Consider the following 230686-nt stretch of genomic DNA (forward strand, 5'->3'; position numbering starts at 1 on the left):
TATGTGCGCTTTGCTTCTGTCTATCGCCGCTTTGAGGATGTCAGCGAGTTTAGAGAAGAGATTGAACGCCTGACCAGTAAGGGATCGAAGACAGAATGAGTCAAACGGTTGTACACAGTGCGGAAGCACTGATGGCCCGCGCTATTCAGTTGGCAGAGCGCGGTCTCTACACCACTATGCCGAATCCGCGAGTGGGCTGTGTGATTACTGACGGGGATGGCAATGTTGTCGGCGAAGGCTGGCACAAGCGGGCCGGCGAACCCCACGCTGAGATCGAAGCCTTGAGTGATGCCGGCGACCTGGCTCAGGGGGCTACGGTTTATGTCACTCTTGAGCCCTGCAGTCATACCGGCCGCACAGGTCCCTGTGCCGAGGCGCTGGTAAAGGCCGGCGTGGCCCGGGTTATTTACGGAATGCAGGATCCGAATCCGAATGTCAGCGGTGCCGGATTGCAAATATTGCGCGATGCTGGGATCGAAGTGGAAGGCCCCATCCTGGAAGAGAGGTGTCGCGCTCTAAACCCCGGCTTTATCAAGCGTATGACCCTGGGACTGCCCCTGGTGCGAAGCAAATCCGCCATGAGCCTGGATGGGCGCACCGCTATGGCCAGTGGGGAATCAAAGTGGGTATCGGGCCCTGCAGCTCGCGCCGATGTACAGCGCCTGCGTGCTCGCAGTTGTGCAGTGATCACCGGGGTTGAAACGGTGCACTTCGACAATCCCAATCTCAATGTGCGCGCCGATGAAATGGCACTGGAAATGCTGGCCGCAGAGCGAGCCGCCGAAGTGCAGCCGCTGCGGGTAATTGTTGACAGCCAGCTGCGCACCCCAGCGAGAGCCTTTATTTTGCAGGGGGATGCCCCCACATTGGTGTGCACGACAGAGCGTGCGGAGGCCGAGCGCCGCGAGCGTATTGAGAAAACGGGTGCGGAAGTCGTGGTTTTACCCCACGACAAAGAAGGCCGCGTAGATCTGCTCGCCCTGCTCAAGGAGTTGGCACGACGTCAGTGCAATGAAGTTTTGGTAGAGAGCGGTGCGACCCTCTCTGGTGAATTCCTCTACCGGGGCCATGTCGACGAAATAATTGTTTATATGGCGCCAAAACTGCTGGGTAGCACCGGGCGGCCGCTGTTTGAACTGCCTATCGAGCGTATGGGCTCGATGTTGCCGATTACGATTACCGATATGCGCGCAGTTGGTCACGACTGGCGCATTACTGCAACAACCGATATCGAGCGCTGATGTTTACCGGAATTATTGAAGCCTTAGGCGAGATCGCAGAGTTAAAACCCCAGGGCGGCGACCTGCGTGTGCGTGTGCGCAGCGGTAAGCTGGATCTGGGTGATGTGCAACTGGGGGACAGTATCGCCACCAATGGTGTTTGTCTCACGGTTGTGGACCTGCCCGGTGATGGTTACTGGGCGGATGTCTCTGCGGAAACCCTGGATGTGACAACGGTGGGCCGCTGGAAAAAAGGCGACCGGGTCAATCTGGAAAAAGCACTGACACCCCAGACCCGCCTGGGTGGACACATTGTCAGCGGCCATGTGGATGGTATTGGCGAGGTGGTATGGCGCAAGTCCGAGGCTCGCGCCGAGCGGTTCCGCCTGCGCGCACCGGAAAATCTGGCTCGCTATATTGCCCATAAAGGGTCTATCACCGTCGACGGCACCAGCCTCACGGTCAATGCCGTGGATGGGGCTGAGTTTGAACTCACCATAGTGCCACACACGTTGCAGGAAACGATTATGGCCGGCTATACCGCCGGTACTCGGGTCAACCTGGAAGTGGACCTGATTGCGCGCTACTTGGAGCGGCTACTCCTCGGTGATGAGGCAGCCAAGCCTAGTGGTGGGGGTATGACCCTCGAATTTTTGGCCCAGAACGGGTTTTACAAGCGCTAAAGATGGGCCGTGCACCACGGCGAAAACAGCAGCGATAGCCGCTCTATTTGCAATTGATAAATTTATCCAGAGTTAACCATGGAACTAAATACGGTTGAAGAACTGATCGACGATATCCGCCAGGGCAAAATGGTAATCCTGATGGATGATGAAGATCGCGAGAACGAGGGCGACCTGGTGATGGCTGCGGAGCAGATTCGCGCTGAAGACATCAACTTTATGGCCACTCATGCCCGTGGCCTGATTTGTATGCCCATGTCCAAAGAGCGCTGTGAGCAGTTGGACCTGCCGCTGATGTCGCGGGACAACGGAGCCCAGTTCAGCACCAACTTCACCGTATCCATTGAGGCGGCAGAGGGTGTCACCACCGGTATTTCCGCCGCCGATCGCGCGCGCACGGTTCGCGCCGCTGTGGCCAGAAATGCCAAGCCCAGCGATATTGTACAGCCCGGCCATATCTTCCCCATTATGGCCCAGCCCGGCGGTGTATTAAGCCGCGCAGGCCACACCGAAGCCGGTTGCGACCTGGCCCGCCTGGCGGGTTTTGAGGCGGCTGCGGTGATTGTTGAGATCATGAATGAAGACGGCACCATGTCCCGCCGCCCGGACCTGGAAAAGTTCGCGAAAGAGCACAACCTGAAAATCGGCACTATCGCCGATCTGATTACCTATCGCGCCCTGAATGAGAAAACCGTCGAGTGCGTTAATGAGCGCAAGGTGCGCACCGAGTTCGGTGAGTTCAAGCTGCGCACCTATCTCGATAAGGCTCGCCGCGAACGCCACTTTGCCTTTGTTAAAGGCGACCCCACCCCAGAAGAGCCGACCCTGGTTCGTGTGCATGTGGGAAATACTCTGCGCGATGTGCTTACGATTCAGCGCGGCGATGAAAAATTCACCCCGTGGACCTTCCGTCGCGCGATGCAGCGTATTGAAGAAGAGGGCAAGGGTGTTGTGGTACTGATCTGCCACAACGAAACCACCGAAGAAATCGAAGAGAGCATTGATTGGCTGATCAGCGGCAAGCAACAGCGCCCCAGCCAGGACTTGGTGTACAAGCAGGTAGGTACCGGTTCGCAAATTCTGCGGGATCTCAAGGTGCGCAAAATGCGCCTGATGAGCGCACCGTTCAAGTTCAGTGCTATTTCCGGGTTTGACCTGGAGGTAGAGGAATACCTGAACGTGGAAGCGCCGCAACCCTAGTAAAAGAGTAACAATACTGAAGCGCCGCTACTGTCCTGATAGCGGCGGCGATGGACAAGAAATACGGATTGAAAATTATGAGTAATATTCAAGTGATCGAAGGGGACTTTGTCGGCAGTACGGGCAAATACGCACTGTTGGTGAGCCGCTGGAACAGCTTTGTGGTTGAAAGCCTAAAGGATGGTGCACTGGACACCCTGCGCCGCAAGGGTATCAAGGATGAAGATATCACTATCTACTACGCCCCGGGCGCATTCGAATTTCCCCTGGCGGCACAGAAGTTGGCTGAGACTAAAAAGTTCGATGCCATTATTGCCCTGGGCGCGGTTATCCGTGGTGGCACCCCGCACTTTGAGTATGTGGCTGGCGAGTGCACCAAAGGCCTGGCTCAGGTATCCATGAATACTGGCATTCCCGTCACCTTTGGCGTGCTGACTGTGGACTCCATTGAGCAGGCTATCGAGCGCTCAGGCACCAAGGCTGGCAACAAAGGTTGTGAAGCCGCCGAAACCGCCCTGGAAATGGTTTCCCTACTCGGCAAGATTTAATTGCCGGCGCGCCGGCACAAAAGGTGTGTCGGTGCAGCCCATTCTGTGAAGTATCTACCGGAAAAGACAATGACCGTAACTGCATCCGCCCGCCGTAAGGCACGTCACTACGCCATGCAGGCGCTCTATCAGTGGCAGATGGCCGGCGCCAGCCTCAATTCCATTGAGGCCGAGTTTCACGCCGATAATGATATGAGCAAAACCGACGTGGAATATTTTCGTGATATTTTCCACGGCGTAGCGAAAAACCTTGATGAGGTAGAGGGCGCTTACACGTCGCACCTGGATCGCAAAGTGGAAGACCTGGACCCTGTATCCCGCGCGCTGTTGCGCATGGCCACTTACGAGCTGAAAAACCGTATCGATGTGCCTTACAAGGTTGTCATTAATGAGGCGGTGGCCCTGGCGAAAAAATTTGGTCCCACCGATGCCTTCAAGTTTATCAATGGCATTTTGGATAAGACCGCTGCGGACCTGCGCTCGGCAGAGGTAGCCGCAGACAAGAAGGGCTGAGCCAGCAATTATGTCTAAAGCGCCGGGGGAGTTTGAGATCATCCGCGATTACTTCGCCCGCGCTCCCCAGGGCGAAGGTGTAGCCCTGGGGATTGGCGATGACTGCGCGCTATTGCAAGCACCTGTCAGCGGGCAGCTGGCCACTTCTATGGACACCCTGGTAGCAGGCCGTCACTTCCCCGCAGGTGCTGACCCATTCATGGTTGCGAGCCGTGCACTGCGTGTGAATATCAGTGATCTGGCGGCAATGAATGCCCGCCCCCTCTGGTTTACCCTTGCCCTGACCTTACCCGATAGCGACTCCGTTTGGCTGGAGAAATTCGCCAGTGGCCTGCTGGAAACTGCCGGCAAGTTTGGGGTTTCCCTTGTGGGTGGCGACACTACCGCTGGCCCCTTGTCCATTACGATTCAGGTGATCGGCCATACCGAAAAGCCCCTCCGGCGGGACGGCGCTTCTGTCGGCGACAATATTTATGTGAGCGGCCCACTGGGCGCTGCCGCAGCAGCCCTGCCCGTTATTTTGGCAGAGCGGAATGTGACTGAGTCAGTGCGGCGGGAGGCGGAGCAGGCTTTCTATTTTCCCGAGCCGCAATTAGAAACCGCCAGCGCGATTGCAGGCATTGCTACCAGTGCGTTGGATATTTCCGACGGATTATTGGGGGATCTGGGACATATCTGCAAAGCGAGCGGTGTGGCAGCAGAAATAAACCTGGAATCTCTGCCCATAGCACCCCTGGCCAATCGATTGGCAGCTGATACTGCCGTAGAGCTGGCGGCCTGTGGAGGGGATGACTATCAGCTCTGTTTTACTGCACCGGCAGCCGCTGTTGATCAAGTTCGTCAGCTGGGTTTCACACCCATAGGGAAACTCGTTGAGGGGGGGGCGCAGGTACGCTGCTCCTATCACGGGAACCCCTGGGTTGCTCAATCGCCAGGCTATAGGCACTTTTAAGTCATTGTGTAGACCATAGTGCCTTTGTGAGAATTCAATAACATGAGCATTAACAACCCGACATTTTCTCAGCTGTTGCGCGATCCCACTCTTCTGTTGGCATTTGGGTTCGGCTCCGGGCTGGCACCCAAAGCGCCGGGTACGTTTGGTACCCTGGCAGCGATTCCTTTTTGGTGGTTGATGAAGGATTTGCCTCCATTCTGGTATCTGGCCATTGTGTTTGTTACCGGTGTGGTAGGTTGCTATCTATGTGGTGCAGCTGCCAAGAAAATGGGAGTTCACGATCACGGCGGTATTGTTTGGGATGAAATGGTGGGCTACTGGCTCACCATGTTTATGGCTCCTGCAGGTTGGGCTTGGGCGCTATACGGTTTTGTCCTCTTCCGGATATTTGATATTGCCAAGCCCCCGCCCATTGGTTGGGCTGATCGCAAGGTGCAAGGTGGCGTTGGAATTATGCTCGACGATATACTGGCCGCCGTTTACGCGTCACTGGTGCTGCAATTAACCGCATGGGTACTGGGTGTCTAGGTTGGATAGGGAAGATCAATGCGCAGCTATTTTGTATTTATAGTTAGCTTTTTATTTGCACTGAATGTCAATGCACAGCAGGTGCAGCTAAAAGGCCTGTTTGGCGATAGCGCCATGCTGGAGATTGATGGCCGCCAGAAAATCCTTAAGGCGGGACAAAAATCCCCAGAGGGCGTCACCCTACTGGAGGCAACTACTCGTTATGCGCGGATCAGTGTTGCTGGGCAGGAGCAAAAGCTGACCTTGGCGGCTCCTATCGCAACCAGTTTTGCCAAGGCGGCAAAAGCTGAAGTACGGCTTTCCGCTGATAGCCGGGGTCATTACATGACGGATGCCTGGGTTAATGGCATGAGAGTGCCGATGATGGTGGATACCGGTGCTACCAGCATTGCCTTCAATTATCCCACCGCTCGCCGTCTCGGTTTGAATTTGGATACTGCACAAGAAATACGGGTTTCCACTGCCAATGGAGTTACCAGGGCTTACAAAGTGAGCTTGAACAGTGTAACCATTGGCGGAATCAAGCTTCACAATGTTGATGCGACTGTACACTCCGATGATTTTCCCAGCGTAGTGCTTCTCGGCAATAGTTTTCTCAGTCGGGTTGATATGGAGCAGCAGGGCGGTGTGCTGCTACTGCGCGCCCGACACTGATTTAAAGAGGTATTAAGTTGACCATTCGTTTTGTGGAATCCTCAAAACTGCCCACCTCTTGGGGTATGTTTGAGATGCACGGTTTCGAGGAAGTGGAAACCGGAAAAGAGCACGTAGTGCTCACCATGGGTGACTTCGATACCGAAGAGCCTCTGTTGGCCCGTATTCATTCTGAGTGCCTGACCGGGGATGCACTTTTCTCCCTGCGCTGTGATTGTGGTGCCCAGCTACAACATGCGATGCATCGCATAGCGATGGAGGGGCGTGGAGCTATTTTCTATCTCCGCCAGGAGGGCCGCGGTATCGGTCTGTTAAATAAGATTCGCGCTTACCACTTGCAGGATTGTGGTGCGGATACAGTGGAAGCCAATGAGCAGTTGGGCTTTGGCGCCGATATGCGGGATTACTCAATTCTGAAAGCAATGATCGAACACCTGGGTATTCATGCCATTCGCTTGATGACCAATAACCCGCGTAAGGTAAAAGCGCTGGAGGACTTGGGCATCAATGTGACTGAGCGTCTGCCGCACCAGTCTGGGCGCAATCCCCACAATGCCAAGTATTTGTCCACCAAAAAAGGCAAACTTGGTCACTTGATCGAAAATGAGGATGAAGAAGGAAAAGAGGAAAACTAACTTTCACTTTTCTTTAAGCACCCCAATAAAAAAGGCCGGAGTTATCCGGCCTTTTTTATTTTGTAGAAATTAATTAAAACTGGGTTCGAATATTTTAATTTCGCTATTAAACTTTTCAGAGGCTTTTAATTCTTAAAGACCTTGCCCCCTTTCATCACAAAATCCACATCTAAAAGTTCATCGATATTATCCAGTGGCGAGCCATCGGTGGCGATAATATCGGCGTACTTACCGGACTCAATGGTGCCCAGTGAATCGCTCATATCGATCAGGTCGGCGGCGTTAACGGTAGCGGATTGCAGGATGGCCATATTGTCCATACCGGCTTCACTCATCAGTACCGCCTCGCGGGCATTGATGCCGTGCTTGGATACACCTGAGTCGGTACCGAAAGCAATTTTTACTCCGGCATTGACCGCTTTACGGAAATTGCCGCGCATGTCTGTGCCAACACGAATGGCTTTTTCCTTCTGAGCCTCAGATAAGACATCGGTATTTTTTGCCAGCTGTACCACAGTATCGCCGGCGAGAAGTGTCGGAACCAGATAAGCGCCGGTTTCTTTAAATAACTTATGGGCGCGGGGACCTGCGTAGGTGCCGTGCTCAATACTGTCTACACCAGCCTCCAGTGCGGCGATAATGCCTTCTTCCTGATGCGCATGACTGGCCACCTTGCGGCCCATACGTTTGGCTGCAAGGACCACCTCTTTTAACTCATCCATTTCCATCTGCTGACCAGTTCCGGTAGCGCGATCGGTGAGCACACCACCGGTAGAGGTAATCTTGATAAAGTCAGCACCATATTTGATCGCATGGCGGGTCGCGCGTCGGCACTCGTAGGGGCCGTCGCATACAGTTTTGGTCTTGTCATCATGCAGCTCCATTAGCTCTGGACTGACCCCGCTGATATCTGCGTGGCCACCAGTTATTCCCACCCTGCCGGCTGCAACAATTCGCGGGCCATCTACCCAACCTTTATTGATCGCATCGCGCATCGCATACATTTCTTCACCACTGTTACCAGCATCGCGCACAGTGGTAAAACCAGACTCCAGGGTTCGCATGGCAAACATTTGCGAGCGCATCTGGGTCAGCGGCATGGACATCTTGAGAGCCTCGGTATCATTTTTAGGGCCCAGCTCACCTTGTAAATGCACGTGCATATCCATTAAGCCCGGCATTACGAAACTATTCTTAAGATCAATGACTTCAGCGTTATCCGGGCTTACATAACCGGATCTGACAGCACTGATCTTGCCGTCCTCGATAATTACACTTTGCTCTTGCAAAGGTTTCTCACCGGGAACGGCGAGGAGTGTGCCTGCATGGATAACAGTAGTTTTTGCCAGTGTCGCGGATGAGAGAAGAGTTGCGATGCCGCAGAGAAGGAGACGCTTCATGATTTGTACACCTATTTATTATTTAGGTACACGCTAAATCAATCTGCGGAATATGACAATTGCGAGCTGATTACTTGGTGAGAGCCGGGAAATTAGTTTCTAAAAAATGAAAAAAAGGCCGGAAAATCCGGCCTTTCAAAATTTATAAAGAATTAATATCTACGGCGTGGCTGCACAAATACTGTGGTAGTTCGGCCGGGCAGAGTAAAGGTGCCGCTGCTCCTATCAAATTTTACTTTGTGCAGGCGTGAGTCTACTGATCGGCGCTGACGTGGGTGCTTGAATAGGTACTCACCAATAAGGTTTTCGCTGGTAAATTCCAATGATTCGTCATCGCCATTAAACAGCACCACAATTCGTTCAAAGCGGCGATCGATGTTGCCATTGGAATCGGATAACTCCATCACAATCAGCCCAGGAATCTGGTCGGGTCCGGTGTTGAGGAAATTAAGGTGTGCCTCTACGGACTCTGCATCAGACAAGCGGAACAGGGGAGAGCTGTTGCGAATCGCCAGTTGCTCGCGGAATAGAGCAGAACTCCACAAGCGGTGCCGGCGCTCGGGAGCCAGTTCCGGGTTTGCCAGTAAAGGTTGCATCAGGGACCAGTTATCTTCATTTTTATCTGCGATAGGTAAACCCGCAGCCCAATTATCGGTGGCGAGGCTGAAGTCCAGTGCATTAAACCAGTCACCGGAGTTGTAACTGTCCCGATCCATCGACTTTGAGCGCAGGAAATCCTGGCCTGCGTGGATAAACGGCACTCCCTGGGCGAACAGAACCAGGGAATTACTGAATGCCTGGATACGCACTCGTTCAGCCAAGTCGGCGCTGTCGCTGGCTTTGATCTGTACTCCGTCGAACAACGTCTCGTTGTCGTGGGCGGCAATATAATTAATGGATTCCTGCGGGTCGGCGGTATAGCCGGTGGGCTGGCCGTTATAGACTAGCTCGCTGCCGGTAATGATATTGCCGTTGGCATCTTCAAAAGGATAATCCGCCAGGTTGCCGGCGAGGGAAACGCGGACTTTATCTGCAAGGGTTAGCAGTGTGGCACGCTCATCTTCTCCCTCAAACTTACCGTTGCTGTCGGTGAACAGACCGGTACCAAAGCCCTGCTCCTCAAAGCCTCCGAAGGGGTTGCCACCACGCACGGAATCGCGCAGGCGATCGTTAAAGGTGCCGATACCGCTGCCGGCCATATTGCCCTGGCGGGCCTGTACAAAGCGAGCATCGTCGGCCACCTCGCCAAAATTCCAGCCCTCGCCGTACAGATAGATAGCGTTGCCATCGACACCATCGGCTGCCGGGGTCAGTGATTGCAATGCCGCTTGCGCCTTGAGGATATTGTCGAGGCTATGGTGTCCCATCAGATCGAAACGGAAGCTGTCCACCTTGTAGGACCGGGCCCAGGTGACCAGGGAATCGATCATCAGCTTTTCCATCATGGCGTGCTCACTGGCGGTATTTGCGCAGCAGCTGCTCATCTCCACTCCGCCCTCCAGATTGCGGCGGTGGTAATAGCCGGGGACGATTTTATCGAGTACGGAGTTGTCGTATTGGCCATAGGAGCTGGTGTGGTTGTAAACCACGTCCATCACCAGTCGCAGGCCGGAGTGGGATAACCCTTGCACCATTTGACGGAATTCGTGAATGCGCGCAGGTCCATCGGGAGCGCTGCTATAGCTGCCTTCGGGGACCGTGTAGTGCAATGGGTCGTAGCCCCAGTTAAAGCCATCGGTATCGCGAATTGCATCTACCTGGGCCTGCTGCTCGCTGCTGTCCGATGCGTAGTCTGAGAGGTCAGGTGTTTGCTGCTGCTGCGTGCGATCCTCATTGACTGTGGCAAAGTCAAAGGCCGGCAGCAGGTGGATATGGGTGAGGCCGGCGCGGGCCAGTTTATTGAGGTGGCGCATGCCGTCGCTGTGCTTGCGGGTGAAAGCCTTGAAGGTGCCGCGCTCTGTTTCGGGGACAGTTTGATCCACAATACTGAAATCGCGTACGTGCAGCTCGTAGACACTGATATCTTCCGGCTGGGTTAACCTGGGCTTGCGCAGGCGATCCCAACCGCGCGGCTTCAGGTCCCGGTCATTCAGGTTAATGATCTGGCTTTTGCCGCTATTGATGGAGAGACTCAGGGAGTAGGGGTCGGTGACCAGGTTGGTTTCAATCTGGCGGCTGAAGTAGGAATACACCTCGACCTCGTAGAGGTAAAAGCTGCGGTCCCACTGCTTGTCGATATCGGCACTCCAAACCCCGGTAGATTCATCGCGCAGCATGGATACCACCTGATCGGCGCTATCGCTGCTGGAGTCTGTAAACAGGTGCAGCTTTACTGCCCGTGCGGTGGGAGCCCAAAGATCGAGCTGGATATTCTCCTCGCCGACACGGGCACCGAGTTCACCGTCGTAGTAGAAGCGATCATCGAGCGCGCCTGCCGTCTGCACACCAGTCGCATCCAGTAACGTGCCCTCCGCATCGTAAGCGGCGAGGGCGAGTTGCTGGGTTACCAGATCACTAGTGGAAGCCTGCCCCGGCAATTGCCAGGCACTGAAACTGGCCAGGTGCGGGAATTTTTGTTGGGCGCTGTCGGGCAGGGTGGCGAGAGGGGTGAGATCGATGGTGCCATCGGAACGGATATCACCGTCCTCCAGTTTTAGCTCGGCGCTGTTGCTGTAGTGCAATTTAACCTCGATGCCTTCCTGTACCTGGATATCCCAGGCAAAGCTGCTGGTATCCACCCAGTGAGCTTTATCGCTGCTCAGGTCACCCTTGGCGAAGCCGTCACTGCTGACGGTGACTTCTTTACTATTCGAGTCAAAAGCAAAGTAGATTTCGTCGTAATCGGCGACCACGGTAAAGCTGACGTTGGCTCCATTGTTGCCGTAGCTCTCCTCCCAGCCTTCGTGCAGGGCTACCTTGAATTCATAGGAACCGGCAGGAAGCGCTGAGGTGATAAAGGTGTAGGTGCCATCTCCATCGGCATCCTGCATCCAGCTGCGCAGGCAACTGGGTTGCCAGTCTCCCGGACACCCGAGCAGGGATTGGAAGTTGCCGGCTACAGTGGCGACCACGCTATTGTGGTTGTCGGTGATCCAGTGACTCTCGTGGTCGTAGATAAATTTAACTTCGCGGGCCTCATCCAGGCTAAGGGAAATATTACCGCCGTCCCGCTGGCCACCCGAGCCATAATTTTCATCCCAGCTGTTGTTGAGAGCGGCTTTGTACTCCCAGTTGCCGGCGGGTATCCAAAAGTTGCCTTGCCATTTGTCGTCTTCGCTGTCATAGCTGAGCTGGGTGGCGACACAACCTGGTTGCCAGTCGCCATCGCAGCCCAGTTGGCTTTGTAGGTTGCCGGGAATATTGACCTCTGTGGGGTCTGGTGTGTCAGATGCCCAAACCGGTATTTGGATGGAGCAGAAGACTGCCCCCAGAATCAGCCCGGCCCTTGTGCCGGGCCCTGTAAATTTTGTTGTTGGCATAGCGCTTCCCATTTTTTTTGTACTTGTTGCGGTTCTCTCAATTGGTATTGAATCGCAGTCACGCATTGACGGCCTCCCACCCCGAGGAGGTGGAGGTCTGGGGGAGGTGGTTGGGGGTGTCATAAAACCTTTATAAATTCGTCACTTGGTGGAAACACCCGCAGGAGAAGATGCTTCTCGAGTAAACGTGATGGCGAAAGAAAAAGCCGGATCTATACTCAACTGATCGGGTTATGGTGAGTCGAGAAAGGTGATGCACTCGCTGTAATCGGATTCGAAGGCCGGCTTTTGCCGGCTTTGCTTTTTGTGGCGGGGCAATTACTAAGAGGCTTCCCGGGATTATCCTTGCTCCTATCCCCGGGTAGTGCTAATTTGCCCATAGCCCGCCAGGTACTTTGGCGGAATCCAGAACTCAATGACTGCGGAGGATGATTGATGATTGTTACAACCCTCCGTCGGGTCCAGTAGCAGCCTCCAGCTGCCCACGCCCGGCGATAGATTCCTAGACGTCGGGCTTTCCCTGAGAAAGCTCTGTTGGCCGCGTATGTGCGGTCGCTTGGTGCTTTGTTGCGCCCAGAGGGTTTCAATCTTGAGTAAATCTCACTTTACCCGCCGGTCTGTTAATAGATTCGGCACTAAATCCCCATCTATCAAAATTGAGCGGGAAGCTTCTCCGCTACAAAAACTCGGTTGGAAGTCTTTTTTCCAACAGCAGCTGACGCTCGAAGAACTCGAGCAGTGTTTGCCGCTGCGGATTATGGCTGTACACCGCAGTCGCCTGGAATTGGCCGGCGAGCAGGGGGCTGTGTCCCTTCCGCTAACCGGGAGTCTTGTGGCTAATTTGCCCGCGGTGGGGGATTGGCTGTTGTTAGAGAAGAGCAGTGGATATTTCGTGCGTTTGTTGAGCCGCAGCAGCCAGTTTGAGCGCATGGCACCTGGGGGGCATCAGGTGCAGATGATCGCCGCCAATGTCGATAGTGTTTTTATTGTTTCGTCTCTGAATGATGACTTTAACCTCTCACGTATTGAGCGCTATTTGGCTCTGGCTCGGGAGTCTGGTTGCAGCCCACACCTGATACTGACTAAGACCGATCTGTGTGAAGATACAGCCCCTTTTCTTCAGGCATTGCGTCCATTCGGCGAATTACCCGCTGCAATGGTAAATAGCCTGGATCGAGAAAGCGTGGCACAGCTGCGCCAGTGGTGCTTACCTGGGGAAACTATCGCGCTGTTAGGTTCTTCTGGAGTGGGTAAATCCACTTTGCTAAATGCGCTGTATGGCGAACCCCTGGCTGAGACTGGGACCATTCGCGAAGCCGATAGTAAAGGACGTCACACTACACGGAAACGCTCTCTTCACTCCCTGAGTTGGGGAGCGCTGTTACTCGATAGCCCTGGAATGCGGGAGCTAGGATTGGTGCATGTTGAAGATGGCGTGGCGGAGACTTTTTCTGATATCGAGGCCTTGTCCAGAGAGTGTCGCTTTTCTGACTGCCAGCACCAGTCAGAGCCAGGCTGTGCGGTACAAGAGGCAATAACGGGCGATTCGCTGGATGATCGGCGCTTGCGCAATTGGCAAAAACTGCAACAGGAACTAAGCCGTAACGGTCAAACTCTCGCGCAGAAGCGGGCAGGGGAGAGAGCGCTATCCCAGATGTATCGATCTGTGCAAAACCAGGCACGTAAACACAAATATTCAGAGGATTAATAGAGCTGGCGCCCGGGAATTTTCCCGGGTGCTTCTCCATTAATGAGAGAGTTTTAAAGTGACAACGCCTAAGATAATGAGCAAAACTCCCAGGTAGCGTCCAAGGCTGGTTGGATCACCAAAAAATATCGCGCCTACAATAAAGGCACCGGCGGCACCAATTCCAGTCCAGACCGCATAGGAAGTACCAATAGGTATCTCTCGCTGCGCCAGCCACAGAAGAAATCCACTGATCCCGATAAATACTACGGCCATACCTATACCTAACAGGCGGGTATTGCTTTCCTGTGAAAATTTTAGCCCCAGCACCCAGCCAATTTCGCATAGTCCAGCGAGTATTAAGTAGAACCAAGCCATGATATTCCTTTAAAAATAGCTTTGAGGATTTCAACTTTTGCGCCGCTTGTGACGCTTTCTTGTTGATAAACATATTGGACGGTCAATAGAAAAGATATAGCTGAGAATGGAGGAAACGCTTTTAATGAGGCTTGGGGCAGACTAAGCGGCAGACCACACTTTTCTTTAGCAGCTGCAACTTCCGATATAATCAGGTTTGAAGGGAAGTATCCGACGATAAAAATAAAATCAGTTATAGGGAGTTTGGCCAAGTTGAAAATGATCCATGGAATAAAAGGAGCCTTATTATTTTTTGTGTCTGTCTGGTTATGTTTCCTTTCTGACTTTTCGTATGGTAATGAGGCAAAGATAGAGACCCTGGTTGTTACAGCGGGCAGGTATGCTCAGGGCATTGCGGAGCGGGTAGAGAGCATTTCTGTTGTCGACAATGATGTGCTCAAGAAAGCGGGTAACACCCACATCCAACAAAGCTTGGCGAGTGTGCCCGGAGCAAATCTGGCTCGAGGAAATGGGCAGGAATATCTGCCCGCCCTGCGCTCCCCAGTACTGACGGGTGCGGGCGCTTGTGGGGGAGTTCTGACAGCAGAGGATGGCATTCCACTGCGAGCAAACGGCTTTTGCAATATCAATGAGTTATTTGAATCTTTTAGTGAGACAGCACGTCATATCGAAGTCATAAGAGGGCCTGCTGGTACGCTATATGGATCAAATGCCCTGCATGGATTGATCAATATTATTAGCCGTGACCCTGTTGAGGATGAGGGTGGATTACTCAATGTTGAGACGGGGCCTCACGATTATTACCGAGTGGGTGTGTCGGCGAATCATCATTTTAATACTGAAGGTGATGGAATAAGTACGGATTTGTATCTGACGACCGATGGTGGCTATAGAGATCACTCCGGTGTGGACCAGCAAAAAGCCAGTGTTCAGTATGTTAGCCACATCGGAGATAGCAGGGTTCGAACCCGTTTGGTAGCTACAAACCTGAACCAGGAAACTGCGGGTTACGTTGAGGGGGAGGGCGCTTATCGAGATCCTCGATTGGGCCGTACAAACCCCAATTCAGAGGCATTTCGGGATGCCTATGCTATCAGGATGTATTCCCTGATTGATATACCTATTAATCGTGACAGCCAAATACAGTTGTCGCCGTATTTTCGAAAAACCAAAATGCGTTTTCTGCAACATTATTTACCGGGCCAGCCTTTGGAAGAAAGTGGTCAGGAAAGTATTGGAATTAGAACTAGTTATTATCTGGAGCTGGATAAAAAACTGAATCTGGTTTCGGGTATTGATACGGAAATAAGCGAGGGATATCTCTTGGAGGTGCAAGAGAGTACTACCGAGGGATCTGAATTTCTTCAGGCGACGATTCCTGTGGGGAATCACTATGATTACGAAGTGACGGCTTGGAATCTCGCTCCTTACGCATCGGTAAACTGGCAGGTTAGTGATAAATTAGAAATTACTGGCGGAGTGAGATTTGAGTCTGCACATTACAATTACGATAATAACATGCTCTCCGGGCGTACCGATGAAAATGGAATGGCTTGTGATTTCGGCGGCTGCCGGTTTAGTCGACCAAGTGACCGAAAAGATAGATTTAGCAATATCTCCCCCAAGCTGGGCGCTCTGTTACAGTTAGATAGTGAATTTCAACTATTTACCCAACTCGCTCAGGGATATCGGGTACCCCAGGCGACAGAATTATATCGCTTACAGAGGGAGCAAACGGTTGCAGAATTGGACGCTGAAGAGCTCAATAGCTTTGAAATAGGGCTGAGGAAGCTGGGTGATTCCCTATCATTTGAGTGGGTGGCCTATGCAATGGAAAAGGAAAATGTAATTTTTCGCGATGCTGATTACTTTAACCAGTCCAATGGGAAGACCCGGCACTGGGGGCTGGAATTAGCGGTTAATTATGAGTTTTCTGAAAGTCTGCGCTTTGAGGGTAGTACCAGCTATGCTGAACATCGCTATGACGATCAACGGGAGATAGAGGGCGTAGAACTGGATGGGAATTTTGTAGATTCCGCACCAAGAACTTTTGGTAGCTATCGCCTGCAGTGGTCGCCCGGCTCTCTTATATCGGCGGAACTGGAGTGGTTACATCAGGGCAGTTATTTTACCGACCCTCAAAATGCTCACCGCTATCCGGGGCATGATTTGCTCAACTTTCAATTGGCCTGGCAGTGGGATCAATATGGATTTTCGACACGATTATTGAATATTACTGACAGAGCTTATGCTGAGCGTGCCGATTACAGCAGCTTTAGCGGCAGCCGGTATTTCCCCGGAGAGCCTCGCTCAATTTATTTTGGAATTGATGTTGAGTGGTAATGGGGAAATTAGAGTTGTTTTATCGAAACTTCCTCTTTGCAATAGGTTTGAAATCTATTGCAAAGAGGAAGTAGAAGCCGACAGGTTTGGATTAACTGGTAGCGGGCTTCTCGATCTGTTGCGCATCGATATGGGCAGACGCTGAGGCCTGGCTTTCCAGCCAGTTGTCCATACGCTCTTCAAGAATATTCAGTGGCAGTGCTCCAGATCCCAACAGAGCGTCATGGAAGCTGCGAATATCAAAATTGCTGTCCAGGGTTTCCTCCGCTTCCGCACGCAGCTCTTTAATTTTGAGTTGTCCCAGTTTGTAGGCCAGGGCCTGGCCCGGCCAAACCAGATAGCGGTCGATCTCGACGGTCACATCGTGGAGTGGCTTGGCGCTGTTTTCCATAAAGTACTCGATCGCTTCCTCGCGGCTCCAACCCAGCTGGTGCATACCGGTATCCACTACCAAGCGCACAGCACGCCACATATCGTAAGTGAGTGCACCGAATTCGCTGTAGGGGTTTTTATACAGGCCGAGGTCGTAACCGAGACTTTCGGAGTAAAGGCCCCAACCCTCTACAAATGCGGTATAGAGAGCCATACGGCGCAGTGGGTGAATATCAGTTTGCTCTTGTGCCAGGGCAATTTGCAGGTGGTGACCCGGCATCGCCTCGTGCACTGTGAGCGCCTCCATTTCCCATTTTGGGCGGCTGGGCAGGTTGTAGGTATTGGCAAAGAAAATACCTGCACGGCCGGCCTCATTGGAGCCCGGTTGGTAGTAGGCAGTAGTTTGGGCCTGTTCTGAGTAACCGGGAATTGGTTTCACACCATAGGGCAGGCGTGGCAAGGTGCCAAATAGGGCGGGCAGCTCTGCATCAATACGCTTGGCGATATCGCGGTAGTCCCGCAATAACCCTTCCCGGCTGGTGTGGTAAAAGCGCGGGTCGCTACGCAGGAAGTCGGTAAAGGCCTTAAAGTCCCCCTGGAAGCCCGTCTTCTGGATGATTTTATCCATCTCCCCTCGAATTCGCTTCACTTCCGCAAGCCCAATGCGGTGGATCTCTTCGGGGCTAAGATCGGTGGTGGTACTCTCTTCCACTTTATGGGCGTACCAGCGCAGACCGTCAGGGCGGCTGGTTAAAGCGGTATCCACCTGGGCCTCGGGAATATATTTTCGCTCAACAAATTCAGCCATACCCTGCCAGGCCGGTACCAGTTGTTTGCTGTAAATGGCATAGGCGCGTTGCTGCAGGTTTTTCCGCTTAGTTGCTGGGATGGCCTCAGGCATTCGATTAAATGCCGTCAGCAATGGGCTGTGCTCCGGCGCGACAGGTACCAGTGCGCGTATCTGACGCGGCAGGTCGCGCAGGGTAATTTGTGGTGGTGTGACCCCTTTGCGCAGGCCCCGGCGCATCAGCCCCTGGGTTTGTTCAATCAGGATTGGCAACCTTTCCAAGCGGCTGATAATTGTTTCGTAATCGGCTGCAGTGCGCTTGGGCATGCTATTGATAACAGCCGGTACATTGCGCTGAATACCGCTCATATGGGTAATTGGTTGCAAGTGCTCTGGAAACTGGAAGCCTTTTACTTCTCCCAATAAGTCCTGGTAGAGCAGCTGGTAATCCAATTGTTGCCCGGCTGGCAGGTCGCTCTGGTCGATATTGCGTGTAGCGCCCAATAGGATTCGGGTCTGCTTCTGCCTGAGTTTCACAGATTTCAGGGAGTTATCTACCCAGCGATGATTTTGCCCGGGGTAGCCCTCGTAGGTTGCCTGGCTGGGATAACTCTCCATAATCCAGCGATAACGTAAATCCTGTAAGGCGATGAGGCGCTCGGAGGCGCTGGTCTCCGGAAGGGACTTGTATGCTTTCCGGAAGGTATCCTGATCCATCGCCGAGGTATTGAGGCTGGCAATAAGTCCCAGGGAAGTGAATAGGGCTTTTCTGATAAACGACATAGTCCCCTCGAGTGAAAGCGTGTGGTCCAAATAGTGGCCGGATTTAGTCAATGGGTGGTTTGTTACCACTGCCGGCAATTTATTGCCGGGCATTCGAAGAGCAGCCAGCCGCATTAGCTGGCTGCCAAAGGCGGGCTGGGTCAGTTGGCTGCCGCTGTGCGACTGCCAAACTCCTGGTGATTGATCAGTTGCAAGCGCCTGCGAATCTGTTCCTCAATACCGGAAGCATTGAGGCCGATGGCCGCCAGCAGGTCTTTGTGCTTGCCGTGCTCAATAATTTGATCTGGAAGCCCCAGTTGCAGCACCGGTACTGACCGCGCAGTGCTATTGAGGTATTCGAGTACGGCACTGCCAGCACCACCAGCAATGGTGTTCTCTTCGATGGTAACTAAGAGTTGGTGACTCTTGGCAAGTTCATCGATCAGTGTCTCGTCCAGGGGTTTTACCCAGCGCATATCGGCTACGGAGGCCCCCAGCTGCTCTGCAGCGGCCATAGCGGGGCCGAGTAAGGTTCCGAAGCTGAGGATGGCTACACCACTGCCCTGGCGCAACAGGCGCCCCTTGCCGATCGGTAGCTCTGTCATTTCCTTGTTGATGGCGGTACCCATACCGGTTCCGCGCGGATAGCGCACAGCAGTGGGGCCGTTGTGTTGGTAGGCGGTATAGAGCAGCTGGCGGCATTCGTTTTCGTCACTGGGCGCGGCGATAGCCAGGTAGGGCAGGCAGCGCATAAATGTGAGGTCAAAACTACCCGCGTGCGTGGGGCCGTCTTCCCCTACCAGGCCGGCGCGGTCGATGGCGAAAGTGACATCCAGGTTTTGGATTGCCACATCGTGTACCATTTGGTCGTAGCCGCGCTGTAAAAATGTCGAATAAATAGCAACTACCGGCTTCTGGTCTTCACAGGCGAGGCCCGCAGCGAGAGTGACGGCGTGCTGTTCGGCAATGGCTACGTCGTGGAAGCGGTCCGGGAAGCGTTTGGAGAACTCCACCATACCGGAACCCTCGCACATGGCCGGGGTAATAGCGACCAGGCGCTCGTCCTGTTCTGCGGCATCGCATAGCCACTGGCCAAAAATATCCTGGTACTTGGGCAGTTTCTTCTTGCCGGGTACGGCCACTTGCACCTTGGCTTCTGGCTCCAGCTTGTTCAGCGCATGGTAGCCCACTGGATCTTCTTCAGCAGGGCTGAAGCCTTTGCCCTTAGTGGTGGCAATATGCAGGAGTTGTGGGCCCGGTTGGCTGCGCAAGTTGCGTAGGGTGTGGACCAGGTCGTGCATGTTGTGGCCATCCAGGGGGCCCACGTAGTTAAAACCCAGTTCTTCGAACAGGGTTCCCGGCGTGATCATGCCTTTGACGTGCTCTTCGGTACGTCGCGCCAATTGCCAGGCTTTGGGGATGGCAGACAGTATCTTACGGCTGCCCTCGCGCATGTTCAGGTAGGTTTTACTGGCCAGGATTTTGGCGAAATAGGTAGCCAGGCCGCCGACATTTTTTGAGATAGACATACTGTTGTCATTGAGAACAACCAACATGTCCTTGCCGGTATGGGAGGCGTGGTTCAGGGCTTCGAAAGCCATTCCCGCCGTCATGGCGCCATCGCCAATCACCGCCACTACCTTGCGATCGTCAGGGGAGCCCAGGGCCATACCCAGGGCGGCGCTGATCGAAGTGCTGGAGTGGCCAACACCAAAGGTATCGTAGGGGCTCTCACTGCGTTTGGGGAAGCCGGACAGGCCCCCTTGCTGGCGCATGGACAGCATCTGCTCGCGGCGACCGGTGAGGATTTTATGGGGGTAGGTCTGGTGGCCCACATCCCAAACCAGCCGGTCCTCCGGGGTATTGAATATGTAATGCAGGGCGATGGTCAGTTCCACCACACCGAGACCGGCACCAAAGTGCCCGCCGGTCTGGCCGACACAATACAGCAGGTACTCACGCAATTGGCTGGCGAGTTCCGGCAATTGGCGTTCATCGAGGGCGCGCAGCTGCGCCGGGTCGTCGATCGAGTCGAGTAGCGGTGTCTGCGGACGTGTGCGTGGAATTTCTTCGAGCATCAAATGTATCAGTTGCAACAGATGGTGATATTGAGGGGGATTGTATGCCCGTGGCGGGCATATTGCATCCCAAACCCCACAGGCAAGGCTGTGACTTAGTGTCCGCGCTGCACGATATAGTCTGCGAGCTGCTGCAGTAGCAGGGTATCGCCATCGAGACTTTGCAGTGCCTGGGAGGCCTGGGCGTGCAGTTTTGCCAGCTTGTCCCGGGCGCCGTCGACGCCGAGCAGAGAGACATAAGTGGGTTTGTTGCGCAGGGCATCGGCGCCCTGGGTTTTGCCCAGAACCGCGGTTTCAGCAGTGATATCGAGAATATCGTCCTGAACCTGGAATGCCAGGCCAATAGCTTGGGCGTAGCGGGTAATAACCTCCAGCTCCCTCTCGCTGGCACCGCCCAGCAGTGCGCCCATACGTGCGCTGGCACAAATCAGAGCTCCGGTCTTGAGGCGGTGCATGGGCTCCAGCTGATCCAGGGTCAGGGTTTGGTCAACGGAGTCCAGGTCGATAGCCTGGCCGGCGACCATACCTCGGGCCCCCGCCGCTGTGGCGAGCTCACGCATAAGCTGTAACTGCAATTGAGGCGCGAGCGGTTCTGCGAGAAGCAACTCGAAAGCCTGGGTTTGCAGTGCGTCGCCGGCGAGAATGGCTGTGGCTTCGTCATAGGCGATATGACAGGTGGGGCGACCTCGACGAAGGTCGTCGTCATCCATTGCCGGCAGGTCGTCATGGACCAGGGAGTAGGCGTGAATGCACTCCAGGGCCGCCGCTGTGTTATCGCAATAGGCCAGGTCAAAATCGACACCCCGAAAAACCTGGGCACAAGCGTAGACGAGAGCGGGGCGCAGGCGTTTGCCGGGGCCCAGTGCGGCATAGCGCATTGCTTCGAACAGCTTTTCTGAGCCGTCGATCGGGGTGTTGAGCGCCTGCTGGATTCGGCTTTCGACGCGTGTGGAGGAGGCCTGTAGAAAGGCTTTCAGCTCCTCTGGCAGGTTTGCGGAACTCACTTAAACTGGGTCCCCGGAGTTGTCGTCGGCATCAAAGGGGAGCTCGCGGATATTGCCGCTCTCTTCAATTAACAGCTTCACTTTCTGCTCGGCTTTGGCGAGCTTCTGTTGGCACTCCCGGGTGAGTTTCACTCCCTTTTCGAAATCAGCGAGAGCCTCCTCCAATGGGAGATCTCCGCCTTCGAGTCGCTCAACCAGCTGTTCCAACGCCTCGAGACTCTCTTCAAAAGTTGCTGTTTTTTTCTTTGCCGCCATAGCATCGCCTCTTAATTGCGGGGCAACCTTAGCGGCTGGCGCTGCGGGGGTCAATTCCATGGCCCCCTCATCAGGGAGCCTCTTCTCAGTGTCGTTTAGGCGTGCAATTCCTAGAGACTCGACTCCCGGGATAAAAGATAGTGCGCCAGGGCTTTTTTCTGCACCGCCGTAAAGTTGTAGTTAGGCATTGGTGGTGTTGGGGTATCGAAGTAGTCAGCCAGGGTCTGCGCTGTGTATTTAGCGGATAAGTTGCGCAGGGGAAACTGGGCCTGATGGCAGTGGGCACAATCGTTAGACCGATAGAGCTGCGCGCCCAGTTGCACCACCTCGGCATCTATTGAAAGCGCGTTGGCCGTGGATGTTTTTTGCAGTTGTGGCTGCTGTGTTGTCAATACAGCTTGGCGAGGGGCCCCTTGGCTCACACGATAAACTGCACCGGCGTAGTCATCGGAAATATAGATGTTGCCCAGTTTATCCTCGGCGATGGCGACAGGGCGGCCGTAAACCGTTTGACGGTCATCGCTGAGAAATCCCCACAGGAAATCCCTCTGTTGGATTTCTCCGTCGTTACTCCAGTGCAGGGAGACAACTTTATAGCCATCTTTCACGCTGCGGTTCCACGAGCCGTGCAGGGCGACCAGCGCTGCATGGCGATAATCCTTAGGCTGTTCGACACTGCGCAAAAATTTAATCCCGAGCGGCGCGTTGTGAGCGCGAAATTCGTACACGGGAGGAATTGAATCAGCAATCTTTTGCTGGATTTCAGGGCTTGCATCCACCCCAAGATCCGGATCGGGAACCCGGTCACCGTAGGCGTAGGGCCATCCGTAGAATTGGTCTTTGCGAATCAGGTTGAGCTCGTCTGGCGGCAGGTTGTCGCCGAGCCAATCGCGGCCATTATCTGTTGCGTAAAGTCCGCCATCTTTTGGAGACCAATCGAACCCCACACTATTACGCAGGCCGGTGGCGTATATTTCAAAATTATGTCCATTTGGTTTCATTCTCATGATGGTTGCGCGGCGAGGATCTTTTTCAATACAAACGTTGCAGCTGGAACCACTGCTGAGAAAAAGCCATCCATCGGGACTCATATCAATAGTTTTTGTCCAGTGTCCATCGTCCTCAAGATTTTCAATAATTCTCTGGTAGCGCCCAGCCAGTCGCCCATCGGAATGATCAAAGGGCACCCGTCCAACTGCGTCACTTTCGGCAATATATAACCAACCGTCGTGTAGCAATAATCCGTGGGGCCGTTGAAGATTATCAATAAGGGTCTTTTGCCCGTCACTGCGGCCGTCGCCGTCTTTATCTTGTAATAAAAGTGAAACTTTGCCATGTTTAGGCTGAGAGACGATGATGTCTCCTTTGCGGGTCACTGTGAGCCAGCGTGCGCCGGGAACATCCCCTGCGAATAACTGGACCGAGTATCCATCTGCTGCGGTCAGCCGGCCTGTCACTTCTTTTTCTGTTGTTTTGACACCACCGACCAGTTGGCGCCAAGGCACGCTGACGCTGGATTTAAAGGTGGCTAAGGCGGTAGAAAGCACCGCGCCGAGGGCGATAAAAAATATTAGCGTATATTTCAACGTTTTCTTCATGGTATCGATTGAACTTGAAATAAAGATGTTTATAGTTGCCGCGCTTATCTATTTACCCCTATAGTTAACACGGGATTAATTTCCTGTCTCCCCTCCCTTTTGTAACAGGTAACTCAGTTTGTGAGATATCTCTTACACAAAATTCAGCAGATTTCCCCTACTTTTTTCTCCCTTGATGTCCATAATTAACTTGCAAGGACGCGAAAGGGACTGCACTACTGCGGCAATGGATAAATGGATTGCGCCGCTCGCCCTAGGGATATGGGCACCATCCTGTGAGACGCACCGCCCGGGCCGGATTGCCTGGGCGGTGTTTTACATTCTGCTTTAACCTGCCTGTTGCTGCCTGCAACGCTTTCCACAATTTACACCTTTCTTTTGTAATTTGCTGTTATTCCATCAGCGGCATGTCGCTGTCTGGAATTTGTAATAGTTATCCGCTTTAATGTTGATAGGCCGGCCAAATTACCCATGGGCCGGCGGAGGGTGGCGCATTCAGTAATCTACCAGCAGAAGTGCCCGTATTACCCAAGGCAAAACTACGCCTGTGGGCATCTGTATTTTCGTTGGTAAAAAAGCTTTCAGACTCCTCCATCTTGTCTGGGAGCAAGCTTTTACTTTCGAAGGTGGCAGTTTTTTCTAATGCTGTGAATCGCGCCAGCTTCTGTCATCGTCATCCAGTCCCTTCGATCTGTCACTCCAAAACTTCTTTTTTCTTCTTTATAAAAACTGTTGTGATTACACGGAAACAGTTCCGGGGCTGCCTTGTTCTATTCGACTGTGGGGAGGCGAGGTTATGCACGCGAGAATATTGCGTTTAAACCTGGCGGGACAACCGCTGGAATGGCTGAGTTGGCAAGAGGCATCCTGTCTGTACGTGCGGGAGCTGGTTACATGGTCGCTGGGAGGTGTTGTCCAGCGGGTGAGAGGAGGCTTTAATCGCAATGGCGATCGCTCCAGCCTCGATCTGGCCGCTATTATCGCCTGTGGCGGTGCACGTATGGCCCGTCCGCGCCGGCGCCCACCTCTAACAAATCGAGCACTGTTTTTTCGCGATTCCCATACTTGTCTTTATTGCGGTAACTTCTTTAAAAGTGTGGATTTGACACGGGACCATGTTATTCCTGTTTCCAAAGGCGGAGTTGATTCCTGGGAAAATGTGGTTGCGGCCTGCAGGCGCTGTAACCAGCATAAGGGCAATCAATTATTGGAAAATATCGACATGGAGTTGTTGGCTTTGCCCTTCTGCCCCAATGCAGCTGAATACCTTGCCCTGATTAACAGTGAGCGGATTCGCGGCGATCAGATGGAGTTTCTGCGCGGCCAGTTTTCACGGCGACGTCAACAGGGGTGGTTGTTGCACTAGCCCGTCGGATCAAAATGAGCAAAAAAGAAAAGGGGCCAACAGGCCCCTTTTAATTATGTCTTGTCGTTAGGTGAAGATACCGCAGAGCGGATCAGGCCGGCCAGGTATTCGGTGAAATTGTGCCCGTGGTTTTCCATCATTTTGGGGAACATGGAGTTAGGTGTCATACCGGGAAAAGTATTGACCTCATTGAGGTAGAGTTCGCCGGTCTCTGTCAGGAAAAAGTCTATGCGGGACAAATCCTTCAGCTTTAGGGCTTTAAAAGTGCGCAGGGATACTTCGGCTATCCATTGAAGCTGTTCTTCGTGAAGATCAGCAGCTTCGATAAAGGTGACCGCGCGGCTGCCCTCGGCATACTTTTCCTTATAAGTGTAAAAAGTATCCGTTGGGGCGCGTACTTCTCCCGGGTGGGTTGCGATCACATCATCATCGTAGTGGTAAACCGCAACTTCCAGCTCTCTGGCTTTCAATGCTTTTTCTATCAGCACATAAGGGGAGAGTTTAAAGGCGTCCTCGATCGCGGCCTCTAAGCCCTCTTTGTCACGGACCTTAAAGCAACCTACGGAAGATCCCTGATTGGAGGCTTTAACAAATACCTCGCCCCAGTTCTCCAGGGCATCGTGAGCTTTTTGTAGCTCCTCGACTTCAGTGCTGTGCAAAAACTCGTAAGGTGTGTTTTCAATACCCAGAGCGCTGAGCCACATCTTGGTTTTAATTTTGTTAAAGCAGATTTTGCTGGGCTCAGGTGCAGAGCCGAAATAGGGGATGCCGAACATATCCAGTTGCGACTGCAAATCGCCGGTCTCTCCCGGGTAGCCATGAATTGCAGGAATTACGTAGTCCACATCCCAGGAGTTACCTTCTTCATCGCGAATTTTGCGATCGTAAAAGATATGGTAAACCCGGCCCTGGCTGTCGGTAAGGCAGCCACTGCTATCCATTTCCACCCGCAATAGGGCGATGTCCTCTGCCGCTGACAACTTGTCCTCGATAAAATCAGCAGTTCTGAGGGATACGTCGTGCTCGCTGCCGCCACCGCCGCAGATAAGCAAGGTGTTAATCATAAAATTATTCCGTCGTAGTGCCTGCCGAAGGTGCGGTTAATACCTGTTCGCACTGTTGAGGCAAGGTCTTTGGTTTCGGCTTTTTCTGTTTCGGCTGGGGTTTAGTGCCATTGAGAATTGCATAGAAGTCATCGCTAAACCACCAATCCAGGTCACTGCCACAGGCTGCAGTGGTCACTGGTGCCTGGGGCTTACAGTTGGTGCTTCCCTCTGGGCAGGCCAGGCGCACATGAAAATGGTAATTGTGCCCCCACCAGGGGCGCACTTTTCGCAGCCACTCGTTATCTTCGCCGGATATTTCGCACAGGTGGCGCTTGATGGTCGGGTGTACAAAAATTCGTTCGACCCGCTGGTCCTCTGAGGCCAAGCGCAGGATTTTGGGAACCCGGTCGTCCCAGTTTTCAGGGATTAGGCGGTGTTTGCGCTCATCAGCCAAGGCAACAGCAGAAATATTATCACGCTCCCACGGGGTGAGGGGACGCTCTGCGGCTCGCCGATCCTGGGAATACCAGATGTCTACGTCCAGGCCAGTTTGGTGGCTGTTGTGCCCACCACTGCCGAAAGGGCCCCCTCGAGCCATAGACATGTCACCGATCTGGATTCTGCCCAGATCTTTCTGCGCCACGCTCTGGGAAAACTCCTTTAGGAAGTTAATGGTCTGGGGGTGGGCAAAATGTCGATCGCGGCCAGTCCTCACCAACTGATAGCCCTCTCCCCTCAATGGCAGGGTCTCTCCGCCACTCAGGCAGCCATTGGTGTAGGTGCCAATACTCGATGGTGTCTGTGCACTGGGCCCTTCGACCTTATCCCAGTCGTTGGCACTTGCGGCGCCGCTCGCTAGGGCCGAGGCGAGAATCAGGGTGTGGGTTAGTTGCCGTAAAAATCCCGCTTTAAAGGGGCTAACGGCCTCGGTAGTGGATACTGAATTTTGAGCTTTCGGGTGCATAGGTCCCTGGATACCAATAAGTCACAGTTGTCGGGCCACCTCAAGTGGCGCCCGACGAGTATAGACAGACAGAGTGCTAGCTCTGTGACGCAAGTATCTCTTTGCAGTTCCGTATCAGCTGCTCCATTTCCTCATCGGTGCCAATAGAGATACGCAAGTACTCACTGATCCGGGGCTTGTTGAAGTAACGTACGAGAATATTACGCTCCCGCAGTGCCAGATACAGGGCTTCTGCGCCGGGCTCCGGTGGTTTGGCGAGGAGGAAATTGGCTTGGGAGGGAATCACTTCGAACCCCAGGTCTGTAAGCGCCCGCTCACAGCGCTCGCGGGTGGCGATGACCTTGCCGCAATTGTCGCTGTGCCAGGCGGTATCGCGGATCGCTGCGGTGGCCACACGCTGGGCAATGGCATCAATGGGGTAGGAGTTAAAGGAGTTCTTGGCTCTCAGCAACCCTTCAATCAAGTGCTTTTGCCCCATGGCAAAGCCGAGGCGAAGCCCTGCGAGGGCATAGGATTTTGACAGTGTGTGTATCACCAACAGGTTGGGGTAGCGATCGATGAGTGTTGTTGCACTCTGTCCGCCAAAATCGATATAGGCCTCATCAATAACCACCACTCTCTCAGGCTGTGAGTGCAAGAGCTGTTCAATCTGCTCTAGCGGCAGGTACCGTCCCGTGGGTGCATTGGGGTTGGGAATAATTACACCGGCTGCGGGAGCGGCATAGTCCTCAAGCTGGATAGAGAAATCACCGTGCAGGGGAACAGTGCGGCTTTTGATATTGAAGAGCTGGCAATAAACCGGGTAAAAACTGTAGGTGATATCCGGAAATAACAGGGGCTCGCTGCGGCGGAAAAAACTGTAAAAACTCAGCGCCAGCACTTCATCGGAGCCATTGCCCACAAATACTTGCTCAGCAGAGAGATTGTGCTTATCGGCTATAGCGCGGCGCAATTCACAGGACTCAGGGTCGGGATAGCGGCGCAATGCATCAGCAAAGTCGTGTTGCTCCAAGAGCCTTAAAGCTTCGGGGGAGGCAGGGTAGGGGTTCTCATTGGTATTGAGCTTAATCAGGGTTTCACTCTTGGGCTGCTCCCCGGGTGTATAGGGTTCCAGCTGGTCGAGCCCTGGGCTCCAATAAATCTTGCTCATGATTCCACCTCTGCAGTACTACTTTGATTGTCGCTGGAGGAGCCTTCAGCGCCCTCTTTAGTTTCTTTTTTCTTGATGGGGATATCAAACAGATCGGCCGAATTTCCAATAAATTCCTGCATGGGAACAGGGTTGCGGAATAGCATATTATCGTATTTCAGCTCTGTGGATATCGGCGGAACCTCGCTGAATTCGTCCATGTTGTTAACGCTTTCAGCTAAGCCCAGGCCGAGGAATGCCAGTGGCAGTGTCAGCGCCACTGTCCAGCGCCAGCCCCTGGCGAGGTTGGTGGCCAAATAGCAGGCGGACCAGAGCATTGCCGGTAATATGATGGCGAGTACCAGGAAATCCAGGACCTGAATAGTGGTGCCGATGGCAAAATTGAAATTGATTAGCCCCCTCAGCCATTCCCAAAAGGTGTAAGTAAGTGCACCTATGGCGGCGATGGATAGATGGGTGAAAAAGTGCGTTTCATGCCTGACTACCCTGCCGATAAACGCCCAGACTCCGGCGTAAATCACCATGCCAATAATGGCCGTGGCAAGAATGTTGACGGCAATAGTCCATTGATAGTTTCGGGCGTAACCGAGGTAGCTCATCAGTACGCTGGCGAAACCAAAACATAACAGCAGCAGTATTGCTCCCAGGGGGTGGGACAAGCTGGAAAACAGGTTCTCCAGTGAATGGAGAGGGGTAGCTTCAGGTACCGGGTCATCCGTATGGAAAACCCGGAAGCGTGACTTCCCACACTGCAGCAAGTCACCGGAGGAAATCCTGTGTTGAGCGATGGTATCGGGTTTAACAGATTTGTCTTTCAGGTTTCCCAAAAGCTGGCAGCCGTTGATCGAATTGAGGTCGTGTAAGACGTACTGGCCGTCCTCTCCCCGCTTGATTTCGGCATGGTGGGCATCGGAATGGATGTCCTCCAGAATGGCATCGTTGTCGTAAGCGCGGCCCAGGGTAAATTTATCCCCGTCCATTCGGTAGCGCAGTTGCACCCGGTGGGCGCGATTGAGTTCTTCAATAATCAGGGCCATTGGATCTCGCTCGTAAACTTCTGGGTAAAGGCGTCGGCGGACTCCTGGGTAAAGCCGGACAAGGTAAAGTGGCTGACCAGTGCGCGATTTTTCTGATCCACACTTAGGCTAAGGAAGAAAATATCGTAGAGGTCAGGGAAGTCCTTGTAGCGCCTGACACAGTAGCTGGTGCGCGCGATCAGGGGCTCGCGATTGCGATCCGGCTTCGATACCGAGGTTTCATTGCCGCGCTCCTGAGAGGTAAATCCTTGCTGGCAGTGGAAATTGGTTACATCTTCTTCTCCAGCGCTATTGCCTGGGTAAAAGGAGTCCATCTGCCCTTCGTACTCGGCATAAAAGCGCGCGGGCAGAAGATCCTCGGCCTGCAGCCAGAAAAATTCGTACTCTACCCGCCCGGTGTTGAAGTCGTCGGACAGGAAAATAACATCTTGTCCTGTGCAGCCTTTATCAATTCGCTTGATCGGGTTAGTTTCGCTCTCTTGGGTGTTTCCCCAGCATTTAATGGCTGGAATTATTTCACCGACAACCTGTGCCTCACCGAGGGCGCGACGCTGCCAGTCGGCCCTAAGTATTGAGTCGATAATTTTTTGCTGGTTATCCAAAAGCTGTTGATAAGTTACTTGCTTCAGGTTGAGAGTGCCGCCTTCAGCGCGGTAGTGTTTTAAAAGTGACGACAGCTTATCCACTGGTACCAGGAAGCTAACCTGGTTGCCTGCAGTCGCCACATTAATGCCCACTACCTGCCCCTGGGTATTGATCGCTGGCCCGCCGCTCATTCCCGGATTAATAGATCCGGCAAAGTGAATACGATCGTAGAAGCTACCGCCGGCAATACCGTTATAGGTTCCGGGAATCAAGGTCATGCCGAGGTCCAATGGGTTACCCAGGGAGACAATGGTTTCCCCTTTTTTGGGGGTGTCTGTCGCCAATTCCAGGTATTCGTCTCCCGGTTTCTCCTGGCGCAGCAGCGCCAGGTCATTGACCACATCAATATCCAGTAGAGTTAATTTTCCCCGGGTGCCATTAACTGCAAGATATTCCAGGGAGTACTCGTCTGGCTCGCTAACCGCTTGTGCCACTACGTGGTAATTGGTGGCGATCAATCCATCGGGAGAGATTTGAAAGCCTGACCCCAGGCCGGCTTTTGAATTGGAGGATTTTTCGATAAGTCGAATTTGATAGAGGCTGCCGCGATAATCACTGTAGAGCTTTTCATAGCCTTGCGCCATTGCAACAGTGGATAAGCAGCACAGAATCCAGGCGAAGAGCCACGTGGAAAGTTTCGGCATTTTGAATTGATTAAATTGTGGACAGGAAGCGTGATATTACGGGATATAGGATAGTGCAACAAGCGCCCATCACCGGTGCTATCTACCGGTGATGGGTTTGTTTTGGATGGTTAGAGATAGTCCACAATTTTTGGCTGTGTCTCTATCACTTTTTGGTGCGACTCGAGATAAAAGCGGCTGAAGAGTTTGTCGGCTTCTTCCGGAGCGATAAAGCCCTCGCTAAATCCTGGGCTAACTGGATCGAGATGCAGGCGTGCGCAGTTGATCACATGGGCGGCCATCTGCGCCATATTTTCATCCCCAACAGAAATTCGGATAGTGGTTGGGAATATACCCGCCGCTTCCATCGCTTCAGGTGATAGCTCTGAGTGAGATGTCAGGGCGGGGCACAGCACCATAGTATTTGTCTGGCCCAAGCTCACCATCTGCCCGAAAGCGGGCTCCAGCGCGTCAAAGAAACTTTTAAAGGCTTCGGTGGGAATTTGCGCAGCTTCCATGTCAATGCTGAATAGTGGTGTGGGGAACTGGTAGCGCATCAGCGATTCTCGCAGCCCGGAATTGGGATGGGTTTCCACTGCATGGCTGTTGACACGAATCTTGCTGTGACTGGCGAAGAAATGGCTGAGGCTCAAAGTATTAATACACTTGGTGAGCATGCGCATTTCCAGGGTGCGCATACCGCAATGCACTTCCCAGGCCTTGTCTGCATCCAGGAAAGCCCCCTTGATGTAATAAACATCCCAGAACATGCACTGATCCCAATTAAGGCCTTTTGTGCTGTCACCTTTAGGGATAAACATGCGGTGGTTTTCGCCGATAACCACACCGGCAGTGGCGGCACCGGTGCCGCCGATATCCTTGGTGTAGGAGTGAACAACAAAATCCGGTCTCTCTTCCCTATCTTTGCGGCGCAGTGGCTGATATAGGAAAGGGGTTGCCAGGGTGGCATCCAGGCTTACCAGGATATTTTCCCGGTGAGCGGTTTTACAAACAGCCGGTACATCCAGCATGATCCCGTGGGGATTGCATGGAGACTCAATATAGACATGTATTTTTGCTCCGGCACTGATTGCGTCTGCGTATGCTTGCTGGGTATCAGCCAGTAGCTTTTCGAACTCTTCACCGGTAGTGCCATCAAACCAGGCCAGATTGATAGACAGTTTATCTTTGCGGGCGTAGAAATCCTGTAATAGCTGGTGAGTGCCGCCATAGATATTCCTGGAAACAATTAAGATATCCCCGTGGCGCAATTGATTTGATAGGAGTGCATCGATTGCAGCCATACCGGAATTGAAATTCCAGGCCATGTATTCACTGGCTTCAGGTCCGCATTCCAAATCCACAATAGCATTGGCCAGGGAAATGGAAGTGGGGTTGAGTAAACGTGAATAAATATCGTGGCTCGGCTCGCGCCCACGGAAAGCATCGTCCACCCACTCGGTGCAGGCATAAATGTAAGTTGCCGTGCGGGCAATTACCGGGGTAGCAGAAAAAATAGCGGGAATATTATCGAACAGGGGGTAACCACCCCGTGTGGTGATATTAAAGTCGTCTCCCTGTAGGCTCTGAAAGCTGGCGCGCAATGGGTTTTGTAAGGTGTCCAATAATTTCGCCAGCTGGAAACTCATAAATCGCTTGGCATTGAAATAGGCAATCTTGTCAGATTTGTCCAAGCGCTGGAGTGTATCGGTTACCTGGCTCCACAGTTGGCTCAGATTTCCCTGTGCCTGGTAGAGCAGGGTTGCGGTCTGTTCTAACAGTTTTCCATGCTCTGATTCACTATCAATACAAAAGTGCTGCAATTGCTCTTTTGCCAGTTCATCAATATTTTTTGCCTCGGTGCTGTTGCGGCGGGGAGAGAGAATTTTTACATCTTCTAGGTTCGCTTCCATTGTGTCCTCACTACGTGATGCTTTTTGTTATATGGCGACTCTAACAGTCATCTGCGTCGTATAAAACACTTGGCGAGCAATCAGTGTGTAATTTGCTGTGTTTTGGCGTGATCGATCTGTAATTTGGAAATCTGTACAGTAGCTTCCAGTTGAGGGGGTAGGTGGCTGTGGTAATGGTTGCCGGCCATGGAAAGGCAGCCCCCACAACATTTAAATAGGATTTAATTTCCTCGTAGCCTTAGGTAGTGCGATGAAATAAAGGGATTCAGCGCAAGCTGAACGGTCAAGCTGGAATCGACAGGTGTAGAGTCTTAGTCGATTCTCTTGGATGAGCTTGTCCGGGCATGGATGCCAAATTTTGCTCTTGATAGTGTTGTTGTAACCGTCGATGGTTGGGACCATCATTTCGGGCCGGCAGTTTTATTACTGCCGGCTTTTTTTTAATTTGGACTCCATTTTGAGAGCGATTACCCATACAATATTTTCCAGTCTTCAAGCCTGCCGTGTAGCACCCAATAAAGTTCTGAGACGCAATTCAAATTGGATTGAATTGGCGAAAGGGATCATCGATTGATTTCAACAAGCTCCAAGAATAGTTTTATATTTATTTTAAAAAATATGCCCTGATTCTGGTCTCGGTGTCGCCATAGTGGAAAAGGAATAATCCTTCCACTCTTGGTTCTGCTTAAATTAAGCGTTTATCAAATGTTATTTTTGGCGTACGACGACTCCGTGTGTCTATTTTAATTATTTGGTGTGTGGTTGCCTGTAATGAGGTGTGATCGACCTGTAATCCTTAAGTCTGTACATTGACGTCCAGTTGAGGGAGTACAGGTGGCTGTGGGAACAGTTACCTCGCCATGGAAGGGCAGCTCCCACAATAAAATTTCGGATGGATTTAATTCTCCTATCGCCCTGTGCGCGTTAGAGAGTAAAGGGATTCAGCGCAAGCTGAACGGTCAAGCTGGAATCGACAGGTGCAGAGCCTTGGTCGATTCAACTGGATATGCTTGTCCGGGGACGGATGCTGAAGTTTGCTCATGATAGTGTTGTTGTAACTGTCGATGCTTCGGGTCAGTAGCTTCAGTTCTACTGGCTTTTTTAAAGTTGAGACCGGTTATGATAACGCGGTCAAGGACGTAGTTTACAACAAGATAAAATGTCCTTTGGTGATACCATATAACAAATTTTTAGAGAGGGATGGAAATATGGTCAATTGTGCTGACCTACCTGTACTTGACGTAAAGGTGCCTAAAGAAGGGTTAAAACTGGATTTGGTTCTTCAGCCTAAAGAGCAAGAAGATGGTAAGCCTCAGTACTGGCCGCTGTTTAATGCGGTTAACCCTGAAGAGCACTTCGGCAATATGCACTTCAAAATCCATAAGCGTGCAGTATTGACTCTGGAGGTGACTCTGGATTTATCACAAGTACCGGGTCGTGAGTTGGAATTTGTTCGCTATCGCCAGAACCATAAGTTAGATGGTCTTATTGCCCTGAGCCCGGATTTTCGTCACCAGTTCCGTGCTCGCGCTAAAGAAGTGGATGGTGAATTCACTAAACTGATTATCAAAATTAGGGATAGAGAGGATATCCCCGATAACTTCTCTTTCCTATGGATGTGCATGGATGCGGAAACCGGTGCGCACTTTGTCTCTGGGGATCCAGAGGCGCAGGTCGACCCATTTCCAGTTAATGGCCCACTTTAGTCGCAAATAGCCGACATAACTTTTTGTGAGGTTTGGGGTTGGGTGCAGAGTTTTTTAAATGCCGGTAAGGCAAACCACTCTGCCCCCATTCCTAGCTCAATTAGCTCTTCTATATAGTAACTTGCTGATCGCCATTCCTCGGAAAGGGCATAGATAAGGGCCGCACTGTAGGTGATATCGGTGTCATCTTGGTTCATTTTAAGCAGCTTGTTAAGTATAACTATTGATTCAGCATGCTGGTTAAGGTTCGCCAGGGCTATTGCTCGGATTCGATATTTTCTAAGGCTTTGATCTCCATCCTTAATATTTGAGGTTAGCTTTAATATCTTTTCATACTCATTTATTGCGAGCTGGTTATTTCCCAGCATTTGATAGGTTTCTGCAGTTTGATATATCGTAGTTAAGTTCTGCGGTGATATAGATAGCACTTTTTTATATTTGTCTAATGCTTCCGGATATTTCCCTTGCAGAAAATAAACTACCCCTAAATTGGCTTCGGAGGTTAAGCTTCGGAATTGTTCTGGAATTGCAATGAAAGCCTTTTGGGCGGTTTCCAGGTTTCCTTGTTCTAATTCAATTACCCCAATAACAGCATGAGCCGACCAGAAATCTGGATGCTTTTCTAGAAGGATGCCTAAAGTTTCTCTTGCTTCGTCATAGTTTGCGATTTGAAATTGGTTTATTGCAACCAAGTATAAGTTCAGTGCGGAGGGGTTTAGAGTTGAGGCTTGCTCTGCATAATAGAGGCCTTGCTTATAATTTTCTTGGGAATAGTAGAATCGGGCATATTGAGCAAGTATGTGTGCAGAGGGGTATCCTTTAGCCTGAAGTTTATTTAATATCGCTTCAAATCCCGCTCTATCTATGCCTGCGGATTTAATATAAAGTTGGGCTTCAAGAAGAGCAGTTTTGTCGGCCCCAGTAGATTCTGCACTGGCTAATATCCCAAGAGCCGATGTAAGTAGGCTGGTATCGTTGCTAGCCATATATAGTTTAGTGGCTATTTTCGCATATAGGGAGTATAGGTTTGAGTTTTTTGGATATTTGCCAATCAACTCTTTTGATATTTCTAAATCTTCTGGTTCGGTAGCGGTCTTCGTAAGTTTTGCAATTGTAGAAAGATACCGAGTATAGTCTTCAGGCGCCATTCTAACATCGGCGACCGACTCTTTATGGTATTTGCTTGGGAATAGGTCTATGGCACTATTCCGTATTGAATATTGGGACTCTTGTCTCTGTTGATCTGTAAGAAATATAAAAGAAATTTGCTTTTTGACTTGTTTGTCTAACGGGTTAATAACTTGTATTTCGATGTTGCAACGCAATTGCATGCACTCTAAACGTGCCGCTAAAGCATCAGTAATCCCCTTTTCCTTCAACCGTTGTAATTGGTCATCTAGGCTGGCTTGCTTTCTGGGGTTATAGCTTACTAAGGCGCTTGACTTTAGGTGGCTTGGGGTGCTCATAAGAGCTTGGCGTACCATAGCGGCGACTAGAGTGTCCGTGTTTTGATCGGTTGTTTTTCCGCTAAATTCGACAGGAAGTACTGCAATATATTTGGGGGGCAACTTAGAATAAGTTTTCCAGCCCCATGTTACAGCTGTAGCTAAAACAGCAAAGCCGGCTAAACATTTAGTCAGACGGTTATATTTCTTGCGCGGTTTGATAAGCAACTGTGTTACTGTTTCAGAGTATTGTTGGGTGTCAGCATCAATGCCATGATGGCGGACTAAAGAAAGAGCTTCGAAAACTTGCTGGGCAGAGTCTGGGCGCTGCTCGGGGCGCTTACTTAAGAGTCTATCGAGCAGTGCTACAAGTGGCTTAGGTATTTCTGGCCAGTAGGTTTGTGGAGGAATATGGGGTGCGCTACAAATTTGTTGGGCAAATGCCAGCGCATTTAAGTCTCCACGTTCAAAGGGCTTGTTGTTGCAAAGCAGTTCGTAGGCAATACTGCCCAAGCTAAATAAGTCACTTCGAGCATCCAGAGGGGTACCTTGAACCTGCTCTGGGGACATCGCCTGTATGCTGCCAGCGATATGATCTTCTCTGGTCAGTTGTTGGTCACAATCCAGCGCCTTGGCGATGCCAAAGTCGGTGATTTTTGCTACGCCATCATTAGTGACAAGGATATTTTCGAGCTTAAGATCTCTATGAATAATACCTAGGGAGTGAGCTTTACTTAGCCCCTGACATATTTGCATCAACAAGTCGAGCTTTACTGCCAGGGTAGGGCTATTTTCGCGAAGCCATTCTTTAAGAGTGACACCCTCAACGAGCTCCATAACAAGGGCGATCCCGTTAGTTTCCTCTAGTACGTCATAAAGCCGCACAATATTTGGATGATTCAACCTGGCTAGAAGTTCGGCTTCGCTGCGAAAACGGGCCTCTGCAGAATTTCCACTTAAGTCAGAGCGGAGGCGCTTAATAGCTACCTTTCGCCGAAGCTTGATATCTTCGGCTAAGTAAACAACCCCCATACCACCAGCACCCAGGGTGCGCTCAACCCTGTAACGGCCTTGATATTCCTCAGTTTTTTCCAACGCAACTACGTCCATTGTATTGAGTTCTTCTCGGATGGATGGGGGATTTTACCTGATAGTACAATTTCGTGAAGGGATCTGTCGCCTTGTAAAGGGAAATGGTTCACGTTATTCCATTCTGTTTGATTTGCTTTTGGTGACTTAAGTGCCAATTCTGTCAGTGCATAACGCTGGATAACTGGAACGCAAATCATCAAAACTGGCGATGGTACAAATAGACTGAAAGCCAACGGTAGTGAACCACACTGGGGCTGCGCCTAGCTCCAAGGTCTTTCGTATGTAGGCTTTGGCGGAGAGCATCTCACCACTTGCCATATAAACCTGAGCATGGATGTAATTTACAAACAAGCCATTGCTAGGGGCTGTGTCGTCAATCTTCAATAGTGTTTCAATGGCTTGTTCTGCCTGGCCCAGCTCTGAGTAAGCCTTTGCCCGGAGTAATAGGCCAAGCGAATCTTGTTGATTCTGTGTCAGGTTCAGAGCGTGTCGGGCAAGCTCCAATGATTTCGCTTGCCTATTTTCTAGGCGAGCAATTTCTGCGAGCATTAGATATACATGAGGGGCGTTTGGGACGCGTTCAGCGATATGATAGAGGCAGCTTTTGGTGTCCTCGAACTGCTTTTCGATATAGTAGGATAGGCAGAGATTGAAAGTATCCCAATCTCCCAGCTGTTTTAGGCCCAGCTCACTAAGGAATCGGATAGACTCCTTTGGGTGGCCTGAGCCCAACTCAATAGTTGCGAGTAGAGAAATAGCATCATTATATTGATTGTTGAGGCGGATAGCGTGTAGAAGTTGGAGTTTGGCATTCTCCATTTGCCCCATTAAAATCAGGGTTGATGCCTTTTGGTGAAGATAAATGGGACTGATACGAATATCGAGTGCATGGTTAATGACATCCAAAGCACGTTTGTAATCCCCCCCCCGCTGGTAAGCTTTCGCGCGCAGAAAGTAGTAGAGCGCTTGGTCGGGCGATTGCAATTTTAACTTTGCGAGTAAGGTCTCTGTGCGTTCAGTATCTCCCAGATAAATGGCAATACGTATCTTGGTAGCCAATACAGATGGAGAGTTGGAAATCTTTGCGGGTATGTTTTTGAGGAGCTCATTGAGCCTGCCCCGTATTTTGACTTTCCGTGAGTGATAGAGGTGGGTGACTAGCAGATCTGCCAACAACTCATAGTAAGGGGGGAAATAGGGGTTCTTCTCTAGCAACTTTTCTATCTTGGTAATTGCACTGGCAACATCTGCTTCATTATTGCGCTGCTCAAATATCTCGAGATAAAGTTGGTAATCTGCTGGACTTAAGGTGAACTGGGCTCCTTGGTTTTCTATAGGATAGTTGGGTAGCAGGTATTGCATTTGCTGAAAAATGCGTGCACGGCTCTCCAGGGGAGCATCTAGGTCCAGCATGGTGCTACGGTTGGAGGTCTCGACGAAATCTTCGGTTTCTATTAAAGCGAATGAAGCTTCGCACAGAGTCGCTTCACAGCTCAAGGCGAATTGCAGTAGTAGTTGTGCGTTGAGCGCTTTCGCCTGTTCACGCAGGGGCTTGTCTTTTAGCTGTTGTGACTCCGAATAGGGGACTAGCAGTAAAGCTGCTTGATCGGACAGCCCCTGCTTGATAGAGCTGAGGAGATTGCTGGCCAGTAACCTTTCCTCGCGGTTATGTAGACTGGATAAGTCTGGCTCAATAATCGCAATATATTTTGCCGGGGGCTCTTTGCTGCTCGGCTGGAAAAACCGTGGGAAAACTGCGGTGGCTAAGCCAAATAGTATTGTTCCGGCTGCCAAGAGTATTCCGGCTAGGAATTTGTGGCTTTTGTTTTTACGTCGGCGCTGTACATGAAAATCTTCGGTCGTGATCGTGATTTCGCGTTCAGTGGTATCTTGTTGGGCCGATGTTAGTTGACCTAGTATCACATCTAGGTCGCCGGCTACAGCAGCAGCACTGACGGGACGCTTGTCAGGGCGTTTGGCTAGTAATTTATCTAGCAGTTTGCATAGTGCTGTAGGAAGACCTGTATTAATGACCCCTGCAGGGGGATGCGGATTGTTGATAATCCGATCGATGATAATATATGGACTTCCGTGCTTGCCAAACGGCGGTTGGCCACATAGCAAGTGATAGGCTAGCATCCCTAGCGCAAATAAATCACAGCGGAAATCCAATTTTTCGCCGAGGGCTTGCTCGGGGGACATTGCGTACCAGCTACCGGCGATATGCTGCTCTCGAGTGAGCGCTATTGTATCCTGCCAACTTCGAGCAATGCCAAAGTCCGCGATTTTAGCGATATTATTACTATCAATAAGGATGTTGTCAGCTTTTAGGTCGCGGTGAATAATGCCGGCGGCATGTGCGCGGGCCAACCCTACAGTGATTTGCTTGAGCAGTTGTATTTTTTGGCGAAGATTGGGGTTGAATTCCCGTGCCCAATAGGTGAGCGGGCGGCCATCAACATACTCCATAACGAGGGCAACATCGTCCTGCTCCTCCACAACATCGTAAATTTGTACAATATGGTTGTGGTTAAGCTGAGCGAGCAATAATGCTTCCTGGCGAATTCGCTGTGAAGCAAACTCATTGCCGGGATTATTGAGCAGTCGCTTTATGGCGACCTGTCGGTTGAGCCGCTCATCTTTGGCGAGATATACAACCCCCATTCCTCCAGCTCCAATCTGGCCGATGATCTTGTAGTGCCCGATATAAGAAGGTGGTTGCGATGACATTGTAAATCTTGCCAAGGGGTGAGTGATTCAGTTCCGCCCCCCCTGGCAAGTAATGACTGAATAGGTAAATAGGAGGCTTAGCCTTAAGCCCCTTCGCTGAAGGCGAAATTATACTACTTCCAACTCTGCTTTTGCCTCAAGTTGGTTACCTTTAAATATTTCGAATTGTGGACAACCTATACGGATTTCCCAGGAGCGACGCTCTACTAAGCTAGAAGTATCTACTGCGTCAGGTAGTGACTCGGAGATTTGTTTACGAGCACGGAAAATCTGGGTGTTTAGGTGGTTGACCGTAATACCTAGCTCATGAGTGGCCACTTGAATAGAAACCCAACCCTGAGAGTCTGTATCTATACCGCTCTGCATATCCTTGTAGCGGGCACGGGCGAGATACAGTAATAGATAGTTATGAATTCTTGCGGGTAGGGACTGCTTCATGCCTTCACGCTGAAGTTGTAACTGCACGTGCTCTTCGTGGGAGCTCACAGAGAACTTCAGCTCAAAGTCGACAATAGACAGCTGCTGCAGTGACAACTCTTTCGTTGCCCCTTGGTTGTCCGCCAGGAAAAGCTGCCAGCTATTAAGTCCACAATCTATACGATCGCCATGATTGACCAGGATTTTATCGCCATCGTCAGCGGATGCACCGGTAAACTCGTATAGCCACTGCCCGGTGAGGGGGCTGTACTGCAAGCTGGCAAGGGGCTCATTTTCATTGGGCAGCAGGTGAAACTGCTCCAGCTGCTGAGCTTCGCCGGATTGGATATCGATCAGCAAATTCTCTGGACCGTCGAGGTTCTCAACAATCCAGGCTGGATTGTTGGCTCGTCCAAATGCGATCTTGTCGCCAGTTTGAAGTGGGTAACTCTTAGCTGGCACCAGCTGCTGGCCATTTAGCCAGGTGCCATTGCGACTCAGATCGCGGATATTCCAATGTGTACCGGTCCACTGCACTGCGGCATGGATGCCCGATATCTCAGCACTTGTGATTCTTGTGTCTACTGCACCCTGCCGGCGCCCAATGGTGTGGTGTGCCATTAAGTAAACTGGTTGTTCCCTATCTGGATGCTGTAAGCAAGCCATATTCCTACCCTTCTGTCGTGGCCAACTCAAGTTGTGGCCTGATTGCGACAAAGTTCAATCATACTGGTGGGTGCCTGCTGTGATTGTCCTGCGAGTACCTCAGCAGAACGGAGTCTTGGCTTTCCATTTGTGGCGATCATTTCCCCGAGCTGAGACACTACTTGTTGTGATGGGCGCTGTTCTGCGCCGCTATCCCACTGCTTGTCTCGGAGAGAATTGCCCCAGTTCTGAATGATTTAGTCACTACGATTTTTGGAAATTGTTCTATTTTTGCGCTCCCTTGATAACTGTCTCTAGGGGAGTGCAATAATTGTCAGTAATTGCTTCCATTTTCGCTGAAAAGTTGTGCCGCCGTCAAAAATCTTAAAGACCTTTTCGTACTTTTACTTGTGACTTGGTTAATGTTCTCCAAATACACGGCTGCACACTAGTTTAATGGATACTTGCTTGTATCTTTGTCGATCGCATCTACTTTAATCGATGACTACACAATATATTTCATAGTTGTACGTCGGTGCTAGCGGCATTACTGCTAATTTGGTAAATGGTTACCACTTTTGCTGTTATTGAAAATAAGTCTCAATTGTAAAAGAGAATATATATTATTAACCGTTAAATTTGGCACTTTTGACGGCTTGTATGTCATTGTTGAAAAGGTTGATTTGAAGTAGCTGCTTTGGCGCGCTATTTATCAGATGCACTTAGGTGGCACTTTGCAGCTAAAGAATGAAAATTTAGCGGTAGTGAAGCCCGAAGCAAAACGCTGGGGCACTCTGACGATTTTTAACCTTTGGGCCAACGCCGCACAAAGTCTCGCTGGCTATACCCTGGCGGCAACTCTATTCCTCGGTCCCAATACGAATGCTTGGCTGGTTCTCGCTGGGATCGCTATTGCAGCAATTTTAATTATCATCCTGTTAAATTTAATCGGTGAACCGAGTGTTAAATACGGTATACCGTTTCCCGTATTGGCCAGGGCGAGTATGGGGATCCGAGGTGCTAACGTCCCTGCGTTGCTTCGGGGGAGCGTGGCAATATTTTGGTACGGTGCGCAGACTTGGTTTGCTGCCCATGCCATGTCTTTATTACTGAGAGAGTGGTGGCCACAAGCTGTCGGAGGGCAGTGGCTGGCAATGGACCGGATCGATTGGGCCTCCCTCGTACTTGTCTCCTTATTGCAGGCTCTTCTATTTTTCAAAGGTATCAATACGATCCGTTGGTTTATCAACCTGGCTGCGCCCTGTGTCTATGGAGTGATGCTCGCGTTATTGTGGATGCTAGTGGTTCGCAGTGACGGACAGTTTTCATTTGCAGTTGCTACTTTCTTTGATCGGTCTATAGCATCCTGGGACGATGGCTTGGCCCAACTCATCAAAGTCACAGGTACTATGTTGGCTCTCTATGCGCCGATAATCCTAAGTTATGGAGATTTTGCTCGCTTCTGTAAGAACGTGTCTGTTATGCGAAGGGGAAATTGGCTGGGAATCACTATAAATATGACTGGCTTTGCGATAATTGTTTTGTTTACCGCTATTGCCGCCCAGTCAGTTTTCCACCAGAACCTGGCAAATCCCACTGATATCGTGCAGAAGCTTGGGAATCTGGAACTGTCATTGATCGCCGCGGTTGTTTTTTTTACAGCAACGGCGGGCATCAATGTGGTGGCGAACTTTGTGGCTCCAGTTAACGATATTTCAAATCTTCTGCCAAAGTACCTGGGGTTTCGCAGGGCGGCATTGATAACGCTGTTTCTGGCCTTTCTGATTAGTGCTTTGTGGCCCGCTGTTATCAAACAAATCGGTTTAGTGGCGTTCGTAAACTGGATGGGGGTTTTTCTGGCGCCTGCCTACGGTGTCATATTGTCTCACTACTACTTAATAGAGAAGCGCCAGATGGAGGTAGAGCAGTTGTATTACAGTGATAGTGATGGGCGTTATTACTATTTCTGTGGCTGGAACCCGCGAGCACTGCTGACTTTATTAGCGACATGTATTGTCATCACAATGCTAGCTTTTTTCTTACCGAGAGGGTTGATGGCAGGCGTCGACTGGCTATTGGCTGCGGCTGCTGCTTGCGTTGTTTATTGGAGTGTTGCGAAGCGCAGTTAGGGAGAGCCCGGAGGTATTTCCGGGCTCAGGGGGCGTACTTTTTTGTTGTTAGATACGGATACCTTCGATATCCAGGATCATCTCAACTTTCTGGGAGGCTGGGCCTAGGGATTTGATACCGAATTCTTTCAGCTCGAACTCAGTGGTTCCACTGAAGCCCTGGCGGTAGCCGCCCCAAGGGTCTTTACCGCCACCGATATTGGTAACGTCAATTGTGATTGGCTTAGTGATACCGCGGAGGGTCAGTTCGCCATTTAGACGGGCTTTGCCGTCTTCCAAAGGTTCAAAGCTAGTGCTCTTGAAAGTAGCAGTTGGGAATTTTGCGGTATCGAGGAAGTCATCACTGCGCAGGTGCTTGTCTCGCTCAGCGTGATTGCTGTTGAGGCTAGTTACATCGATGTCGACATTGATAGAAGATTTTTCTGGTTGCTTTTCATCGTAAAAGAAGGAGCCGTTGAAGTCATCGAAACGGCCGTACAGCCAGCTGTATCCAAGGTGCTTGATACGAAACTGCACAAAAGCGTGAGCCCCTTTGGTGTCGATTTTGTATTCCGCTGCTTGAGCTACAGTCCCCATCAGAGCTGCAATAAGAAATACAGAGAGCTTCTTCATGTCATTTTTTCCTTATTTGGTGGTTGAGAGTGTTGTTTGTACGTGTGAGTGATCGTCTGTAGAACCCTTTACACGGATGCCGATGATTCTGCGCAGTGTGCCGTCACGGTCAATAAAGTGATGCTTGAGGGCTGCCAAGACATGTGCTGCTACGAGTCCAATCAGGCCCCAGGCAAGGATTTCGTGGATAGATCCCGCAATGTCTTCCTGATTGGGAATCCCTTGTAAGGTTGCAGGGATACTCACTATGCCGAAGACATCGATAGGACGGCCATCGGCAGTAGAAATCAGATAGCCGGAAACCATGATTGCCAGTAGTAACAGGTAAATCAGCCCATGAGTGGCGGTGGCGGCAAATTTCTGCCAGTTGGGAGTTTGGGGGTTGCTCGCCGGAGATGGGTTGGCAAAGCGCCAAGCCAGCCTGAAGAGTAGAAACACAAGCAGGATGATGCCCACCCCTTTGTGAATTTCAGGGGCTCGTTGATACCAGGGATCGTAGTAGGATAGCTGGCGCATCCACCAACCGAGAATAAAAGTCCCGATGATCGCAGGGGCCATTATCCAATGGAGGGCGATGGCTACCCAGCCGTAGCTGGAGGAGCTATTTTTGGCCTGCACTTCTCTCTCCTATTGGTAGTACGTCACACTTAGATTTGCTAAGTGCCACTAGGGTACAGCCTTTGGGCTCTACCACCAATGGGGAGTTCCTGAGTATGGGGAAGGAGTCAAAGGTGTTAGTAGGAAATGCCGCGCTATATCGAGCGCCCCGGAGAGCTTTCGCGCTCGGCCGCCTGAAGGATGCGCTCACAAGATAGCCGATCCAGCGAGGAAGAACGCTGTGCCAGTTGGTCCGCCAGCCAGCTGGTGGAGTGCTCTTCATCCCCAAGGGCTAGTTGTTCCAGTTGCCAGATAACATTCAGTAGGGTCTCACGCTCAAACCCGGCCTCAACCGCCTGGCTGGTAAACAGGTGGGGTTCCAGTTGTTCCAAATCGTTGCGCTTGAGCACTAACTCCGCATAGGTAGGGTACCAGCGGCTGCTAAACGGTTCTGGACGCTGGTGGTAGTCGAAGGTGATTCGCAGCCGGTTTCCGTCGGCATCTTCCAGAAGCGGGGTGTCATGTTCGTAGGCGGGCAGCGCTGGATTGTTCCGCAAGATGTCCACGATGGCGTGCCAGTCACTGGCATTTTCGTAACAGAGTCTGACGGGCTCTACCAGTTCACGGACCCCCTTGTGATCTTCCAAGGACAGTTTTTGGCCTGGACGGTACCAGTACAGGTTAAGAAGCCGCTCATCGGCCAGGTCTGCAAGATGTGCACTGGTTAGTGGCTCTTCAGACAATGCACTCAGGTGGTCAACGGCCTGCTGTACGCTGAGCCATTGCTTGCGGTGGAAGTGTTGCTTATTACCTGTAATTCCCATTCTATTCTCCCGGCGCAATTCTACGACCTGGAGCCTCAAGTTTAGCAGGGTGCAACGCTGCTCCAGTCACTATCGTGCCTTTGCGGCGTGGGAAGATAAAAGTTGCTAATCCATGATTATAGAAAGGGTACAATGGCGCCTTTTCATATCCAGGGCATGCTGAAAAAATGAGGCCGCTCACTGGGCTGCTGTCACTGGTTTTATCCGTGCAGTTTGCGCTGATGTATCGCCGATAGATTCAGACTATTCAGTCAATAAATATGGGGTTGAAATGCGTGTTACTCTCCCAGAGTTGCTGCGGTTTGATATTGCCTCTGGCGCGGGCGGCTAAAGCCTAGGCGCTCGGCGCATGAATTTATTGCAGTGGAGCAGTTTCCCATGAGCCATAAATATACACAGCCATGTTGATTGCGATAGGCAGCCTGTAGCCCGGATTATGTAAATACACTGATGAGAGCAGAGTCCGCTTAGTTTGTGATAAGTGGATTTCAAGATATTAAAAAAGAAACGGGTAACCTGTGAATATGGCGTGACAGCCTGACCTGTAAACCCGGAAAATTAAAAGAGCCTTTAGATGTTTAACTTTCTCCCCTCGTTTTTACTGTTGGTCATATCTTCGGTGTTGCTGGCCGTTAGCACATTGGTTTGTGCAGCCCCCATACTCTTGTTTTCAGTTTTTAGGTTTATTCTCCCTTTTGCCTTTCTGCAAAAACTTTTCATGGGTTTTTTTATTTCTTGGGCAGAAATGTGGATAACCCTAAATAAAGGCTGGATGAAGCTAACCCAAAGAACCCAGGTGGATGTACGGGGGATAGAGCATCTCGATAAACATGGATGGTATCTGGTCACAGCGAACCATCAAAGCTGGGTTGATATCTTTATTATGCAGTCGATTTTTAATCGAAGAATTCCATTCCTGAAATTTTTTGTGAAGCAAGAGTTGATCAAAGTTCCTGTGATTGGAATGTGCTGGTGGGCACTCGACTTTCCATTTATGAAGCGTTACAGCAAAGAATTTTTGAAAAAGCATCCAGAAATGCGCGGTAAGGATCTTGAAGCGACAAAAAAATCTTGTGAAAAATTTAAGCTAATACCCACCAGTATTATGAACTTCCTTGAAGGAACAAGGTTTAGCAAAGAGAAGCATCAAAGACAGCAATCGCCTTTCAAACATCTTCTAAAGCCCAAGTCCGGAGGGATTGCTTTTGCAATGCACTGTATGGGTGAGCAGCTGAACCAGTTACTGAATGTCACCATTGTTTACCCTGATGGTATACCTACTTTTAAAGATTTCCTTTCCGGTAAGTTAAAGAAAGTGATTGTTCGCATTGAGAAAGTCCAGTTGCCGAGCCGGTTTTTTGAGAGAGACTACGCAACCGATCAGGAGTTTCGGGTGGAGTTTAATCAGTGGGTAAATGAGTTATGGACTGAAAAGGATGCCCTGATTGATAAGCTTTTAATGGAAAGCAGGGCTTGAGCGGGGTTCGTAGAGAGGTTCACTCGTGACCCTCTCTACTGGCCGAACGTCACTATAGCCAAATAGGAAGCTGAGCCCGGATCTCCTCGGGCTCACAAGCCACCAGATTTTTTCCTGTTTCTCCTGCTATTGTTGCGCGGGTTGGAGTTTTCAAGGCATCCCTCAAGCTGCCAACCATATAGGGTTCTGCGACAATATACAGTTTTTCGTACTGGCCCTCCTGTCTTCCCCTCTCCAGGGTATGTGCAATTTCTCTGGCAAAATTCTCACCTTCACGGCGATGTAATCCTGCAGAATTACCTACTGAGTGCCTTCCTTGACCATAGCTGTCGAAAGTGCGTCCGGGCGCATCACTCTCTTGGTCTCTGCCAGAGAGCCGTGATTCTGGATGGAGAAGTGCCTGGATTTCATTGAGATTTCCCGCGCGTTTGTTGGCTTCAAAAATTCGCGCTTGGGACTGGTTAGCCACAAGGACCCATGCTAAGGCCATGAATATATCCTCGTTTAACTGCCTTATTTAATCCTAGTAAATAGCCATATTGGCCACGAGCCCTGGTTGCTTATTGATGGATATGGAGGTGGAAATTCTCTTTAGGTGCACTTGGAAAGGAAGTTTTTAATATTTATATGTACAAAAGAAATATACGACAGCTCTCATATTCAATTTGTAATGGCTTTTATCGGCACTTAATCCCTTCGTTTGTCGCAGTATTTCCTAGACTGTACTCAAGATGTAACAGGCGCAAGACGGACTCTTGAGTTTTTCTGGCGCCTTTTGCGGCTTAGCGTAAAAAGAGGTTGTAGATATGAGTCTGATCCCCAGAGGGTCCCTGTTGGACCTTGATAATATGTTTGAACAAATGCTCTCACCGACCCGTGCAATCGGCTCTGAACGCGAGGGGTTTTTTTCTCCGCGTATTGATGTGAGTGAGCGCAAGAATATGTATGAAATTAGCGCTGAGCTGCCGGGAGTGGGTAAGGACGATATCAGTGTAACCCTAGAAAATGGGGTTTTGACTCTTGAAGCTGAGGTGCACCGCGAGGTTAAGGAGAAGAAGGATGGCCGCGTGCTTCGTCAGGAGCGGCGTTACGGCAAGTTCTTGCGCAGTTTCAATCTTGGTGAAGATGTTCGCGAAAGTGAGATTGATGCAAATTTCAAAGATGGGATTCTCACGCTCACGGTACCAAAACATGAGGGGCATCCCCCGCAAAGAAAGCGAATTGAAGTGCACTGATCTATAGGGGTTAAGGGTGATGGGTGTTACCCGTCACTCTCTTTGGCATTTGTCTAAAGAGCTTTGAGGTACCTATGAAAGTTAAACACGCAATGCATGAGGGGGCTACCTGGTGCACCCCGGATACTCCATTACAGGAGTTGGCAAAAATTTTACGAGATGAAGATATTGGAGCAGTGCCGATCGGAGAAAATGACAGGCTTGTAGGAATAGTGACTGATAGAGATATTGTATGTCGCGGTGTGGTTCAGGGGGGTAATCTCAGCTCTTTGTCCGCCCGAGATGTTATGACAGAGGGGATTGAATGGTGCTGGGAAGAGGATGATCTGCTGTCTGCTGTCCACAAAATGGAGCAACAGTTGTTACGGCGAATGCCGGTACTCAATAGTGAAAAGCGTATGGTCGGTATTCTCAGTTTAGGGGATATTACCAGTGCCATCGCCAGCAAGCAGGGTGGGCAGTTCGCGGCAGCGGTCTCCTCGCACCACTGAGTGTGGGACTTAACGCATAATGCTCTTTACAGTCGTCAATCTATATTGGCGGCTGTTGGAAGTTTTAGTGCTCTAGAGTGTCTTGTCTGAAGCCTGTGAATCCCTCGGCAACCTGATGGCTCCATCTACTACTGGGCTGTTGATAGTCTTATTTACTTCCTGTCTAAGCTTGATCATGTTCACGGTCGACCCCGATGTCCGTTAAATGTGATTATTTGGGAAGCGTGAAGGAAGAATCAGTCGTATAATCCCTACTTTTTTTGAGGTTACTTATGGCTGTGACTCAGGAGCAGTTGGCACAACGCAGTGGAAATCAGTGCGAGCTCTGTAAAGCAGAAAATGGCTTGGCGGTTTATGACGTACCCCAGTCAGAGGGCTATCCAGATGCGGCAGTATTATTGTGTCAAACCTGTAGGGACCAGCTGGAAAATCCTGCACAGCTGGAAAGTGCGCACTGGCAGTGTCTGTCGGAGTCTATGTGGAGTACCGAGCCGGCAATTCAAGTGTTGGCATGGCGTATTCTAAAGCGCTTATCTGGCGAGACCTGGGCCCAAGACTTGTTTGACATGTTGTATTTGGATGGCGATTTGCTGGCCTGGGCAGAGGCCGGGGCAATACCAGAGGCTGGTGAGTTGGTGATTCATCTGGATAGTAATGGTGCCCAGTTACAAGCTGGAGATAATGTAGTTATTATCAAAGACTTGGATGTAAAAGGAAGCAGTTTGGTTGCAAAACGGGGAACGGCAGTTCGCGGTATCAGCTTAAGCGATAACCCTGAGCATATCGAAGGACGGGTCGAGGGTCAGAGAATTGTAATTCTGACAAAGTTTGTGAAAAAGAGTGGCTGATAAATATTTCAGAAATAACTTCATTTTCTGAAAAGGGTATCTGCCGGCGGACCCGAAATACTCCCCTGTCCGTCTTAATTATGAAAATAAGAAAGGTATAGTTTACCTTTCTTATTTTTTTGCAAAATATTTCCGCTTTTATCAATTAACTGATAATTTTTAGAGCAAAATACGGTGTAATATTGAAGACGATAATAGCAATTTTGTATTGTGCTAGATATTGAAAATATGCACGGCCTAAATCTTGTTCATTAAGCTCAAATATTCGTGCGTGAATCCTGGTGATCGACTTCCTCAGGCAGACAAGTCCAATAGTTGATAGCAGTAGTATCAATATGTTTATAATCGAAGCCCAGCCTAAAAATAGTGTTAGATTTTCAGTTTCCATGTGAAATTTCCTTGCAGTTCTTTCTCGTATAAACCGATAGTTTTATGAGTAGATAGTGGAAAGTGCCACAATAGTCAGGCACTAGCCTTCAAATAAGTTGCGTTTGTGGATAGGGGTAGTCCCAGTTAGTTGAAGAGCTATGTTATATGATATAGCTATTGTCCGATGCTCATTATTCCTAGACACTGTGTGATAGTGCAAATGAGAGGTTGGCAATATGGTAGCTATAAAACATGAAGCCTATCTATGAAATTCGCAGTGGTGCGCTGGCTGGGTTTAATCTATTGGTGCCACAGCTCGGTGGTCAGTCATCAGATTTTTTAGCGCAAGTGGGGCTTCCTGCGGATTGTACACGTCGTCCAAATATCTTGATCCCCATTGCAACGCTGGTGGACCTCCTTAATTTGTGTTCACGGGACTTGTCCTGTAGTGACTTTGGCTTGCGATTGGCGGGGAAGCAAGGGCTACGTATGCTGGGCGTCCTTGGTAAGCTGATACTGGAAAGTGAGAATCTATCCAGTGCTTTGACAGTAACTCATCGGTATATGGTGTTGCACAACCAGGCGGACCACTGGAAAATTTACCAAACCGATGACTGCTTGATTGCAGAGAGAGTTAATCACTTCCCCGACGCAATTCCCGCGCAACAGTATACTGAACTTTCAGTAGGCGCTGCCTGTCGCCTGATACAGGAGATGGTTGGCTCTAAAGTATCTCCCCGCTCTGTTTCATTTCGGCATAAGCCCCAATCTCCGCTGAGTAGTTACCAAAATTTTTTTGGCATTGAGGCTAGTTTTGAGCAAGATCGAGATCGCTTGGTTTTTGATGGATCATTGATGAACTATCCCCTCGCTAAACCCAGCAGCGGTCTTATGAGATATTTTGAGGAGTTTTCCAAGTGCTTATTGGCAGAGCACAAGGGTGATATCAGCCGACAGGTTCAAGTCTTAATCCTTCAAACTCTCGGGGCCCAGCAGCACTCCCTGGAGCAAATTTCTCGCTTACTCGGTATGCCAATGAGAACGCTTCAGCGCCGTTTAAATGAAGCGGGAACCTCCTTTAAGCAGTTGGTACAGGGGGCGCGAATGAAGACTGCTCGCTGGCATCTACGGGCCTCAAGTATTGATGTGGGATTACTATCAGCAAGTTTGGGCTACACCGATATCAGTGCTTTCTCAAAAGCATTTCGAGCCATTCATGGAAGCTCCCCACTGCAGTGGAGGAAGCGACAAGCTATTAATTGTTAATCAATTAAAGGAATTATTTTGAATAATTGTTCGGCGCTACCAATTATTACTATAAGGGTGAGCTTTTAGATTTTTCCTGATTTTACTTCAGCAGCGGCGCTTGGCTTTGCACCAATAATCTTAGGGGACTATGCTGGGCGCCACTGGAACGAATGATGAAAGGCAGAATTGAAAATGAGTGCAGAGACAATCCGTTGTAAAGCAGCTGTAGCTTGGGGGCCTGGGGAGCGTTTGGTTATTGAGGATGTCGATGTTATGCCTCCCCAACGGGGTGAAGTTCGCGTGAAATTACACGCCACCGGCGTTTGTCACACAGATGCGTTCACTTTGTCAGGAGATGATCCTGAAGGGGTATTCCCGGCAATCCTCGGTCACGAAGGTGCGGGTGTTGTTGAATCCGTTGGTGAGGGGGTGACCAGTGTCTCTGTCGGGGATCATGTAATTCCTTTGTATACCCCTGAATGTGGCGAATGTAAGTTTTGTCTCTCTGGAAAGACTAATTTGTGCCAAAAAATCAGGAGCACCCAGGGCAAAGGATTAATGCCTGACGGTTCGACACGTTTTTCGGTGAATGGGAAACCCATTTTCCATTATATGGGATGCTCTACTTTTTCTGAGTACACAGTCCTTCCTGAGATATCTGTGGCCAAAATTAATCCCGAAGCCCCCTCAAATGAGGTTTGTCTGCTGGGTTGTGGTGTTACTACGGGAATGGGAGCCGTTACCAACACCGCCAAGGTTGAGCCGGGCTCCTGTGTGGCAATTTTTGGTTTGGGTGGAATTGGTTTATCCGCAGTGATCGGAGCCAAGATGGCTGGCGCCTCACGAATTATTGGTGTCGATATTAATGAGGACAAATTTGCGCTGGCGAAGAAGTTGGGAGCCACTGAGTGTATTAACCCCAAGGCTTACGATAAGCCTATTCAAGAGGTTATCGTAGAGCTTACCGATGGCGGAGTGGATTATTCTTTTGAGTGTGTGGGCAATGTTAACCTGATGAGAGCTGCCTTGGAGTCTTGCCACAAAGGATGGGGGGAATCCATTATTATTGGAGTGGCAGGTGCCGGACAGGAAATCAGTACCCGCCCATTCCAGTTGGTTACAGGGCGGGTTTGGAAGGGATCAGCATTCGGCGGTGTAAAGGGGCGCTCTGAATTGCCTTCTTTCGTAGAGCGTTACCTGGCTGGAGAATTTAAATTGAATGACTTTATTACTCACTCAATGCCCCTTGAGCAAATAAATGATGCCTTCGATTTAATGCATGAAGGTAAAAGTATTCGCAGTGTCATTCATTTCCAGCAGGCTTGATAGGACCACTTAAAATGTCGATTGAATTGGTTAGCAGTACTAAATCTTTTGACGGTTTTCAGCAGCGTTACCGACATAAATCCAGCACGCTCAACTGTTCTATGGTCTTCTCCATTTTTTTACCACAGGATGCAGAGGGGAATACACAGAGGAAATATCCTGTTGTTTATTGGCTTTCGGGCTTGACGTGCACGGATGAAAACTTCAGTCAAAAGGCTGGTGCTCAGAGAGTCGCTGCAGAGTTAGGGATTATCTTAGTGATACCCGATACCAGCCCCAGAGGAGACGATGTGGCGGATGACCCGGGTTATGATCTGGGGCAGGGGGCTGGTTTTTATGTGAACGCGACTCAAGAACCCTGGAAACAACATTATCAAATGTATGACTATGTCGTGGATGAACTTCCAAGCCTGGTAGAACTTCATTTCCCCATCAATGGTCGACGCGGGATTTGCGGGCACTCCATGGGCGGCCATGGTGCCCTGGTAATCGGCCTGCGAAACCCCAAGCGATATCAATCAATTTCTGCTTTTAGTCCAATTTGCAATCCTATTGCTTGTCCTTGGGGAGAAAAGGCGCTGGGAACTTACTTGGGAGCTGATCCCAAGAGCTGGGAACCATATGACGCAACAGTGCTAATGGGGCGCGCTGTAGAGAAAACGCCGATTTTGGTTTCTCAGGGGGAACAGGATGAGTTTCTTGAGGAACAGCTGAGACCACATTCCCTGCAAACAGCTGCTGAAGCCAGTGATTATCCTCTTCGGATAGAGCACCATGCAGGTTACGATCACAGTTACTATTTCATCGCTTCATTTATTGAAGAGCACTTAAGGTTCCATGCAGACTCATTGTTGAGCAGACATATATATTAGGCTGGATAAATTACGGACTAGTGAAGTTAGCCCCTCAGTTGAGGGGCTGTTTGGGTAAAGGGTTTCGCGCCCTGGGCAAGTTGCTATGTATAAAGCGATACGAGCAGAATACATAGAGCCAAAGTGAGAGGCGTAAGCTTATCGTGCAACCGCCCGACACTCGCCAATAATTTCAGCTCTGTTCTGGTCAAAAGTTTGTTCGATCAGGAACCAGCCATTGGGACAGAAGCCACTTTCGGCTAGCAAGAGTTCCATTCTCTGCCGGGCAACTTTCTTCACATCTCCAGAATTGGCGCCGCCGGGACCGCCACCTCCTGGGCCACCACTACCCTTACCACCGCCGCCGGGACCACCACCACCGGGACCACCGCCACCTGGACCTCCACCACCCGGACCACCACGCTTACCGCCTTGGCCCTTGGGGCCAGCTCCAATGGTTGCCTTGTAGGTAAAGCGACGATGGCCCAGTTCGGTGATGTCAGTGACAAACGATTCAGTGGTGGGGATCTCTGGTGTAGAGCTACAGCCAGCAGCGATCAAAATCACAGCTGCAGATGCAAAGAGATGAACCTTCATTATTGTTACCCCATATTTTGATAAAAGCTTTAGTCCGACATTAGCTAACCACAAATGTTGGTTAAGCAGAGTAAACATTTGTAAAGGGGGGCTATTGCAGCAGGATTGTTTGTGCGCAAACCCAAAACTATAAGGTACTGCATGTCCCGGAAGGTTCCGTTGTAGAATCCTTCACCGGTTTGCTCTATCCACAATATAGCTGCATTTTTTAGAGGGTTTCCGATAAATTTGAGATACTTCTGGTGATCAGAACAAGTCCCAAAGAGAAGCTATGGCTTACCTGGATGTCATTTAGGCCGGCTCCTAAGGAAGCCGGAGATAACATGGAATTAATCAGAATTTTCTAAATAATACCCCTGCTAGCAAAGTGGTACGTGAATTGCCAACAATACTTAATATAAAGAGTTTTCCTATGAAACAAGCACTGCTTGCATTACTTGGATGTACTTTTGCAGGAATATGTTCTGCAGAGTCACTCAGCATTGAACGGTTATTCTCCGACCCGGCTCTGAGTGGTACCGCTCCCCGAGCGCTGGAATATTCACCTGATGGGCAGCGCGTAACTTTCCTTAAAGGTAGAGTTGAAGATTACAACCGTTACGATCTTTGGGAGTACAACCTGAAAGACGGTCAGTCCCGAATTTTGGTCAATTCCGATAGTCTGCACAGCGATAGTGAAACTCTTTCGGATGAGGAAAAGGCAAGACGCGAGCGCCAGCGAATTTATGGTAGTGGAATAATGGAGTACAGCTGGTCAGAGGATGGTCGGTCTCTGTTGTTCCCTTTGGCCGGCGATATTTACTATTACGATCTCAAAGACCGTTCTTCGCGTCGACTGACTGAAACGGAAACCTTTGAAACTGATGTAAAGGTTTCTCCCGAGGGGCATTTTGTTTCGTTTATTCGCGACCAAAATATCTATATTGTCGATCTGAAAACCGGTAGGGAAAAGCAGCTAACCAGCGACGGCAAAGATCATATTAAAAATGGAATGGCTGAGTTTGTTGCCCAGGAGGAGATGGACCGGATGACCGGTTACTGGTGGTCTCCTGATGATCGGCATATTGCTTTCCTGCAAGTTGATGAGTCGCCAGTTGATCAGGTAACCCGTAGCGAAATCTATGCGGATCGTATCGAAATGATACAGCAACGTTACCCCGCTGCTGGGCGTGCGAACGCAAAAATCCGACTTGGCCTTATAGATATTGACTCGGGGGATATCCGTTGGGTCAACCTGGGAGATAATCAGGATATTTATATTCCCCGAGTAAAATGGGCCCGTGATCACCTGTTAACTTTCCAGTGGCAATCTCGAGACCAGCAAAAGTTAGAGCTTCGTGCTTACAATCTCAATACGGAAAAAACCCGAACGCTCCTTACCGAGTCCAGCGATACCTGGGTTAATCTGAGCCATGATCTCCACTTTTTGGAAGATAGCGATGCTTTTATTTGGTCATCGGAGAGGGATGGCTTCAAACACCTGTATAAATATGATTTTGGCGGCAGATTACAGGCACAATTGACTAAGGGAGATTGGGTGGTTGACGAGTTAGAGGCTGTTGATGAGCAGGCTAACCGTCTGTATTTTACCGCACGAAAAGATACTCCAATCAAGAGGCATCTCTATGCAGTCTCCCTGCAAGGGGAGAGCGACATTAAGAGAATTTCACAGCGTAGTGGTATGCACTCTATCGAATTTTCTGAGGATGCCTCTGGATATATTGATAAATTTTCCAGCGTTACCACGCCGCCTCAAGTGAGCCTGCACAGCAGCTCAGGGGCCAGAATCACCTGGCTTGAGCAGAACGCTGTAAATCGTGACCACCCTCTCTATCCTTATAAAGATCAATGGATCACTCCGGAATTTGGCAGTATTGAGGCGCCCCATGGCCAGGAGCTTTTCTACCGCTTGTACAAACCTGCCAATTTTGATGCGAAGAAAAGTTACCCGGTAATGGTGTTTGTCTATGGTGGTCCACACGCTCAGGTGGTTACCAATAGCTGGGATAAACTATTCAACCAGTATATGGCCCAACAGGGTTATATTGTTTTTTCCCTAGATAATCGTGGTTCAGCAAACCGCGGTACCACTTTTGAGAATCCTATCTTTAAGAATATGGGATCTCCTGAAGTGGAAGATCAAATTACCGGCGTTGAATTCCTGCGTACCCTGCCTTACGTTGATAAAAATAAAGTAGGTATCTTCGGTCACAGCTACGGTGGTTACATGGCACTGATGAGTATGTTCAAAGCCGGAGACTACTTTAAGGCGGGGGTATCGGGTGCGCCGGTTACGGACTGGACGCTGTATGATACCCATTACACTGAGCGTTATATGGGCAATCCAACCAAGGATATGGATGCCTATGAGGCATCTTCTGTGTTTCCCTATGCGAAGGGCTTACAAGGTGATCTGCTGATTTATCATGGCATGGCGGATGACAATGTGTTGTTTACCAATACCACTAAACTCATAAAACAGATGCAGGACAACGGCCAACAATTTGAGCTGATGACTTATCCAGGCAAGAAGCATAGCTTGCGCGGTAAGCAGACTCGCATCCACCAATACAGCATGATCAAGCGATTTTTTGATCGACATCTAAAGGGAAAGGAATAAGGGGAGCTTACTTGAGATAAGAGAAATCGAGAATTTTCTCGGTTTCTCTATTTTACTTTAAAGTGGTACAAGCTTCCAACTAAGCGTTAGTTGTCCTGATCTTATATCCTTTCATCGATTATAACTCTCTAATTCAGAAATTCTATTTTAGGGTTATATGCCGAAGTACATAGCCTTTTCGAACTATATTGCCTCAAAAAGTTATAGATTTTTGAGGCTGGTATGTTGACCATTTTTAATGGAGTGAATAATTATGAATGTGATAAATAAGTGCAGGACGTTAAGTGTATTTCTAGTGATATTGCTAGCTTTTTCTCAAACAGTGTTTGCTGATAATAAACAAACAAACGAGGCAACTGTAAATAAGCATATAGCTGAAAGAGAGATTGAGGAGGTTGATTTAAGTCTGCTGCAGAAATATATGAAAGACCACTCGGTACTGGCTCTAATCGATGCAAGAACGGCCAAAGAGTTTAATGCTGGACATATTTCAGGGGCTGTGAATATCCCCTTTAATCAGTTAGATGATTTTTATAAACGACTGCCGAGTGAACAATCTACAAGTATCCTTGTTTATTGTAAGAGTGGGAGGCGGGCACAAAAATTGGTGAATTTACTAATGGAGAAGGGCTATACCGATGTCAAAGCCATTCCAGGAAAACAGTTAAACTATCAAGAGGATAAAGTTGGTTTTTTGAATGTTGATTGAGGACGTTACTAGCAAACACGCTTCGCAGAATACAGGAAGGTGTATGAATAATTCACTTTCACACACCTTTCTACTTATCTTAAAGTTATGATTGAGGCTGATCAACCCGATCCAAATTCATTACCTTGGTCCAGGCCTGCACAAAATCATTTACAAACTTGTCAGCGCCATCACTGGAAGCATAAACCTCTGCGACTGCCCTTAATTCAGAGTTTGAACCAAAAATCAGATCTACAGGTGTGGCTGTCCACTTTGCCTGGCCACTTTTGCGATCTTTTCCTTCATAGATACCCTCTGATTTTGCCGACTTGGACCAGACAGTAGACATATCGAGCAGGTTCACAAAGAAATCATTCGTCAGTGTGCCGGGGCGCTGAGTAAGTACACCATTCTGTGAGGAGTCGGTATTTGCATTAAGTGCGCGCATTCCACCAACCAGAACAGTCATTTCAGGCACACTCAGGGTTAACAGGCTGGCTTTATCAACTAATAACTCTGTAGGGGTTCTCCCATAACCATCGCCAAAGTAGTTGCGGAAGCCATCGGCCAGAGGTTGTAGTACCGCAAAAGAATTAACATCTGTTTGTTCCTGGGAAGCATCGGTGCGTCCAGGTTTGAAAGGGACCTGAATTTTATGCCCGCCCTGCTCTGCAGCTTTTTCAATGGCTGCTGCGCCCCCAAGTACAATGATATCTGCCATTGAGATTTTTTTGCCCCCGGATTGGGAACTGTTAAATTCCTGCTGGACTTTTTCCAGCGATGCCAGGACTTGTGATAGTTCAGTGGGATCATTTACCGACCAGTCCTTTTGGGGTTCCAGGCGAAGACGGCCACCATTGGCGCCACCGCGAAAATCTGAACCACGGAAGGTAGAAGCAGAGGCCCAGGCAGTCCTCACCAGATCGGGAACGCTAATGCCTGCCGCCATTATTTTTGCTTTGAGAGAATCTATATCCCGGCTGTCAATTAGTGGGTGATCAACTTTGGGGATAGGGTCTTGCCAAATTAAATCTTCTTCGGGCACCTCCGCTCCCAAATAGCGCGCGCGAGGGCCCATATCCCGATGAGTCAACTTGAACCAGGCTTTGGCAAAAGCGCGTTGAAATTCTTCCGGATTTTCTTGAAACCGCTTGGCAATTTTTTTGTAGCTGGGATCGAACTTAAGGGATAAATCCGTGGTAAACATGATGGGGGCATGGCGCTTATTCTTGTCGAATGCATCGGGCACCAGATTTGCCGCGCTCTGATCATCGGGAATCCACTGAACGGCACCAGCTGGACTTTTTGTTTTGACCCAATTGAATTTAAACAGATTGTCCAGATACTGCTGGCTCCAATTGATTGGGGCGGCAGACCAGGCCCCTTCCAGGCCGGATGTCATTGTGTCGTCGGCATTACCTTTCCCACACTTATTTTTCCAGCCAAGCCCCTGCTGCTCAATTGGGGCGGCGGCGGGCTCTGGGCCGAGGCAATCAGCCTTCACTGCACCGTGAGCCTTACCAAAAGTATGGCCTCCGGCAATCAAGGCTACTGTCTCTTCGTCATTCATCGCCATGCGGGCAAAGGTTTCGCGGATATCTGTGGCGGAAGCCACCGGATCGGGATTGCCGTTGGGGCCCTCCGGGTTGACATAAATAAGCCCCATTTGCACAGCGCCCAGGGGTTTGTCCAGCTCCCGATTGCCGGTGTAACGCTCATCCGCCAGCATCTTAGTTTCGGGCCCCCAATAAATCAGGTCGGGCTCCCAGTCATCCTGTCGCCCCCCGGCAAATCCGTAAGTGGGGAATCCCATGGACTCCAGGGCTACATTGCCGGTTAGCACCATAAGATCAGCCCAGGACAGTTTGCGCCCATATTTTTGTTTGATGGGCCAGAGTAGACGGCGGGCTTTATCGAGGTTGGCATTATCAGGCCAGCTGTTGAGGGGATCGAAACGCTGTTGGCCGCCACGGGCACCACCGCGACCATCACCGATCCGGTAGGTGCCAGCGCTGTGCCAGGCCATTCGGATCATAAATGGGCCGTAATGACCGTAGTCTGCGGGCCACCAGTCCTGTGAAGTTTTGAGCTGAGTTTCGATGTCCTGTTTTACCGCTTTAAGTTCCAGGGTTTGGAATTCGGCAGCGTAATCAAAGTCGTCACCCATTGGATTGGATCTTGGAGAGTGCTGCCTGAGGGGACGCAGATCGAGCTGATCAGGCCACCAAAACCGATTGGACTTTGGCTGCCCTTCTACTGCGCCCTCAAGAATTACTGGATCAGTGACGACTTCCTCATGGGTATCTGCGACGCTAAATGGCGCGACTATAAATATTGAGATTAATAAAGCGACATAACTACGATTATATTTTATTAACATTTACAGTATCTCCGTACGATCGTTGGTACATCCTTTGGCTCATTATTTATTTGATGATGAAATACCTGACTCTATTCCTTTCTGCTGATTTCTTTTGTCATTTGGCTGAAGTGCAGTCTTGGATATGGGGTTAATAGTATATAAATTTTATAGCGTCGCGTTTAAAAGGAATTAATTAGGTAGATTGGTGAACTTAATTACTGGTTCTTTAATTTAAAGGAATTATGGTTTTGGGGTAGGGCGGTGTTGATATTTTTATATTTTGAAGAAATTTGTGCCAAAAAATTTCGGGTTGTAAATCTAAACCAGTGTTGGAGAAATAAAATAAGCATAACGGGATAAATAAGGCTCTCCGGACAGAGAGCCCTGAAGGCAATTAATTGCAGAGTGTCTGTAAGGTAAGAAGAGGGCTCTGCCCGCTCTCTTTGGAGCTTAAATCCAGACCGTTAATGCCCCGTTCCGATGCGATGACCAGGCCGTTATTATTATCGTTTAACCAGCTGTCGACGATTCCTGAGGCTCCCAGGTCAATGAGATGTCGGCCGGTAGAGGAGGGGATAAAACTGCCCACCTGGAGTCCAAGAATAGAACTACCCCCGACAGAATCCCAAGTGGCCGACTCTTCCCGCCAACTTTGTGTTGCCATGTAAATGCCGTAGCTATTGCTGGAGGTATTGGTTACATTCAATTCGAGTGTCGCATCAATATACTGGCGACAGCTTAAATCTGATAAGTCAAAGCGAATGAGGCTATAGAGAGTTCCATAGGTTAGATCGCTGCCGTCGGCGAGGAGTCCATCGCTATCACCATCGAAATTATCATCCTCTTTTCTGGATGAAATAAACACATCGTCTGAAGCAACTTGAGATACCTCTTCACTAATAGAATCGCTGCAATCGGCGGTTACCCTGAGGGCTGGGGCAATACCGGTTTCTTGTGAAGAGATATCTACCCCATCACTGCCACTCAGTGAGGCAATGACCAAGCCAGTATTTTCATTGTTCAGCCAACTATCCAGAAGACCTGATGAACTCAAGTTCACCACTTGGGTACCAGTAGACGACGGGGTAAAGCTGGCGAACAACTGTGAAAGCACCGTTGATCCACCGACAGAATCCCAGGTGGCTGATTCCTCACTCCAGTTGGATTCAGCCAAGTAAATACCGTAACTATTACTGGACCGGTTGGTGATATTAAATTCGATTTCAACTGAATTTATCGTCGAGCAGTGAGATAAATTGGAGAGATCAAATTTAATCAGTGAGTAAAGCGTTCCATAGGTGCTATCACTGCCATCTGCGAGAAGTCCATCTGAGTCATTGTCAAAATTACTGGAAGAGTAGCGCGATGAAATAAATGTGTCATCAGTCACTGGTAGTGACAGTTCGCCATTACCAGTGTCGTCCTCAAGCATAACGCTCCTGCCAACGTTATTTTGTGCGAGAACCATAGCTTCACCAATTCGGTTGGCGCTCCACCAATTGATATTTTCCGGTAATACAAGAGGATTATTGGCTCGATCTTCTCGTGTTAGAGTACTTGCGCTGTTATCGAACTGTGCTGTGCGTACAGTGAGTTGGTCAAAGCTGACCTGGATAACTTTGAACTGCTGGATGCTGGCCATATCTATGGTCCAAAACTTGGCATCATTTGCTGAGCGAGCTGGTGCTCCCCAGCTTCCCTCACCAACGTAAACGGTGCCGCCGGTTTCGTTGGTTGAAAAATCGCTATTACTGGGGGCAACGACTTCGGTGACTTTGGTGAGATGGGTATCTGATTCGACCACCATATTCATGGCGTAGTCATAAAAGGGTTGTGCCCACCAATTAAATAATGTGGGGTTGTCAGATTTACCGCTGTAGTGGGGGAACATGGGTTTGTGGTACTGGGCAAAGCGCCAGTGACTGTAGGCGCCAGTCCCTGCTAAATCACTCTCAAGCCAATTGTTCATGGCGGTAGCATAAGATGACCAGCCGCTTTCTTGAAACTGGCTGTTTAGTGTGTAGACACGCAATAGGGGGGAAATTTGTACTGCGCCGTAGGTATCACTGGGGCTACAACTACCATCCGCATTGAAGTCCACACCAAAGACCTGGCAGGTGGTTGAATAGTTGTCATCCTCATGATTTCCATGGGTAGGTATTAGAGGGTAAATACGTTGATAGCTATAGCCATCAATTTCGTCGTTGGAGTAGGTCAGCGTCCAGTCTTGTAAAAAGTCATCCATTTCCGACGCACTGTTGGCGTTGGTAAAATCACCGCCATGCATAACGGCCAGTGGGCGAATTTTGGCTAGTAAAGCATTGCCCTCGCGCCGTGTTGTATGCCCCGTGCGGGTATCTCCCCCAGCGACTATGACGAAGGGAGATTCCTCCGCAGGAGCCGTTTTAAACCAGAACCGGTCGCCACAGCCGTCCTGATCACACACACGATAGTAAACTGCTGAATCCGGTGTTAGGTTTTCCAATCTGACAAAGTAGCTATCTAAGCTGCCATCGAAGGTAGATGTAGAATCAACCCCTTGACTGCTCCAGCTATTTTCATTGGTTGAATAGCCAAAACTAATGTAAGGGTTACTACTGTGGCCATCTGGCGAAAAACCGATAACGGCACTGGTGGATGCATCACCATCCCAGGCCAATCTGTGGTGTTTAGTTGCTGAACTGGCATCAATTGCCAAACATAGAGCCGAGATAGCAAAAGCAGTGCTTAAGAACCGTCTCATTGGGGGTTTCCTGTAAGTAGTGGTTATTCTTTTCAGGCGCAGCAGCTTTAGAGATTAGTTGCAAAAGACTTGTGCGGCGCGCCGGAATTATTGTGGATCTTTATTACAGGCCGTTGAATGATTGGAGACTAAACGAACGAAAGCGGCGTTTCGATAGGGAATTGTGATGGTTTTTGCATTCATAAAATTGATTGCGCCAGCACCTGTTCCCAGATATTGGTAGATGCCATATAAAGGCCTGTCAAAATTACGGGTCCAATAATCTCCCCTTTGAGTTTTCGGGAAATATTCAGTCGCAATTAGAGGTCTGCCAGATTTACTTTCCTGCAGGATAATGGATCGTAACTCTGTAATATCGGGGAGCCGCCAGTTTTGCGTTGCACACAATTTCTGTTGATTGGTATTGCGAATCAGATCCTCGGTATCACACCGCTCTTCTTCAAAATAACAATCTCCATTATTTTCTATACCTTCTTCATATTGATACCACGAGTAGGTCCACCTTCCATCGTGAATTCCTTCGTCGTCAGTTTTTACTTCCCAAAGAAGCCCTGTATCGGTGTCGCAGATACAGGACCAGGGGCCTGCCCAAGCCTCGATAGGCTCCCCATTTTTATCAATTTTAACTAAGTGATATTCCCTTGGCAGAGGTTGTGATGGTTGGTGCAGTATGACTGCACAGACCGTGATTGCAGGAAAAATGAATACCCAAAATATGCGCACAAACATTATTGATCTGCCAACTTGATTTTGACGGGGAGGGCGTGGCGAGTGTGGGCGATTTGCGAGTGATCAAAGGCAGAAACCCAGAGGCAAATACCATCTTTTATTGCTACATCTAACGCTGACCCAGTATTTAATTTTCGCACCATCTCCATAGACCATTGGCCTTCCTGCCAAACAGCATAGGCCCTGACATCGGCACGATCTCCCTCAAAGCGATTTGAGGTATAGAGGACTGAAGGCATAATCGTATTGATAGGATAATTGTCATCTTCAGCCGTGTATGGCTGGTAATCAAACCAGGAAATAGACCAATCTCTCTTTGTATCCTCGTTTTGATATGGAGTCAGGCTGGAGGGACTTTTGGGTAGTCGTTTTGGTGTAACGTTTTTTGAGGAGTACCACTTCCAGTTCATTAAGTATGCCCCGGACTCTTTGCCATCCTGGAGATATCCTGCGGTATAGCGGCGAGCTCCTGGCCTTACAATATCAGGCTTGCCAATATAATTGTCATCTGCCAAGTGCATTTTATTGGTTCTTACTGCTTTCCAGTGCCAGAGATCGTGTATTTCATCGGATGAGCTGTAGTGGTAGCCCTTGCCATGCCAATTTGCGGGCAACTGTGCTGATGGTTTGCGACCCAGGTGAGAAGTTCCCGAAGCACCGAAATCACAGGAATTGGAAAGCAGGATGGCAAACTTATCTTCATAGTGACGGGTTTCATTAAAGTTTTGAAAACCTTGCTGCTGTATTTCCCAGCCAGAATCTACTTTTTTCAGTGGTAGGTGTTTCAGGCTTTCAGTGGGATCTTCCCAAGTGATATGAAAAAATATTTCCTGTTGGTTATGCAAGGCTCTCAAGTTGACGGTTGAGCTACCATCAATAAAGTTAGCACCTCCGTCAGTATGGATTTTAAGTGATATGGCTGAGGACCATGCGGATTCTTGGGGTATTCCATCTATGTTTATAAAGGTTTCCGGACTTATTTTCTCAACTGTAAGATCGTGGTAACTGTTATTTGTAACAATAACCCAAAGTAATAAAGTGACACAGCCGACAGATAAGTAGGTAAAAATTGAAGTTCGATAGCCCGATCGAGTATTGGGAAGTAAGTAACTCAAAGTCTTCAGGCCATAGGTTGTTAGATAAACGCCAGCATGAAGAAATATATAAAGTAAGATCGCAAAAGCACTATAAAAGTGTGCCTGACGAAAGATAGAAGGATTGCCGGAACCAATAAATAAAATCCAGCCACTTAAGATCATGAGTGTTAAAAAAAATGAGCCAATGCGTGTTACTACTCTATGGTAGCTAATTGATGTTTTATTAGGTTCACTGGATGAGTTTGTACTTTTTAATTTAATTGTTACTTTATAGAATAAGTAACAGAGAAGGATGGCTGAAGTAACAATTGCGACAAAGAAGTGAATATCATGAATCTGTCCCTGGGGTAAAAGTTCTTCGATATTTCCAATACTTGGCTTAGTCAAGGTGGAGATACGGAGCCCCGTTAGCAGACTACATAAAACTGCAACAATGGCCACGCTGTGCAGAATTATCCAAAGAGTACTCTTCGGTTGTTTGGCCATGGGAGTATTCCAAAAGGGTTTAGGCTAGTAAAAAAGTGTGGCATTTATATTAATTAAAATAGACTACATTCTGTGGATGGAGTCACGGCGCCTAAAAAATGAGGAATGCGCTGCGCTGTAGTAACGCATAAAGAATGAATGCCGATTCCGAGCTTACCGAGATATAATCACAGCGAGTCTCAGTTGTAGAGTCTCCTTTCCGCCTGACCCAATAGTGTACTACTCAGTATTTTGACCTGTTCAGAACAAATAGCGGGATAACTTATTCTTGTTGGTATTCGGCATTCTGTAACTACTCATGCAGCTGACACTTATTCAGGCTTTCACTTTTCTCCAAATCTTCCGATATGGCCATAAGTTTCGGGTGGTCACTTCTCCAGTCAAAATCTTCATGGCGAAAATCAAGATAGGATAGTGCTGAGCACAAGTTAATATGTGGCAAGCTAAGACTGGCGGGTAATCGATCCAGGTGCTTTTCCAGGTAATCTAGAGATCTCTCAATAGCACTGAAGTAGCGCTGCCACCAAAAATCAGACCTAAGTTCTTCCCGTGCGCGCAGCTTTTCCATTTGCAGATGCACTGCTGCGTCCATTAATCCAGAGCTGACACTGTGAAAAGTATACAGATCCCAATTGTTGTCTAGTGGTGTAGATAAGTGACCATCCCCTAAGCTTTTATCAAGAAATGCACAGATGACTTCGCTGTCAATGATCGAGGAGCCATTATCCAGGGTTAGGCAGGGGACTTTTCCCAAGGGGTTGCTGGAAATAAGTTCGTCGTCATTGTGAAAGGGGTGAGAGAAATGCTCTGTTACCACAGAGTGCAGACGCTGTTCTTGCACAACAATGCGCGCCTTGCGCGCAAAGGGGGAGGAAAAGGTCAGGTACAGTTGCATAGGCCAAGCTCTTTTTAGCTGCGTGCCCTTTCAGCAACTGCAGTGACCGCCAGTGCTGCTACGAGCAACTGTTAACGCGTACTTTAGTGATGGGTAATCACTGAAGTAATGCGGTTATAGAGGTGCTGTTTCAAGTAGGCTCTCTGTTTTTTGAGGCTGGAATAGTGATCGTCGTCGGTGCCAATACCACTATCCTGAAGGCCTCTTATTTGTTTATCCAGTTTGCTGTAGATGTCGTTTTCAAGTTTGAATTGAATATCGTCTTCGATGAGCTGCTTGATTGTGTCTGCATATTCTGGGAAATCCACCGAGAGCTCGTGTGAAGCAATGGGCATAAGGGACCTCCACAATCGATATTAGTTAATGAAGTGTAGGTTCAGTCTTGCCAGTCACAAAAGTGCAATTCTAGCGCTGCTTCCCTTAATCAACATAGTTATAAAGTGAAGTTAATATAAGTTTGTATATAGCCATTTGATATATATAAAAGTTGAAGCTATTTTATTAGCAAATATTTTTTACCCTCTTTTTTTTGATTATTGGTAATTGTTAGTCAGGTGAGGCTTAAGCAGAGGGCTGGGAGGAAGTGACGGGCACAAAAAAGCCCGACAATTACTTGTCGGGCTTTTTTGTTGCGGTTCTGCTACTGGGCTTAGGCCGAAGCCTCCAGTGGGGCAAAGCGCAATTGGCGCCTCTGCAAAAGCTCACCGAGGTAGAGCTTTAAGTAGGCTGCAGCGGCCCGTTTCCCCTCTGCTGCGGAGTCTTCTGTTATTTTTCCAAAGCGGGAATAAGACTGGGAGCAGAAGGAGTCGTTAATGTTGATGGCACACATAAACCGGTCTCGCCAATCCTGAGAGGGTGGTAACTCAAACTCCCGAGACAGGTTTTTGATCAGAGTATCTGCCAGGCGCCAATTGTTTTCCATTTGTAGTTGGCGTAATGCCCAACTGGACTGAGGTCCAAAATGTACTTTTAGTGCCGCGAGATTCTCTTCATAGTAGCCGCGCACAAGGTCGCACAGCTGATTCAGCATATCCTGCCAGCTTTCTGACGGAGAAAAATCCGAATGGCCCAATACTACGTCACCGAAAGACTTATAGTGACGCTCGGCCAGGGCGGTTAAGCTGGCATCTACACTTGGGAAGAAATGATAAACAGACGCTGCTGGAACACCTGCAACCTGACTAAGGTTTGCGAGGCTAATATCCGTAGAGTCTTGTTCAGTAATTAATACTTCAAGGGCGTCAAGAAGCTTTTCATACTTCTCCCGACCATTTTTGCGTTGTGGTTTGCGCGGACTGGCGGTGTCGCGCCGGCTGATTGCTCGTCGATCGATTTGGTTCAAACTACCTCCCCCTTTAGACAAGCGGTACTGGCCATGGGCTAGCATACGCTTTACTTCCATGTAAAAAATTGTCTTTTGGAATTGATTATTATAATCGTACCAAATTCGGGCGAGCAAGAAGAACTTGTTTGATTTGTGGGGTAGTTCCACCTTAATTAATTAAATTCGGCTAGCAGGTATTTCTACCAGCCGAATGGAAATGCAGCTAGTGATAATGTAGCTCTGTCGCCTTTCCTCGGAAGACGTAATAAGAGAAAACGGTATAGGCGAGGATGACGGGAACTACTATTACCGCACCCACAAGAATAAATTTTAATGAGGCGGTGGCACTGGCTGCCTGCCAAATATTTAGTTGGCCGGGAACAATATCAGGGAAAAAGCTGAAGGCCAGGCCGATAAAGCACATCAGGAAAATAACGACGACCGTGAAAAAAGGAACCGCTTTATGTCTATCTGCAGGCTTAGGCATTCTCGCCAACAGAACATCATTGGAGACAAAGGCAATAAAGCATAGGGTGGGGATGAGTAGTACAAACATAACTAGAGGGTAGGTAAACCATCGGTCAAATACTGTTGGGTTTACCAGTGGATTGATGGCCGATACTGCAACCACCCCAAGCAGGGTGGCCCGCCCTGCGTAACGGGTCCATGTGGTCGCTCGTTTTTGCAGCTCCGACTCGGTTTTAAGAACCAGCCAGGCGCCGCCAATATAGGCATATGCGGCGGTAACTCCCAGAGCACTGAGCGCTGAAAAAAGCTGTGCAGACCAGTCGGGCTTAAAGCCAATCACGTACTGCCCCAGCATGTACCCCTGCGCAAGGCTGGTAATAATAGATCCCGCTTTAAAGGTTCGATCCCAGGTTAGCTTTTTGTCGATGGCAGCTTTTGCACGAAAGTCGAATGCCACTCCTCGCATGATTAGCCCGACCAGCATAATCGCAGCTGGTATATATAGATGCATTAACACCAGGTTGTGTGCGATTGGGAATGCAATCAGGAGCAAACCGATTGCCAGTACCAGCCAGGTTTCGTTGGCATCCCAAAAGGGGCCAATGGATGCGATCATGGTATCCCGCTGCGATTCCTCCTCTTCTCCCATGGGGAGCAAAATTCCCACACCAAGATCGTAGCCATCCAGAATTGCGTAGACTATTACCGCCAGGCCCATAAGGGCGACAAAGGCGACAGGCAGCCAATAGGCCGCTGCAGAAGCGCTACCGGTCATTTGCCTTCTCCCTTGTCATTTTTCTCGGTATCTTTTGGGCGGTTGGTTAAGCTAGTGCCGGCGAATAGTTCCTGAGTTTCAAACTCCTCGACTTTTACAGACTTCAGGGCCATCACTTTCAGGGTTCTTATGTACGCATAGAGCAATATCACGTAGACAACCAGATAAAGGGTTAGGGAAAAACCGACATGAGAAGGTGGTACTGGAGTAACAGCGTCGGCGGTTTTCAGTACTCCTGTAACGAGCCAGGGTTGGCGTCCAATTTCTGTGACATACCAACCGGCCAAGGTGGCTATCCAGCCGGAGAATGTCATCGCGACCAGGGTTTTAAGCATCCAGCGAGGCAGCTCACCTTTACGCAATAGATAGACCCCACCCCAAGCGGTTAGCAGCATCAATATGCCTATGCCGACCATAATGCGGAAGGCGAAGAATACGGGGGCTACCGGTGGGTGATTATCGGGGAATTCATTAATTCCCTTGATCTCACCATCCCACTCATGGGTAAGGATAAGGCTGGCCATTTTGGGAATGCCGATCGCCAAATGGTTGGTTTTTTCTTCTCCGTCGGGAATCGCAAATAACAGCAGGGGGGCACCGCGCTCTGTTTCCCAAACCCCCTCCATTGCGGCGACTTTTTGAGGCTGGTGCTCAAAAGTGTTGAGTCCGTGTAAGTCACCCACATAGATTTGAATCGGAATAAAGATGGCAGCGAGAATCAGTCCTGTTTTAAGGGCGAGCCGGGGCGCGCGTTTGGGGTCTCCTTTAAGAATCCGATAAGCGGAAATCCCCGCAACAAAGAAAGATGCCGTCAAACCCGAAGCCAGCAGCATATGTGTAAGTCGGTAGGGGAAAGAGGCGTTAAAGATAATTTCCATCCAGCTTGCCGGGTAGGCGACCCCATCCCGTAAATCGAATCCGGCAGGTGTTTGCATCCAGGAGTTGAGAGCAATAATCCAAAAAGCGGATAGAGTGGTTCCTGTTGCCACAATAAAGGCAGATAAAGTATGTATTTTGCTTGGCACCTTATTAATGCCAAACAACATAATGCCGAGAAAGGTTGCTTCGAGAAAGAATGCAGTAAGTACTTCGTATCCGAGAAGCGGGCCGGCGATATTGCCGACCTGGGCCATAAAGCCGGGCCAGTTTGTTCCGAACTGGAATGACATGGTGATGCCACTCACTACGCCGAGAGCAAATGTCAGGGCAAAGACTTTTACCCAAAAACGATATGCGCGCATCCAGACCGGATTATTAGTTTGGTCGTAGCGTAATTTAAAAAAGAAAACGATCCACGCGAGTGCGATGGTGATTGTTGGAAATAGAATATGAAAGCTGATATTTGCGGCAAACTGTATCCTGGAAAGGATCAGGGTATCTAGCATGAGAGCCTCTGCTGGTCTGAGATCTTTGAACCAGTGAGCCGATTAGCACCTCCTGTGCTAATCGGCACTGCAAGAAAATATAGAGGCAGGTGTGTGTTCCCGCGTATACAATCCTGCAGGAGCCGACTTTGGATCGGCAGCGGCACGGCCTTGTGCCGTTTTTAATCCAGCACTATGGGCTGCTGGATTAAAAATATGCCGGGGCTTTTAGCCATGGATTTGGCCCTATGGGTTTCTCCCCGGAATAAGTGCTTCAGATGAAGGTGTTATTTCGCTTTGAGTGCAGCGGTATATTCCTCGTGCTAGCGTTTTTTTCGCTAGTTTGAGGTGTTCTGTCCACCTGTCATCTTACTTTTGAGTTCCAGTAGCTTGACGATACCGGAGCCTAGCTTCATCAATTTAAGCAGGTCCTGGTGTTCTAGCTTGCTGAGTGTGTTGGCAAATTCTTCGAGTAGCTCCAGCAAGCTGTAAACTTCCTGGATTTTTTCCTGTGCCTGGGCATCCAGCTCATCTTGGGGCTCATTGAGCAGCAGCTGGCGAAGCAGACTTAATGTAGGGTCGAGCTCTCGCTTGCGGCGCTCCTCGAAGACAGTGCGAGCGAGGTCCCAGATTGACCCAGCTGCAGTGAAATAATCTTTGCGATCGCCCGGTTGATGGTGCAGCTCAACCAAGCGCCAGGCCTGTAGCTCTTTGAGCCCCATACTGACATTGCCACGACTGATCTTCAGTGCCTGGGCCAATTGCTCGGCATTGAGTGGCGTGGGATGAATGGTGAGTAGGGCAAACATTTGCCCGACCGTGCGATTGAATCCCCAGCGGCTACCCATTTCACCAAAGTGCAGTACGAATGCCTGGGCTTGACTCGATAGTTTCATTTACTTCTTAAGTTTCAGAAATTTCTGAAAATTGTAAATGTAAATTGATCTATGTCAATCACCAATTTAAAAAATAATGTGAGGCCAGCGAAAGGCTCCCTGATTCTGATCTGGGGAGAGGCTGGTTATATGCTCAAACTACTTTTGGCTCTTTGGTACCAGTTGTCGGGCACGATAAAGCCTCTGCAGGCTTCGCCATTTTTATCGACGGCGGCGATGCACAGGGGGTGGGTAAAACTTTCGGGCAGCAGCGCTTCTAGCAATTGATCGGCAGTCATGCCGGTGGTGCTTCTCTGAGGCGCCAGCCAGGCTTGCTTGGGGAGCGCCAGCCACTCGAGAGCACCGCGGTTTGCCTGGCTCAGGGAGAATGACCGAAACTCAGATAACGATACCCACCAAAGATCATGACTGGAGGGCCGGTGAAGTGTATCCAGGGGTTTGAACAGTCTCCCAGGCATTAGCGCCCACTGGCGATCTATCTCTAGGCCGTGCTCTTTCAGCATCGATTGAACTGCCGGCATGTCAATCAGTGGTAGTTGATGATCTGTCATTCTTGCCAGTTTGATATCCAGTCGGTCCTTGATTCCGGGCCCCACCCAATGGATATCGGTAACCTGGAGATAAAATTTTACGGCAATTTCCCAGTGTTCACACTGGTTGCTGGGCAGGTGTTGCACGACGAAGTCGAGTTCCCCCAGTGTCTTGCCGCCGGACCTTAGAGGGAGGTTTTGGTAGAGCAGCTGGTAGTCGGGATGTTTGTCAAAGGCAAATGACCAGAGCCTTTCAAAGTAAGTGCCCAAGCGGTTGTTGGGTTTGTTGAGGCTGAGTTCGTGTAGGTAATTATCCAGTTCAGGGGAAAGTGCATTTTTTACTTTCGGGCAGGAAAAGTATTCCAGTAGGGACTTTCGTCGCGTGGGTAGAAGCCAGGGGAGTTGGTTAGCTGCACTAAAAGCTGTAACGGAGTCCTCGCTAGTGGGAATATCCGAACTTCCCACGGACCACATTAAGTTGTCCCAATTATCTACCTGTCCGCTTTTCAGGGAGGAAATCATGGCCTTCTGTATCGTTTCCTGAGTCATTAAACTTCTGTATATTGCTAAAATACAAGACAGATTGGTGAAGTCATCTATGATTGCTTTACCATCTGAACTAAAAATAATAATTACACTTATAAGAATCGATCCGAGCACCAAGATAATCAGCGAATTACCGATGTCGAAATAAGTCCTCTGGCAGTGAAGTTTCTGCCTTGATTTCGTTATCCATCTCCAGTGCCAGCTTTATTCTGGGAGTTGATTTTGGTCGGGTATTTTTCTTACAGTGACTGATACTGGAGAAAATCATGGAATCAGGTCCCCTTATTTCGATCGGCTTGCCTATCTCGCTGTTTATCATCATGGTGGGAATAGGGATGACCCTAACTGCCAGGGATTTCCATCAGGTAACGGTAAAGCCCATTGGCCTTATTATCGGAACTTTTACCCAAATTCTCCTGATGCCAGCTATAGCAATTGGCCTCTGCTGGGGATTAAATCTACCACCGGCCATTGCTGTTGGCCTAGTCATTATTGCCGCCTGTCCGGGAGGCACAACATCGAACCTGTTTACCTTGATGGCTCGCGGCAACGTGGCGCTTTCTATTGTATTAACAGTTTCTGCCAGCCTGATCACTATTGCCAGTTTACCGCTTTTCGCAAATTATGCGCTTCGAACTTATTTCGGCGCTGACCAGACTATAACTCTGCCATTCGCCAGTACAGTGGTGATGTTATCCAGTATTGTCCTCTTGCCTGTTGTGATAGGGATGCTATTTCGTGCCTGGAGACCGCACCTGGCTCGCCGCGCAGAGGGAATAGTCAGTATTTTTGGCGGGGTTGTATTGCTTGCACTGGTAGCGGGTCTTATCTGGGGAATTCGCGATCGCCTTGCAGACTTGATGGTTCAAGCTGGACCCTCGGTCATTCTATTGAATCTCTGTGGTGTGCTATTGGGGCTTCTTATCAGCCGGGTTGCTGGCCTGCCAAAGCGGGAAGGGGTTGCGGTTGCAACGGAACTCGGTATTAAGAACAGTACCATCGGAATGATGGTAACCCTCACGCTCTTACACTCGAGTGAGATGTCCGTGCCCTCTGCAGTTTACGGTGTATTGATGTTCCCATCTGGCGTTCTTTTGGCGTTATATGGTCGCCGTGGTGCAACGAAAAAACTGGCCTCTGAGACGGAAGGAGCAGGTGAAGTAGGGTAGTAAATGTTGCATTTACTGAAAACTAGACCATACCTTTACTATTGAGGGTGTGGTCGATCTTGGAAAATTGAGCTCGCCTATACCAATTTCTGTTACTGCACTATGAATTTCAATAATTCTAATGTGCGGCCACGGATTACTGAATGTCCTTTTTAGATATATGTCTAAAACCAGGCATTGAGTTGTCTCAACCCCAGATTGTAAAGTCAATATGTTCAAGGGTTTTACGGCGAAGCGCAGCAAGAAAAATAAAATCAACAACAACCTAAAATTAGATGCTCTGGTCTGGAAGAGAATATTGGAGCAGTCGACTCTCAGTGGTAATGATTCTGGGGTAGGTAATGCGGCTAAACACAGTATTGTTGTTTCTCTGACTAGCTATGGAAAGAGAATCCATGATATCCATTTGTGTATCGAGAGTTTATTTCAGCAGTCGCTAAAGGCGGATTTAATTGTACTTTGGCTATCGACCAAAGAATTTCCAGATTATATGTTGCCCAATATTTTAATGAGGCAGGTGGATCGTGGATTGAGAATTGAATTTGTTGATGAGGATCTAGGACCTTACACAAAGTATTATTACGCGCTTCAAAAATTTCCTGATAGCCTGATAATCACGGTGGATGACGATATCCTCTACCCGATGGATACCATCGATATGCTGTATCAGTCATATTTAAAGTTCCCGTCACATATTTTCTGTCATCGAGCTCACAGGATAGGTGCTGATAAGAAAGGCAATGTATTGCCTTACAATAAATGGAGGACAACGCGGGAAACTTGGAAGTGCAATATGAATATTAAACCTTCTTATCGCGTTTTTCCTACTGGAGTTGGGGGTGTTTTATATTATCCCGGCTCTTTACATCCCGATGTTCTAAATAAAGATAAATTTTTGGAGTTATGTCCTAATGCGGATGATATCTGGCTTAAAGCCATGAGTATGAGGCAAGGAGTCCGTTGTGCAAGAGTGCCAGATGTTCGTTTCTGGAGGGATAGGTTTTTAACAATCCCTGGGTGTCAGGCTAGCGGCTTGAAGAAACAAAATTTAAAGGGAAAGTGTGGTAACGATAAGAAAATACGCAGAGTATTTTCTGAATATAATTTAACTCAGTTACTCTTAGAGTGAATAGGCGCTGCTTAATCTATAGGTAATGTAGCTGTCGTTCTCTAAGGTTGATGTTTGGCTTTCAGTTTAATCTCAAATTGCTACCACTTATAACGAAATCCTAATTCCAAGCCTCCGGAAAAACTATTCCCCAGGTTTTCCAAACTGCTACTGTAATAAATTTCTGAATAGATAGAACAGTGATCACCGCACTCATCGTAGCTCGCGCCTAAGCGCAATTCACCGTACCAGGTATCAGGTTTTTGACTGAGTCGGGTTTCCGATACGAGTAAATTAGTCCTCTGGTCGATATTGTAAATAAGGCTCGGAGTTGCGAACAGAGAGAACCTTTCCAGGGGAATTGAGCCATACATATTGCGACTGCTCTTACGCTGGCTCTTGCGCTTTTCAAAGATGGTTCCCAAACGTAAGAGGAAGCCATTGTTATTGATATCTGTAGCTTGTACTGCATAGATATCCTGCAAGTTGTTGGCTTCCTCCGAGGTGTAAATCAATTGCGCATGGGGTGTCCAGGAATAGTAATCATGCAGTTTAAAACTCTTGCCGCCCTCGATAGATAAGGCGTAACCAAATGCTTCATCGCTATTATTGAGTTCGCGCAGTGATTTGGCATCCATTTCAAAGTCAAACCAATTTAGCTTAAGTTGACTATCAATAAAAATGCCATCCAATCCATACCAAGTGACAAATGCGCTGACGCCGTAGTTACTCGCATCGATTGAGCCATCACCAAAAAATGAACTCACATCGTTATTTGAATCGCCGTAGTGCAAAGCGGCGCTGCCAATAAGTTGGCTTCCAAATACGGAGACTTGTATTGGTAAATCAAAGCCCACTTGTACTTGATAGTAAGTCTGTTTCCAGTTTGCACGGGTACTGGACTCATTAGGGTCAAGGGTAATATGTCGGGCAGAGTTCCTGATCCAAAGTCCACGATTATCAATTGCCTGCTCTTGGGCATCGCTATACTCGCTACTGGCCAAGTCCAAATAGCTTGTACCTACCCAATAGCGATTTCCCAGGCGGCTGCGTAGTGAAGAGGGAATATTGAGTGTTCTGAGAATTTGCGGGAGGGCTTCGTAGAGTACTGCAGTAGGTTGCCAGCGGATCATTCCGCCTTCAGGAAATACTGAAGAGTTATCCACAGTTGAACGCAAATACCAGCTGCCATCATCACTTCCTCCTGCGCCGTTCTGGTGCAATGTGTAAGCATAGGCTCCACCTATCACTGCCTGCTGATCATCTTTACTGACAAAGTCCCCTGCCAGGGTGAATTGTGCATTTGATTCGCCTTTGACGGAAACCACCTTAATACCATTGCCCTCTGTCCGCTTTCCTTTACCTGAGCGGTTAAAGACAGAGATAGTGGTGGTGCCAGAGCTGTCTCCTTCCACAATTAGTTGATCGCTCTGTGAAAAATCATCTTCAAGGACGGCGTCTACCCATAGGCGCCCATTATTAGAGCGGTATTGCCCATAATTTCCATTATCGTCTTTGGCTATGGTGAGGGTGTTGAACCTATTGTTGGATAGATCAATGGTTCCACTATTGGATACATCTCCTGAAATTACATAACTGTCGCTATCAAAAAATGCCTGCCCACCCCAGCGAATATCCAGGCCGAGGGAATTTCCTTCCGAATCGAGACCTCCTCCGACAGCTAAACTCCCAGTGAATGTCATTTTGGAGCTACCCCAGATAACTACTCTTTCCCAGTTGTTTAGAAGAGTCCCATCAACGGAGTAATCCAATTTAAATATTAAATTGTCGACTTCACCATCATTTGCACTGAGATCATCACCACCATCCAGTATGACGTCTCCATCGAAAGAGTGTGAATCTATCAGTAGGGTGTCTGATCCGGAGCCGCCTCGAATTTCGTTACTGATGCCCTCATCCCAATAGATATAGTCATCGCCGTTTCCGCCATCCAGGTAGTTAAAAATGAACCCTCCATCCAAGGTGATGGTATCGTTTCCTTCTCCTCCCCAGACGTGAAAGGACAGCCCATCGAGTAGAATCAGGGTGTCATCTCCATCGCCTCCATGAATGCCTCCTCCCCCGAGATAATTCCCTACATCACTGGATCGCTCGTCGAGAGTTATCGTATCGTTGCCAGCGCCACCGTCGGCAAATAAGGTAACAATTCCTCCCGTGATAGTAATTTCGTCATCTCCCTCTCCCGCAAGTACATTTTCCGCCGTTCCACCGTTAAGAATGATGGTATCGTTGCCGGCATAAGTTTCTATGTCCGCACCATCGGGGTCATTGTCTTCGTCACAGGTGATTTCATCTGCGGCAGTGGTGCCACTATTGCCGGGGGTACATTGTGCTAGAGAGTGGCGGCTAAAAATAAGCAGTGCAGAAACCGTCATAATGAGTAGGAATATTTTTACGAATCCTACAGAAGAAAGCTGGAAACCAGTTTTTTGGGGAGACACAGTTATTCCTTTATATTGTGCCAGATAGTTGTAATATCGATTAAGTTTTTAGCGGCGAAGTTATAGTTGGGGACAACGCAGCTCGAGTATGACTTAACTTCAAATTTTAAGAGTATTCGCTGTCGCCCAACTGTATGAAATCGCTCCGATAACTAAAATTTAATACCCACCCCGAAATTTATGATCCAGGGGTTGTAGTCAAAATGGGCATAGAGGCGATCCCTGCCCAATTCAGTTGGGAAGTCGATAGTGGCATCGGTGTCTGCCAGGTAATAAATCGCGGATGCGTTAAGTAGTAGAGGATATCTCCAGTCGCGGAAATCAAAGATATAATCCAGGCCGGCTTGCAGCCCCCAATCCCACGAGTGCCCCATATTAAATGATCCCGGTGCGACCGAGAGCTCTGAATCTATCAGGTATTCGTTAAACTGGCGGCTGATTTCAACGGTGTGGAAATTGGTGTAATTGATTCCTGCACCGATATAGGGGCGAGCGCGATAGGATGGATCTAAGAAGTACCAGTTGCCGAAAACCATTGTCGTTGTAGTGCTAAAGTCGCCGAGCTGGATTTGGTTTCGCCCAGGGTTGCCGGTGAAATTATCCAGTTTTGTACCATAGCTGGCGCCATTAATATGCATTAATTCTATGCCCCAGCGATCGCTGGGCCGCCACACTCCCGATATTTGCCATGCATGGGTCGAGTCGATTTGCCAACTGCTGTTGTATAAATCCCATTGCTGTAAAACTCTATATTTGAGCGCTGTGCCCTCATCGTTTGGCTGGACATAAGTCAGGCCAAAACGAACAATAAATTCACCCCATTCGATATCACGCCAATCATCCTGGGCATGGGTCGATAGTGCTGAGAGAGTGAAAAGTAGAGTAATAATTCCTTTATTAATTCCTTTTGCGGTCATCTCGATATCCATCTCTGAAAATCCGGACACAGGCAAAACAGCTTATCTGCCATAGGTGGCTTTGGTTGATAATTATTGGCAGTGCATGGGCCAAGTACCCCAAAAAGTAGCAGGACTGAAAAAGACCGCAGGGAATTTTTCAAAATTTGAGGCCTAAATTATCTAGCCAGGTTTACAGGGAGAAGGGAATTTATAAGGAGAGAAAGAATAATGCGCTTGGTGCCTTTGGGGGTATAAGTGTCTATTCGAGTTTACAGGGAAATTTCCACTGCGAGTCTTGGGTGCAGTGTATTCTTTCCCTCTTTTCCAATGATAAGGCTGGGCTATGGGAGGTTACCCAGGGGCACCTTTTCCAGATTGCGGGCGTACTCCAGGAACTTCTGTGCTGCTGGTGACAGCGGACGTGATTTGCGTCGAGCCAAATACCAGTGGGTGACAATAGGAAGCTCTTCGACATCGAGAATTGACAAGCCTGCGCGTCCGCCAAATGCCAGGGTATGCTCTGATAATATAGAGACCCCCAGACCGGACATAACCGCATGCTTAATGGCTTCATTGCTCTCAATGGTCATACGGAGCTTGAGGTCTACATTGCGTTTGCGCAGGAACTGTTCAATGGCATGGCGTGTACCGGAGCCCTCCTCCCGATGAAGGAACTGACAGCCTGCAAATTCTTGCAGGGAGATTTTTTTGCGGGAGGCCAGTGGGTGGTTCTCAGGCGCTATCGCCAGTAAGCGGTTGGGTAGAAACTCCACCAGCTCCAGGTCCTGGCTCTTTGGAGGATGGCTGAATACGTAGAAGTCATCTTCATCCTCACCGGTGTAATCAATGATCTGTTGGCGGTTGCCCACCCTGAAGTGGATATCCAGTCGCGGATGCTGCTGATAAAACTCCCCGATCAGGTGGGGGATAAAGTATTTGGCGGTGGTCACTACTGCCAGTTGTAAGCTGCCGGTATCCAACCCTCGCAATTGGGCCAGTTTCAGGTCCAGATACTCGTAACTCTTCAGGATTTCCCGGGCACTTTCTACCAGGGTTTGCCCGGCCTCCGTAAATTGCAGTTGCCTGCCCACTGAGTAATACAGAGGTAAACCCACCGCATCGGAGAGTTTGGCCAGTTGCATCGATACGCTCGGCTGGGTTAGGTGCAGTTTTCTAGCTGCGGCGCTGATATTGCCCAACTCATAGACACAGAGCAGGATCTCCAGCTGGCGAACGGTTCCAATGCGGGCATGGGCACGAGTTAGGGGCACAAAATCACCTGTATAGGTTTGAATTTATAGTTTACATAATAAATATCTATTTTTATCTATCAATAGCAATTCCGATAATGCGTCAATTTCAATAACCAGTGGGGGCATTATCAATGCAGAGATCACAACTCTTCTTTGGCGTGGTTGTCGGCTTGTTAGTTTTATGCGCAGGCTTGTCAGTAAATCTTGCCGGTATGAACGGGGTTCCCTTGATGGCCGTAGGCCTAGTGGTGGTTCTGGCCAATGCTGCTTACTGGCTGATGGCGCAGCAAACCCCGAAACGCATACGTATTTCCAATAATCGCTCCAGACAGCGCCGGGGACAGCGATAGAGATGCAGTTGGATATTGTTGTTGGTTTCTTTCTGCTGGGCGCCTTTGCCCAGCTGGTTCGCAGTGACCTGCGTTTACCCAAAGGTCTTTACCAGAGTTGCGTTATCTTCCTGCTAATCGCGATTGGTTTGAAAGGTGGTGCTGCTTTAAGTGCATATTCCGCTGCTACCCTGGTTCCCCAGTCCCTGGCGGTGGTGGCTTTTGGTGCTCTGTTACCCCTGGTGGCTTTCCCTATCTTGCGCTGGATTGGCAAGTGGTCACGTGTGGATGCGGCGGCAACCGCGGCGCACTATGGGTCTGTTAGTGTTGCCACCTACGCGGTAGCGGTGGCCCTGCTACAGTCACAGAATATTGAATACGAAGCGTATTTCCCTCTATTTGTAGCGCTTCTTGAAGTCCCGGCAATCATTGTCGGCATGCTGTTGGCACGGCAATCGATGGGCAGTTCGAGCAAGCGCCGGGTGTTTCACGAGGTCACCTGCAACCAGGGAGTACTGTTGCTCCTGGGGGGAATCGTTATCGGAGCCTGGGCTGGAGAGCGCACCGCTTCAGTAATGCCTTTGTTTGGGACCCTGTTTCATGGCATATTGGCGCTCTTTCTGCTGGAAATGGGGCGTGTCGCTGCGGCGCGGTTGGCCGATGTTAGAGGGCAGGGTGCTTTCCTGCTCAGCTTCGGCATTTTTATGCCGCTGATTGGCGGTGCCGCTGGCGGTATCTTGGGGAGTTTGTTGGGTTTGTCGCCTGGTGGTATCTTTCTGCTCGCGGTGCTCGGTAGCAGTGCCTCTTATATCGCTGTGCCTGCGGCTATGTCCGTGGCCCTGCCGCAGGCCAATGCTAGTGTGTCCATCACTTTGTCCCTGGCAGTTACCTTTCCTTTCAATGTGCTGGTGGCGATTCCCGTCTATCTGGCGCTCGTTCAATATTGGAGTTAATCGCAAGTGAAGCCGATTCCCTTTGAAAAAGTCACTATCGTAATGGGTTCCCGCTCAGATTGGGCCACCATGAGCAACGCGACTAAGCCTCTGGAAGAGCTCGAAGTTCCCTTTGCTACTGCTGTGGTTTCGGCCCACAGAACTCCCCAGCGTATGGTTGAATTTGCCAGCCGTGCCCACGAATCCGGTACCGAAGTGATTATTGCCGGCGCCGGCGGCTCCGCCCACTTACCGGGTATGATCGCTGCTTTGACTCCCCTGCCTGTGATCGCAGTGCCGGTTGAGAGCCGTTTTATGACGGGTATGGACAGCTTGTTATCCATTGTGCAGATGCCTCGCGGTGTGGCGGTAGCAACCCAGGCGGTCGGTGCTTCCGGTGCCTACAATGCAGGTTTGATGGCTGCGCAGATGTTGTCTTTGGCTGATGCGGAATTGCAGAAGCGCCTGATCGCCTGGCGTGAGCGTCAGACCGAGCAAGTCCCGATCACGGTTGAGTGATAGGAGATCGTTGTGAGTAAGAGACGAGTTGCCATTATTGGCTGTGGGCAGTTGGCGCAGATGATGGCTCAAGAGGGGCAGCCCCTCGGAGTGGAGTTCAGTTTCCTGGCTGAGACCGGTGAAAACACCGACTGTGTGAAGGGACTGGGGACTATCGTGGAGATGGAACCGGGACAGGACCCTGAGGCCTTGTATCAGGCACTGGGACGCCCGGAAGTGATCACCAGTGAGAGGGAGCAAGTGAGTGTGGATTTGCTGCGCTCATTTCAGCCCTTCTGTCCGGTATATCCGGACCCGCATATTACAGAGAAGGCCCAGCACCGCTTGCGTGAGAAGCGAGCACTCACAGACTCTGGCCTGCCTGTTGCACCTTTTGCAGCAGCACAGGGTGAGAAAGAGCTGCGGGAAGCAGTCGACCAACTGGGATATCCGGCGTTTATTAAGAGCTGTGAAAATGGCTACGACGGCAAGAACCAATGGTGTGTGAAGAGTGCTGCAGACTTGGATGCTGCCATTCCCCAAGCTGGAGATCAGGAGTGTGTGGTTGAGGCTGGGGTGAATTTCGCCTGTGAAGTTTCCATTATCGGTGCTCGCTCGGCATCTGGCGAAATCAAAGCCTATCCGCTGACGGAAAACCGCCACCGCAACGGCACCTTACTGCTGTCCACCGCTCCCTACGACAACCCGGAGTTGCTCAAGGCCGCAGAGGGTTACCTGGCGACCCTGCTGAAGGACTGGGACTATGTGGGTGTATTGGCCGTTGAGTGTTTTGTCAGTGAGAGCGGCCTGATTGTCAACGAAGTGGCACCGCGAGTTCACAACAGCGGTCATTGGACCTTTGTCGGCCCTGAGGCCAGCCAATTTGCCAATCATATCCGCGCGATACTGGATATGCCCCTGGGCGATACTGCCTGCCCGGTGCCGGTTGCGATGGTCAATATGTTGGGGGTTGATGTAGCTCCGAAGCAGGATAACGATGGTGTTTGGCTGTACGGCAAAGCACTTCGCCCTGGGCGCAAAATGGGTCATGTCATTTTACAGGACCCGGATATGGAGCACCTGCGTCAGCGCAGCGAAAGTATGATTGAAGAACTTTACGGCGAAAAGATTTAGTGCTTACTGAATATTGCGCATCGGGTTCTTGAACTTGAGTTTGTAGCCGGTACCCCGCCACATGGGAGTGCCGGCTCGATAAGCCGCCCGGGCAATCATATGGACACCAATTGGCACTGTAAGTAATAAGAATAAAATAGCGGCTATGGCCCTGGCTGTTACCTGAGCGTCACTAAAAAGAATTGCTACGCCCGCCAGCAATAATCCGCAACACACCGTAGCCCCTTTTCCCGATGTACTCATTCGAGTGTAAAAGTCCGGCATTCGCAGCAAGCCCAAAGCGGCGCTGAACCCAAAAAAACTGCCCACCAGAATTATCAAAGCGATAAAAATTTCATCAAATGTCATCATGATCCCTATGGCTGTGGGTGACTGTGCGCGAGCCGCTTTTTTCAATAAAACGGGCAAAGGCCACACTCACTAAAAATGCGACCAGGGCCAGGGCGATGGCAGCGTCCAGATACACGGGTTGTCCCGAGGCGATTGCCAGTAGTGCACAGTAGGCTACCGCCAAAATATTGAGAACATCCAGGGCGACAACCCTGTCTGCTAAGGTGGGGCCCAAAGCGATACGCAGGAAGCACATCACCAGGGCGAGTAATAATAGAAAGGAAGCAATATTGATTGCTACTGTGACCAGTGGCGAATGAATATCGATAATTGTGAGAAACATCAGGAAACGGCCTCCTTAACCCGTTTCTCAAATCCCTCCCTAATCTCCTCGCGAAAGGTTTCTGGATCACTGACAAACATAGTATGTACGATTAAGGCATCATTGTTGGGTGTGACATCCAATACCATAGTGCCCGGTGTCAGCGAAATTAAATTAGTGAGAATAAAAATCTGGTTTCTATCGAGCCTCTCCATGGGTAGTCGTACTACCAGGGGCCGGCTTTGCAAGCGGGGCGAAAAGACTTCGTAGGCGGCACGCAGGCTGGATAAAACAAGCTCCTCGATAAAGAAAAAGAATAAATGAGCCAAACGGGGCAAGCGGGTAAAATAAGTCTGTGCTCCGGGTAATATAGGTGAGACTCGCAGTGCCAGAAATCCGATCAGAAAACCAAAGAAAAAATTTGCCATGGAAGCATTGCCGGTCAGGGCCGACCAACTGATCGCGAGCAATAAATTTAATAGAAAAATACGCATTTCTATTTATCCATCCCAAAGTTGATGAGTGGTACCTGGTAACACGGCGTTCAGGTAATCATCAGGCTCCAATAACTCTCCGGCAGCCCCCAGGGAGTATTCGATAAAAGGCTCGGGAACCAATCCCAAAGCCAAAGTGATTAATGCCAATAACGCGACTGGCAACAGCCGCTGGAAGCGCTCTGCGCCGCTAAGGCTATATAAATTTTTGCAGTGCTCCTGGGGGTGTGGCTTCCAGAATGCCTCTGCCCATATTTTACTCATTGAAAACAGGGTGAGCGCCCCAGTAATCAGTGCGACGGCAGCGACGATATAGGCGGCCTGATCGAGGCTTGCTTTGACTAATAGCAATTTTGCCCAGAACCCAGATAATGGTGGGAACCCCGCTAAGCTAAATGCGGCGATAAAAAAGAAAGTAGAGAGAAGTGGGCTGGCGCGATATAAACCACCAATTTCATTGAGCTCATAACTGCCAGTAAGGCGCTGGGCAGTACCGCTAATCAGGAATAAATTTGTCTTTGCCACAATATTGTGAACCATGTAGAACACAGATCCGGCCAATGCTAAAGGACTGTTCAGTGCTAATCCCAATACAAGGAATCCAATCTGGCTGATGATATGGAATGCGAGTATTTTGCGGAATTCGTACTGTGCTGCTGCGCCCAAAACACCCGTTAGCATGGTGAGTAATGCTGCTCCCAATAAGATATTCCGGGTGAATTCCAAATCATTGGGAAATATTAAAGTAAAGGTGCGAATTAGCGCATAGACGCCGACTTTGGTCAGGAGACCGGCAAATACAGCGGTTACAGCGACAGGTGGAACATGGTATGAAGCGGGCAACCAGAAAAAGAGTGGAAATATTGCCGCCTTAATTCCAAAAGCGCAGATAAAAATAACTGCCAATGTTGAAATCGCGACGGGATTTTGTACTTCGGCCAGAGAAATATGCAGCTGTGCCATATTAAGGGTGCCGGTGAGTCCATAAAGCAACCCGATAGAGGTCAGCATCAACAGCGTGGATACAAGGTTTAATGCTACATATTTGATGCCACCGTCCAGCTGTATTTTTTCACCTCCCAGCACCAGCAGTGCGAAAGAGGCAATCAGCATCACCTCAAACCACACATACAAATTAAATAAGTCGCCGGTGATAAAGCTACCGCTGACACCGGCCAACAGCAGTTGAAAGAAACTGTGAAAGCCAAGTTTCACCCGCTTCTCACTGATATCTGAAATGGCAAATAGAGAGACACACAGACCCACAATGGCACTGATCAACAGCATTACCGCACTGAGCCGATCGGCGACCAAAGTAATTCCGAAGGGAGCCTGCCAGTCTCCCATTTGCCCAGCCTGAGGGCCCAGGCTTTCTACCAGGACAAGAATATAAAGGTTAATGCATAGGGCGGTAAGGCATCCCAATATTGAAATGCCAGAGCAAAGGTATCTACGGCCTCGAGCGGGAAATGTGATTAACGCCGTGGCGATAGGGATTAGGAATGGCAGGGCCAATAACCAACTCAAGTGGTCTTCTTCCTCTTGGGTTTGACGGGCTCGGCAATACGCATGCTATCCACATCCAATGTACCCAACTCACGGTAAGCCTGGGCGATCAGGGCTAGGGCAAAGGCCAGCAGGCCGAAGCCAATGACGATCGCGGTTAGGATCAGGGCCTGGGGTAGGGGATTGGCGACGATAATTTGCGGGGCTTCCTGTCCCTTGGGTACCAGCGGTGGCGAGGCGCGGGTTAACCGTCCCGCGATAAAAATTGCCAAATTGGCGGCATTGCTAATCAGTACCAAGCCGAACAGATAGTGCAACAGGTGGCGAGCCAGCATAAGGTACACACCGGTAGCAATCAGTATGCCGACAACAACAGCGAGGGGAGCTTCCATATCAACTGGCCTCTTCCAAGGCAAAAATGAGTGTGAGCACGGCTCCGAGTACTGTCAGATAAACCCCAATATCAAAAATTAAAACATTGCTAATAATGATCCCGCCAGTTTCCTTGCTCCCTACCATGGTAAACCACTGTCCGGAAAAGGGGCCATCTCCCCAAAATAGAGCCATTAATCCAGATAGCCCGGCAATGACAACTCCCCAGGCGGCTAGGGTTCCTGGAGGTATACGCAGAGCACTTTGTGCCGCCTCCATCCCCCAAGCCATGGCAAATAGGGCAAAAGCAGAAGCGGCAATTAATCCAGCAATAAACCCACCTCCGGGATAATTGTGTCCACGCAACAGCATATAAATAGAGAAAACCAAGATCAGTGCTACCAGCACTCGGGTCGCTGTTTGTAGGATTATAGAATTCACTGCTTGCCCCGTCTTAAATGATGACCGAGTAAGGTCACCGCAGCGACAGCCGCGGTAAACACCACAATAATCTCCCCGAAAGTATCCAGGGCCCGGAAGTCCACCAGAATGACATTGACGATATTGCGCCCATGAGCCTCGGGTACAGCAGCTTCCTTGTAAAATTCACTCACTGGGCTCTCGAATGGGGTTTGCAGAACCACCAGAATGCTAATGGTAAACAAAAGGCCAACTGTGGCACCGAGTAATGCATCCCTGGGACGAAAGCCTTCCTTCTTGCCGGGAGTAAATACGGGCAGGCGTGGAAGAATCGCAGCAATTAATACCAAGTAGAGTGTTTCCACCAGAATCTGTGTAATGGCCACATCCGGTGCACCAAAGAAGAGATAAATTAGAGCGATACCCACACCGAGAGCGCCGAGAGCGCAAATGGCAGTCAGAGGTTTACGCGCAAAACCCGCAGTAAACGTACCTCCTACCGTCAGCAGTATGGCTGCCCACTCTTTTAAATTAAGTCGTGGCGCAGTGTATTCCAGTGAGAAGTGGCCGGTATGAACAAAGGCATAAAAAAGGGCCATCGAGAGCGTAACAAAAATGACTGTGAGATAACGACGCATAATTCCATTTTGCAATATGCGTGTTTGCAGTGCGGCAAAAGCTTTTAATAGTTCTAAGGATTTATCCCACAGTAGATCGGCGCTAGTTGGCGCATGGGTAAAGTCCCAGTTTAGCCAGGCACGCATACGTTTTAAATTGACATACATAATCACCCCGAGCACAAAAGTAAGAATGCTCATCAGGAGCGGAATGTTAATACCGTGCCAGAGTTTCAGGTCGATGGTTTCCGGAAGGCCAAGTATCGCTGTCAGTGCCGGTTCCACCAGTCCGCCACCGACTAAGTCCGGGGCCAAACCAAATGTGAGGCCGAAGGCGCTTAAAACTAGTGGGCTTATCCATAAACCGGGGGGTGCCCAGCGTATGCGGCTGGCATCTTTGGGGGGAGGGCCAAAGAATGGTTTGATGGCCACCATGCCGGCTACTGTCACCGTTACTGCATTGGCAAAAATTGCTGCTGTGCCCACCAGTGCGGGCTCTGAAGCTACCGCCAGTGCACCTTCATATTTAAGCTCTTTACCAATAAATCCAAGGAACGGCGGGAATCCTGCCATGGATAGGGCTGAAGCCAGTGCAGCTATAAAAGCAAAGGGCAATAATTTTGCCAGACCGTGCAGCCTGGTTAAATCCCGGGTACCTGTTTGCCGATCGATAATGCCCACCACCATAAACAGTGCGGCTTTATAAAAAGAGTGAACCAGCAAGAAAGTAATTGCAGCGGCGACGGCAGCTGAAGCATCAGAACCCAGAAACATGGTAATAGTGCCGAGGGCAATAACGGTGGTATAAGCGAGGGCCAGTTTAAGGTCTGTTTGACGCAGGGCGGCCAATGCCGCTACTGCGGCAGTGGCAATACCGGTGCAGGTTAAAATCCACTCCCAGTATTCAGTGTGAGCCAGTACCGGATGTAGGCGCGCAAGAAGGTAAATACCGGCTTTGACCATAGTGGCGGAGTGTAGATATGCGCTCACCGGTGTTGGAGCCGCCATGGCATTGGGCAACCAAAAATGGAAGGGCAGCTGTGCCGACTTTGAGAATGCTCCGATAAGTACCAGTATCAAGATAGGAAGATACAGTGAACTGGATTTAATCTGTTCTCCTTTTATTAACAACTCTTCAAGATCATAGCTATCGACAATTTGTCCCATTAATAGGAAAGCGGTTAGTAAGCAAAGCCCCCCTAAGGCGGTCACTAGTAAAGCCTGTAAAGCTGAGCGTCGTGCAACAGCACTGGAGTGGTTAAAGCCAATCAGGAGGTAACTTGCGACCGTCGTCACTTCCCAAAACACAAATAAAGTAATGAGATCGGATGCCAATACCAAACCCAGCATTCCGACCATAAAGAGATAGAGATAGAGGAAGAAACGCCGCAATAGTGGATTGCCGCGTAAATACGCAGCGGCGTAAATGGTGATAAAAAAGCCGATACCGCTGATTAATAAGGCAAATAAAAAGCTGAGGCCATCAATATAGAAGCGTAGGGATACGCCCAGCTCTGGAACCCAGTTAACGCCAAAGGAAAACTCTCTACCTGCGGAAATATCAGGCAGGTGAAAAAGTAGTGATAAGGCGACAATGGCCGGAGGAATCGGAGAAAGCAGGGAGATCCATCTTCCCGGCGTTTTTTTATCGCCACTGCGACTTTCCATGTCGCCTGCTGATCCCATTATTTTATCCCTGGTGACTCGATGCCTGTATACAGCAGTGATTCACTGCCAGGGTAATAGTTTAGGTGTTATTCCTGAGGTAGAGTGCTTAGGATCAAATTACTCTTAATTGTCCGTATCAGGTGAATAACCTGAGAGGTCAAACCGGGATCTCGAAAGAGTATGATGATTAATGCTAAAGGCGGCAGCGGATTTGTATTCTTATAGTTTTATCCAGTAACTTGGATTAATAATTAAGAAAAATATCCTATAGATAAATACCCTATTCCCCTCACACTGTTCCTGTTATTGAATCGTAAGTATTTATGCACAATGAAGAATCGTGGAATATAGCATAGGAGAATAGATATGTTGAAATTGGCATGCTTAGCTGCAGTGGGAGCTTCTGCTGTTTTTCTGTCCAGTGGAGTTTCTGCTGTGAGCTGTGGGGATGTTGTAACTGTACCGGAAATTTTGGAAGGGGCGATAGAGTCATGCGCCGTCAGCCCTGCGGTCACCATTACTGATGCTGGATCATTGGATTTAAATGGTTACTCAATTAGCTGTAATGGTTCTGGGGTGGGCGTAAATCTGCAAGGTGCTGGAAGGATTCTGAGTAACTCAGAGGGGGGAGGGTTTATAGAGAACTGTGCAACAGGTGTCTCCGTTGAAGGGGTTGGAGCGCATTTTATTCAAAATGTAAGTGTCATGAGTAATTCTAATTCTGGTGTTGCAATTACAAGTAACAATAATGTTGTTTTGGATTTATTTTCAAGTTTTAATTCCGGTGTGGGTGTCCGGGTGTTGGGTGACTTTAACCAAGTAATAAATGCAGAAATAAGCGCTAATAATTCTTCCGGTATGGAAGTTTCTGGAAGTAGCAATGTAATAAGTTCAAGTGAATATCAACTAAATGATGATAACGGAATTGTGATTTCAGATGCAGATAATAATCTAATTGTTGGGAATTCATTGGATGAAAATGGAACAAATGGAATTCTATTGGAGGCAGATGATCAGCATGGTAATGTTATTACAGGGAATGAGGTGAATGATAGTGGTAATACGGACCTTAGGGACCAAAATAATCCTGCCTGTGTGAATAATGTATGGATTTCAAATACCTTTGGCAGCTCTAATGATTCGTGCATCCAATAGGAGGGTTATGGGGTTGATATTCTTTGCAGATGTATTTGGTTTGGTTGACGCAAGTTTAGGTGTTATTGCAAGACATAAAAATAAGCTAATTTCTATGTCACATTGGGACAGCAGTATCTATATAACTTGTTGGCAAGCTTAACTCGCCAAAACCTATATTTCAAAGACTCCTGTTTATCGAGATCTTTAAAGTTCGGGTAAAAGCTGTAGGTCCGAACTCCACCTTTTTAAGGGTAGGCGTTAAAGGTTGCAGTTAGGGGGGATCTAGGTATTGGATAATGAGTTGGCCATTTTTAAAGTAATCGATTCCGAGACTTGGAAATGGCATATCATAATAGACCAACTCTTCAAATATTGGCGGGTCTCCTAGTGGTAGTATTCAGAATTCTGAATACTACCACTAGGAATGACCATCTTGTGTGGGGCGTATTTTTCATTCGCTTTACGAGACATTTAATTTACTTTTGATTGGGAAGGAGATCCCATAGATAAATCCCAGCTCTCTATCACACTATCAATAGCCTTGAAAATTCCAGGCTTTGTAGTAATTAATTACGATTGGGTGAAATGATATGAAAACTGAATGTGCTAACCTCGCAAGATTGACGCTTTTAACGATATCTGGTGTTTCTGCTTTTTCACTGGCGGGTGCCGCCTTCGCGGTAAGCTGCGGTGACACGGTCACTACTCCAGAGATTCTGGATGCATCTATTGTTGCATGTGCTACAAGTCCCGCTGTTACTATCACTGATGCTGGATCCTTGGATTTAAATGGTTATACTATTAGCTGCAATGGGGCTGGGATAGGGGTGCAAATACTAGGGTCAGGAAGGACGCTTTCAGATAGTTCTTTCGGCGCGGGAAGTGTTGAATCTTGTGATGTTGGCGTTTCTGTAGAGGGAGTGGGGGGGGGCACTATTTGGAATTTATAACAGTAGTTCTTAATAATTTTTCTGGTATTTCCGTTATTTCTGATGCTAATGTTTTTCTCGGTGTTATTTCTGGTTCCTCTACTTTTGGTAATGGTGGTGTTGGGCTTAGGCTGGCTGGTGCGAATAATCAGATTTTACAATCTGCATTTGAAAAGAATACACTATCAGGTGTGGAGATTTCTGGAAATAATAATTATATTAAACAAAGTAGCGCTCTACCAAACTCCGGATCGGTCTTCGTAATTACAACCGCTAATAATATTACCTTAGATAGTGTTGCGGCCAATGATAATAGTGTTGATGGAATACTAGCTGAAGCCAGTTCTATGTCAGGTGGATTGATTTTTAATAGTACTGCGCGAGATAATTCTGGAGATGATTTGAGTGATCAAAATATTATTCCTTGTGGACGATTTCAGTGGATAAATAATTACTTTGGTACAGCAAATAATTCTTGTATTGATTAGTTAGTATTATCAGGGGGCTGGCCCTGCTCTATGGGCCAGCAGGCCTAGTGAGGTTGTGAATATTAGACTACAGGCAAATCAAACCATAATGCCGTTGCTCCATCTGTTGCTGCTTTTAGCCTTATTATTTCTTTAAATATGCCTAGACCATCCCCGGCACTTAACTGGCGATTATTTTTAATAATGATGTCTCCATCTATGATATGTAGGTAGCCAGGGCGCTGCAATGTATCCAATTGTAGAATCTCTCCAGGCTCTATTTGAAGACGATATAGGCTGGTATCCTGATGGATTTTTAACGAATTATCTCGACCACTGGGTGTTACCAATGGAGTCAGCATGCTCGTTTGGTTTATTGTCCTTTGCTCATAGACAGGTTGAATACCCCTCTGATTTGGCTGAATCCAGATTTGAAGAAACTTCAATTTTTTTGTTTTCGAGTGATTGAACTCGGAATGGGTAATTCCGGTTCCGGCGCTCATTATCTGAACTTCGCCAGCGGGAACGACAAAGTGATTGCCTTCACTATCCCGATGTTCGATAGCACCTTCAAGAATATAGGAAATAATTTCCATATCCCGATGTCCATGGGTGTCAAATCCGGCCCCTGCTTTTACTGTATCATCGTTGATAACGCGCAGTGCAGAAAAACCCATGTGTTTTGGGTCGTAATAGTGCCCAAATGAAAAGGTGTGCTTGCTGTCCAGCCAGCCAAATCGGGCTTGACCGCGTTCATGTGACGGTCTGAAGTAATACATAGCCAGCTCCTATTAGTGCAGTAAATAGAATATTAGGGCTATGATAGTCTTTTGCGGTATAAGGGAATATTGGGTAAAAAGAATCTTACCATTCGTATCAATAGAATACTCAGCCTTCCTCAGAGGTGGGCATATCTAAAGTGAGTAATCGAAGTTCGCCAATAAACTCCCTCGCCACTGGGCCTAATTTATCCTGGTCTTTAAAGTTCAGGTAAAAGCTGCTGGACCGCACTCCACCATTTTTCAAGGGGAGTCGATTTAAAGTGCCATTCTCGAGTAGCGTGGAGACCATTGGCAATGGCAGCCAGGCGAACCCCATTCCCTGTACAATTAAATCCACGGAGGCCCGTAAACTGCCCACTTTCCAGCGTTGCTCTGCCCCCAGCCAGCCGGAATCTCTATTGGTCTGTAGTGCGGAATCTCGCACAATAATCTGACGAAAGGACTTCAAGTCTTCATAACTCAGCTCGTATCCCAGCTGATGCAGTGGATGGTTCTTATGGGCTACAGCCACAAATTCGATGCGACAAATCTCATCGTTGAGGGCATTCTTCATGCGGAAGGCGGAAAGTCCCAGATCTACCAGCCCCTCCTGGATCAACTCATTAGTGCCGGATAGTACTGTATCAACGATATCAATATTCACCTGTGGATAAATTGCGGAAACTCTCTCCAGAGCCTGAAAAACGACACTTTGGGGAAAGGCGCCATCTACGGCAATGCGCAGCTCGGATTCCACTCCCTGGTTAAGGGATCCGGCAATATCCTCAATACGTGAGACTTCATCCAGTAGGTATTGGCCCCGGCGTAGCATTAAATTACCGGCTTCAGTAATTACCACTTTTCTACCCGAGACTTCAAACAATTTTACGCCGAGTGCAGCTTCCAGATTGCTAACTGCATTGTGAATACTGGACTGGCTTTTGTGAACGTGGGAAGAGGCCTGATTAAAGCCGCCGGCATCTGCGACAGCTTTAAACATTCGCCACTGTTCCAGAGTGGTTTTTTGCATCTGGGTACTCTTTGAAGGCTGCGAAGGGCTGTTTCAAGGTTTAAGGAGCCTGGGGCAGCCCTGAATATCCTGACTGGCCCAGGCTGGATAGGCAAGGGTTTTTAGCTGCGGTTGTGAGAGCTGTTGTAATCGATTTCCGGCCCTACAGGTACAACCTGGGTTGGGTTGATCGATGTATGGCTAAAGTAGTAATGACGTTTAATATGGTGGAAATTTACTGTTTCAGCAACTTTCGGCCACTGGTATAGCTCGCGTACATAGTTACGCAGATTAGGAAAGTCCTCCAGTCGCTGGCGGTTGCACTTGAAGTGTCCATGATAGACAGCATCAAAGCGAATAAGGGTAGTGAACAGTCGCCAATCTGCCTCGGTAATTTCTGTTCCGACCAGATAGCGCTGTTCCCCTAAAATTTTCTCAACCTGGTCTAAAGCAGAGAATAAATTATAGTAAGCACTCTCGTAGGCTTCCTGGGTTGTGGCAAAGCCGCAGCGATAAACTCCGTTGTTTATATTCTCATAGACCAGTTGATTAATGGTATCTATATCCTGCTGCTTCTCTTCGGGGAAAAAGTCCTGTGTATCGCCGGTAATGGTATTAAACGCGCTGTTGAACATGCGGATAATTTCAGAGGACTCATTGCTAACGATACAGTTTTTTTGTTTATCCCAGAGTACTGGTACCGTCACCCGGCCCGAGTAGTCAGACTTGTTACGAGTGTATACTTGGTGCATAAACTGATAGCTAAACAGAGTGTCCCCGCTGCTACCTTCGTCGACGTTAAAGCTCCATCCCTGATCGAGCATATCGGGGCTTACTACCGAAACATCGATATGCTCTTCCAGTTTCTTCAGCTTGCGGAAAATAAGGGTGCGATGGGCCCAAGGGCAAGCCAGTGAAACATATAGGTGATAGCGGCCAGACTCCGCCTTAAAGCCGCTGTCACCACTGGGACCTGAACTGCCATCAGCAGTCACCCAATTGCGCAGTTGCGCCGCTTCGCGCTTGAAGCTCCCACCGGAATTCTCGGTGTCGTACCACTGGTCGTGCCACTGGCCATTGACTAACAGTCCCATTTTTTACTCCACAATTGGTATTTTCTGGTCCAGAGGAATTTATTGCTTGGTGCTTTTGCGGTGATCCAAGCTGAAACGCCCGGCGCCATGGGCTGCCACTACCAAAAAGCCGCCGGCAATCGCCAGGTTTTTGAAGAACATCAAAAACTGCATCTGATCGCCCAGATTGTTATGGAACAAGGCAGCAGTAACTAAGCTAAAGCCAGCAAATGCCAAGGCGGTCAGGCGAACCTGGAAGCCGGCGACTAGTGCGAGCGCACCACCTATTTCAAACAGAATAACAAGAGGCAGCAGAAATTCTGGCAGACCGCCATAGGCTAGGTACTGTGCACTGCCCTCATAATTTTGGATCTTGTTCATTCCCGCCAACAGGAAGATCGCCGCCAAGCTGATACGGCCAGCCAAGTCAGCACTTGCGGAAAACAGGGAGCTGCCGTCGATATTGGCGCTTGTGGATAAAGTGGATGTGCTCATGGTATCGCTCCTAAAACTGTGAATTTTGCGCTACTCAGTAGTCGCTGCTGTGAGTAAGAGGCAGTTTACAGAGGATCGATAGAATGAAAATTGGTTAAATTCGACCAAACCATTCTAAAAAATAGAATGCTTGCTAAGCCTATCTTATCATTAGGTGCAATAGGGCCTTAGTTCAGAAATGGTAACCGATGCCCACCGAGTAAACCCAAGGGTCGATATCCACATCGACATTGATGCGGTCGTAGTCGTTATCTTCTGTGCGGAAGCGAATTTTGGCCTTGGTATCGATGCTCAAGTACCAGATGGCCGCATTAAACAGCCAGTTGCTCTCTCGTCCAAAGGCAATATCTATGCCCACTTCCCCTGCCAGGCCCCAGGAATTGCTCAGGCTCAGGGATGCTCTTGAGTCTGCACCCAGGACCGTATCGAAGTAGTTTTGTGCCGTGCGGCTGATATCTTCATCGAAGAAATGGGTGTAGTTAATTCCCACACCAATATATGGCTGTACCCAGGACTCGGTGCATACCGGATACCACTGTACGCTGAGGGTTGGGGGAAGGTGCTTGATGTCACCCAGGGATACCCGACCCAGTGGATCACCGGTATCCGGGTCCGGTAAACCGCGCACATCAAGATCGTGCCGGAAAGGTACAGCTGCCAGTAATTCCAGTCCCCAATGGTCTGCAAATAACCAGGTACCAGTGATGCTAGCGGAGTAGCCTGTATCCACGTAGACCTGGGTGTAGTCCAAGGGGGTGCCATTTAGGCGGAGTCTGCCAGAGTCGTCGTTTGGATCGACCGCAGCAGCGCCAACGCGAACGATAAAATCTCCCTTTTTATAGTCCGCCACGGAATGGCCGGTGAGCAATAGTGCCATGCAAAAAACTATTGTCAGATTGATTCCTTTCATGTCCAACTTTCCAGAGATTCGGTGGAGTATAAGTAGGAGAACTGATAGGGGTAGGAGAACCCTAATCTACTGCCAGATTATTAGTGTAGATGTCTTGGGGGACTGGGCATGTAGATAACAAAAGCGGTGGCGCAGTATTTTATTGATATAACTATAAAGATCTCTTCTGGGAAAAACTTCCTATTTGTTAGGAAAATATTTCAGAAGAAGAGTAATCATCGAATCGGTTAATCTGTTGGATGAAATTGCCCTGTATTATTGAATGTTTTTAGGTTGAAATCCCATCAGAGACCATTGATCAGTGTAATTTTCCTATTGCGTATTAAACACCATCAATGATCATATAAAACGGGATATCAGAGATTTAATAATATGCTTAAGATAATACAGGGAATAATGCAACTCACAGGGCGTCTATCCCCCAAATTATCAGCAAATATAGCGATGTATATGGCCTCCCGGCCCAGGCGCTATCCAGATTCAGAACGTGAGAAAGTGCAGTTAGCCCAAGCCAGGAAGATTACCTACCGGGGTGCTTTAGGTACAGAAAATACGGCCTGGTCTTGGGGGGAGGGGCCAGTAGTGATTCTTTGCCACGGCTGGGAGGCCAAAGCCACAAAAATGGCCACTATGGGGATGGCAATTGCCGAGCAAGGCTTCCAAGCGGTGGCCATAGATGCTACTGCTCATGGTCACTCCGAGGGAAAGGTTTGTAATTTCGATATTATGGCGAAAGATATTTATTCTCTGGCCAGTCAATTTTCGGAAATATTTGCCGTCGTCGGCCACTCGATGGGTGGAATGATGACGATGAGAGCACGGGAATTTGGGCTTAAAGCTCAATGTTATGCTGTACTCGGCTCACCGAGTGCACCTCTGCCTATTCTTGAAATTATGGAAAATTTGTTGAAGGTAAACCCTGAAACTATAGAGATATGCCAAGACAAGATTGCCGACCAGATAGGATACTCTTGGCAGGAATTGTTACAGTGTAAAATGTATACCCCGGAAGAGACTCCGCTTCTGATGATTTACGATACTGAAGATGATGAAGTGCCGATCTTTCACGGAGAGAGAATTCACAAAACCTGGCCCGCAGCGGAGATGATCAAAATTAGTGGTGTGGGACACCGGAAAATGGTCTGGGATACCTCGGTAGTAGAGTCTGTGACGAATTTTTTGGACTACGAGAAGAGTATAGAAAGCACAAAAGAAGCTGGTTTGGCCAAACTTGTAAGCTAGCGAATTTACTGTAAATTAGTAGGCATAGCGGAATTAGGTTGCCCTAATTCCGCTTGATTATTTTCTTCAAAGCTGCCGTAGGCTGTCCTATTGTGAGGGCTGGTTATAAATAAGCTTATGGAAGCCGACAATAAAACCGAAATTATATGACTGATGGGGTTCTATCTACGACATTCCTTGCCACTCATTTTTTTATCGCGTAAATCAGCCCTCAAATAATGATAACCATTGCTCTGAATCCATAGTTATATCTTTCCCATCTTTACTGTAAATCGCATCAGCCAGGGCTTGCTTGTGCGCCTGCATATCGACTATTTTTTCTTCTACGGTATTTTCACAGATAAATTTATACACAAAGACTGGCTTGTCCTGGCCGATGCGATATGCGCGGTCGGTAGCCTGGTTTTCTACTGCGGGATTCCACCAGGGGTCGTAGTGAATTACCGTATCGGCAGCGGTAAGGTTTAGGCCTACACCGCCGGCTTTCAGGCTAATCAGGAATACAGGAACATCGCCATTCTGGAAAGCGTCAATCGCTTCCTGACGTTTGCGCGTGCGCCCGGTGAGTTTTACATAGGGTATTGCCTGTTCTTCAAGGGCGGTTTCAATCTTGCCGAGCATTTCGGTAAATTGGGAGAATAAAAGTATCTTGCGGCCTTCCTCCACCATCTCCGGGAGCATATCCATCAGCGCTTCCAGCTTGGCCGATTGCTTAACCTTTTTTGCCTTGTCCAGTTTGACCAGTGCGGGGTCGCAGCAGATTTGTCGCAGCTTTAATAGGGCATCCAAGATTTCAATATGAGAGCGATTTAGACCTTTCTTCTTCATCAGGTCCCTAACCCGCTTCTCCATCACCGAGCGTACGGTTTCGTAAAGCGCGGCTTGGGCGGTATCGAAAGTCACCCGTTGGATAATTTCTGTTTTTGGGGGAAGTTCTGTGGCCACTTCTTGTTTGGTGCGGCGTAAAATAAATGGGGAGATTCTCTGGTTCAGAGTCTGTTGCTTGTGCTCATTAGCCTGCTTCTCAATGGGGTTCCGATAAAGGCTATTGAACCTTTTCTGGCTGTGTAGAAAACCGGGCATCAGGTAATCAAATAGTGCCCACAGCTCACCCAAGTGATTCTCCAGCGGTGTTCCCGTTAGGCACATTTTGTGGTTTGCACTCAGAGTGCGGAGTAATTGTGCCGCTTTCGATTTGGGGTTTTTAATAACCTGAGCTTCATCAAGGATCAATAAATGAAAGTCATGTTCTTTTAATATTTCGCTATCCCGCACAATAAGGGGGTAGGTGGTTATAACCAGATCTGATTCGGGAATGAGGGGGAAATCCTCATGCCGGTTACTGCCGTGAAGTAGTAGTGGCTTTAAGGTTGGGGCAAAGCGATGGGCCTCGTTAAGCCAGTTACCTACCAAGCTGGTGGGTACAACCACCAGGGCAGGCTTGGCCAGGCGCCGGCTTTCTTTCTCTTTGAGGATATGGGCCAGTCCCTGCAAAGTTTTTCCCAGGCCCATGTCATCGGCCAGGATGCCATTCATATTGAGTTTACGCAGGTATTGCAGCCACTCAAAACCCGTTTGTTGATAGGGGCGTAATTGTGCCTTTAGGGCCCTGGGTGGCTTTACGCTTTGCGGGCCTTTTTGCAGGTTTTTAGCGAGCGATTTTAAGTCTTTATTGCCCTGCCAGGCTGAAGTTGCATTAGGCAGTTCCGGAACAGCAAATCTGGGCACTTTGAGGCTTTGGGACTCGCTGTCATACCACTCCTCTAAAACTGCGAATAAGTTGTGAAATAGTGCACTGGGTAGACGGATATACTGGTCTGAGCCGAGGGGAACCAATATGTCTTCTTCGTCTGTAGCCACATACCCCGATTCCAAATATTGCAATAATAATGGTGCTAAATGAATAGACTGCCCTTCAATATCTACAGTTGCACTAAGGGAAAACCAGTCGTTGGAAGATTGCTCTGTTTGCCATTCCCAATCTTCAATCTCGTGTACTTTTAAAGAAAAGTTATCCTCGAATTCAACTATCCAGCCAGATTCCTCAAGTCTTGGGATACCCTCATTGAGAAATTCATGCCAGCGCTCAATAGGAGTTTGGCCTGGCCCACTATCGGAGAAGAATAAAACGGGTTCACCAGTTTCGTCCGCCCCCAAGCTAAATTGCCACTGCAAGAGATCCTTCAGTACGGCGGCTTCATGTTTGAAGTCTCGCTCTACTTTATATAGTTTATCTTTTTGGGGGTAGATATTAGTCTCAGGACGATTCTCTGTAAGAATTTCTTCCGCGCGGATTACTACCGGACCATATTTAATAAGAAAACTTGCTGTATGGAGACTTTCAGCTCTTTCTCGAATAGAAATTGAGTTAAGGGTTAATACCGGCCGTAACAAATCATCTACAGGTATGATGGGCACCGACTTTGGCGTGGGTAATTGTTCACTGCCATATTGTTTATTGAGGAAAGTAATAGCATTGCCTATTTCATCTTTAGAAATGGCTGGCATGGTTGTAAAGTCATTAAGCGCTTCCCCATCCACCGGGCTGATGATGGGACCAATGATGTCTTCCTGTGGTGAATAATAGCAAGGTGGTTCGGTAGGTATGAGCTTCCAATTATCAGGGAGGTCAGGTACATCTAACTGCAGCTGTGCACTGTTCCTGCTTTCTTTCCAACTGAGCTCGAGTTTAACCGCTTCCCCCCAATGAATCGGGGTTAGGGAATCGATGTCGCTGAAGAAACGTTGACTAGCGAGTAGGTTTCTCAACAGCATTGCGCCTTCTTCTCCTGAAATGCTCTTTTTGAACGAGGACTGGGAAAGCAGTTGTTGAAGGCCGAATATTTTTTGGTCGACTTTTGAAGTGGCGAGGCTACTGTTGATATGGAAGTATTCGCGCTGAGGCGCTCCATAGCCGCCTTTCTTTAGGCGTCGAGCTGAATATACGCTAATTCGGGCATGAGCTGGGGTATATTGATCATTCCAGTCCAAGGTGTATAGCAGGTCGCGATTAGATGATGTGTCCTGCTCGGAATCACGATATTTTTCTTTTACACCTTGTTGCCAGTTGTCCCAAGTACGACTGACTGATGGTTGCCCTAATGGATGTTTATACTCAGCAATTACCGCTATTAGCACTGCAGCTACATGTTTACAGTTGTACCCTACTGGACAGGAGCATTCTCCATCAATTTCAAAGGTTCCCGAAATTGGGTTTTCAGTTATCAATATATATTGATGGTAGTGACTAGAGTAGGAGCCTTTCACCTTCCCGGTGATCGTTTTGCCATCCTGAGAAATATTGAATCTTTCGACAAAACCATTCCGGAAGTAATTTTTCCCTCTAGACAGGCTATTAGTGGGAAGTTGATTGGAAATACTACTGAAATCGATAGGGTTGTTCATTTTTGGGTTGTGTAATGACTACTGGCTGGCGTTTGAGGTTTGAAGAATATTCTTTGCTCTAATAATACCCTCTTTTAAGGAGCTTAATTCACTAATAGCTAAGGGATTTCTGAATAAATTTATGTCGATAAGGAAAAAAGGCTGCCTATTCAGGCAGCCTTTTATTTGGTAGGAATCTCTGGTATTGATAGGCCGCCCCCAGCATACACAATCCCACTAACATGCAAACGACTATCTTCTGTATTAGTGAGAAGTCCTGCATATCCCAGAGCACAATCTTCAGTGCAGCTATGCCGTAGATAATTAGTGACAACTTAAGTAGTTTCTGGGTTTCGGGCTTTAATGTTTGGAACAATAGTAGGGTTGCATGGACAACGAGAGCGAAAGAAACTGCCGGTAGCCACATGGCATCAAATAGCTGTGCTAATAGAGCTACGTAAACAATAATCGCGGTAACATGCACCAGCCACATATTTGCCATTCGGTGACCAGACCATACGGCTCTCGTCGGCAGGGTTTTGTGGTAAACCAGCAGGACAGCGATGCAAAGAGAGACCAGGTTATAGGCCCCAATCCACTCGGCATTGTGCGATTTTACAATCACAGCTGCGACTTGAATCAGTGTAATTAATTCAAAAATACCCAGTGTCAGCATGTAGAAGGGCGTAAGCTGGTTGCGTAAAGGTGCCAGTCTGGGTTTGCTGAAAAAGAGGCCTCCAAAATAGAACTGGGTGAGTAGTAATGACAGTACAAAATCACGAGTTAAAGTGTAACTGACAGCTATCAGCACTGCCGCAAAATAGTAGAAGGCCATCGGGAATACAGGCTTCAGCGCCCAGTGAATAGCATGCTGCCACTCCCTACCTGCGGGGTATCGCTTTAAGCCTTGGCCAAGCCATATGAGCCCTATGAAACTGGCGACTCCCAGTATTAGCCCCTCCATCGCCTTGCCCTGCCAGCCGACAAACTCTTGTAGGAGACAACCGCCGATAGTGATAAGGCTTGCAGCAGAAATCAAAATGCGAACTTCCTGTTTTAGATGTTCCATCCGCAGCCATGTGTAGAGGAATAGGGCAATACCACACGAGAACCACATAGCAACAGTGAAGTAGTCACTAGCCTTATACAGTATGGTAGGTAAGGCAATAATGGGCAGTAAAGCGTAAAAGAGTTTACGCAGTGCCAATGCCAGCTTCTGCCCTGGTGATTGTATTTTCAGCTGGTGATAAAGCTCCGCAAGTAACCAAAGTCCCAGGAAAGCTTCAATACTCGCAATTTTTCCGTAGGGGATTTGATCGTAGAAATGAAGGTTGCCTACAACCGATGCACTGGCTAACAGTGGGACAAACAACAGAAGGTAATGCCAGAGACCGAGCCACTCGCTAAATGCTGAATTCATGCGCTGGCTACGCCAGATCAGGAAAGTCATTGGCAGTGGTGCCAGCAACCACATCCCTTGCGGCCAGATAATACCCACCGATAGCAGGAAGCTCGCAGATAAAAGCAGTCCGAAAGCATTATCTGCGATATAAGTGAAACGTTGTTCTGCGGGAGTGATTTTACCGGCACTACGGCGTAATAGCTGGGTGAGCGCAAAGGCCCCAGCACTGAGGGTCAGCCAGTTAGTCCAGCCTGCACTCACCTCTAAGGATAATAGTAGTGGAGCAGGAACCAAGCTCTCAGCCACCCATATGAGAGCTTGCAAGAATATGGTTACGCCGGCGAGGGCTAGAGCGATATAGCCCTCAGTTCGCACGCTGACAAAACCAAAATGTATTCCAAGGTAAATCAGCAGGAGGCCTTCCAGGCACCACACAATGCCCAAAAATTCAGGGCTGCAGAGTGCCAGAATTGCCAGGCCTGTTAACAAGCCCCCATGGAGTAAAGCCATTGCGAGGATACTGCGGGCCGAAGCACTATTAACATCGTAGCCGAACAGGTGGCGTGAGTAGATGGCGAGCGCGGCCCAGGGTATTAGGTTGAGTAACCAAACCACACCTAGTGCATTAGCAGTGGGTGCTAGAGACCAGCTAATATGAATAAATAGCACCAGGTTTGCTGCCAGCAAACCGAGGCGCCTCCTATCCATTTCCTTGCCACTAAGCCCACCCAGTATGTAATGGGCAAACCCGTAGAAGAAACCTTGCAGTATCAGTAACAGACCCCAGTTTGAGCTAGACTCGCCCAAGTTTGCGACTGAAAACTCGAACATCCCTGCGCTGAGCGCCATAGTGACCACCGCCAGCTGAGGCCACTGAATCAACTTGGACAAACGCAGCATTGCGAGCGCGAGTACCAACAAGTAGCTGAGATAAATAACTGCGGATGGATCAAAATGATTGGCCACCAAGGGCATCGTGGCTCCACCCAGCAGAGTCACCATGGAAACAACACGGGTCTCGAATAGTAGGGCGAGTAAATAAGCAACTCCGGTAGTTACTACAAGCAGCCCCACGCCGATGGGAATCGGAACCAACTGATAGTAAGGCCCAGCAAAGTAACCACATAAGTAAAGCAGTATGACCCCGAGAGCGATCAGTCCTGAGCCGTAATCCGCCATGTTGGGCATGCGCCGCCTGAACATTACTCCACCAGTAGTAGTCGCGGCTGCTACCAGGAAGCCTAAAGTCACTTTACCTACAGGCCCCAAATAGGCATTGAAAGAAAACTGCAACAGGTAAGCAAAACCAAACACCAGCGCCAGGATGCCGGCAGCGGTCATAAAGAAGACAGGAGCCTTCCCTTGGCTTTGATAGTGCCGGTAGAAACTCATCAGGGAGCCCCATACTCGGCTAATGGGTTCCAGAGCAGGTTCCAATAGACTCGGTAGCTCCTCAGATAGCCATTTAGCGTGTCTACCAGGCTTCTCGGTTCTGTTAGGAGCATTGGTAATAGTACTTGCTGGCTGGGTTGGAGTTTCAGGAAGAAGGGGAGTAGCTTGCCCTGTCGACGGGGATCTGGAGGGATGAGTACCCATCAATTGGGATAGCTCATCTTCAGGCTCATCCACTGTCGGGAGCTGACTTGCCAACTGATCCCCAGTATCTTGCTGTATCTGTGCTTCTAGAGTCGATAACCGTTGTTCGAATATCTCAATGCGACGGCGATTATCTCGCTCCAGCAGGGCTAGTTCCGCGCGAAGTGATTGCAGTTCACTTTCCATAACTTGCTCTAAATGCTTTTTTCCGAGGCTACCTGGGCCTGACTGAGGGAACAAGTATTTATAGGGTTATGGATACCTATTCAATTAGTTTTGATAAATGTATCACTGTTTGTCAGGTAAGTGTTCGCCAACTGCCTCGTTGGTAACTAATAAAATCGTAGGAAGATTTAGTACAGTGAAGATTGCTGTTTTTGTTCTGTCTGTTTTACGGTGATTGGGGCAGGGGAGATCGTTTGTTGTCACTCAACCAAGAAACTTGATAGGTCTCGATAAGATAGTTCTTTCACTGTATAGCGCTTACCAAAACTACTTTTTCTATATTTTTACTTTTTTGCACTTAATATTTCAATGTGGAAAAATCATTTGACCCCCTGTAATTCAAAATATATAAGTTCCACCAGAAAAAAGATTAAACATCTTTAAATATTTCACGGAAAATATGGAAGCTAGGTTTCAAAGATCTAAATATCGCATGTTGTTAATCATTTGTTGTTGTCAATTTCATATGCTCGATTGTGTATCCCTCAAGTAACTTTGTGATTTTGTATCAGGTAGAACAGTAGATATTCCCAAATAGTAAAAGTTGTCAGTAATTATTATGGATGTTCAAAGAGCCATTCCCACAGAAAGATCGCATTCACTTGTAATGGCAGCAATACTTGATACTTTGCCATTAGCAATAGCTGTAATTCCCTGGGGGATTCTTTGTGGCTCTTTAGGGATTAAAATGGGCTTGAGTCCACTAGAATCACAGCTAATGTCCTTACTGGTATTTGCCGGGGCAGCCCAGTTATCGGCTCTTTCCATTATTGGTGTGGGCGGTGGACTTTCGTCTATTCTTGGTAGTACAGCAGTTGTAAGTTCTCGCCATTTACTCTACTCAGCAACTTTTAGAAATGAAGTTTTAAAGCTGCCTATATACAAGCGAATTGTATTTGCCTTTCTTCTTACGGACGAAATGTTTGCAGTTGCAGAGAATAAAAAGAGAGTGCTTGGATATTTTTCGTTTGAATATGCGCTAATGTCCGGATTTACCTTCTACTTAATATGGAATTTATCCACCTTTGTAGGCGTTGTTGCAGGAAAGAGTATTCCAAATTTAGAAGCGCTTGGATTGGAATTTGCAATTGCTGCAACTTTTATTGCTATGGTAGTTCCAAATATTAAATCTAGGGCTACTATTATAGCTGTTTTGATTTCGGCAGTAAGTTCCGTAATGTTTCATATTTATGCAGTACCCAATGGATTACTCTTTTCAGGATTGATGGGTATGTGCATAGGTTATCTATTGGAAGATAAGGTCGAGGAGGAAGAGGTATGAGTATTTATACAATCTTAGCAATGTCTACCATTACTTTTTACATGCGTTATGCTTTTTTTGTAAAGAATCTTCCAATAGAGCTAAACAATAATACCCAACGTTTTTTAAGATTTACTGCACCCTGTATATTGACCTCAATGGCTGCTCCAATCGTATTTGGAGAGGTTGAGCTTTCCAATTCTGATCTGGCTAACCCCTTCCTTGTGGCAGGTCTCTTTACTATTTCAGTTAGCTGCGTGATTAAGAATATCCTTGCCGTTGTCCTTCTTAGTATATTTGCATTTTCAGTGATGAAGTTCTTTTTTAGCTGAAAGAGCTTTAACTGTTTAGAGCGAAAGCTACTCGGCAGCAAGTTTAGTAGGCTGAAGTTAGGTTAAGCCAATTTTTGATGGTAAATTAAGGTGTCAGTTTAAATTAATTTGCTCTTCTTGCTCTTCTTGCTATTAATGGTCTAAGTATTATCAGGCGTTAACTTAACTGAGTCACGATAGCGTGCCAGTTCATCTAAAAGCCACTGCTGGGATACTTCTTTAGGCTTTTCGGCACACTTAATATGGTAGGGCTTGCCACTAAAGGTGCTCTTGGTTGCACTTAGCCTAATAAAATCCTCCGCGCTATCAATTTTGTTGGAGAAATACTTATATTTCTTCTCCATATGCTCCACTGCTTCCTGGCTGGTGTGCTCACTATCGTTGCGGATAAAGGTACACTCTGAAGCAGAGACAAACTCCATTAGGTGGTTTATTTCGTTGATAGGAGTATCTGCCTGAGCCAGGATGGAGGACATACTTAGCGAGATAATAGTAAGTAAAGTTGAGAGACTTTTAATCATTTTCCCATTACTTGGCTGTGGAGTATCAGGGGGGCATTAGCGGGCCAAGAACTGGTATAGAGTCAAGAGGAGCTCTATACCAGAACTTATACCAAGGCCAGCAGCCTGGTGCTTTAAGTGTTCTTAGTGACTATCACTTTTGCAGTGCACTGTACGCTCTTGCTAGCTTCCTCTCCAACAATTTCAGAGGATTCAGTCAAAATTTGGGAGACCGTAAGTTCAGAGGCAGAGATCACCTCCATCATTTCCTTCTTACAGTTGGTGATGTTGATTGCATTAGAGATAGCTGGGTCGTAGCTGATTTTGTGAGAGAAGTTTCTCTCTTCTTCACCATTACGGCTTCTTTTGATGCTTTGGAACGCCTCTTTACCCGCATCTACAGTATCCCCGATCACGTTGCTAGGCTGTACCTCGAGCTTCATACAGGAAGTGGTGGCCAAGGCTATTGCAATAATGGTTAAGAATTTGTTCATTTCTTCTTTAGGCTCTTGAAATTGTAGTGTTTAACCCTTAATAGAACGGTAAGCCTACCGTTCAGAAGTCTAGAGGATCATTCTACATGAGCGGCCGTATTGAGTCGTAACAGAACTCGAATTGTAGTTGATAATCAGTCAGGGCTGATTGCATATTGTTCAAATCGGTTGATAAAAATACATTCAAGATAGAGCTTTCTCGCTAGGAACTAACTCTGGAAGTGGTTCTTAGTGGTTTTTCCATAACTAGTATTATGGAATGGTTCCTGGCTTATTGAACTTATTGCCTTCTACTCAAATTTCGACATTCGTTTGTTCTATTGACAATTCCGAGTCAAAGGTTACTGACCTGCGTAGGTATTGAGTTTCTAGTCTTTTCTTTAAAATTCCTGGGGAGATCAAAAAGGTTTTTTCACCCTAGTTATTAATAAAAATGATAACAAGGAATTACTACTTAACTTCTAGGGTCACTTTGTTCAAAGGTCTATACAGTGAATGATTGGTCACCAATCTATTTGGTACGATCTGGGTGTAAAATCCACAAAGATCCTTATTTTGTCCATAATTTCTTTGCTAAAGTTGCGCCCCATAAAAGTTCAACAAAAAAATTTGTTAAAAACTCTTGGGGAGATCATATAGTGAGCAGCTTTAAGAAAGTTTTGTGCCTCAGCTCTATCATTTCAATTGCAGCTTGCGGAGGTGGAGGTGGAGGCGGCGGTGGCAGTTCGAATGAAGGTGGTTCGGGTGGTGGTTCAACTAATAGCGCCCCTGAGTTTGTCTCTGCAAGTGAAGTCACTACGGAGGAAAATAGTACCGGTATTTTGCTTACACTATCCGCTAGTGATGCCGATGGAGACAGCATTAGTTACAACACTATCGGCGGAGAAGACCAGTCCCGTTTTCTGATAGATAACGGTAACCAGTTGCGCTTTGGTTTTGCTCCAGACTTCGAGAATCCTGCCGACGCAGATGGAGATAATATCTACCAGGTGGTAATTGAGGCTAGCGATGGCAACGGAGGTCAGGCGAGCCAGGAAATTGTGGTAACAGTTACTAATGTCAACGATGGCGCTCCCGAGTTTTCATCTGCAACTGAAGTTACAGTCGAAGAAGGTGTAAGCGGAATTTTTTACACCGCTACGGCCCAGGACCCAGATGGAGATGAGGTCACATTTTCATTGAACGACGATGCTGATACGGCATTGTTTTCTATTGATTCTGCTAGCGGTGAACTTAGCTTTAACACTGCTCCAGATTTTGAGTCTCCTGCGGATAGTGACAAAGATAATTATTATCAGCTATCAATCAGCGCTGCTGATAGTGAAGGGATCGTCAACCAGCTTACGCTACAAGTGTCTGTGACTGATCTAGTTATACCTTCCGCTCGTATGGTTTTCCCCACTGGTGGTGCCAATATGGGAGGGAAGCTTTCCAACCTCGCTCTTACTACCAGGGTCTTAGACCTGGAAAGTGGTGAAAATACTACCGAGCAATTGTCTAGCATCACGATCGATAATCAGTCGCCGATTATGGATGCAACGTCCTCGTCAATTTGGTATCTCGATAGCACGGTTGATAAAGGTCGCGATTCTTATAGTCTTTCAGCCGAGTTCGTCTCGGGCGAAACGGTTCAAAGTTCTCACTCTGTCAAGAATGAGCATTTAATCCATTGGCCAGTGGGGGTGTCCTACGACAATTTATATGGGAGTCGGTATTTCGCTGATACCGGCTTGAATATGATATTTGAGGTAGATTTTACATATACGCGCCGAGTAATTTCTGGGCCATCGGTTGGGTCGGGTCCATCTCTGAATCCAATCGATATGGTACAAAAATTCCCCATGGTGCGCGCCGATCCAGCTGATGACTACTTTGTCGTATTGAATGGGGACGGGAGCATCTACTCTGTACAACGGACAACCGGTAACCGCACGCAATTGTCCACATGGGTTCCGGCAGATCTCACTTCATTGGCATTGACTAGCTATGGAGGTATTGCTTACGCCACAAGAGCACAGGGATCGTATGGAGAAATTATTGAATTTGACCTGCTGAATGGAGGCTACTCCGTGATATCCAGTTCTAATTCATCGTCCCCGATTGGCGCTGGCGCTGACATGATACATCCAAAGGGCATTGCGCTAGATGAGCCAAATGGGCAGCTTTACGTGGGTGACGACAGCACAGATTCTATACATAGGATAGATATTGCAAGCGGTGATAGAACAACAATAAGTGGTAATGGTATCGGCAGCGGTGAACCCGTGTCACAACCAAAGGGTTTAATCGTCGATGTTGACAATGGCAAGATTTATGTTGCCAACGGTCAGGTTCAGAATATCCTGCAAGTTGACATATCTACCGGTGATCGCACAGTTGTGACTGACTGGACTAAGGGAGAAGGATTGCGGCTTGTAAACCCCCAATCAATTAGTCAAGGGGGCGGTAGCGATAGCCTTCTGGTGTCCGGAATTCTCTTCGACCCGGTAATTATGTCTGTCGATATCAATACGGGAGATCGTACAGAAATTTCCTCCAATCATGTTGGTACGGGCCCCAGCTATGTTTGGAACAATATAAGCTATAACCGTGAGACTGATCGGTTATTGACTGTTGTTATAGATAGTTCCATAGCGGCGGAAATAGATTTACAAAACGGCAATCGCACCATTGCGGCTGAATTTATTCCGCCCGCTTCAGCTCGTGTTCGACCGTCTGCGATTGTTCCGGATGACTCAGGTCAATATGCCTATATATTCGATGAGAGCAGCGATGAATTAATTAAGCTTGATTTGGAAAGTGGTGAATTCGAGAGTATATCTGCATCTGGTATTGGTGAAGGCCCTGCGTTCTCCGGTGGCGTAGAAGCCATGGAGTTGGATGCTACTAACAATCGCATGGTTTTGCTACAGGATACAGGGTTAGTAAGCGTAGATCTTGATAGTGGCGATAGGGAAGTTATCTCCGCTAATGATACCGGCACAGGAACCTTCTTTGACTCCGCCAAAGGCTTAGCGCTAGATCTCGCGAATAACCGCGTCTTTGTAAGTGATTCAGGTACTAGTGGCATAGACTGGCAAGTAGACCTGGGTACCGGTGTCAGTGAGTCAGGAACCGGTGCTATCTGGGAAGTAGACTTGACTACTGGTGACAGGAACACTTTCGCCTCGTCAGTGCATGGCGGTAGTAATAATAAGATCCCTAATGATATTGTCCTGGACACTATTGGCAACCGCCTTTTGGTCGGCACTAATAGCGGAAGTTTAGTAGCCATTGATATGGACGACTTTTCACAGTCAATTCTATCTAGTGGCAAGGGTTGTGATAGCGACTGCCGTGGTGACGGAATTGAAGTGGAGAGCCTCTCCTCCATGGCCATTGACACAGAAGGCCGCCGCCTCTTTGCCTACGATGGTGGCTCGAATGGCGTGCAAGGAGTTGTCGTTATTGACTTGCGTTCTGGCCAACGCGCACTGGCTTCCAAATAGGAGCCTACCGGGTCCCAAATGAAAGGGGCCCGGTATCTTTACATCGAATTGCGAGGCTTGTATGCCAGGTGTTGGAATTACGAGATGATTCTGGATCGGTATTGTAGGCCTTGCTTGAATGGCAAGTCCTTTAAAAAACTGCAATAAATAGTTCTACAGTAGCTCAATAAAAGAAGCCCCAGAAAATAGAATTCTCTGAGGCTATCTATTTCTAATCAATAAGCGCTTATGCCTTTTGACTAGCGCTGATAGACTTTAGAAATATTTATAGAAATGCCACTTACAGCTAGCAGTTCATAATGAACGAGCCCAACCTTCACCAGATCACGGCTGGTATAGAGGGTAGTCCGTATATCCCACTTCGGTGCCGCCATACATAGTTTCCGCGTCAACCTGATTGAGTGGCCATTCATTACGAATACGCGTGGGAAGATCCGGGTTGGCAATAAAAGGTCGGCCAAATCCAAAGATATCTCCATTACCTGCGTCAAGCACCCGCAAGGCTTTTTCGGGGGAATACTTTCCTGCATACATGATGCGCCCGCTAAAGATTTCACGTACTTCTCGATAGAAATTCTCAGGCAAATCCGGTGCATTATCCCAATCCGCCTCAGCCAGTGACAGATAGGCAATTCCAGCTTCATTTAGCAGCTTAATAGCTTCGATATAGGTCTTATGGGGATCACTCTCCACCAGCCCAAGGTAGACTCTGTCCTCATCGGTACTTTCGAAAAGCGGTGCAAACCGAACACCGAGCAGTTCGCTGCCGACTTCTTTTGATACCGCCGCAACAATTTCTTTAAGGAAACGCAGGCGGTTTTCCAAACTACCACCATACTCATCATCGCGATGATTGGTATGTTCTGAAATAAACTGGTTCACAAGGTAACCGTTGGCACAGTGTAGCTCAACACCATCAAAGCCAGCTTCCATGGCGTTGCGAGCGGCCTGGGCATAGAGTTGAACCAGTTCTTTAACTTCCTTTGTTGTCAGCGCACGAGGCTCACTGGGTTCAGCCAGGGCGCCTTGTCCTGGACCTGTCTCGATAAATACCTTAACTGCGTCTGCACGGATAGCAGATGGCGCAACGGGCGCTGCATTTTCAGGCTGTAATGTAGTGTGGGATACACGCCCAACATGCCAGAGCTGGGCAAAGATGATACCGCCTTGATCGTGTACGGCTTTGGTCACTTTTTTCCAGCCTTCGATCTGTTCCTTTGAATAGATTCCAGGTGTCCAAGCGTAGCCTTGGCCTCTTGGTTCGATTTGTGTGCCTTCTGTAACCATAAACCCAGCACCAGCACGCTGTGAGTAATAGTTAGCCATCAAGTCATTGGCAATATTACCAGGCTGACTACTGCGTGATCGGGTCAGGGGTGGCAGAACAATACGGTTTTTCAGGGTGTAAGGGCCCAGGTTGATCTCACTGAATAGTGACTCGTTTTTCATAATGACCTTCCTGTTAAAAACTGACTGCAGTGAGTGATTGAAAAGACACAGGTAAAAAGCAGCGGTGATAAGGGCAACTGAATAGCCCCAGCCAGTTTTGGCTGTGCCTTGTAATGGTGGGAATACTAGAGGTGCAAGGATACAATTTGAAACAACTACTCTTTGTCTTGGTTACAAATATGAATGGTATAAGCCGCCTGGACCTAAAGCAGCTACGTATACTGGAAGCACTGCTTCAAGAGAGAAATCTATCCCGGGTAGCCGAAAAGGTGGGGTTAACCCAGCAAGCGATAAGCGAACAGTTGCGTAAGCTGAGAGAAGTGTTTGATGACCGGTTGTTTATCCGGCAAGGCAACGGTATGGTGCCCACCCCTGTTGCTGAGCAGCTGGGAGGCAGGATCAGTAGTATTTTGAAGGATGTAGAGTCACTACTAACCCCAATAGCGTTTGATCCGGCAACTTATAGAGGGATTTTTAGTATTAGTGCTACGGATTACGCGATTCAATCGGTACTGCCCCAGCTATTAGAGGTTGTCCGTAAATCTGCCCCGGAACTTAAAGTTATCGTCAGGGACTTTGAAACAGATAATCTCAATCAGTTAATGGTTGCTGGTGAGATCGACTTAGCGCTCACCTTTCCTGATTTCATCCCGGATGACCTGCCATACAAATTGCTATTTGAAGAGCAACATGTCTGTATAGCGGGAAAAAAGTCTCCTCTGAAGAGTAAGTCATTAACGTTGGCAGACGTGGCCGAGCTTCCGCAACTGATCATTTCACCGTCACGGGCAAACCTCAAAGGATCACACGATGAGTGGTTTGCGATGCAGGGGCTAAAACGCAATATTGTTATGTCGATACCCAGCTTTTCCGCTGCCCCAGATATAATTGCAGCTACAGACACAATTGCGTTTTACCCCTCACGACTTCTACCCAATAAAAAAGTTATTCCCCTTAAGTTGGACACGCAAACACCAAAATTTGAGGTTATAGCAGCATGGCATAGTCGATCTAACCATAGCCAGCTTCATATGTGGATGGTTGAACAGCTGATGAAACTTTTTAAGTAGCCTCTTAGGAAACTAATAGGCTCCTTTATAGAGCGTTAGAAGTATACAAAAGAATAATATTTGGAATTAAATCGCGGTGGGAAAATAAGATGGTTTATAGAGAACCATCTTATTTTAGAAAACTAAAACAGACTGTATTTCTATTCCCGTAAGAATAACTCCGCAACTTCCTTTTTAGCAGCAACAACATAGGTAATCATTAGGTTTTCCTGATTAATATCAGTTAGATAATCGATATCTCTATGAACGGCTCTCAAAATAGAAAAGTTACCGGTGTTGAGCTCGAAAGACCATAACTGATCATCTCGATTGATTGAGTAAATCACATTCTCTTTGATTACAAACCTTTTCTCACTGCCCTGATGAACCAGCTCTTCGATTAGCTGATCTTCTGCAGGGCCGGGCTGCCAGAAGCGGTTCATATGGTCCATATAGATCAGTCGGCCATCTTCGCTTCGTTGGGCCCAGTTAACTTGGGTATCGTTGATAATGCTAACTTCAAGATTATCCAAGTTTACTTCTGCAAACTTTGTAACGCCTTTAATCGTTAAAGTTAACAGTGCGAGGTTACTCACACTATCCCACTGGAATAGTCGGTCAATTGGAGGGGCTAGTGAGAAGGCTTCTCTGCTACCGTCCAAGGAGATTTTAGTCAGTATCTGATTGGCACTCGCCAGTATGCTTTGGCCGTCGGCAGACCAGCTAATACCGTAGATATTGGTATCCATAGGAAACTGGCTGACTTGCCGTAAATCGCTGCCATCAGTTATCCACACCTGGTCTTCACCAGAGCGCCTGGAAGTAAACGCAATCAAGTTGCCATTGGGTTGGAAAATGCCATCATCCTCTCCCAAAATCGACCGTGTTGTGCTTGGGTAGAGTTCGCTGACATCTTCCTCCGAAGGTGTATCGATGGACTCGGGTTGATTAAGCGGTATTGATGCAATATCACTATCGTATCGGCCCTTAATTAGGAGTGCCCTCTGCCCGTTTGGGTGGAAATCAGGTGTACTGGCAGATTGATCCAAAGGCAAATCAAGCTTACTGACCTTTCCATCGTAAGTGAGAGAGAAGAGTCGTCGCCCTGTGCTGAAGATTAACTCATCTTTAAGCGGCGAAAAGTTAGGGGATATGGTCCTGCGCTGAGGGATTTCATCCGGATAGTCTATCGGGTGGCTGGATAAAAGCGCCCCTTTGGAATCCAGCATATCGATATAAAGCTGGCCATCTTGGTGATGGCTGGTTACAGCTATTAACCCATCAGGGATTGAATAATCAAAGTAGGCTAGATTTCCATTCTCCAGATCATAAAGGACTCGACTGGTATTATCCCTGACTGAATAGTTGATTAACCGCCAACGGTTAGTCTCTTTATGCAAAATAGCGAGATCATTGTTATTTAACCATACGGGGTTCTTAATGGCTGAGTTCTTACAGCGCATTAATACATTTGGCTGCTGTGGGCTGACTAATGCCTTTTGAAAATCCAGGCTTACGAGGTTGTAACAGGTATTCTGGGTTAGCGGTATGGTGCAGTCTTCTTCGGAAATAAATACCAGTTTCTTGCCATCTGGTGATAGTGTATGGCGGCCATAAGTACCCCATTCTGGAGTTAATTCCGTCTCCTTCTGGGTACGTATATTCCTGGCCCAGATTTTATTAACACAGAGCTTATCTAGATAACGATTAAAAATAATATATTCACCATCTGGCGAATAAGAGGGGCCAAATTCTTTGCGGTCAGTTGCGGTTACTGCCTGTAATCGATCAAATACAAGCTGAGAGCTTTGATCGGATGGAGAGTATTTAAATATAACAAATACTAATAATACCAACCCGACAAGTGCAAAGATTGGAAATCGATTTGGTTTGATAGTCCGGGTTTGGTGGCTTGGATTAACCGGTTTTATATCTATTTCCGGCTTAGGGGAAGAAGGGGAGGGAGCTTCTTCTTTCGGTGCTGTCTTATCTTGTGGAATAGAATCATCATCTTGCCAAACAATATCGCATTCCAGGCTATAACCCTGTTTGGCGTGAGTTCTAATATAAGATTGCTGCTTTCGATCTTCGCCTAAGGCTTTTCTAAGTTGCGCAATACTTCTTTGCAGCGTATTTGGTGTGACTATTGTATCGGGCCAAACTTCAGACAGTAGCTCATCCTGGCTCACCACTTTTCGCTGATGCTTTGCCAAGTGGGTTAAGACGGCAAGGGCTTTTGGGGGGACAGTTTGCGATTGCTCACCTCGGGTGATCTGGTTTCTGGATAAATCAATAAAGAAGTCACCCACCCAATATTGTAAAGCCATTGATGTATCTACCTGAACAAAATTTGAGCTGAATTTTTGCCGTCGATACTAGCATAAATCCTGATTACATCTAAAGCGTGCTTTGTAACTCATTGATAAATAAGAATTTTATGCCAGCAGCGTAAAGTCATCCAAAAATCAGGAGCATTTCAGGTGTTTCACTGGCTCCTTATTTAGATTGAGCGCTTCTCCGATCACATGTAACGGTATAAATACTGATATGAAAAAGCGTTTACTAGTCGCCTTTCTCCTGTTGCTACCTATCGCTGCCCTTGAAGCAGGTGAGCATAAGGCCCTGGAGTTATCCACAATCCAAGTAATACCCATTCAGGACTCCAGCAGTAACAGAGAATACGAGCTGTTTATTAAGCTGCCCGAGAAATACGAGGAGAGTGATACTAAGAAGCACCCGGTTATTTACTATACAGATGCTTTATGGGCAGTTGAAATACTATCGGCCACTACTGAATACGCACTGGAAGATGCAATTTTGGTGGGTATTGGCTGGCAGAAAGATATGCCAGCTGATGAAAATGAATGGTCGAGTCGATATCGGGACTTTAAGCCAGCACTACCCTCAGCTAATAAAGATAAAAAAACCTATAAAGGAGAGGCCCATCAGCATCTCGCCTTTATAAGAAATGACGTTATGAAGTATATCGAAAGCAATTATCGCGCGAATCCAGATAACCGTACTTATTTCGGTTACTCATTCGGGGGGCTCTTTGGGGTTTATGCCTTAATAAGCCAACCGGATACTTTTCAAAACTACATTATTGGTAGCCCATCAAGATTGATCGGCACTTATATGGATTCCCGGCTTGAATCAGAGCCTAACAAACCATTAATGGAACTACCCAAGCAAACAAACGTATTTATTGCTTACGGAGAATTAGAGAAGGAGCTGGGCGCTACGGTAGAAAGGTTTGTTAGTGAGTTAAAGAACCAAGAATTGGCTAACTTAACTCTGGAGCCGGCGGTTATCGAATCGGCGAATCACACTACAGCATTCCCAAAGACATCAGTTCGCAGTATCTATTGGCTTGCCGATAAGCTGAAACACTAATCAATGGAATATCGAATCATATTAATTATAAATTAAATTTGGGATCTAAGATGATTATTAAAAAGCTAATCGCAATCGGCTTAATATACGGCATAAGCGCCACTGCGGGCGCAGGAGACTTACATGCTCCAGAAATAAATATGGCCGACTATGGTAGTGACCTCACTGGCCTGGAGAGATCAATACCAAAGCTTAAAAAAGCATTTATTGATACAGCCCCAGCGGATAGAAAAGACGGTATTCCTGTTGGGGAGATAGATGTAATCAAGGAGAGTTTGCAACAGCTGGCACTAGAAATAGCTGATAACCAACATACACCTTACGACAGCTTGCTAATTGCTCAAAACAACAAACTGGTTTTTGAATCCTACTATTCCCTCGGTCGCGTTAATTTTCCTCACCCTCAAGCATCTGCCACCAAGGCCTATACCGCCCTGGCAATTGGGCGGGCGATACAGTTAGGTTATTTGATCATGGAAGACTTGGACAAGCCTGTCACTTCCTTCCTGAAAGGGCTGGATAGGAAACAGCTTGTTAAAGGCGCAGACCTTGTCACACTAAATCATGCCATGAGCATGCAGTCGGGAATCCGTATTGCAGAGGAAAAACTCGATGCCCTACTGGAAAACAAAGAGCAGTTAACCGGGAAAAAGCTGGCTCAAATCTATTTAAGTCACAGTAAGCCGATCACTCTTGATTCGCAAACTTATTTATATCAAGGCTCAGACCCAATGATTGCAATGTTGGTTCTGGATGCTGTAGTTCCCGGCTCCGCAAGTGACTTTATTAAAGAAGAGCTACTGGAGAAGATGGGGATCGACATCTATCACTGGAAGGAAGCCGTTAGTGGGGTGCCCCAGGCAGGATCAAGAGCCATGATGACATCGCGCAGTATGGTTAAGTGGGGCACTTTGGTACTTAATAAGGGAAAATGGAACGGCAACCAGTTAATACCGGAGGCGTATATTGCCAAGGCTACTGGTAAAGTGGCTGTTCCCACAGATGATGAGTTTGACTATAGCAATTTTTCATACGGCTACTTCTTCTGGCGAACGCCTCTGAAGGTTGGCAACAAGAAATATATTGCAAAGTTTGGCTGGGGCGGTGGTGGCCAGTATGTGATCTCCATTGAAGATCTTGATTTGGTGATTGCGATCACGGGCCACAGAGATGATGACAAAACCCTGGGCTTGATAGAACAACGTATTTTGCCGGCTTTTGCTTTATCAATTTAACCTCAAGCGGCGTAAGAAAATGACTTACCGAGGATAGTCGAAAAAACAGTTGTGGGATCACTACCTGGTATTTATAGCCACCTCCTTGAGGTGGCTTTATTTCATCGGTAGATTGATCGATGATCCTACCCACCAACAACGGACACACCACTAAGCGACTGCTTGGTGGTATATAGGTACTTCTTAGATTGCCAAGATAAGTTTCTAGAATCCTCAACTACGGCCTTGTAATATTGCTAACCACTGCCTTTTAAGCCACATTCTAGTTTTACTGAGTTAACTTATGAAGTCACTGTCTCCAGCAGTACAGGCCGCTATTGAGAATGCCTACGAAACCTTCGCTCGGTACCCGTGTTCCGTACATGTCAGTGGTTGTCCGTGCTGTGTCTCAGAGGAAGAACATAAAGCGTTAAATAGTGCACCTCTGGGTGAACTTACCAGTAGTGATCTTGAGAGATATACCAATAAAGCTATGACTACCTGGGGTGGGGTCGAAGATTTCAAGCATTTCCTACCGAGGATTCTCGAGCTTATTGCCACTGATACGCCATTAACGAGTTATAGCGAGATAATTGCCGGCAAACTTGTATATGCAGACTGGAATATGTGGCTAGAGCCTGAGCGAAGTGCAGTGGCTCTATTTTTAAACGCATGGTGGCAGTCGGAACGTTGGGATGCCCGTAATGTAGAAACCTGCTTGGCCACACTTGTCTGTGCAGGATGGGATATTTCCAAGCAACTTAGGGAGTGGTGGGAAGATGATTCCCCAGATTCCCGGCAATGCATTATCGAATTTTTAGCAAGCCAGGTAGATGTACTGACCCAAGGGGAGTCACCCTCACCCTTTTGGAGCGAAGAGGGCACCAAGACTTTGAAAGCATGGTTTCACAAAGTTGTACAAGTGCCCGTATTACTTTCGCTCGCCTTGGAGCATCCCACCGATTCTGAGTATGAATTATATGCAATAGCATCCATGCGTCTCGGCAGCAGCGTTGCTGATACTTGGTTTGAAGAGTACCAAGCCCGCTATCTTAATTAGAAATGATGAGAAGTATCCGTTGCTCAACCATTTCCATCGTCCACTTCCTGTTCCTTTCGGATACGCCTATAAACTTCCTCACGGTGAACCGGTAAGGATTTGGGAGCGATTATGCCTACCCGTACCTGATTACCTTTAACTTCTAATATTGTGATTGAGACGTTTTTCCCAACCCTGAGGTTCTCGCCAGTACGGCGGTTTAAAATCAACATATTGGTTTCCTAATGAGACGCAAAGCATTGGCAAACCTCCCGTAACGGGAAGGGCAGGGAAGTAATATCGGTTGCAGGTATTAGGAGGGGCGCGAGAACGGTAGGCGTAAAAGAAGAAAAGGAGGGCGCTAGACTCCTGATCCTACCCACCAAAGACGGACACTCTCTTAAGCGATAAACTACGCAGCAGAGGTGCCCTATGACACGATCAAGTAAATCAACCAAAACCACTCGTAAAAAATACTCAGAGGAATATAGAAAAGATGCCCTAGCACTGGCGGTCAAGGTAGGGGTAAGCGTTGCCGCTAAACAGCTTGGGTTACATCCTTCCCAGATTTACGGATGGCGAAGCAAGGCTAAGTTACATCAGAGCCGAGGGGATGCCGAGAGAGAGCTGGCCACAGAGAATGCTCGCCTTAAGCGGCAGCTGGCTGAGCAGGCAGAGGAGCTGGCGATCTTAAAAAAGGCCGCAGCGTACTTTGCAAAGAGCCTGAAATGAGGTACGCCTTCATGCTAAAGCACAGGCATAAGTTCAGCATCAAAGCGATGGCTAAGGTATTGAGCGTATCTCGCAGTGGGTTTTACGATTGGGTGTCAAGATCGGCCGATCAATCCAAGCGCCAGCAGTACCAAATGGAGCTTGATGGTTTGGTACAGCAGCGCTTTATAGCCAGTAAAGAACGTAGTGGCGCCCCTCGCCTGACGAGGGAATTGGCCAGTGAGGGGAGTAAATATAATCAAAAAACAGTTGCTGCCAGCATGCGTCGACAGGGCCTACGGGCTAAAGCCGCCAAGAGATATAAAGCCACAACCTACTCAAAACATGGTCTGCCAGTGGCCCCAAATCTGCTCGAGCAGAACTTCAATACTGAAGCGCCGAATCAGAAATGGGTCGGGGATATTACCTACCTACGAACAGAAGAGGGTTGGTTATATCTGGCTGTAGTGATAGACCTATATAGTCGGCTGGTTATTGGTTGGGCGATGTCAGAAACGATGACAGCTACATTGGTCTGTGACGCCCTTCAAATGGCTTTATGGCGACGTAAGAAACCTACAAATGTTATCGTGCATACTGACAGGGGAAGCCAATATTGCTCTAAAGATTATCAATCTTTAATTACAGCTTATGATCTGCGGTGCAGCATGAGCGCCAAAGGTAACTGCTATGATAACGCCTGCGCAGAAACGTTCTTCCACTCACTTAAGGTAGAAGTAATCCATGGTAACCGCTTTCCTACAAGGTGCCTCATGCGGGAAACCGTATTTGAGTATATAGAAATAGACTACAATCGAAATCGCTTACACAGCGCCAATGGCTATCTCAGCCCTGAGGCGTTTGAGGAACAACTAGTCGCTTAGTGGTGTGTCCGTTGTTGGTGGGTAGGATCATCCCAGTGCTTAGGGAATCGCCTCAGGCTACTGAATGTGCAACCTTTTATTGAAGACGAGTGGGTTTCTAGCGTACCATTCATGGAGCCACTTTGATAACTGTTCTATCAACTTGGTTAGCTGGCCCCGGGTGTTGCCGCACCTTGGGTCAGCGCCTTTTACTTACTCTTAAGTCACGCCACCGTTCTCCTTTAGGGAATGGGTCTTTTAGAAAATTCTCGGTGTTCTTGTTTTATCTTGGGCTGCTGGCTTGTAGAAGCCGGTTTGATCACTGCCCAAAATGTTGATAAATATCTATCGATTCTACGCAGCTTTGACGCTGAAGAAAACTTAATAAAATCCAATAAGATTATTTGGGCGCCTATATTTCCATTTTCAGTATTCCAAAAATATTGTATGTCGAGTAAATGAGCTACGCCTAAGATCTGCCCGGCAGATCTTAGGTAAATGTTAAATGTGTTGTTACTTAACCGTCGAAAATAGAATACAATATTTGCAATCTATTCTTGTTGAACGTTAGCTGTTTTTAAGCTTAGGCTATTTTCTTATGTACCGATTGTTTCTATCAATAGTAATTTTAACTTGTGCGATATTCCTAACTGCATGTGTAGAAGAAAGTAATGCTTATGGCTATGGTGAACCTTCTCAAGGTGGCCAATCTGGTGGTGTAGGATCGGGACCTGGTGGTTCTGAAAACGAAGATAAATTTTCTGAGAAGGAGTACAATCTATTTTCTCAGGGCTATCAGACGGATATACCTTACGCTAAGATACTAACCGCTTACAATCAGGAAGCTTTTAATAATATCTGGCTGACTATTCCAACTATATCGGGAGATACGCCATACCCGGATTTTGAAGTTAATCAGGCGGTAGTGATACTAACTGAGATTACTGTTTGCTCAATACTTGAAGTAACGAGTGTCGAGGAAAATAGCTATACAACCTTAATAACAATTACTCAAGTATATAATATTGAACCTGCACTTTGTGACCCCAGCCCAGAGGGTTTTTATAGATACGAATACGCAATGATTGAATTTGAGCGTGATTTCAAGCCGGTTTCTGTGCTTTTCAAGGAAAGGGATGATTATTAGATTTGCTGTTTGTGTTCTATAAATTCACCTGCTAAGAAACCGAGGGTATCTGGCCCTCGGCTGATATAAGCTACAATATTTAAATTAATTAAGCTTGATTTCAAGTATTAAGTGCAATCCTTTTATACCGCAAGCAGATCAGCTTGCAGCCCTATAAATAACTCATTCGGTGACCTTCCACCTCGACTCGCTCTTGGTCTACTATTCAGGCGATCCATTACAAATTGAACCTGCTCGTCTGTTACCTTATTAAAGTCGATATCCTTTGGGAAATACTGCCGGATGAGGCCGTTAGTATTTTCATTGATCCCCCTCTCCCAAGATGAATATGGGTGAGCAAAATAAATATTAGCTTCTAAGCCTTCTGCAATTGTTTCATGACCAGCGAACTCAAGACCATTATCGAAGGTAATTGTTTTGATTTTATCTTTGAAGCTCACCATGTGACTAACCGCTGCTTCAGCCAATAAACCTGATCGTTTACCTGTTAATCTGACAATAACAGTAAATAACGTCTTGCGTTCAACCATGGTCAACAAAGCTCCACCACGCCCCTTGCCTATAACGGTATCACCTTCCCAGTCACCTATCCGATACATCCGATCAACAACCGCTGGTCGTTCATCTATGCTCACTCTGTTTTTGATCTTTCCGCGTCGATCATACTTACCGTAGCGCTTACGATAGGGCTTTGATGCAATCCTAAGATGCTTGTATAAGTCTCCACCATTCGCCTGATCTAAATAAATGAGTTGGTAGATCGTCTCATGATGTAACGATACACCTGTATGTCTCTTTAAATAGCTTGCAGTCTGCTGAGGACTTAGTTCTTTCCGAGTTAGGATGACTATTTGTTGCCACACTCCATCAGTCACTTTCTGTGCCTTATACGCTTGCCTGCGTCTAAGCTCCGAAAGCTTATGTGCTTGCCCTGGGCGATATCCTCGCAAACCTGTATTGCGTCGTAGCTCTCGGCTGATCGTTGCGGGGTGCCTCTCTAACAGTTTTGCTATTGCTCTTTGAGAGTGTCCGGCTTTTTTTAAACTGTAAATCTGGTATCGTTCGTTCTCGCTCAGTTGATAGTAGCTCATCAGTGCCTTTCTCTTGGTCGGGAGAGGTGCCGACTCTACCAGCTGAGCCCTCCCTTACCAATTGCACTTATTATCCGAAACCAAGAAGTTCTTTCTTTAGGGTAAAAATAATACTGTGTGTAATGTGGATGCTTACAGATTGAATACAGTATTTGTTTTACTTTGATATGTGTGAAGTAAGTGTTTAGTCCTTTAGATGGAACGGTTGTATTCTCAGTAACAGTTTAAATATTTTTGCTTGCATTGGTTGTAGAGTGTTCAATATCAAAGCAACTCACTTTTCTAACAAAATTTCTGCTTATCCAATTATTTCTTAAGGTTTATATAAGGCACAAATTCTTGTTGCCTCTATGCTTAGCAATATTGTTATTTGTTTAGTTGTTAAATTTAACGGTAACCGCATGGTCGGGAGTATTGCGATCTAGCTAGGTAAAATTCTTGTTGAAGATATAAGTAATATAATGATAAGGGATTCCTGTACACCAGGCGAAGGAGATTACTACGAACGAGCTTGTAAGAATATGCTACTTGTGTGGATGTGATAGAGACAAAAAGAAATGAATGGGTACTTAAAAAATATTATTAGAGGGTAGGCTTTAAAAAATCACTGATAAAGGTATTTGTCGCTTATAGATAAGGCCGTGTCTAGATTTGGGAAATTTTGAGGTACGTAAGGTCTCTACAAGCTGTGGTTTAGCCGAAACGGTATATTTTAGTTGGCAATCTAGAAGGTGCAAGGAATATAATGTTTCTTTAAATAGGGAACCGAATATGAAGCAGTTTTTCGGGAAAGGTCTCACAACAATTTTACCACTACTTTTTGTGTCGGCATGTGGCGGAGGTGGTGGCTCTAGTGCCAGTGATAGCAGTTCATCTAATAGAGCGCCAGAGTTTGTCTCTGGAAGTACCGCCACTATTGCAGAAAATAGTTCAGGTACTTTGCTTACACTCTCCGCCAATGATCCGGATGGGGATAGCATTATTTACAGTCTGGCTGGTGGCGCTGACCAGAGCCACTTTCTGATTGACAACGGTAATCTGTTGCGTTTTGGCATTGCACCAAACTTCGAGAATCCTGCCGATGTAGATAAAGATAATGTCTACCGGATAACAATTGAGGCCAGGGATGGTAATGGGGGTAAATCGAGCCAGGAAATTGTAATAACCGTTATTGACATCAACGATGGTGTGCCCGAATTTTCTTCCGCAACTCAAGTTGCAGTCGAAGAAGGAGTGAACGGTATTTTTTACACGGCTATGGCTCAAGATTCAGATGGAGGCAAGATCAAGTATTCATTGATTGATGGAATTGATTCTGCGTTCTTTTCTATTGATTCTGCCAGCGGTGAACTTAGTTTTAACACCGCCCCGGATTTTGAGTCTCCTACGGATAGTGATAAGGATAATCATTATGATTTGGTGGTCAGTGCCAACGATGGTGAAGGTGGCGAGAATCAACTTTCCCTACAAGTTATCGTTACTAATCTGACCAAACCATCAGCTCGCATTGTTTTCCCAACGGGCGGAGCCAATATGGGTGGAAAGCTCTCCAGTGTCGCCCTCACTGCCAAAGTTTTGGATCTGGAAAGTGGTGAGAATAGCTTTGAGCAATTGGCCAGTATGACTCTCGATCACCAGTCGATGATTGAGGATACTACTCATCCGTCACTCTGGTATCTTGATAGTTCACTCAGGAAAGGTCGCAGTTCCTATATCTTCTCAGCCCAGTTCCTCAACGGTGAAACGGTTCAAGACCATCATTTTGTTAAAAATGAGCTGTTTATCGAGTATCCAGTTGCTGTTTCTTACGAAGAGTTTCGTCGAAGTCGGTATTTTGCTGACTCTAGTTTGGATGCGATTTTTGAGATAGATGGTACAGGTACGCGCCGTGTGATTTCTGGACCATCGGTAGGCTCTGGTCCGGCACTCAACCCAATTGATATGATAAAGCAGTCCCCCACAGAGCAAGCCAATCCTGCCGATGATTATTTTATTGTATTAAATGGAAATGGGAGCATCTATTCGGTACAACGCTCAACGGGTGATCGTACGCAATTGTCCACCTGGGTTCCTGCAGATCTTACCGCGCTGGCACTGACGAGCTATGGAGATGCGGCTTACACAACAAGAGCGACAGGATCGCGTGGTGAGATTATTAAATTTGACCTGTTGAACGGAGGTTACTCCGTTATCTCCAGCCCCAATTCAAGGGGCGCTGGTGTCGATATGATTTCTCCGGTAAGCATTGCATTGGATGAGGCGAATGGACAGCTTTACGTAGGTGATTTCAAAACTAAATCTATTCTTAAGGTAGATATTGCCAGTGGCAATAGAACAACAATAAGTGGTAATGGAATCGGTAGCGGTGAATCTATCTACCAGCCTGTGGATTTAATCGTTGATGTTGATAGTGGTCAAATATACGTCGTCAACGGTGGTGCTCAGAATATTTTACAAGTGGATATGGCAACCGGCAATCGAGCTGTTGTGACTGATTGGGATAAGGGGGAGGGTTTGCGGCTTGTAAACCCCTGGTCAATTAGTCGAGATGCAGATGGTGATCGCCTGTTGGTGTCCGGTATCCAATTTGATCCTGTAATTATGTCTGTCGATATCAGTACTGGTGATCGAAAGACAATTTCCTCCAACCATGTGGGGAGGGGGCCTAGTTACAGGTGGCACAAGATGAGCTATAGCCGTGCGACTGACCAACTACTAGCGATTGCTAAGAATGGTCTCATAGTAGCGGAAATAGATTTGCAGAATGGCAATCGTACCATCGCGGCCGATTTTGAAACGCCTGGTTTTACACGTGTTCAACCGTCCATAATTACTTCTGATGATACAGGTCGCTACGCTTATATTTTCGATGAGAACTCAGTACGACTGGTTAAGGCTGATCTAGAAACTGCTGATGTAGAGTTCATCTCTACTTCCTATACTGGTGAGGGGCCTGCATTCTCTGATGATGCAGAGGCCATGGATCTGGATATTCGCAACAATCGTATGGTTTTGCTGCAAGCCTCAGGACTATTAAGTGTCGATCTGGACAGCGGCGATAGGGAGTTTATCTTCGATAATCAAGTCGACACCGCACCTGTCATTGCATCTGCTAATGGCTTTGCTCTGGATCTCGCCAATAACCGTGCCCTGATCAGCGATTATGGTACCGGAGGCATCTGGCAAGTAGATCTGGCTACTGGTAGCGCTAGTACGTTCGTTTCGTCGGTGCATGGTGGTAGCACAGATCAGTATCCTCTTGATGTTGTCTTGGACTCAGTTGGTAATCGCCTTTTGGTGGGTACTACCAGTGGAAACTTAGTAGCTATTGACTTGGACGATCTCTCACAGTCAACCTTATCTAGCGGTAGGGGGTGTGATAGCGACTGCCGTGGTGAAGGTATCGCAGTGACAAGACTAGACTCCATGGCTATCGATGTAGACGGGCGCCGGCTCTTTGCTTATGACAGCGGTGAGTATGGCGTTGAAGGAGTTGTTGTTATCGATTTGCGCTCCGGTCAACGTGCACTGGCTTCCAAATAATGGCCTGGCGGACCCCGAATTATACGGGGTCCGGATTCGCTCTGCCGAATTGGAACTACCGACTAACAAATAGGATTCAAACTAGCAATGGATTTAGGGGGCTAGCAAATCGTAAACGCCGTTCATCCTATTGGACTCTTCAATCCATTGTTGGTTAAAACCTGCTCTTTTGGTATAGCCGATAAAAACATTCATTAGCTTTTCCATGCAATCCTCAAGGTCGATATCAATATCTAGTTGTCCATCGTTTTGATAATCTTTAGCTGCCTGATCTGCCATTTGCCAGAAAAACTGAGTCAGCAGTTTAGTTTCTTCAGCTGAAGTGATATCTTTCTTGCCAAGTAGAATGTCTTCGGCCAGTTGGTTTTTTAGTTTGTAGGAGTAGTGAATTGCTATATCTTTGATGGCAAGTTCATATTCGTTAAATTCCATCACTATGTGTAAGTCTCAATATATATTCTACTTTTTAAAGAGTTTTCGAGGTGTAGAGGAAGTTGAGAATTTTAGCCAGATATTATGCCAGGGGGCTTAGGCCAAGTGAAGTTAGTATTTTCAGAGACCATAAAGGTTTTAAAAGCAGCTTTTCATTATTATATGGTTCTGAAGTTGAAGTTTAAGCATTATCAATTTCATTATCCCACTGCTGCTCATACCCCTTTTCGAAAAGGTATCCGCCAAAGCTGTTGTACAGCTTTTCTAGTGAGTATTCAGGGCTGGCCTCGCAAGGTAGCTCTGGCTCTTGTGCGGATTTCTCAACCATGGCCCAGAAGAACTTACTGAGATGAGTGGCTTCTTCTGAAGTGGTTACATATCCACGTTCTAAAATATCCATTGCCACTGTATCTTGCAGTAATTCAGCAAAAAACAGGGCAACGGTTTTCTCTTCTGGATAGCGATATTCGATCACGGTACTAGCCCGCCTGTCTTAATCTACCGGCCAGTAAATCCGTACCAGCGGCATCAATGCCCGGCCTTCCAAATCGAAGCTCTCATAGTGACTGACGATAAGATCGGCCAGGTCATCGAGATCCACCAGGGTGAGGGGGAAGGTGGAGCGGTCGGCTTCGTAGAGGGCTTCGCGGGTGAAACCGCCGGTGCTGACGAACAGGCCGGAATCCCCTTCCCGCAGGGCGCCGATAAAGCCACGTATGGCGGGGGCGCCCATGGAGCCGTCGCGATGTTTAATCTCCGCTTTAATGCGCGGCTGGGTAAGGCCCAGGCCGTCCGGTGAGGCGATCACATCCACACCGCGATCCGGGCCCTTGGGGGATACCTTGGCCTTAAAGCCCATCGCGCGCAGTATCGCCGCAACCAGCTCTTCCATTTCTTCGGGCAGTAGTGCGGCGATCTTGTCTTTGATTAACTCATGGCTCTGGGCCACGGTTTCGTCTTTGAGCTGTGCGCTATCAGTTTCTGCGGCTTCATCTTCCTGGGGCGTTACCGTACGGCCCTCGAATATGGTTAGGAAGGCATCAATGGTTTCCTGGCTTAGGGAGAAGAGAGTGAGGGTTGCACCGAGGGAGTTTTTGGCTTTCTGGGGCAATTGGTCGCGGCTGACTTTACCGAGCCATTCCACCCGGCGTAAATTGGGATAGTCACCGATAGTATCCGGCTGGTAGAGATACTCTCCTTGGTCGACACCTAATAGGTAATTGGTTGTAGCTCACAATATAATCGCTAGCGGCAATTTGATCGCGAAACTTATGAATCATGGCCAAGGCACTGGCAGTGGCCGCAGGCTTATCGTTGCCGTAAATCTTGATGTATTCATCCCGCAAGCGCTCGGAGCTCGAATACTGGCTTAGGTCTCCCAGCTGTGACCACCCCACTGCGGCAAAGCCCTTCTCGAAGTCTTCACTGTAAATACCACCGCGCCCGGCGCGGATCATCCATGCGTTGGTCATACCTCGAGTTCCCTACTTTTTAATTAGTTAAACAGATTTTCTACAGTGCCGAATTTAAGGACTAGCTTTTAAAGACAATGAAAATCTTATAGATGTGGGTCTACAGCACAACTCGTACAGGTCCTTTATGACACTTGCATGATTATAATGACTAAATCTATCATAAGTTGGGCTTTAAGGGGATGAGATGGGATGGCTCCTTTGGTATTTTGAGTGGCAGCATTAGAATAGCGGTAGGTTTGAAAGGGTAATTATATTTAAAAAAATATTTGAGTTTGGTGTAATATGGTCCAATTTTTTTACTGAATTGTTTTTTTGAGTTTGCTTCTACACTCTTTAGATTCTCGGTCTCGCTGAGTAAATTATTTAAAATACTTTAATAATTTGAATTTTTATCAAGGGTTCAATGTGAATCTGGCGGTGACGAGTTAAGTCGAGGCTAGGGTTCTACGGAAGTTCTAGGTTTAGGAGTTCCGAAATTGTCCTCGTTTTCTGCTGGCTATTTAGGGGGGCTTGTGATGCTTTTCTATATCAGACAACAGTTCTTCAAGTCGCTTCTACGCATCTTCAAGCACTTTTTTAATTTGGTCGTTCGTATCTTTACCTCAATTTAGAAGCACAGTAATCCAGCAGGGAGGCTTATGCGTAGTACTAATCTATTCGTTTACTGTGCTTTCTAGTAAGTGTAAGTTTTGGCCGAAATAGCTCTCATGATTCTGATTTCGTCAGCTCCTAGCATCGCGGTATAGACTTGTGCAGCATATGAGATTAGCTCAAACCCCTTGAAGCCAAGTTTACTAATTTCTGGCTTGCTCTTTTATATCGCATGGCAGTCATACCAATAATATATAGCAACGGTGCTTCGTTAATTGCAGAAATAACTCGGCTTAGAACTGATTTGTGTCTGCAATGCAAAAAATGTCTGCTAAAGAATTTCCATTTACTTACGGTAAGGTTGATAAAAGGCTGTTTTCTTTTAGCTACTAAATTGTGCACCACTACAGTTTGCCGTGAGGTATCGAAGGTGCGGCGCTCAAAGAAGACTGGGCGTGCGCACCGTCGCAGAAACTGCATGGATTGCCCGGGCGTGTAATGGCCGCCCGAGCAACGCGCGATTTACTCCGGTACTGCGATAATTAGGAACGACACGTGCGATTCGCTGTTTTCTTGAGTGTGCTTGCTGTTTCCCGAGTCGCCGTCGCCGATGAGTGCGTGTGGATTGTGCAGTATGACCTGCGAGCCTGATGTGGAGTAGGTTTCCGAACCTCCGCCGACTTGTCGGATATCGTGGTCACTGCTGTCGTAGTGGACGCGATAGCCAGAGAGGAACACTGCTGCGTCGCTTATGGGTTGGCCCATCTCGACATACACGTCATCACTCGTTTTTTGGAGGTTTGTCACGTACTTTGCGATCAGAGGGGGGCTCTTGCTCAGCTCAATGAGATTGCCATCAATCGATGCGATGGCATTGTTGCCTGAGTCATCGTGCATCTGTGCAGTCGATTGGATACCCACTTCGTAGTTGTTAGGAACCGCGGTGGTTGCATCGAGCTCAATGGTGCGAACGTGGTGTGACTTTGGGGGTTCGTTCGGGTCGTTGTCCTTATGGTACTCGCACGCCCAGCCACCAAGGGCAGCATAAGCCTCTGGCTCATCGAGGGGAATGTATTGGCTGGTTGATTCATCGGGGATATCGGTGATGGTTCTCGGTAGGATCACACCGTCTTTGGGGCCGTCGACCACTGCGATGCAGGACAATGTCAATTGGGAGTTTGAGGGGCTTAAACCTTTCTTCTGGCCGAACAAGGTGGCGTCAGGAGTGACGGTGAGGACGGCATTCTTGTTGTGGACCTGGGTGAGCGACAGGCCCAGCGTTTGAGTTTGGTGGTCCGTGCTTCCTTCGTACTTGAAGAACCAGTAGGTGGCGGCAACGATGAAGCTCGTCACTTCTGAGCCGTATTTGCTGAAGTCAAACCGGAACCTTCCGCCGTTTTCATCCAGCTGCTGATTGATGTGCATCATCTGAATATTCGGAGGCGCGATTGGGGTGGAATGAAGCTTGATTGGCATATAGGCCCAGTCACCGCCAACCTGGAGATAGGCGGGCGAATTCGTCTTCTTGACCTGGAAGCCGGGAATCGCGATGTCGACACTCCCTTTCTTCGAACTCAAAATTGAGATGATCAATTGAATGACCCAGCCAAGCGGAACGAATGCCCACCAGAAGGGGAGCTTCGCTTTTGTTTTCACCTGAATGTTGAGCACATCGTCGTAGGCGTTGAAGCTTATCGTCGCAGAGAGCTTTAGGGTTTGGTAGACCCATAGGGTCATGGCCCCACGCTTCACTCTGATGTCGGCACTGATAACAAGATCGCCGTCGTTGTTGAACGCCGCTTGGAGGTTGTTTTCTTTGATTTTGATATGCGCACCCTCAATCACATCCTCGACGTCTGTGTTGAGGTACATTTTTTCGGGGTAGGTATCGGTCACCGTCAGCTGCGATGAGGTCAGTGGCGTTGCTTCAGCAATCGCCGCAGCCACCGAAGTCAAAATGATGTCGTTGGATACGATGAGTGCGGATGTACAGTTGCTAGGGATAGTCTGTGGTAGAAGCGCGTCTATTGGCTGGCTATTCCCACGGCATATCCCAAGTCCGAACAGGTTTGAGTCGGAGTCGCCATCAAAGGCTGTATACATCACCCCGATATCCAGGTTCCCGGCGGGCAGGGGGGTGTGTTGAGCAACCGTGTACTTGATGGGCCAATCAAAACTTGAGATGAGTTGGTCGACTGCTCCTTTCATCGCGTCGGTAATGTCGAGGCCCTTGATCGACTTTGAGAGTTGAATATCGCTGAGGTCAAGTTCCATCATGTCCCAGTTGGGCTTCTGGATGGTCACGGTGACTTGCCCATAGTGGTTGATGCTGGCGCTGGCTTGCATTTTGTCGAGGTCAAGAACGAGCCGGGCGTGACCGGGGCTTTGGCCCTGCGCATCTTCGATGTTGCTTGTGATACCTGGGAACTTGATGAACCCTGTGATGGGCAGGTCGAGCGTCGCCTTTTGGTCTTCGGGAGCGATGAAGGCGGGACAATCAAATGCGAACTCGTAGCGAACCTTGGCGGGGCCCTTGCCGACACTTCCGCTGAAGGACCATTGGCCGGAGTCGCCTTCGAAGAGTTCGCTAATCCAATTATTGACCGCTCCTTGAGTCGAGGCACTGATCAAGTCCCAGCCTTGCGAAAGGTCTGGATCTGGCGAGGATTCAACTTCTTGCAGACCTTGCTGCTCTTCAATTTCTTCTTCAATTAAGTCGCTTGGCTTTTCTCGATCAAACAGGCCGCGCAGCTCCTCGACCAGCTCGGGGCTTGGGTCGCATACCCGCTGAAAGGTCGAAATTGGGTCGAGTGCGAATTGGCGTGCATTGCCTTCAGATTCACCGAGCCACTCGAGCATGCGAGCTTCATGTTGCAATAGGTTGCTCAGGGTGGGATCGCGTCGCAGTGGGTCTGTTTGAGATGTTGGTGTGAATTCGAAAGAGAGAGAGGTCGAACTATCTAATTGTGTGGCTTGCTTGCCTAGCAGACGCTGCAGGTCGTCAGGAGAGAGTGTGAGGGACGCGGTTTGCTTTTTGAGTTGGCGCTGCAGGCTGTCGGGAGAGAGTGTGAGAGTCTCTTCCATGATGATGCTCCGTAATCTTCACTAGTTTGATTTTTTTGAAAAGGCGAGTGGCCGGATAACACCACGAGCCCTCTTTGATGTGGCAATCGAACATCAGGCCTACTAGAAAATTGCCACCCGCCCTAAGTTACTCTTCAAAAGGACACCAGCCAATAAGGCCGAAGGCATTATCAGGGAAAATGTTGATGTCTTTTGTTTGATAGCATTTTTTGCGCCGTTATTGGGAGGTTCTAAATGAAGCCTTTCGGTGAAAAGTTACGGGACTATTGCAGCAGCAAAGGCTTTATCCATAGCTCTCGAGGTTGTTGCTACTGGATGAGTATTGTGTGACAGATCAAAAACGTTCCCTTGAATATGAAAAGCGGAGGAAGGAGAGGGCTAAATAACGTGCCAAAAAGCTGTTATCAGATTTTGAAGAGCCGGATAAGACTGGGCTTTTTAGTGGGGGTGAAAATGCGATGTGGCACGATATTCATGGTGGGAAACCTGCACGACTCTGGGCTAAATCATAAAAGAAAAAAGCTAACCCCTATCTGGTAGAGGCTTGTTAACATTCTGAGCAAATGCATTCCGATTCTGTGTTAGCCGGGGTATCTTTTCATTAAGTATTTCTTGCTCACTCTGTAGTGAGGCTTTAACGGCAGGGTATCCATAAAATCGAGGGATTGAAGGCTAATTCTCTAGGTGCAGCAATGATTATTTTGTTGTTTTTAATTTAATTCCACTTTTATTCAATGTTTCTATATTTTTTACTCGCCAATATCTTCATGCCAGATCTCAGGGTGCTGTTGGATAAATTCATTCATAAGATTAATGCAATCAGAATTATTTAGGATGGTTAGGCTTATGCCTTCAGACCTGAGTAATCGTTCATCTCCCTGAAAGGTTTTGTTTTCACCGATAACAATATTCCTAATGCCGTATAGACGTATGGCTCCGCTGCACATAGGGCAGGGCGAAAGGGTTGTATAAAGCGTGCACTTTTGATACTCGACTGCTCGTAACCTTCCAGTCTTTTCCAATGCGTCCATTTCAGCATGCTTGATAACACTATCCTGTTGGATACGCTGATTGTGGCCTCTGCCGATAATTTCTCCATCACGCACTACTACACAGCCGGTGGGAACACCGCCTGCGGCCAAGCCCTTGCGCGCTTCCTCAATGGCTGCTTGCATAAGCGCTTCGTGCTCAGACTTGCTCATGGCAGTCCTTTATTTAAGTTTTTAAGGGTGTTTGAAGTATAGAGTGAATAGCTTTATTGATACATTAATGACAGCTAAGGTAACGGCGAAGACTATTGCCAATAGGTTTGTATTTTTCCACTAGTGATGGCTCTTATTGATGTGAAAAAACCTTTATCGGTGTCAACGGGCGATCGGCCTGCTTGCTTGTTGATAAACCTTTCTCTCGTGTATAAGTGCATTTCGTGAGTATTGTAAGGAATGCATCACATGATCGATGGATGAGGCTTTGTTCTTTTTGAGGTGAGTGGCTAAGTGGGTTTTTTAGGGTATTGTTTTAAGCAGGTTAATGGGTAGAAATATGGGTATTCCTAACGCAATATTGATTTGCCCCGCTTATTTAGAAGGTTCCGACAGGCATTGAGCCTGTCAGATGAAAAACGTCCAGCGCCTAGCGAGCTGCCAAAAGGGAAATCGAGATTATCTATTGCTATTCACTCTTTTAGAGCCGACGTACATTGCAAATAAACGAAGGCCGATGGAAATTAAGACAAGCATACTTGGCGCTGTATGAGCGGGTATTGCCTTTAATTGCGTGATTTCTCTTTGAAGGGTCATCGTTTGGTGTAGATTGGTCTGGTGCTTTGGAACCTGAATGACGTTTTTCTTAAGTAATTTATCGAACGACTCGATTTCTCCCGCAAGCATATCCAGGAGTTCCAATTCGGTCTTGCCTTCCCATGGTAGCTGTGTCCTATATGCGTCAACTGCTTTACCAAGCTTTTTCCACTCTTCTGCGAGGAAGGCTTCAAGTGATGAAAGGGTTCTCAGCTTCGAGTTCATGGATTGATTGACTCGGTAGGCGTTTTGTCCATGAGCGCCGCTCGCCATCATTCCACCAAAGTGCTGTACGTTATGTTTGGCGGTATTCAGGTTCCGGCTGATTAAGTTGAGTTGATCCAGAGTACGAACCAGAGTCTGATCAAATCTCGGATCTTTATCCTTAATCGCTGTCAGAGCGGTGTTAACCAGTCGACTCACCTGTATCTTGGTTGCATGTTCGTTGATGGACATATCCCTTTATCCTCGTAAATCCATTGAAGAATGTGTTCCACCTCCCTGATTTGAGATGAATGTGCCACATTCAGGTTTTTGCTTGATGAAAACGCGAATTCTAAATTAAATCTGCCGAGTGTCGCGGTCTAATAGAGTACGGGCCATTGCACGGGAGCCGGGGCGGTCATGGTTTCATTGTCATAGCCCAGTGACCAGGGCTAGAGCCTGTTCAGCAAGAGGGTTAATGTGTGGCTGGCCCATTTTCATTTTTTCGTTGGGCAGTTTTATGTGCTTGGCATCCCAATTGATTTCCGTCCACTCAAGTTTTCGCAATTCTCTAGCGGGCAGAGTAAGAGAGGGGGTAGTTTTAGGGCTGCTCTTACTATTGGGGTCGTCTATGGCAGTTAGTAGGCGCCCGATTTCAGTAGGGTCTGCAATTGCTGTCAGGTGCTTTTTCTTGGTGGGGCAGTGGCGCAAACCTGCTCGCCCCCGCAATTAACCCCACTAAAAATGGCTGGATTTGCTGGATTTTGGTTAGATTAATTGGGATGGCCCAGATAAGCAAAAACCCCGGAAACACTAGGTTTGCGGGGCTTTCGTGGGCTTTCTGAGACAGCAATTTGGTGGGATGGCGGGAGTCGAAAAATAGCTATAACCCATTGATAAATAAAGATTAAATATTTTCTGTTTTTCAAAACCCGTCAATAAACCCGTCCACTAGAGCAAAGTAACCCCCAGTTTGGCGCGTTAGTTACCTAGCTCTGTTGTGCCCCTGGTTAGCCCAATGTGGCATGCGCCGGCAGGCTTCCCGGGGCCCAGTACTGACGCGAACAAAACCTTCGCTGATGTCAACATTTGTCAACAGGTGAGAGGTTCCCTTGATTGTGGATAAACCTTCTACTTGGCCAAATAGTTGCTTGGATTGGGTCAGGTTGGCAAGTCCTAACAAAGAGGCTTCTAGCAGCTCTAAATAGATGAGGTGATAGAAGCATTAATGGTTTCTCTTTAGCAATCACTTACGCTTAAATCTAGTTTGCTGGATAGCCCGCTGCTCTAGTTCAAGTTTCCGTATTTGTAACTGTAACAGTCGGTCTTGCTTTGGCTGAATTTTTGTGTGCCACTGATGGAATCCATAGCTGGTCAGGAAAAACCCAAAACCGAGAAATATTGCAAGGTAGAAAAACAGCTCCGCATCTTTGTGAGCCTCATCAATCCTCGCTTGTTCCTCATACCAATAAAGCTTTCTTTTTTCTTCAGGTGTTAAAGTTTCTTTTGCCTTTAAGTTTTCTGCTGGAAGGTATCGCTCAAAAGCTCTGGCGTTGTAATAATCATTTCTTAAGAAAAACAATACTAGAGTGGTAAGTAGTACTAAAACACCTGAAAGTGCATAAAACTTATATATATTATCAGTTGGAACTGGGACCCTGGTTAGCACACTTCTCTCCTTGAAGTTGGGCAAGAAAGGTTATTTGTAATTTTGCTTTACTGTGCTCTGGCGTGGAACTCAGGTATTCTCAGGCTAAGGCCCATATCTGGCGGCTGTTGCAGCCTTCACCGATTGGGCCCGCTTAGTGGTTGTCAGGCTGACTAGTAGTGTGTCAGGTTGGTGCTGAACAGTAGGCCGTCAAGCTTCTCAGCTTCAACCACGCCTTTGAACACATCGGTGCAGTATATGGTGATGTTCGACTCCTTACTCCTGAATACCGGCACCTCTTTCAATTTATCAGCGTCGAACTCAATGCCTGAAAGCAAGTTCCCGTTTCTAGTGACTGAGCCTGGTATTACCGCATTGAGGTCTTCGGCGATTGTTAGAGGGTTGAACAAGTAGAACTTCGCCCCCTGGTATGTGCATGGCAAGAACTCACCGTATGGACCTAGAACCCCCTCAAGAACCTTGTAGGCTGCCTCATGAAGTACGAGGTAATTTTGCCACTTTGATAGCGTGGGGATATTAGGGAGGCCATCTTCTAGGCTGAATTGAACTTCCAGTGGTATCCAGTCGTCGGTGTAGTTTGTTGGCCTCGTGTCGATAATGAAGTCATCATCCCCGCGCTTTTCTTCTACCTCATCGATGTCGAAATGTGGAACCATGAAGTCAGTGAAGTTGGTAAATACTTGGTAAAAACTCATAATGACATTTACCTCAGTCTTGTTGGCGGACTCCCGATATCAACCGAGAGTCCATCTAGTGGCTATGTAGCTAGAGGTGAGTTAAGTTGCTCGTGAAACTTAAGCCGTCAAGCTTCTCAGATTCAACGAGGTCTTTAAAAGTTTCAGTACAGTAAATACTGATATAAGCCTCTTTGGTTCTGAATACCGGAATATCCTTGAGCTTGTTTTCATCAAACTCAATACCCGAGAGTAAGTTTTCCTTCCGTGTGACAGAGCCTGGTATTACTGCGTCGAGTTCATCAGCGATTGTCAGGGGATTAAAGAGGTAGAACTTAGACCCCTGATGTGTGCAAGGTAGAAACTCACCAAAAGGACCTAGTGCGCCCTCCAGGGCCTGATATGCAGACTCATGCAACACTAAATAATTCTGCCATTTGGAAAGAGTTGGAATTACAGGGGGGGAGTCGCACGATTTGAGGCTTAACTCCATTGGTTTCCAGTTGCTGGCATAAGACTTGGGCGTTGTGTCGAAGGAAAAGCGAATACTCCCCTGTTTACCTATGATTTCTTTAGGCTCGAAGTAGGGGGTCATGTAGTCACTTTCGTTCTTAAATACTTGATAGAGTTCTGTCGTTAGCGTGCTTGTCGAACCTATTACGGGAGGCTCACTCTCTGTGTAGATTGGCTTCTCTCGGATAATTTGCTTTGCCTTTTTCCTGATTTCTCCGGGGGGCAAAGGCTGCCTTTGCTTCTTGTTGCTCATGGCCGAGGCTGCTTATCTCAATCACGCATCCTGCGGTCTTTGTTTGGTGGCGGGGTCAACTGGCCTGGGGCGTATCGCCAGCTTCTCAGGGGTGACCAAGGCTTTTAGTCTTTCTTTAGCCTCTTGCATTGATTTTACTTCTTGCTTTTCTGACATGTCTTGTCCTCTTCGGTTTCCTGTTCATCCAAAATTTTCGGGTCTTTTATGAAGTCTGGATTTCCAATGATGGTGACATCATCAAGGGTGTCACCCTCTAGGATATGCTTATTTTCCTTAATGGAATACTTCATTTTCTTCATTCTTTCATTGAAATCTTTGGACTTCTTCATATCTTTTTCACGCAGTAGTCGGGGAAATGGCGGGCGCCTGTTGATGGTACATAGCTATAACCCTTCTGTACGTAAAAGTCTCTTACGGCCGCGTTTATGGGCTGCATTATACGAATCTCATCAGCACCTAGCAGGTTGGCGTATGCAATCAAGGCTAACTCTGTAATAGCGAAGCTTCTGCCCTTGAGCATACTATATCCGGCAACCCGCTCGATTAGTTCTAGGCGTAGTCTTGTTCCTTTGAATGATGGACGCCCAAGAGAAAGGGATTCGAGACGGTTTTGATACCAAATAGCTAACTCAAAGCGCTTAGGGTACATCTTCCTGTAAATTCTTGTATCGGTCTCCCAGTCGAAGTTGGTTCTACGCTCTGGAATGGTGTCCCACAGCTTCGCTTGGTTGATAGCCCTGGAATCTAATCCTGAAAGATGTATTTGGCTTGCATCTCCATAGGGGATGGCTTCTTTAACATGTTCCCGGACCATTTGACGGTATGATTCGTATCGTAATTCTGCGTCACTATGAGTCGCTAGCATTTATCCTCCTTGCTGCTAACCGGTAAACCCCATGCATGTGGGCTATCAGAATTTAATTCTTGTCTTGGCGCTGGATTGTAGGGCCTGCAGAGGATAAATTCGGTAGAATATTGCGCCATTAAGCTGACTGGAGCGGGCGTACAAAGTTGCTGGGGTGTCGAGTGTCCAAGCAGTAATTACCGGGATATCGGTATTTAGACCAGCTCCTCGGCTCTTTGGGGGCCTCTCGAAAACTGGACATATTTGTACAGTTTCTCTCCAATCGAGGCTCTTGGTTTGAAGTGCATCTCCATCGATTACTGTATAAAAAGCCAGTATTTTTAATTCCGAAGATTTACCCACTTTACCTGTTGAGCTAATGACCGAAAGTTGAGAATAAGCCTTCGCTCCAGAGCTAAGCCAGAATTCTAGCTTAGGTCAAAAAGTATTCGTTTTAGCCGGGTGTGGCAGCCCATTTGGCTAAGTCATCTTGGGGTATTCGGAATCCCGAAGGGGGTATTTAGAAAACCTAAGGAGGGGTATTTAGGAAACGCGAAGGAGAGTAATACATTACTGAGTAATACATTAGGGAATAATAATACTGGAACAAATCCGGAAGTTGACCCTGTTGAATCTGGGCTGAGGATGTTGTGAATAATCCAGCATGCGCTGGTGCACTCTCAGACTGGTTACTTTCTCCAGTGGTTATTTTCTTAGTATCTTTACTTTCTTGTGTCGGCAAATCCCTATCTGGGTTTTCCGTATCTGGATTATCCGTATCCGGTAAATCCGTATCCGGGTTTTCAGGAAGTGGATTGGGGGAAGCGGGTCTGCGTTTGGACAGCGTTGAAACTGCCTAACTTCAGCTCTGCTCGAATTGTTTCTGGGCATATATCTTTCTCGGTCATCACTAAGGCGGTTTTAAGCTCTCCTGCCTGAATTTAATTCCCTCTTGGTGTGATGGGGTGGCCTTTAGCTAAAGGCTGCGAAAAGCCCTAGCAAGTGGCTTCAGCGCGATTTCGCCAAATTCATCTTTTTGTGCTGGTTTGTATGGCTGGGGGGTGATTTTTTAAGTCTCCCAGTGAGTGAAAGCCCAAGCGGGTTTCTTGCTCGGTGTTTGGCTGTCAGTGCGCTTTAGGTGAATTGGCAGATTTATTTTGAATTTAGTTTGACCTGCAAGGTAGGTTCATTGACTGGTTCAAAAGAGTGACTGGTTCTGGTGCTATCTCTTACCCCACCCCCTATGCCAGGAGCTGCTATAGGTGTGCTATCTCCTGCTACACCTCCAGAGCGGGAGATTGTTTATCAGGGGCTCGCATGGGTGATGAGAAAACATGCAAATCTGCACAGTTTCTAATTCGAACGAATTTCAGTTTTATATCTGCGAGGTGAGTCCAGATTCAAAGTGTAGATTTACACTTTGGTACATCGATTAAGTATGCCTGCGCCTTGTTTCGTGCCTGCTGGTTTATTACTGGTTCTTACTGGTTGAATAGAGAAGGGCGTGTAGTCATTTTCACCGGTTGGGTGCTCAGATTTCATCGGTTTATGTTTTGTTTTCACCGGTGCATTTTTTTCACTGGTGAACTCATTGCACCGGTTGAGGGGCTGCATTCAATGCTCTTGCTATACCAAGATGTGAATTTACATCTTGCCTAACCCATATCATCCAGGGCGATTTAGTGCAGTGCATTTGCTTGTCGCTTGCCGAAGGGGGCCCCGTTTCCGGGCTCCCATAATGCAGGCAGCTGGGTTTCAGTTAGCCCCTGAAATTCTTCGACTTCATTTTGTGATTTACCATAAATATCAATGGCATAACAGACATGACCCCATGCCTCGGAAGCGGCTGATAAGTGCAACCAACCCTCACAAACGACTTCCAAAAAACCTTCACTTTAGCCATCACGCAACGCTATTCAGGTGTTTTGGCCAAGGCGTTGAGGGTTGAGGCTCTTATATGTGAAATCCAGAAGGGGAAGCGCTGGGTGCAAACCTGCGCGCACCGAGACAACCTCAAAGGGTTGCGTTTGAAACGTGACCCCTGACTCTGCTGGCGCGCGTACTGGTCGCAAAACCCTGAGAAAGTGAAAATGGGGCGCACCCTTTGCTGAAAGGGCCTCTGTGGCCCTCTGAGCCGCTTTACTGGCCTTGGGGGTGTGTTGATGTTGATGCGTTTTAGTGCTGCTTAGGGAGCGCCTCAGTATTTCTCAGTAAGAATTGCGAACAAAGACCATATTGGTACGTTAGTGCGCCTCATGTCTGTGGCTTGCGAATCGAGCTGCAAAAACCTCCTTTTTAATTGTTTTAATGAGTCAGGTAAATCGACACGGCTCCACATCCGCATTAACCTCTGAGTCTCCGGCACACATGCCACATATCTGTTTTCTTTTGGCAATTGATGTAAACAAGGTCTCAAAACTAGGGACGTTTATGTCATTCATAATCGTATAGCTGAGTAGTAAGGGAGTTCTCAGTATGGAAATAGATTCTAATCAAATAGATACGTCTCCAAAATGGCGGTCACTCATTAGAGATTTCAAGCGGTTAATTGCGGTGTCACTTATCATCGCTATTTGCGCAGGGGTGATGTACGCATCTAAGTTTAATGGGGGGCTATCCGCTGACAGTGGTGTTTGGGGCGCTTTTGGGGATTTCATGGGGGGGGTCCTGAACCCTATTTTTGCCTTTATGGGGCTTATTGCTCTTTTACTTACAATTTCTATGCAAAGTGAAGAGCTTAACAATTCTACTAAGGAACTTAGAAATTCAGCAGAAGCTTTAATGGAGCAGAGCAAGTCGCTAGAAAGGCAGAATTTCGAGAATACTTTTTTTCAACTGATAAGTTTGCATAATGAAATTGTCAGTGGGATGGCAAAGAGGGTGGGTTATCGAGATAACAGAACTAAGTTAGAAGGAAGGTCCTGCTTTGCATATTTTTACGGGTTTATGAAAGAGCGGTATGGCAGAGCCTTTTTAGATAAAGGTGACCATTTAGCTGCGTCGGAGCACACCTATCAAAAGTTCCTGGAAGAAGGTGTGAATACTTTTGGCCATTAATTTAAGAATTTGTATGAAATATTTCGTTTTATTGATGAAAGTAAGGCTGATGATAAAGAGCAGTATATTAGAATCCTAAGGGCCCAGCTTTCTTTGTATGAAGAAGTTATTCTATTTTATGACTGCGTTCATGGGCCTGAAAATGGTGATATCAAAGGAATGCTCGAAAAATATTCCTTTTTTTCAAATCTCGATAAGAAAAGACTACTTAATGATATAGCTCACCCAGAGATGTACAAGCCGCTTGCTTTTGGGGTGAGAGAAGAGGCTTTGGACAAAACATTAGTCGAAGAGCTTACTTGAAGGCAACACTTATCTTGAACCTGACTAGAATTGACCAAAGTCCTATCAACTCACATTCAGAGCACCAAACCCCGGATAGGGGTTCGGTCTGCCCGCTCCCGATTCCACCTTGATATTTCTTAATACTTTGGACCTGAGCAGTCCTCGCGCTTACTGCTTGCTTTCCAGGCGCTCCAGGTCCTCACGCTCGCAGTCGATAAGGTTTACCCATTCATCGGCAAGGTGGGCGCCGATAACCGCCAACTCTTGGCTAGTGGTGTTCTTTTCAGAAACCTGGCTGATGCTGTGGAAGAGGGTGCGCAGCTTGCTCAGTGATTCCAGGCTGAGATTTGCGAGGTCGAGTGAGCGAACAATAAGGTTATCGGTTTGAGGGATAGATACAGCAGGGGCTTGGTTTGCCATGGTCTGGGCTCCTGATATTGGGTGAGCCGCTGCCCTTGAGGTCTCAATCTCATCGGGTGGCGGGCTGTACACAGGTTGAGACTACCGCTATCAGGAACGGCGGGCACAAGGCCCCCTGTGCCAGCCCCCCATAAAAAGTTAAGAATTGGTGAGGTCCAGACACAAAAAAACCGCATACAGGGGTAGGCGGCTCCGGGTCGCCTGATATCTTTCGGGGTCTCAATCCCGGTTACGGATTTTGCCGCAACGCCTCCAGTATGCTCGCCCAGTGTAAAGCTTTTCAATGCTGGGCGTCGAATGTGATGCCAATATTTTAGGGGGTGCTTGGCTGCCCAAAACGCTCACATGTGAATCAGGCTTGATGGCGTCACGAATTGTTGCCCCACTTTGGGCGCTAACTGCATGAAAGGCGTTTGCTAGCTGATGAACCCGAATTAATCATCTGGCACCAGAGGTGGGCTTCGATTCAAGCCGACCTACTCTCATAACAGGCTAACGATTTCCCATCGGGCAGCTGTTAGGGGTATCAGTTATCAGGCGGTCAACTCCTATTGCTTAACCGCTGTTCTCATGCCGGCTCTGTGATGTGAAGCCCACGCACTGCATGGAGCATTAGAGATGGTTAGCTATGGGTATGGCTAAGTATAAGACTCTCCAATATGAGACTAGTGAGGCCCAAAAAAGGGCTGTTAGTCCTCCATATTGGTACTGCTGGCACTCGTATCAACTGTTTCCCTCTTTAACTTGTCTCATATTGGAGTAGGTAGAGGTAGTTAGTCCTCCAATATGAGACTGGTAAAATCGAAATTTGCAGGAGCCTTTAGAGTTGGTTTTAGCTTCCAGGTTGAGGGGTGGGTGCACCAATAGCCCAATGACTGACGCCCGGGAATAATCCCTTCCCGAAATTCTGTCCCGCTCTTTGGTTCATCAATCCCAAACCAAGTCGCAGCTAACAGAGTCGGGCAGCCTCGCTTTTTAACCCCTTTTCGGGTGACGACGAATATGCCTGAATGCTCCAGCTCCGCAAGTGCCCGATAAAGTGTTCCTTTGGCCCACCCATAGTCCTTCATAATCGAAAAGCAGGCTGACAGATGGCCATTGTTATTCCCTTTGTACTGAACCATGACGTTATTCAGCAGCTTATGGGCTTGGGCGCCTAGCCCCCGGAAGCGGGGGCTATCGTAAACACGGTGCGGGCATTGGATGTAGCTGCCGTTTTCAGGCCTCTGTCTCCGTCTTGCCATTAGTCCCCCAGTAAATGGAGGGAGTTGATGCGCTGGCGCTCGCTATCAGGTAGCCAATAAACCCCGTGACTGCCTGATAAGCCGTCGCGGTCGATATGGGCCACTCTACGACATTGAACTTGAATTCCTCGCTTCCTGAGTTGAGAAATAATTTCGGGACCATTACTAGCACCTGCAACCCGGTCAAGCCTTTCACGGCTGCAAGGACCATTAAGTAAGGTTTTCAGTGCTCTTTCCTGGCGAGCGGTAAAGGGGCGTTGTTTAATACTAATATTACGACTTGATTGACTAGGGTTATTTTTATTCATGGCTGCTCTCCTTAACCCTGTGAATCTGCAATTAGTTGATTTTTGAGCTGGATTAGGGAGTCTCCTGGCCATGCTGTTGTCCTTGGTCCGAGTTTCACTCCTCTCTGCACTTTGCCGGTGTTGCTCCAGTTCCACCATGTACTCAAACCGATACCAAAAAGTCGAGCGCATTCATGCGCTCTATACATAGCATCAGGGTTAATGGTTTGTGGATGAATACGCATTTAGAAAGTCCTCGTTGGTTAACGGGGACGAACTATGGGTTAATCTGGGCTAACTGTATGTGGAAGGAACTTGGGGGTATTTTCCCTATTCAGGAACCTTAGAAAGTACGCGCTCTAGTTCAGCATCTATTGCTTGAGCAGACCGAATTTCGTTGTGGTTTTTAGGGTAGAGAATTTTTAAAAGGTTATCCCTAGTTGGCGGGTTGCCCTCCCAATATTCGGGAGGGTTTTCAATGACTTCATTGATGAATGCTTCTTTGCTGTTCCCTTTCTCTTTAGGTTTATTCAGATGTGCGGCATATTCTTGGTTAAGCAAGCGGTCACGTCGCTCGCGGCCTGGATTGCCTTCTTGGCGGTAAGTATTCATGCACTCAGGCCAGTATTTATTATCGCCATTGAGATTCAGGAACTTTGAGAAGCAATCCGCGAAATATTGTAAGAGAATAGGTTCTACTTCCTGCCCATCACGCACCGCTTCGATAAACCGCTTCATCAGTCCAAAAGCGGCTTCTCTGTTGTCGGCCTCAATGAACTTCGCTCGTTCCTCTGGCCTCCAGCTCCGGGCATTTTCAATTTCATGTTTAATCGCGCGGAGGTCGCTTTCTCGCCACATTTTTTCTCGTGCTTTATCCATGCCGTTGTTTTCCCTCCTTGGGTGAATATTGAGCCTTATTTAGTGCGTGGTGAATTTTGCTGTTATGACGTTGGTCGAGCTTGTTTGAAGCTTGAGGTTATCCAGATAATCTGCCCACCTCTGCATCATTGCAGCTCTCTGCTCAAGGTGCTTGGTGCGGTTATAGGCACGCCCTAGTGTGTCTTTCACTTCATGGGCCAGCTGGTGCTCTATGTAATCCACACGGAAGCCCAGAACCTCATCCAAGAGAGTGCGGGCCATAGCGCGGAAGCCGTGGGCGGTCATGGTTTCATTGTCATAGCCCAGTGACCTGAGTGCAGTCCTCACCGCGTTATCAGACAATGGGCGGCTCTGGCCTCGGGCTGAAGGGAATACATATTTGCCACGGCCTGTTAGTGGCTCCACCTCCCGCAGTATTGCCAGCGACTGTTCTGCTAGCGGGATAATGTGTGGCTGGCCCATTTTCATTTTTTCGCTGGGAAACTCTATTTGCTTGGCTTCCCAATTAATTTCGGTCCACTCTAGTTTGCGTAGCTCTCCAGGGCGGCAGAATAGGAGCGGCGACAGCTTTAGGGCTGCTCTCACTGCTGGAGTGCCTTGGTATTCCTCTATGGCAGTTAGCAGGCACCCAACTTCAGCGGGGTCGGTTATTGCTGCCAAGTGTCTCTTCTTAGTGGGGGTGAGTGCGCCACTCAGGTCTGTGGTGGGGTCACGGTCGGCCCTTCCGGTGGCCACGGCAAAGCGGAATACTTGGCTGGCTACTCGCTTTACCCGGTGGGCAGTCTCCAGGGTGCCCCGGCTCTCAATACGGCGCAGGCACCGCAGCACTTCCGGCGGGCTTATCTCGGATATAGGACGCTTACCCAAATAGGGCTTTAGGTCACGCTCTAAAGCGAGGGTGGCGCGGTCCTTTGATGAGTTGGATAGGTGCGCCATCTTGGCGGCGAACCACTCATCACTAACGGCGGCGAAGCTGTTGCGATTGGCTTCCAGGGTGGATTCTTTGCGGGCGCGTTTTATATCGCGAGGGTCGACACCTTCGGCAACATGCTGGCGGGCTTCATCACGGAGTTCGCGGGCGCGCTTCAGGCTTACATCTGGGTAGAGCCCAATTGCCATTTCTGGGCGTTTGCCATGCAGGCGGAAACGGAATACCCAGCGCTTGGCTCCGGTCGGGGTCACTTCGATTGCCAACCCTTTCTCGTCGGACTCGATGTACTTCTTGTCGCGTGGCTTGAGGGCGCGGACCTTGGTGTCAGACAGCGGCATAGCTCACCTTCCATGGATTTTGGACGGGTTGGACGGTGGCACTGCTATCAACCCGTCCAATAACCCGTCCACTTGAGGCTGGATTTGGACGGGTTAGCTTAGATTAACTGGGATGGTCCAGATAAGCAAAAACCCCGGAAACACTAGGTTTGCGGGGCTTTTGTGGGCTGTCTGAGACAGCAATTTGGTGGAGATGGCGGGAGTCGAACCCGCGTCCGTCAGCACTCTGCCAGAGGCTCTACATGCTTAGCTCCGTCTATTGATTTAACCCATTACAGCCCGGCGGTCAGGACGTATAGGGCGATCCCGAAATTTGTTTAACCGCTTACCCACGGGTATGGCTTGCGGCGATCCAGTTCTGTATAACAGTCTACAGCGCGATACTGGAACCTTGCTGAAGACTGCTAAGGGACGAACCCTTAGTTAGCGCTTCACAAGCTGCTTACGCAGCGAGTTGGGCACCGTAGTTGTCGTCGTTGGCAACTAATAAAATACAGCTTTGGATTTACGAGATTCGCTGCCATCTCGGCATGCACCCAAGGTTTCGTAACCGGCGTCGAATCCAAGTCATCCCCGATAAGAAACACTCATGTGTGTCACCTAAGTATACCTCAAAATTCACGTTAGCAATAAATTTTATGTAATTGGCATTTGAGCGATCAGAGTCGCTTTAGTCAGGCGCTTTGAGGGAGGGCTTAGGTGGGAAGGGAGTTCCCGGCGGTGAGGTACCGCCGGGGGGGAGATCAGCTTAGCGAATGGACTGCACGAAAGCGGTCAGGATTAGCAGTGGGCAGACGATGCGCACGTACCAGGGCCAGATCTTCCAGAACAGGGTGTGTTCAATATCTTCATGGCCTTTCTTGAGCTCACTCAGCAGCTGGTCGCGGCGCCAGATCCAGCCGGCAAAGATACAAAGTGCAATACCGAGCAGGGGCTGGCCGTATTCAGTACTGATACTGACTGCCAGTCCGAAGAGGGCGTCGAAGTTGTAGATGATGCCGCAGCTCACGCCGAAGATGATCAGGCCAACGATCGGGGTGGCGATGCGGCGGGGGATATTCAGGTTCTCGATAGAGAATGCCACCGGCACTTCCAGCATGGAAATGGAGGAGGTGAGGGAGGCGATAACCATCAGCGCGAAAAAGGCGATGGCGACGAATATCCCAGCTTCACCCATGGTGTCGAACAGTGCTGGCAGCACTTGCAGAATCAGGCTCGGGCCGGCGATCAGGGAACCGTCGGCAGAGAAGATCTGGGTACCGGCTTCCTGGGCTACGTACATGGCGGGCAGGATTAGCAAGCCCGCTGTGAAGGCGATGCCCACATCAATCAGGGTTACCAGGGCGCCGAGGCGCGGCAGGCTCTCCTGCTGGCTCAGGTAGGAGCCGTAGATCAGCATGGTGCCTACACCCAGGGATAGAGAGAAAAAGGCCTGACCCATGGCGGAGATCAGCAGATCCGGGGTGAAGTGGTCGAAGTTGGGCATCAGGTACACTTCCAGGCCGGTCAGGGCGCCGGGCTGGGTGAGTACGTAGCAGATCAACAGCAATAACAGGATGATCAGCGATGGCATCAACAGGGTGGACCAGCGCTCGATCCCCTTCTCAACACCACTGGCGATAATCAGCATGGTGAGACCACTGAAGATAGCGGTCATGATCATATTGCGATCGGTGCTGTTGCCGGCCAACCACTGGGCTGCCTCTTGGGCGCCGAACAGGCCGGCGAAAGGTTCGGCCAGGTGCGCCACCATCCAGCCCGCCACAATGGCGTAGAAGCTCAGGATAAGTGAGGCCACCAGGATACCGCCGAAGCCGGTCAGGCCTCCGAAAAAGCGGCTGATGGGCCCGTTGGAAATGGAGCGCAGCGCTTGCACCATATTGCGGCGCGCGTGGCGGCCGATGGTGAGTTCCGCCATCAGGGCTGGGTAGGCGAGCGCAAAGGCTAGAAATAAGTAGGCGACTACAAAGGCGGCGCCGCCGTTGCTGGCGGCCTTGGTTGGAAAGCCCCAAATATTGCCGAGACCAACGGCGGAACCCGCCGCGGCCATCAAAAAGCCAATATTCGAGCTGAACTGTCCTCGCGGTGCACTCATGGTAAATCCCGTAATTATTCTTCTAATGGTTCACTGTGCACTATTTGTGCGTCGAGCGCATTAGGCGCTGCTTTTCGCGGTTCCAATCGCGTTTCTTCTCAGTTTCGCGCTTGTCATGGCTCGCCTTACCTTTGGCCAGGCAGACTTCGCACTTCACCAAATGCCCTTTCCAGTACATAGCGGTGGCAACCACTGTGTGACCTTTCTGCTCAACGGCGACGATCAGCTTGGCTAATTCGCGCTTGGTGAGCAGTAGGCGACGGGTGCGGTCGGGCTCGGTGACAAAGTGGGTGGAGGCACTGGGTAGCGGCTGGATGTTGGCACCCAGCAACCAGGCTTCCCCGTTTTTAAAAATGACATAGCTGTCGGTCAGTTGGGCTTTGCCCTCCCGGCAGCTTTTGACTTCCCAGCCTTTCATCTCAACGCCCGCCTCAAACTTTTCTTCAATGAAATAGTCGTGGCGGGCCTTCTTGTTGAGGGCGATGGTATTGGATGTTTGTGCTTTCTTTTTCTTGGCCATGAAAACTACGAGTGACTATATAAAACTGTGTCCAAAAAACTTCAGGGCCACGGTATTGATAAAGATAAGCAGCAGTATCAATGGGATAAAAGTGCCCAGGGAGAAGTTAACGTATTTTTGCGAAAACGAGCCTGCAAAGTCGCTGTCACCTTCTTGCAGCTCTTTATCAAAATTGGATTTCTTCCATTTGTAGATCACGAACAGACATACCAGCAGGCCGTTTAAAGGCAGGATGGTGTCGTAGAAGATGATCTCCACCAAATCGAAGAACGACTTGTTTGCGCCGGCCAGTTGTACAAACTCTGTAAACCAAGTGGCCATACCGAATGATACGGCGCAAGCGATGGCCAGCACAAATTGAACTGCCGCAACGATGTAGATGGCCTTCTTACGTTCCATGTTGCGCTCGTCACGCAGGGTGGCAATGGGCACCTCGATAATGGAAACCAGCGAGGTAATGGCGGCAACCAGTACCAGGAAGAAGAAGATGGCCGCTACGGCGCTAGCGCCTATGTAGCCGATTCCGTCCTGTAAAGCGAGGAATATCTTCGGCAGGAACAGGAAGATCATACCGGCGGAGGAGTCGCTCAGTTCTGCCGGATCGATTTGTGGATTGAAGTGGAAAATACTCGGCAAAATCAGCAGGCCGGCTGTAAAGGCTACCAAGGTGTCAGTAATCGCTACGGCACGGGAAGAACCGGGGATGGAGTCCTTCTTCTTCATATAGGAGCCGTAGGTAATCATGATGCCCATTCCCAGAGACAGGGAGAAGAAGGCCTGGGCCATGGCTTTGCTGATTACGTTGCCGTCAATTTTGCTGAAGTCGGGTACCAGGTAGTACTGCAAGCCCAGGGCGGCGTTATCCAGGGTCAGTACAAAGAACACCAGTCCCAATAACATGACAAACAGCATGGGCATCAGGGTTTTTGCGGCACGCTCGATACCGTCTTTAACGCCCATAGCGAGAATGGCATTGATGATCAGCATCAGGACAACCAGGTAAATAAATACCGTGGGTGTATTGATAAAGTGGATAAAGAAATCCGGGGTGGCGAGCTTATCCAGGTTGCCGGAGAAGATCTCTACCAGGTATCCCATTACCCATACGGTGACCACCAGATAAAAAACCGCGATCATAAATGGCGTGATCAGGGCCAGCCAACCGGGAATACTCCACAGCGTGGAGCCTTTGGATATCTGCCGATAGGCCCCGACGGGGTCTTTATCTGAACGGCGTCCCATAGCGAGTTCGGCCATCATCACCGGCAGACAGATCAGAAATACGAAGAGAGCGTAGACCAGTAAGAAGGCGCCGCCCCCGCTCTTGGTGGCTGCTACAGGGAATGCGACCAGGTTGCCAATACCGACTGCGGAACCTGCTGCGGCCAGGATAAAGCCCAGCCTTGACCCAAAATGCTCTCTCACTGCGGTCATAAGTACTCTCGCTATTATTTTTTGAATGCTTGTAGTTTTTGTTACTGCGGCTGGGGCTAAGTGTGGCCCACCGGTAAAAAATGCGATTGTTGCAGGAATTGTCTTGCTTGAGTAGCGCCGACTGGCAAAATTAGCCGTTCAACGGTAATCCCAGGTAATTTTGCCTGATGGACTGGGTTAGACAGTAGGAATGACTGAAATAGAACGCAGTGCGCTGGTGATGTACAGCGCGGAACAAATGTTTGATCTGGTCAACGATGTGGCCAGTTACCCGCAATTTTTACCCGGCTGTCGCGCTGCGGAGATTATCCACAGCGATGACACCACTTTAGAGGCGCGCCTGGATTTGTCGCGCGCGGGTATAAAGCAGAGCTTTGTGACTCGAAATCAGTTGGTGCGTCCCAAGTCGATGACGCTCAAGCTGGTGGATGGTCCTTTCGAGCAGTTCGAGGGACTGTGGGAATTTACTCCACTGGCTGAAAATGCCTGTAAGGTGAGTTTTACCCTTTCGTTTTCGATGAAAAATCGATTGATCGCGGCGGCTGCGGGAAAAATTTTCAGTGACCTGGCCAACCAGATGGTCGCGGTTATGTGTGAGCGCGCGGAAGAAGTTTACGGGAAATCCCAATGACAGAAGAGAAAACAATCTCGGTGGAGGTGGTGTACGCACTGCCCCACGAACAGCGATTAATGCGTTTGTTGGTGTCTGAGGGTACCACTGCGCGGGAGGCGCTAATTCGCTCGGGAATTCCCAAGGAGTATCCTGAAGTTGATCCGGACACGGCAAAGATGGGTATTTTTGCCCAGGTGCTGGGGAGTAAGGGGCTGCCGCCGGCGGAAAGTTATGTCCTGCAACCCGGGGACCGGGTTGAGGTGTATCGCCCATTGATCGCCGATCCCAAAGAGGCGCGCAAGCAGCGCGCCGAGAAAGCCAAGCGTATGGCTGAGAAGAAGAAAGGCGCCGAGGGGACTTCAGCTTAGGGCCAGCCTGTGGGCTGCCAGTCGCCGCTGGTGGCTACCAGGGAGTCTTCATCAAAATAAACGCTAAAGGTCTTTTGGGTGATATTGCCTTTCTTGTCGCGAAGGCGATTGACGTAATCCCAGCGGTTGGGGTTGTAAGTATCTTCCAGCAGCGGAGTGCCCAGAACAAACTGTACCTGGCGTCGCGTCATCCCTGGCTTTAGCTGATCCACCATCTCCTGGGTAATGATATTGCCCTGCTGCACCTCAATACGGTGTACACCGGGGAATTTTACGAGTGTGCAAGCTCCCAGCAAGCTGCACAGGAAGGCGATAGTGAGAAATCTCAGACTAGGCGGCATTCATTGCTCCATTATTCGGTTTCAAACGGCAGCGCTCACGCTGATTTCTTACAAACAGTCAGTTTAGTCTCAAGTGGAGAAAAAAAGTTCCTCCTCTTACCAGTTCTGCCCTAAGTGAGCAGTACGGGGTTTCTCTGACTCCGTAGGGCATGGGATAATACCTGAAGAGTTGGCTCGCTGACAGACGGGACTCCAGGGTCGGAATCCTTTATAAATGGCCGCTGTGGGTTTGGGCAACTTCGGATAACTTTTAAAATCCTGCCGGGAAATATTGATACATGTCGAACGAAAACCAGGAATTGCGCAAGGCTGGCCTCAAGGTCACTCTGCCGCGGGTGAAGATTCTGCAATTGCTCGAAAGCACTAGTGAGCAGCATTTGAGTGCTGAGGATGTCTATAAGCTGTTGCTGGAGGCGGGAGAGGATGTCGGCCTAGCTACTGTGTACCGGGTATTGACCCAATTTGAGAGCGCGGGCCTGGTAGTGCGCCACAACTTCGATGGCGGTCACTCTGTATTCGAACTGGACCGTGGCGATCACCACGACCATATGGTGTGTACCGATACTGGTAAGGTTATCGAGTTCCACAATGAAGAGATTGAGGAGCTGCAGCGTCAGATCGCCGAAGAGCATGGCTATGAGCTGACTGGCCACAGCCTGGTTCTGTATGTGACAGCAAAGGAGAAGTGATTCTTCCGGGTGCGGTATTCACCGCACCCTTCAAATACTTGCGCTGAGTGTTACGACTGGCAGGGTGGGGTGTAAAGCTCTGGGAACTTGCCAATTTTATCCGCGTAATATTCCTTGAGCTTCAATAGCTCAGCTTCCAGGTTTTCACTGAATTGTGCTATCGGGCCTATGCCCACTTCTTTTTTGGGGAAGCTGATATAGCCCAGTACTACCGGAACCCTGGCGTTGCGGGCGATATGATAGAAACCGGTTTTCCAGCGTTCTGCCAATCCGCGAGTGCCCTCGGGGGGAATGGCGATAACCAGCTCTTTGCGCAGCTTGAATTGCCTGGCGGTGGCATCCACCAGGTTGTTGGCCTTGCTGCGGTCTACGGCGATACCGCCGAACCAGCGCATGGGGCCTCCCAGCGGGAAGGTAAACAGCTTGTCTTTGCCCATCCACTGTGGGGTCATCTTCAGTTTGAGTGCAGCGAGGATGAAGTAGTAGCCATCCCAGTTAGTGGTATGGGGGGCGCCAATCAATACGTACTGCTTTAGTTTGAGAGACTGCTCGTCAGCTTTAACACGCCAGCCGTGCAACTTCAGTAGCACCCGTGCAACCAAGCGGAGGATTGGGGTGACAATGGGGGTGTTGAAAATCGTTCTCTGCATAACCTCGGCCGGGACTACTCATACATCGAAAAATAAGCCGCCAAGTATATGGTGACTTTACCTGCCACTCCCAGTCATATTTGTGCGTTTGTCCTAAATCGGCATATATATCCGACGAAAGGGGTGGTATACCGGATTGTGTGGCGGTCATTTATTGATCTACGGTATAAGATTGCTTACCAAAATGCATCATTTTTGCCCTTTGGTGACATTTGGCGCCGAAATCGTATGAAGGAGGTGGGGCTGACTCCATAGCCAGCCTGAGAGAGGGGTTTGGGGAGTTAAATTCTCTCCAGCATTTCCTCGGCATGAGCCAGGGATTGGGCGGTAGGGGCGCCGCCGAGCATGCGCGCCACTTCTTCGCGGCGCTCGCCGTTGGTGAGTTCGCGCAGTGCCACAAAAACACTTTCGCCATCGCTGTGCTTCTCCACCAGGTATTGGCGGTGGGCTCGCGCCGCTACCTGGGCCAAGTGGGTCACACAGATCACCTGGCCGCTACGGCCATTGCGGGTTTCCCCCAGCTGGCGCAGCAGGCGGCCCACCACATCACCGGTGGCACCGCCGATACCCACATCCACCTCGTCGAATACGAGGGTTGGGGTGCGGGAGGTTTGCGCAGTTACCACCTGGATTGCGAGGCTGACCCTGGAGAGTTCACCGCCGGAGGCAATCTTGCCCAGGGGGCGAGGCGGTTGGCCCGGGTTGGTGGAAATTAGTATTTCCGCTTCTTCCAGCCCCTGGCTGTTGGGTGTATCCAGCTCCTGCAGTGATAGCTCTACTCGAGCGTGAGGCATGGCTAGGTCGGCCAGCTGGCCGTTCACGGCCTCCGCCAGTGAAGCTGCCGCTTTGCTGCGCAGCTTGCTGAGTTTGCCGGCAACTTTTCTGTACTGCTTTTCCAGTTGTTCACAATCTGCGGCAAGGCGCTCCAGGGCATCTGGGCTGCCGATATCGTCCAGCTCTGCCTGTAACTGTTGCTGTAGTGCCGGCAGCTCCTGTGGTTGGACTCGGTGTTTGCGCGCCGCCTGGTAGATGGCGCTGAGCCTGTCTTCAACTTCGGAGAGCCGTTCCGGGTCCATCTCGAAGCGATCGATATGTCGGGAGAGTGTGGCTGCGGCCTCATCCACCTGGATGCGGGCGCTGTCGAGCATCTGTGCCACTTCCACTAAGGCCGGAGCCTGCCCGGGCATGGAGGACAGCAGTTGCAGGGCGCGGTGCAGCTGTTCGGCGATATCGCCCTCACCGCCGGACAAGAAAGCGGCCAACTGGTAGCTGCCACTGAGGATTTCCCCCGCATTGGCCAGCTGTTGCTGTTCGCTCTCGAGGGACTCTATTTCCCCTTCGCTCAAGCCCAGCTGATCCAGTTCCTTAAGCTGGTATTCCAGCAAGTGGCGGCGGGCTTCGGCTTCCTCGGCGCTGTCGGCCAGGGTGCGATAGCGGCGATAGTGATCCCGCCAGGTTTTGAAGCGGCTGCGGGTCTCTGCGGCGAGTTCCTGGGCCTGGGCGTATTCATCCAGCAGGCGCAGGTGCGTTTCTTTCTTCAGCAGGGATTGGTGTTCGTGCTGGCTGTGGATATCGATTAGCTGCTCGCCCAGGGCGCGTAGCTGCAACAGAGTGACCGGTTGGCCGTTGATATAGGCGCGGGAGCGGCCATCGGCGCCAATAGTGCGGCGCAGAATGACTTCCTGCCCGGCGTCCAGTTCCTGGGATTCGAGCCAACTGGCGGCGCTGGGGTGCTCGACGATATCAAATGTGGCGCTGATATCGGCGCGATTGGCGCCGGTGCGCACAAGCTCCGCGCTGCCGCGACCGCCCAGCGCCAGGCCGAGGGCATCCAAGGTGATTGACTTACCCGCGCCGGTCTCGCCGGTCAGGGTGCTGGTACCGGGACCAAACTCCAACTCCAGTTGGTCCACCAGGGTGAATTGGCTGATAGACAGATGCAGCAGCATAGAGATCGCTTGTGTCCTTGCTAATCGGCGGGCGCCCGGCCCAATTAGTGGTTATTTATACAGTATTCGTTCCCGGTTAGCTATAGGGGCGGGGCCACATTACTCTGAGGATGTGCGCTAGCGCGAAAAACCACTTGAACTGTGCGGGGATGTCCCCATATAGGCTCCAGTGCCCGAGAGACGGGCTCAACTCACATTACTGACAGAGTCGACGCGACGGAGAAAGCAGTGGCCAGAGAGCGCAGCGAAGAAGATCAGATTAAAGAGGGGGCGGAGCACGCACCAGCTACAGACGAGGGCGTTTCAGCAGAGATTGAAGACCCTTCCTCTATAGAAAGCGAACTTGCCGAGGAAGCCCTGCGGGAAGAGGCCGAAGGTGCCGATGCCCTGCACGAGGAAATTATCAAGTTGCAGGAGCAGCTGGCAGCGCACAAGGATATGGCCCTGCGTGCCCAGGCGGAAGAGCAGAACGCCCGCCGTCGCGCGCAACAGGATATCGAGCGCGCGCGCAAATTTGCGGTAGAGAAGTTGCTACAGGACTTGCTGCCTGTAGTGGACAACCTCGAGCGTGCACTGGCGACGATCGATACGGCCGACGAAGCCAACAAGGCCTTGGTAGAAGGTATCGAGCTGACCCACAAATCTTTCGTTGAAACCCTGACGAAAAATGCTGTGGAAGTTGTCGATCCGGCCGGTGAGCCCTTCGACCCAGAGCTGCACCAGGCTATGACCCAGGTGCCCAACGGCGAGGTGGAGCCGAACACGGTTCTGGATGTGTTTCAGAAAGGTTATCGCCTCAATGGCCGCCTGGTTCGCCCGGCCATGGTGGTGGTCAGCAAAGCGCCGTAACGGCAGAAGTGTAAAGCGGCCTTGAAATTTAGCGGCCGGCACCAATATAGCTGACATCAAGAATTATTCGCGCGGTGTAAACAGAGCATAGCTGGCAGCGCGCATCAAAAGAGGATTTTACAGATGGGAAAAATTATCGGCATCGACCTGGGTACCACTAACAGCTGTGTAGCGGTACTGGATGGTGACAAAGCGCGTGTAATCGAAAACGCCGAAGGCGATCGCACTACACCTTCTATTGTTGCCTTCACTGACGACAACGAAATTCTGGTAGGTCAGTCTGCCAAGCGTCAGGCGGTGACCAATCCCCAAAATACTCTGTTTGCGGTTAAGCGTTTGATCGGCCGTAAATTCAAAGACGACGTTGTCCAGAAAGATATCAAGATGGTTCCTTACACCATCACTGAAGCTGACAACGGCGATGCATGGGTAGAAGTGAAAGGCGATAAAAAAGCTCCGCCGCAGATCTCTGCCGAAGTCCTGAAGAAAATGAAAAAGACTGCGGAAGACTTCCTCGGCGAGAAAGTTGAAGCTGCAGTAATTACCGTACCGGCTTACTTCAACGACTCCCAGCGTCAGGCCACCAAAGACGCCGGCCGCATCGCGGGCCTGGACGTTAAGCGTATTATCAACGAGCCGACTGCCGCTGCACTGGCATACGGCCTGGACAAGCAGGGCGGTGACCGCACTGTAGCGGTATACGACCTGGGTGGTGGTACCTTCGATATCTCCATCATCGAAATTGCCGACGTCGATGGCGAGAAGCAGTTCGAAGTACTGTCCACCAACGGTGACACTTTCCTCGGTGGTGAAGACTTCGACCTGCGCCTGATCGAATACCTCGCAGACGAGTTCAAGAAAGACCAGGGCATCGACCTGAAAGGTGACCCCCTGGCAATGCAGCGCCTGAAAGAAGCTGCAGAAAAAGCCAAGATCGAGCTGTCCTCCAGCCAGCAGACCGAAGTCAACCTGCCGTACATCACTGCAGACGCTACAGGTCCCAAGCACTTAGTGGTTAAACTGACCCGCGCCAAGCTGGAAAGCCTGGTAGAAGAGCTGGTTACCCGTTCCCTGGAGCCGGTAAAAATCGCTCTGCAAGACGCCGACCTGTCCGCTTCCGGTGTAGACGAAGTGATCCTGGTAGGCGGTCAGACCCGTATGCCAATGGTTCAGCAGAAAGTAACCGAGTTCTTCGGCAAAGAGCCGCGCAAAGACGTTAACCCCGACGAAGCCGTTGCCATGGGTGCTGCTATCCAGGGCGCCGTACTGTCCGGTGACGTTAAAGACGTACTGCTGCTGGACGTAACTCCGCTGACCCTGGGTATCGAAACCATGGGTGGCGTTGCGACTCCGCTGATTGACAAAAACACCACTATCCCCACCAAGAAGTCCCAGGTTTTCTCCACTGCGGATGACAACCAGACTGCGGTAACCATTCACGTGGTTCAGGGTGAGCGCAAGCAGGCTGCACAGAACAAATCCCTGGGTCGTTTCGACCTGGCCGATATCCCACCGGCACCGCGCGGCATGCCGCAGATCGAAGTAACCTTCGACATCGATGCCAACGGTATCCTGCACGTACACGCGAAGGACAAGGCCACTGGTAAAGAGCAGTCCATCGTGATCCAGGCTTCCTCCGGTCTGTCCGAGGACGAGATCGATAAGATGGTTCAGGACGCTGAGGCCAATGCCGAAGCGGACAAGCAGTTCGAAGAGCTGGTGCAGACTCGCAACACGCTCGACGGCCTGATTTCTGCGACCAAGAAGACTCTGGAAGAAGCTGGGGACAAAGCCACCGCTGAAGAGAAGGCAGCTATTGAAGCGGCTGTTACCGAAGCGGAAGAAGCGGTTAAAGGCAACGACAAAGCTGCAATGGAAGCTGCGACTACCAAGCTGACTGAAGCTTCCGGTCCGGTTGCCCAGAAGATGTACGCCGAGCAGGCTCAAGCCGCTGGTGCTGAAGGTGCCGCTGGCGCTGGCGCCCAGGGCGAGCAGCAGTCCTCCGCTGGCGACGACGCGGTAGACGCAGAGTTCGAAGAAGTTAAGGACGACAAAAAAGAAGGTAAGTAAGCGTTCGCTTGCAATTCCGGTGGCAGCTTTTAAAGTGGCCGCTGGAGAACTTCAGGGGCGCGGCGCCTTACTTTCAGAGGCCCGCGCCCTGTGTTGTTTCAGGTATCTGCCAATATTTGCCGAGTTTTCGCAGTTTTGGTGGTGCTCCGTTCGCGGAGCTTAGTTAGAAACCGAGAAGTAGAAAGAGAGTTTGGCCGTTCTTGATGCCGGACCAGAGAACATAGTTTTATGTCGAAACGCGATTATTACGAAGTCCTCGGCGTCGAGCGCGGCGCTTCGGATGCAGAGCTGAAAAAAGCCTACCGCCGGGTGGCAATGAAGTTTCACCCGGACCGTAACCCCGATGACAAGGAATCTGAGAACAAATTCAAGGAGGCCAATGAGGCCTACGAGGTTTTGTCGGATTCCGAGAAGCGCGCAGCTTATGACCAGTTTGGCCACGCCGGTGTGGAAGGCCAGATGGGCGGTGGCGGCGCTGGTGGATTCGGTGGCTTCTCCGATATTTTTGGCGATGTGTTCGGCGATATCTTCGGTGGTGGCGGCGGTGGCCGTCGCGGCGGCCCTGCTCGCGGTTCCGATCTGCGCTATGACCTGGAATTGGACCTGGAAGACGCGGTGCGCGGCACCACGGTCAAGATTCGCGTTCCGACTCTGGCAGCCTGTGGTACCTGTAGCGGTTCCGGGGCCAAGCCCGGTTCCTCTCCGCAAACCTGTGGCACCTGTGGTGGTGCTGGCCAGGTGCGTATGCAGCAGGGTTTCTTCTCTGTTCAGCAAACCTGCCCCAACTGTCGCGGTCGCGGTACCACTATCTCCGATCCCTGTGGCAGCTGTCACGGTCGCGGTCGCGTAGAGGAAACCAAAACCCTGTCCGTTAAGGTACCGCCCGGTGTGGATACCGGCGATCGCATTCGCCTGTCTGGTGAAGGTGAAGCCGGGCCCGATGGCGGCCCCGCTGGTGACCTCTATGTACAGGTAGTGGTAAAAGAGCACGATCTGTTCCAGCGTGATGGCAAGAACCTCTACTGCGAAGTGCCGATTAGTTTCGTTTCCGCTGCACTCGGTGGTGAGCTGGAAGTGCCGACTCTCGACGGTAAAGTGAAGCTGAAGATTCCTGCGGAAAGCCAGACCGGCAAGCTGTTCCGCCTGCGCGGCAAGGGTGTTTCCCCGGTTCGCGGTGGTGCAACCGGCGACTTGCTGTGTCGCGTTGTTGTAGAAACTCCAGTGAATTTGTCCGGCAAGCAAAAAGACTTGCTGCAAGAGTTCTCTAATACCCTCAGCGAAAAGAAAAATTCACCGCGCCAGACCGGTTGGTTTGAAGGGGTGAAAAACTTCTTTGGTGATATGAAGCTTTAATCGCTGTTGGCACCGGCAAAACCTTAAATTTTTTTGCGGGTTGCCTATTTAAAAAGGCTCGAGAGCATTAGCTTTCGGGCCTTTTTTGTTTCCGGGTGAGTTTTATCCCCCCAATAGAATGCCTTCTATTGGGAAGTTTTGGTTCTCAAGCGGGCTGCGAATTCACTCAGGAATTCCTGTTGGATTTTTTGCGCTTTGCGCAGTTGTTCCTTGTTTAAAATACCTTCCAATTCTTTGTGTGTTTCCAGGCTGATAGCTGCGAATTGAGCGCCAATTTCGCCGCGTTGCTTGGGGGTTAGAGCGACCTTTTCACCACTGAGTAATCCGTATTTTTCCAGCACCGCTTTTTTCTCTGCGAAGCTCTTTTGCATAATGGGTAATACGGTTTTTTCCTGTCCCGGGGTGAGCTGCAAACGCAGCGTCACCCAATCGGTAATATCATCATACTTCTCCCAAAAGTCTGGATTGGCATTTTGCTGCTGGGCAGATGCCGGCGTGCTGCCAAAAGCCAGGCTTAGAGAGATCACTACCACCATGATGTGCGGTAGATGGTTGGACAGGATCATCAGTCGCATATTGGCGCTCCATTTACCCCTCACAGTAAAGCGTAGCAGCGGCCGCTGATATCGCGTTTTGCGCAAGTATCCTCTTGGTAATTTAAAAATATGTGGATATTTCTTTTTATTTTACTTTTGCAGAGTGACTAGAGATTTTTAGGCACGCTAATACTGGCTTACTGATATCTATGCGCTCTACCGGGTGCGTTGTAGAATCCAGAACCTTATAGATTTGGACTGGAGTGCTGTGATGGCGGTAAAAGTGGCGGTGACGGGATTTGGTGGTCGAATGGGGCGAGCGTTGGCGGAGGCTTTGTCCCTGTCTGATAAAGCCGAACTGTCAGCGGCTATAGTGCGGCCTGGCTCCAGCTTGGTCGGCGCCGATGCCGGTGAAGTTGCCGGTCTGGGCCGCAGCGGCCTCGCTATTGTGGACAGCCTCGATAAGGCAGACTTTGACGTACTTATTGATTTCACTGCCCCTAAAGCGACTGTGGAAAATACTGCCTATTGCGCGGAGAAAAATCTCCCCATTGTAATCGGCACCACGGGCTTTGATAGCGAGCAAAAAAATAAAGTATTGGCTTATGCGGATCAGGTGCCGCTATGCCTCGCCAGTAATTTTTCCACCGGGGTAAACCTGTGCTTTAAATTGTTGGAAACTGCTGCGCGGGTAATGGCGGAAGAGGCCGATATCGAGATTGTCGAAGCCCATCATCGCCACAAAGTGGATGCACCTTCCGGCACGGCACTGAGTATGGGGGAAGTGATCGCGGAAACTCTGGGGCGCGACCTGGATAAAGTGGCAGTTTACGGCCGCGAGGGTCAAACCGGTGCCCGCGATAGGGACACTATCGGTTTTGCCACAGTACGCGGTGGTGATGTGGTAGGTGAACACTCAGTGATGTTCCTGGCAGAAGGTGAGCGGGTTGAAATTAGCCACCGCGCCAGCAGCAGGCTCTCTTTTGCTCGCGGTGCCGTGCGCGCGGCACTGTGGATGATGGGAGAGGAAGGGAGTGCGCGGGCGCCGGGGCACTACGATATGCGCGATGTACTCGGCCTTAACTAATCTTACTTAGAGTAAATAAATTCAGCGCCTGCAGGGGCGCTGTGAAAGAAATTTTCGATTTTCATTTGCCCGCCATTTTTGCGGGTAAAACTAAAAGGCCGGCAACATTCGTTCGACCGGTCACCCTGTAATCTTCCTTTGAGGAATCTCGATTGGAAAGAAAGCTGATTGTCGGCAGCGAAGAGTGGTGCGGGCTTCCCGCACTCGGCGTCCCGGCGATTAAGGTGCGTGTGGACTCCGGGGCTAAAACTTCCTGTTTGCACGCTTACAACATCCATACCTTCAAGCGCGATGGCGAACCCTGGGTGAGTTTTGAGGCGCATCCACTGCAGCACCAGCGCCGCCCATCAGTGCGTTGTGAGGCGCGGCTTTTGGATAAAAGGCTGGTGCGCAGCTCCTCCGGTGAAAGCGAAAAACGCCCGGTAATTCGTACTTCTATTTCTATTGGTGGCAGTGTCTGGGATATCGAACTGACCCTGACCAATCGGGACAGCATGGGCTATCGCATGTTGCTGGGGCGCGAAGCCATGATTGGGCGAATGCTGGTAGATCCGGCTGAGAGCTTCTGTATTGGCGATATTCCGAAAAGCCAGTTGGATGAATATTATCGGGATGAGCACCATATTGCCGGTACCGGCCTGCGCATCGGGCTGCTGGCATCGAACCCGGATCTCTATAGCAACCGGCGCATTATGGAAGCGGGAGCCGAGCGCGGACACCGCATGAGTTTTCTCGATATCCGCCAGTGCTATATGAAGCTCGACCCTGATGAGCCGGAAGTGCATTACCGGGATGGCCGAATACTCAATAGCCTGGATGCGGTGATTCCCCGTATTCGCCCCAGCCAGACTTTTTACGGTTGTGCGCTGACGCGGCACTTTGAGAGCCTGGATATTTTTGCCCTGAACGGCTCCGCCGCTATCAGCCAGTCGCGGGATAAATTATTTTCCCTGCAGTTGCTGCAACAAAGTGGATTAAATATCCCAACCTCCGGGTTTGCCAATTCCCCGGTGGATACCAACGAGCTGATCGAAATGGTGGGCGGTGCGCCACTGGTGGTGAAGTTGCTGGAGGGAACCCAGGGGCGCGGTGTCGTTCTGGCGGAAACCCGCAAGGCTGGGGAATCGGTGATTAATGCGTTTAAGTCCCTTAAGGCCAATCTTCTGGTACAAGAGTTTATTCGCGAGGCGGAGGGTAAGGACCTTCGCCTGTTTGTTATCGATGGTCGCGTGGTGGCCTCGATCCAGCGCGAGGCGGCACCGGGGGAATTTCGTGCCAATATTCACCAGGGCGGTACGGCTTCAGTAGTTAAGGTCACCGCAGAGGAGAAGCGCCTGGCGGTCAAGGCCGCCAAGGTGTTGGGGCTCAAGGTGGCGGGTGTGGATATTATTCGCTCCCGCAAGGGGCCGCTGTTATTGGAGGTCAATTCCTCCCCGGGACTTGAAGGCATCGAGAGCGCTACGCGCAAGGATGTGGCGGGGGCCATGATCATATCTATCGAAAAGGCGTTGAAGTGGCGCCCGATTTTGCCGGGGGAGGATCTTTAGGCGCTGTAACTCTGGTCCCGGCGGGGGCCTTTGCGTTGGGCTAACCTGAATAGGTGGCCGGGCTTTTCGCTGGCGCGCAAATAGAGCCGCAGCGAGCTTTGGCCGCTGCGGGTAACAGCCCACCGCAGCTTCCTTTCGGGAGGTGCAAACCGCAGGGTTTGAGCTTCTATGACGATATCCAGCCCAGGTTCACTTCGCACTATTCCCGCCCTGATACTTTTCCTGACCGTACTTTTCACCGGTGTGGGTGCCCAGGCTGCGGTGCAGCTCTCCGATACGCCTTTGGGGCGGCGGGTAATGGTGGATTACATAGTGCACTTCGCCTACCACCTGCAGTGGCCGGTCAATGCCTTTGCCAACAGCAGTGCCCCGTTCAAGGTGTGCCTGATGGGTGGGGATTCTCTCGGTGAGCCATTGGCGGCCCGGTTCAAGAATCAGCGTATTGATGGGCGGAATGTGGAGCTTGAGAAGATCGAGGTCAAGGAGATGCTGCGGGCGCGCAAGTGCCAGATTGTGGTGCTGAGTACCCTGGATCGTCCCACACTGCTCAAGGCGCTGGTGGCACTGGAGTTTTTCCCGGTTCTGACGGTGAGCGATGCCGAGCGCTTTGCCGCCACTGGCGGTATGATCGAGTTTGCCGACAGCGGCCGGGAGGTGGCCCTGCGTATGAATAAGACCATGCTGGAGAAGGCGGAGCTGAAAATGGGCAGCAGTCTTTTCCGGTTGGGACGCAAGCCGGAGTGAGATTTTCAGGGAAAGTAGCCTGGCGTATTTTTGCACTAGCGTCCAGAGGTGAATTCGCGTAGAATCTGCGCCCGATTTGGGCCGGTGCCGCGAAGCTGAATCGCGCAGCGTGAGCCTACTAAAAAGCTGGCGGCAACCGTCGGCCACTTTGTGAGAATCACGCGTGAACAGATTTTTAAAGCGAGATGAAGCTGCGATGTTTCATCTCGCTTTTTTATGCGCGCACCAGTCAGGAGCCCGCGTGCTCCGAAGCCCGCAAACCCCGCCCGGAAGCAGTTCTGAAGATTGGAGTTCAATTTGACTAAAGCTGTCCCTACGTCGGAGGCTTTCATGCCCCACAACTTTATGCAGAGTACAACTCCCGCGCTGCTGGTGCTCGCAGATGGTAGTGTCTTTGAAGGACGCGCAATCGGTGCCCATGGCAGTTCTGTTGGCGAGGTCGTGTTCAACACATCCATGACCGGCTACCAGGAGATCCTCACCGATCCCTCCTACGCCCGCCAGATTGTGACTCTGACCTACCCGCACATCGGCAACACTGGCACCAACCAGGAAGACGAAGAGTGCGCTGATATCTGGGCCGCCGGCCTGGTAATCCGCGACCTGCCGCTGCTGGCCAGCAGCTTCCGCAACGAGCAGTCCCTAGAGGACTACCTGCGCGAGCGCAATATCGTTGGTATCGCCGATATCGACACTCGTCGCCTGACCCGTCTGCTGCGCGACAAAGGTGCGCAGAGCGGTTGCATCGTTGCCGGTGACAATATTGACCGCGAAGAAGCCCTGGCCAAGGCCAAGGAATTTGCCGGTCTGAAAGGGATGGACCTGGCCAAGGTAGTGAGCACCAAGGAAGCCTACCCCTTTAGCGAAGGTACCTGGGAACTGGGCGAAGGCCACAAAGCCGCGCCGGAACAGCCCTTCAAAGTAGTGGCTTACGACTTCGGTGTGAAGCGCAATATCTTGCGTATGCTGGTGGATCGCGGCTGTGACATCACCGTAGTACCGGCGGAGACCCCGGCTTCCGAAGTACTGGCGATGAATCCCAACGGTGTATTTCTGTCCAATGGCCCCGGCGACCCCGAGCCCTGTGAGTACGCGATCACCGCTATCCGCGAAATCCTGGACGCGGGCATCCCTACCTACGGCATCTGCCTGGGCCACCAGTTGTTGGGCCTGGCGGTGGGCGGTAAAACTGCCAAGATGAAGTTCGGTCACCACGGTGGTAACCACCCGGTACAAGACCTGAACAGCACCAAGGTGATGATCACCGCGCAGAACCACGGTTTCGAAGTGGACGCCGACAGCCTGCCGGACAATGTGGAAGTTACCCACAAGTCCCTGTTCGACGGTACCTTGCAGGGTATTCACCTGAAGGACAAGCCGGCCTTCAGCTTCCAGGGACACCCGGAAGCGAGCCCGGGCCCACACGATGTGGCGCCGTTGTTCGACCACTTTATCGATTTGATGAAAGAGCGCGCCTAAGGGCGTAGCCGCCCAGGGTAGGGCAATTAACCGCCGCTTTTGCGGCGGTTTTAACAAGAAACGAATGAAATTTAGCGCAGCCGGCCTTTGCCGGTAGTAGAACGGAAGAAAGATGCCAAAACGCACAGATATCCAAAGCATTCTGATTATCGGCGCAGGCCCCATCGTGATCGGCCAGGCGTGCGAATTTGACTACTCCGGCGCCCAGGCCTGTAAGGCGCTGCGCGAAGAGGGTTACCGGGTGATCCTGGTGAACTCCAACCCGGCCACCATCATGACCGACCCGGCCATGGCCGATGCCACTTACATCGAGCCGGTGGAGTGGCGCACCGTTGCCAAGATTATTGAGCAGGAGCGCCCCGACGCTATCCTGCCCACCATGGGCGGCCAGACAGCACTGAACTGTGCCCTGGACCTGGATAAGCACGGTGTCCTGAAGGAGTTCAATGTCGAGCTGATCGGTGCGGACAAAGACGCTATCGAGAAAGCGGAAGACCGCGACCTGTTCGACAAGGCGATGAAGGCCATCGGCCTGGAAACTCCGCGCGCCAAGATCGTCCACTCCATGGAAGAGGCGAAGAAAGTGCCGGAAGAGTTCGGCTTCCCGGTGATTATCCGTCCGTCCTTCACCATGGGTGGTTCCGGTGGCGGTGTGGCCTACAACTGGCCGGAGTTTGAAGAGATCTGTAAGCGCGGTCTCGACCTCTCCCCCACCAACGAATTGCTGATCGACGAATCCCTGCTCGGCTGGAAAGAGTACGAGATGGAAGTGGTTCGCGATAAGAACGACAACTGCATCATCGTATGTTCCATCGAGAACTTCGACCCGATGGGCGTACACACCGGTGACTCCATCACCGTTGCCCCGGCGCAGACGCTGACCGACAAGGAATACCAGCTGATGCGCAATGCTTCTATCGCGGTACTACGCGAGATCGGCGTTGAGACTGGCGGCTCCAACGTACAGTTCGGCGTTTGCCCGAAGACTGGCCGCGTAGTTGTGATCGAGATGAACCCCCGCGTATCCCGCTCCTCCGCACTGGCCTCCAAGGCCACCGGCTTCCCGATCGCCAAGGTCGCGGCCAAGCTGGCGGTGGGTTACACCCTGGACGAGTTGCAGAACGATATCACTGGCGGTGCTACCCCGGCGTCCTTCGAGCCGTCTATCGATTACGTTGTTACCAAGATCCCGCGCTTCACCTTTGAGAAATTCGGTGAAGCCGATGCGCGCCTGACCACCCAGATGAAGTCTGTGGGTGAAGTGATGGCAATTGGCCGTACCTTCCAGGAGTCCATGCAGAAAGCCCTGCGCGGTCTGGAAGTGGGCAGCTTCGGCCTGGAAAGCAAGATTGACCCGAGCAAAGACGGCGCTGAGACCCGTCTGCGCAGCGAACTCTCCGTTCCGGGTGCCGAGCGCATCTGGTACGTGGGCGACGCCTTCCGTATGGGCATGAGCGTCGGCGAAGTTTACGACCTGTCCGGTATCGATCCCTGGTTCCTGGTACAGATCGAAGAGCTGATCAAAATTGAAGAGCCGCTCAAGTCACTGCCAACCTCGGCGCTGACCACTGAGCAAATGCGCTTCCTCAAGCGCAAAGGCTTCTCCGATCGCCGCCTGGCGGACCTGCTGGGGGTGAGCCAGAAGACTGTGCGCGAGTTCCGCCACAAGCTGGGTGTATTCCCGTCTTACAAGCGCGTGGACACCTGTGCTGCTGAGTTCAGCACCTCTACTGCTTACATGTACTCCACCTACGATGAAGAGTGCGAAGCGCAGCCGTCTGACAAAAAGAAAATCATGGTACTCGGCGGTGGCCCCAACCGTATTGGCCAGGGCATCGAGTTCGACTACTGCTGTGTACACGCCGCTCTGGCGATGCGCGAAGACGGTTACGAGACCATCATGGTCAACTGTAACCCGGAGACTGTTTCCACCGACTACGACACTTCCGACCGCCTCTACTTCGAGCCGGTAACCCTGGAAGACGTGCTGGAAATTGTTGCCAAAGAGAAGCCGGAAGGCGTGATCGTACAGTTCGGCGGCCAGACTCCGCTGAACCTGGCGCGCTACCTGGCCAACGAAGGTGTGCCGATTATCGGTACTACTCCAGAGCAGATCGACCGCGCCGAAGACCGCGAGCGCTTCCAGCAGATGATTATGCGTCTCGGCCTCAAGCAGCCAAAGAACGCCATCGTGCGCTCTGTCTCCGAAGCCATCCAGGCGGCGAAAGACGTGGGCTACCCGCTGGTTGTGCGCCCGTCATACGTACTGGGCGGCCGCGCCATGGAGATCGTCTACAAAGAGGACGAGCTACTCACCTACATGAAAGAAGCGGTACAGGTTTCTGACGAAGCACCGGTACTGCTGGATCACTTCCTCAACGCCGCCATTGAGGTGGATATCGATGCGGTATCCGATGGCCAGGACGTTGTGATCGGCGCCATCATGCAGCATATCGAACAGTGTGGTGTTCACTCCGGTGACTCCGCCTGCTCCCTGCCACCTTACAGCCTGCCGGCGGATGTGCAGGACCGTATGCGCGAAGAAGTGAAAGCCATGGCTCGCGAGCTGGGCGTAGTTGGCTTGATGAATACCCAGCTGGCCTACCAGGACGGCGAGATCTACGTGATCGAGGTGAACCCGCGCGCTTCCCGTACTGTACCTTTCGTCTCCAAGTGCATCGGCACTTCACTGGCGAAAGTGGCTGCGCGCTGTCAGGCGGGTATCAGCTTGCAGGAGCAGGGCTTTACCGAAGAGATCGTACCGGACTACTACTCCGTTAAAGAGTCTGTATTCCCGTTCAACAAGTTCCCGAAAGTGGACCCGATTCTCGGCCCCGAGATGAAATCCACCGGCGAAGTAATGGGCGTAGGCGCTACCTTCGCAGAAGCCTTCGACAAGGGCCTGGTTGCCGCTGGCGACCGCCTGCCGGAGTCCGGACGCGCATTTATCTCTGTGCGTGACTTCGACAAGGCCGACGCAGTGGGCGTGGCCCGCGATCTGGTGGAGCTTGGCTTCGAAGTAATTGCCAGCCGCGGCACCGCCAAGGTCTTGCAAGAAAACAATATTCCCGTTACAACCGTCAACAAGATGAGTGAAGGTCGCCCGCATATCGTCGATATGATTAAGAACGACGAGATTGCACTGGTAGTGAACACTACCGAAGGGCGCCAGGCGATTCGCGACTCTGCGGATATCCGTCGCAGTGCCGAGAACCACCAGGTGTGTTACACCACCACCCTGGCAGCGGCCCAGGCTATGGCGATGGCCATGCGTCAGGAGCAGCCGCTACAGGTTCGCCGCCTGCAAGACCTTCACCAGCGTGTCGTAAAGCTGTCTTAATAGCTTTAAAACCAACTTGTGAAATCCAACCGGGCCCCGTGATCTCACTGGGCCCGGTTTCGTCGTAACAATAATGGAGGTCCCACATTGAACCGGGTACCAATGACCGTTGAAGGCGCAGAAGCGCTGCGCTCAGAGCTGGACAATCTGAAAAAAGTTGAACGCCCTACCGTTGTACAGGCGATTGCTGAAGCGCGCGAACACGGTGATTTGAAGGAAAATGCCGAATACCACGCGGCGCGGGAAAAGCAGGGCTTTATCGAAGGCCGTATCCAGGAAATCGAAAGCAAGCTTTCTCACTCTCTGGTCATTGATGTGAAAAGCATCGAGCCCAGTGACAAGGTAATTTTCGGTACTACGGTAACGATTATTCACCTGGATGACGATAAGGAAGTTACATACAAAATTGTGGGTGACGACGAGGCCGATGTTAAAAAGCACAAGATCTCGGTGAACTCTCCGATTGCCCGCGCGCTGATTGGAAAGGAAGTGGGTGATGTGGTGGTAGTCCAAACACCTTCCGGTGCGGTGGAGTACGAAATCGATGCGGTTGAGCACCTGTAAATTCCAGGTGATAAAAAAGGGGCGGCCATGGGCCGCCCTTTTTTGTTGTTGCCAGCTCTACTGGGAAATGTAGCTCTGGTTAGCATGGCCAGACTGCATTACTGTAGCAGTTTCATATTGGCCGAACTGACTTACAAGACTGTTGTTATTGTGTCCGGATTGGCGTGCCATAGCCACATGCCCTTCACCAATCTGCCCCAGGTACACATCATTGTGGTGGCCTCTTTGTCTGGATCTTGCGTTATTGCCGAATCCAGCCTGAGAGATATCTGCCTCGTGATTGTGGCCCCGCTGGCGCATACGGGCATAGTGGCCTTCACCAATCTGGCGGATATCACCGTCGTTAGATTCTCCAGATTGGCGCATACCGGCATCGTGGCTGGCACCGGTTTGGAATGTGTCTCCATTGTTTAGCTCACCCCGCTGCCTTAATGCCGACTGGGAACCAAAGCTTAAAACCTGAGTGACAGTTGCGGTGTTGTGGCTGTCGTGCTGGGTAATCTCAGCCATATTACCTGCCCCTTCCAGCTGAAAGGTCAGGGCAAAGTGACTGCTGCCGAACTGCTGATGCATGGAATAGCTGCCAGTCTGCGAGACCTGAATAGTCTCTGAAATATTGTAGGTTCCCGACTGCATGCTAAATGCCTCGTTCTCAAGTCCACCAGTTTGCAGTATTTCGGCTGTGTGGTGATCACCTTCCTGGTACTGGCTCGCATAGCTACTTTGTTCACCTGAATGAACTATATCTGCGCTGTTGTGGTCCCCATTCTGCTCCTGCATGGCGGAGTTGTGTGAGGTGTTTGGACCTATCTGGGTGATAGTTCCGAGGTTGTGGCCTCCATCCTGATCTTGGGTGGCGGTGTTAAAGTCGGCATAAGCGGTTCCGCTTATAGCCAAAGTTAAGGCTATGGCGATTGGTGTCAAGGTTTTCATGAATGTCTCCATTACTGCAAACTTCAATGTGCATTACATGGTGGAATAGCAGCCAAAAAGGCTGAAAAATCTGGCAAGTCATCCAGTGCCAGAGGTTTTACAGCAGGTATACCTCACCGGAGGAAAAGGTATCTCTGTAAATAGGTAGGACAGTGCTGCTACAAAGGCATTGTCGCCAGTGCAAGAGCAGAGGAAGAGAGTAGGGATGATGCATTTTGGTGGCTTCCCTGATACTGCTTAGGAGTCCAAAATTTTGTTCCGCCTTCATCAGTTTTGCTGAAATCGGAGTGAGTCGCTATAGGAAAGAAGTTGTAAATTCCTGAGAAGAAAGTTCTATTTTTTGATCTTGAACTTCCCTTTTCTTAGTATTGCTTTTAACTCTCTAATCCTGGAATAGAGGAGTAATCCTGTTGGGCAGAAAGGCATAAAAAATCCGGAATCCTTGCTAGGAGTTCCGGATTTTTCTCGCTTAATCAGAAAGCAGAAGTGCTTAATTGACTAGCGCTGAGCTATTGGTTGCATTTATTAATTACAACCAGGGTTACTGGAACACGAGGCTTTGGTTGGCGTGGCCGTGCTGCATTACTGTAGCAGTTTCGTAGAGGCCGAACTGCCCCACCAGGCTATTGTTGTTGTGTCCTGATTGGCGTGCTGTTGCGCTGTGTCCAGAACCGATCTGTCCCAGGTACACATCATTGTGGTGGCCTCTCTGGCGGGCACTCGCACTGTGGTCATATCCAGCCTGGGAAATATCCGCTTCCTGGTTGTGGCCACGCTGACGCATACGGGCGTAGTGATCACCACCTACCTGACGAATATCACCATCATTGGATTCACCGGACTGGCGCATGCCGGCATCGTGGCCAAAGCCGCTCTGGAAGGTATCTGCGTTGTGCAGTTCTCCTCTCTGACGGATAACGGTTTCAGAACCAACGCTCAGAACCTGGGTGGCGGTTGCCGTGTTGTGGCTGTCCATCTGGCTAATCATCACCATGTTGCCAGCACCTGCAAATTGATAGGTGAGAGCGTAATGGTTATCGCCAGATTGCTGATGGGCGGAGTAGCTGCCCAGCTGCCCAATCTGGTAGGTCTCAGATACGTTGGTGGTGCCGGACTGGTAGCTGAACGACTCGTTGCCGGCACCACCGCTCTGCAGCAAGTGTGCTGAATGATGATCACCTTCCTGGTACTGGTAGCCATAGCTACCGAGCTCGATGCTATGAGTGATCTCTGCATCATTGCTATGGCCGTGCTGTTCCTGCATAGCGTTGTTATCCCAGGTCAGCGGCCCGGTCTGATCGATAGTGGCATTGTTGTGGCCGCCATTCTGGTCCTGAGTGGCAGTGTTGCCGCCCGCATAAGCGGTTCCACTGATGGCCAGGGTTAGGGCTACAGCGATAGGGGTCAAAGTCTTCATGAGTGTCTCCATTACTACAAACTTCAATGAGCATCACATGGTGAAATCCCAGCCTAAATGGCTGAAAGGGGGTGGCACGTCATCCTGCGCCGAGGGTTTTACAGCAGGTGCACCTAGCCGGAGGGATAGGTATCACTGTAAAGAGGGGGAGCAGCGTTGCCGTACAGGCATTGCCGCCAGTCAAACAGGTAAGCGGGAGAGTAGGACTGATACATTTTGATGGCTTCCCTGATACTGCTTAGGGGTCCAAAATTTCGTTCCGTCCCCAATATTCTTGCTGGGAATTGGGGGTGGGGCTATAGGAGAAAAGTTGTAAATCCTTGAGAAGAAAGTGCTATTGCACAGTACCGAATTTAACTTTTCTCTCTCTATAGCCTTTACCTGTTGCTATGAACAACGAGGGGATTTAAGTCGGATTTTTCGATTGGCAATTTTGTTGCGAGCCTATTTACTGTGAAATATGGCTACTGTTGGAAATGCCGATCTGTAGGGTGTTGCTGGATGCTCCCGCTCTTATCTGGCTGGTTTGGACTTGGTTAAATAAGCCAATCTGGGTGCTACTGGCCATTTGATTCAGACCTAGTTGAGAAAATGAAACGTTATTTTCCAGCCCAATTTGGTTTGATTGATTGGTATTGCCAACACCAGCTTGCAAAGAATTTGCTGAATTTAACAACCCTTCCTGTGACGCTGACGATGAATTCCCTGTGCCCAGCTGCTCCATTTCGGAAAAGTTAAGTGCGCCTGTCTGGGTAATTGAAGATTCATGAGCGATGCCGGTTTGCTCACTGACACCTAAATTAAGCAAACCCGCCTGTGAAATTGAGGCATTACCGGTAAAACTGAATACTTGTGCCACGGCGGCGACATTGGCTCTATCTGTCTGCTCAATATTGACGCTGTTATTGGCCCCGGAAATTTGTACCGTGGTGGCAACCTGTCCCTGTCCATCCTGAGTATGCAGGGAGAAACCGTTTATTTGGTTAACTTGCCGGGTGAGTGATCTGCTATTAGAGCCAATCTGTACGCTCTGTCCCGCATTGTCACTCCCTGTAGATTGGGAGACTCTGGAAAAATGATTGCGGCCAGTTTGAAATTGGGAAATTGTGCTGTTGATTTCTATGGATTGAATGCCGGTGGCGTCATTAAAAAAGCCAATTTGCTCTTGCAGGATTAAGTTGCCCTCATTAAGCGGAAACCTCTGGTTGGCAACGGCATTGTTGCCAATACCAACCTGTATCTGCTCTACGGTTTGGTCATTCCCAAAGGCGGAATTGACGGAAAGAAATGCGATAAATGTGACTACCGGCGAGTAAATAATTTTTTTCACGAATACCTCCACGACTACATAACAAGGAGCATGAAAATTACGGCTTTGAAGTGCGGTATCGGCAAGCAAGCATAGGGAAATTACTATAGGAAATTAAATTCCAGACAGTAATTTTTAAGAGTGCTAAAAACGAATTGACCCAACTACCGCTATTTTCATTGTTGATGGCGGTATAGTAAGTTTCTATAGGGCTTTAGTCTCAATTTAATGAGAAATAAGTATCAAGAAATGAGTGCTTTTACTTCAGGAATCCAGTCGGAATAAGTTGACCTTACTCCGACTGGTAGTAACCCAGTTACTGTAAAACTACTGCCGTATTACCGGTACCGGTTTGGGTAATATTGGCGGATTGGGAGAAACCATTTTGAATCACAGTTGCATCATTCATACTGCCAGACTGATTGACGATCACCATATGGCCACCGCCTAGTCCGCCGTTACCGGATTGCATAATGTTGGCGGAATTCAAGAAACCATCTTGAGTGACAAAAGCACTGTTATACCAGGATACTTGCACGATAGTGGCCATGTTGCCCTCGCCATCCTGATAGAGGTCCAGTTCGTTGTACATATCGGACTGGGCGACATCTGCGTTGTTGGCGGCGCCGATCTGTTGGATACTGGCGTAGTGCCCGGTGCCTTCCTGGCTGATTATGGCTTCATGACTTGAACCTTGCTGGAAAATCATCGCATCGGAATTAAAGCTTGCATATTGTCCAATTAATGCACCGTGGAGTTCGCCCATTTGCTCAATAATAGAGACGTTATCGCTACCGAGGTGTTGTTGGATCTCTGCTTCGTTACCGGACCCCACCTGGCGTATTGTCGATTGCCCATGCTGTGTGGCTAATTGATAGCTATTGGCACGATTATTAGAGCCCGACTGGAATATTTCTACGCTATTTGCGATCCCATCCATTTGCAGGCTATAGGCGTCGTTGAGACTGCCTTCTTGTATTTGGATAATTGAGCTTTCTATTTCGTTTTGCTGTACGGCCTCTGCAATATGAGCAGAGCCGTCCTGACTGATCTCCAGGTGATTATCGATAGCGCTTGGGTCAGTTTGATCCGCTACAGCTGAGTTACTGGAGCCACTTTGGGTGATTAATGTAGTATTTTCTGCAGCATAACCCAAGCTGGTGGCAGATATCGCCAGTACCAGTGGAATTACGGTAATCTTCTGCACGGCTAACTCCTGTGTATTACCGTCTAGTGGTAAATCCGGTCGTTAAAACTTTTGCCTGTGTTACCTGTGAAGTGAGTAACGTCAAAATGTGAGAAATCGTTTACATGGAAAACTGTAGACGAAGAATTTTGAAACCACTGCTACGTAAGAAAATATTGATGCAGTATTTTTATCAGGTAAGGAAAGAATGCCATTCTTTGGGTAGCTTTGTAAGTGACTCATAAATTAAAGCTGGCATTAAAAAATGCATTCTTTCCTCTATGTATATTGAAAATATAATAACTTTCAGCCGGAACGAATATGCCGCTACTGCATGATAAATCCTTGGTTTAACATACCATTCTGAATGCCAATAGCCGTTTGATTGTCGACGCTTTGGGTAATAGTATGAAGGTTAGTTGTTCCTATCTGGGTACTGCTTGCAGTTTGCATTGCTCCAGCTTGATCCACGATGGACATATTGCCAGTACCATCTTGTAGCGTAGAAACCAACAAAATATCTCCCGTCTGGGTCTGGGTACTAATGTTACCATCTCCTATCTGGGTACTTGTTGCTACCAGGATGTCACCCGTTTGTATAGAAAAATGAGTATTCAGGTTGCCCGTTTGCGAGGAGGTCAACAGATTATCAAACCCTGTTTGTTCGGCATCTGCGCTATTTTGATCACCCGTTTGAGACACATTTAGGCTGTTAAACGTAGTGGTAGTTTGAGTCACTAACATCTGGTTATCAAAGCCAGACTGATAGAGGTTGACTGTATCGAAACTACTATCTGTTTGGGAGAAAATGATGTCATTTGCAGAATTGAACTGAGAAATGTCAACAAAGCTAGAAGATGTACTGTCCTGTAAAGTAGAGGCGAAATTTCCAGCGCCCTCCTGATAGATATTTACCTCTGCATCATCTGAAAAATTAGTTTGAGTCGAGTCAGCTTCATTCCCCAGCGTTACCTGTTCATGCCTGATGATACTCAAGTTGGTTGAAGTGTCTTGCCGGCTTTTGCTAACCTGTGCTTCATCTGCCTGAATAACCTCAATAAGGTTGTTAGTTGTTGTTGGGTCTACTTGGTTTGCAGTCACCTGGTGATTGTTACCCGTTTGTTCCACGGTAGTTGTATTTCCATCCGCATAAGTAATTGACCCGACAAGGCATAGACTGATGCCCACGGAAATTGGTGTATGGATTCGCATCGATATCTCCGATTGAAGGTAAGGTGGATTTTTCTTATCCCCATGATTTCAGTTGCGGTGAAGCATCAAGCCTAGGAAGGACAAAAGACTCCATAGATAGGGTATGGCATTTATTGCGCAAGGAGTTTGGCACACCTTGTTTTATTGCTATCCCTAATAGGTATTATCTCTGGAGTACCTGACAATACCCTGATGCTGGTATGAGTTTTATCGTAAGCCTCAAATATTGCTATGGGAAGTTAGTGCCTAAAAAATAGGAATATTTTCTTTGTTGTTGTTTTTTACGCTAGAGCACTAAGGTTGCTGGATAAGTGGACTTAAATGAAATTCAGTTAGGGGCTCGATAGGGCGACCCTTGTTTAAAGCCCTAATCAGGGTTGCTTAAAAATAAATCCCATATTATTACTGTTTTGGGTAGTATTAAATGTGTAGGGGTCTCCAATTTTAATTTTGGCAGCTGGATTTTTCGCAGCAATGAGATCGCCCTGGTCTACTGTAGCGTGCCATTTTTGGTAAGCTGAGTCGGGAGAGGTTTGGATTTTGTGGGGCTGATTCTACGTGTATATAGGGGTTAATACTTGTTTAGCACAATATAAACCGATAAATTTTTTCAGATAAAAAGGCCGGCTTTAAAAGTCGGCCTTAATTTTGGCTACTGAATAATAATTGCCATGTTGAAATCACCTACTTGAGCAGGCGCTGCTGCATTAAGATCCGTAGACTGAGTAACGGTAATTGTATTGAAGTTGCCAAGTTGTGATGCCGTAGTGGTGTTAAAGTCACCAGGCTGCGTCACAGTTAAGTTATTGAACGTGCCGTCCTGGGCTGCTGATGAAAAGTTATCGAAACCTACCTGCGTAACAACAGCTACGTTAGACGTCCCTACCTGTGCGGTGACAGCCCAGTGATCACCACCACTTTGATTGTGTACCAAAGTCTGGCCAGTACCGCTCTGGAAACCTTCACTATAATTGCCGTCGTCAGATTGGCTGAAGAAGATGGTGTTGAAAGAGCCATCCTGGAAGGAGAGTGTTGTACTGTTACTGGCCAAGACTTGCTGATGGGCGACTACATTGGTGTCTCCCGCTTGAATCATCGTCATGCTACTTGATGTGGTGCCACTTTGTGTCGCTGAAGCAGTGCCATTAGTACCTGTTTGACTAATAACCGCTGAGTTTAATGATGTAGCGGTTTGTATGCCTGCAGCAACATTACCATCGCCGGACTGATTAATGACTAGAGTATCATTTGCACTAGTGGTCTGAGCGGTAGTTGCAAGTTGTGATCCACCACTTTGGGTAATAGTTGCAACACTGGTGTCTACAAAACTCTGGACCGTTGTAGCAATCTGTCCATCATCTATTTGCGTGATAGTAGCGACAGGAACATTAGAATCATTTTGAAAAGACTCCGCAAAGTTCAAGTCTCCTACTTGAGTTTGAGTAATTACTCCTAAGTTATTACTACTGGTTTGCTCTGCGTAAACCTCATTGTTGTCACCAGTTTGAGTCTGGGTGATCAGGTTATTAGTTACCGTCGGATCACTCTGATCAGCGGTTGCCATGTTACCAGTACCGTTCTGATTGAGAATGGCGGTATTGTTCGATGCGAAGGCTCCGGTGCTGGCGATCGCCAGAAGAACACTGGCGGCAATAGGTGTGTACTTGGTCATCTGTAACTCCATATAGATGTCAAATATCGCTGTACAGCTTTTACAAACAAAAAGAAAACAGCATCATTTGATATTGGAAGAGTCTCATCCTCAGGCATATTACAACCGTGCCAGAAGTATGTGAGGAAACTGGGATGAACCCGACTGCTTAATAACCTTCACATTCCTTGTGAAACCTAGCAATACCATTTAAACAGCAGCTTGATGCTGATTAGAGTTTTGTCGTCTTCTGGAGTTACAGCCATAGGACGGAAGTGCCGAAACCTTAGGAATAAAGTTCTTTTTTGAACTAGCTATGGCAAATAATGCCAGCTGATTTGGGGGGTGGCATTAAATGCATGAAATGGTTGTTTCATGGGAATTTAGGGCTAGTAATAATAATTGAAGCTTGCACTTAGCCCACCAAGTTGAAAATAGGCCGGCCAATTAAGCCGGCCTACCCCCTTTACTATTGAATGATAATTGCCATGTTGAAATCACCTACCTGTGTAGGTGTAGCCATGTTGGTATCGGTTGCCTGAGTTACGGCAATAACGTTGTTATTACCGGTCTGCGAGGCGACAGTGGTATTGAAATCTCCTGGCTGGGTAACGGTCAAGCTATTGAACGTTCCATCCTGGTAGCCTTCAGAATAGTTATCAAAGCCTGTCTGGGAGATCACGCCAATATTGGTGGTGCCCACTTGCTCAGTATAAGCCCAGTGATCATCTCCAACTTGAATGTGAGTCAAGCCCTGAGTAGTACCATTTTGGAAGCCCTCGCTGTAGTTCCCATCACCTGCTGTCTGTGATGTAGTGAATGTGTTGGAAGTGCCATCCTGGAAGGAAACAGAGGTACTGTTGGTGGCCAAAGTTTGAATGTGTATTACAGAGTTTGTGGTACCTGCCTGGGTAGCGTTAACAGTGCTCGAGGTACTGGAAGTTTGAGTAGAAGTTGCAGTATTGGTGGTTCCTGTTTGGGTTAAGAGTGCGGTGTTAAATGAACCGTTAGTTTGGATAACATTACCTACATTGCCGTCGCCAGACTGAGTCACTACAGCATTATCATTTGTACTGGAAACTTGAGTTACTGCTGCTACTTGCGGACTACCACTTTGGGTGACAGTAGCAACGCTGGTATCTACAAAACTTTGTGTAGTTGTTGCAAAGTGACCGTCGTTGATTTGGGTGATAGTAACAATCGCAGTGCTGGAATCATTCTGGAAGGACTCTGCGTCATTCATATCCCCGACTTGAGTTTGGGTAATTACACCGGAATCATTAAAGCTGGTTTGCTCTGCATAAACTACGTTGTTGTCACCAGTTTGGTTTTGTGTGATCAGGTTGTTGGATACAGTGGCATCACTCTGATCAGCCGTGGCCATATTGCCAGTGCCATTTTGGTTGAGAATGGCGGTATTGTTGGTAGCTAAGGCTCCGGTACTGGCGATCGCCAGAAGAACACTGGCGGCAATAGGTGTGTACTTAGTCATCAGTAACTCCATAGGGATGTCAAATATAGCTGTACAGCTTTTTACAAATAAAAGAATTCAGCACCATTAGATATTGGGAGTGTTTTGTCTCAGGACACGATACGGCTGTGTCAGGCGTATGTGAGTTATCTGGAGTGAAACCGACTGCTTCTAACCTTCACATTCCTTGTGAAACATCTAGCAATATCATTTTTAACAGCAGCTTGATGCTGACTAGAGTTTTGTCGGCTTTGGGAGTTGCGGCTATAGGACGGAAGTGTCGAAATTTTAGGAATAAAGTTCTTTTTTAAGCCTATGATGACAAATGTGAGCAGTTGGTTTTTTGAAATGACACAAAATTTGAGGAATTGTTGCTGCAGGCGATCTGGCTACTCAAATGGATAATTTAATTTTTGTAGTTGTGATTGTTGATAAATTAATCAGTGAAAATATAGGACTGAATAAGTCGAGGTAATCGGTTTTTGGAGAATTGATATATGCTTTAGATATTAGTCATACTGACTTATTTGTGTTGTTATGGCAGTTCCGACAACGGTGACTGAAGTATGTAATCCGTTCCCACTTTGGTAAATATTTACGTTATGAAAGCTGCCGATTTCTTCCACTTGTGCACTATTTTGTATTCCAATTTGAGATATGCCTGCTGTGTTTCCAACTCCATACTGATCGATATCTATAAAATTCTCAAAGCCCACCTGAATTAATAATGCAAAGTTGTAATCTCCGACTTGGCTGGATGAGACTATATTGTCTTTGCCGGATTGGGTGACAGCTAAGTTATTTCTATTGCCGTCCTGATGGGCAGAAGTGTAGTTGCTGCTACCTGTTTGGTAGGTGTGGACTCTATTTCCCCCGCCCTCCTGATTTATGACACTTAAATTTGAGATCGAATAAAGATTGGCTGCGCTCAATTCGCTGGCGACAGCCAATTCACTACTGCTATCCAAGTCTGAACAAAATCCTGTGCCAGGGAAGATTGCTACTGCCAGCAAAAAGGTGGCAGTGTAAGTGCTACTGATTTTATGGTACATCTTTTCAACCTTTCGAATTTCAGGATAGGCACAAAGTAAATTTTGAAGGCTTTAATCTCTACATAATGACGGTGCTATCATTTAAGTAGTACTGCAATATTGGATTCTCAATTTCATCCGGGTTGGCGAGTGCCCAGGAGTTGTGGACAATGCCTTCACTGATCAAGTGAATTACAGCGGATTCCATCGCTGAAAGCATAGCAAGCTGTGCCGGTTCGTTATAGGTAGTACCGGCTTCCAACTCCAATAGGCGTCGATATTTAACATAGCGGAATACATCGGCACTAATTGCTTTTGAATAGACCGTTTTGGAGGTTAATACAGAGTGTAATACCCGCCCGGAGCGAATATCAATGGCTCTCAAGTTAACTGTTACCTGGTCCACACGGTATTGCTCATCAGCGCCAATACCAAAGTATCGAGCGCCTGCGCCACCGGTTTGAATATTTTGGTCGTAGGCAACAATGCCACCTTCCAATAAGACGTTCGCAGCTACGAGAGTGGGAAGTGGCACACTGTTATTGACGGGAATATCCGGCTTGGTTAATCCTGCACGGATAATTTTCCGTTCGGTTAACAGATTTTGTAAGCCCTCACGCTCTAGTGGGATAAACCAGCCAGATTCATTGAGCACGTCCATTAGCATAGCCGCGCCACCCTGAGTAACCGCAGTCGAGAAACTACTATTCGGTGCGGGTTTATACTGACCGGTTTGGTCGCGGAAGCCATAAACCGCTACCAATATTTTACCTTTTGGTTCAGGAAGATTGATTAGGTCCCGGTAGGTATTTTTCCTCGGGGTGAGCATTGCATCTGTGATGCCCGGACCAAAAAGTGCATCGCCCACATCTTTGACTGCAGAACAGCTGCTTAGCGTCATTAATGTTGTTACGATGGGCAAAGCTATCACTTTTTTTATTGCATTACGCATTGCCAAAGAATCCTTTGAAATTTAAAGGTTCATTAGTTTGTCGGGTTTAATCCGCTTACAACGATTTCGCTTTTATCTCCGGTACTTCGATCGGTGATAAGTACTGTTAGGACACCATCGTTATCAACAATTTGTACGATAAAGTCGTCGGTAATTAGCTCTCCACTATTGCCGTCACCAACATCGGTAAGGAGTTGGTTTAGTAGACGGGTTTCCAGTGAATCGCTGAATCTATCCAGGGCACTGGGCTGCTCATAGAGGCTGTCAACCTTGTCAGGGTCTTCGTGGGTATCTTGGGACTGTGCATTTTGCAGTAAGTAGGTGCCGTTGAGTGGGTTGCCACCAAAGTTAGGGTTTACTGGTTCATAGATTAATTCGGTGGCGGAGATATGGTGGTAGGAGACCGCTGCCAGAGAAAAGACGGCGGTTCCTAGTAATGACTTGATCTTCATTAGAATTCATCCTTACCCAAATCAAAGGTGTCTGTGAGTGAGTTGCGAACACGCGCTTGCAGTACTTCCTGGTGAATATATTGCGCGGCCTCATCCGCCAAGCGATGAATATTATTGGTGCTTGGACTGATAAAACGCCTGAAAACAATTTTGTCGTTATAGGTAACCCAGATGAGATTTCCCCACCGTGCTGAGGGTCTTTCGTAAATAGTTAAGTTGTAAGTTGCATCTGGATAATTAAGGTTTCTGTATTCGCTCATGTAGCGGGCAAAATCGTGCCCGGTACGGGTTATTGTTCGATCAATATTGAATCCACTGATTTCGTCTTCGAGTTTTCCAGAATCGGTATCTGCTGGAGGGACCTCTGTGTCATCCTGGCCAAAGGCCAGGGATGCACACAGTGTCAACATCAACAGGGTTAGTCTCATATCCTCTCTTCCTGGAGATTGAGCTTGGCCCAATTACTGGCCTGCAGCCGGTTTTTAACTCCAATTTTTCGGAAAATGTTGTACATGTGATTTTTCACAGTGTGTTCGCTGAGGTGCAATTTTGTTGCGATCACACTGTTGGGTTCGCCGGTAGTGAGTTGTCCGAGTATTTCCTGTTCCCTGCGGGTAAGAGGGAGGGAGTTTTGTGGGCTGATATGTTGTCGCCCCTCGGCACTGTGAATCGCGGTATCCAATTTGTGAATAAGGTTTTCCTGACTGGTATTGCTGTCACAAAGTAGGTGAAAACCTTTCTGGCGTAACTTTTCCGATATATGAATGGGTAGGTTGGCTGGGAGATTAATCAGTAAAGCTTTTGCATGACTAATCTTCTTTAGATCTGAAAGAAACTGCTTTGAGTCAGAGCTCACACCAATTTGCCAGCAATCTATCACGATAGCCTGATAATGCTGCAGGCAGTTTTTTTGTTTTCCAATGCTAGATTTTTCCCAGGGTATGGGAATAGCTTGTGAAAACAGTGAAAACAATAGATCGCCTTGAAGGCCGGAGTTGCTAAAAAAAAGAACCGGCATATACCTCGTACCTCTCCTTGATACAGATAGATCTCTCTTAAAATAAGAGTTTGACCTTCCATCGACTCCTGTCGTTTAGGTTCCCAAAATTACCCCACGTTACCTGCCATGACGACGTGGGAGTCAGCGTAAAATTGTTTCTGCCGTGTTAGGGAAAAACACTCACTCAATGAGAATTTAGTTTGGAGTGTAGACGTAGGAGGGGTAAGGCTTAGGAAAAAATGTGCCTTATTTATGGGGTTTGAATATTTTTGGTTTGATTTGGCTGTGGTTTTTAAGTTTGGAAATGTATTGTTTTTCTCAGTCAAAGTTTTGAAAGGTATGCGTACAATTTATTTTTTTGGCATTTTGTGTCTCGCATATGGTGCTGTTTTTTTTCTTTGGCAACTATTGTGCTTTATTGTTGATTTTCTCTACTCTATGCAGACGTTTATTTTTTTAATTTCTAACGGGATAAACTTAAATTGATGTAAAAGAACAACTGTTTTCAGGTAACTTAATGATGTCACCTGTATGGTTCCGTATTGTTGGGTCGCCTTAACGGCCCTGCGTCTATATCAGCTTTCCCTGTGTTTCCAAAATTAGGGCCTGATCCCAATGGCAAAGCTGTCGTCATACTCCTGTACAAATTGTGAACTTTTGGGCGAATGTGCTGTCCGCAGCTGTTAGGATAGAGGCCAATTGGGCTGATAATGAAGGGGGGAGAGATGAGTCAACTAATGCAAAGTTTACCACTTTGGCTTTGGGGTATCCTGGGATTGATTGTTTTGTTCCTGGCCCGTGAGCCTGTGCATCGCGCCGTATATGCTATAGCGCGTCTGGGACATCGGGCGTTGCGCTTTGTGGCGAGTAATATTGATTCCGCAGAACAAAGACTGGTAGAGCGCAATCGAGAAGTACTTTTTGCTGAAGGCAGGGACACGGCAGAGCGCCAGATTGAAAGAGAATTTGAACGTATTGAGCAAACCGTACAGCGGGATTTGGCACTGTATCCAACCTTACATAGAAAGCTCTGTGAACAACTCAGCAGCTTGGATGAAGACTATGTACGCAGTGCTGAAATAGCACCAGAACCGTCAAACTGGGCCAGGGCTATTCGAGCTGTTTCGGAAATTCCTGGCAAAGAGGACCCTGTGGTAGCAGATGTTCTCGATACTATTAATCAGTCTATGCGCAAGGCCGAGTCCAAAGCTCTGGAGTCCTATCGTGAGTCCACCCGGGAGAGGCATCAATTACTAAAACGTATGCTGCCCAGTTGGCGTGCAATGCTTTCGACATTGGGACGTATTAACAAAAATGTAGAATCGGTTATTCGGCGGGCCAAAGCGCTGGATGGCCATATGGAGCGCTACGAAGAGATTTTGCAGGAAACGGATAAAAGCCTTCACTTGCTGTCTTCATCCTCTTTCAGCCGCTTTCTGACAGCTTCTCTGGTATTAGTGGTTGCTTTAGCTGGCGCTATGGTGAATTTTCAGTTACTGGCACAGCCTATGGCGGCAGTACTGGGCACTGAAGCTTCACTTGGCAGTTATAGTCTCGCCAGTATTTCAGCCGCAGTGGTTATCTTTTTGCAGATCACAGTCGGGTTGTTGATTATGGAATGCTTGCAGGTTACTCGAATGTTTCCTGCGGTAGGTTCCCTCGGTGAGAGTACGCGCAGGTTATTGCTGGGAGTGGCTTTGGCACTCTTATTGGTTTTGGCTGTAGTCGGTGGAAACCTGGCTTTCTCACGTGAGTTGATTCTGCAACAGCAGTTATTAGGTTCTGAGCAGCTTTGGCCAATTCCTCTGGCACAGATGGGACTTGGGTTTGTGCTTCCCTTGATTCTGGCTTTTCTGGCAATTCCTTTGGAGCAGTTTATCCGTTCAGCGCGAACGGTAATTGGTATTGGTGTGGGCTTATCCCTGCGGGGAATGACCATAATACTGCGGTTTTTGGCGATGGCTTCACTGCACTTAGGTGTTTTGGCTAATCGTTTTTACGACATCGTTATTTTTGTTCCCCTCTGGTTACAGGCTTTATATGTGCGTCAGAAACAGGGAATTGAAAGTGAGGCTAAAGAACCGGCGGGGAAAGAAGAGTCCAAAAAGAATACCGTGCTTGCTGACACTGACACTGACACTGACACTGACACTGACTCTGTTGCCAAATTAGTGGAAGAGGCGTGATCGAAGCTAACACTATCCAGCTTGAAAACTGACAAAATAATAAGTGTGGTGAAGCATGTTTTGGTTGTCGTTCTTTTTAATTGCCCTAGTCGTCCTATTTCTTTATGCCCGGTCTGCACCGGGTAAACCTTGTCCCCTGTGGTTTCCTCAGGGGGAGGGGCCGATGGTGATCGCACATGGTAATGATTGCGGCAATGGCCTCTATCCAGGAAACACGGCGATTTACCTTGAAAAAATGGTGCAACTGGGCGTGGATGCTATTGAAGTGGATCTGTGGCTCACTGCCGATGGCCATTTAGTGTTGATTCACGACAGGGAGCTGGAAATGTTCTCTGATGGTGCGGGGTTTGTAGAGGATAAAACCTTAGAGCAGCTGCGCCAGTTAAATATTGCCTATCTCTGGACTCGGGATGGAGAGCATTACCCCTATAGAGAAAAGCCTCTGCGAGTGTTGACTCTGGAAGCGGCGCTGGCAACGGTGGGGGATATGCCAATGATACTGGAGATTAAAAGTCGCCAGTATCGCGCTGCAAAAGTGTTGAAGGATGTGCTGGCAAAGTGTGGAAAAGGCGAGCAGGTCGTTGTTTCCTCATTTCACCAAGGGGTGATTAATGAGTTTCGTCGACTCTGCCCGCAAGTGGCGACGGGCACTCCTACCGTAGAGGCGGTGGTATTTTATATTGCACAGTTACTCCGAGCAGAGAAACTGCTGCGTCCAAGCTATAGCGCGATGCAGCTGCCGATGGAGCAAAAAGGTATTCCCGTAGTTACTGAAAGTATGGTGCGCGCCGCTAATAAGAAGAACGTCCACTTGGCGGTATGGACCGTGAATGGTATGGAGAATTACCGGCGCTATATTGATCTGGGCGTACACGGCATTGTGACTGACCGACCGGATCTGCTGTTGGAGATGTTGGCGCAGCAGCGAGAAACTTTATTGAAGCAGGCAGCCTGAGCTAAATAATCAGTTGCCGATGATATTGGAAAGAAATAATAACAACTGGGAGTTTTTATGAAGAACGTGGTAGGTTCCGTCGCCCTGGCGGTTTCTGTATTGGCTGCATCTTTTACCTCTGCGCAGGATCGGTTTGCCAATGTGGAAATTAGTAGTGAAGCCGTGTCTGGCAATGTTTATATGCTCAAAGGGGCTGGGGGCAATATTGCAGTACTGGTGGGAGAGGACGGCACCTTTATGGTGGATGACCAATACGCGCCTTTGACCGCAAAAATTCAACAGGCAGTAGCTGAGTTAGCCAAGCAACCTTTGCGTTTTGTCATTAATACCCACTGGCATGGAGATCATACCGGCGGTAATGAAAACCTGGGTAAAAGCGGCGCCCTGATTGTGGCTCACGAGAATGTGCGCAAACGGGTAAGTACCGAGCAGTTTATTGAGGCGTTTAAGCGCAAGGTTGAGCCGTCTCCTCCAGAAGCATTACCGGTGATTACCTTTACCGACGCCACTACCTTTTACTGGAATGGCGACAGGGTAAAGGTCCAGCATGTGGGGCCCGCCCACACGGATGGTGACTCCATTGTGCATTTTGCCGAAGCTGATGTGATTCATATGGGGGATATTTATTTTAACGGTAACTATCCCTTTATCGATCTCTCTTCCGGTGGCTCGGTGGATGGCATGATCGCAGCTATGGACACTGCTCTGGCAATGGCGGGGGAAGATACCAAAATTATTCCCGGCCATGGCCCCCTCAGTAATCGGGCAGAGCTGCAACAGCAGCGCAATATACTGGCAGGGCTTAGGGACAAAGTGAAAGCGATGGTGGATGAGGGTAAAACCCGGCAGGAAGTGATTTCTGCAAAACCGACTGCGGAATTTGATGCGCAGTATGGCCAGGGTTTTATGACACCGGATATTTGGACCGGGATTGTTTACGACTCCCTGACACAATCTTAGGAAATAAAAAAGGCGGCGCAGTGAAAGCCTGCGCCGCCTTTTTTGTTGGATTACCCGGTGATTTTAATCTGTAGTGGCATTTGGGGTCATGGGCCCGCCAAATTCAGGGCTATTTTCCACCGCCTCTTCATTGTGTTCTTCCCGCACTCGGAACCAAGCGGCATAGAGTGCTGGCAGGAACAGTAGGGTGAGTCCGGTTGCGACAATCAATCCGCCCATAATGGCGACCGCCATAGGGCCAAAGAAGTCACTGCGGGACAGTGGAATCATCGCCAATACCGCAGTCAGCGCTGTCAAAACAATCGGCCTGAAGCGTCTTACCGTCGACTCGACAATTGCATCCCAGGGGCTGAGGCCCTGGCTGATATCCTGCTGTATCTGGTCCACCAAAATCACCGAGTTACGCATAATCATTCCCGCCAGGGCGATGGTGCCCAGCATGGCGACAAAACCAAAGGGCTTGCCAAACAACAGCAGGAACAGGGTAACGCCGATCAGGCCCAGGGGAGCCGTGAGGAATACCATGGTGGATAGGGACATACTGCGCAATTGCAGCATTAGTAGGGTAAAGACCACCAGCACAAATAGCGGCATACCGGCATTGACCGATTTTTGCCCCCGTGCAGATTCTTCCACGGTACCACCCACTTCCAGCAAGTAGCCCGGCGGTAATTTATCGCGAATGGATTGAAGCTGAGGCCACACGGCATTGACGACGGTCGCCGGTAACTCTTCCCCATAAATATCAGCGCGCACGGTAACGGTGGGCAGACGGTCCCGGTGCCAGATAATACCTTCCTCAAAACCGTATTCCAGGGTGGCAATCTGGTTCAACGGTACACTGCGGCCGCTGTCGGTTTGTACCGCGAGGTTACCCAACTGGCGCAGGGCATAGCGATCGTCTTCATTACCGCGCACACGCACGTCGATCAGCTCGTTATCCTCCCGGTATTGGCTCACAGTGATACCCGTTAAGGAGCTTTGCAGAGCCTGGGACAAGGTTGCACTGTTGACGCCCATGGCGCGAGCGCGGTCCTGGTCGATATTGAGGTTGATAGATTTACTGGGTTCTTCCCAATCCAGGTGCACGTTGGTCACTTGTGGATTGTCCCGCAGGCGCTCGGCCACTTCCCGGGCCAATCCGCGCACTTCGCGAATATGTTCGCCGGACAAGCGGAATTGCACCGGGTAACCCACGGGCGGGCCGTTCTCGAGGCGGGACACACGGCTGCGCAGGGTGGGGAACTCCTCATTCATCGTATTGATCAACCAGCTGCGCACTTGCTCGCGTTCTTCGACACTGCGGGTCATCACAACAAACTGGGCGAAACTGGCAGCGGGCAGCTGCTGGTCCAAAGGCAGGTAGAAGCGCGGGGAGCCGGTGCCCACATAGGCCACGTAATTTTCTACCTGATCGTTTTGCGCCAGCAGGGTTTCCAACCTTTTGGCCTGGTGCTCGGTGGATTTCAGCGAGGCACCTTCGGCCAGCTTCAGGTCCACCATCAATTCGAGGCGTCCGGAAGAGGGGAAGAACTGCTGCGGAACCAGTTTGAACAAAGCGAGCGAGCCGACAAAAATTGCCAGGGTGGCCGCGATCACGGTTTTGCGATTGCGCAGGCACCAGGTAATAAAGCGGCGGAAGCGCTGGTAAAAGGGTTTCTGGTAGGGGTCTGCCACTTCACCGCCGTGGCCGTGTCGCGCCAGGTTCGGCAGCAGGTAGTGGCCCAGATAGGGTACAAAGACTACGGCGGCAATCCAGGAAACGATTAGCGACAGGGTGACTACCTGGAAAATAGATCGGGTGTATTCACCGGTACCGGATTGGGCGGTGGCAATCGGCAAAAAACCGGCGGCGGTAATTAGTGTACCGGTGAGCATGGGAAAGGCGGTGCTGGTCCAGGCGAAGCCGGCGGCTTTTAGCCGACTGAGCCCCTGCTCCATTTTTATCGCCATCATCTCCACCGCGATAATGGCATCGTCCACCATCAAGCCCAGGGCTAATACCAGTGCCCCCAGCGAGATCTTGTGCAGGCCGATATTGAAGTAGTGCATCAGCGCGAAGGTCATCGCCAATACCAATGGGATAGACAGCGCCACAATTAATCCGGGGCGGCTGCCGAGGGAGAAAAAACTCACCAGTAGTACGATACCCAGGGCTTCAGCCAGCACTTGCAGGAATTCGCCGACGCCGCGTTTTACAGCTGCCGGTTGGTCGGAGACCTTGCGCAGTTCCATACCTATGGGCAGATCTTGCTGTAGTCGGGCAAAGGTTTCATCGAGGGCTTTACCCAACTTTAAAATATCTCCCCCTTCCTTCATGGACACGGCGAGGCCGATGGCATCCTCTCCCATAAAGCGCATGCGGGGCTGGGCCGGATCGCTAAAGCCGCGGTGGACCTGGGCGATATCTCCCAGGCGCTGGGTGCGGCCATCTGCGGTAATAGGAAACTGGCGTATTTCATTGACGGAGGTGAATTGTCCGCTCACACGGATGCGCACCCGGTCGCTGACGGTATCCACAAAGCCGCCATCGGTGACCTGGTTTTGCGCTTGCAGGGCGTTTTGAACCGCAGACAGTGGAATGCCCATGGAGGCCAATTTGGTGTTGGATATTTCCACCCAAATTTTTTCGTCCTGCAGTCCCAGTAACTCGACCTTGCCTACATCCTTAACTCGCTGAAGGGCCAGTTGCAGCCGCTCAGCGTAGTCCTTCATCAGTGCGTAATCGAAGCCACTGCCGGTGAGGGCATAAATATTGCCGAAGGTGGTGCCAAACTCGTCGTTAAAAAATGGGCCCTGGATATCCGGCGGCAGGGTGTGGCGAATATCCCCCACCTTTTTGCGCACTTCATACCAGAGATCGGGAATGTCACGGGAGTGCATATCGTCCCGGGCAACAAACAATACCTGGGATTGCCCTGGACGGGAAAAAGAGGAGATACGCTGGTAGTCACCGGTCTCCAGCAATTTCTTTTCTACCCGTTCGGTAATCTGGCGGGACACATCTTCGGCACTGGCGCCGGGCCAGACGGTATTGATCACCATCACTTTAAAGGTAAAGGGTGGATCTTCACTTTGCCCCAGCTGGGTATAGGAGAAGGTTCCCAGCAGTCCCAGGACGATCATTGCGTAAAGTACCAGCGGGCGGTTTTTCAAGGCCCACTCGGAGAGGTTAAAACCCATGGCAGTTTCTCTGTTTCAAGGGCGGCTCTGCTGTTCGCGGCCGCACTTTGGAAATTGTTATCGAAGCTTTATTGGGAATTAATTTGCGCGGGCAGATTTATTGTTTCCGCGCCTTTAATTTATTCCTGGTGGGCGAGAGACGGCCCCTGTTCGATGGGGCGGTTCATATGGTCCACAGGGCGCACCACCATACCTTCCTGCAACAAATGGGTACCTGCGGCTACGATCCAATCGTTGCGTTTCAACCCGGAAAATACCGAGACAAACTCCTCACCGTAGGGGCCCAGGCTGACCGGAGTTTTATGCAGTGTTTTTGTCTCTGGATTTAATACCCATACAAATGCGGCGCCATCGTCGGCACTGACTGCTGACATAGGAACTTGCAGTACATCAGTTTCTTCCGCCCTGGGGACAAACGCCCGTGCACTCTGGCCGATTTCTACACCGCTCACTTTATTTTCGAAAGCGACCCTGGCTTCAAAGGTGCGGGATATGGGATCGGCTGCCGGTGATAGTTCGCGGATGCGTGCGGGAAAAGATTGGCCCGGTTGGGACCAAAGTTCGACAGTTAGCGGTTGGCCCACTTTAAAGCGGCTGACGGATTGCTCCGGCAGGTCGATACGCACTTCTCTCTCGCCATCGGCTGCCAGCTCAAAAATGCCTTGTCCTGCAGCAACGACCTGGCCGGCCTCAGCCATGCGGCGGGCGACGACACCACTTTCCGGCGCCTTAAGTACGGCGTAAGCAGCCTGGTTGCGGGCAACATCCAGCTGCGCCTTGGCCTGCTGTAGTCGCGCTTCGCTGGCTTCGAATTGGGTTTCTACGGTATCGAACTGGGAGAGGCTCACCAGCTGCTTTTCCAATAGCTTGCGGTGGCGCGACAGTTCACTGCTAGCCAGGCGCTGGTCTGCCTCGGCGGAAGTATGGCTGGCGCGAGCTGAATCCAGTTGTAGTAGCAGGTCTTCAGTGTCCAGTTCCGCCAGGGGCTGGCCCTGTTCCACACGGTCGCCGACATTTACCAGGCGCCGCTGGATTTTCCCGCCGATACGGAAGGCCAGTGCCGGCTCGAAGCGGGCTCTTACCTCACCGGGATACACATCGGTTTGGGCGCTGGCCAGGGTGGGGCGCACCATAACAGCGGGGCGCGGTTTGGTTTCTTGTTCCTGGGATTCAGAGGGGGCACAAGCGCTCAACAAAAGGCTGAGTGAGAGCGCAGCGAGGATTAGCATTCGGTACATATTGGCTTCCTTCCCCGGCGCTGGCGCGTCGAGGCAGATCCGTGACTGGGTCAAGCATGGCCGGGCGGCCATCAATGTTATACTGGCGAGTATAGTATATTTAATAAACTAACGAGTCTAGTATATGGAGAGCTATGTCTGAGCAGACCCAGACGGCCGCCCAGCGCGGTCGCCCCAAGGATCCGGTGAAACGCCAAGCCATTCTGGATGCCGCCCGGGACCTGTTTTTATCCCACGGTTTTGCCGCTACCAGCGTGGATGCGGTGGCCTCGGCTGCGGGAGTATCCAAACTTACGGTCTACAGCCACTTCTCCGATAAGGAGACGCTCTTTAGCGCCGCTATTGCCTCTCGCTGCGAAATGATGATGCCCCTGCCCATCTTTGCTTTAGAAGAGGGGGAATCGGTAGAGCAGGTCCTGGAGCGTATTGGCGACGCTTTTATGGGGATGGTGGAGAGCGAGGATAGCGTGCGTCTGTTACGCCTTTTGTGTGCCCTGGCATCCCAGGAGTCGGAAATGGCCCAGCTATTTTTTGACGCAGGTCCCCAGCGGATTTTGGGGGAGATAGAGCAGCTACTGCGCCGCGCCAATCAGCTGCAGATGTTAACGGTGGATGATCCCGTTGTGGCGGCGGAAGACTTTATCGGCCTATTGCTGGGCTGCCATCATATGAGGGTGTTGATCGGCTGTCGGCAAATGTCGACGCCGGAAGAGCGTCGTGAGCGCGTACAAAAGGCGGTGAGAACCTTTATGTGTGCCCACCACTAGCGCCGGAATTATTGCCTGTATTCTTGGGCTGCTCCGCCATCGCGGGGCACAGGACAATATCACTGGCGACCTGGATCCACTCAGGTTTGTTGCGGCTGTAAACATAGCGCTCGGGATAAATAAATTCCGGTGCATCAAAGGCGCCGCCGCCAAAGCCCCGATATTCGGGTAGGAATTCCAGTGTCCAGGTGAGCGTGCTGCCGCAATCGGGGCAGAACTGGCTCTTTATCCAGCGACCGGCATCGGAGTAAAGAGTGTGGGTTTGCAAATGGCCCTGAAGAAAAGCTATTTGTTTCTTTTTGAAGTAGACCGATAAGCCGATGGGGCTACCGCTGCGCTTTTTACACCACTGACAAGAGCACAGGCTGACCCGGCGAGGGGAGCCGAGGGCGCGAAAGCGCAGTTGCCCGCAAACGCAGCCCCCTTCGTGATATTCCTCCACCATGCTAAGTCCACCGCTGTACCGCCTTTACTAAGGTTGGCACAGCGGCGTGGGGGAAGAATCAGGTTTTGATGCGGTATCCGGTGCGGAAAATCCACCAGACGGTGGTGAGACACAGCACCAGAAAGAGCAAGGTCATGCCGATACTCAGCCCCAGGTTAACATCGGCTACGCCGTAAAAAGCCCAGCGGAAGCCGCTGATCAAATAAACTACCGGGTTGAACAAGGTAATTTTTTGCCACATTTCCGGCAGCATACTGATCGAATAAAATGCACCGCCGAGAAAAGTGAGAGGCGTTATAATCATCAGCGGAATAACTTGCAGCTTCTGAAAGTCATCGGCCCAAACTCCGATAATAAATCCAAACAGGCTAAAAGTGACGGCAGTCAGCGCGAGGAATGTCAGCATCCACCAGGGGTGTACAATTTCGTAATCCACAAAGAAGCGAGCGGTCAGCAATATCAACAGCCCCAATAAAATGGACTTTGTCGCTGCGGCACCCACATATCCGGTGACGATTTCGAATGAGGATATGGGAGCGGACAGTACTTCATAAATGGTGCCGGAAAATTTGGGGAAAAATATTCCGAAAGAGGCGTTGGAAATGCTCTCGCTGAGCAGTGCCAGCATTACCAATCCTGGAATGATAAAGGCCCCATAGCTGACCCCGTCGATATCCCCCATACGCGATCCAATCGCCGCACCAAACACAATAAAATAGAGAGATGTGGAGAGCACCGGTGAGGCGATGCTCTGCATCAGGGTACGCCAGGTGCGGGCCATCTCAAACTTATAGATGGCGCCAATTCCATACCAATTCATGCCTGTGCCTCCTTGCTGAGCTGCTCTTCCCGTTCAAGGCGGGCACCGTGAACCAAGTTGACGAAAATTTCCTCCAGGGAGCTTTCCCGGGTGTGTAAATCGCGGAATTCAATATTGGCGGCATTTAAACGGCGCAGAAATTCCGCAAGACCAGTGTCTTCGCTTTTGATATCAAAGCGATAAACCAACTGGCTGCCATCGCTGCTGAGACTGAGTGGCAGGTCAGCGAGACTCTCTGGAATTTGTTGCAGTGGTGTGGGCAGTTGCAGGCTGAGTTCTTTCTCCCCCATTTTCTTCATCAGTGCATTTTTCTCCTCAACCAGAACCAGTTGGCCGTGATTGATAACACCGACACGATCGGCCATTTCCTCGGCCTCTTCGATATAGTGGGTGGTGAGGATAACGGTTACTCCCGACTCTTTCAGTTCGCGCACCATTTGCCACATATCCTGGCGTAGCTCCACATCGACCCCGGCGGTGGGTTCGTCGAGGAAGAGCACATTGGGCTCGTGGGATAGCGCTTTGGCGATCATCAGTCGGCGCTTCATTCCTCCTGAAAGTGTAATAATTTTGTTATCTTTTTTCTCCCATAGGGATAGCTGCCGTAGAATTTTCTCCAGATAGGCGGGATTGGGAGCCTTGCCGAATAGACCGCGGCTGAATTTCACTGCCGCCCAAACGGTTTCAAAGGCATCGGTGGATATCTCCTGGGGCACCAGACCAATCTCATTGCGGGCATTGCGATAGTCCCGCTGAATATTGTAACCATTGACAGTGACCTCACCGCAGCTTGGATTTACGATGCCGCAGATAATACTGATCATGGTTGTCTTGCCCGCGCCATTGGGGCCGAGCAAGGCAAAGAGTTCTCCCCGCTGAATTTCCAGGTCGATATTCTTCAGGGCGGTAAACCCCTCGGCATAGGTTTTTCCCAAGCCTTTGATGGAAATAATCGATTCCACTTTTTCTCCTTGCCAAAATTACCGTACGGCTTTGGCTGTGTGTTGTCAGGTGGATTTATCGGGCAGAAAGGAGGAATACCTTTCCTGTCGGATCAGTTTCCCGATCCCAGCCCGGAAGTATATGCCAATGAGAATTCTTTTTTAATTTTAATGATGTATATCAAAGCTGCGCTGGAGGCGGCGAACATCAAAATTAAAGCCATGGATGAGAATGCACTGGAATATCCCATTTTATCAATCCAGGGCTGGCTGATGAAAGGCGAAATAAATTGCCCAAGAAAAATTCCAGTCGTCAGAAATCCCGCAGTTTTCCCTCTTTTTGACTCCGGAGCAGATTCGAGAGCCGTAGAAAAGATATGTGGTATCAGGGTACCCATTCCAAGTCCGTAGAGGGCAATAAAAGCAACTATTTCCGTCAGGTTTTCAGCGCCGGCGAGCAGCCCAAAGCTGGCGGCCATAATAGTAAAGCTTGCGACAAAAACGCCGAGCACTCCCAGTCGATTCCGGGCTCGCCGGTAAATCAATAATGAGGCGATGGCTCCCATAACATTACTGGAGGCGATAGCCATAGCAATAAGGCTGGGTGAGGAGATTTCTATCTCGCGCAAGTAAAAAGGGATCTGAGTTGGAATCAGGGTAAAAGCCAGGCTATTTAAAGTTGCCGCCGCCAGTAGTGCATAAAATGCAAGCGGGTTATCCTGCTTTTCTTTTTTGGGGTCTCTGTGCTTGAAAGGCCTTACTCGCATGGGCTCCCAAAGGAAAATTTTAACTGCTGGAACTAGTAGTAAGGCCAACAAGTAAATTGCGAAGGGGGCGCGCCAATGTAAGCTGGCCAGTAGTCCGCCCAGGGTTAGAAATACGACCCCACCGATACTGATAAAAGTACTCTGCTGGCTCAAATAAGTTAGGCGTTGCTCCCGGCTGAAATAATCCCCCACCAGGGCTGTTACCGAGGTCATTGTTCCGGCCACGGCAACTCCCAATAGTAAGCGGCTAGTCAGGATACCTGCGAGACTATCCTGAAATAGGGCTAGTAGACCGGATAGTCCATAGAGTACCAGGGCTGCTTTCAATAATTGCAGGCGGCCATGGCGATCAGCAATCCAGCCTGCTAATGGAGCGCAGAGGGCGATGCTCAAAGCGGGCAGGGTCACTACCAGTCGGCTCCACAAATCACTATTGGGTGTCCCTGAGAAATACTGCTGCAGTGCAGGTAGTGACGGGGCTACAGTGGCCCCCGACATGATAGTGAGTGCTGCCAGACACAGTAATGTGATACGGCTCTGAGACGGTATCCCGCTGGTCGTGTGCTTCATGATTATTAGTCGCTGCTTCTAGGTCCCAGGGTTTCTCTTCGCGGTATCTCCAGACTCGCGTATTTCAGTAGCAAATTTGGGGTTCAGGCTTGCAGCTGCCACTAGTAGTAAGAACAGGTTTGGGTTGGCTTGACCGACTGGTTGCGCAACGCCGTTTGCTTGGTGCTTTTCCATCACTTTTCTCCCTCGCTTGCATTAGGTTGTGCAGCAGTGTAAAACCTCAACTAATGTTTAGGTCAATGGTTGGTGGGCATTTTTATGGCAGCTGAAGAATCGGCCGAAAAAGGAGCGGTAAAGTCAAAGCAAATCAAGCGGGAGCTGACTGTTGGCGAGGTGGCCGAGCGCAGCGGCGTGGCAGTCAGCGCCCTGCATTTCTATGAAAGCAAAGGCCTGATTGCCAGCTGGCGGACCTCCGGAAATCAAAGGCGTTACTCGCGGGATGTATTGCGCCGAGTGGCCATTATCAAGGTGGCCCAGAGCACCGGGATTCCACTGTCGGAAATACGCGAGGCTTTCGGGGAGCTTCCCAATAAACGCACGCCCAATGCGGGGGATTGGTCATCACTCTCTTCTCACTGGCGTGAAGAGTTGGATCAGCGTATCCAGCAGTTAACCAAGTTGCGCGATGACCTTGAGGGATGTATTGGCTGCGGTTGTTTGTCTATGCAGAAATGCCCTTTACGGAATCCCGGGGATGAAGCTGCGGAGCAGGGAGGGGGAGCTCGCTATTTGGATTTGACCGAATAGGAAAGTGGTAGCAATACACGAGTACTGCTACCAACCCCCAAGGCGTACTTTTATCACTGCTAAAAGGCTGATAGCGGTTTTTCGGCGCTCACCTCAGGAGAAAATCTTCTCGTAAAACGCCAGTGTTCCCCGCCAGGCGTCTTCAGCGGCTTCACGGTTATAGGCCAGCGGCAGGCCGAACTTTTCTCCCCGGTCTGTTGCACAGGGGTTGGTAAATCCGTGTAGGACCCCCGGGTAACTGACCAGAGTTAATTTGGCTTCGGATTCCTGCATCTCAGTAACAAACTGGCCGACCTGGTCCGGTGGAACCATCACATCGGCGCCGCCGGTGTAGACCTGTATTTCAGCATTAATAGGTTTGTTTTGTGCGGGGGTACTTCTTGCCAGTGCCCCGTGGTAACTGACTACGCCGCGCAAGTCCACGCCGACTCGAGCCATAGCGAGTACGACTCCGCCGCCAAAACAATAGCCCTGAGCTGCGACCTGGTCCGGGTCTGCCTGGGGCCGCTGCTGGAGCAGTGATAATGCTGTGCGGAAGCGCGCTTCAAGGGCCACCGGGTCCTTCAGGGCTTCATCCCTGAACTGTTGTGCCTCTTGTGGATCATCGGTCTGTTTGCCTGCGCCAAACATATCCACTGCAAAAGCGAGGTAGCCGCAGTTGGCCAGTTTCTCCGCCTGCTCGCGCACAAAGGCATTGTGACCCCACCATTCGTGTACCAGTAAAACCCCCGGCCGTTTGTCACTGATATTTTCATCCCATGCGAGATATCCGCAAAAAGTATCCCCGTTTACGGTGTAGTCAATTACTTCCGCTTCCATAGTGAGTCGCCTGGCTGATCGAGAAAGAGTCATTGAGAAACCGGTAAGGGCCCGGCTACTCCGCAAGCGTGGCACAAACTTCAGTTGTTGCCAGTGGGTGGCCCTTTCAGCTCAATCACATTGTCTTCGGGATCTGAGATGTAAATTGACAGGCCAATTCCATCGGCGCCAAAGCGCTCTTCTGCTGGCGAAAACTTTACCTGTTCCTGTGCTAAAAAGGCCTGGATACTCTCCGGATTAAAGGGTTCAACCCGGAAGCAAAAATGATCCAGGTTCCGCCCTTCCTTTCCTGGTGCTGCTCCCCCTCTCTGGCCTATAGGTTTATCAACTGGCACTAAATCTATCATGCAAGTGCCTGCGCGGAGTTGGTAGAGGCCAATATCGTCCCGTTGGCGCACAATGCTGCATCCAAGAATATTTTGGTAAAAGTCGAGCATGGGTTTTAGAGATTGGACACGCAATACAATATGGTCAATATGGTGGAGCTTAATCATAGGCGGCCCAAGCTTAGTTTTTACTAAGACTAGGTGGACCCTAAGGTAGTTGTCGAGTGAATTAAATGTTAGAGATTTTTTAGTTAATCTGTAAAAGTCTGGCTGTAGAGAAGGTAGGTAGCGCAAATAATCAGAAGGCTCCCCATGGATCTGTTAAATATTTTGCGCCGGTATTGACTCTCTAATAGTAAGCGAGCCCGATCCCCGGCAATAGCCCAAATACTTAATGAGATGTAGCAAACCAGAAAGTAAATCAGGGTGAATGAGAGTAAATTGCTGTGGTTATCGCTGCTGGAGAAAATAGCCACTCCAGAAAGGCAGGCGATCCAGGCCTTTGGGTTAAGCCATTGCAATAAAAATCCTTGATAGAAACGTGGCTCCTGAATCCGCTCAATACCCGCATGATCAGTAGGTGCAACCGCTGTTTGGTAGCCGATATAGGCCACAAAAATTGATCCTGGTATCGCAACATATCGTAGTAACTGGGGATAAATTTCTATTACCTGATAGAGCCCAAGGCCTATAGCTGCAAGTAACAGTGTAAAGCCTATTGTGGCTCCTGATACAAAGGGCAAAGTGCGGATAAATCCATAATTCACCCCAGAGGAAATGATAACCATATTCACCGGCCCCGGTGTAATGGACATAGCCAGGGAAAACCCAAACATAGCAAGAAGTAGTGACATTCGCTGCTCCTGGCAGTTATCAATTGTTTGGAGACTTTAATGGCCTGGTAGGAAAATGATTAGATACTTAAAACTGAAATATATTGTTTATAAAAATTTACTTACTAAAAAGGGAGAAGGAAAGAATACACTGCGCTCGGGACCCTATGAGGCATGGATGCCGATTAGGAGCTTACAGGGATGTATTTACTGCGTGTCTCGAGTGCGGTGTATTCTTTCCTTCCACCCCAATAGTAAGTATGGACGAGTGTGCTGCATGAGACTGGATGCCGATTAGGCGCTAACAACAATATATTCACAGATCTTCGCGAGAGCGGTGTATCCTTTCCTGTTGACCCAGAAGTACCTTTAGAGAATTCATAGGGAGTTGCTATTGTACTAAAGGATATTCGCTATTTACTGGTGTTTGCCAAGGTTGTGGAAAGCGGCTCTTTTAGAGGCGCTTCTTCGGAACTGGATATTTCTGTCGCCAGCGTTAGTTCCTATGTGGCGAGGTTGGAGGAAAGTCTTGGCGTTGCACTCTTGTATCGCAATACCCGCAAGTTGTCCCTGACCGAAGATGGGGAAAAGATTTATAAAACGGCACAGAAGATATTGGATTTGTACGCCGATGGTCTCGGAGAATACAAAGCGCGAGAGGAACGCAGTATCAGTCGGCTTAAAATTGCAATCCCCGCCGTTTTGATCCACAGCCGCTTGCTGAGCAAAATAGTGGGCTTTGTCCGGCGGGATCTGGGTATTCATTTACAAATTCAATGCAGCGACCAGCACGAGGATGTAATTGGCGGTGGTTTCGACTTGGCAATTCGTCTGGGTAATATGCCTGACAGCAATTTGAAAGCGCGTAAGATATTTGAACTAGAGCGGGTGTTAATTGCCAGTGGCGATATGCTGGATCGTTATGGTTTTCCGAGTCATCCTCGCGACCTTGCAGTTTGGCCCTGGATTGGGCTGACAATGCGGCCCAATCACCGGCGATTTCTGCATCGGCAGCAGGGCGAATATGAAGTTAGCTACGCTCCGGTAGCGACTGTCGACAGTGTTGAAGCGGCTTATCGATTAACGAGCTGCGGCCTGGGACTATCGGCGCCACCTAGATTTCTAATAAGTGCACAGGATGATGTACAAGAATTATTGCCAGACTGGCAGCTTCCGAATTTACCCGCCTATGCAGTTAGACCTTCAAACGGAGTCTCCGAAGGTCCTATACAGAAACTGATTGATTATTTGGCCGATAGTGATACCCAGCTTGCTGCCTGCCATCCTCGCGATTTAACGCAAAAGCTAGCTGCAGAAGCGGTTGATTGTCCCGGAAGGTTCTCAATAGCTCGGTAGAGGCCTCTGCCGTCAAGGTTGGTCACTTGCGGGCAGAGGTTCTTTTATTCATGGGGGAATTTAAAACCTTACTGCGGAATAAATTCCTGAACCATATTTATTCGGGCATTACTGCTTATTTCTACCGGATCTTGCTTTACCGGAGTTGACTCCATGGATGTGTCTTCAGAGGCGTTAACTGTGCGAATAATGCTGGAAATTTCTGGTTTGCAGGAACCGCAGCTGGTACCGCAGCCAAGGGTTTCTCCCAGTGCTTCGACGGTGTTAATGCCTTGGGCGATGGCCTCCTCTATCTGTGGCCGGGAAACCTGGAGGCAGGTACAAATCATCTTCACACCGGGCTTTATGGGATGAAGCAGTTGCCCCGGTGATTCAGGCAGGGGAGTGGCCAGGTAGTTTTCCAGGTGCTGTCGGCTGGGTAATTGGTGCCAGTTTCTACCAGAGAAAATCAGCAGCTTTAAGCTATTATCGTAGGCGATCCAGCGCTGACTTTTAGGGGTAACCAATTCCTGCCAGAACAATTGGGGCTGGTCGTTCATTATCTTGGATGCCAGATCCCGCCCGTGGATAAGTTGGTTCGCGGCAATTTCATAGCGAAAGCCATTTTCCAAGGGGACTCGATACCAGTGCAGGATACTGCTGTCGTTGGACTGCTGTAACCAATCCCATACTCTATCGGCAGTCTCTTCGGCACAGATCATTGTGGCAAAGTATTCAGCTGCCAGGGGACTGACACTGACGGGAACCTGTTTGAATTCTGGTTGGCCGGAATAGGGATCAATACTGGAGTCCGCTAGGGCACTGGGCTTGGAATCCTGTGAGAAGGTTTCGCTCCAGTGAATGGGGGCAAAGATCTCCCCTCTTTTTTGTCCTCCGTTGAGGGCGGCGCGGCCGACCATTTTAGATGAGACGCTGTTTAACCGAACTAATTCCCCATCTTTAATTTGGAAGCGAGCGGCATCCTTGGGGTTTATTTGTATTTCCGGCAGTTCGCTGTGATCGAGTAATTTCCTTACCCGCCCGGTTCGGGTCATGGTATGCCACTGGTCGCGCATACGGCCAGTATTGAGCCATATGGGATAGTCGTCACTGATCTGCTGTTCCGGAGGCTGCGGCGCTATGGGGATAAAGCGCGCACGCTTGTCCGGGGTAAAAAACTGTCCACTGGTGAATAAGCGTTTGCACCCAGCCGGGTGCTCCTGATTGACCGGCCACTGTACCGGGACCAATGCATCGTATTCACTGCGATTGATATTGGCGAGTGCGGAGATATTAAAAGCCCTGGAACCATGGTTTTCGAAGCCGGAAAGCTGGGCGTGCTCACGAAAAATATCGGCGGGGTGTGAATAATTAAACTGATCCCCATAGCCCAGATGTTGGGCCAGCCCGCACAGGGCTTGCCAGTCGTGGCGAGCTTCTCCCGCAGGGGATAAAAATCCACGCTGCCGAGAGATACGTCGTTCTGCATTGGTGACAGTGCCGTTTTTTTCTCCCCAGCCCGTTGCAGGAAGTAGCAAATCGGCACAGCGAGCGGTATCGGTATTGGCAATGCAGTCGGAGACAATAACCAGCGGGCATTTCTGTAGTGCAGCTTTGACTCTATCGGCTTCGGGCATACTGACAGCGGGGTTGGTAGCCATAATCCAAATGGCTTTGATTTTTCCGCTTTCTACCGCGCGGAACATATCCACAGCCTTCATTCCCGGCTTGGTAGCAACTTGATCGGAATTCCAGAATCGTGATACCCGGTCAATATCCTGCTCGTTAAACTCCATATGCGCAGCGAGGGTATTGGCAAGCCCGCCCACCTCGCGTCCACCCATCGCGTTGGGTTGACCGGTAATAGAAAATGGTCCTGCACCAATTTTGCCCACGCGTCCGGTGGCTAAATGGCAGTTTATGATTGCGTTGTTTTTATCAGTGCCGCTGCTGGACTGATTGATTCCCATGGAATAAAAACTAATGGTCTTCTCTGTTGCTGCAAATGCCTGAAAAAATTCCAATAGTTTTTCGATAGATATGCCACAGGTAGCCGCAGTTAATTCCGGTGACCAGTCTTGAGCCGCAGCTAAGGTATCGGCAAATCCCTGTGTATGATTTTTTATATAGTCGGTATCTAGATAATAGTGCCGGCTGAGAAAACGCAGCAGTCCATTGAATAGTGCAGCATCAGTGCCGGGTTTAATTGCCAGGTGCAGATCTGCCATTTCACTGGTAGCGCTGCCACGGGGGTCGATAACGATAAGCTTTGCAGCACCTGCCTGCATTCGCTGGAATAAGATCGGATGTGTCCAGGCTGCATTGGAACCGACAAGCACGATAAGTTCAGCCTGTTCCAGATCCTCATAGGAACAGGGAACCGCATCGGCACCAAATGCGCGTTTATATCCCACCACCGCAGAGGCCATACAAAGCCGGGAATTGGTATCAATATTGGCAGAGCCAATAAATCCCTTCATTAACTTGTTGGCCACATAATAGTCTTCGGTGAGAAGCTGACCGGACAGATAAAAAGCTACAGAGTCAGGGCCATGGTCGCGAATTGTCTGCTTAAAGGCATCGGCCATATAAGACAGCGCGGTATCCCAGTCACAATCTTTTCCGTGCAGGCGAGGGTGCAGGAGACGGCCGTGTTCGCCCAGCGTTTCGCCGAGCGCAGAACCTTTAACGCACAATTTGCCGAAATTTGAAGGATGCTGGGAGTCGCCACTAACAGTAATCGCTGTAGTATTTGCGCGCTCTTCCCTGTTAACCGAAACCCCACAACCGACACCACAATAGGGGCAGGTAGTGCAGGAGCGGTGCGCGCTCAGAAATTCCTGTACTGCCATTACTGTAGCTTATTGTTGCCGATGTAAACCGTGTCCCCACTAAATGCCAGTGGGTAGGTGGCAAGCTTGATATCGCTGTCTTCCATGCAGACTCCATCGCTAAGGCGGAAATGGTTTTTATACAGAGGGGAAGCAATGGTTAATTCCCCTTCCAGTTCCGCAATAATTCCTCTTGCAATCACACCAGCTTGTGCGATTGGGTCCCAGTTGTCAACGGCATAAAGCTGTTGTTCCTGGTCGGGTAAAAAAAACAGGGCGATGCTTCTTTGATAGACAGTTTTAGTCACTGTATTCAAAGCCTCCATTGGGTATATGGAGGTATCGCCCCAAAGCGCACATACCCCAGAGTTGGTGACCAAATCTGATCGCTGACAGATTGGAGACCATTGGGGGTGGGTTATGGCAACTGAATTTGAGGGAGTTTCTTGCAGGGCAGACAGGCTCATAATAATTTCCTCACAATGGATGGAAAGGATTCAAAAGCAATTTATTAATAAAGGTATAACCGACGGCTTGCGCCGCCGGGTGAAGCGTTAGGCGGATTCGGCTGTTTCCATTAGCTCGCCAGTGGTTGCCGGACGCGGTTGTCCACGCTCCTTAACGAAAACAATCTTTTCATCGGTTTCGTTGCTATTGACGAATTGACGGAAGCGCTTGAGTTTTTCCGGATCGTTAATGGCTGTTTTCCATTCGCACTGGTAGGTGTCTACTACTCGGGCCATCTGGGCTTCAAGCTCAGCACAAATCCCCAGCTTGTCATCGATAATGACTTCGCGCAGGTAATCCAGGCCGCCGTCAAGATTTTCCAGCCACACAGATGTGCGCTGTAATTTATCGGCGGTGCGCACATAGAACATCAGGAAACGGTCGATATAACGGATAAGAGTTTCGTCATCCAGGTCGGTGGCGAACAAATCTGCATGGCGGGGGCGCATGCCGCCGTTGCCACAAACAAATAGATTCCAACCTTTTTCAGTGGCGATAACCCCGACATCTTTGCTTTGAGCCTCAGCGCATTCACGGGTACAGCCGGAAACAGCCATTTTTATTTTGTGTGGAGAGCGCAGTCCCTTGTAACGGTTTTCTACGTGAAGGGCCATTGAAACACTGTCCTGAACCCCAAAGCGGCACCAGGTGCTGCCAACACAAGACTTAACTGTGCGCAGGGATTTGCCGTAGGCATGGCCGGTTTCAAATCCGGCATCAATCAGCTCTCGCCAAATTTCCGGTAGCTGTTCCAGGCGCGCGCCAAACAAGTCGATACGCTGGCCACCGGTAATTTTGGTATAGAGATTGTAGCGTTTGGCCACTTCACCGATCACTATTAATTTTTCCGGTGTGATCTCGCCGCCGGGAATACGCGGAACTACAGAATAGCTACCGTTTTTCTGCATATTCGCCATAAAAGTATCGTTGGTGTCCTGTAAGCCGACGTGAGTCTGCTCCAGAATATGTTCATTCCACAGGGAGGCAAATATGGATGCGGCCGCAGGTTTACAAATTTCACAGCCGCGCCCTGAACCGTGTTTGCTTAATAATTCACTAAAGGTTTTAATTTCTTCCACCTGGATAATGTGGAATAACTCCTGGCGGGAAAAGAGGAAGTGCACACATAAGTGATTGTTCACTTCCATGCCGAGCGCCGCTAGCTCTTCATCGACAATATTTTTCAGTAGCCCAGCGCAACCACCGCAACCTGTAGATGCTTTTGTTGCATCCTTAACATCAGCCAGTGAGTGGCAGCCTCCGGCAACGGCGTCGATAATTTGGCCTTTGCTTACATTGTGGCAGGAACACACGGTAGCCGAAGCGGGAAGTGCAGCAGCACCCAGCCCGGGAGCGGCGCCATCGGTTGCCGGTAAAATTAATTGTTCCGGGTGTTCGGGCAGATCAATATCGTTGAGGTGATATTGCAGCAGGGTATCGTAGTCATCCGTATCTCCTACCATTACCGCGCCCAGGAGCTTTTTTCCCTCGCTATCGGTGATCATACGTTTGTAAACGCCGCTCTGCTCGTCTACAAAAGTAATAGCGGCAGCGCCGTCGGTGCGACCATGGGCGTCGCCAATAGAACCGACCTGTACGCCCAGGAGTTTCAGTTTGGTGCTCATGTCAGCACCGTTAAAGCTTTCCTCTCCACCGGTCAGTTGAGCGACAGCAGTACGCGCCATGCTGTAACCGGGAGCGACCAGGCCAAAAATTTTCTGATCGTAAAGCGCGCATTCGCCGATAGCGAAAATATTCGGGTCTGAAGTACGGCAGTTGCTGTCAATTATGATCCCGCCGCGTTCGCCAACTTCCAGCCCGCTGGATTTTGCCAGTTCATCCTGGGGGCGAATGCCTGCGGAGAAAACAATCATATCGGTAAGCAGTTCTTTATCTCCCTTGAACTGCATACGCAGGCGGCCGTCTACTTCTTCAATCAATTCCGTGGCGGTACTGGTGTGTACCTGAACCCCGAGTGCTTCAATTTTTGTTCTTAATAGGGCTGAACCACCTTCATCCAGTTGAGTGGCCATAAGGCCTGGGGCGAACTCGACAACGTGGGCTTCAAGTCCCAGGGCTCTCAGGGCATTGGCGGCTTCCAGGCCCAGTAGGCCACCACCGACAACTACACCACTTTTTGCGTTGGCGGCAATCGAGCGAATGGAGTCGAGATCTTCCAGGGTTCGATATACAAAGCAGCTCGGGTGTTGGTGTCCGGGTATTGGTGGGACAAATGGGTAGGAGCCAGTGGCGAGTATTAATTGATCGTAAGAGTGGCAGGCTCCACTTGCCGCAGTAATTGTTTTATTGTCTCGATCAATTTGCACCACCTTGTCATTGAGCAGGATATTAAAACCCCACTGCTGATACTGCTCCAGGTCTCCCATGGACAGGTCTTCAGCTGTGCGCCCGGCAAAGTATTCGGAAAGGTGGACCCGGTCATAAGCGGGACGGGGCTCTGCACAGAATATGGTGATATCAAACTGGTTGGCATGTTGATGGTTGGCGAGCTGTTCCAGGAAATGGTGCCCGACCATACCGTTGCCAATCACAATCAGCTTTTGAGGTTTAACATTTGCCTTCATTTACAATCCTGCCGTCTCAATTCGTTTTACTCGGCAGGAAGAGGGCCCATCTGAAATGGCAAGGGCGTCTCCTCTTCTGCCGAAGAGTACAGGCGCCGTTGCCTCGTAATGGGGGGATAAATTGTTGGTAATTAAATACATTCAATCTCTATGCCAATTTTATTTTTAGTAATAAAGGGGGTTTGGCCTGATTGTCCACAATTTTTGCGACAAAGTGGTGCATTTAATTAATTTTCTGCGCTGTAAATGTGCTTATTCAAATCTTATGTATTAGCGCCAAAAGAAGTAGAGCAGATGAGAGAGCAGTAGAATTAAAGTTAGTAGCTGCCAGACAAGAACCGGATTTCTTTCTAGCAGGGGGCGGCTTTGGGGGGCTTTAAAATCTGGGCTGGGAGATTGCAGATCCTGGATAAATTCTGACAATGCGTTGTAGCGCTTTTTAGGATCAGGAGCACAAGCCTTTTGTAGGGCGCTATCAATCCAGTAGGGAATATCTTTGCGGTGTGCGGATGCGCGAGTAAAGCGCATTTGGCTATAGCTCTTTAAACGGTAGTGGTAGCTGCCAAAGCGCTCGGGATAGGGATATTTGCCCGTGAGCAACTCATAAGCAATGACTCCCAGGGAAAAGATGTCTGATCGATGGCTGGCGCTATCCCCAAAAAAGAATTCCGGGGCTGCGTAATTTTTACTACCGGGTGCAGTTTCACCAGAGAGATGTAATTGCTCTCGGAGCCCTGGGCCATCGGCACCACCGAGATCAATGATTACCAAGCGCCCGTCATTGCGCATCATAATATTCTCCGGCTTGAGATCGCCGTGAACGATCTCCAACCGCTGTAAACTTCGCAACGCACTAACCAGTTGTCCCATTAGCTCCCGCACTTGGGGAATTTGAGGTTGTGGATGTAATTGCATCCACTGACGTAAAGTCTGTCCTTCGATGTATTCGAGAATATGATAGAGGCAGTGCCTTTCAGAGGTCGGAGCGAAAACCCTAATAATTCCTGGGTGGGAGATTCGTCGCCCGGTCCACTCCTCAGCAACAAATCGTTCGATGTAGTGGGGGTCATCACAGAAATTAACCGAGGGAGTTTTTATCACTCGCAATGCTTCGGTATTGAGGTCCCGGGCAAGATAGAGATGGCTGCGACTGCTGGCATGTAATTCCTGTAAAACAAGAAAGTTGTCGAGCTTTTGGCCTGGGCACAGATCAGGTGCGAACGGGAGTTCGCGATTGCGCATGGCCAATTCATCGCACTGGGGCAGCCCTACATAATTTACTCGGCAAGTGACAGCAGTCAGGTTATCGGTGGAGCCCGCTTTCAGAGCAGCATCAATAAGCCCTTGTGGTGTTGAGCTGGAAAAGTTAAGCAATCGCTCAATCATCTCCGTCTCAGGCAGAAAATCGTGAATACCATCGCTACTCACCAGGAATATATCCCCGGGCTGTAATTCCTCACAGCGGTAGTCCACCTCAATATGGGCATCCATTCCCAGGGCGCGACTCAAAAACGTGCGTCCAGGTCCAAGGCTGTGGCTGTGATCGCTACTCAGGCACTCTAATTTCCTGTCGCGGAGCCGGTAGATCCGGGAATCGCCGATGTGGACCAGATGTGCGCTGGTGCCTTTGAAAATAACGGCAGAAAAAGTGGTCAACCAACCTCGTTTAATTTCGGCACTTCCACCACTTTGTCGAAACAGCCAGCTATTGAGCGAGTGCAAAACCCGCGCAACAGCGTGCTTTGTCGACCAGGTTTGCGGGGTGCTGTAATAATCGGAAAAGAATCCATTGATGGCAGCGCGGGCTGCTTCACCGCCGGCTTCTGCATTGGCAACACCGTCGGCTACTGCGGCAAGGCTGCCGTGGCGCTGTAATTCAGCGCCTTCGGGAAGCCGCACTGCGCAGGCGTCGTCATTGTGTTGGCGAAGTCCGGTGCAGGAGGCAGTGAACAGTTGCAGGGCATCTTCTTTATTGCCCTGCGAACTGTCACTGGCAGCGAGCCCGGATTCTTTGGTGCTCGCTGCAGTGGGTAGATCGTTATTAGGCAACATCGATCATGGATACGCTGCCATCGGGGTGTACTTCTGCCATTTGTCCCTCCGGTTCTTCCAGTAGAAGCAGGGCGGCAAAGCCGAGCAATGCGGTAGCGCAGATTACCAGGAAAAAGGTCTGGTAAGACACCATGCTGAGAACGGTGAGATAGAAAACGGCTCCGACATTGCCGTAGGCGCCAGTCATGCCGGCAATCTGCCCGGTTAGGCGGCGTTTGATCAAGGGCACCACTGCGAATACAGCGCCCTCACCAGCTTGCACAAAGAAGGAACAGGCCATGGCAGCGGCGACCGCCAGGTACAGGGGCCACTCGGCATCGATCATGCTCATAGTGAAGTAACCCAGAGCCAGGCCAGCGGTGAGGATCAGCAGGGTAGGTTTGCGGCCCCAGCGGTCGCTAATCAATCCGCCGGCAGGGCGTGACATGAGGTTCATAAAGGCATAGGCGGAGGCCAGCAAGCCAGCTTTTACCGGGTCTAGTGTAAAGGTCTCGGAGAAGAATAAGGGCAGCATAGAAACCACAGCCAATTCGGAACCGAAAGTCGCGAAGTAGAGCAGGTTCAAAACAGCTACTTGCTTAAACTTATAGCGGTGTACCGGTGCGGGTGGGTTGCTGAGCACTTCGCGGTTAATACTGTAGGTTTTATACGCGTCCAGAAGGTACAGTAGTACCAGGCCTGCATAGATCAGGTTGGCGGTAAGGTTGGATATTAATGCAACGCCGCTGGATAATTTCCAGGTTAGCAGAGCCAGTGCCGCATACATGGGCACTTTCATCACCAGAAGCAGGATAAAATCCCCGGGGCTGGTGACTTCCATAGCGCCAATTTTTTTGGGTTTGAAATAGGTTGATCCCTTGGGCGTATCAGTCACAGAGAAGTAATAAACTACGCTGTAAACCAGTGCGATTGCGCCGGTGAGGCCAATGGCATAGCGCCAGCCGTCGTCACCGCCAAAAAACAGGGCGATAGTGGGCAGGGACATGGCTGCTGCAGCTGAGCCAAAATTTCCCCATCCCCCGTAAATACCCTCTGCGGTACCCAGCTGTCGAGCCGGGAACCATTCGGATACCATGCGGATACCTACGACAAAACCTGCACCAATAAAGCCCAAAAGGAATCGGCCAATGGCTGCCTGCACAAAATTGTCTGCCAGGGCAAAAATAAAGCAAGGCACACTGCCGATTGCCAGTAATAGCGAATAGGTGAGTCTGGGGCCATATTTATCAGTGAGCATCCCTATCACAATACGCGCGGGAATTGTCAGGGCCACATTTAAAATAAGTAGGGTTTTGACCTGGTCTGGTGTTAATGAAAGGCTTTTCGCAATTGCCATTAACAATGGTGCGTGGTTAAACCAGGCAAAGAAAGTGATAAAGAAAGCCACCCAGGTTAGGTGGAGCACTTTTATCTTCCCGCGGAACGAGAATAGATTGAGTGAGTCACTGGACATGCGCATTTCCTTTGTTTGCTAATTCCGCAGGCACAAAAAAAGCCCAAAGCTGCAGCCGCTTGACTGCAGACGATGGACTTCGTTGCCCGTTATATTCGGCGAACAACCGCTTCACCGCGCTGATGCGCCTGAGGGAAGGCAATTGCATCATCGAATTATTTCCATTCAATTAATGTGCCACTATTTTTTTGCGAGCAGGAAATCCACCGTTTGCCGGTAGAGGTCTGGACGATAGGCTTCTGCTGCACGAAGTGTCGAGCTCCCCAGATCTGAATACATCTCCAGTAGCTGCCGTGCTTTTTCCTGAGTTGGACGCCCACAGTCGTTATCAATATGGGCAAAGAGGTGCCAGCCGGGATTGGCGAGGATTTCCCGGTCTCGGTGGTAGAGAATCTGGTCATTGAGAGAGCGTTGAATCAGATCCTCAGGCAGGTTGAGGTATTGCCCCAGGGACAAGAGCTTGGCAGCTTCGGCTCTGTTTGCGCGTGCGGCAAGCCAAGTGCAGGCTTTGAGAAGAGCGGCCCTTAGGGCCAAGTGGGTTGCAGGGTTGGCTTGGTGCCAGCTTTCAGTGACTGTCAGCACTTTTTCCGGCATAGCTGGCAGCAGTGTATTACAGGCTGCAATGACCACGCCGGACCCTTTGTGGGCGGCCAGGGAGTTCCAGGGTTCGCCTACACAATAGCCATCGATAACGCCACTGTGGAGGTTTTCCAGCATTTGTTCAGGCGGTAATACCACCAGTTTTATATCCCGATCCGGGTCGATATCGACGGAGCGCAACCAGTACCTTAATTGCAAGCTATGGCTTGAAAATGGATAAACTGTGGCGAGTCTGACAGTAGGAGGGTGTTTATTGCCGTGCAGATAGCGCTTAAGTGCCAAGGCGATATCACTTTGAGAGTCACCTTCGCAGTAATTTTGCAGGCGTTCAAATAATTCTGCGGAAAGGGTAATAGCGTTACCGTTGCAGCTGAGAATTAACCCACTCAATAACCGTTCGCGGCAATTGGGCAAAGCTTGTTCCAGTGTCAGGGGCATAGGAGCGAGCATTGCTGCAGCATCTGCCTTGCGCGCAATTAACTTGTCTCGCAGGGTGGCCCAGCTTGTTTCTTTTTGCAGCTGTACTTTTAATCCATATTCTTGGAAGTAGCCTAGTTCCTTGGCGACAATCAGCGGTGCGCTGTCGGTCAGGCGCAGGTAAAGCAGTTTGATGGTCTTTTTTTCCGGGCACAGAAGGGCTGACATCGGTACTCTAATGCTCTTTCTGAAAATATTGGATAACTTGCTCGGCAACTGTATGGATGGTTGAGTTGCTGTTCATCGCGAGATTGCGCAAGGTCTTATGGGCATCCTCTTCACTGAGGTTCTTCTTGGCCATTAATAGCCCTTTGGCCCGCTCGATAGCTTTTCGCTCTGTGAGTTGCTGCTGGGTACGCTCGAGAGACTGACGCAATTGCTGGAAATGTTTAAATTGTGCCATAGCGATTTCTATCGCTGGTGCCACGCGCTCAGGGGTCATTCCCTCGGCCATATAAGCGCTTACCCCGGAGTCGACTGCGCGGCTAATGAAGTCTGCGTTGCCGCTACTTGAAAACATGGCCACCGGAGTCGGCGCCTCACGATTAACTATGGCCAGGCTTTCCAGGATATCCCTGTCTGGGGATTCGATATCTATCAACACAATATCCGGACGGTATTTTTCCACCTGGAAAAGAAGTCCCTCAGCACTATTGATCTGGGCAAGAATACTGTAGCCAGCAGCACGTAATCGCTCACAAACCAAGTGAGCTCGCTCGGGATTGTCATCGACCAGCATGATTCCAGGGCTTGGATTAGTCACAATTTACTGCGGCACTCATCTAATAATTTTTATTGGGCTTTACCAACTTTTAATCAATAGTTGTGCCAAATACGCAGGAGTGGGGGAGTGGATATATTTCTCTAATTCCATGAGATAAATCTGATGTTACTGCTTTTTCCTGGTGCGACATTCTGCGGATATTGTTTTTTTTGCACAAGTAGGGGGCTAGTACATGTTTTTCAGGCAGAAAAGTGTGACTTGGTACTACGAAGGCAAAATCATCTGCACATTTGCGGTTTGTGTGAATAGACTGTCATATGGCGTGGTATTTTTTGTTATAAGCGTAATGTGGCAGCCGTATTCTTCGATAATATTTAACTAACATGATGTATTTGGTGATCTATTTTTGGTTATTAAAAATAGTCAGTTACCCCTAAATTTTTGTGGTTTCTGTTTATTTGCAGGTGCTTGCTCTACCGTGGGGATTCTTTTGGATTGAAAATTCATAGTGAATTGATCGGTAAGGCCATTCAAAAAGGAAAATCCCTTTTATTTTGGATAAACAAATAGCAATTTAACTTCAGGGAAAAGGTTTCGAGCGAGACTAATTTTTGCTTATTTCTCTCAGGTCTATATAGCCAATTTAGGATATATAGTCTTATTAATTTCACCAATTACGGCTATCAGGTTATCCCCCTTTTCATCCCCTTTGACGACGTTTACACTCGATCTGTTTATAAATTGGGCAATCCAATACTTTTTGAGGTAGATGTAGCTGTAAGTTCATAAAATCAACTAAGAGGGGCACGGCGGTGATTATAGCCATACCTAGAGAGACCGCAGAGGGAGAAGCACGTGTTGCAGCGACTCCCGATAGCGTAAGACGATTACGCGATTTGGGTTTTTCCGTAGCGGTGGAGAAGGGGGCTGGTAACAGGGCCAGTTTTACTGATGAAGCTTATGCTGAAGCCGGTGCAGAAATCCGTGAGGATATGCAACAGTGCCTGGCTGATGCGGGCATAGTATTAAAAGTACAAGCACCAACTGATCAAGAGTTGGCCCTGATTCCCAAAGGAGCTACGCTGATCGCCTTTCTGAAGCCGGCACAAAATGCCGAGTTCCTACAGAAGCTTGCCGAGCGCGATATCAATGCGCTAGCGGTCGAGTCGATTCCAAGAATTTCCCGCGCGCAAAAAATGGATGCGCTCAGCTCCATGGCAAACATTGCCGGCTATCGTGCGGTTGTGGAGGCTGCCCACAATTTCGGTCGCTTCTTTACCGGGCAGATCACAGCTGCAGGAAAAATTCCCCCGGCAAAAGTACTCGTTATTGGCGCTGGTGTAGCGGGGCTCTCAGCGATAGGGACGGCAAAAAGTATGGGCGCCATAGTGCGGGCCTTTGATACCCGTGCTGAAGTGCGAGAGCAAGTGGAATCCATGGGAGCTGAATTCCTTACCGTAGAAATTGAAGAAGAAGGCTCGGGCTCCGGTGGTTATGCCAAGGAGATGTCCAAGGAATTTATCGAAGCTGAAATGGCGCTGTTCCGCGAGCAGGCCAAAGAAGTGGATATTGTGATCACTACTGCCCTAATTCCGGGAAAACCCGCTCCGAAATTATGGCTTGCTGATATGGTTGACAGTATGCCTAAGGGTTCTGTCGTTGTGGATTTAGCGGCAGAAATGGGCGGTAACTGTGACTATACAGTGCCCCATGAAAAAGTGGAGCAGAACGGCGTCACTATTCTTGGTTATACCAATCTTCCCAGTCGAGCAGCGGCACAATCCTCGCGCCTGTATTCAACCAACCTTGCTCACCTGCTTGGGGAGCTGACTCCAGAGAAAGATGGTGAGATTAATCTCAATTTTGATGATGAAGTGATTCGTGGAGCCACAGTAGTTAAATCCGGTGAGATTACCTGGCCTCCACCCGCACCAAAAATTTCTGCCCAGCCCAAGCCATCGGCGAAAGCTACTGAAGAAGTGAAAATTGTTGAGGAGAAAGCTGAGAAACGAAAATCTCCCGTATCTATTTTTGCATTTTGGGCGATTGCGGCAATCTTATTGTTGTGGTTGGGGCGTGTGGCACCTCCTGATTTCGTCTCGCACTTTACCGTATTTGTCCTGGCAATATTTGTTGGCTGGCAAGTGATTTGGAATGTTACCCATGCGCTACACACTCCGCTAATGAGTGTTACTAATGCAATTTCCGGCATTGTGGTTGTTGGTGCATTAGTACAGCTTGGGATTGCCAATTCGGGTTTGGTGAGCCTGCTTGCTTTCATTGGCGTATTGGTGGCCAGTATTAATATATTCGGTGGTTTCTTTGTGACCTACCGTATGCTGAAAATGTTTCGCCGGTAAGGGGGGGAGAGAGTGATGAACGGTATGATTGCAATGGCTTATCTCTTCTCCGCAGTGATGTTTATCTTGAGCCTGGGAGGTTTATCCAGTCACGAAACTGCGCGCAGGGGAAATATTTACGGCATGGTGGGAATGGCAGTTGCCATTATCGCCACTATTGCTGGAGTGGCCGCCGGGGCTTACTGGATGGTCGCTATCGCCATGATCGTCGGTGCGGTGATTGGTTTGGCTCTGGCCAAGCGTGTGGCTATGACTCAAATGCCACAAATGGTGGCTTTGCTACATAGCTTCGTCGGCTTGGCTGCGGTATTAATTGGTTGGGGCGGTTTCCTCGATCCGGTTGTGGAGTTACACGGGGCTGCTCATGTTGTCCACAGCACTGAGATATACCTGGGTGTATTTATTGGGGCAATTACCCTGACCGGTTCTTTGGTTGCTTTTTGTAAGTTGCAGGGATTGGTTTCCGGGAAACCATTAATGCTACCGGCCCGGCACTGGCTTAACTTGATTGCCATTTTGGCCTGTATTGTTCTGGGTGTGTTGTTTGTACCGGCAGATGTGCATGCGGGTACGGTTATTAACTTGCTGATAATGACCTCAATTGCATTGCTGTTAGGTATTCACCTTGTGGCGGCTATTGGCGGCGCTGATATGCCGGTGGTTATATCCATGTTGAACAGCTACTCCGGTTGGGCCGCTGCCGCTACCGGATTTATGCTGGGCAATGACCTGTTAATTGTAGTGGGCGCCCTGGTGGGTTCTTCCGGTGCCATCCTGAGTTACATCATGTGCCGGGGAATGAATCGCTCTTTTATCAGCGTTATTCTCGGTGGATTTGGCTCTGATGGTGGTGAAGTTTCCGATGAGGAAGTCGATGGTGAAGTAATTGCCATTGATCAGCAGGAGCTTGCGGATGAACTGGATGCGGCGGACAGTATCATTATTGTTCCCGGATTCGGAATGGCGGTAGCCCATGCCCAGCAGGCTGTTAGTGACTTGACCGATCGCTTGAGAAAGGCAGGTAAAACAGTGCGCTTTGGTATTCACCCGGTAGCGGGGCGTCTCCCCGGACATATGAATGTTCTCTTGGCCGAGGCCAATGTCCCCTACGATATTGTCCTGGAGATGGATGAGATTAATCCGGATTTCCCCACAACGGACTTGGTTTTGGTGATCGGTGCAAACGACACAGTAAACCCGGATGCTGTGGAAAAACCGGGCTCGCCTATTGCGGGTATGCCGGTTTTGGAAGTTTGGAAGGCGGGTAAGGTTGTTATCCTCAAACGCTCTATGGCTTCCGGGTATGCGGGAGTTGCTAACCCGCTGTTTTACAAAGAAAACTCACGTATGCTGTTCGGTGATGCAAAAGATAGTTTGCAGGGGGTTTTGGGTAAAGTCGGCAATTAGTTGCTGACTCGGGTTAATAATAGTAATTAACCTATTTTGTACTGAAAGGCCTGGTGGGGTACAAATTGTGATGTGCCGCTTCAGGCCTTTCTGTATTTTGGTTTAGCAATTTCTTTTGATGAAAAACTTGGTTATCGAACCCTTTTTCAAATAGTGGTAGGCTCCACCGCTTTACATATCTTTACTAATAAAAAGGTTAATAGGAGTTTGGGGATGGAAATCCGTCTACGTAAGCTAGCTTTAGCAGGGGTTGTTACTCTGGGAGCTTTAGGCTTGGCAGCCTGCGGGGGAGGCGGAGGTGCCTCTGACTCTGTTAGTGGTGGTGGCTCTGAGGTGCCTACAGCCGTTGGTGGTACTTGGGAAGAAGGTAATTTCCTGCCCGCCTCAACTTATGCGAGCCGATGTGTTGCTCCTCGCAGTGGTACTAACCCTGCTACGGGCTCTAAATATACAGAAGTAGCGGGTACTCGCGAAGATGAGAATAATTGGCTGCGCTCAATGAGCAATGATCTCTACTTGTGGTACGACGAGATTGATGACCAAAATCCAGCCGACTTTGATGATTCTTTAGCTTATTTCGAAGAGCTAAGAACTTTCGCTCTAACTCCCTCCGGTCGAGAGAAGGACCGCTTCCATTATACGGTTCCGTCAGATGAGTGGTATTCACAAACTGAATCTGGTGTGTATGTAGGTTATGGTGTCCAGTGGGCCCTACTTTCCGATCAGCCGCCACGTAAAGCGGTAGTCGCTTATCTGGATGAGGAAAACGGTGGTAATCTGCCGGATATTATCACCCGCGGTGCAGAAGTTATCAGCGTGGACGGCGTTGATCTGGCTTACGGCGATGATGTTGATACCTTAAATTACGGTATGTGGCCGGAGAGTGCTGGAGAGTCCCACGTATTTGAAATAAGACCTTTGGGTTCCTCGGCGATTGAGACTGTCACTTTGGTAGCATCGCCGGTGCAATCTGATCCTGTTCAATATGTCAAAACTGAAGTGACGGATTCGGGGCGCAAAGTTGGTTATATGTTGTTTAATGATCATATTGCAACAGCGGAAGCGGAGTTGATTAATGCAGTTACTCAGCTCGAATCTGAGTCTGTTGACGATTTGATTCTGGATCTGCGCTATAACGGTGGAGGTTATCTCAGTATCGCTGCGGAATTAGCCTATATGGTTGCCGGTGATATTACTGCGGGACAAATATTTGAAATGTCCCAATTTAATGATCAACACCCGGAAACAAACCCTGTTACCGGGGCGCCGCTGGATGGGACTCCATTTTACTCAACTGGACTGGGTATTATTGATGAATCTTTATTCGGTAAAGAATTGCCGACTTTGAACTTATCGCGGCTGTTTGTCCTAACCAGTGAAAATACCTGCTCCGCCAGTGAGGCCATTATCAATGGTTTGCGCGGCATTGATATCGAGGTTATTCAGATTGGTGAGACCACCTGCGGCAAGCCCTATGGTTTTTATCCGCTGGATAACTGCGGCACCACCTATTTTACTATCCAATTCTCCGGTGCAAATGCAAAAGGCTTTGGTGATTACTCCGACGGCTTTGTGCCCAATGGTAATTACGGTACTGATGCTGATTTGCCTGGGTGTGTGATCGGTGACGACTTTGATAATTCCCTGGGCGATGTGAATGAGGCGCGCTTTGCCACTGCATTGAATTACATTGAGACTGGCGAATGTGGAGATATTGCCGTTAGCGCATTCTCCATTTCCGATGAAAGCGAGGGTGCCCCCGCTTTCAATGCACGAGTGACCAAGGAAGTCTCTCGCAGTAACCGCATAATGGTGAAATAAAATGAAAAAGGCAGCTTTGACTAAACTTTGTGGTTTTGCATTAGTGTGTCTTGGCTGCTCCTCCCAGCAAAATATTGAAACTGCACAACCGGCACTGTTACAGGAAACGAGCCCGGAGATTCAGGGCAAGTTGCAGGTGGCAGTTTCGCAAGCGCTGGGCGGGGTTAATGTGACCCTGGGCCCGAGGGTGTTTGTGGACGATACTATTTTGGTGATTGAGAATGATCCCAAAAAGATGGCTCTGATTGGCCGGGATATGGGGCGGCCGATCAAGTTTCAATTAGTCGGCAATGGTGAGAAATGCTGGTTGAGGCGACTGTCCAATGGAGAATCCTGGGAGTTGCCTGTGATGTGTAAGCCAGTTTCCACTGGTTGAGAAAAGAAAGGGGAGCATTAGCTCCCCTTTTTGTTTAACGCAGCAGGTTGGACTTGCGAATATCCGGCTTCTGCGCTGCGCGGAAAATCAGGGCAATCTTGCCAATTTCCTGTACCAACTCGGATGAGGATTTTTCGCAAAGCTCACCAACGATTTGGTGGCGTACTTCCCGGTCGGCGATCATCAGTTTGACCTTGATCAGCTCGTGGTCTTCGAGTGCCCGGTTCAGTTCTTCCATCACCCCCTCGCTCAGCCCATTGCCGGCTACGGTCACGACAGGTTTCAGATTGTGACCCAGAGAGCGAAGAGCTTTTTTGCGGTCGGCGGTTAAAGGCATACAATACTCCATTACCACTTTGTGGAATTCGATGTGGGAGCGGCCACAGACCGCGATCGTCGCCAGCGTTTGTTCGGCGGACCCGATCGCGGCCAGTGGCCGCTCTTACAATTAAGCTGTAGTGATTGTAGGCATTGTACCCGATGGGCCGATCTAAGAGCAGCCACCGTTGGCTGCGTGAACATTTTAATGACCATTACGTCAAACAGTCCCAAAAAGAGGGCTACCGCTCCCGTGCCAGCTACAAGCTGCAGGAGCTGCAAAATAAGGACCGCTTATTCAAGCCGGGAATGACTGTTGTCGACCTGGGTGCGGCTCCAGGGGGCTGGTCCCAGGTAGCGATGGAGTTGGTAGGGCACAAAGGCAAGGTTTTGGCGTCAGATATATTGCCGATGGACCCGCTGGCCGGTGTGGACTTTGTCCAGGGGGACTTTACCGAGGAGTCGGTGCTCAGTGAACTGTTACAGCGCATGGGCGATGAACTGGCAGACCTTGTGATTTCCGATATGGCCCCCAATATGAGTGGGATACGCGATGTTGATCAGCCCGCCTCCATGTATTTGGTGGAACTGGCGGTCGATATGGCCCGGCAGGTACTTAAGCCCGGTGGTGCATTTGTTGCAAAGGTATTCCAGGGAGAGGGTTTCGACGAGTTGATCCGCGACTTGCGTGGGAGCTACAACAGTGTCGTAACTCGCAAACCTGGTGCTTCCCGCCCCCGTTCACGTGAAGTATACGTGGTGGCGCGAGGATTTAAGGGCTGAGAGCGACTGAGAACATCGGCGTATTTCTAGTCTGACTCCCCATATGGTATAAGCGATACCTGTATCGGGGGCGAAGGCTGTTGACCCCCCGCACCTATACTGGTTTTATCCGGTATTGATGTGGCCGGCATTGCCGGAATGAACGGATTTTGATTGCGAAAGCGAGAGGGCTATCCCTTTGAATGATATGGCAAAGAACCTGGTACTGTGGTTGATCATCGCAGCGGTACTGCTGATGGTTTTTCAAAACTTTAAACCGCAGTCACGGGATGAGGCTCTCAGTTACTCCGACTTTGTTCAGGATGTGCAGTCGGGCCAAGTTAAGAACGTGATCGTAGACGGTCTGGTGATCACCGGCGAAAAAGCCGATGGCAGCCGCTTCAAGACTATCCAGCCACAGATTATCGACGATGAGCTCACCAATGAGCTGGTTCGCAGCAATGTGCAATTCGTTGGTCGCGAGCCTGAGTCACCGAGTATCTGGCAGCAGCTTCTGGTAGCCAGCTTCCCGATCCTGATTATTATCGCTGTGTTTATGTTCTTTATGCGCCAAATGCAGGGCGGAGCCGGCGGTCGCTCAGGTCCTATGGCATTTGGTAAGAGTAAGGCGCGCCTGCTGGGCGAAGACCAGATCAAGACAACTTTTTCCGACGTTGCCGGAGTAGATGAAGCTAAGGAAGAGGTACAGGAGCTGGTCGAGTTCCTGCGCGATCCCACCAAGTTCCAGCGACTGGGTGGCAATATCCCCCGTGGCGTACTGATGTGTGGCCCTCCCGGTACCGGTAAGACCCTGCTTGCCAAAGCAATTGCCGGCGAAGCAAAAGTACCTTTCTTCTCCATCTCCGGTTCTGACTTTGTTGAGATGTTCGTTGGTGTGGGCGCTTCCCGGGTGCGGGATATGTTTGACCAAGCCAAGAAGCAGGCTCCCTGCATCATCTTTATCGACGAGATTGACGCTGTTGGCCGTCACCGTGGAGCCGGCGTTGGCGGCGGTCACGATGAGCGCGAGCAGACCCTGAACCAGTTGCTGGTTGAGATGGATGGTTTCGAAGGTAATGAGGGTGTGATCGTAATTGCAGCGACCAACCGCCCGGATGTACTGGACCACGCCCTGTTGCGCCCGGGTCGCTTTGACCGCCAGGTATTTGTTGGGCTGCCGGATATTCGTGGCCGCGAACAAATCCTCAAGGTTCATATGCGTAAAGTGCCTATGGACGACAAGGTGAATCCGCAAACTATTGCCCGTGGAACCCCTGGTTTCTCCGGTGCCGATCTGGCTAACCTGGTCAACGAAGCCGCCCTATTTGCTGCGCGGGCCAATAGACGCACCGTAACCATGGAAGAGTTTGAGCGCGCCCGTGACAAGATCATGATGGGTGCCGAGCGCAAGTCCATGGTGATGAATGAAAAGGAAAAGGTGAATACCGCTTACCACGAGGCCGGTCACGCCATTATTGGTCGACTGGTACCCGAGCATGACCCGGTACACAAAGTAACTATTATTCCCCGTGGCCGCGCTCTGGGCGTCACCCAGTTCCTGCCTGAGGAAGACAAGTACAGCCTGTCCAAGCGCGCGATTGAATCGCAACTGTGCTCCCTGTTTGGCGGCCGTATTGCCGAGGAAATGACCCTGGGTATCGACGGTGTTACTACCGGCGCTTCCAACGACATTGAACGGGCCACTGACTTGGCGCGCAGTATGGTGACCAAGTGGGGCTTGTCCGAAAAGCTCGGCCCATTGCATTACGGCGAAGATGAAAGTGGCCAGCCCGGTCAGGGCAATCCAGTTTCCGGCAAGACTTCCAATGAAATTGATGTGGAGGTGCGCCGTATTATCGATGTCTGCTACGAGCGAGCACAAAAGCTGCTGGAAGATAACCGCGATATTCTTGAAGCGATGAAAGATGCGCTGATGGAATATGAAACCCTGGATGCGGAGCAGGTGGACGATCTTATGGCTCGCCGCAAAGTTCGCGCACCAAGGGACTGGGAAGACAATAACTTCGGTTCTGGTGGAAACAGCCCGACCCAGGATACTGAAACCACAGAGGCCTCAACTGAGGCGGATAAGAGCAATACCGTCGGCGGCCCATTAAACGGCCACTGATTCTCCGAAGCGACTAACTGGACAAAACCAAATGCCGGGTTGGGGATAGGGCGATAGCCTGTTCCGATCCGGCATTTTTTTATTTCAGCCAATGAAAATTATCTGTGGTAACCACACCTTAGACCTCTCCCAACCGGTGGTTATGGGGGTTCTGAATACAACGCCAGACTCCTTTTCCGACGGTGGTAATTACTATGCCTCCGGTAGCCTGGACTTGACCCTGGCTCTGCAAAGAGCAGAACAGATGCTCTCTGAGGGAGCGAAAGTCCTGGATATTGGCGGAGAATCGACACGCCCTGGCGCATCGCCGGTCACCGAGCAGCAGGAGCTGGATCGGGTAGTGCCGGTGGTGGAGGCAATCAAAGCTAACTTTGACGCGATTATCTCTGTCGATACCAGTACTCCGGCAGTGATGCGTGAGTCAGCTGCGGTAGGGGCGGGACTGATCAATGATGTTCGTGCCCTGGAGCGCCCGGGTGCACTGGAAGCAGCCGTCGAGAGTGGCTTGGCGATCTGCCTGATGCATATGCAGGGTCAGCCCGGCACTATGCAGGATGATCCGTCTTACACTGATGTTGTAGAGGATGTCGCCAGGTACCTGCAGAAACGGGTCGATCTCTGTATCGAACTGGGGGTGGCACGGGATCGGCTCATTCTCGACCCAGGTTTTGGCTTTGGCAAAACCGATGAGCACAATTTGACGTTGTTGCGTAATTTGTCGCAGCTGGCGCCGGCGGATATGCCCATACTGGCAGGCTTGTCGCGCAAGTCGATGATCGGCCGCCTGCTCGATCGAGATGTAGATGGCCGACTCCCCGGTAGCCTGGCCCTGGCCATGTTGGCTGCGCAAAAGGGCGCAAGAATTTTACGTGTCCACGATGTTGCGGAAACCGTGGATGTGTTGCGCATGCAGCAATTGGTTTGCAGCGAAATTTGATGAGTGATGTCTTACAGAGACCTTAAGCCGCAGGGTCCTGTTGTGGTTTTCCGACAGAATAGAAAAGCGGCGAAGTACACAATTGAGAAGCGTTATGGAAAGAAAGTATTTTGGTACTGATGGTATTCGTGGTCGCGTTGGTACGGGAGCAATTACTCCCGATTTTATGCTGCGCCTCGGATACGCTGCGGGCAAGGTATTAGGGAGAACTTTCAAAGAGAAACATCACCGTCGACCTCGCATTCTTATTGGTAAAGACACCAGGGTTTCCGGCTATATGTTCGAGGCGGCTCTCGAAGCAGGTCTGATTAATGCCGGTGTTGATGTCGCCCTGTTGGGGCCAATGCCGACTCCGGCGATTGCCTACCTGACCCGGACTTTCCATGCCGGTGCAGGCATTGTTATCAGCGCTTCCCATAACCCTTACCATGACAATGGCATCAAGTTTTTCAGTGCTGAAGGTACCAAGTTGCCGGATGAGGTTGAGCTGGAGATCGAAGCCGCTCTCGAGCTGCCAATGGAAACTTCTGACGATCTCGGTCGCGCCTATCGTGTTGATGATGCAGCCGCGCGTTACATTGAGTTCTGCAAGGCTTCCACGCCCTGGGGTTTCTCCCTTGAGGGTTTGAAAATTGTTCTCGACTGCGCAAATGGTGCCACTTATCACGTAGCGCCAATGGTATTTCGTGAACTGGGAGCAGAAGTCAGCGTAATAGGGGCTGGGCCCGATGGACTCAATATCAATCTTGATTGCGGCTCCACTAAACCGCAGCAATTGCAACGAGCCGTGGTTAAGCGCGGTGCGGACCTGGGAATAGCCTTTGATGGTGACGGGGATCGGGTGTTGTTCGTCGATGCCAATGGGGAATTGGTCGATGGCGATCAGCTGCTGTATATCATCGCTATGCACCAGCATAAATTCCTGGGCGGTTGCAGTGGTGTTGTCGGCACTTTGATGAGCAATTACGGTTTTGAGCTCGCACTGCGCGAAAATAAAATTCCGTTTGAGAGAGCCAAAGTGGGCGACCGCCATGTGCTTGAGAAAATGTCAGCTAATCAGTGGAAGCTGGGAGGCGAGTCGTCAGGCCACATTATCTGTGCCGATGCTTCTACCACCGGCGACGGTATCATTGCCGCACTGCAGGTACTGCGTAGCCTGTGTGAATTTGATGAGCCCTTGCATCAGCTTAAATCCCGTATGACAATGTTCCCCCAGCACATGATTAATGTGCAACTGGCTCATCGCGATGGTGTTCTCGATCACACAGACGTTAAGGCCATTGTTGTCGATGCAGAACGTCAGCTCGCAGACAGCGGACGTGTGCTGCTGCGGCCATCTGGCACAGAGCCTCTGATCCGGGTAATGGTTGAAGGCCGCGACAGCGCCCTGGTGGAACAGCTGGCCAAAGATATTTCCTCCGTGGTGGAGCGAATTGGAAATAACTGATCTGCTGCGATTTAACCCGTAGTAAATCGGTCCTCTTGGGGCGTAGAAGAAACTCGTATAATTTTGGTTGTATGTTGGCGTCAATGTCGCTAAGATTTGCGCCCCTTGAAGGAGCACACATGCGAACACCGCTAGTAGCAGCAAACTGGAAAATGAACGGCAGCCGCGAGTTTGCCGAACGTTTTTTTACCGAACTCAACCTCGAAGGTGTGAAGTCCGGTGTTGTTGTTTGCCCATCTTTTCCATATCTCGGCCTAGTGGCTGATGCGGCGGAAAAGAGCGGAGGTTTTAGCCTGGGTGCCCAGGACCTTAGCCAGGAGCCCAAAGGGGCGTTTACTGGTGAGGTTTCCGCTAGCATGTTACTGGATTGGAATACCCGTTACGTTATTGTCGGGCATTCTGAGCGCCGTAGTCTCTACGGAGAAACCAGTGAGTTAGTGGCGAAAAAATTTGTTGCGGCCCAAGAGGCGGGATTGACTCCAATACTTTGCGTCGGGGAAACCCTTGAAGAACGCGAGCAGGAGCGCACTCTCGAAGTGGTTGCAAAACAACTTCAAGCGGTTGCCGATATCATTGATTCGGCTGGCTGGAAGCAGTCCGTGATTGCCTATGAGCCGGTATGGGCCATTGGCACCGGAAAAACTGCTACTCCTGATGAAGCCCAAGCTGTACATGCATTTATTCGCTCGCAGTTGGGAGATTTGGGCGCTGAAGTACAGATTTTATATGGCGGTAGTGTAAAATCCGCAAATGCCAGGGAGCTTTTTGCCCAGGCAGATATTGATGGTGCCCTGGTGGGTGGAGCCTCGCTGGATGCCGGCGAGTTTGCTGAGATTTGTCGCGCTGCTGTTTAAATTGACAGCACGCGGGTTGGCGAATACTGAATAACGGGTTGTTTAGACCCCGGTAGAGAGTTTCCAGAAAATGGAAAAATTGGTATTAGTTGTACACGTTTTGACCGCATTAGGCATTATTGGCCTGATTTTGTTGCAGCAAGGTAAAGGTGCCGAAGCCGGTGCTTCCTTTGGTGCGGGCGCGTCTCAGACAGTTTTTGGCAGTCAAGGTAGCGGAAATTTCTTTTCCCGCTTGACAGCAATTTTTGCGACGGTATTCTTCGTCACCAGTTTCGGCCTGGCCATCCTGGCTAAGCAAGGTGCAGGCACCAATGTTGATGCGGACCTTCCGCAAATTCCAGCAGCGGTACAGCAAATTGGCCCAGCCGAAGAACTGCCGGCTATCGACAGCGATATCCCGCAGCTCGAAACAGATTTGGAAACTGGCGATATCCCGCAGATTCCTGCAGACAGCACCGGTTCAGAAGAGCCAGCTGCTAACCAGGAAAGTGAGGAACAGCAGTAAAAGATTTTTGCCCAGGTGGTGGAATTGGTAGACACGCTATCTTGAGGGGGTAGTGAGCTATGCTCGTGCGGGTTCAAGTCCCGCCCTGGGCACCACATCAAGATCCGAGGAAGTTCGGAATCATCCAAAAAGCCCGGTAAATCCGGGCTTTTTGCTATCTGAAGGGTACACAGCCCTCCGTTCTCGTTCGTTGTCACCCGGTGCTATCTGGTGCTACATTTGGTGCTACCTAGTTCAATTTAGAAACTGGTAGAGGCACCAATGGCCCTTACAGATAGATACTCAACTCAAAACAAGCCAGCCAAACCAAGCGGCAAGAATCATTGGCTTGCGGATATCTGGTAGCTCCGAATGCGGCTCTTCCGCTCAGTGCTCAATACGCAAAGTAATGTAATCAATATAGCTTGAGCCCTGAGATCAGCTTTAGATCTCAATTTTGGCCAAGTAGAGAGCTAGTCATTTCAGCAAGAAATGATATGGACTACTAGCTATTTGACTAAGTCAGGGAATAATTATGCCTACCCTACGCAGTTGCTTGTCTATAAGTTTTAGTATACTCGTCCTAATTTATGTCCTGCATTGGCTTCTTGCCTTTCCATGGCTGTGGGTGATTGGCTATCTTGTAGTTGGTGCAATATTCGTCGGTTTCTCAACGTGGCTTTACTCTGGTATGTATAGCGAAGACGAATGAAAATTTTTACAAGCGCGCATATGTATAGCTGAATAGTGCGGTCTTGGTGGTCCATACTGTTTGAAGTCCTGGACCTTGCCAACCACCAAGGGTTGTAAGGGGGGGCGATTCTGGACTCCCTTTGGGGTCTTTTGAGAACCACTTTTGCTAAAGCCGGCTTGCCTGTTCAGTATTAGGTAACCTCGCACTTTGTCGATTTGGAGTAGGTGAAGTCACGCTTGAATTTCAGCATCACGCTCAGTCGTTGAGACGCCTCAGTAGAGGGAGGATTCAAAGTGGTGTTACTTTTTTGTTGTGCTTTCCTATACGTCCCGTAACCACTGGCTAGAAGTTATTTTTCAAGTCCCGCACTGATCAAGAAACGAAGAAGCTCAGAATCACCCAAAAAGCCCGGCTGGTCCGGGCTTTTTACTATTTAAAAAATAAAAATATTAACCTTTCACTTTGTCAGGAGTTGCCCTGCATAGCCTTGAATATCCCTTCCTGGCTCACTCATTGAAGACCAGGTGCCTCTCCAATAATTTATAAGCCATCTGCAGAGCTCACCGGTGGTTGATGTGATTTTGTAGGCAGGAAACATTCACTAGTAGGCCTGTAATTCTATGTAATAGCTTTTCCGGGAGGTTTGGTTGCGGGTTTATTTGGGGGGATGGATACTGGATTACTCCAGTTGCTCGGTATCAAGTTAGTAACTATTTTGCTTCCCTTTCGCGATCCCTATTCTCGGCACGAGTTCTGAAAGTGAATTAAAAATCGGCTGAGATTTTTGGTAAAAATAGAAAAAGGAGTTTTCGATTGAAGTCTTATACCACTAAATACAAAAAGCTTTCGACACTTCGGGGGTTAGTAATATTTGTCGGGCTACTGTCCATGGAAGGTGTATCAGCTGACGCCTCTCTTTCTGATCTTGATCTTGATATTGATAATGATGGTCTGATTGAGATTCGCAGTTTCAAAGATCTTAATGAGATTCGTAACAACCTAGACGGATCAACTTTATACAGTAGTAACTATGGTTGCCCAGAAAGTGGCTGTTATGGCTTTGAGCTGACCAAAGACCTGAATTTTGATACCAATGGCGATAGTTATGTTGATGCGAATGATGAGTACTGGAACGAGGGCTTGGGCTGGGAGCCAATCGGTACAAGTGAAAACCCGTTTACTGCGACCTTTGAAGGTAATGGCTATTCCATCAGTAATTTATATATAAACTTCAATGGAGGGGAATTTACAATTCTAAATGAACACTCAGGCCTTCTGGGACATGCTCAATCGGCGGAAATACATAACCTTACTACAGTTGATACCGTTGTTTCTTTCATGGGTGTTATGCCCGCAGGAGAAGACTCGGCAAACCCTAGTGAGGGATGCTCGGGCGAAGCGGTTGAGTCTAGTACAATTTCCAATGGAGACTTCGATACGACATGTGTATTCAGTTCGGTAGTGCTGACCTTGGATTTAACAGGTGCTGAGATAGAATTACCCTATATTAATTTCGAATCTCCAGTAGAAGGTAATGAAGTATCTGTTATTGATTTATCTAAATTCCCTTTAGTTGATAACGGGTGCGGTGCTAGTGATTTCTCCGAGGACAGTGATAGCTTTTGTGTTATTGGGTCAACGATTAGTTTCCAAGATTGGGCTGATGGTGACAGTTTAGTTGCTATTTCAAGTATTCCACTTATACCTAGCGCTACATTTAACTTTTACCCCAAAGTTACGGCAAAGCTATTTCAAGCTGGCCAGTTCAGGGCTGTAATTTATGAGGATCAGGGACCGGCAGAGATTCAAGCCTGGGTCACAGATGAGTATGAGCTGGACCCATTTACCTATAGTTGGAACAGCCCAAAGCTAGTTCAGCTTAACGACTCTGGTGAAAGCGTATTTACCTTTGATCCAGCAGGTTTGTCGGGAGCTTTCGAAGTTACTGTTACTGTTACAGATTCTGGTGGTTTGTCAGATACTGCGAAGCTGATATTGCGAGTGGATGGCAGTGCCCCTGTATTGTCCGATAATGAGGATGCTGATCAGGATGGGCTGAGTGACAGCGTTGAGGGATTCTTAGATTTAGATGGTGATCGAATACCGGACTATCTAGATAGGGTAGCGGTTCGTTCCCAGCTGCCGGTAAATAGAACTGGTGCAGTGATGCAAAGCTCTGAAGGGACAAGCTTGAGACTTGGTGATAGTGCCTATATTGCCGGTCAACAATTGGGCCAGGTTACGTTAGAGGATATAGATAATCTCTTTGAGGATAATTTGGCAGGACAGAATAGCTATAAATTCCTGCATGGTATTTTTGACTTTGTTATTTACGATACAGATTTTGGGGAAAGCGCTAACATTGTTGTCCCTTTAAATGCCGCTTTACTCGAAGGTGCTCGTTATCTGAAATATCGCCAAAGTGTTGGATGGGTGGATTTTATTGAGGATGAATTTAACCGTGTATCTTCTGCACTGGGGCAGCTGGGTGATTGTCCTGAGCCGGGTAGTGAGAAGTACCAGCCTGGGCTCCATGAGGGCCATTTTTGTATCCAGCTTAGCTTGGTAGATGGTGGCCTCAATGATGATGACGGAGAGATGAATGGCATTATTGTCGATCCTGGTGCTGTCGCGACCCTCAATGTTAAAGAACCTATTGTAAATATAAAATCCTATGCACTTGAGAATTCACAGTTTCAGTTAGAGGAGGAGGCACCGGTGTTGGCTTTCTCCCTACAGAGTGACTCTGCTGATGCGATGCTGAAGTCACTCACACTCAAGGCCGATGGTGAGTTGGATGAAGTATCGGACATACAGAGGGTGCGTTTGTATTTGGATATGGATAACAATGGAATTGCCAGTAATTCGGAGTTAATCGGCGATGGTCTCTTTTCAATTGATAATGGCTATCTGAAGTTAGATTTATTCAAAAAGTTTCAGTTGCCCGTTGGTGAGGCCCAGTTTCTGGTGACGTATGAATTTTAAAACCTCAGAGAGTTTTTCGGAATTACTGCTATTAATTGGTGGATATATGAAACCTTTAAAATCCAATGTGCGCTTTTATTTTGTTTTAGTTATCGCTGCTTTTGTTGGTGGTTGTGCTGATTCTTCGAATAACATAGTTGAGCCAGAAGAAAAGCCCGTAAGTAAGGCCTTTTCGATTACCCTAGAGTCAGTTGAGGTTGAGAGGCTAAGTAATGGTGAGGCTGTCTCTGTGGATGCAGGTGAGATAAAAAATGAAGCTCTTATTTTGGTGCCAAATTTCGATTAAATAATTCTTAGTAAGTAAACGTAAAGCCCCTATTTTGGGGCTTTTTTAATGTTCAAATGCAGGGGTGCTAAAAGTAATTAGCTAATATTTGTTTCTAATAACTTTGCACTAAAGGGTTTAAGTATCAAAATAATGACCGAAGTTGATGCAATTACCTTGCATATTTTACAGTTTATATAATAGCAGTCGATTTTTGGCTGATAAGCAACCGTACATACACTTCCTTAGTGAGCTGGAAAAGATACCCAGACTTGGGTGAGGTATTTTTTCTAATCAGGGTGACATGCGGTAATAAAGTTAGTGCCCCTAAAGTGACGCTGAGAGACTTAGTTCTCAAAAACGGAGCTGGTTCCTGATATTGCTTTCTCTTTAGGATGGTAGGTCACCAGATTTCGACTCTGAAGGGTATCAGCTGATCATAAGGAAAAGAGTGGATAGTTGGAGTCAATATCTGCTACTTCTTCTCCATCAGTAGATCAAGTGGTGGCAGAAAATTGATTGAAGAGTATTGATGCTAGATTCAGCAATAAAGAAAAGTGGTTGGAATGAGTGAAATCAACTTAACCAGTTTGAGATAACCCAGGAGCTACCTTGTAATCGAGATGGTGTACTTTAAGTAAAATAAAAGAGTACTTAATCTGTAATTCGATCGAGAATAAGCTTTAGGTTAGCTGAATTGATATTTTATTACTTTGTTTGTTTTAGCTTTTTAATATCATAAGGCACTTAAACATGTTGTCGATGTCTGCGATGTGATAGATGTTTCCTTTGCTTTGTTAATTATTGCTTTTTAATCGCGGGGCAATATTCAAATAAAAGCTAAGTTTGTCTTTATGTGGTTTCCTGTTGTTTGATGGGGATGTTGTGATCTGCAATTTTGTGACGAGAAAAGATAAGTGGAGATTTAAATAATCGGTTAATTTGAGTTTTGATTTATATTTTTTTGAGATTTTTGTAAGGCATACTGAGTGTGAATGCAGGCTGAATATATAGGTTTTTTTGCTGTAATTGCTGAAGTATTTATAGTTTTAATTTTTTGTTTGGATCTTCTTGCTAGTTAATATTTGGGTATTTATACTGCCTGCTCGATTATTTTTTTAAGGATGAAAAATGAAGTTTTTGAAGTCTATGTTGCCGGTGTTTGCCTTGTTGTTAGCGAGTCAGTCTTTTGCAGAAATGACTTTTATTAGCGGCGTTAAGCATAATGTTACTGAGTACTCTTATACTTCGGATACTCGGCGAATTGCTGAGATTGATATCTTGGGTGATAGTGCGCAAGAAATCCGTTTCGATATTACTGCGATTGTATCTGGTTTGGGACGGTTGAGGCCAGATGTCGTTTGTCGTTATTCCCATAGGGGAGAGCGTTGCTACACTAAAAATCATCCTAAAATTTTTGACTATGTGTATGACGTTTCGATCACGGCAAGTTGTGTTGCCAAAGATGGTACTCAAACTGCAATAGGGGTTGATAGGGACGATAAAAATATTTATACGAATGTGCCCATTTCAGATTTTCGCAATGAAGTAGTCTTAACGATAGATAATGGTTCAATTGCCGCGGATATGTGCGATACCTTGACAGTTGATATTCAGGGTGATTTAGAGGCTATTGAAGATGTAAATTTAAAAGTTTTCACCTACGAAATTTTCTAGTTAATAGTATGAAAGTGTCGGTAATAATTGCCGGCACTTTCACAGTCGAACTCCAATCTAGTATATCCATACAATCAAAAGTAGTGGATCACCGCACACCTAATAGAAATGATGTCAGCTCTGTAGCAGAGTCAGAAGCAGTTAATAAAGTCTTTTCTTTTATCTGAAGTCGGTAAGGGTTGAACGGCTTAGTAGTGGCGATTCAGTGCCGATAGCTACCGGCCGGTTAAAAGTGATGAACTTATATTGAGCTGGATACCGATTCGTTAAATTTCCTTCACAATAGAATCTGTCGCTAGTTTTGAGCCCCATCAAGGGGCTTTTTTGTATCTGTTGATTAACAATTGAGGTCAATAGCTGATGCAGGCTAAAGGGTGGGGGAATTGTCTGTACAGGAATATTCCCATATAGAGAGGCGAATGAGATTAATACCCTTATCTTGTGTGTGGTCTATGCGATAACTGAGCACTTTTCTTTGTGTGAGGTAGTAGGCGCGACCCTGATTTCCGGTGCGGAAAGTGAGAAAGATGCCCAGACTTGAGCCAGATCATTTTTCCCCAGTCAGAGTGGCATAAGGTAACGGAATTAGTGTCCCGGCAGTGACGCTGAGAGATTGAGCACTCAAAAATGAGGCAGAGGCGCTCGCACTGCTCTGAGTGTAACTGTTCCCTCTAGCTCTTGAAAAAAGCATGGCTATAACGGAGTAAGAGGGCGGAGACTGGATCAGGGAGGATCGTGGTGAATTTGGTTGAAGATTCCTGGCTGCCAATTATCCGGCGATGCGGTATGCAGGAAAGAATTGCTCCTTGGCAAATTGTCGAGGTGGATAATCCTGTCGTAGATATTTGTACGGTACGACCGGATTTTCGCGGGGCGCTGTTCCAATTTTTAATCGGCCTGTTGCAAACAGCTTTTGCACCTGAAAGTGTGGATGATTGGGGAGTCTACTGGAAAAAGGCGCCTACAGAGGAAACACTAAAATCACGGCTGCAAAGCTACGTTCCCAATTTTGAATTATTTCAAGAGTCCGGGCCTGCATTTATGCAGGACTTGGAGCTGAGAGATGGGGAATCAAAGTCGATTGCTGCCCTACTGATTGAGGCGCCGGGCAGTAAAACCTGTAGAGATAATCAGGATCTATTTATTAAGGGCGGTAGGGTGCAGGGTGTATGTCCCAGCTGTGCCGCTAGTGCCTTGTTTACTTTACAAATTAACGCCCCCTCCGGAGGAGTGGGGCATAGAACGAGTTTGCGTGGTGGTGGCCCTTTAACCACATTGATAATGCCAGAGGCAGAAGATGCCAACCTTTGGCAGAAATTGTGGCTCAATATCCTGCCACAAGAGGAGTTTGGAGCGAGGTCTGAAAGTTCTGATAGTTGTATCTTCCCCTGGCTCGCTCCCTCCCGCCTCTCTGACAAACAAGGTTCCTCTACGTCTCCCAATGATACCCATCCTCTGCAAATGTACTGGGGTATGCCGCGCAGGATACGTTTCCAAATCCCGAGAGAAGGCAAGGATTACTGCGACCTTTGTGGAGAGCAGACGAATCAATTAATCCGGGAATATACCACTAAGAATTATGGCATTAATTACGAGGGGCCCTGGATTCATCCCCTTACGCCCTATCGATGTGACCCCAAGAAAAAAGCCCCACCCTTGAGTTTGAAGGGGCAACAGAGTGGTCTCGGTTATCGACACTGGTTAGGGCTTATGTGGAATGACCATTCAAATGGTGATGAAGCGAGTCGGGCGGTGCGCTTGTTCCATGAGGAATATGCGGAAATTCTCGAAGAACTGGACTCGAATGTCGATGTACGCCTGTGGGGATTTGGCTATGACATGGACAATATGAAAGCGCGTTGCTGGTATGAACAGGAACTGCCAGTACTGCCTATTTCCCCTCAGCATCAGTCGCTGTTTATTCAGCTGGCAGGGCAGCTTTTAACGGCTGCAAAAGATACTTTGAAAGAGCTGCGATTTAGGGTAAAGGCTGCCTGGTTTAATAACCCTAATGAAGCCAAAGGGGATTTTTCATTTGTCGATCAGGCGTTTTGGCAGGCGACGGAAAGCCAGTTTTATCGCTTGCTCAAGCAATTATCCCTCGAATCCAAGAAATCCCAATTAACACCTGCACCGGTGGCTATTGCCTGGGTACACACACTGAAAAAAACGGCCTTGGCGCAGTTTGACCATTGGTCAATGGAGGGCTCTGCGGAAGACTTGAAATTGCAGCGAGTGACCCGGGCGCGACGTTTTTTAAGAAATAAGCTCGCCAGTCTGGCAAGTTTAAAGGCTCTGGATAATACAGCCAAAATTGAGCAACAACAGGAGGAATTGTGATGGCCGGATATCAATATCTTAGCGATACAGATGTGAGCCGACTGCGCGAGTGGCACCGCTGGCTCAATGACAAAGCTGGCCGGGCCGACCGAGCGCGTTTGCGCCGTGCGGTAGAGCCCATGGATGTAATGCCTACTCCCGCCTTTATCCGTTTTTTAAAGGATATGCCCGAGCGCTGGCAGAAAGATGAGCAAATTCGTATCGAAGATGCGGCTCTGGTAGCCACCGTAATTGCACACGTAAAAAATGATAACACCAGCAAAACAATTGATGTTGACAGCAGCGAGGCTATGGATATCAGTTTTGCCCGGTCCCTGGCTATGCCCCGGGAGAGAGGCGGGCGCCCCCCTTTAAGTGAGCTGCGTTTTTTTCAGTTGCAAAAAAGTCGCGATACGGCTGAGTTCTACCGCCGCATAGTACGGGCCCTGGCCCTGCTGGATGGCAGAGCCAATATAGCTTCTCTTGCCAATGATTTGCTGCACTGGCAAAGAGAGATGCGCACGATTCCAGCACGGCATCCACAGGAACGCCTGGCTGTGCGTTGGGCAACTGATTACTACGCCGTATTACCAGACTGAGAAAAATTCAAAAGTTTCCAAATTAACGGGGTCTTAGGGGCCTAAAAATATTTTAAATACTATTCCCATAACAACACTAAGCACAGAGCAAAGCCAGACCGATTGACAGTGACTGTTAATCAGATACCTGAGAAATGAATCGAAGTAATGTGATGGCCTGACGGTCGCAACAAGGAGAGATTTATGAGCCGCTTTATTCAATTGCATGTATTGACCGCCTATCCCCCTGCGAACCTGAATCGGGATGACTTGGGGCGGCCAAAAACAGCGAAGATGGGAGGTGTTGATCGCCTGCGAATTTCCTCCCAGAGCCTTAAGCGTCACTGGCGAACGTCGGAGTTGTTCCAGCAGGTATTGGCAGCGGAGCAGAAGGATAGCCTCATTGGTACCAGAACCAAGCGTCAGGGGGTACTGGCCTATGAGACTTTATTGGAGCTGGGCGTCTCTGAAAAAAAGGCCAAATTGTGGGCCCAGAAAATTGCCGAGCAATTCGGTAAGTTAAAAAAGCCGGAAAAAGATAACCCTCTGGCTGACTTGGAAATCGAGCAGTTAGTTCACCTCAGTAGTGCCGAGCAAAATGGAATCAATGCACTACTGAAAACCTTGGCAGAAGAGGGGCGTGAGCCGGAGAAGGCGGAGTTGGATTTATTGCGCAAGGAAAATATGGCGGTGGATATCGCCTTGTTTGGCCGCATGCTCGCTTCCAAGCCTACCTATAACGTTGAAGCTGCGTGCCAGGTAGCCCATGCGCTCTCGGCTCACTCTGTAGTGATTGAAGATGATTACTTTACTGCGGTAGATGACCTGAATGATCGCAGCGAGGATGCCGGTGCCGCTCACTTGGGGGAGGCGGGTTTTGCTGCGGGATTATTTTATTCCTATATCTGCATTAACAAAGAGCTGCTCATTGAAAACCTGGGCGGGGATAAACCCCTGGCCGATCGAGCTGTAGCTGCGCTGACTGAGACAATCCTTAAAGTTTCTCCCAGCGGTAAACAAAACAGCTATGCCAGCCGTGCCTATGCCTCTTATGTCGTGGCCGAAGCCGGTGACCAGCAACCGCGCTCTCTCTCTGCGGCCTACCTGAAGCCGGTTGATCGCTATAGCGAGGATTACGCCCATGACGCTATTGATGCACTGCAAAAGCAATTGCAGAGTTTCGATAAGGTGTACGGGGATTGTGCTGATAGCCGCTATGTTCTCAATGCTGTAACTGGCGAAGGTAATATCGAGGAACTTTTAGCCTTTGTCAGCGAATAGGTGGCGCTATGGAATACCTAGTATTTCGTCTTTACGGTGCCATGGCTTCCTGGGGGGAAGTAGCTGTGGGAGAGTCCCGCCACAGCGCACACTACCCGGGTAAATCTGCTATCGCGGGACTATTTGGTGCGGCACTGGGGATACCCCGGGAGCGAGAGGACTTACACCAGAGCCTGGCCCGGCAATATCGCCAGGCGGTGAAGGTGCTGAATGTCGGCACTTTGCTAAAGGATTTCCACACGGTGCAGGTCCCAGATTCCGCTGGCAAGCGCCGCTATCATACGCGCCGGGATGAGCTGATTGTAGGGAAAGCGCGTCTGGGAACCCTGTTATCCCGCAGGGAGTATCTGGTGGATGCGCAGGCGATAGTGGCCCTGAGATCCTGTGAAGAGGCTAACTGGACTCTGGCGGAATTGTGTGAAGCCCTGGCCCGGCCAAAGTATCACCTCTACCTAGGGCGAAAAGCATTTCCACTTTCAGCCCCCACTGCCGCACGGGTGATCGGTGCGGATAATTTCCGCAGCGCCCTGGATCATTATGAATCCCCGGAGTTGCTGGATTACCAACCGGAATGGGCCCGGCAGGAGCGCTGGTTGCCCACTGAAGAGAGTTGTCGTTACTACTGGGAGGGTAGCTTGGATGATTTCTCTGCGGAAGATGGAGTGTTTTCAGCAGGATCTGTACAGCGGCTCAGCCGTCTCGATCAGCCCCTATCTCGCAAGCGCTGGCAGTTCCAGCCGCGTATTGAAAATCTCTGGCAGTCATAAGGGAGCGGCTATGTATTTATCCAGAGTTCAACTATCTCCCTCGCTAGCGGTGCAGAAGCAGCTGGCCCGATTGCTCAGCGAGAACAGCTACGGTATCCATCAAATCTTGTGGGATCTTTTTGAGGGTGATGAGCGCTTTTTATTTCGTGAGGAATCCTCGCGGGAACAGTTACTTAGCAAACGCAATCTACCGGTGTATTACCTGCTGTCAAAAGTCCGGCCTGCGCAGGATAATCCGATATTTTTGGTAGAGACTAAAATCTTCGACCCCCGCTTAAACCCCGGCGATCGGCTGGCATTCCGCTTACGGGCGAACCCTACTGTGGCTCGTAAAACCGAAGGGCAAAAGCGCGGCAAGCGGCACGATGTGCTGATGGATGCTCAATACCATTGGTTGCGGGAGCAGTGCGAATTGCATGGTTTACCTGTTGAAGGTGGCAAAGGGCAGCTGAAGCAGAGCTTGGTACAGGAAAAGCCGGAGCAGTTTGACCAGGGGCAGATTGAAACCCGGTTACACGATGTCAGCCAGACTGCCGCCCGCAGCTGGTTAATTCACCGGGGGACGCGCCTCGGATTTGATATTTACCCACCAAAGCTTCACTGCAATGGGTATCGTTGGAATTTGTTACATAAAAAGCAGCGCGGTGCTGGTTTCAGTTCTGTGGATTACCGGGGAGAGCTTTTGGTTACTGAACCCGAATTATTTATAAAAAATATTTTTGCGGGTATGGGGCCGGCCAAAGCATTTGGTTGTGGATTGATGTTAATCCGTCGAATCTGATTGGGATAAATAGAATTGTTATACAGCTGGAAGTGTTTGAAGAGCTAGGGGGCCTCTGAATAACTCCGTAATGCCTCTGCGGGTCTTGAAGGCTGCAGATGTTAGGCGCAGCTCGCCGCGAATGGCCGTAGCCCTTTGCAAGAGCTGCAACGCAGCAGATGCGGCCTTCAAGGCTCGCCCTTCGGGGCTTGCAGAGCGATTCACACTCCGCGTTGCGACTTCTTGAAAGGTCTAGACATTCCTGCGAAGCCGCGCCTTGATTGTGAACCGCTCTGCATGCCAAAGGTATCATGGAGTTATTCAGAGGCTCCCTAGGGCTGGAATTCAAAAGTGCTGGCAACGATACTAAGGCTTTAGCGGATAGCAAATAGGCATATTTAGAGAGTTCCCCGCATCAGCGGAGATAAATCGACCGGTGAGATGATGGTCAAACCAGCTTCATACTGTTCCCCGTATATACGGGGCTAAACCGGAGGGTATCCTGTTATACACTCCTTTCCGAATAGGTTCTCCGCATAAGCGGAGTTGCACCGGTAATTGCGCAATAAGGCGATCTTAACTGAGGCTGTTCCCCGCCGAGGCGGGGTTAAACCGTGGAAAATCGTCAAAGCTGCACGGTAATGATTCGGGCTATTCCCCGCTGCTGCGGGGGTAAACCGAGTGTGGGGTTGGGTTGTGCCGACACCTGAGTTTGTTCCCCCGCTGGGCGGGGTTGGACCGTAGCCGATAGCGCACGGACATTAGTTCTGAAAATGTTTCCCCGAAGGCTCGGGGATGTAATGAGGGTGTGCTATGATCGCGCTCCTTTTGCGCGACTGTTCCCTGTTTGTACAGGGGTAAACCGGATAAGGCATAGCCTTTGTGCTCTGCGCAAGGTGTTCCCTGAATACTCGGGGATAAACCGACGATGGAGAAGTTGTCGGAGTGCATCCTAGTTGTTCCCCGCTCTCGCGGGGCTGCACAACGACTTTTCCCTTCTTCTTTTTCCTGTAGATTTCGCAATCGAAAGCCCCGCAGTGTATTACCGGGGGCTTCTGAATTTTGGCTGAAATTATTGGATGATTACGCCGGTATTACTCTCGCCGCCGATCTGGAAGTTAAAAGCGCGGCCATTAGAACCTGTCTGAGTAATTTCCTTGGTGTGATTGTTACCAATTTGCAGGCTAAAGGCTGAGTTGGAGTCACCGCTCTGGGTGATGGTGATGTTATTACTATCGCCAAATTGTCGGGAGCTTATTGAAAGAGACTCACCAGCCTGTTCGAACGTTGCCCGGTTATCGAAACCCAATTGACGGGTGAATATATCTACCTCTGTTCCAGCCTGCTCGATATTGGCAACATTCTGCAACCCGGTTTGTTCATTGGTCGCGCTGATCAGGAAGCCGCCTTGATTAATAACAACCACATTATCAATCAGGAACTGTTCGCTGTTCATGGTGTTGAATTCGGCACCCAGCTGGGAACCCGTAATCTGGTTGGTGGTACCGGTCTGGCGTACATCGATACTGCTACTCAGTGCAGATTGTTCTAAAGCCGCGTTGTTGCCCCCACCATTTTGGCGCAACTCAAGGGTATTAAAGGCACCGGTTTGGGTAATCGAGGTGATATTGGCATCGCCGAGCCTTTGGATAATCAGAAGGTCATTGAACAGACTGTCTACTTGGGTTGCAAAGGCGAAGTGGCGATTGTTTGTTTGCCGTAAGGTCATACTGCTGCTGACACTGGCAAATTGTGCGAGCCCGCCATAGATATCGCTGCCATCCTGCAGTATGTCCAAGGTGCCATCGATTGTGGCAACCAGGCTGGCGGTGGCAAAGTCGTCCCGATCAAACTGGAAGATTAAAACGGAACTGCCTATATTGCCTGCGGTTTCCTCTACCACGGCACTTTGCCTTTCGCCGTCCTGGAATACAAAAATGCTGCCGTTAGCACTGGCTTCCTGGCGACCAATAAAAAAGTGACTGTCTCCGTCCTGGATATTGGTAATGGTATTACCGCTGCCAAAGCGCTGTTCGATAGTGGAAGCGTTGGAGGTACCGAGTTGCAGAATAGATACCTGGCTGTCGAGAGAGAGTTCTTGGGTGATCTCGGAAGTATTTTGCGATCCGATTTGTGTATTGGTTGCGCTTAGAGAAGCACCACCGGATTGAGATATCGTGGTCTCGTTTTGACTGCCGATCTGGGAACTCTGAATACTACTGTTAATAACACCGCCACTTTGAGTGGCGGTAGCGGTATTAGTATCACCTATTTGGCGTTTGATAATAGTATTGCCGAAACCCGCTTCAGTTTGATCGGAATTTGCTGAGTTACCTGAACCGATTTGTTCCAAGTCGGTAGAGTTGGTACCCAGCGCATTGCCGCTAAAGGCAACCAGTGCGAGTGTTGCAATACTGGCGCATAACTTCATGAGTAACTCCTTTACTACAAAACTTCCAAGGAGCCCATTCGGGGCTGCTAATGAATATCGTTCACTCGTACTTCACAAGTGGACATCAAAAACTACGAGCCGAATACATCAGTATGGGATCTTAGCTACTGCTAGCCGTCTATCTAAGCGCCAAATTATCCCTATGGGATAAACGGATGCCAGGTAGCTTTTACTTTCAGTAGCTATTTCCCGCCGAATAGAAAAATTATTGCTGGCATCGAAGGGGTAGGATATGAGAAATAAGTATTGAAAATGTAGGAAGAAAGTCCCAGGGATGTGACTGGGAAATGGCGGCGATAACTGCCTTTCATTCTCTCGGGAATTATCGTGGGGACTTTCGACACTCGCGGTCCACGCGTTTCAATAAAGT

Annotated in this window: 200 protein-coding genes, 1 tRNA gene, 1 other RNA gene and 1 pseudogene (2 of these 203 cut by a window edge); 85 read left to right on the forward strand and 118 right to left on the reverse strand. The window is 49.1% G+C overall.

Features of this window, described 5'->3' with window-relative positions; all coding sequences use genetic code 11:
* From nrdR to ribA, 10 genes are all read left to right on the forward strand, one after another.
* Positions 1-99 carry the 3' portion of a transcriptional regulator NrdR gene (gene nrdR, locus ACJJI5_RS04455; RefSeq protein WP_108734577.1) on the forward strand. It extends 369 nt beyond the left edge of the window, so only the last 99 of its 468 coding nucleotides appear in the window; its start codon lies beyond the left edge, outside the window; its stop codon occupies positions 97-99.
* Complete coding sequence (gene ribD, locus ACJJI5_RS04460) at positions 96-1241, forward strand: bifunctional diaminohydroxyphosphoribosylaminopyrimidine deaminase/5-amino-6-(5-phosphoribosylamino)uracil reductase RibD (RefSeq protein ID WP_445355630.1); 1146 nt, start codon at positions 96-98, stop codon at positions 1239-1241. The genes nrdR and ribD overlap by 4 nt, the downstream gene beginning before the upstream one ends.
* On the forward strand, positions 1241-1903 hold the full coding sequence (locus tag ACJJI5_RS04465; RefSeq protein WP_108734575.1) for a riboflavin synthase: 663 nt from the start codon (positions 1241-1243) through the stop codon (positions 1901-1903). Before ribD ends, ACJJI5_RS04465 begins: the two co-directional genes overlap by 1 nt.
* Positions 1904-1981: 78 nt before the next feature.
* Positions 1982-3103 carry a bifunctional 3,4-dihydroxy-2-butanone-4-phosphate synthase/GTP cyclohydrolase II gene (gene ribBA / locus ACJJI5_RS04470; protein WP_413663385.1) on the forward strand — a complete coding sequence of 374 codons (1122 nt, stop codon included), beginning with the start codon at positions 1982-1984 and terminating at the stop codon, positions 3101-3103.
* A gap of 77 nt (positions 3104-3180) precedes the next feature.
* The gene (ribH, locus tag ACJJI5_RS04475; RefSeq protein WP_108735355.1) at positions 3181-3651 is read left to right on the forward strand and encodes a 6,7-dimethyl-8-ribityllumazine synthase; all 471 of its coding nucleotides are present in this window, start codon (positions 3181-3183) and stop codon (positions 3649-3651) included.
* A 69-nt stretch (positions 3652-3720) separates the two neighbouring features.
* Positions 3721-4164, forward strand: coding sequence for a transcription antitermination factor NusB (gene nusB, locus ACJJI5_RS04480; protein ID WP_282931196.1), 444 nt, complete (start codon positions 3721-3723; stop codon positions 4162-4164).
* Between the two features lie 10 nt (positions 4165-4174).
* Positions 4175-5116: a thiamine-phosphate kinase gene (gene thiL, locus ACJJI5_RS04485; protein ID WP_444907218.1), complete on the forward strand. Its 942-nt coding sequence runs from the start codon at positions 4175-4177 to the stop codon at positions 5114-5116.
* 42 nt (positions 5117-5158) lie between these two features.
* Positions 5159-5647 carry a phosphatidylglycerophosphatase A family protein gene (locus tag ACJJI5_RS04490; protein WP_413663383.1) on the forward strand — a complete coding sequence of 163 codons (489 nt, stop codon included), beginning with the start codon at positions 5159-5161 and terminating at the stop codon, positions 5645-5647.
* A gap of 18 nt (positions 5648-5665) precedes the next feature.
* The gene (locus ACJJI5_RS04495) at positions 5666-6301 is read left to right on the forward strand and encodes a retropepsin-like aspartic protease family protein (protein WP_444915485.1); all 636 of its coding nucleotides are present in this window, start codon (positions 5666-5668) and stop codon (positions 6299-6301) included.
* A 17-nt stretch (positions 6302-6318) separates the two neighbouring features.
* The gene (gene ribA / locus ACJJI5_RS04500) at positions 6319-6936 is read left to right on the forward strand and encodes a GTP cyclohydrolase II (RefSeq protein WP_108734569.1); all 618 of its coding nucleotides are present in this window, start codon (positions 6319-6321) and stop codon (positions 6934-6936) included.
* Between the two features lie 125 nt (positions 6937-7061).
* On the opposite strand, the gene ACJJI5_RS04505 is transcribed toward ribA, so the two are convergent.
* A complete protein-coding gene (locus ACJJI5_RS04505) occupies positions 7062-8336 on the reverse strand; it encodes an amidohydrolase family protein (RefSeq protein WP_413663381.1) in 1275 nt (424 codons plus the stop codon).
* Between the two features lie 152 nt (positions 8337-8488).
* Positions 8489-11815 carry a pullulanase-type alpha-1,6-glucosidase gene (gene pulA / locus ACJJI5_RS04510; RefSeq protein WP_445355631.1) on the reverse strand — a complete coding sequence of 1109 codons (3327 nt, stop codon included), beginning with the start codon at positions 11813-11815 and terminating at the stop codon, positions 8489-8491.
* 589 nt (positions 11816-12404) lie between these two features.
* Here pulA and rsgA point away from each other — a divergent pair.
* Positions 12405-13523 (forward strand): ribosome small subunit-dependent GTPase A, encoded by a 1119-nt coding sequence (rsgA, locus tag ACJJI5_RS04515; protein WP_445355632.1) that lies wholly within the window; start codon positions 12405-12407, stop codon positions 13521-13523.
* Positions 13524-13562: 39 nt separating this feature from the next.
* On the opposite strand, the gene ACJJI5_RS04520 is transcribed toward rsgA, so the two are convergent.
* Complete coding sequence (locus tag ACJJI5_RS04520) at positions 13563-13880, reverse strand: DMT family transporter (RefSeq protein ID WP_444907223.1); 318 nt, start codon at positions 13878-13880, stop codon at positions 13563-13565.
* Positions 13862-14131 carry a hypothetical protein gene (locus tag ACJJI5_RS04525; RefSeq protein WP_445355633.1) on the reverse strand — a complete coding sequence of 90 codons (270 nt, stop codon included), beginning with the start codon at positions 14129-14131 and terminating at the stop codon, positions 13862-13864. The genes ACJJI5_RS04520 and ACJJI5_RS04525 overlap by 19 nt, the downstream gene beginning before the upstream one ends.
* A 43-nt stretch (positions 14132-14174) precedes the next feature.
* Between ACJJI5_RS04525 and ACJJI5_RS04530 the strand changes: the two genes are divergently transcribed.
* The gene (locus ACJJI5_RS04530) at positions 14175-16223 is read left to right on the forward strand and encodes a TonB-dependent receptor (RefSeq protein ID WP_445355634.1); all 2049 of its coding nucleotides are present in this window, start codon (positions 14175-14177) and stop codon (positions 16221-16223) included.
* Positions 16224-16314: 91 nt separating this feature from the next.
* On the opposite strand, the gene ACJJI5_RS04535 is transcribed toward ACJJI5_RS04530, so the two are convergent.
* The 5 genes from ACJJI5_RS04535 to ACJJI5_RS04555 all read right to left on the reverse strand — a co-directional run bounded on the left by ACJJI5_RS04535 (position 16315) and on the right by ACJJI5_RS04555 (position 23079).
* Positions 16315-18165, reverse strand: a complete 1851-nt coding sequence (locus tag ACJJI5_RS04535) for a DUF885 domain-containing protein (RefSeq protein WP_445355635.1) — start codon at positions 18163-18165, stop codon at positions 16315-16317.
* A gap of 140 nt (positions 18166-18305) precedes the next feature.
* Positions 18306-20222, reverse strand: coding sequence for a 1-deoxy-D-xylulose-5-phosphate synthase (dxs, locus tag ACJJI5_RS04540; protein WP_445355636.1), 1917 nt, complete (start codon positions 20220-20222; stop codon positions 18306-18308).
* A gap of 95 nt (positions 20223-20317) precedes the next feature.
* Entirely contained in the window at positions 20318-21211 is an 894-nt protein-coding gene (locus tag ACJJI5_RS04545; protein WP_445356302.1) for a polyprenyl synthetase family protein, read from the reverse strand.
* A 15-nt stretch (positions 21212-21226) separates the two neighbouring features.
* Positions 21227-21541 (reverse strand): exodeoxyribonuclease VII small subunit, encoded by a 315-nt coding sequence (locus tag ACJJI5_RS04550; RefSeq protein ID WP_413663362.1) that lies wholly within the window; start codon positions 21539-21541, stop codon positions 21227-21229.
* 50 nt (positions 21542-21591) lie between these two features.
* Positions 21592-23079 carry a PQQ-dependent sugar dehydrogenase gene (locus ACJJI5_RS04555; RefSeq protein ID WP_445355637.1) on the reverse strand — a complete coding sequence of 496 codons (1488 nt, stop codon included), beginning with the start codon at positions 23077-23079 and terminating at the stop codon, positions 21592-21594.
* 796 nt (positions 23080-23875) lie between these two features.
* Here ACJJI5_RS04555 and ACJJI5_RS04560 point away from each other — a divergent pair.
* The gene (locus ACJJI5_RS04560; protein WP_282931208.1) at positions 23876-24445 is read left to right on the forward strand and encodes an HNH endonuclease; all 570 of its coding nucleotides are present in this window, start codon (positions 23876-23878) and stop codon (positions 24443-24445) included.
* Positions 24446-24498: 53 nt separating this feature from the next.
* Here ACJJI5_RS04560 and ACJJI5_RS04565 read toward each other — a convergent pair whose 3' ends face one another.
* The 6 genes from ACJJI5_RS04565 to ACJJI5_RS04590 form a co-directional block, all read right to left on the reverse strand.
* A complete protein-coding gene (locus tag ACJJI5_RS04565; protein ID WP_445355638.1) occupies positions 24499-25509 on the reverse strand; it encodes a D-alanine--D-alanine ligase in 1011 nt (336 codons plus the stop codon).
* A gap of 4 nt (positions 25510-25513) precedes the next feature.
* Positions 25514-26455, reverse strand: a complete 942-nt coding sequence (gene mepA / locus ACJJI5_RS04570) for a penicillin-insensitive murein endopeptidase (protein ID WP_444925942.1) — start codon at positions 26453-26455, stop codon at positions 25514-25516.
* 76 nt (positions 26456-26531) lie between these two features.
* On the reverse strand, positions 26532-27605 hold the full coding sequence (hisC, locus tag ACJJI5_RS04575) for a histidinol-phosphate transaminase (RefSeq protein WP_445355639.1): 1074 nt from the start codon (positions 27603-27605) through the stop codon (positions 26532-26534).
* A complete protein-coding gene (locus ACJJI5_RS04580; RefSeq protein WP_444907242.1) occupies positions 27602-28642 on the reverse strand; it encodes an FHA domain-containing protein in 1041 nt (346 codons plus the stop codon). Before ACJJI5_RS04580 ends, hisC begins: the two co-directional genes overlap by 4 nt.
* Positions 28633-29931 carry a S1C family serine protease gene (locus ACJJI5_RS04585; protein WP_445355640.1) on the reverse strand — a complete coding sequence of 433 codons (1299 nt, stop codon included), beginning with the start codon at positions 29929-29931 and terminating at the stop codon, positions 28633-28635. The genes ACJJI5_RS04580 and ACJJI5_RS04585 overlap by 10 nt, the downstream gene beginning before the upstream one ends.
* 110 nt (positions 29932-30041) lie before the next feature.
* Complete coding sequence (locus tag ACJJI5_RS04590; protein ID WP_445355641.1) at positions 30042-31823, reverse strand: trans-sulfuration enzyme family protein; 1782 nt, start codon at positions 31821-31823, stop codon at positions 30042-30044.
* A gap of 1208 nt (positions 31824-33031) precedes the next feature.
* Between ACJJI5_RS04590 and ACJJI5_RS04595 the strand changes: the two genes are divergently transcribed.
* Entirely contained in the window at positions 33032-33529 is a 498-nt protein-coding gene (locus ACJJI5_RS04595) for a hypothetical protein (protein WP_445355642.1), read from the forward strand.
* Here the strand turns inward: ACJJI5_RS04595 and ACJJI5_RS04600 are convergent.
* From ACJJI5_RS04600 to ACJJI5_RS04610, 3 genes are all read right to left on the reverse strand, one after another.
* Positions 33526-36084 (reverse strand): protein kinase domain-containing protein, encoded by a 2559-nt coding sequence (locus ACJJI5_RS04600; protein WP_445355643.1) that lies wholly within the window; start codon positions 36082-36084, stop codon positions 33526-33528. The genes ACJJI5_RS04595 and ACJJI5_RS04600 overlap by 4 nt on opposite strands.
* Positions 36085-36210: 126 nt before the next feature.
* Positions 36211-38796, reverse strand: a complete 2586-nt coding sequence (locus tag ACJJI5_RS04605) for a protein kinase domain-containing protein (RefSeq protein WP_444896070.1) — start codon at positions 38794-38796, stop codon at positions 36211-36213.
* Positions 38797-38904: 108 nt separating this feature from the next.
* A complete protein-coding gene (locus ACJJI5_RS04610; RefSeq protein ID WP_444896071.1) occupies positions 38905-39879 on the reverse strand; it encodes an FHA domain-containing protein in 975 nt (324 codons plus the stop codon).
* 713 nt (positions 39880-40592) lie between these two features.
* On the opposite strand from ACJJI5_RS04610, the gene ACJJI5_RS04615 reads away from it, so the two are divergent.
* Positions 40593-41987, forward strand: coding sequence for a cytosine permease (locus ACJJI5_RS04615; protein WP_445355644.1), 1395 nt, complete (start codon positions 40593-40595; stop codon positions 41985-41987).
* A 48-nt stretch (positions 41988-42035) separates the two neighbouring features.
* On the opposite strand, the gene ACJJI5_RS04620 is transcribed toward ACJJI5_RS04615, so the two are convergent.
* The 3 genes from ACJJI5_RS04620 to ACJJI5_RS04630 form a co-directional block, all read right to left on the reverse strand.
* The gene (locus ACJJI5_RS04620) at positions 42036-42599 is read right to left on the reverse strand and encodes a YceI family protein (RefSeq protein ID WP_108734532.1); all 564 of its coding nucleotides are present in this window, start codon (positions 42597-42599) and stop codon (positions 42036-42038) included.
* A 12-nt stretch (positions 42600-42611) separates the two neighbouring features.
* A complete protein-coding gene (locus ACJJI5_RS04625; protein ID WP_445355645.1) occupies positions 42612-43217 on the reverse strand; it encodes a cytochrome b in 606 nt (201 codons plus the stop codon).
* A gap of 134 nt (positions 43218-43351) precedes the next feature.
* Entirely contained in the window at positions 43352-44020 is a 669-nt protein-coding gene (locus ACJJI5_RS04630; protein WP_445355646.1) for a hypothetical protein, read from the reverse strand.
* A 574-nt stretch (positions 44021-44594) separates the two neighbouring features.
* Between ACJJI5_RS04630 and yihG the strand changes: the two genes are divergently transcribed.
* Positions 44595-45497 (forward strand): 1-acylglycerol-3-phosphate O-acyltransferase, YihG family, encoded by a 903-nt coding sequence (gene yihG, locus ACJJI5_RS04635; protein WP_445355647.1) that lies wholly within the window; start codon positions 44595-44597, stop codon positions 45495-45497.
* A gap of 52 nt (positions 45498-45549) precedes the next feature.
* Here the strand turns inward: yihG and ACJJI5_RS04640 are convergent, their stop codons facing one another.
* The gene (locus tag ACJJI5_RS04640; RefSeq protein ID WP_413663346.1) at positions 45550-45987 is read right to left on the reverse strand and encodes a host attachment protein; all 438 of its coding nucleotides are present in this window, start codon (positions 45985-45987) and stop codon (positions 45550-45552) included.
* Between the two features lie 316 nt (positions 45988-46303).
* Between ACJJI5_RS04640 and ACJJI5_RS04645 the strand changes: the two genes are divergently transcribed.
* The 3 genes from ACJJI5_RS04645 to ACJJI5_RS04655 all read left to right on the forward strand — a co-directional run bounded on the left by ACJJI5_RS04645 (position 46304) and on the right by ACJJI5_RS04655 (position 48071).
* Positions 46304-46732 (forward strand): Hsp20/alpha crystallin family protein, encoded by a 429-nt coding sequence (locus tag ACJJI5_RS04645; protein WP_282931225.1) that lies wholly within the window; start codon positions 46304-46306, stop codon positions 46730-46732.
* Positions 46733-46806: 74 nt separating this feature from the next.
* Positions 46807-47223: a CBS domain-containing protein gene (locus ACJJI5_RS04650; protein WP_108734525.1), complete on the forward strand. Its 417-nt coding sequence runs from the start codon at positions 46807-46809 to the stop codon at positions 47221-47223.
* A 272-nt stretch (positions 47224-47495) separates the two neighbouring features.
* Positions 47496-48071, forward strand: coding sequence for a PhnA domain-containing protein (locus ACJJI5_RS04655; protein ID WP_444911534.1), 576 nt, complete (start codon positions 47496-47498; stop codon positions 48069-48071).
* A gap of 145 nt (positions 48072-48216) precedes the next feature.
* Here ACJJI5_RS04655 and ACJJI5_RS04660 read toward each other — a convergent pair whose 3' ends face one another.
* On the reverse strand, positions 48217-48459 hold the full coding sequence (locus ACJJI5_RS04660; RefSeq protein ID WP_444911533.1) for a DUF6868 family protein: 243 nt from the start codon (positions 48457-48459) through the stop codon (positions 48217-48219).
* A 233-nt stretch (positions 48460-48692) separates the two neighbouring features.
* Here ACJJI5_RS04660 and ACJJI5_RS04665 point away from each other — a divergent pair, with 233 nt between their 5' ends.
* The 3 genes from ACJJI5_RS04665 to fghA all read left to right on the forward strand — a co-directional run bounded on the left by ACJJI5_RS04665 (position 48693) and on the right by fghA (position 51886).
* Positions 48693-49706, forward strand: coding sequence for an AraC family transcriptional regulator (locus ACJJI5_RS04665; protein ID WP_445355648.1), 1014 nt, complete (start codon positions 48693-48695; stop codon positions 49704-49706).
* A gap of 174 nt (positions 49707-49880) precedes the next feature.
* Positions 49881-51014, forward strand: a complete 1134-nt coding sequence (locus tag ACJJI5_RS04670) for an S-(hydroxymethyl)glutathione dehydrogenase/class III alcohol dehydrogenase (protein ID WP_444896077.1) — start codon at positions 49881-49883, stop codon at positions 51012-51014.
* Between the two features lie 14 nt (positions 51015-51028).
* Positions 51029-51886 carry an S-formylglutathione hydrolase gene (gene fghA, locus ACJJI5_RS04675; RefSeq protein WP_445355649.1) on the forward strand — a complete coding sequence of 286 codons (858 nt, stop codon included), beginning with the start codon at positions 51029-51031 and terminating at the stop codon, positions 51884-51886.
* A gap of 138 nt (positions 51887-52024) precedes the next feature.
* Here fghA and ACJJI5_RS04680 read toward each other — a convergent pair whose 3' ends face one another.
* Positions 52025-52462: a hypothetical protein gene (locus ACJJI5_RS04680; protein WP_413663340.1), complete on the reverse strand. Its 438-nt coding sequence runs from the start codon at positions 52460-52462 to the stop codon at positions 52025-52027.
* Positions 52463-52874: 412 nt separating this feature from the next.
* Between ACJJI5_RS04680 and ACJJI5_RS04685 the strand changes: the two genes are divergently transcribed.
* Both ACJJI5_RS04685 and ACJJI5_RS04690 read left to right on the forward strand, forming a co-directional pair.
* Positions 52875-55082, forward strand: a complete 2208-nt coding sequence (locus ACJJI5_RS04685) for a S9 family peptidase (protein WP_445355650.1) — start codon at positions 52875-52877, stop codon at positions 55080-55082.
* Positions 55083-55335: 253 nt separating this feature from the next.
* Positions 55336-55791, forward strand: coding sequence for a rhodanese-like domain-containing protein (locus ACJJI5_RS04690; RefSeq protein ID WP_445355651.1), 456 nt, complete (start codon positions 55336-55338; stop codon positions 55789-55791).
* Positions 55792-55876: 85 nt separating this feature from the next.
* Here the strand turns inward: ACJJI5_RS04690 and katG are convergent, their stop codons facing one another.
* The 11 genes from katG to ACJJI5_RS04745 all read right to left on the reverse strand — a co-directional run bounded on the left by katG (position 55877) and on the right by ACJJI5_RS04745 (position 69988).
* On the reverse strand, positions 55877-58150 hold the full coding sequence (katG, locus tag ACJJI5_RS04695; RefSeq protein ID WP_445355652.1) for a catalase/peroxidase HPI: 2274 nt from the start codon (positions 58148-58150) through the stop codon (positions 55877-55879).
* A 376-nt stretch (positions 58151-58526) separates the two neighbouring features.
* The gene (locus tag ACJJI5_RS04700; RefSeq protein ID WP_445355653.1) at positions 58527-60875 is read right to left on the reverse strand and encodes a DNRLRE domain-containing protein; all 2349 of its coding nucleotides are present in this window, start codon (positions 60873-60875) and stop codon (positions 58527-58529) included.
* An 87-nt stretch (positions 60876-60962) separates the two neighbouring features.
* Positions 60963-61604 (reverse strand): Lcl C-terminal domain-containing protein, encoded by a 642-nt coding sequence (locus ACJJI5_RS04705; RefSeq protein WP_444896083.1) that lies wholly within the window; start codon positions 61602-61604, stop codon positions 60963-60965.
* Complete coding sequence (locus tag ACJJI5_RS04710) at positions 61604-63187, reverse strand: ethylbenzene dehydrogenase-related protein (protein WP_444907258.1); 1584 nt, start codon at positions 63185-63187, stop codon at positions 61604-61606. The genes ACJJI5_RS04705 and ACJJI5_RS04710 overlap by 1 nt, the downstream gene beginning before the upstream one ends.
* Before the next feature lie 292 nt (positions 63188-63479).
* A complete protein-coding gene (locus tag ACJJI5_RS04715; protein ID WP_445355654.1) occupies positions 63480-64082 on the reverse strand; it encodes a glutathione S-transferase N-terminal domain-containing protein in 603 nt (200 codons plus the stop codon).
* A gap of 83 nt (positions 64083-64165) precedes the next feature.
* Positions 64166-64417, reverse strand: coding sequence for an HP1242/YdcH family protein (locus tag ACJJI5_RS04720; RefSeq protein ID WP_282931240.1), 252 nt, complete (start codon positions 64415-64417; stop codon positions 64166-64168).
* Between the two features lie 314 nt (positions 64418-64731).
* Positions 64732-65484, reverse strand: a complete 753-nt coding sequence (locus ACJJI5_RS04725) for a TetR/AcrR family transcriptional regulator (RefSeq protein WP_444896086.1) — start codon at positions 65482-65484, stop codon at positions 64732-64734.
* A gap of 145 nt (positions 65485-65629) precedes the next feature.
* Positions 65630-66649 carry a cytochrome d ubiquinol oxidase subunit II gene (gene cydB / locus ACJJI5_RS04730; RefSeq protein ID WP_445355655.1) on the reverse strand — a complete coding sequence of 340 codons (1020 nt, stop codon included), beginning with the start codon at positions 66647-66649 and terminating at the stop codon, positions 65630-65632.
* Complete coding sequence (locus ACJJI5_RS04735) at positions 66646-68034, reverse strand: cytochrome ubiquinol oxidase subunit I (RefSeq protein WP_444896088.1); 1389 nt, start codon at positions 68032-68034, stop codon at positions 66646-66648. The genes cydB and ACJJI5_RS04735 overlap by 4 nt, the downstream gene beginning before the upstream one ends.
* Positions 68035-68351: 317 nt before the next feature.
* Positions 68352-68909, reverse strand: a complete 558-nt coding sequence (locus ACJJI5_RS04740) for a GbsR/MarR family transcriptional regulator (RefSeq protein ID WP_282931244.1) — start codon at positions 68907-68909, stop codon at positions 68352-68354.
* A 125-nt stretch (positions 68910-69034) separates the two neighbouring features.
* On the reverse strand, positions 69035-69988 hold the full coding sequence (locus ACJJI5_RS04745; RefSeq protein ID WP_445355656.1) for a DUF1853 family protein: 954 nt from the start codon (positions 69986-69988) through the stop codon (positions 69035-69037).
* 263 nt (positions 69989-70251) lie between these two features.
* Here ACJJI5_RS04745 and ACJJI5_RS04750 point away from each other — a divergent pair, with 263 nt between their 5' ends.
* Together ACJJI5_RS04750 and ACJJI5_RS04755 are read left to right on the forward strand one after the other, a co-directional pair.
* The gene (locus ACJJI5_RS04750) at positions 70252-71154 is read left to right on the forward strand and encodes a bile acid:sodium symporter family protein (RefSeq protein WP_444892036.1); all 903 of its coding nucleotides are present in this window, start codon (positions 70252-70254) and stop codon (positions 71152-71154) included.
* 211 nt (positions 71155-71365) lie between these two features.
* Complete coding sequence (locus tag ACJJI5_RS04755) at positions 71366-72283, forward strand: glycosyltransferase family A protein (protein ID WP_445355657.1); 918 nt, start codon at positions 71366-71368, stop codon at positions 72281-72283.
* A gap of 80 nt (positions 72284-72363) precedes the next feature.
* On the opposite strand, the gene ACJJI5_RS04760 is transcribed toward ACJJI5_RS04755, so the two are convergent.
* The 3 genes from ACJJI5_RS04760 to ACJJI5_RS04770 all read right to left on the reverse strand — a co-directional run bounded on the left by ACJJI5_RS04760 (position 72364) and on the right by ACJJI5_RS04770 (position 76894).
* Positions 72364-74724 (reverse strand): autotransporter family protein, encoded by a 2361-nt coding sequence (locus ACJJI5_RS04760; protein WP_445355658.1) that lies wholly within the window; start codon positions 74722-74724, stop codon positions 72364-72366.
* Positions 74725-74876: 152 nt separating this feature from the next.
* Positions 74877-75671, reverse strand: coding sequence for an OmpW/AlkL family protein (locus ACJJI5_RS04765; protein ID WP_444896092.1), 795 nt, complete (start codon positions 75669-75671; stop codon positions 74877-74879).
* 293 nt (positions 75672-75964) lie between these two features.
* Complete coding sequence (locus ACJJI5_RS04770; RefSeq protein ID WP_413663323.1) at positions 75965-76894, reverse strand: LysR family transcriptional regulator; 930 nt, start codon at positions 76892-76894, stop codon at positions 75965-75967.
* Positions 76895-77007: 113 nt separating this feature from the next.
* On the opposite strand from ACJJI5_RS04770, the gene ACJJI5_RS04775 reads away from it, so the two are divergent.
* The 4 genes from ACJJI5_RS04775 to ACJJI5_RS04790 are packed head-to-tail and all read left to right on the forward strand — an operon-like array spanning position 77008 to position 79769.
* Positions 77008-77226 (forward strand): hypothetical protein, encoded by a 219-nt coding sequence (locus ACJJI5_RS04775; RefSeq protein ID WP_444918188.1) that lies wholly within the window; start codon positions 77008-77010, stop codon positions 77224-77226.
* 2 nt (positions 77227-77228) lie between these two features.
* Positions 77229-78158 (forward strand): sodium-dependent bicarbonate transport family permease, encoded by a 930-nt coding sequence (locus tag ACJJI5_RS04780; RefSeq protein WP_282931252.1) that lies wholly within the window; start codon positions 77229-77231, stop codon positions 78156-78158.
* A gap of 6 nt (positions 78159-78164) precedes the next feature.
* Positions 78165-78656, forward strand: a complete 492-nt coding sequence (gene purE / locus ACJJI5_RS04785) for a 5-(carboxyamino)imidazole ribonucleotide mutase (RefSeq protein ID WP_282931253.1) — start codon at positions 78165-78167, stop codon at positions 78654-78656.
* A 12-nt stretch (positions 78657-78668) separates the two neighbouring features.
* A complete protein-coding gene (locus tag ACJJI5_RS04790; protein WP_445355659.1) occupies positions 78669-79769 on the forward strand; it encodes a 5-(carboxyamino)imidazole ribonucleotide synthase in 1101 nt (366 codons plus the stop codon).
* Between the two features lie 3 nt (positions 79770-79772).
* Here the strand turns inward: ACJJI5_RS04790 and mnhG are convergent, their stop codons facing one another.
* Genes mnhG through mbhE form a run of 7 tightly spaced genes read right to left on the reverse strand, consistent with a single transcriptional unit; the run spans position 79773 to position 85516 of the window.
* Complete coding sequence (gene mnhG / locus ACJJI5_RS04795; protein WP_413663319.1) at positions 79773-80117, reverse strand: monovalent cation/H(+) antiporter subunit G; 345 nt, start codon at positions 80115-80117, stop codon at positions 79773-79775.
* Positions 80107-80442 carry a cation:proton antiporter gene (locus ACJJI5_RS04800; protein WP_413663318.1) on the reverse strand — a complete coding sequence of 112 codons (336 nt, stop codon included), beginning with the start codon at positions 80440-80442 and terminating at the stop codon, positions 80107-80109. The genes mnhG and ACJJI5_RS04800 overlap by 11 nt, the downstream gene beginning before the upstream one ends.
* Complete coding sequence (locus ACJJI5_RS04805) at positions 80442-80915, reverse strand: Na+/H+ antiporter subunit E (RefSeq protein ID WP_413663317.1); 474 nt, start codon at positions 80913-80915, stop codon at positions 80442-80444. Before ACJJI5_RS04805 ends, ACJJI5_RS04800 begins: the two co-directional genes overlap by 1 nt.
* A 6-nt stretch (positions 80916-80921) precedes the next feature.
* Positions 80922-82442: a Na+/H+ antiporter subunit D gene (locus ACJJI5_RS04810; protein ID WP_445355660.1), complete on the reverse strand. Its 1521-nt coding sequence runs from the start codon at positions 82440-82442 to the stop codon at positions 80922-80924.
* Positions 82439-82813 carry a Na+/H+ antiporter subunit C gene (locus tag ACJJI5_RS04815; protein WP_445355661.1) on the reverse strand — a complete coding sequence of 125 codons (375 nt, stop codon included), beginning with the start codon at positions 82811-82813 and terminating at the stop codon, positions 82439-82441. The genes ACJJI5_RS04810 and ACJJI5_RS04815 overlap by 4 nt, the downstream gene beginning before the upstream one ends.
* 1 nt (position 82814) lies before the next feature.
* On the reverse strand, positions 82815-83234 hold the full coding sequence (locus tag ACJJI5_RS04820) for a Na+/H+ antiporter subunit B (RefSeq protein WP_445355662.1): 420 nt from the start codon (positions 83232-83234) through the stop codon (positions 82815-82817).
* Positions 83231-85516: a hydrogen gas-evolving membrane-bound hydrogenase subunit E gene (gene mbhE, locus ACJJI5_RS04825; protein ID WP_445355663.1), complete on the reverse strand. Its 2286-nt coding sequence runs from the start codon at positions 85514-85516 to the stop codon at positions 83231-83233. The genes ACJJI5_RS04820 and mbhE overlap by 4 nt, the downstream gene beginning before the upstream one ends.
* Before the next feature lie 348 nt (positions 85517-85864).
* On the opposite strand from mbhE, the gene ACJJI5_RS04830 reads away from it, so the two are divergent.
* The 3 genes from ACJJI5_RS04830 (at position 85865) to ACJJI5_RS04840 (ending at position 88052) form a co-directional block, all read left to right on the forward strand.
* Positions 85865-86653 carry a right-handed parallel beta-helix repeat-containing protein gene (locus ACJJI5_RS04830; RefSeq protein WP_445355664.1) on the forward strand — a complete coding sequence of 263 codons (789 nt, stop codon included), beginning with the start codon at positions 85865-85867 and terminating at the stop codon, positions 86651-86653.
* Positions 86654-87225: 572 nt separating this feature from the next.
* Entirely contained in the window at positions 87226-87585 is a 360-nt protein-coding gene (locus tag ACJJI5_RS04835) for a hypothetical protein (protein WP_445355665.1), read from the forward strand.
* On the forward strand, positions 87573-88052 hold the full coding sequence (locus ACJJI5_RS04840; protein ID WP_445355666.1) for a hypothetical protein: 480 nt from the start codon (positions 87573-87575) through the stop codon (positions 88050-88052). Before ACJJI5_RS04835 ends, ACJJI5_RS04840 begins: the two co-directional genes overlap by 13 nt.
* Before the next feature lie 62 nt (positions 88053-88114).
* Here ACJJI5_RS04840 and ACJJI5_RS04845 read toward each other — a convergent pair whose 3' ends face one another.
* The 5 genes from ACJJI5_RS04845 to ACJJI5_RS04865 form a co-directional block, all read right to left on the reverse strand.
* Positions 88115-88810: a pirin family protein gene (locus ACJJI5_RS04845; protein ID WP_445355667.1), complete on the reverse strand. Its 696-nt coding sequence runs from the start codon at positions 88808-88810 to the stop codon at positions 88115-88117.
* 109 nt (positions 88811-88919) lie between these two features.
* Positions 88920-89822 (reverse strand): LysR family transcriptional regulator, encoded by a 903-nt coding sequence (locus ACJJI5_RS04850; protein ID WP_445355668.1) that lies wholly within the window; start codon positions 89820-89822, stop codon positions 88920-88922.
* Between the two features lie 101 nt (positions 89823-89923).
* Complete coding sequence (locus ACJJI5_RS04855) at positions 89924-90895, reverse strand: glutathione S-transferase family protein (RefSeq protein WP_445355669.1); 972 nt, start codon at positions 90893-90895, stop codon at positions 89924-89926.
* A gap of 39 nt (positions 90896-90934) precedes the next feature.
* Positions 90935-91369, reverse strand: a complete 435-nt coding sequence (locus ACJJI5_RS04860) for a DoxX family protein (RefSeq protein ID WP_444896104.1) — start codon at positions 91367-91369, stop codon at positions 90935-90937.
* 172 nt (positions 91370-91541) lie between these two features.
* On the reverse strand, positions 91542-92279 hold the full coding sequence (locus tag ACJJI5_RS04865; RefSeq protein ID WP_445355670.1) for an OmpW/AlkL family protein: 738 nt from the start codon (positions 92277-92279) through the stop codon (positions 91542-91544).
* A gap of 372 nt (positions 92280-92651) precedes the next feature.
* Between ACJJI5_RS04865 and ACJJI5_RS04870 the strand changes: the two genes are divergently transcribed.
* Entirely contained in the window at positions 92652-93521 is an 870-nt protein-coding gene (locus ACJJI5_RS04870; RefSeq protein WP_445355671.1) for an alpha/beta hydrolase, read from the forward strand.
* 204 nt (positions 93522-93725) lie between these two features.
* On the opposite strand, the gene ACJJI5_RS04875 is transcribed toward ACJJI5_RS04870, so the two are convergent.
* Both ACJJI5_RS04875 and ACJJI5_RS04880 read right to left on the reverse strand, forming a co-directional pair.
* Positions 93726-96926: a DEAD/DEAH box helicase gene (locus tag ACJJI5_RS04875; protein ID WP_445355672.1), complete on the reverse strand. Its 3201-nt coding sequence runs from the start codon at positions 96924-96926 to the stop codon at positions 93726-93728.
* A 145-nt stretch (positions 96927-97071) separates the two neighbouring features.
* The gene (locus ACJJI5_RS04880; protein ID WP_445355673.1) at positions 97072-100089 is read right to left on the reverse strand and encodes a DUF2339 domain-containing protein; all 3018 of its coding nucleotides are present in this window, start codon (positions 100087-100089) and stop codon (positions 97072-97074) included.
* Between the two features lie 598 nt (positions 100090-100687).
* On the opposite strand from ACJJI5_RS04880, the gene ACJJI5_RS04885 reads away from it, so the two are divergent.
* Positions 100688-101410 carry an AzlC family ABC transporter permease gene (locus tag ACJJI5_RS04885; RefSeq protein WP_445355674.1) on the forward strand — a complete coding sequence of 241 codons (723 nt, stop codon included), beginning with the start codon at positions 100688-100690 and terminating at the stop codon, positions 101408-101410.
* A complete protein-coding gene (locus ACJJI5_RS04890) occupies positions 101407-101721 on the forward strand; it encodes a branched-chain amino acid transport AzlD family protein (protein ID WP_445355675.1) in 315 nt (104 codons plus the stop codon). Before ACJJI5_RS04885 ends, ACJJI5_RS04890 begins: the two co-directional genes overlap by 4 nt.
* A gap of 140 nt (positions 101722-101861) precedes the next feature.
* Here ACJJI5_RS04890 and ACJJI5_RS04895 read toward each other — a convergent pair whose 3' ends face one another.
* Both ACJJI5_RS04895 and ACJJI5_RS04900 read right to left on the reverse strand, forming a co-directional pair.
* Positions 101862-102242, reverse strand: coding sequence for a DUF5329 family protein (locus ACJJI5_RS04895; RefSeq protein ID WP_445355676.1), 381 nt, complete (start codon positions 102240-102242; stop codon positions 101862-101864).
* A gap of 113 nt (positions 102243-102355) precedes the next feature.
* Positions 102356-102715, reverse strand: a complete 360-nt coding sequence (locus tag ACJJI5_RS04900) for a hypothetical protein (RefSeq protein WP_444896112.1) — start codon at positions 102713-102715, stop codon at positions 102356-102358.
* 638 nt (positions 102716-103353) lie between these two features.
* On the opposite strand from ACJJI5_RS04900, the gene ACJJI5_RS04905 reads away from it, so the two are divergent.
* The gene (locus ACJJI5_RS04905; RefSeq protein WP_445355677.1) at positions 103354-106203 is read left to right on the forward strand and encodes an Ig-like domain-containing protein; all 2850 of its coding nucleotides are present in this window, start codon (positions 103354-103356) and stop codon (positions 106201-106203) included.
* 324 nt (positions 106204-106527) lie between these two features.
* Here the strand turns inward: ACJJI5_RS04905 and ACJJI5_RS04910 are convergent, their stop codons facing one another.
* Positions 106528-107652 (reverse strand): alkene reductase, encoded by a 1125-nt coding sequence (locus ACJJI5_RS04910; protein WP_445355678.1) that lies wholly within the window; start codon positions 107650-107652, stop codon positions 106528-106530.
* Positions 107653-107831: 179 nt separating this feature from the next.
* Here ACJJI5_RS04910 and ACJJI5_RS04915 point away from each other — a divergent pair, with 179 nt between their 5' ends.
* Positions 107832-108722, forward strand: coding sequence for a LysR family transcriptional regulator (locus ACJJI5_RS04915; protein ID WP_444946159.1), 891 nt, complete (start codon positions 107832-107834; stop codon positions 108720-108722).
* A gap of 140 nt (positions 108723-108862) precedes the next feature.
* On the opposite strand, the gene ACJJI5_RS04920 is transcribed toward ACJJI5_RS04915, so the two are convergent.
* On the reverse strand, positions 108863-111028 hold the full coding sequence (locus ACJJI5_RS04920) for a winged helix-turn-helix domain-containing protein (RefSeq protein WP_445355679.1): 2166 nt from the start codon (positions 111026-111028) through the stop codon (positions 108863-108865).
* A gap of 220 nt (positions 111029-111248) precedes the next feature.
* Here ACJJI5_RS04920 and ACJJI5_RS04925 point away from each other — a divergent pair, with 220 nt between their 5' ends.
* The 3 genes from ACJJI5_RS04925 (at position 111249) to ACJJI5_RS04935 (ending at position 114368) form a co-directional block, all read left to right on the forward strand.
* Complete coding sequence (locus ACJJI5_RS04925) at positions 111249-112094, forward strand: alpha/beta hydrolase (RefSeq protein ID WP_445355680.1); 846 nt, start codon at positions 111249-111251, stop codon at positions 112092-112094.
* 50 nt (positions 112095-112144) lie between these two features.
* Positions 112145-113329: a serine hydrolase domain-containing protein gene (locus ACJJI5_RS04930; RefSeq protein WP_445355681.1), complete on the forward strand. Its 1185-nt coding sequence runs from the start codon at positions 112145-112147 to the stop codon at positions 113327-113329.
* A gap of 283 nt (positions 113330-113612) precedes the next feature.
* Positions 113613-114368, forward strand: coding sequence for a hypothetical protein (locus tag ACJJI5_RS04935; RefSeq protein ID WP_445355682.1), 756 nt, complete (start codon positions 113613-113615; stop codon positions 114366-114368).
* Between the two features lie 23 nt (positions 114369-114391).
* Here the strand turns inward: ACJJI5_RS04935 and csrA are convergent, their stop codons facing one another.
* A complete protein-coding gene (csrA, locus tag ACJJI5_RS04940; protein WP_445355683.1) occupies positions 114392-114580 on the reverse strand; it encodes a carbon storage regulator CsrA in 189 nt (62 codons plus the stop codon).
* A gap of 199 nt (positions 114581-114779) precedes the next feature.
* Between csrA and ACJJI5_RS04945 the strand changes: the two genes are divergently transcribed.
* Together ACJJI5_RS04945 and ACJJI5_RS04950 are read left to right on the forward strand one after the other, a co-directional pair.
* Positions 114780-115942, forward strand: a protein-coding gene (locus ACJJI5_RS04945; protein WP_444897071.1) for an IS3 family transposase whose coding sequence is annotated in 2 segments (ribosomal slippage) — positions 114780-115038 and positions 115038-115942 — 1164 coding nt in all. Because the reading frame shifts where the segments join, the coding sequence is not laid out codon by codon here.
* Between the two features lie 577 nt (positions 115943-116519).
* A complete protein-coding gene (locus tag ACJJI5_RS04950) occupies positions 116520-117068 on the forward strand; it encodes a hypothetical protein (protein ID WP_445355684.1) in 549 nt (182 codons plus the stop codon).
* A 122-nt stretch (positions 117069-117190) separates the two neighbouring features.
* On the opposite strand, the gene ACJJI5_RS04955 is transcribed toward ACJJI5_RS04950, so the two are convergent.
* Positions 117191-118159 carry an IS30 family transposase gene (locus tag ACJJI5_RS04955; protein WP_445355685.1) on the reverse strand — a complete coding sequence of 323 codons (969 nt, stop codon included), beginning with the start codon at positions 118157-118159 and terminating at the stop codon, positions 117191-117193.
* Positions 118160-118930: 771 nt separating this feature from the next.
* Between ACJJI5_RS04955 and ACJJI5_RS04960 the strand changes: the two genes are divergently transcribed.
* Positions 118931-121702: an Ig-like domain-containing protein gene (locus ACJJI5_RS04960; protein ID WP_445355686.1), complete on the forward strand. Its 2772-nt coding sequence runs from the start codon at positions 118931-118933 to the stop codon at positions 121700-121702.
* A 93-nt stretch (positions 121703-121795) separates the two neighbouring features.
* Here ACJJI5_RS04960 and ACJJI5_RS04965 read toward each other — a convergent pair whose 3' ends face one another.
* The 13 genes from ACJJI5_RS04965 to ACJJI5_RS05025 all read right to left on the reverse strand — a co-directional run bounded on the left by ACJJI5_RS04965 (position 121796) and on the right by ACJJI5_RS05025 (position 133261).
* Positions 121796-122134, reverse strand: coding sequence for a hypothetical protein (locus ACJJI5_RS04965; RefSeq protein ID WP_445355687.1), 339 nt, complete (start codon positions 122132-122134; stop codon positions 121796-121798).
* Positions 122135-122315: 181 nt separating this feature from the next.
* Positions 122316-122609, reverse strand: a complete 294-nt coding sequence (locus ACJJI5_RS04970) for a hypothetical protein (protein WP_445355688.1) — start codon at positions 122607-122609, stop codon at positions 122316-122318.
* An 18-nt stretch (positions 122610-122627) separates the two neighbouring features.
* Positions 122628-123245, reverse strand: a complete 618-nt coding sequence (locus tag ACJJI5_RS04975) for a restriction endonuclease (protein ID WP_445355689.1) — start codon at positions 123243-123245, stop codon at positions 122628-122630.
* A gap of 52 nt (positions 123246-123297) precedes the next feature.
* Positions 123298-123606 (reverse strand): DUF8426 domain-containing protein, encoded by a 309-nt coding sequence (locus tag ACJJI5_RS04980; protein ID WP_445355690.1) that lies wholly within the window; start codon positions 123604-123606, stop codon positions 123298-123300.
* Positions 123607-124722: 1116 nt separating this feature from the next.
* Positions 124723-127284, reverse strand: a complete 2562-nt coding sequence (locus tag ACJJI5_RS04985; protein WP_445355691.1) for a hypothetical protein — start codon at positions 127282-127284, stop codon at positions 124723-124725.
* A 749-nt stretch (positions 127285-128033) separates the two neighbouring features.
* Positions 128034-128486, reverse strand: a complete 453-nt coding sequence (locus ACJJI5_RS04990; protein WP_445355692.1) for a nucleoside deaminase — start codon at positions 128484-128486, stop codon at positions 128034-128036.
* Between the two features lie 459 nt (positions 128487-128945).
* Positions 128946-129539, reverse strand: coding sequence for a hypothetical protein (locus ACJJI5_RS04995; protein ID WP_445355693.1), 594 nt, complete (start codon positions 129537-129539; stop codon positions 128946-128948).
* A gap of 180 nt (positions 129540-129719) precedes the next feature.
* The gene (locus tag ACJJI5_RS05000) at positions 129720-129998 is read right to left on the reverse strand and encodes a hypothetical protein (protein ID WP_445355694.1); all 279 of its coding nucleotides are present in this window, start codon (positions 129996-129998) and stop codon (positions 129720-129722) included.
* A 535-nt stretch (positions 129999-130533) separates the two neighbouring features.
* A complete protein-coding gene (locus tag ACJJI5_RS05005) occupies positions 130534-130956 on the reverse strand; it encodes a hypothetical protein (RefSeq protein WP_445355695.1) in 423 nt (140 codons plus the stop codon).
* A 152-nt stretch (positions 130957-131108) separates the two neighbouring features.
* Positions 131109-131651, reverse strand: coding sequence for a hypothetical protein (locus ACJJI5_RS05010; protein WP_445355696.1), 543 nt, complete (start codon positions 131649-131651; stop codon positions 131109-131111).
* A 70-nt stretch (positions 131652-131721) separates the two neighbouring features.
* Entirely contained in the window at positions 131722-132396 is a 675-nt protein-coding gene (locus ACJJI5_RS05015; protein WP_445355697.1) for a hypothetical protein, read from the reverse strand.
* A gap of 134 nt (positions 132397-132530) precedes the next feature.
* The gene (locus ACJJI5_RS05020) at positions 132531-132725 is read right to left on the reverse strand and encodes a hypothetical protein (protein WP_445355698.1); all 195 of its coding nucleotides are present in this window, start codon (positions 132723-132725) and stop codon (positions 132531-132533) included.
* Positions 132722-133261 carry a hypothetical protein gene (locus ACJJI5_RS05025; RefSeq protein WP_445355699.1) on the reverse strand — a complete coding sequence of 180 codons (540 nt, stop codon included), beginning with the start codon at positions 133259-133261 and terminating at the stop codon, positions 132722-132724. The genes ACJJI5_RS05020 and ACJJI5_RS05025 overlap by 4 nt, the downstream gene beginning before the upstream one ends.
* A gap of 629 nt (positions 133262-133890) precedes the next feature.
* Between ACJJI5_RS05025 and ACJJI5_RS05030 the strand changes: the two genes are divergently transcribed.
* The gene (locus ACJJI5_RS05030; RefSeq protein ID WP_445355700.1) at positions 133891-134100 is read left to right on the forward strand and encodes a hypothetical protein; all 210 of its coding nucleotides are present in this window, start codon (positions 133891-133893) and stop codon (positions 134098-134100) included.
* Positions 134101-134653: 553 nt separating this feature from the next.
* Here ACJJI5_RS05030 and ACJJI5_RS05035 read toward each other — a convergent pair.
* Positions 134654-134854 carry a hypothetical protein gene (locus ACJJI5_RS05035; RefSeq protein WP_445355701.1) on the reverse strand — a complete coding sequence of 67 codons (201 nt, stop codon included), beginning with the start codon at positions 134852-134854 and terminating at the stop codon, positions 134654-134656.
* Between the two features lie 65 nt (positions 134855-134919).
* A complete protein-coding gene (locus tag ACJJI5_RS05040; protein WP_445355702.1) occupies positions 134920-135123 on the reverse strand; it encodes a hypothetical protein in 204 nt (67 codons plus the stop codon).
* Between the two features lie 592 nt (positions 135124-135715).
* Here ACJJI5_RS05040 and ACJJI5_RS05045 point away from each other — a divergent pair.
* Together ACJJI5_RS05045 and ACJJI5_RS05050 are read left to right on the forward strand one after the other, a co-directional pair.
* The gene (locus ACJJI5_RS05045) at positions 135716-136297 is read left to right on the forward strand and encodes a hypothetical protein (protein ID WP_445355703.1); all 582 of its coding nucleotides are present in this window, start codon (positions 135716-135718) and stop codon (positions 136295-136297) included.
* 9 nt (positions 136298-136306) lie between these two features.
* Positions 136307-136600 (forward strand): putative phage abortive infection protein, encoded by a 294-nt coding sequence (locus ACJJI5_RS05050; protein WP_445355704.1) that lies wholly within the window; start codon positions 136307-136309, stop codon positions 136598-136600.
* A 150-nt stretch (positions 136601-136750) separates the two neighbouring features.
* Here the strand turns inward: ACJJI5_RS05050 and ACJJI5_RS05055 are convergent, their stop codons facing one another.
* From ACJJI5_RS05055 to ACJJI5_RS05095, 9 genes are all read right to left on the reverse strand, one after another.
* Positions 136751-137002 carry a hypothetical protein gene (locus tag ACJJI5_RS05055; protein ID WP_445355705.1) on the reverse strand — a complete coding sequence of 84 codons (252 nt, stop codon included), beginning with the start codon at positions 137000-137002 and terminating at the stop codon, positions 136751-136753.
* A gap of 773 nt (positions 137003-137775) precedes the next feature.
* The gene (locus ACJJI5_RS05060) at positions 137776-138246 is read right to left on the reverse strand and encodes a hypothetical protein (RefSeq protein ID WP_445355706.1); all 471 of its coding nucleotides are present in this window, start codon (positions 138244-138246) and stop codon (positions 137776-137778) included.
* Complete coding sequence (locus ACJJI5_RS05065; RefSeq protein ID WP_445355707.1) at positions 138246-138554, reverse strand: hypothetical protein; 309 nt, start codon at positions 138552-138554, stop codon at positions 138246-138248. Before ACJJI5_RS05065 ends, ACJJI5_RS05060 begins: the two co-directional genes overlap by 1 nt.
* A 309-nt stretch (positions 138555-138863) precedes the next feature.
* Entirely contained in the window at positions 138864-139412 is a 549-nt protein-coding gene (locus ACJJI5_RS05070; protein ID WP_445355708.1) for a hypothetical protein, read from the reverse strand.
* Between the two features lie 39 nt (positions 139413-139451).
* On the reverse strand, positions 139452-140681 hold the full coding sequence (locus ACJJI5_RS05075) for a tyrosine-type recombinase/integrase (RefSeq protein ID WP_445355709.1): 1230 nt from the start codon (positions 140679-140681) through the stop codon (positions 139452-139454).
* A gap of 185 nt (positions 140682-140866) precedes the next feature.
* Positions 140867-141256, reverse strand: a transfer-messenger RNA (tmRNA) gene (ssrA, locus tag ACJJI5_RS05080).
* A gap of 173 nt (positions 141257-141429) precedes the next feature.
* Positions 141430-142776, reverse strand: coding sequence for a sodium-dependent transporter (locus ACJJI5_RS05085; protein WP_444925866.1), 1347 nt, complete (start codon positions 142774-142776; stop codon positions 141430-141432).
* 40 nt (positions 142777-142816) lie between these two features.
* Positions 142817-143296, reverse strand: a complete 480-nt coding sequence (smpB, locus tag ACJJI5_RS05090; protein ID WP_445355710.1) for an SsrA-binding protein SmpB — start codon at positions 143294-143296, stop codon at positions 142817-142819.
* Positions 143297-143311: 15 nt separating this feature from the next.
* The gene (locus tag ACJJI5_RS05095) at positions 143312-144730 is read right to left on the reverse strand and encodes a sodium-dependent transporter (RefSeq protein WP_445355711.1); all 1419 of its coding nucleotides are present in this window, start codon (positions 144728-144730) and stop codon (positions 143312-143314) included.
* Between the two features lie 190 nt (positions 144731-144920).
* Here ACJJI5_RS05095 and ACJJI5_RS05100 point away from each other — a divergent pair, with 190 nt between their 5' ends.
* Together ACJJI5_RS05100 and ACJJI5_RS05105 are read left to right on the forward strand one after the other, a co-directional pair.
* Positions 144921-145361 carry a type II toxin-antitoxin system RatA family toxin gene (locus ACJJI5_RS05100; protein ID WP_445355712.1) on the forward strand — a complete coding sequence of 147 codons (441 nt, stop codon included), beginning with the start codon at positions 144921-144923 and terminating at the stop codon, positions 145359-145361.
* Positions 145358-145711, forward strand: a complete 354-nt coding sequence (locus ACJJI5_RS05105; protein WP_413663279.1) for an RnfH family protein — start codon at positions 145358-145360, stop codon at positions 145709-145711. Before ACJJI5_RS05100 ends, ACJJI5_RS05105 begins: the two co-directional genes overlap by 4 nt.
* Here ACJJI5_RS05105 and ACJJI5_RS05110 read toward each other — a convergent pair.
* Positions 145708-146052 carry an outer membrane protein assembly factor BamE gene (locus ACJJI5_RS05110; RefSeq protein ID WP_413663278.1) on the reverse strand — a complete coding sequence of 115 codons (345 nt, stop codon included), beginning with the start codon at positions 146050-146052 and terminating at the stop codon, positions 145708-145710. The two genes, ACJJI5_RS05105 and ACJJI5_RS05110, sit on opposite strands and share 4 nt — an antisense overlap.
* A 278-nt stretch (positions 146053-146330) precedes the next feature.
* Here ACJJI5_RS05110 and fur point away from each other — a divergent pair, with 278 nt between their 5' ends.
* A complete protein-coding gene (gene fur, locus ACJJI5_RS05115) occupies positions 146331-146741 on the forward strand; it encodes a ferric iron uptake transcriptional regulator (protein ID WP_445355713.1) in 411 nt (136 codons plus the stop codon).
* Between the two features lie 50 nt (positions 146742-146791).
* Here fur and ACJJI5_RS05120 read toward each other — a convergent pair whose 3' ends face one another.
* On the reverse strand, positions 146792-147391 hold the full coding sequence (locus ACJJI5_RS05120; RefSeq protein WP_445355714.1) for a 1-acyl-sn-glycerol-3-phosphate acyltransferase: 600 nt from the start codon (positions 147389-147391) through the stop codon (positions 146792-146794).
* A gap of 281 nt (positions 147392-147672) precedes the next feature.
* Positions 147673-149340 carry a DNA repair protein RecN gene (recN, locus tag ACJJI5_RS05125; protein WP_444915566.1) on the reverse strand — a complete coding sequence of 556 codons (1668 nt, stop codon included), beginning with the start codon at positions 149338-149340 and terminating at the stop codon, positions 147673-147675.
* Between the two features lie 228 nt (positions 149341-149568).
* Between recN and grpE the strand changes: the two genes are divergently transcribed.
* From grpE to dnaJ, 3 genes are all read left to right on the forward strand, one after another.
* Positions 149569-150189, forward strand: coding sequence for a nucleotide exchange factor GrpE (grpE, locus tag ACJJI5_RS05130; RefSeq protein ID WP_282931312.1), 621 nt, complete (start codon positions 149569-149571; stop codon positions 150187-150189).
* Positions 150190-150312: 123 nt separating this feature from the next.
* Positions 150313-152259, forward strand: coding sequence for a molecular chaperone DnaK (gene dnaK, locus ACJJI5_RS05135; RefSeq protein ID WP_282931313.1), 1947 nt, complete (start codon positions 150313-150315; stop codon positions 152257-152259).
* A 228-nt stretch (positions 152260-152487) separates the two neighbouring features.
* The gene (gene dnaJ, locus ACJJI5_RS05140; RefSeq protein WP_282931314.1) at positions 152488-153612 is read left to right on the forward strand and encodes a molecular chaperone DnaJ; all 1125 of its coding nucleotides are present in this window, start codon (positions 152488-152490) and stop codon (positions 153610-153612) included.
* 125 nt (positions 153613-153737) lie between these two features.
* Here the strand turns inward: dnaJ and ACJJI5_RS05145 are convergent, their stop codons facing one another.
* Positions 153738-154187, reverse strand: a complete 450-nt coding sequence (locus tag ACJJI5_RS05145) for a hypothetical protein (RefSeq protein ID WP_282931315.1) — start codon at positions 154185-154187, stop codon at positions 153738-153740.
* Positions 154188-154419: 232 nt separating this feature from the next.
* Here ACJJI5_RS05145 and dapB point away from each other — a divergent pair, with 232 nt between their 5' ends.
* From dapB to greA, 7 genes and pseudogenes are all read left to right on the forward strand, one after another.
* On the forward strand, positions 154420-155235 hold the full coding sequence (gene dapB / locus ACJJI5_RS05150) for a 4-hydroxy-tetrahydrodipicolinate reductase (protein WP_444891981.1): 816 nt from the start codon (positions 154420-154422) through the stop codon (positions 155233-155235).
* A 224-nt stretch (positions 155236-155459) separates the two neighbouring features.
* Positions 155460-155744: pseudogene (locus ACJJI5_RS05155) on the forward strand (ATP-dependent zinc protease family protein); the annotation flags it as partial.
* 129 nt (positions 155745-155873) lie between these two features.
* Positions 155874-156782, forward strand: coding sequence for a 30S ribosomal protein S6--L-glutamate ligase (gene rimK / locus ACJJI5_RS05160; RefSeq protein ID WP_413665891.1), 909 nt, complete (start codon positions 155874-155876; stop codon positions 156780-156782).
* Positions 156783-156950: 168 nt separating this feature from the next.
* Entirely contained in the window at positions 156951-157526 is a 576-nt protein-coding gene (locus ACJJI5_RS05165; protein ID WP_445355715.1) for a YfiR family protein, read from the forward strand.
* Positions 157527-157856: 330 nt separating this feature from the next.
* Entirely contained in the window at positions 157857-159005 is a 1149-nt protein-coding gene (gene carA / locus ACJJI5_RS05170; RefSeq protein ID WP_282931318.1) for a glutamine-hydrolyzing carbamoyl-phosphate synthase small subunit, read from the forward strand.
* Between the two features lie 112 nt (positions 159006-159117).
* Positions 159118-162345, forward strand: coding sequence for a carbamoyl-phosphate synthase large subunit (gene carB / locus ACJJI5_RS05175; protein WP_444925862.1), 3228 nt, complete (start codon positions 159118-159120; stop codon positions 162343-162345).
* Positions 162346-162432: 87 nt separating this feature from the next.
* Positions 162433-162909 (forward strand): transcription elongation factor GreA, encoded by a 477-nt coding sequence (gene greA / locus ACJJI5_RS05180; protein ID WP_413663270.1) that lies wholly within the window; start codon positions 162433-162435, stop codon positions 162907-162909.
* 57 nt (positions 162910-162966) lie between these two features.
* Here the strand turns inward: greA and ACJJI5_RS05185 are convergent, their stop codons facing one another.
* The 12 genes from ACJJI5_RS05185 to ACJJI5_RS05240 all read right to left on the reverse strand — a co-directional run bounded on the left by ACJJI5_RS05185 (position 162967) and on the right by ACJJI5_RS05240 (position 175379).
* Entirely contained in the window at positions 162967-163842 is an 876-nt protein-coding gene (locus ACJJI5_RS05185) for a hypothetical protein (RefSeq protein ID WP_445355716.1), read from the reverse strand.
* Between the two features lie 541 nt (positions 163843-164383).
* On the reverse strand, positions 164384-165259 hold the full coding sequence (locus tag ACJJI5_RS05190) for a hypothetical protein (protein ID WP_445355717.1): 876 nt from the start codon (positions 165257-165259) through the stop codon (positions 164384-164386).
* Positions 165260-165707: 448 nt separating this feature from the next.
* Complete coding sequence (locus tag ACJJI5_RS05195; RefSeq protein WP_445355718.1) at positions 165708-166589, reverse strand: hypothetical protein; 882 nt, start codon at positions 166587-166589, stop codon at positions 165708-165710.
* Between the two features lie 295 nt (positions 166590-166884).
* Positions 166885-167775 (reverse strand): hypothetical protein, encoded by an 891-nt coding sequence (locus ACJJI5_RS05200; protein ID WP_445355719.1) that lies wholly within the window; start codon positions 167773-167775, stop codon positions 166885-166887.
* 306 nt (positions 167776-168081) lie between these two features.
* On the reverse strand, positions 168082-168966 hold the full coding sequence (locus ACJJI5_RS05205; protein ID WP_445355720.1) for a hypothetical protein: 885 nt from the start codon (positions 168964-168966) through the stop codon (positions 168082-168084).
* 652 nt (positions 168967-169618) lie between these two features.
* Positions 169619-170638 carry a hypothetical protein gene (locus ACJJI5_RS05210; RefSeq protein WP_444896140.1) on the reverse strand — a complete coding sequence of 340 codons (1020 nt, stop codon included), beginning with the start codon at positions 170636-170638 and terminating at the stop codon, positions 169619-169621.
* A 448-nt stretch (positions 170639-171086) separates the two neighbouring features.
* On the reverse strand, positions 171087-172109 hold the full coding sequence (locus ACJJI5_RS05215) for a hypothetical protein (RefSeq protein WP_444896141.1): 1023 nt from the start codon (positions 172107-172109) through the stop codon (positions 171087-171089).
* A gap of 488 nt (positions 172110-172597) precedes the next feature.
* Positions 172598-173140 (reverse strand): hypothetical protein, encoded by a 543-nt coding sequence (locus ACJJI5_RS05220; protein ID WP_445355721.1) that lies wholly within the window; start codon positions 173138-173140, stop codon positions 172598-172600.
* A gap of 58 nt (positions 173141-173198) precedes the next feature.
* A complete protein-coding gene (locus ACJJI5_RS05225) occupies positions 173199-174071 on the reverse strand; it encodes a CsgG/HfaB family protein (RefSeq protein ID WP_282931329.1) in 873 nt (290 codons plus the stop codon).
* 32 nt (positions 174072-174103) lie between these two features.
* Positions 174104-174523 (reverse strand): curli assembly protein CsgF, encoded by a 420-nt coding sequence (locus ACJJI5_RS05230; RefSeq protein WP_282931330.1) that lies wholly within the window; start codon positions 174521-174523, stop codon positions 174104-174106.
* A complete protein-coding gene (locus tag ACJJI5_RS05235; protein ID WP_444918144.1) occupies positions 174523-174951 on the reverse strand; it encodes a CsgE family curli-type amyloid fiber assembly protein in 429 nt (142 codons plus the stop codon). Before ACJJI5_RS05235 ends, ACJJI5_RS05230 begins: the two co-directional genes overlap by 1 nt.
* Entirely contained in the window at positions 174948-175379 is a 432-nt protein-coding gene (locus tag ACJJI5_RS05240; RefSeq protein WP_282931332.1) for a response regulator transcription factor, read from the reverse strand. The genes ACJJI5_RS05235 and ACJJI5_RS05240 overlap by 4 nt, the downstream gene beginning before the upstream one ends.
* Positions 175380-176248: 869 nt before the next feature.
* Here ACJJI5_RS05240 and ACJJI5_RS05245 point away from each other — a divergent pair.
* From ACJJI5_RS05245 to ACJJI5_RS05255, 3 genes are all read left to right on the forward strand, one after another.
* Positions 176249-177709, forward strand: a complete 1461-nt coding sequence (locus ACJJI5_RS05245) for a hypothetical protein (RefSeq protein WP_445355722.1) — start codon at positions 176249-176251, stop codon at positions 177707-177709.
* A 163-nt stretch (positions 177710-177872) separates the two neighbouring features.
* On the forward strand, positions 177873-178664 hold the full coding sequence (locus ACJJI5_RS05250) for a glycerophosphodiester phosphodiesterase family protein (protein ID WP_445355723.1): 792 nt from the start codon (positions 177873-177875) through the stop codon (positions 178662-178664).
* Positions 178665-178721: 57 nt separating this feature from the next.
* On the forward strand, positions 178722-179624 hold the full coding sequence (locus ACJJI5_RS05255) for an MBL fold metallo-hydrolase (protein WP_444907323.1): 903 nt from the start codon (positions 178722-178724) through the stop codon (positions 179622-179624).
* 63 nt (positions 179625-179687) lie between these two features.
* Here the strand turns inward: ACJJI5_RS05255 and ACJJI5_RS05260 are convergent, their stop codons facing one another.
* Positions 179688-182807: an efflux RND transporter permease subunit gene (locus tag ACJJI5_RS05260; protein WP_445355724.1), complete on the reverse strand. Its 3120-nt coding sequence runs from the start codon at positions 182805-182807 to the stop codon at positions 179688-179690.
* Between the two features lie 119 nt (positions 182808-182926).
* Positions 182927-184045, reverse strand: coding sequence for an efflux RND transporter periplasmic adaptor subunit (locus tag ACJJI5_RS05265; RefSeq protein ID WP_445355725.1), 1119 nt, complete (start codon positions 184043-184045; stop codon positions 182927-182929).
* A gap of 134 nt (positions 184046-184179) precedes the next feature.
* Between ACJJI5_RS05265 and ACJJI5_RS05270 the strand changes: the two genes are divergently transcribed.
* Positions 184180-184812, forward strand: coding sequence for a TetR/AcrR family transcriptional regulator (locus ACJJI5_RS05270; protein ID WP_445355726.1), 633 nt, complete (start codon positions 184180-184182; stop codon positions 184810-184812).
* On the opposite strand, the gene ACJJI5_RS05275 is transcribed toward ACJJI5_RS05270, so the two are convergent.
* From ACJJI5_RS05275 to ACJJI5_RS05295, 5 genes are all read right to left on the reverse strand, one after another.
* Positions 184793-185257: a GFA family protein gene (locus ACJJI5_RS05275; RefSeq protein WP_445355727.1), complete on the reverse strand. Its 465-nt coding sequence runs from the start codon at positions 185255-185257 to the stop codon at positions 184793-184795. The two genes, ACJJI5_RS05270 and ACJJI5_RS05275, sit on opposite strands and share 20 nt — an antisense overlap.
* 58 nt (positions 185258-185315) lie before the next feature.
* Complete coding sequence (locus ACJJI5_RS05280) at positions 185316-186077, reverse strand: ABC transporter permease (RefSeq protein WP_413663248.1); 762 nt, start codon at positions 186075-186077, stop codon at positions 185316-185318.
* Positions 186074-187039 (reverse strand): ABC transporter ATP-binding protein, encoded by a 966-nt coding sequence (locus ACJJI5_RS05285; RefSeq protein WP_413663247.1) that lies wholly within the window; start codon positions 187037-187039, stop codon positions 186074-186076. Before ACJJI5_RS05285 ends, ACJJI5_RS05280 begins: the two co-directional genes overlap by 4 nt.
* Before the next feature lie 92 nt (positions 187040-187131).
* Positions 187132-188355: an MFS transporter gene (locus ACJJI5_RS05290; RefSeq protein ID WP_445355728.1), complete on the reverse strand. Its 1224-nt coding sequence runs from the start codon at positions 188353-188355 to the stop codon at positions 187132-187134.
* A gap of 18 nt (positions 188356-188373) precedes the next feature.
* On the reverse strand, positions 188374-188529 hold the full coding sequence (locus tag ACJJI5_RS05295; RefSeq protein ID WP_413663245.1) for a hypothetical protein: 156 nt from the start codon (positions 188527-188529) through the stop codon (positions 188374-188376).
* 84 nt (positions 188530-188613) lie between these two features.
* Between ACJJI5_RS05295 and soxR the strand changes: the two genes are divergently transcribed.
* Complete coding sequence (gene soxR / locus ACJJI5_RS05300) at positions 188614-189102, forward strand: redox-sensitive transcriptional activator SoxR (RefSeq protein WP_282931344.1); 489 nt, start codon at positions 188614-188616, stop codon at positions 189100-189102.
* Between the two features lie 93 nt (positions 189103-189195).
* Here soxR and ACJJI5_RS05305 read toward each other — a convergent pair whose 3' ends face one another.
* The 3 genes from ACJJI5_RS05305 to ACJJI5_RS05315 form a co-directional block, all read right to left on the reverse strand.
* On the reverse strand, positions 189196-189921 hold the full coding sequence (locus ACJJI5_RS05305) for a dienelactone hydrolase family protein (protein ID WP_444915587.1): 726 nt from the start codon (positions 189919-189921) through the stop codon (positions 189196-189198).
* Between the two features lie 80 nt (positions 189922-190001).
* Complete coding sequence (locus tag ACJJI5_RS05310) at positions 190002-190415, reverse strand: VOC family protein (protein ID WP_282931346.1); 414 nt, start codon at positions 190413-190415, stop codon at positions 190002-190004.
* Positions 190416-190498: 83 nt separating this feature from the next.
* Complete coding sequence (locus ACJJI5_RS05315; protein WP_445355729.1) at positions 190499-191101, reverse strand: LysE family translocator; 603 nt, start codon at positions 191099-191101, stop codon at positions 190499-190501.
* 402 nt (positions 191102-191503) lie between these two features.
* Between ACJJI5_RS05315 and ACJJI5_RS05320 the strand changes: the two genes are divergently transcribed.
* Positions 191504-192436, forward strand: a complete 933-nt coding sequence (locus ACJJI5_RS05320) for a LysR family transcriptional regulator (RefSeq protein ID WP_445355730.1) — start codon at positions 191504-191506, stop codon at positions 192434-192436.
* A gap of 68 nt (positions 192437-192504) precedes the next feature.
* On the opposite strand, the gene ACJJI5_RS05325 is transcribed toward ACJJI5_RS05320, so the two are convergent.
* The 7 genes from ACJJI5_RS05325 to ACJJI5_RS05355 form a co-directional block, all read right to left on the reverse strand.
* Positions 192505-195267, reverse strand: a complete 2763-nt coding sequence (locus ACJJI5_RS05325; protein ID WP_445355731.1) for a nitrate reductase — start codon at positions 195265-195267, stop codon at positions 192505-192507.
* Positions 195267-195713 (reverse strand): nitrite reductase small subunit NirD, encoded by a 447-nt coding sequence (gene nirD, locus ACJJI5_RS05330; protein WP_444925843.1) that lies wholly within the window; start codon positions 195711-195713, stop codon positions 195267-195269. The genes ACJJI5_RS05325 and nirD overlap by 1 nt, the downstream gene beginning before the upstream one ends.
* A gap of 87 nt (positions 195714-195800) precedes the next feature.
* Positions 195801-198338, reverse strand: a complete 2538-nt coding sequence (gene nirB / locus ACJJI5_RS05335; protein WP_445355732.1) for a nitrite reductase large subunit NirB — start codon at positions 198336-198338, stop codon at positions 195801-195803.
* 270 nt (positions 198339-198608) lie between these two features.
* Positions 198609-200390 carry a bifunctional protein-serine/threonine kinase/phosphatase gene (locus tag ACJJI5_RS05340; protein WP_444925841.1) on the reverse strand — a complete coding sequence of 594 codons (1782 nt, stop codon included), beginning with the start codon at positions 200388-200390 and terminating at the stop codon, positions 198609-198611.
* On the reverse strand, positions 200380-201843 hold the full coding sequence (locus tag ACJJI5_RS05345) for a NarK family nitrate/nitrite MFS transporter (protein ID WP_444907336.1): 1464 nt from the start codon (positions 201841-201843) through the stop codon (positions 200380-200382). Before ACJJI5_RS05345 ends, ACJJI5_RS05340 begins: the two co-directional genes overlap by 11 nt.
* Positions 201844-202023: 180 nt before the next feature.
* Positions 202024-203088: a CmpA/NrtA family ABC transporter substrate-binding protein gene (locus ACJJI5_RS05350; RefSeq protein ID WP_444925840.1), complete on the reverse strand. Its 1065-nt coding sequence runs from the start codon at positions 203086-203088 to the stop codon at positions 202024-202026.
* Positions 203089-203095: 7 nt separating this feature from the next.
* A complete protein-coding gene (locus ACJJI5_RS05355; RefSeq protein WP_413663235.1) occupies positions 203096-203683 on the reverse strand; it encodes an ANTAR domain-containing response regulator in 588 nt (195 codons plus the stop codon).
* Between the two features lie 773 nt (positions 203684-204456).
* Between ACJJI5_RS05355 and ACJJI5_RS05360 the strand changes: the two genes are divergently transcribed.
* The 4 genes from ACJJI5_RS05360 (at position 204457) to ACJJI5_RS05375 (ending at position 209608) form a co-directional block, all read left to right on the forward strand.
* On the forward strand, positions 204457-206004 hold the full coding sequence (locus ACJJI5_RS05360) for a Re/Si-specific NAD(P)(+) transhydrogenase subunit alpha (protein WP_445355733.1): 1548 nt from the start codon (positions 204457-204459) through the stop codon (positions 206002-206004).
* Between the two features lie 15 nt (positions 206005-206019).
* Entirely contained in the window at positions 206020-207411 is a 1392-nt protein-coding gene (pntB, locus tag ACJJI5_RS05365) for a Re/Si-specific NAD(P)(+) transhydrogenase subunit beta (RefSeq protein ID WP_444925838.1), read from the forward strand.
* Positions 207412-207624: 213 nt separating this feature from the next.
* Positions 207625-209232 carry a S41 family peptidase gene (locus ACJJI5_RS05370; RefSeq protein WP_444925837.1) on the forward strand — a complete coding sequence of 536 codons (1608 nt, stop codon included), beginning with the start codon at positions 207625-207627 and terminating at the stop codon, positions 209230-209232.
* A gap of 1 nt (position 209233) precedes the next feature.
* Positions 209234-209608 (forward strand): hypothetical protein, encoded by a 375-nt coding sequence (locus ACJJI5_RS05375; protein ID WP_444925836.1) that lies wholly within the window; start codon positions 209234-209236, stop codon positions 209606-209608.
* A 34-nt stretch (positions 209609-209642) separates the two neighbouring features.
* Here ACJJI5_RS05375 and yhbY read toward each other — a convergent pair whose 3' ends face one another.
* On the reverse strand, positions 209643-209945 hold the full coding sequence (gene yhbY, locus ACJJI5_RS05380) for a ribosome assembly RNA-binding protein YhbY (protein ID WP_108734403.1): 303 nt from the start codon (positions 209943-209945) through the stop codon (positions 209643-209645).
* 143 nt (positions 209946-210088) lie between these two features.
* Here yhbY and rlmE point away from each other — a divergent pair, with 143 nt between their 5' ends.
* The 15 genes from rlmE to cas6e all read left to right on the forward strand — a co-directional run bounded on the left by rlmE (position 210089) and on the right by cas6e (position 227885).
* Entirely contained in the window at positions 210089-210709 is a 621-nt protein-coding gene (gene rlmE / locus ACJJI5_RS05385; RefSeq protein ID WP_108734402.1) for a 23S rRNA (uridine(2552)-2'-O)-methyltransferase RlmE, read from the forward strand.
* 187 nt (positions 210710-210896) lie between these two features.
* Positions 210897-212816: an ATP-dependent zinc metalloprotease FtsH gene (ftsH, locus tag ACJJI5_RS05390; protein ID WP_444896163.1), complete on the forward strand. Its 1920-nt coding sequence runs from the start codon at positions 210897-210899 to the stop codon at positions 212814-212816.
* Positions 212817-212907: 91 nt separating this feature from the next.
* A complete protein-coding gene (gene folP / locus ACJJI5_RS05395; protein ID WP_444925835.1) occupies positions 212908-213753 on the forward strand; it encodes a dihydropteroate synthase in 846 nt (281 codons plus the stop codon).
* Between the two features lie 94 nt (positions 213754-213847).
* Positions 213848-215200, forward strand: coding sequence for a phosphoglucosamine mutase (glmM, locus tag ACJJI5_RS05400; RefSeq protein ID WP_444896165.1), 1353 nt, complete (start codon positions 213848-213850; stop codon positions 215198-215200).
* Positions 215201-215319: 119 nt separating this feature from the next.
* Positions 215320-216054: a triose-phosphate isomerase gene (tpiA, locus tag ACJJI5_RS05405; protein WP_444925834.1), complete on the forward strand. Its 735-nt coding sequence runs from the start codon at positions 215320-215322 to the stop codon at positions 216052-216054.
* A gap of 70 nt (positions 216055-216124) precedes the next feature.
* Positions 216125-216559, forward strand: coding sequence for a preprotein translocase subunit SecG (gene secG / locus ACJJI5_RS05410; RefSeq protein ID WP_413663227.1), 435 nt, complete (start codon positions 216125-216127; stop codon positions 216557-216559).
* Between the two features lie 9 nt (positions 216560-216568).
* Positions 216569-216654: transfer RNA gene (locus tag ACJJI5_RS05415), tRNA-Leu, on the forward strand.
* Positions 216655-218045: 1391 nt separating this feature from the next.
* Entirely contained in the window at positions 218046-220217 is a 2172-nt protein-coding gene (locus ACJJI5_RS05420; RefSeq protein ID WP_445355734.1) for a hypothetical protein, read from the forward strand.
* Positions 220207-220503 (forward strand): hypothetical protein, encoded by a 297-nt coding sequence (locus tag ACJJI5_RS05425; protein WP_445355735.1) that lies wholly within the window; start codon positions 220207-220209, stop codon positions 220501-220503. Before ACJJI5_RS05420 ends, ACJJI5_RS05425 begins: the two co-directional genes overlap by 11 nt.
* Positions 220504-221613: 1110 nt before the next feature.
* Positions 221614-222159, forward strand: a complete 546-nt coding sequence (locus tag ACJJI5_RS05430) for a hypothetical protein (RefSeq protein ID WP_445355736.1) — start codon at positions 221614-221616, stop codon at positions 222157-222159.
* A gap of 738 nt (positions 222160-222897) precedes the next feature.
* On the forward strand, positions 222898-224499 hold the full coding sequence (gene casA / locus ACJJI5_RS05435; RefSeq protein WP_445355737.1) for a type I-E CRISPR-associated protein Cse1/CasA: 1602 nt from the start codon (positions 222898-222900) through the stop codon (positions 224497-224499).
* A complete protein-coding gene (casB, locus tag ACJJI5_RS05440; protein WP_444934097.1) occupies positions 224499-225077 on the forward strand; it encodes a type I-E CRISPR-associated protein Cse2/CasB in 579 nt (192 codons plus the stop codon). Before casA ends, casB begins: the two co-directional genes overlap by 1 nt.
* A gap of 183 nt (positions 225078-225260) precedes the next feature.
* On the forward strand, positions 225261-226337 hold the full coding sequence (gene cas7e, locus ACJJI5_RS05445) for a type I-E CRISPR-associated protein Cas7/Cse4/CasC (RefSeq protein WP_445355738.1): 1077 nt from the start codon (positions 225261-225263) through the stop codon (positions 226335-226337).
* An 8-nt stretch (positions 226338-226345) separates the two neighbouring features.
* Positions 226346-227104: a type I-E CRISPR-associated protein Cas5/CasD gene (gene cas5e / locus ACJJI5_RS05450; protein WP_445355739.1), complete on the forward strand. Its 759-nt coding sequence runs from the start codon at positions 226346-226348 to the stop codon at positions 227102-227104.
* 10 nt (positions 227105-227114) lie between these two features.
* Complete coding sequence (cas6e, locus tag ACJJI5_RS05455; RefSeq protein ID WP_445355740.1) at positions 227115-227885, forward strand: type I-E CRISPR-associated protein Cas6/Cse3/CasE; 771 nt, start codon at positions 227115-227117, stop codon at positions 227883-227885.
* Positions 227886-228936: 1051 nt separating this feature from the next.
* Here the strand turns inward: cas6e and ACJJI5_RS05460 are convergent.
* Positions 228937-230295, reverse strand: coding sequence for a hypothetical protein (locus tag ACJJI5_RS05460; RefSeq protein WP_445355741.1), 1359 nt, complete (start codon positions 230293-230295; stop codon positions 228937-228939).
* Between the two features lie 343 nt (positions 230296-230638).
* A protein-coding gene (locus tag ACJJI5_RS05465; protein WP_445356303.1) for an endonuclease V crosses the window boundary here: on the reverse strand, positions 230639-230686 show its final stretch. 486 nt of this gene lie beyond the right edge of the window; only the last 48 of its 534 coding nucleotides appear in the window; its start codon lies beyond the right edge, outside the window; the stop codon is at positions 230639-230641.

The organism is Microbulbifer maximicatervae (SeqCode) (assembly GCF_052467955.1).

What these genes read in the sequence shown, in the direction of transcription:
- ACJJI5_RS05260 (WP_445355724.1), bottom strand. Translation starts at nt 182,807, where the DNA reads ATGGGTTTTAACCTCTCCGAGTGGGCCTTGAAAAACCGCCCGCTGGTA.
- ACJJI5_RS04745 (WP_445355656.1), bottom strand. Translation starts at nt 69,988, where the DNA reads ATGACTCAGGAAACGATACAGAAGGCCATGATTTCCTCCCTGAAAAGC.
- ACJJI5_RS04990 (WP_445355692.1), bottom strand. Translation starts at nt 128,486, where the DNA reads ATGAGCAAGTCTGAGCACGAAGCGCTTATGCAAGCAGCCATTGAGGAA.
- ACJJI5_RS05065 (WP_445355707.1), bottom strand. Translation starts at nt 138,554, where the DNA reads ATGAATAAAAATAACCCTAGTCAATCAAGTCGTAATATTAGTATTAAA.
- ACJJI5_RS05070 (WP_445355708.1), bottom strand. Translation starts at nt 139,412, where the DNA reads ATGGATAAAGCACGAGAAAAAATGTGGCGAGAAAGCGACCTCCGCGCG.
- ACJJI5_RS05375 (WP_444925836.1), top strand. Translation starts at nt 209,234, where the DNA reads ATGAAAAAGGCAGCTTTGACTAAACTTTGTGGTTTTGCATTAGTGTGT.
- ACJJI5_RS05215 (WP_444896141.1), bottom strand. Translation starts at nt 172,109, where the DNA reads ATGACTAAGTACACACCTATTGCCGCCAGTGTTCTTCTGGCGATCGCC.
- ACJJI5_RS05370 (WP_444925837.1), top strand. Translation starts at nt 207,625, where the DNA reads ATGGAAATCCGTCTACGTAAGCTAGCTTTAGCAGGGGTTGTTACTCTG.
- ACJJI5_RS05275 (WP_445355727.1), bottom strand. Translation starts at nt 185,257, where the DNA reads ATGGTGGAGGAATATCACGAAGGGGGCTGCGTTTGCGGGCAACTGCGC.
- ACJJI5_RS04850 (WP_445355668.1), bottom strand. Translation starts at nt 89,822, where the DNA reads ATGCAAAAAACCACTCTGGAACAGTGGCGAATGTTTAAAGCTGTCGCA.
- ACJJI5_RS04605 (WP_444896070.1), bottom strand. Translation starts at nt 38,796, where the DNA reads ATGTCATCGCAACCACCTTCTTATATCGGGCACTACAAGATCATCGGC.
- ACJJI5_RS04920 (WP_445355679.1), bottom strand. Translation starts at nt 111,028, where the DNA reads ATGGCTTTACAATATTGGGTGGGTGACTTCTTTATTGATTTATCCAGA.
- ACJJI5_RS05265 (WP_445355725.1), bottom strand. Translation starts at nt 184,045, where the DNA reads ATGTACCGAATGCTAATCCTCGCTGCGCTCTCACTCAGCCTTTTGTTG.
- ACJJI5_RS05350 (WP_444925840.1), bottom strand. Translation starts at nt 203,088, where the DNA reads ATGTCAGCCCTTCTGTGCCCGGAAAAAAAGACCATCAAACTGCTTTAC.
- ACJJI5_RS05055 (WP_445355705.1), bottom strand. Translation starts at nt 137,002, where the DNA reads ATGGCAAACCAAGCCCCTGCTGTATCTATCCCTCAAACCGATAACCTT.
- tpiA (WP_444925834.1), top strand. Translation starts at nt 215,320, where the DNA reads ATGCGAACACCGCTAGTAGCAGCAAACTGGAAAATGAACGGCAGCCGC.
- pntB (WP_444925838.1), top strand. Translation starts at nt 206,020, where the DNA reads ATGAACGGTATGATTGCAATGGCTTATCTCTTCTCCGCAGTGATGTTT.
- ACJJI5_RS05250 (WP_445355723.1), top strand. Translation starts at nt 177,873, where the DNA reads ATGGTGATCGCACATGGTAATGATTGCGGCAATGGCCTCTATCCAGGA.
- ACJJI5_RS04720 (WP_282931240.1), bottom strand. Translation starts at nt 64,417, where the DNA reads ATGCCCATTGCTTCACACGAGCTCTCGGTGGATTTCCCAGAATATGCA.
- ACJJI5_RS04490 (WP_413663383.1), top strand. Translation starts at nt 5,159, where the DNA reads ATGAGCATTAACAACCCGACATTTTCTCAGCTGTTGCGCGATCCCACT.
- ACJJI5_RS05245 (WP_445355722.1), top strand. Translation starts at nt 176,249, where the DNA reads ATGAGTCAACTAATGCAAAGTTTACCACTTTGGCTTTGGGGTATCCTG.
- ACJJI5_RS05280 (WP_413663248.1), bottom strand. Translation starts at nt 186,077, where the DNA reads ATGAATTGGTATGGAATTGGCGCCATCTATAAGTTTGAGATGGCCCGC.
- ribBA (WP_413663385.1), top strand. Translation starts at nt 1,982, where the DNA reads ATGGAACTAAATACGGTTGAAGAACTGATCGACGATATCCGCCAGGGC.
- ACJJI5_RS04580 (WP_444907242.1), bottom strand. Translation starts at nt 28,642, where the DNA reads ATGGCCCTGATTATTGAAGAACTCAATCGCGCCCACCGGGTGCAACTG.
- ACJJI5_RS04640 (WP_413663346.1), bottom strand. Translation starts at nt 45,987, where the DNA reads ATGGCCTTAGCATGGGTCCTTGTGGCTAACCAGTCCCAAGCGCGAATT.
- ACJJI5_RS04465 (WP_108734575.1), top strand. Translation starts at nt 1,241, where the DNA reads ATGTTTACCGGAATTATTGAAGCCTTAGGCGAGATCGCAGAGTTAAAA.
- ACJJI5_RS04520 (WP_444907223.1), bottom strand. Translation starts at nt 13,880, where the DNA reads ATGGCTTGGTTCTACTTAATACTCGCTGGACTATGCGAAATTGGCTGG.
- ACJJI5_RS04915 (WP_444946159.1), top strand. Translation starts at nt 107,832, where the DNA reads ATGAATGGTATAAGCCGCCTGGACCTAAAGCAGCTACGTATACTGGAA.
- ACJJI5_RS04630 (WP_445355646.1), bottom strand. Translation starts at nt 44,020, where the DNA reads ATGGGAATTACAGGTAATAAGCAACACTTCCACCGCAAGCAATGGCTC.
- ACJJI5_RS04735 (WP_444896088.1), bottom strand. Translation starts at nt 68,034, where the DNA reads ATGCTAGATACCCTGATCCTTTCCAGGATACAGTTTGCCGCAAATATC.
- ACJJI5_RS04620 (WP_108734532.1), bottom strand. Translation starts at nt 42,599, where the DNA reads ATGAAGAAGCTCTCTGTATTTCTTATTGCAGCTCTGATGGGGACTGTA.
- soxR (WP_282931344.1), top strand. Translation starts at nt 188,614, where the DNA reads ATGGCAGCTGAAGAATCGGCCGAAAAAGGAGCGGTAAAGTCAAAGCAA.
- mepA (WP_444925942.1), bottom strand. Translation starts at nt 26,455, where the DNA reads ATGCACCCGAAAGCTCAAAATTCAGTATCCACTACCGAGGCCGTTAGC.
- ACJJI5_RS04780 (WP_282931252.1), top strand. Translation starts at nt 77,229, where the DNA reads ATGCAGTTGGATATTGTTGTTGGTTTCTTTCTGCTGGGCGCCTTTGCC.
- ACJJI5_RS04600 (WP_445355643.1), bottom strand. Translation starts at nt 36,084, where the DNA reads ATGGACGTAGTTGCGTTGGAAAAAACTGAGGAATATCAAGGCCGTTAC.
- ACJJI5_RS05110 (WP_413663278.1), bottom strand. Translation starts at nt 146,052, where the DNA reads ATGCCGCCTAGTCTGAGATTTCTCACTATCGCCTTCCTGTGCAGCTTG.
- ACJJI5_RS05460 (WP_445355741.1), bottom strand. Translation starts at nt 230,295, where the DNA reads ATGAAGTTATGCGCCAGTATTGCAACACTCGCACTGGTTGCCTTTAGC.
- ACJJI5_RS04950 (WP_445355684.1), top strand. Translation starts at nt 116,520, where the DNA reads ATGTACCGATTGTTTCTATCAATAGTAATTTTAACTTGTGCGATATTC.
- cydB (WP_445355655.1), bottom strand. Translation starts at nt 66,649, where the DNA reads ATGACCGGTAGCGCTTCTGCAGCGGCCTATTGGCTGCCTGTCGCCTTT.
- ACJJI5_RS04495 (WP_444915485.1), top strand. Translation starts at nt 5,666, where the DNA reads ATGCGCAGCTATTTTGTATTTATAGTTAGCTTTTTATTTGCACTGAAT.
- ACJJI5_RS05305 (WP_444915587.1), bottom strand. Translation starts at nt 189,921, where the DNA reads ATGGAAGCGGAAGTAATTGACTACACCGTAAACGGGGATACTTTTTGC.
- ACJJI5_RS04900 (WP_444896112.1), bottom strand. Translation starts at nt 102,715, where the DNA reads ATGAACAAATTCTTAACCATTATTGCAATAGCCTTGGCCACCACTTCC.
- cas5e (WP_445355739.1), top strand. Translation starts at nt 226,346, where the DNA reads ATGGAATACCTAGTATTTCGTCTTTACGGTGCCATGGCTTCCTGGGGG.
- yhbY (WP_108734403.1), bottom strand. Translation starts at nt 209,945, where the DNA reads ATGCCTTTAACCGCCGACCGCAAAAAAGCTCTTCGCTCTCTGGGTCAC.
- ACJJI5_RS05270 (WP_445355726.1), top strand. Translation starts at nt 184,180, where the DNA reads ATGTCTGAGCAGACCCAGACGGCCGCCCAGCGCGGTCGCCCCAAGGAT.
- ACJJI5_RS05085 (WP_444925866.1), bottom strand. Translation starts at nt 142,776, where the DNA reads ATGAGTGCACCGCGAGGACAGTTCAGCTCGAATATTGGCTTTTTGATG.
- ACJJI5_RS05165 (WP_445355715.1), top strand. Translation starts at nt 156,951, where the DNA reads ATGACGATATCCAGCCCAGGTTCACTTCGCACTATTCCCGCCCTGATA.
- fur (WP_445355713.1), top strand. Translation starts at nt 146,331, where the DNA reads ATGTCGAACGAAAACCAGGAATTGCGCAAGGCTGGCCTCAAGGTCACT.
- ACJJI5_RS05120 (WP_445355714.1), bottom strand. Translation starts at nt 147,391, where the DNA reads ATGCAGAGAACGATTTTCAACACCCCCATTGTCACCCCAATCCTCCGC.
- folP (WP_444925835.1), top strand. Translation starts at nt 212,908, where the DNA reads ATGAAAATTATCTGTGGTAACCACACCTTAGACCTCTCCCAACCGGTG.
- ACJJI5_RS05060 (WP_445355706.1), bottom strand. Translation starts at nt 138,246, where the DNA reads ATGGCAAGACGGAGACAGAGGCCTGAAAACGGCAGCTACATCCAATGC.
- ACJJI5_RS05315 (WP_445355729.1), bottom strand. Translation starts at nt 191,101, where the DNA reads ATGTCACTACTTCTTGCTATGTTTGGGTTTTCCCTGGCTATGTCCATT.
- ACJJI5_RS05145 (WP_282931315.1), bottom strand. Translation starts at nt 154,187, where the DNA reads ATGCGACTGATGATCCTGTCCAACCATCTACCGCACATCATGGTGGTA.
- ACJJI5_RS05095 (WP_445355711.1), bottom strand. Translation starts at nt 144,730, where the DNA reads ATGACCGCAGTGAGAGAGCATTTTGGGTCAAGGCTGGGCTTTATCCTG.
- ACJJI5_RS05325 (WP_445355731.1), bottom strand. Translation starts at nt 195,267, where the DNA reads ATGGCAGTACAGGAATTTCTGAGCGCGCACCGCTCCTGCACTACCTGC.
- ACJJI5_RS04775 (WP_444918188.1), top strand. Translation starts at nt 77,008, where the DNA reads ATGCAGAGATCACAACTCTTCTTTGGCGTGGTTGTCGGCTTGTTAGTT.
- katG (WP_445355652.1), bottom strand. Translation starts at nt 58,150, where the DNA reads ATGTTAATAAAATATAATCGTAGTTATGTCGCTTTATTAATCTCAATA.
- carB (WP_444925862.1), top strand. Translation starts at nt 159,118, where the DNA reads ATGCCAAAACGCACAGATATCCAAAGCATTCTGATTATCGGCGCAGGC.
- ACJJI5_RS05100 (WP_445355712.1), top strand. Translation starts at nt 144,921, where the DNA reads ATGACTGAAATAGAACGCAGTGCGCTGGTGATGTACAGCGCGGAACAA.
- yihG (WP_445355647.1), top strand. Translation starts at nt 44,595, where the DNA reads ATGTTTAACTTTCTCCCCTCGTTTTTACTGTTGGTCATATCTTCGGTG.
- rlmE (WP_108734402.1), top strand. Translation starts at nt 210,089, where the DNA reads ATGGGCCGATCTAAGAGCAGCCACCGTTGGCTGCGTGAACATTTTAAT.
- ACJJI5_RS04870 (WP_445355671.1), top strand. Translation starts at nt 92,652, where the DNA reads ATGCTTAAGATAATACAGGGAATAATGCAACTCACAGGGCGTCTATCC.
- smpB (WP_445355710.1), bottom strand. Translation starts at nt 143,296, where the DNA reads ATGGCCAAGAAAAAGAAAGCACAAACATCCAATACCATCGCCCTCAAC.
- ACJJI5_RS04835 (WP_445355665.1), top strand. Translation starts at nt 87,226, where the DNA reads ATGAAAACTGAATGTGCTAACCTCGCAAGATTGACGCTTTTAACGATA.
- ACJJI5_RS04845 (WP_445355667.1), bottom strand. Translation starts at nt 88,810, where the DNA reads ATGTATTACTTCAGACCGTCACATGAACGCGGTCAAGCCCGATTTGGC.
- mbhE (WP_445355663.1), bottom strand. Translation starts at nt 85,516, where the DNA reads ATGGGATCAGCAGGCGACATGGAAAGTCGCAGTGGCGATAAAAAAACG.
- glmM (WP_444896165.1), top strand. Translation starts at nt 213,848, where the DNA reads ATGGAAAGAAAGTATTTTGGTACTGATGGTATTCGTGGTCGCGTTGGT.
- ACJJI5_RS05045 (WP_445355703.1), top strand. Translation starts at nt 135,716, where the DNA reads ATGGAAATAGATTCTAATCAAATAGATACGTCTCCAAAATGGCGGTCA.
- ACJJI5_RS04655 (WP_444911534.1), top strand. Translation starts at nt 47,496, where the DNA reads ATGGCTGTGACTCAGGAGCAGTTGGCACAACGCAGTGGAAATCAGTGC.
- ACJJI5_RS04550 (WP_413663362.1), bottom strand. Translation starts at nt 21,541, where the DNA reads ATGGAATTGACCCCCGCAGCGCCAGCCGCTAAGGTTGCCCCGCAATTA.
- ACJJI5_RS04750 (WP_444892036.1), top strand. Translation starts at nt 70,252, where the DNA reads ATGGAATCAGGTCCCCTTATTTCGATCGGCTTGCCTATCTCGCTGTTT.
- dnaJ (WP_282931314.1), top strand. Translation starts at nt 152,488, where the DNA reads ATGTCGAAACGCGATTATTACGAAGTCCTCGGCGTCGAGCGCGGCGCT.
- nusB (WP_282931196.1), top strand. Translation starts at nt 3,721, where the DNA reads ATGACCGTAACTGCATCCGCCCGCCGTAAGGCACGTCACTACGCCATG.
- ACJJI5_RS04860 (WP_444896104.1), bottom strand. Translation starts at nt 91,369, where the DNA reads ATGAGCACATCCACTTTATCCACAAGCGCCAATATCGACGGCAGCTCC.
- ACJJI5_RS04865 (WP_445355670.1), bottom strand. Translation starts at nt 92,279, where the DNA reads ATGAAAGGAATCAATCTGACAATAGTTTTTTGCATGGCACTATTGCTC.
- cas6e (WP_445355740.1), top strand. Translation starts at nt 227,115, where the DNA reads ATGTATTTATCCAGAGTTCAACTATCTCCCTCGCTAGCGGTGCAGAAG.
- nirD (WP_444925843.1), bottom strand. Translation starts at nt 195,713, where the DNA reads ATGAGCCTGTCTGCCCTGCAAGAAACTCCCTCAAATTCAGTTGCCATA.
- ACJJI5_RS04995 (WP_445355693.1), bottom strand. Translation starts at nt 129,539, where the DNA reads ATGTCCATCAACGAACATGCAACCAAGATACAGGTGAGTCGACTGGTT.
- pulA (WP_445355631.1), bottom strand. Translation starts at nt 11,815, where the DNA reads ATGCCAACAACAAAATTTACAGGGCCCGGCACAAGGGCCGGGCTGATT.
- ACJJI5_RS04740 (WP_282931244.1), bottom strand. Translation starts at nt 68,909, where the DNA reads ATGAAACTATCGAGTCAAGCCCAGGCATTCGTACTGCACTTTGGTGAA.
- ACJJI5_RS04680 (WP_413663340.1), bottom strand. Translation starts at nt 52,462, where the DNA reads ATGAAGGTTCATCTCTTTGCATCTGCAGCTGTGATTTTGATCGCTGCT.
- ACJJI5_RS05010 (WP_445355696.1), bottom strand. Translation starts at nt 131,651, where the DNA reads ATGAGTTTTTACCAAGTATTTACCAACTTCACTGACTTCATGGTTCCA.
- ACJJI5_RS04685 (WP_445355650.1), top strand. Translation starts at nt 52,875, where the DNA reads ATGAAACAAGCACTGCTTGCATTACTTGGATGTACTTTTGCAGGAATA.
- ACJJI5_RS05235 (WP_444918144.1), bottom strand. Translation starts at nt 174,951, where the DNA reads ATGAGACTAACCCTGTTGATGTTGACACTGTGTGCATCCCTGGCCTTT.
- ribD (WP_445355630.1), top strand. Translation starts at nt 96, where the DNA reads ATGAGTCAAACGGTTGTACACAGTGCGGAAGCACTGATGGCCCGCGCT.
- ACJJI5_RS04805 (WP_413663317.1), bottom strand. Translation starts at nt 80,915, where the DNA reads ATGCGTATTTTTCTATTAAATTTATTGCTCGCGATCAGTTGGTCGGCC.
- casB (WP_444934097.1), top strand. Translation starts at nt 224,499, where the DNA reads ATGGCCGGATATCAATATCTTAGCGATACAGATGTGAGCCGACTGCGC.
- ACJJI5_RS05105 (WP_413663279.1), top strand. Translation starts at nt 145,358, where the DNA reads ATGACAGAAGAGAAAACAATCTCGGTGGAGGTGGTGTACGCACTGCCC.
- ACJJI5_RS04670 (WP_444896077.1), top strand. Translation starts at nt 49,881, where the DNA reads ATGAGTGCAGAGACAATCCGTTGTAAAGCAGCTGTAGCTTGGGGGCCT.
- ACJJI5_RS05015 (WP_445355697.1), bottom strand. Translation starts at nt 132,396, where the DNA reads ATGAGCAACAAGAAGCAAAGGCAGCCTTTGCCCCCCGGAGAAATCAGG.
- ACJJI5_RS05025 (WP_445355699.1), bottom strand. Translation starts at nt 133,261, where the DNA reads ATGCTAGCGACTCATAGTGACGCAGAATTACGATACGAATCATACCGT.
- ACJJI5_RS04935 (WP_445355682.1), top strand. Translation starts at nt 113,613, where the DNA reads ATGAAGTCACTGTCTCCAGCAGTACAGGCCGCTATTGAGAATGCCTAC.
- ACJJI5_RS05340 (WP_444925841.1), bottom strand. Translation starts at nt 200,390, where the DNA reads ATGTTGCCTAATAACGATCTACCCACTGCAGCGAGCACCAAAGAATCC.
- ACJJI5_RS04830 (WP_445355664.1), top strand. Translation starts at nt 85,865, where the DNA reads ATGTTGAAATTGGCATGCTTAGCTGCAGTGGGAGCTTCTGCTGTTTTT.
- ACJJI5_RS05425 (WP_445355735.1), top strand. Translation starts at nt 220,207, where the DNA reads ATGAATTTTAAAACCTCAGAGAGTTTTTCGGAATTACTGCTATTAATT.
- ACJJI5_RS04925 (WP_445355680.1), top strand. Translation starts at nt 111,249, where the DNA reads ATGAAAAAGCGTTTACTAGTCGCCTTTCTCCTGTTGCTACCTATCGCT.
- ACJJI5_RS04890 (WP_445355675.1), top strand. Translation starts at nt 101,407, where the DNA reads ATGAGTATTTATACAATCTTAGCAATGTCTACCATTACTTTTTACATG.
- ACJJI5_RS04855 (WP_445355669.1), bottom strand. Translation starts at nt 90,895, where the DNA reads ATGGGACTGTTAGTCAATGGCCAGTGGCACGACCAGTGGTACGACACC.
- ACJJI5_RS04960 (WP_445355686.1), top strand. Translation starts at nt 118,931, where the DNA reads ATGAAGCAGTTTTTCGGGAAAGGTCTCACAACAATTTTACCACTACTT.
- ACJJI5_RS05075 (WP_445355709.1), bottom strand. Translation starts at nt 140,681, where the DNA reads ATGCCGCTGTCTGACACCAAGGTCCGCGCCCTCAAGCCACGCGACAAG.
- ACJJI5_RS04875 (WP_445355672.1), bottom strand. Translation starts at nt 96,926, where the DNA reads ATGAACAACCCTATCGATTTCAGTAGTATTTCCAATCAACTTCCCACT.
- ACJJI5_RS04800 (WP_413663318.1), bottom strand. Translation starts at nt 80,442, where the DNA reads ATGTTTCTCACAATTATCGATATTCATTCGCCACTGGTCACAGTAGCA.
- ACJJI5_RS04885 (WP_445355674.1), top strand. Translation starts at nt 100,688, where the DNA reads ATGGATGTTCAAAGAGCCATTCCCACAGAAAGATCGCATTCACTTGTA.
- csrA (WP_445355683.1), bottom strand. Translation starts at nt 114,580, where the DNA reads ATGTTGATTTTAAACCGCCGTACTGGCGAGAACCTCAGGGTTGGGAAA.
- fghA (WP_445355649.1), top strand. Translation starts at nt 51,029, where the DNA reads ATGTCGATTGAATTGGTTAGCAGTACTAAATCTTTTGACGGTTTTCAG.
- ACJJI5_RS04815 (WP_445355661.1), bottom strand. Translation starts at nt 82,813, where the DNA reads ATGGAAGCTCCCCTCGCTGTTGTTGTCGGCATACTGATTGCTACCGGT.
- ACJJI5_RS05255 (WP_444907323.1), top strand. Translation starts at nt 178,722, where the DNA reads ATGAAGAACGTGGTAGGTTCCGTCGCCCTGGCGGTTTCTGTATTGGCT.
- ACJJI5_RS04910 (WP_445355678.1), bottom strand. Translation starts at nt 107,652, where the DNA reads ATGAAAAACGAGTCACTATTCAGTGAGATCAACCTGGGCCCTTACACC.
- ACJJI5_RS05295 (WP_413663245.1), bottom strand. Translation starts at nt 188,529, where the DNA reads ATGGAAAAGCACCAAGCAAACGGCGTTGCGCAACCAGTCGGTCAAGCC.
- ACJJI5_RS04715 (WP_445355654.1), bottom strand. Translation starts at nt 64,082, where the DNA reads ATGCAACTGTACCTGACCTTTTCCTCCCCCTTTGCGCGCAAGGCGCGC.
- ACJJI5_RS04565 (WP_445355638.1), bottom strand. Translation starts at nt 25,509, where the DNA reads ATGATTAACACCTTGCTTATCTGCGGCGGTGGCGGCAGCGAGCACGAC.
- ACJJI5_RS04505 (WP_413663381.1), bottom strand. Translation starts at nt 8,336, where the DNA reads ATGAAGCGTCTCCTTCTCTGCGGCATCGCAACTCTTCTCTCATCCGCG.
- ACJJI5_RS04660 (WP_444911533.1), bottom strand. Translation starts at nt 48,459, where the DNA reads ATGGAAACTGAAAATCTAACACTATTTTTAGGCTGGGCTTCGATTATA.
- ACJJI5_RS05225 (WP_282931329.1), bottom strand. Translation starts at nt 174,071, where the DNA reads ATGCGTAATGCAATAAAAAAAGTGATAGCTTTGCCCATCGTAACAACA.
- ACJJI5_RS04560 (WP_282931208.1), top strand. Translation starts at nt 23,876, where the DNA reads ATGCACGCGAGAATATTGCGTTTAAACCTGGCGGGACAACCGCTGGAA.
- ribH (WP_108735355.1), top strand. Translation starts at nt 3,181, where the DNA reads ATGAGTAATATTCAAGTGATCGAAGGGGACTTTGTCGGCAGTACGGGC.
- ACJJI5_RS04965 (WP_445355687.1), bottom strand. Translation starts at nt 122,134, where the DNA reads ATGGAATTTAACGAATATGAACTTGCCATCAAAGATATAGCAATTCAC.
- dxs (WP_445355636.1), bottom strand. Translation starts at nt 20,222, where the DNA reads ATGCTCGAAGAAATTCCACGCACACGTCCGCAGACACCGCTACTCGAC.
- hisC (WP_445355639.1), bottom strand. Translation starts at nt 27,605, where the DNA reads ATGAGCAAGATTTATTGGAGCCCAGGGCTCGACCAGCTGGAACCCTAT.
- carA (WP_282931318.1), top strand. Translation starts at nt 157,857, where the DNA reads ATGCCCCACAACTTTATGCAGAGTACAACTCCCGCGCTGCTGGTGCTC.
- ACJJI5_RS05190 (WP_445355717.1), bottom strand. Translation starts at nt 165,259, where the DNA reads ATGAAGACTTTGACCCCTATCGCTGTAGCCCTAACCCTGGCCATCAGT.
- ACJJI5_RS05020 (WP_445355698.1), bottom strand. Translation starts at nt 132,725, where the DNA reads ATGAAGAAGTCCAAAGATTTCAATGAAAGAATGAAGAAAATGAAGTAT.
- dnaK (WP_282931313.1), top strand. Translation starts at nt 150,313, where the DNA reads ATGGGAAAAATTATCGGCATCGACCTGGGTACCACTAACAGCTGTGTA.
- ftsH (WP_444896163.1), top strand. Translation starts at nt 210,897, where the DNA reads ATGGCAAAGAACCTGGTACTGTGGTTGATCATCGCAGCGGTACTGCTG.
- ACJJI5_RS05210 (WP_444896140.1), bottom strand. Translation starts at nt 170,638, where the DNA reads ATGACCAAGTACACACCTATTGCCGCCAGTGTTCTTCTGGCGATCGCC.
- dapB (WP_444891981.1), top strand. Translation starts at nt 154,420, where the DNA reads ATGGCGGTAAAAGTGGCGGTGACGGGATTTGGTGGTCGAATGGGGCGA.
- ACJJI5_RS05185 (WP_445355716.1), bottom strand. Translation starts at nt 163,842, where the DNA reads ATGAAAACCTTGACACCAATCGCCATAGCCTTAACTTTGGCTATAAGC.
- ACJJI5_RS04955 (WP_445355685.1), bottom strand. Translation starts at nt 118,159, where the DNA reads ATGAGCTACTATCAACTGAGCGAGAACGAACGATACCAGATTTACAGT.
- ACJJI5_RS05430 (WP_445355736.1), top strand. Translation starts at nt 221,614, where the DNA reads ATGAAGTTTTTGAAGTCTATGTTGCCGGTGTTTGCCTTGTTGTTAGCG.
- ACJJI5_RS05220 (WP_445355721.1), bottom strand. Translation starts at nt 173,140, where the DNA reads ATGTACCATAAAATCAGTAGCACTTACACTGCCACCTTTTTGCTGGCA.
- ACJJI5_RS04690 (WP_445355651.1), top strand. Translation starts at nt 55,336, where the DNA reads ATGAATGTGATAAATAAGTGCAGGACGTTAAGTGTATTTCTAGTGATA.
- ACJJI5_RS05290 (WP_445355728.1), bottom strand. Translation starts at nt 188,355, where the DNA reads ATGAAGCACACGACCAGCGGGATACCGTCTCAGAGCCGTATCACATTA.
- ACJJI5_RS04645 (WP_282931225.1), top strand. Translation starts at nt 46,304, where the DNA reads ATGAGTCTGATCCCCAGAGGGTCCCTGTTGGACCTTGATAATATGTTT.
- nirB (WP_445355732.1), bottom strand. Translation starts at nt 198,338, where the DNA reads ATGAAGGCAAATGTTAAACCTCAAAAGCTGATTGTGATTGGCAACGGT.
- secG (WP_413663227.1), top strand. Translation starts at nt 216,125, where the DNA reads ATGGAAAAATTGGTATTAGTTGTACACGTTTTGACCGCATTAGGCATT.
- ACJJI5_RS04650 (WP_108734525.1), top strand. Translation starts at nt 46,807, where the DNA reads ATGAAAGTTAAACACGCAATGCATGAGGGGGCTACCTGGTGCACCCCG.
- ACJJI5_RS04980 (WP_445355690.1), bottom strand. Translation starts at nt 123,606, where the DNA reads ATGACCAACGCATGGATGATCCGCGCCGGGCGCGGTGGTATTTACAGT.
- ACJJI5_RS05205 (WP_445355720.1), bottom strand. Translation starts at nt 168,966, where the DNA reads ATGCGAATCCATACACCAATTTCCGTGGGCATCAGTCTATGCCTTGTC.
- mnhG (WP_413663319.1), bottom strand. Translation starts at nt 80,117, where the DNA reads ATGACATTTGATGAAATTTTTATCGCTTTGATAATTCTGGTGGGCAGT.
- ACJJI5_RS04535 (WP_445355635.1), bottom strand. Translation starts at nt 18,165, where the DNA reads ATGTCGTTTATCAGAAAAGCCCTATTCACTTCCCTGGGACTTATTGCC.
- ACJJI5_RS05345 (WP_444907336.1), bottom strand. Translation starts at nt 201,843, where the DNA reads ATGTCCAGTGACTCACTCAATCTATTCTCGTTCCGCGGGAAGATAAAA.
- ACJJI5_RS04880 (WP_445355673.1), bottom strand. Translation starts at nt 100,089, where the DNA reads ATGGAAAGTGAACTGCAATCACTTCGCGCGGAACTAGCCCTGCTGGAG.
- ACJJI5_RS05230 (WP_282931330.1), bottom strand. Translation starts at nt 174,523, where the DNA reads ATGAAGATCAAGTCATTACTAGGAACCGCCGTCTTTTCTCTGGCAGCG.
- recN (WP_444915566.1), bottom strand. Translation starts at nt 149,340, where the DNA reads ATGCTGCTGCATCTGTCTATCAGCCAATTCACCCTGGTGGACCAACTG.
- ACJJI5_RS04985 (WP_445355691.1), bottom strand. Translation starts at nt 127,284, where the DNA reads ATGGAAGAGACTCTCACACTCTCTCCCGACAGCCTGCAGCGCCAACTC.
- ACJJI5_RS05310 (WP_282931346.1), bottom strand. Translation starts at nt 190,415, where the DNA reads ATGATTAAGCTCCACCATATTGACCATATTGTATTGCGTGTCCAATCT.
- ACJJI5_RS04590 (WP_445355641.1), bottom strand. Translation starts at nt 31,823, where the DNA reads ATGGAAGCGAACCTAGAAGATGTAAAAATTCTCTCTCCCCGCCGCAAC.
- ACJJI5_RS04595 (WP_445355642.1), top strand. Translation starts at nt 33,032, where the DNA reads ATGGTCAATTGTGCTGACCTACCTGTACTTGACGTAAAGGTGCCTAAA.
- ACJJI5_RS04700 (WP_445355653.1), bottom strand. Translation starts at nt 60,875, where the DNA reads ATGAGACGGTTCTTAAGCACTGCTTTTGCTATCTCGGCTCTATGTTTG.
- ACJJI5_RS04585 (WP_445355640.1), bottom strand. Translation starts at nt 29,931, where the DNA reads ATGCCGAAACTTTCCACGTGGCTCTTCGCCTGGATTCTGTGCTGCTTA.
- thiL (WP_444907218.1), top strand. Translation starts at nt 4,175, where the DNA reads ATGTCTAAAGCGCCGGGGGAGTTTGAGATCATCCGCGATTACTTCGCC.
- ACJJI5_RS04705 (WP_444896083.1), bottom strand. Translation starts at nt 61,604, where the DNA reads ATGTTTGTGCGCATATTTTGGGTATTCATTTTTCCTGCAATCACGGTC.
- ACJJI5_RS05035 (WP_445355701.1), bottom strand. Translation starts at nt 134,854, where the DNA reads ATGCAGCCCCTCAACCGGTGCAATGAGTTCACCAGTGAAAAAAATGCA.
- ACJJI5_RS04930 (WP_445355681.1), top strand. Translation starts at nt 112,145, where the DNA reads ATGATTATTAAAAAGCTAATCGCAATCGGCTTAATATACGGCATAAGC.
- ACJJI5_RS04665 (WP_445355648.1), top strand. Translation starts at nt 48,693, where the DNA reads ATGAAGCCTATCTATGAAATTCGCAGTGGTGCGCTGGCTGGGTTTAAT.
- ACJJI5_RS04895 (WP_445355676.1), bottom strand. Translation starts at nt 102,242, where the DNA reads ATGATTAAAAGTCTCTCAACTTTACTTACTATTATCTCGCTAAGTATG.
- ACJJI5_RS04555 (WP_445355637.1), bottom strand. Translation starts at nt 23,079, where the DNA reads ATGAAGAAAACGTTGAAATATACGCTAATATTTTTTATCGCCCTCGGC.
- cas7e (WP_445355738.1), top strand. Translation starts at nt 225,261, where the DNA reads ATGAGCCGCTTTATTCAATTGCATGTATTGACCGCCTATCCCCCTGCG.
- ACJJI5_RS04610 (WP_444896071.1), bottom strand. Translation starts at nt 39,879, where the DNA reads ATGGCTTGCTTACAGCATCCAGATAGGGAACAACCAGTTTACTTAATG.
- ACJJI5_RS04725 (WP_444896086.1), bottom strand. Translation starts at nt 65,484, where the DNA reads ATGGAAGTAAAGCGTATGCTAGCCCATGGCCAGTACCGCTTGTCTAAA.
- ACJJI5_RS04710 (WP_444907258.1), bottom strand. Translation starts at nt 63,187, where the DNA reads ATGGCCAAACAACCGAAGAGTACTCTTTGGATAATTCTGCACAGCGTG.
- ACJJI5_RS04755 (WP_445355657.1), top strand. Translation starts at nt 71,366, where the DNA reads ATGTTCAAGGGTTTTACGGCGAAGCGCAGCAAGAAAAATAAAATCAAC.